The 229,600-nt window shown below is 60.4% G+C and carries 216 protein-coding genes, 3 tRNA genes, 1 other RNA gene, 2 pseudogenes, 2 riboswitches and 1 other annotated feature (2 of these 225 only partly in view); of the genes and pseudogenes, 96 read left to right on the forward strand and 126 right to left on the reverse strand.

Features of this window, described 5'->3' with window-relative positions; all coding sequences use genetic code 11:
* Positions 1-626, forward strand: the 3' portion of a protein-coding gene (locus tag KW403_RS05085) for a lysophospholipid acyltransferase family protein (RefSeq protein ID WP_223021662.1). 184 nt of this gene lie to the left of the window's left edge; only the last 626 of its 810 coding nucleotides appear in the window; the start codon falls outside the window, past its left edge; it ends in the stop codon at positions 624-626.
* Here KW403_RS05085 and KW403_RS05090 read toward each other — a convergent pair.
* On the reverse strand, positions 623-1,156 hold the full coding sequence (locus KW403_RS05090) for a gamma-glutamylcyclotransferase (protein ID WP_223021663.1): 534 nt from the start codon (positions 1,154-1,156) through the stop codon (positions 623-625). The genes KW403_RS05085 and KW403_RS05090 overlap by 4 nt on opposite strands.
* A gap of 75 nt (positions 1,157-1,231) precedes the next feature.
* Between KW403_RS05090 and KW403_RS05095 the strand changes: the two genes are divergently transcribed.
* On the forward strand, positions 1,232-2,227 hold the full coding sequence (locus KW403_RS05095; protein WP_223021664.1) for a DUF2125 domain-containing protein: 996 nt from the start codon (positions 1,232-1,234) through the stop codon (positions 2,225-2,227).
* A 3-nt stretch (positions 2,228-2,230) separates the two neighbouring features.
* Here the strand turns inward: KW403_RS05095 and KW403_RS05100 are convergent, their stop codons facing one another.
* The gene (locus KW403_RS05100; protein ID WP_223021665.1) at positions 2,231-3,166 is read right to left on the reverse strand and encodes a prephenate/arogenate dehydrogenase family protein; all 936 of its coding nucleotides are present in this window, start codon (positions 3,164-3,166) and stop codon (positions 2,231-2,233) included.
* Positions 3,167-3,169: 3 nt separating this feature from the next.
* Complete coding sequence (gene hisC / locus KW403_RS05105) at positions 3,170-4,270, reverse strand: histidinol-phosphate transaminase (protein WP_223021666.1); 1,101 nt, start codon at positions 4,268-4,270, stop codon at positions 3,170-3,172.
* Between the two features lie 117 nt (positions 4,271-4,387).
* Positions 4,388-4,465: riboswitch (SAM riboswitch) on the forward strand.
* A gap of 53 nt (positions 4,466-4,518) precedes the next feature.
* Here hisC and metA point away from each other — a divergent pair.
* Both metA and KW403_RS05115 read left to right on the forward strand, forming a co-directional pair.
* Positions 4,519-5,439, forward strand: coding sequence for a homoserine O-acetyltransferase MetA (gene metA / locus KW403_RS05110; RefSeq protein WP_223021667.1), 921 nt, complete (start codon positions 4,519-4,521; stop codon positions 5,437-5,439).
* A 187-nt stretch (positions 5,440-5,626) separates the two neighbouring features.
* The gene (locus tag KW403_RS05115; protein WP_223021668.1) at positions 5,627-6,592 is read left to right on the forward strand and encodes an omptin family outer membrane protease; all 966 of its coding nucleotides are present in this window, start codon (positions 5,627-5,629) and stop codon (positions 6,590-6,592) included.
* A 22-nt stretch (positions 6,593-6,614) separates the two neighbouring features.
* Here KW403_RS05115 and KW403_RS05120 read toward each other — a convergent pair whose 3' ends face one another.
* The 3 genes from KW403_RS05120 to KW403_RS05130 all read right to left on the reverse strand — a co-directional run bounded on the left by KW403_RS05120 (position 6,615) and on the right by KW403_RS05130 (position 8,868).
* A complete protein-coding gene (locus KW403_RS05120) occupies positions 6,615-6,950 on the reverse strand; it encodes a DUF1330 domain-containing protein (protein ID WP_223021669.1) in 336 nt (111 codons plus the stop codon).
* A gap of 82 nt (positions 6,951-7,032) precedes the next feature.
* Positions 7,033-8,100: an NAD(P)H-dependent flavin oxidoreductase gene (locus KW403_RS05125; RefSeq protein WP_223021670.1), complete on the reverse strand. Its 1,068-nt coding sequence runs from the start codon at positions 8,098-8,100 to the stop codon at positions 7,033-7,035.
* A gap of 3 nt (positions 8,101-8,103) precedes the next feature.
* Complete coding sequence (locus KW403_RS05130; RefSeq protein WP_223021671.1) at positions 8,104-8,868, reverse strand: class I SAM-dependent methyltransferase; 765 nt, start codon at positions 8,866-8,868, stop codon at positions 8,104-8,106.
* A gap of 104 nt (positions 8,869-8,972) precedes the next feature.
* On the opposite strand from KW403_RS05130, the gene gloB reads away from it, so the two are divergent.
* On the forward strand, positions 8,973-9,740 hold the full coding sequence (gene gloB, locus KW403_RS05135; RefSeq protein WP_223021672.1) for a hydroxyacylglutathione hydrolase: 768 nt from the start codon (positions 8,973-8,975) through the stop codon (positions 9,738-9,740).
* Positions 9,741-9,742: 2 nt separating this feature from the next.
* Here the strand turns inward: gloB and yddG are convergent, their stop codons facing one another.
* Both yddG and KW403_RS05145 read right to left on the reverse strand, forming a co-directional pair.
* Entirely contained in the window at positions 9,743-10,633 is an 891-nt protein-coding gene (yddG, locus tag KW403_RS05140) for an aromatic amino acid exporter YddG (protein ID WP_223021673.1), read from the reverse strand.
* A 24-nt stretch (positions 10,634-10,657) separates the two neighbouring features.
* Positions 10,658-11,428, reverse strand: a complete 771-nt coding sequence (locus tag KW403_RS05145) for a DUF3108 domain-containing protein (protein ID WP_246637900.1) — start codon at positions 11,426-11,428, stop codon at positions 10,658-10,660.
* A gap of 249 nt (positions 11,429-11,677) precedes the next feature.
* Here KW403_RS05145 and rpmB point away from each other — a divergent pair, with 249 nt between their 5' ends.
* Together rpmB and KW403_RS05155 are read left to right on the forward strand one after the other, a co-directional pair.
* Positions 11,678-11,974 carry a 50S ribosomal protein L28 gene (rpmB, locus tag KW403_RS05150; protein ID WP_007010112.1) on the forward strand — a complete coding sequence of 99 codons (297 nt, stop codon included), beginning with the start codon at positions 11,678-11,680 and terminating at the stop codon, positions 11,972-11,974.
* A gap of 140 nt (positions 11,975-12,114) precedes the next feature.
* On the forward strand, positions 12,115-12,747 hold the full coding sequence (locus KW403_RS05155; RefSeq protein WP_223021674.1) for a queuosine precursor transporter: 633 nt from the start codon (positions 12,115-12,117) through the stop codon (positions 12,745-12,747).
* A gap of 2 nt (positions 12,748-12,749) precedes the next feature.
* Here the strand turns inward: KW403_RS05155 and KW403_RS05160 are convergent, their stop codons facing one another.
* The 6 genes from KW403_RS05160 to KW403_RS05185 are packed head-to-tail and all read right to left on the reverse strand — an operon-like array spanning position 12,750 to position 19,808.
* Complete coding sequence (locus KW403_RS05160; protein WP_223021675.1) at positions 12,750-13,214, reverse strand: MarR family winged helix-turn-helix transcriptional regulator; 465 nt, start codon at positions 13,212-13,214, stop codon at positions 12,750-12,752.
* Complete coding sequence (locus KW403_RS05165; protein WP_223021676.1) at positions 13,211-13,795, reverse strand: amino acid synthesis family protein; 585 nt, start codon at positions 13,793-13,795, stop codon at positions 13,211-13,213. The genes KW403_RS05160 and KW403_RS05165 overlap by 4 nt, the downstream gene beginning before the upstream one ends.
* Entirely contained in the window at positions 13,788-14,690 is a 903-nt protein-coding gene (locus KW403_RS05170) for a UPF0280 family protein (RefSeq protein WP_223021677.1), read from the reverse strand. The genes KW403_RS05165 and KW403_RS05170 overlap by 8 nt, the downstream gene beginning before the upstream one ends.
* On the reverse strand, positions 14,687-16,213 hold the full coding sequence (locus KW403_RS05175) for a 6-hydroxynicotinate reductase (protein ID WP_223021678.1): 1,527 nt from the start codon (positions 16,211-16,213) through the stop codon (positions 14,687-14,689). Before KW403_RS05175 ends, KW403_RS05170 begins: the two co-directional genes overlap by 4 nt.
* Positions 16,213-18,957, reverse strand: coding sequence for a molybdopterin-dependent oxidoreductase (locus tag KW403_RS05180; RefSeq protein ID WP_223021679.1), 2,745 nt, complete (start codon positions 18,955-18,957; stop codon positions 16,213-16,215). Before KW403_RS05180 ends, KW403_RS05175 begins: the two co-directional genes overlap by 1 nt.
* The gene (locus KW403_RS05185; protein ID WP_223021680.1) at positions 18,954-19,808 is read right to left on the reverse strand and encodes an FAD binding domain-containing protein; all 855 of its coding nucleotides are present in this window, start codon (positions 19,806-19,808) and stop codon (positions 18,954-18,956) included. Before KW403_RS05185 ends, KW403_RS05180 begins: the two co-directional genes overlap by 4 nt.
* A gap of 166 nt (positions 19,809-19,974) precedes the next feature.
* Between KW403_RS05185 and pncA the strand changes: the two genes are divergently transcribed.
* On the forward strand, positions 19,975-20,574 hold the full coding sequence (gene pncA / locus KW403_RS05190) for a bifunctional nicotinamidase/pyrazinamidase (RefSeq protein ID WP_223021681.1): 600 nt from the start codon (positions 19,975-19,977) through the stop codon (positions 20,572-20,574).
* A 201-nt stretch (positions 20,575-20,775) separates the two neighbouring features.
* On the opposite strand, the gene KW403_RS05195 is transcribed toward pncA, so the two are convergent.
* From KW403_RS05195 to KW403_RS05225, 7 genes are all read right to left on the reverse strand, one after another.
* Positions 20,776-21,483: an ABC transporter ATP-binding protein gene (locus KW403_RS05195; protein ID WP_223021682.1), complete on the reverse strand. Its 708-nt coding sequence runs from the start codon at positions 21,481-21,483 to the stop codon at positions 20,776-20,778.
* 1 nt (position 21,484) lies between these two features.
* Positions 21,485-22,225, reverse strand: coding sequence for an ABC transporter ATP-binding protein (locus KW403_RS05200; RefSeq protein WP_223021683.1), 741 nt, complete (start codon positions 22,223-22,225; stop codon positions 21,485-21,487).
* Complete coding sequence (locus tag KW403_RS05205; RefSeq protein ID WP_223021684.1) at positions 22,213-23,178, reverse strand: branched-chain amino acid ABC transporter permease; 966 nt, start codon at positions 23,176-23,178, stop codon at positions 22,213-22,215. The genes KW403_RS05200 and KW403_RS05205 overlap by 13 nt, the downstream gene beginning before the upstream one ends.
* Entirely contained in the window at positions 23,175-24,056 is an 882-nt protein-coding gene (locus KW403_RS05210) for a branched-chain amino acid ABC transporter permease (RefSeq protein WP_223021685.1), read from the reverse strand. Before KW403_RS05210 ends, KW403_RS05205 begins: the two co-directional genes overlap by 4 nt.
* A gap of 140 nt (positions 24,057-24,196) precedes the next feature.
* The gene (locus tag KW403_RS05215) at positions 24,197-25,501 is read right to left on the reverse strand and encodes an ABC transporter substrate-binding protein (RefSeq protein WP_223021686.1); all 1,305 of its coding nucleotides are present in this window, start codon (positions 25,499-25,501) and stop codon (positions 24,197-24,199) included.
* A 296-nt stretch (positions 25,502-25,797) separates the two neighbouring features.
* Positions 25,798-27,210 carry a hypothetical protein gene (locus KW403_RS05220; protein ID WP_223021687.1) on the reverse strand — a complete coding sequence of 471 codons (1,413 nt, stop codon included), beginning with the start codon at positions 27,208-27,210 and terminating at the stop codon, positions 25,798-25,800.
* Positions 27,211-27,235: 25 nt separating this feature from the next.
* Positions 27,236-27,991: a GntR family transcriptional regulator gene (locus KW403_RS05225; protein ID WP_246637901.1), complete on the reverse strand. Its 756-nt coding sequence runs from the start codon at positions 27,989-27,991 to the stop codon at positions 27,236-27,238.
* A gap of 251 nt (positions 27,992-28,242) precedes the next feature.
* Here KW403_RS05225 and KW403_RS05230 point away from each other — a divergent pair, with 251 nt between their 5' ends.
* The 3 genes from KW403_RS05230 (at position 28,243) to KW403_RS05240 (ending at position 31,009) form a co-directional block, all read left to right on the forward strand.
* Positions 28,243-29,229: an ABC transporter substrate-binding protein gene (locus KW403_RS05230; RefSeq protein WP_223021688.1), complete on the forward strand. Its 987-nt coding sequence runs from the start codon at positions 28,243-28,245 to the stop codon at positions 29,227-29,229.
* 64 nt (positions 29,230-29,293) lie between these two features.
* Positions 29,294-30,073 carry an ABC transporter ATP-binding protein gene (locus KW403_RS05235; RefSeq protein WP_223021689.1) on the forward strand — a complete coding sequence of 260 codons (780 nt, stop codon included), beginning with the start codon at positions 29,294-29,296 and terminating at the stop codon, positions 30,071-30,073.
* 6 nt (positions 30,074-30,079) lie between these two features.
* Positions 30,080-31,009 carry an ABC transporter permease gene (locus KW403_RS05240; RefSeq protein WP_223022448.1) on the forward strand — a complete coding sequence of 310 codons (930 nt, stop codon included), beginning with the start codon at positions 30,080-30,082 and terminating at the stop codon, positions 31,007-31,009.
* A gap of 18 nt (positions 31,010-31,027) precedes the next feature.
* Here the strand turns inward: KW403_RS05240 and KW403_RS05245 are convergent, their stop codons facing one another.
* From KW403_RS05245 to KW403_RS05260, 4 genes are all read right to left on the reverse strand, one after another.
* The gene (locus KW403_RS05245) at positions 31,028-31,228 is read right to left on the reverse strand and encodes a Trm112 family protein (protein WP_223021690.1); all 201 of its coding nucleotides are present in this window, start codon (positions 31,226-31,228) and stop codon (positions 31,028-31,030) included.
* A 39-nt stretch (positions 31,229-31,267) separates the two neighbouring features.
* Entirely contained in the window at positions 31,268-31,939 is a 672-nt protein-coding gene (locus tag KW403_RS05250; RefSeq protein WP_223021691.1) for an LON peptidase substrate-binding domain-containing protein, read from the reverse strand.
* Between the two features lie 66 nt (positions 31,940-32,005).
* Positions 32,006-33,037 carry a thioredoxin gene (trxA, locus tag KW403_RS05255; RefSeq protein ID WP_223021692.1) on the reverse strand — a complete coding sequence of 344 codons (1,032 nt, stop codon included), beginning with the start codon at positions 33,035-33,037 and terminating at the stop codon, positions 32,006-32,008.
* Positions 33,038-33,127: 90 nt separating this feature from the next.
* Positions 33,128-33,577 carry a prolyl-tRNA synthetase associated domain-containing protein gene (locus KW403_RS05260; RefSeq protein ID WP_223022449.1) on the reverse strand — a complete coding sequence of 150 codons (450 nt, stop codon included), beginning with the start codon at positions 33,575-33,577 and terminating at the stop codon, positions 33,128-33,130.
* A 262-nt stretch (positions 33,578-33,839) separates the two neighbouring features.
* On the opposite strand from KW403_RS05260, the gene KW403_RS05265 reads away from it, so the two are divergent.
* Positions 33,840-33,914 (forward strand) — tRNA-Gly (locus KW403_RS05265).
* Between the two features lie 122 nt (positions 33,915-34,036).
* Here KW403_RS05265 and KW403_RS05270 read toward each other — a convergent pair.
* A complete protein-coding gene (locus KW403_RS05270) occupies positions 34,037-34,432 on the reverse strand; it encodes a VOC family protein (RefSeq protein WP_223021693.1) in 396 nt (131 codons plus the stop codon).
* Between the two features lie 192 nt (positions 34,433-34,624).
* Here KW403_RS05270 and KW403_RS05275 point away from each other — a divergent pair, with 192 nt between their 5' ends.
* The 5 genes from KW403_RS05275 to KW403_RS05295 all read left to right on the forward strand — a co-directional run bounded on the left by KW403_RS05275 (position 34,625) and on the right by KW403_RS05295 (position 42,410).
* Positions 34,625-35,635 carry a TAXI family TRAP transporter solute-binding subunit gene (locus KW403_RS05275; protein WP_223021694.1) on the forward strand — a complete coding sequence of 337 codons (1,011 nt, stop codon included), beginning with the start codon at positions 34,625-34,627 and terminating at the stop codon, positions 35,633-35,635.
* A 114-nt stretch (positions 35,636-35,749) separates the two neighbouring features.
* Positions 35,750-37,828, forward strand: a complete 2,079-nt coding sequence (locus KW403_RS05280) for a TRAP transporter permease (RefSeq protein WP_223021695.1) — start codon at positions 35,750-35,752, stop codon at positions 37,826-37,828.
* Positions 37,829-37,926: 98 nt separating this feature from the next.
* Positions 37,927-38,895: a helix-turn-helix domain-containing protein gene (locus KW403_RS05285; RefSeq protein WP_223021696.1), complete on the forward strand. Its 969-nt coding sequence runs from the start codon at positions 37,927-37,929 to the stop codon at positions 38,893-38,895.
* 82 nt (positions 38,896-38,977) lie between these two features.
* On the forward strand, positions 38,978-40,393 hold the full coding sequence (locus tag KW403_RS05290) for an aldehyde dehydrogenase family protein (protein ID WP_246637902.1): 1,416 nt from the start codon (positions 38,978-38,980) through the stop codon (positions 40,391-40,393).
* A gap of 28 nt (positions 40,394-40,421) precedes the next feature.
* Positions 40,422-42,410 carry a copper amine oxidase gene (locus KW403_RS05295; protein WP_223021697.1) on the forward strand — a complete coding sequence of 663 codons (1,989 nt, stop codon included), beginning with the start codon at positions 40,422-40,424 and terminating at the stop codon, positions 42,408-42,410.
* 19 nt (positions 42,411-42,429) lie between these two features.
* Here KW403_RS05295 and KW403_RS05300 read toward each other — a convergent pair whose 3' ends face one another.
* Positions 42,430-43,353 (reverse strand): LysR family transcriptional regulator, encoded by a 924-nt coding sequence (locus KW403_RS05300; RefSeq protein WP_223021698.1) that lies wholly within the window; start codon positions 43,351-43,353, stop codon positions 42,430-42,432.
* Between the two features lie 110 nt (positions 43,354-43,463).
* Between KW403_RS05300 and ilvD the strand changes: the two genes are divergently transcribed.
* The 4 genes from ilvD to KW403_RS05320 all read left to right on the forward strand — a co-directional run bounded on the left by ilvD (position 43,464) and on the right by KW403_RS05320 (position 48,229).
* A complete protein-coding gene (gene ilvD / locus KW403_RS05305; RefSeq protein ID WP_223021699.1) occupies positions 43,464-45,137 on the forward strand; it encodes a dihydroxy-acid dehydratase in 1,674 nt (557 codons plus the stop codon).
* 72 nt (positions 45,138-45,209) lie between these two features.
* On the forward strand, positions 45,210-46,208 hold the full coding sequence (locus tag KW403_RS05310; protein ID WP_223021700.1) for a TRAP transporter substrate-binding protein: 999 nt from the start codon (positions 45,210-45,212) through the stop codon (positions 46,206-46,208).
* A gap of 185 nt (positions 46,209-46,393) precedes the next feature.
* The gene (locus KW403_RS05315; protein WP_223021701.1) at positions 46,394-46,939 is read left to right on the forward strand and encodes a TRAP transporter small permease; all 546 of its coding nucleotides are present in this window, start codon (positions 46,394-46,396) and stop codon (positions 46,937-46,939) included.
* A gap of 6 nt (positions 46,940-46,945) precedes the next feature.
* The gene (locus tag KW403_RS05320; protein ID WP_223021702.1) at positions 46,946-48,229 is read left to right on the forward strand and encodes a TRAP transporter large permease; all 1,284 of its coding nucleotides are present in this window, start codon (positions 46,946-46,948) and stop codon (positions 48,227-48,229) included.
* A gap of 15 nt (positions 48,230-48,244) precedes the next feature.
* Here KW403_RS05320 and KW403_RS05325 read toward each other — a convergent pair whose 3' ends face one another.
* A complete protein-coding gene (locus KW403_RS05325; protein ID WP_343224053.1) occupies positions 48,245-49,123 on the reverse strand; it encodes an SMP-30/gluconolactonase/LRE family protein in 879 nt (292 codons plus the stop codon).
* Positions 49,124-49,345: 222 nt separating this feature from the next.
* Here KW403_RS05325 and KW403_RS05330 point away from each other — a divergent pair, with 222 nt between their 5' ends.
* Positions 49,346-50,119, forward strand: a complete 774-nt coding sequence (locus KW403_RS05330; protein ID WP_223021703.1) for a helix-turn-helix domain-containing protein — start codon at positions 49,346-49,348, stop codon at positions 50,117-50,119.
* Positions 50,120-50,160: 41 nt separating this feature from the next.
* Here the strand turns inward: KW403_RS05330 and KW403_RS05335 are convergent, their stop codons facing one another.
* On the reverse strand, positions 50,161-50,958 hold the full coding sequence (locus tag KW403_RS05335; protein ID WP_223021704.1) for an IclR family transcriptional regulator: 798 nt from the start codon (positions 50,956-50,958) through the stop codon (positions 50,161-50,163).
* A gap of 225 nt (positions 50,959-51,183) precedes the next feature.
* Between KW403_RS05335 and KW403_RS05340 the strand changes: the two genes are divergently transcribed.
* Positions 51,184-51,879, forward strand: coding sequence for an MOSC domain-containing protein (locus KW403_RS05340; RefSeq protein ID WP_223022452.1), 696 nt, complete (start codon positions 51,184-51,186; stop codon positions 51,877-51,879).
* Positions 51,880-51,954: 75 nt separating this feature from the next.
* On the opposite strand, the gene KW403_RS05345 is transcribed toward KW403_RS05340, so the two are convergent.
* A tRNA-Thr gene (locus KW403_RS05345) sits at positions 51,955-52,030 on the reverse strand.
* 313 nt (positions 52,031-52,343) lie between these two features.
* Between KW403_RS05345 and KW403_RS05350 the strand changes: the two genes are divergently transcribed.
* The 3 genes from KW403_RS05350 to KW403_RS05360 all read left to right on the forward strand — a co-directional run bounded on the left by KW403_RS05350 (position 52,344) and on the right by KW403_RS05360 (position 53,970).
* Positions 52,344-52,571 (forward strand): hypothetical protein, encoded by a 228-nt coding sequence (locus KW403_RS05350; RefSeq protein ID WP_223021705.1) that lies wholly within the window; start codon positions 52,344-52,346, stop codon positions 52,569-52,571.
* A 93-nt stretch (positions 52,572-52,664) separates the two neighbouring features.
* Positions 52,665-53,153 carry a (2Fe-2S)-binding protein gene (locus tag KW403_RS05355; protein WP_223021706.1) on the forward strand — a complete coding sequence of 163 codons (489 nt, stop codon included), beginning with the start codon at positions 52,665-52,667 and terminating at the stop codon, positions 53,151-53,153.
* 16 nt (positions 53,154-53,169) lie between these two features.
* Positions 53,170-53,970, forward strand: coding sequence for an FAD binding domain-containing protein (locus KW403_RS05360; RefSeq protein ID WP_223021707.1), 801 nt, complete (start codon positions 53,170-53,172; stop codon positions 53,968-53,970).
* A 12-nt stretch (positions 53,971-53,982) separates the two neighbouring features.
* On the opposite strand, the gene KW403_RS05365 is transcribed toward KW403_RS05360, so the two are convergent.
* The 9 genes from KW403_RS05365 to hutI all read right to left on the reverse strand — a co-directional run bounded on the left by KW403_RS05365 (position 53,983) and on the right by hutI (position 65,509).
* Positions 53,983-55,635 carry an alpha/beta hydrolase gene (locus KW403_RS05365; protein WP_223021708.1) on the reverse strand — a complete coding sequence of 551 codons (1,653 nt, stop codon included), beginning with the start codon at positions 55,633-55,635 and terminating at the stop codon, positions 53,983-53,985.
* Positions 55,636-55,723: 88 nt separating this feature from the next.
* Positions 55,724-56,719, reverse strand: coding sequence for an N-acetyltransferase DgcN (dgcN, locus tag KW403_RS05370; RefSeq protein ID WP_223021709.1), 996 nt, complete (start codon positions 56,717-56,719; stop codon positions 55,724-55,726).
* Positions 56,720-56,878: 159 nt separating this feature from the next.
* Complete coding sequence (locus tag KW403_RS05375; protein ID WP_223021710.1) at positions 56,879-58,429, reverse strand: TRAP transporter large permease; 1,551 nt, start codon at positions 58,427-58,429, stop codon at positions 56,879-56,881.
* The gene (locus KW403_RS05380) at positions 58,426-58,935 is read right to left on the reverse strand and encodes a TRAP transporter small permease subunit (RefSeq protein ID WP_223021711.1); all 510 of its coding nucleotides are present in this window, start codon (positions 58,933-58,935) and stop codon (positions 58,426-58,428) included. Before KW403_RS05380 ends, KW403_RS05375 begins: the two co-directional genes overlap by 4 nt.
* Positions 58,936-58,993: 58 nt before the next feature.
* Entirely contained in the window at positions 58,994-60,085 is a 1,092-nt protein-coding gene (locus KW403_RS05385) for a TRAP transporter substrate-binding protein (protein WP_223021712.1), read from the reverse strand.
* A 27-nt stretch (positions 60,086-60,112) separates the two neighbouring features.
* Complete coding sequence (gene hutU, locus KW403_RS05390; protein WP_223021713.1) at positions 60,113-61,786, reverse strand: urocanate hydratase; 1,674 nt, start codon at positions 61,784-61,786, stop codon at positions 60,113-60,115.
* A 3-nt stretch (positions 61,787-61,789) separates the two neighbouring features.
* Positions 61,790-62,593 (reverse strand): N-formylglutamate deformylase, encoded by an 804-nt coding sequence (gene hutG, locus KW403_RS05395; protein WP_223021714.1) that lies wholly within the window; start codon positions 62,591-62,593, stop codon positions 61,790-61,792.
* A gap of 169 nt (positions 62,594-62,762) precedes the next feature.
* Positions 62,763-64,304, reverse strand: a complete 1,542-nt coding sequence (hutH, locus tag KW403_RS05400) for a histidine ammonia-lyase (RefSeq protein WP_223021715.1) — start codon at positions 64,302-64,304, stop codon at positions 62,763-62,765.
* Complete coding sequence (gene hutI, locus KW403_RS05405) at positions 64,301-65,509, reverse strand: imidazolonepropionase (protein ID WP_223021716.1); 1,209 nt, start codon at positions 65,507-65,509, stop codon at positions 64,301-64,303. The genes hutH and hutI overlap by 4 nt, the downstream gene beginning before the upstream one ends.
* 109 nt (positions 65,510-65,618) lie before the next feature.
* Between hutI and KW403_RS05410 the strand changes: the two genes are divergently transcribed.
* The 3 genes from KW403_RS05410 to rpe all read left to right on the forward strand — a co-directional run bounded on the left by KW403_RS05410 (position 65,619) and on the right by rpe (position 68,420).
* The gene (locus KW403_RS05410) at positions 65,619-66,989 is read left to right on the forward strand and encodes a formimidoylglutamate deiminase (protein WP_223021717.1); all 1,371 of its coding nucleotides are present in this window, start codon (positions 65,619-65,621) and stop codon (positions 66,987-66,989) included.
* Complete coding sequence (locus tag KW403_RS05415; RefSeq protein WP_223021718.1) at positions 66,986-67,684, forward strand: histidine utilization transcriptional repressor HutC; 699 nt, start codon at positions 66,986-66,988, stop codon at positions 67,682-67,684. Before KW403_RS05410 ends, KW403_RS05415 begins: the two co-directional genes overlap by 4 nt.
* Positions 67,685-67,748: 64 nt before the next feature.
* Positions 67,749-68,420: a ribulose-phosphate 3-epimerase gene (rpe, locus tag KW403_RS05420; RefSeq protein WP_223021719.1), complete on the forward strand. Its 672-nt coding sequence runs from the start codon at positions 67,749-67,751 to the stop codon at positions 68,418-68,420.
* A 75-nt stretch (positions 68,421-68,495) separates the two neighbouring features.
* Here rpe and pal read toward each other — a convergent pair whose 3' ends face one another.
* From pal to ruvC, 9 genes are all read right to left on the reverse strand, one after another.
* Positions 68,496-68,999, reverse strand: a complete 504-nt coding sequence (pal, locus tag KW403_RS05425) for a peptidoglycan-associated lipoprotein Pal (RefSeq protein WP_223021720.1) — start codon at positions 68,997-68,999, stop codon at positions 68,496-68,498.
* 183 nt (positions 69,000-69,182) lie between these two features.
* Positions 69,183-70,490, reverse strand: coding sequence for a Tol-Pal system beta propeller repeat protein TolB (gene tolB / locus KW403_RS05430; RefSeq protein WP_246637903.1), 1,308 nt, complete (start codon positions 70,488-70,490; stop codon positions 69,183-69,185).
* A 70-nt stretch (positions 70,491-70,560) separates the two neighbouring features.
* On the reverse strand, positions 70,561-71,625 hold the full coding sequence (locus tag KW403_RS05435; protein ID WP_223021722.1) for a hypothetical protein: 1,065 nt from the start codon (positions 71,623-71,625) through the stop codon (positions 70,561-70,563).
* A 4-nt stretch (positions 71,626-71,629) separates the two neighbouring features.
* Positions 71,630-72,085 (reverse strand): protein TolR, encoded by a 456-nt coding sequence (gene tolR / locus KW403_RS05440; RefSeq protein ID WP_223021723.1) that lies wholly within the window; start codon positions 72,083-72,085, stop codon positions 71,630-71,632.
* 9 nt (positions 72,086-72,094) lie between these two features.
* The gene (gene tolQ, locus KW403_RS05445; protein ID WP_065818145.1) at positions 72,095-72,808 is read right to left on the reverse strand and encodes a protein TolQ; all 714 of its coding nucleotides are present in this window, start codon (positions 72,806-72,808) and stop codon (positions 72,095-72,097) included.
* A 282-nt stretch (positions 72,809-73,090) separates the two neighbouring features.
* Entirely contained in the window at positions 73,091-73,558 is a 468-nt protein-coding gene (gene ybgC / locus KW403_RS05450; RefSeq protein ID WP_223021724.1) for a tol-pal system-associated acyl-CoA thioesterase, read from the reverse strand.
* Positions 73,555-74,601, reverse strand: a complete 1,047-nt coding sequence (gene ruvB / locus KW403_RS05455; RefSeq protein ID WP_223021725.1) for a Holliday junction branch migration DNA helicase RuvB — start codon at positions 74,599-74,601, stop codon at positions 73,555-73,557. The genes ybgC and ruvB overlap by 4 nt, the downstream gene beginning before the upstream one ends.
* Before the next feature lie 55 nt (positions 74,602-74,656).
* Positions 74,657-75,277 carry a Holliday junction branch migration protein RuvA gene (gene ruvA / locus KW403_RS05460; protein WP_223021726.1) on the reverse strand — a complete coding sequence of 207 codons (621 nt, stop codon included), beginning with the start codon at positions 75,275-75,277 and terminating at the stop codon, positions 74,657-74,659.
* On the reverse strand, positions 75,274-75,789 hold the full coding sequence (gene ruvC / locus KW403_RS05465; RefSeq protein ID WP_223021727.1) for a crossover junction endodeoxyribonuclease RuvC: 516 nt from the start codon (positions 75,787-75,789) through the stop codon (positions 75,274-75,276). The genes ruvA and ruvC overlap by 4 nt, the downstream gene beginning before the upstream one ends.
* Positions 75,790-75,835: 46 nt before the next feature.
* Between ruvC and KW403_RS05470 the strand changes: the two genes are divergently transcribed.
* Positions 75,836-76,669 (forward strand): sulfite exporter TauE/SafE family protein, encoded by an 834-nt coding sequence (locus KW403_RS05470; protein WP_246637904.1) that lies wholly within the window; start codon positions 75,836-75,838, stop codon positions 76,667-76,669.
* Here KW403_RS05470 and rcdA read toward each other — a convergent pair.
* From rcdA to KW403_RS05485, 3 genes are all read right to left on the reverse strand, one after another.
* On the reverse strand, positions 76,635-77,168 hold the full coding sequence (gene rcdA / locus KW403_RS05475) for a protease adaptor protein RcdA (RefSeq protein ID WP_223021728.1): 534 nt from the start codon (positions 77,166-77,168) through the stop codon (positions 76,635-76,637). The two genes, KW403_RS05470 and rcdA, sit on opposite strands and share 35 nt — an antisense overlap.
* Before the next feature lie 343 nt (positions 77,169-77,511).
* Positions 77,512-79,164 carry an acyl-CoA synthetase gene (locus tag KW403_RS05480; RefSeq protein WP_223021729.1) on the reverse strand — a complete coding sequence of 551 codons (1,653 nt, stop codon included), beginning with the start codon at positions 79,162-79,164 and terminating at the stop codon, positions 77,512-77,514.
* A gap of 44 nt (positions 79,165-79,208) precedes the next feature.
* The gene (locus KW403_RS05485; protein ID WP_223021730.1) at positions 79,209-79,982 is read right to left on the reverse strand and encodes a sulfite exporter TauE/SafE family protein; all 774 of its coding nucleotides are present in this window, start codon (positions 79,980-79,982) and stop codon (positions 79,209-79,211) included.
* A gap of 246 nt (positions 79,983-80,228) precedes the next feature.
* Between KW403_RS05485 and KW403_RS05490 the strand changes: the two genes are divergently transcribed.
* From KW403_RS05490 to KW403_RS05530, 9 genes are all read left to right on the forward strand, one after another.
* Positions 80,229-80,876 carry a thiamine phosphate synthase gene (locus KW403_RS05490; protein WP_223021731.1) on the forward strand — a complete coding sequence of 216 codons (648 nt, stop codon included), beginning with the start codon at positions 80,229-80,231 and terminating at the stop codon, positions 80,874-80,876.
* Between the two features lies 1 nt (position 80,877).
* Positions 80,878-81,903: a tetratricopeptide repeat protein gene (locus tag KW403_RS05495; protein ID WP_223021732.1), complete on the forward strand. Its 1,026-nt coding sequence runs from the start codon at positions 80,878-80,880 to the stop codon at positions 81,901-81,903.
* Positions 81,904-82,012: 109 nt separating this feature from the next.
* The gene (gene efp / locus KW403_RS05500; RefSeq protein WP_223021733.1) at positions 82,013-82,576 is read left to right on the forward strand and encodes an elongation factor P; all 564 of its coding nucleotides are present in this window, start codon (positions 82,013-82,015) and stop codon (positions 82,574-82,576) included.
* Positions 82,577-82,626: 50 nt separating this feature from the next.
* On the forward strand, positions 82,627-83,430 hold the full coding sequence (locus KW403_RS05505; protein WP_223021734.1) for an inositol monophosphatase family protein: 804 nt from the start codon (positions 82,627-82,629) through the stop codon (positions 83,428-83,430).
* Positions 83,431-83,684: 254 nt separating this feature from the next.
* On the forward strand, positions 83,685-84,695 hold the full coding sequence (locus tag KW403_RS05510) for a MotA/TolQ/ExbB proton channel family protein (protein ID WP_223021735.1): 1,011 nt from the start codon (positions 83,685-83,687) through the stop codon (positions 84,693-84,695).
* A gap of 1 nt (position 84,696) precedes the next feature.
* Positions 84,697-85,728, forward strand: a complete 1,032-nt coding sequence (locus KW403_RS05515; protein WP_223021736.1) for a peptidoglycan -binding protein — start codon at positions 84,697-84,699, stop codon at positions 85,726-85,728.
* 53 nt (positions 85,729-85,781) lie between these two features.
* Entirely contained in the window at positions 85,782-87,266 is a 1,485-nt protein-coding gene (locus tag KW403_RS05520; RefSeq protein ID WP_223021737.1) for a carboxypeptidase M32, read from the forward strand.
* 60 nt (positions 87,267-87,326) lie between these two features.
* On the forward strand, positions 87,327-88,022 hold the full coding sequence (locus KW403_RS05525) for a GntR family transcriptional regulator (RefSeq protein WP_223021738.1): 696 nt from the start codon (positions 87,327-87,329) through the stop codon (positions 88,020-88,022).
* A gap of 80 nt (positions 88,023-88,102) precedes the next feature.
* Positions 88,103-88,792, forward strand: coding sequence for a nitroreductase family protein (locus KW403_RS05530; RefSeq protein WP_223021739.1), 690 nt, complete (start codon positions 88,103-88,105; stop codon positions 88,790-88,792).
* Between the two features lie 20 nt (positions 88,793-88,812).
* On the opposite strand, the gene KW403_RS05535 is transcribed toward KW403_RS05530, so the two are convergent.
* Positions 88,813-90,618 carry an ABC transporter transmembrane domain-containing protein gene (locus KW403_RS05535; protein ID WP_246637905.1) on the reverse strand — a complete coding sequence of 602 codons (1,806 nt, stop codon included), beginning with the start codon at positions 90,616-90,618 and terminating at the stop codon, positions 88,813-88,815.
* Between the two features lie 205 nt (positions 90,619-90,823).
* On the opposite strand from KW403_RS05535, the gene rpmE reads away from it, so the two are divergent.
* The gene (rpmE, locus tag KW403_RS05540) at positions 90,824-91,045 is read left to right on the forward strand and encodes a 50S ribosomal protein L31 (protein ID WP_223021740.1); all 222 of its coding nucleotides are present in this window, start codon (positions 90,824-90,826) and stop codon (positions 91,043-91,045) included.
* A gap of 36 nt (positions 91,046-91,081) precedes the next feature.
* On the opposite strand, the pseudogene KW403_RS05545 reads toward rpmE, so the two are convergent.
* A pseudogene (locus KW403_RS05545) lies at positions 91,082-91,380 on the reverse strand (Rdx family protein).
* A 65-nt stretch (positions 91,381-91,445) separates the two neighbouring features.
* Positions 91,446-92,195, reverse strand: coding sequence for a YebC/PmpR family DNA-binding transcriptional regulator (locus KW403_RS05550; protein ID WP_223021741.1), 750 nt, complete (start codon positions 92,193-92,195; stop codon positions 91,446-91,448).
* Positions 92,196-92,343: 148 nt separating this feature from the next.
* Here KW403_RS05550 and KW403_RS05555 point away from each other — a divergent pair, with 148 nt between their 5' ends.
* Positions 92,344-93,150, forward strand: a complete 807-nt coding sequence (locus KW403_RS05555) for an MBL fold metallo-hydrolase (protein ID WP_223021742.1) — start codon at positions 92,344-92,346, stop codon at positions 93,148-93,150.
* A gap of 107 nt (positions 93,151-93,257) precedes the next feature.
* On the opposite strand, the gene KW403_RS05560 is transcribed toward KW403_RS05555, so the two are convergent.
* The 4 genes from KW403_RS05560 to ssrS all read right to left on the reverse strand — a co-directional run bounded on the left by KW403_RS05560 (position 93,258) and on the right by ssrS (position 95,779).
* Positions 93,258-94,025 carry a TerC family protein gene (locus tag KW403_RS05560; RefSeq protein WP_223021743.1) on the reverse strand — a complete coding sequence of 256 codons (768 nt, stop codon included), beginning with the start codon at positions 94,023-94,025 and terminating at the stop codon, positions 93,258-93,260.
* Positions 94,026-94,092: 67 nt separating this feature from the next.
* Positions 94,093-94,917: a TIGR00282 family metallophosphoesterase gene (locus tag KW403_RS05565; RefSeq protein WP_007007096.1), complete on the reverse strand. Its 825-nt coding sequence runs from the start codon at positions 94,915-94,917 to the stop codon at positions 94,093-94,095.
* A 50-nt stretch (positions 94,918-94,967) separates the two neighbouring features.
* Positions 94,968-95,549 carry a 5-formyltetrahydrofolate cyclo-ligase gene (locus tag KW403_RS05570; RefSeq protein ID WP_223021744.1) on the reverse strand — a complete coding sequence of 194 codons (582 nt, stop codon included), beginning with the start codon at positions 95,547-95,549 and terminating at the stop codon, positions 94,968-94,970.
* A 73-nt stretch (positions 95,550-95,622) separates the two neighbouring features.
* Positions 95,623-95,779, reverse strand: a non-coding RNA gene (gene ssrS / locus KW403_RS19480) — 6S RNA.
* Between the two features lie 124 nt (positions 95,780-95,903).
* Between ssrS and KW403_RS05575 the strand changes: the two genes are divergently transcribed.
* The 3 genes from KW403_RS05575 (at position 95,904) to KW403_RS05585 (ending at position 98,941) form a co-directional block, all read left to right on the forward strand.
* A complete protein-coding gene (locus KW403_RS05575) occupies positions 95,904-96,740 on the forward strand; it encodes an AAA family ATPase (protein ID WP_223021745.1) in 837 nt (278 codons plus the stop codon).
* Positions 96,741-96,820: 80 nt separating this feature from the next.
* Positions 96,821-97,267 (forward strand): GNAT family N-acetyltransferase, encoded by a 447-nt coding sequence (locus tag KW403_RS05580; RefSeq protein WP_223021746.1) that lies wholly within the window; start codon positions 96,821-96,823, stop codon positions 97,265-97,267.
* A gap of 483 nt (positions 97,268-97,750) precedes the next feature.
* A complete protein-coding gene (locus KW403_RS05585) occupies positions 97,751-98,941 on the forward strand; it encodes a vWA domain-containing protein (RefSeq protein WP_223021747.1) in 1,191 nt (396 codons plus the stop codon).
* Positions 98,942-98,962: 21 nt separating this feature from the next.
* Here the strand turns inward: KW403_RS05585 and KW403_RS05590 are convergent, their stop codons facing one another.
* The 6 genes from KW403_RS05590 to hemC all read right to left on the reverse strand — a co-directional run bounded on the left by KW403_RS05590 (position 98,963) and on the right by hemC (position 105,151).
* Positions 98,963-99,748: a glutamine amidotransferase gene (locus tag KW403_RS05590; protein WP_223021748.1), complete on the reverse strand. Its 786-nt coding sequence runs from the start codon at positions 99,746-99,748 to the stop codon at positions 98,963-98,965.
* A gap of 5 nt (positions 99,749-99,753) precedes the next feature.
* The gene (locus KW403_RS05595) at positions 99,754-100,218 is read right to left on the reverse strand and encodes a tellurite resistance TerB family protein (protein ID WP_223021749.1); all 465 of its coding nucleotides are present in this window, start codon (positions 100,216-100,218) and stop codon (positions 99,754-99,756) included.
* Positions 100,219-100,284: 66 nt separating this feature from the next.
* Complete coding sequence (locus tag KW403_RS05600; RefSeq protein WP_223021750.1) at positions 100,285-101,925, reverse strand: heme biosynthesis protein HemY; 1,641 nt, start codon at positions 101,923-101,925, stop codon at positions 100,285-100,287.
* Positions 101,926-101,931: 6 nt separating this feature from the next.
* Positions 101,932-103,410 carry a COG4223 family protein gene (locus KW403_RS05605; protein WP_223021751.1) on the reverse strand — a complete coding sequence of 493 codons (1,479 nt, stop codon included), beginning with the start codon at positions 103,408-103,410 and terminating at the stop codon, positions 101,932-101,934.
* A 102-nt stretch (positions 103,411-103,512) separates the two neighbouring features.
* Positions 103,513-104,220, reverse strand: a complete 708-nt coding sequence (locus KW403_RS05610; RefSeq protein ID WP_223021752.1) for a uroporphyrinogen-III synthase — start codon at positions 104,218-104,220, stop codon at positions 103,513-103,515.
* A gap of 1 nt (position 104,221) precedes the next feature.
* Positions 104,222-105,151, reverse strand: coding sequence for a hydroxymethylbilane synthase (gene hemC / locus KW403_RS05615; RefSeq protein ID WP_223021753.1), 930 nt, complete (start codon positions 105,149-105,151; stop codon positions 104,222-104,224).
* A gap of 94 nt (positions 105,152-105,245) precedes the next feature.
* On the opposite strand from hemC, the gene tsaD reads away from it, so the two are divergent.
* The 8 genes from tsaD to KW403_RS05655 all read left to right on the forward strand — a co-directional run bounded on the left by tsaD (position 105,246) and on the right by KW403_RS05655 (position 111,350).
* A complete protein-coding gene (gene tsaD, locus KW403_RS05620; RefSeq protein ID WP_223021754.1) occupies positions 105,246-106,331 on the forward strand; it encodes a tRNA (adenosine(37)-N6)-threonylcarbamoyltransferase complex transferase subunit TsaD in 1,086 nt (361 codons plus the stop codon).
* Entirely contained in the window at positions 106,328-107,314 is a 987-nt protein-coding gene (locus KW403_RS05625) for an NAD(P)H-dependent glycerol-3-phosphate dehydrogenase (protein ID WP_223021755.1), read from the forward strand. The genes tsaD and KW403_RS05625 overlap by 4 nt, the downstream gene beginning before the upstream one ends.
* A 15-nt stretch (positions 107,315-107,329) precedes the next feature.
* Positions 107,330-107,626: a YciI-like protein gene (locus KW403_RS05630; RefSeq protein WP_223021756.1), complete on the forward strand. Its 297-nt coding sequence runs from the start codon at positions 107,330-107,332 to the stop codon at positions 107,624-107,626.
* Entirely contained in the window at positions 107,626-108,051 is a 426-nt protein-coding gene (locus tag KW403_RS05635) for an EVE domain-containing protein (protein ID WP_223021757.1), read from the forward strand. Before KW403_RS05630 ends, KW403_RS05635 begins: the two co-directional genes overlap by 1 nt.
* 67 nt (positions 108,052-108,118) lie before the next feature.
* Positions 108,119-108,718, forward strand: a complete 600-nt coding sequence (locus KW403_RS05640; RefSeq protein WP_223022455.1) for a class I SAM-dependent methyltransferase — start codon at positions 108,119-108,121, stop codon at positions 108,716-108,718.
* Between the two features lie 55 nt (positions 108,719-108,773).
* Entirely contained in the window at positions 108,774-109,190 is a 417-nt protein-coding gene (locus KW403_RS05645; RefSeq protein WP_223021758.1) for a DUF1761 domain-containing protein, read from the forward strand.
* A gap of 69 nt (positions 109,191-109,259) precedes the next feature.
* Positions 109,260-109,532, forward strand: coding sequence for a helix-turn-helix domain-containing protein (locus KW403_RS05650; protein ID WP_223021759.1), 273 nt, complete (start codon positions 109,260-109,262; stop codon positions 109,530-109,532).
* 129 nt (positions 109,533-109,661) lie between these two features.
* A complete protein-coding gene (locus tag KW403_RS05655; protein WP_223021760.1) occupies positions 109,662-111,350 on the forward strand; it encodes a SulP family inorganic anion transporter in 1,689 nt (562 codons plus the stop codon).
* A gap of 1 nt (position 111,351) precedes the next feature.
* Here the strand turns inward: KW403_RS05655 and KW403_RS05660 are convergent, their stop codons facing one another.
* The 5 genes from KW403_RS05660 to KW403_RS05680 all read right to left on the reverse strand — a co-directional run bounded on the left by KW403_RS05660 (position 111,352) and on the right by KW403_RS05680 (position 116,272).
* Entirely contained in the window at positions 111,352-111,999 is a 648-nt protein-coding gene (locus KW403_RS05660; protein ID WP_223021761.1) for a septation protein A, read from the reverse strand.
* Between the two features lie 2 nt (positions 112,000-112,001).
* On the reverse strand, positions 112,002-113,849 hold the full coding sequence (ftsY, locus tag KW403_RS05665; protein WP_223021762.1) for a signal recognition particle-docking protein FtsY: 1,848 nt from the start codon (positions 113,847-113,849) through the stop codon (positions 112,002-112,004).
* A gap of 5 nt (positions 113,850-113,854) precedes the next feature.
* Positions 113,855-115,138: a tRNA (N(6)-L-threonylcarbamoyladenosine(37)-C(2))-methylthiotransferase MtaB gene (gene mtaB / locus KW403_RS05670; RefSeq protein ID WP_223021763.1), complete on the reverse strand. Its 1,284-nt coding sequence runs from the start codon at positions 115,136-115,138 to the stop codon at positions 113,855-113,857.
* Positions 115,139-116,020 (reverse strand): diaminopimelate epimerase, encoded by an 882-nt coding sequence (dapF, locus tag KW403_RS05675; protein WP_223021764.1) that lies wholly within the window; start codon positions 116,018-116,020, stop codon positions 115,139-115,141.
* Between the two features lie 90 nt (positions 116,021-116,110).
* Positions 116,111-116,272, reverse strand: a complete 162-nt coding sequence (locus KW403_RS05680; protein ID WP_007007536.1) for a DUF1328 family protein — start codon at positions 116,270-116,272, stop codon at positions 116,111-116,113.
* Between the two features lie 250 nt (positions 116,273-116,522).
* On the opposite strand from KW403_RS05680, the gene KW403_RS05685 reads away from it, so the two are divergent.
* The 9 genes from KW403_RS05685 to lpdA all read left to right on the forward strand — a co-directional run bounded on the left by KW403_RS05685 (position 116,523) and on the right by lpdA (position 128,674).
* On the forward strand, positions 116,523-117,056 hold the full coding sequence (locus KW403_RS05685) for a protease inhibitor Inh/omp19 family protein (RefSeq protein ID WP_223021765.1): 534 nt from the start codon (positions 116,523-116,525) through the stop codon (positions 117,054-117,056).
* A gap of 51 nt (positions 117,057-117,107) precedes the next feature.
* Positions 117,108-118,313, forward strand: coding sequence for a cell division protein ZapE (gene zapE, locus KW403_RS05690; RefSeq protein WP_223021766.1), 1,206 nt, complete (start codon positions 117,108-117,110; stop codon positions 118,311-118,313).
* Between the two features lie 352 nt (positions 118,314-118,665).
* The gene (gene mdh, locus KW403_RS05695) at positions 118,666-119,631 is read left to right on the forward strand and encodes a malate dehydrogenase (RefSeq protein ID WP_223021767.1); all 966 of its coding nucleotides are present in this window, start codon (positions 118,666-118,668) and stop codon (positions 119,629-119,631) included.
* A 13-nt stretch (positions 119,632-119,644) separates the two neighbouring features.
* Complete coding sequence (sucC, locus tag KW403_RS05700; RefSeq protein ID WP_223021768.1) at positions 119,645-120,841, forward strand: ADP-forming succinate--CoA ligase subunit beta; 1,197 nt, start codon at positions 119,645-119,647, stop codon at positions 120,839-120,841.
* A gap of 6 nt (positions 120,842-120,847) precedes the next feature.
* A complete protein-coding gene (sucD, locus tag KW403_RS05705; protein WP_223021769.1) occupies positions 120,848-121,750 on the forward strand; it encodes a succinate--CoA ligase subunit alpha in 903 nt (300 codons plus the stop codon).
* 112 nt (positions 121,751-121,862) lie between these two features.
* Complete coding sequence (locus tag KW403_RS05710; RefSeq protein ID WP_223021770.1) at positions 121,863-124,850, forward strand: 2-oxoglutarate dehydrogenase E1 component; 2,988 nt, start codon at positions 121,863-121,865, stop codon at positions 124,848-124,850.
* Between the two features lie 21 nt (positions 124,851-124,871).
* Positions 124,872-126,413 carry a 2-oxoglutarate dehydrogenase complex dihydrolipoyllysine-residue succinyltransferase gene (odhB, locus tag KW403_RS05715; protein WP_223021771.1) on the forward strand — a complete coding sequence of 514 codons (1,542 nt, stop codon included), beginning with the start codon at positions 124,872-124,874 and terminating at the stop codon, positions 126,411-126,413.
* A gap of 66 nt (positions 126,414-126,479) precedes the next feature.
* Entirely contained in the window at positions 126,480-127,235 is a 756-nt protein-coding gene (locus KW403_RS05720; protein ID WP_223021772.1) for an SDR family oxidoreductase, read from the forward strand.
* Between the two features lie 32 nt (positions 127,236-127,267).
* Positions 127,268-128,674 carry a dihydrolipoyl dehydrogenase gene (gene lpdA, locus KW403_RS05725; RefSeq protein WP_223021773.1) on the forward strand — a complete coding sequence of 469 codons (1,407 nt, stop codon included), beginning with the start codon at positions 127,268-127,270 and terminating at the stop codon, positions 128,672-128,674.
* 56 nt (positions 128,675-128,730) lie between these two features.
* On the opposite strand, the gene KW403_RS05730 is transcribed toward lpdA, so the two are convergent.
* From KW403_RS05730 to KW403_RS05750, 5 genes are all read right to left on the reverse strand, one after another.
* Positions 128,731-128,934 (reverse strand): hypothetical protein, encoded by a 204-nt coding sequence (locus KW403_RS05730; RefSeq protein ID WP_223021774.1) that lies wholly within the window; start codon positions 128,932-128,934, stop codon positions 128,731-128,733.
* A gap of 72 nt (positions 128,935-129,006) precedes the next feature.
* Positions 129,007-130,080: a TraB/GumN family protein gene (locus tag KW403_RS05735; protein WP_223021775.1), complete on the reverse strand. Its 1,074-nt coding sequence runs from the start codon at positions 130,078-130,080 to the stop codon at positions 129,007-129,009.
* 67 nt (positions 130,081-130,147) lie between these two features.
* A complete protein-coding gene (locus KW403_RS05740; protein ID WP_223021776.1) occupies positions 130,148-131,089 on the reverse strand; it encodes a tyrosine recombinase XerC in 942 nt (313 codons plus the stop codon).
* Between the two features lie 75 nt (positions 131,090-131,164).
* Positions 131,165-132,976 (reverse strand): ABC-F family ATP-binding cassette domain-containing protein, encoded by a 1,812-nt coding sequence (locus tag KW403_RS05745; RefSeq protein ID WP_223021777.1) that lies wholly within the window; start codon positions 132,974-132,976, stop codon positions 131,165-131,167.
* A gap of 3 nt (positions 132,977-132,979) precedes the next feature.
* On the reverse strand, positions 132,980-133,627 hold the full coding sequence (locus KW403_RS05750; protein WP_223021778.1) for a thiamine diphosphokinase: 648 nt from the start codon (positions 133,625-133,627) through the stop codon (positions 132,980-132,982).
* A gap of 95 nt (positions 133,628-133,722) precedes the next feature.
* Positions 133,723-133,836: riboswitch (TPP riboswitch) on the forward strand.
* Between the two features lie 37 nt (positions 133,837-133,873).
* Between KW403_RS05750 and thiB the strand changes: the two genes are divergently transcribed.
* From thiB to KW403_RS05770, 4 genes are all read left to right on the forward strand, one after another.
* On the forward strand, positions 133,874-134,878 hold the full coding sequence (gene thiB / locus KW403_RS05755; RefSeq protein ID WP_223021779.1) for a thiamine ABC transporter substrate binding subunit: 1,005 nt from the start codon (positions 133,874-133,876) through the stop codon (positions 134,876-134,878).
* A gap of 19 nt (positions 134,879-134,897) precedes the next feature.
* Positions 134,898-136,496: a thiamine/thiamine pyrophosphate ABC transporter permease gene (gene thiP, locus KW403_RS05760; RefSeq protein WP_223021780.1), complete on the forward strand. Its 1,599-nt coding sequence runs from the start codon at positions 134,898-134,900 to the stop codon at positions 136,494-136,496.
* Positions 136,493-137,239 carry a thiamine ABC transporter ATP-binding protein gene (gene thiQ, locus KW403_RS05765; RefSeq protein ID WP_223021781.1) on the forward strand — a complete coding sequence of 249 codons (747 nt, stop codon included), beginning with the start codon at positions 136,493-136,495 and terminating at the stop codon, positions 137,237-137,239. The genes thiP and thiQ overlap by 4 nt, the downstream gene beginning before the upstream one ends.
* Before the next feature lie 171 nt (positions 137,240-137,410).
* Positions 137,411-138,898 carry a M48 family metalloprotease gene (locus KW403_RS05770; RefSeq protein WP_223022456.1) on the forward strand — a complete coding sequence of 496 codons (1,488 nt, stop codon included), beginning with the start codon at positions 137,411-137,413 and terminating at the stop codon, positions 138,896-138,898.
* Between the two features lie 31 nt (positions 138,899-138,929).
* On the opposite strand, the gene KW403_RS05775 is transcribed toward KW403_RS05770, so the two are convergent.
* The 7 genes from KW403_RS05775 to KW403_RS05805 form a co-directional block, all read right to left on the reverse strand.
* On the reverse strand, positions 138,930-139,787 hold the full coding sequence (locus KW403_RS05775) for an RNA polymerase factor sigma-32 (protein WP_223021782.1): 858 nt from the start codon (positions 139,785-139,787) through the stop codon (positions 138,930-138,932).
* Positions 139,788-140,129: 342 nt separating this feature from the next.
* Positions 140,130-140,702, reverse strand: coding sequence for a CarD family transcriptional regulator (locus KW403_RS05780; protein WP_223021783.1), 573 nt, complete (start codon positions 140,700-140,702; stop codon positions 140,130-140,132).
* Between the two features lie 381 nt (positions 140,703-141,083).
* On the reverse strand, positions 141,084-141,422 hold the full coding sequence (gene fdxA, locus KW403_RS05785) for a ferredoxin FdxA (protein WP_007007554.1): 339 nt from the start codon (positions 141,420-141,422) through the stop codon (positions 141,084-141,086).
* A gap of 138 nt (positions 141,423-141,560) precedes the next feature.
* Positions 141,561-141,950, reverse strand: a complete 390-nt coding sequence (locus KW403_RS05790; RefSeq protein WP_223021784.1) for an RNA-binding S4 domain-containing protein — start codon at positions 141,948-141,950, stop codon at positions 141,561-141,563.
* Positions 141,951-141,958: 8 nt separating this feature from the next.
* Positions 141,959-144,991, reverse strand: coding sequence for a helicase-related protein (locus KW403_RS05795; protein ID WP_223021785.1), 3,033 nt, complete (start codon positions 144,989-144,991; stop codon positions 141,959-141,961).
* 667 nt (positions 144,992-145,658) lie between these two features.
* On the reverse strand, positions 145,659-146,378 hold the full coding sequence (gene phbB / locus KW403_RS05800; RefSeq protein ID WP_223021786.1) for an acetoacetyl-CoA reductase: 720 nt from the start codon (positions 146,376-146,378) through the stop codon (positions 145,659-145,661).
* A 108-nt stretch (positions 146,379-146,486) separates the two neighbouring features.
* On the reverse strand, positions 146,487-147,671 hold the full coding sequence (locus tag KW403_RS05805) for an acetyl-CoA C-acetyltransferase (protein ID WP_223021787.1): 1,185 nt from the start codon (positions 147,669-147,671) through the stop codon (positions 146,487-146,489).
* A gap of 301 nt (positions 147,672-147,972) precedes the next feature.
* Between KW403_RS05805 and phaR the strand changes: the two genes are divergently transcribed.
* Positions 147,973-148,584 carry a polyhydroxyalkanoate synthesis repressor PhaR gene (gene phaR / locus KW403_RS05810; RefSeq protein ID WP_223021788.1) on the forward strand — a complete coding sequence of 204 codons (612 nt, stop codon included), beginning with the start codon at positions 147,973-147,975 and terminating at the stop codon, positions 148,582-148,584.
* A gap of 42 nt (positions 148,585-148,626) precedes the next feature.
* Complete coding sequence (locus KW403_RS05815) at positions 148,627-149,052, forward strand: ACT domain-containing protein (RefSeq protein ID WP_223021789.1); 426 nt, start codon at positions 148,627-148,629, stop codon at positions 149,050-149,052.
* 60 nt (positions 149,053-149,112) lie between these two features.
* On the opposite strand, the gene rpmF is transcribed toward KW403_RS05815, so the two are convergent.
* Together rpmF and mtgA are read right to left on the reverse strand one after the other, a co-directional pair.
* Positions 149,113-149,295: a 50S ribosomal protein L32 gene (gene rpmF / locus KW403_RS05820; RefSeq protein ID WP_007007560.1), complete on the reverse strand. Its 183-nt coding sequence runs from the start codon at positions 149,293-149,295 to the stop codon at positions 149,113-149,115.
* 151 nt (positions 149,296-149,446) lie between these two features.
* Positions 149,447-150,223 carry a monofunctional biosynthetic peptidoglycan transglycosylase gene (gene mtgA / locus KW403_RS05825; RefSeq protein ID WP_246637906.1) on the reverse strand — a complete coding sequence of 259 codons (777 nt, stop codon included), beginning with the start codon at positions 150,221-150,223 and terminating at the stop codon, positions 149,447-149,449.
* Between the two features lie 124 nt (positions 150,224-150,347).
* Between mtgA and KW403_RS05830 the strand changes: the two genes are divergently transcribed.
* Together KW403_RS05830 and KW403_RS05835 are read left to right on the forward strand one after the other, a co-directional pair.
* The gene (locus KW403_RS05830) at positions 150,348-151,268 is read left to right on the forward strand and encodes a polyprenyl synthetase family protein (protein WP_223022458.1); all 921 of its coding nucleotides are present in this window, start codon (positions 150,348-150,350) and stop codon (positions 151,266-151,268) included.
* Positions 151,269-151,489: 221 nt separating this feature from the next.
* Positions 151,490-153,922 (forward strand): hybrid sensor histidine kinase/response regulator, encoded by a 2,433-nt coding sequence (locus KW403_RS05835; RefSeq protein WP_223021790.1) that lies wholly within the window; start codon positions 151,490-151,492, stop codon positions 153,920-153,922.
* 34 nt (positions 153,923-153,956) lie between these two features.
* Here KW403_RS05835 and KW403_RS05840 read toward each other — a convergent pair whose 3' ends face one another.
* The gene (locus tag KW403_RS05840) at positions 153,957-154,292 is read right to left on the reverse strand and encodes a cupin domain-containing protein (protein WP_223021791.1); all 336 of its coding nucleotides are present in this window, start codon (positions 154,290-154,292) and stop codon (positions 153,957-153,959) included.
* A 134-nt stretch (positions 154,293-154,426) separates the two neighbouring features.
* Between KW403_RS05840 and KW403_RS05845 the strand changes: the two genes are divergently transcribed.
* Positions 154,427-154,954, forward strand: coding sequence for a MarR family winged helix-turn-helix transcriptional regulator (locus KW403_RS05845; protein ID WP_223021792.1), 528 nt, complete (start codon positions 154,427-154,429; stop codon positions 154,952-154,954).
* Between the two features lie 4 nt (positions 154,955-154,958).
* Here KW403_RS05845 and ispG read toward each other — a convergent pair whose 3' ends face one another.
* Complete coding sequence (ispG, locus tag KW403_RS05850; RefSeq protein ID WP_223021793.1) at positions 154,959-156,236, reverse strand: flavodoxin-dependent (E)-4-hydroxy-3-methylbut-2-enyl-diphosphate synthase; 1,278 nt, start codon at positions 156,234-156,236, stop codon at positions 154,959-154,961.
* A gap of 175 nt (positions 156,237-156,411) precedes the next feature.
* Between ispG and KW403_RS05855 the strand changes: the two genes are divergently transcribed.
* Positions 156,412-157,209, forward strand: coding sequence for a 3-hydroxybutyrate dehydrogenase (locus tag KW403_RS05855; RefSeq protein WP_223021794.1), 798 nt, complete (start codon positions 156,412-156,414; stop codon positions 157,207-157,209).
* Positions 157,210-157,242: 33 nt separating this feature from the next.
* Here the strand turns inward: KW403_RS05855 and KW403_RS05860 are convergent, their stop codons facing one another.
* Positions 157,243-157,857, reverse strand: coding sequence for a TetR/AcrR family transcriptional regulator (locus tag KW403_RS05860; protein ID WP_223021795.1), 615 nt, complete (start codon positions 157,855-157,857; stop codon positions 157,243-157,245).
* Between the two features lie 311 nt (positions 157,858-158,168).
* On the opposite strand from KW403_RS05860, the gene KW403_RS05865 reads away from it, so the two are divergent.
* The 3 genes from KW403_RS05865 (at position 158,169) to KW403_RS05875 (ending at position 162,898) form a co-directional block, all read left to right on the forward strand.
* On the forward strand, positions 158,169-159,308 hold the full coding sequence (locus tag KW403_RS05865; protein WP_223021796.1) for an efflux RND transporter periplasmic adaptor subunit: 1,140 nt from the start codon (positions 158,169-158,171) through the stop codon (positions 159,306-159,308).
* Between the two features lie 121 nt (positions 159,309-159,429).
* Entirely contained in the window at positions 159,430-162,591 is a 3,162-nt protein-coding gene (locus KW403_RS05870) for an efflux RND transporter permease subunit (RefSeq protein ID WP_223021797.1), read from the forward strand.
* A gap of 148 nt (positions 162,592-162,739) precedes the next feature.
* Positions 162,740-162,898, forward strand: a complete 159-nt coding sequence (locus tag KW403_RS05875; protein WP_007010814.1) for a DUF3309 domain-containing protein — start codon at positions 162,740-162,742, stop codon at positions 162,896-162,898.
* A 13-nt stretch (positions 162,899-162,911) separates the two neighbouring features.
* On the opposite strand, the gene KW403_RS05880 is transcribed toward KW403_RS05875, so the two are convergent.
* From KW403_RS05880 to KW403_RS05920, 9 genes and pseudogenes are all read right to left on the reverse strand, one after another.
* Positions 162,912-164,090, reverse strand: a complete 1,179-nt coding sequence (locus KW403_RS05880; protein WP_223021798.1) for an MFS transporter — start codon at positions 164,088-164,090, stop codon at positions 162,912-162,914.
* Between the two features lie 90 nt (positions 164,091-164,180).
* On the reverse strand, positions 164,181-167,648 hold the full coding sequence (gene pyc, locus KW403_RS05885; RefSeq protein ID WP_223021799.1) for a pyruvate carboxylase: 3,468 nt from the start codon (positions 167,646-167,648) through the stop codon (positions 164,181-164,183).
* 890 nt (positions 167,649-168,538) lie between these two features.
* Positions 168,539-169,639, reverse strand: coding sequence for a branched-chain amino acid ABC transporter substrate-binding protein (locus KW403_RS05890; RefSeq protein WP_223021800.1), 1,101 nt, complete (start codon positions 169,637-169,639; stop codon positions 168,539-168,541).
* Between the two features lie 160 nt (positions 169,640-169,799).
* Complete coding sequence (locus KW403_RS05895) at positions 169,800-170,153, reverse strand: DUF6867 family protein (RefSeq protein WP_223021801.1); 354 nt, start codon at positions 170,151-170,153, stop codon at positions 169,800-169,802.
* Positions 170,153-170,887: an ABC transporter ATP-binding protein gene (locus tag KW403_RS05900; protein ID WP_223021802.1), complete on the reverse strand. Its 735-nt coding sequence runs from the start codon at positions 170,885-170,887 to the stop codon at positions 170,153-170,155. The genes KW403_RS05895 and KW403_RS05900 overlap by 1 nt, the downstream gene beginning before the upstream one ends.
* Positions 170,888-171,794: 907 nt before the next feature.
* A pseudogene (locus KW403_RS19485) lies at positions 171,795-172,698 on the reverse strand (ABC transporter ATP-binding protein); the annotation flags it as partial.
* Positions 172,699-172,715: 17 nt separating this feature from the next.
* Positions 172,716-174,107: a high-affinity branched-chain amino acid ABC transporter permease LivM gene (gene livM, locus KW403_RS05910; RefSeq protein ID WP_223021804.1), complete on the reverse strand. Its 1,392-nt coding sequence runs from the start codon at positions 174,105-174,107 to the stop codon at positions 172,716-172,718.
* Complete coding sequence (locus tag KW403_RS05915) at positions 174,107-175,030, reverse strand: ABC transporter permease subunit (RefSeq protein ID WP_223021805.1); 924 nt, start codon at positions 175,028-175,030, stop codon at positions 174,107-174,109. The genes livM and KW403_RS05915 overlap by 1 nt, the downstream gene beginning before the upstream one ends.
* Positions 175,031-175,402: 372 nt before the next feature.
* Positions 175,403-176,899 (reverse strand): CoA-acylating methylmalonate-semialdehyde dehydrogenase, encoded by a 1,497-nt coding sequence (locus KW403_RS05920; protein ID WP_223021806.1) that lies wholly within the window; start codon positions 176,897-176,899, stop codon positions 175,403-175,405.
* 142 nt (positions 176,900-177,041) lie between these two features.
* On the opposite strand from KW403_RS05920, the gene KW403_RS05925 reads away from it, so the two are divergent.
* The 4 genes from KW403_RS05925 to KW403_RS05940 all read left to right on the forward strand — a co-directional run bounded on the left by KW403_RS05925 (position 177,042) and on the right by KW403_RS05940 (position 180,511).
* Positions 177,042-177,923, forward strand: a complete 882-nt coding sequence (locus KW403_RS05925) for a LysR family transcriptional regulator (RefSeq protein ID WP_223021807.1) — start codon at positions 177,042-177,044, stop codon at positions 177,921-177,923.
* Positions 177,924-177,998: 75 nt separating this feature from the next.
* Complete coding sequence (locus KW403_RS05930) at positions 177,999-179,561, forward strand: serine hydrolase (RefSeq protein WP_223021808.1); 1,563 nt, start codon at positions 177,999-178,001, stop codon at positions 179,559-179,561.
* Between the two features lie 80 nt (positions 179,562-179,641).
* Positions 179,642-180,091, forward strand: coding sequence for a DUF305 domain-containing protein (locus tag KW403_RS05935; RefSeq protein WP_223021809.1), 450 nt, complete (start codon positions 179,642-179,644; stop codon positions 180,089-180,091).
* Between the two features lie 117 nt (positions 180,092-180,208).
* Positions 180,209-180,511: an alkylphosphonate utilization protein gene (locus tag KW403_RS05940; RefSeq protein WP_223021810.1), complete on the forward strand. Its 303-nt coding sequence runs from the start codon at positions 180,209-180,211 to the stop codon at positions 180,509-180,511.
* A 51-nt stretch (positions 180,512-180,562) separates the two neighbouring features.
* Here the strand turns inward: KW403_RS05940 and KW403_RS05945 are convergent, their stop codons facing one another.
* The 11 genes from KW403_RS05945 to KW403_RS05995 form a co-directional block, all read right to left on the reverse strand.
* Positions 180,563-181,729 (reverse strand): diphosphate--fructose-6-phosphate 1-phosphotransferase, encoded by a 1,167-nt coding sequence (locus KW403_RS05945; RefSeq protein ID WP_223021811.1) that lies wholly within the window; start codon positions 181,727-181,729, stop codon positions 180,563-180,565.
* A 38-nt stretch (positions 181,730-181,767) separates the two neighbouring features.
* Positions 181,768-182,088 (reverse strand): hypothetical protein, encoded by a 321-nt coding sequence (locus tag KW403_RS05950; RefSeq protein ID WP_223021812.1) that lies wholly within the window; start codon positions 182,086-182,088, stop codon positions 181,768-181,770.
* 28 nt (positions 182,089-182,116) lie between these two features.
* Positions 182,117-182,971 (reverse strand): universal stress protein, encoded by an 855-nt coding sequence (locus KW403_RS05955; protein WP_223021813.1) that lies wholly within the window; start codon positions 182,969-182,971, stop codon positions 182,117-182,119.
* A gap of 111 nt (positions 182,972-183,082) precedes the next feature.
* Positions 183,083-184,567, reverse strand: a complete 1,485-nt coding sequence (locus KW403_RS05960) for a SulP family inorganic anion transporter (protein ID WP_223022459.1) — start codon at positions 184,565-184,567, stop codon at positions 183,083-183,085.
* Between the two features lie 72 nt (positions 184,568-184,639).
* Positions 184,640-184,695 (reverse strand) — a sequence feature (sul1 is cis-regulatory element that is thought to sense ions involved in sulfur or methionine metabolism; They are found in Alphaproteobacteria).
* A 69-nt stretch (positions 184,696-184,764) separates the two neighbouring features.
* Positions 184,765-186,567, reverse strand: coding sequence for a DEAD/DEAH box helicase (locus tag KW403_RS05965; protein ID WP_223021814.1), 1,803 nt, complete (start codon positions 186,565-186,567; stop codon positions 184,765-184,767).
* 160 nt (positions 186,568-186,727) lie between these two features.
* Positions 186,728-188,122: a DHA2 family efflux MFS transporter permease subunit gene (locus KW403_RS05970; protein WP_223021815.1), complete on the reverse strand. Its 1,395-nt coding sequence runs from the start codon at positions 188,120-188,122 to the stop codon at positions 186,728-186,730.
* 61 nt (positions 188,123-188,183) lie between these two features.
* A complete protein-coding gene (gene arsC / locus KW403_RS05975) occupies positions 188,184-188,582 on the reverse strand; it encodes an arsenate reductase (glutaredoxin) (protein WP_223021816.1) in 399 nt (132 codons plus the stop codon).
* A gap of 11 nt (positions 188,583-188,593) precedes the next feature.
* Entirely contained in the window at positions 188,594-189,673 is a 1,080-nt protein-coding gene (arsB, locus tag KW403_RS05980) for an ACR3 family arsenite efflux transporter (RefSeq protein WP_223021817.1), read from the reverse strand.
* Between the two features lie 11 nt (positions 189,674-189,684).
* Positions 189,685-190,194 (reverse strand): arsenate reductase ArsC, encoded by a 510-nt coding sequence (locus tag KW403_RS05985; protein ID WP_223021818.1) that lies wholly within the window; start codon positions 190,192-190,194, stop codon positions 189,685-189,687.
* 12 nt (positions 190,195-190,206) lie between these two features.
* Positions 190,207-190,539, reverse strand: coding sequence for an ArsR/SmtB family transcription factor (locus KW403_RS05990; RefSeq protein ID WP_223021819.1), 333 nt, complete (start codon positions 190,537-190,539; stop codon positions 190,207-190,209).
* A 633-nt stretch (positions 190,540-191,172) separates the two neighbouring features.
* Entirely contained in the window at positions 191,173-192,000 is an 828-nt protein-coding gene (locus KW403_RS05995; protein ID WP_223021820.1) for a ferredoxin--NADP reductase, read from the reverse strand.
* 195 nt (positions 192,001-192,195) lie between these two features.
* Here KW403_RS05995 and KW403_RS06000 point away from each other — a divergent pair, with 195 nt between their 5' ends.
* Positions 192,196-194,274, forward strand: a complete 2,079-nt coding sequence (locus KW403_RS06000) for a hydantoinase/oxoprolinase family protein (protein WP_223021821.1) — start codon at positions 192,196-192,198, stop codon at positions 194,272-194,274.
* A 166-nt stretch (positions 194,275-194,440) separates the two neighbouring features.
* Positions 194,441-196,198, forward strand: a complete 1,758-nt coding sequence (locus KW403_RS06005; RefSeq protein WP_223021822.1) for a hydantoinase B/oxoprolinase family protein — start codon at positions 194,441-194,443, stop codon at positions 196,196-196,198.
* Between the two features lie 157 nt (positions 196,199-196,355).
* Here the strand turns inward: KW403_RS06005 and KW403_RS06010 are convergent, their stop codons facing one another.
* The 4 genes from KW403_RS06010 to KW403_RS06025 all read right to left on the reverse strand — a co-directional run bounded on the left by KW403_RS06010 (position 196,356) and on the right by KW403_RS06025 (position 200,985).
* Positions 196,356-197,273: an esterase-like activity of phytase family protein gene (locus KW403_RS06010; protein WP_223021823.1), complete on the reverse strand. Its 918-nt coding sequence runs from the start codon at positions 197,271-197,273 to the stop codon at positions 196,356-196,358.
* A gap of 88 nt (positions 197,274-197,361) precedes the next feature.
* A complete protein-coding gene (cobT, locus tag KW403_RS06015; RefSeq protein ID WP_223021824.1) occupies positions 197,362-199,248 on the reverse strand; it encodes a cobaltochelatase subunit CobT in 1,887 nt (628 codons plus the stop codon).
* A gap of 30 nt (positions 199,249-199,278) precedes the next feature.
* Complete coding sequence (gene cobS, locus KW403_RS06020; RefSeq protein WP_223021825.1) at positions 199,279-200,265, reverse strand: cobaltochelatase subunit CobS; 987 nt, start codon at positions 200,263-200,265, stop codon at positions 199,279-199,281.
* Between the two features lie 102 nt (positions 200,266-200,367).
* Positions 200,368-200,985, reverse strand: coding sequence for a J domain-containing protein (locus KW403_RS06025; RefSeq protein WP_223021826.1), 618 nt, complete (start codon positions 200,983-200,985; stop codon positions 200,368-200,370).
* A 145-nt stretch (positions 200,986-201,130) separates the two neighbouring features.
* Between KW403_RS06025 and KW403_RS06030 the strand changes: the two genes are divergently transcribed.
* Positions 201,131-201,412: a BolA family protein gene (locus KW403_RS06030; RefSeq protein ID WP_223021827.1), complete on the forward strand. Its 282-nt coding sequence runs from the start codon at positions 201,131-201,133 to the stop codon at positions 201,410-201,412.
* Between the two features lie 18 nt (positions 201,413-201,430).
* On the opposite strand, the gene KW403_RS06035 is transcribed toward KW403_RS06030, so the two are convergent.
* The 3 genes from KW403_RS06035 to KW403_RS06045 are packed head-to-tail and all read right to left on the reverse strand — an operon-like array spanning position 201,431 to position 204,416.
* Positions 201,431-202,696 carry an HlyC/CorC family transporter gene (locus KW403_RS06035; protein WP_223021828.1) on the reverse strand — a complete coding sequence of 422 codons (1,266 nt, stop codon included), beginning with the start codon at positions 202,694-202,696 and terminating at the stop codon, positions 201,431-201,433.
* Complete coding sequence (aroB, locus tag KW403_RS06040; RefSeq protein ID WP_223021829.1) at positions 202,693-203,820, reverse strand: 3-dehydroquinate synthase; 1,128 nt, start codon at positions 203,818-203,820, stop codon at positions 202,693-202,695. The genes KW403_RS06035 and aroB overlap by 4 nt, the downstream gene beginning before the upstream one ends.
* Positions 203,817-204,416 (reverse strand): shikimate kinase, encoded by a 600-nt coding sequence (locus KW403_RS06045; RefSeq protein ID WP_223021830.1) that lies wholly within the window; start codon positions 204,414-204,416, stop codon positions 203,817-203,819. Before KW403_RS06045 ends, aroB begins: the two co-directional genes overlap by 4 nt.
* A gap of 148 nt (positions 204,417-204,564) precedes the next feature.
* Between KW403_RS06045 and KW403_RS06050 the strand changes: the two genes are divergently transcribed.
* From KW403_RS06050 to KW403_RS06060, 3 genes are all read left to right on the forward strand, one after another.
* Positions 204,565-204,714: a histidine kinase gene (locus KW403_RS06050; RefSeq protein WP_223021831.1), complete on the forward strand. Its 150-nt coding sequence runs from the start codon at positions 204,565-204,567 to the stop codon at positions 204,712-204,714.
* 8 nt (positions 204,715-204,722) lie between these two features.
* On the forward strand, positions 204,723-205,649 hold the full coding sequence (locus KW403_RS06055) for a site-specific tyrosine recombinase XerD (protein ID WP_223022460.1): 927 nt from the start codon (positions 204,723-204,725) through the stop codon (positions 205,647-205,649).
* 100 nt (positions 205,650-205,749) lie between these two features.
* A complete protein-coding gene (locus KW403_RS06060; RefSeq protein WP_223021832.1) occupies positions 205,750-206,700 on the forward strand; it encodes an acetyl-CoA carboxylase carboxyltransferase subunit alpha in 951 nt (316 codons plus the stop codon).
* A gap of 7 nt (positions 206,701-206,707) precedes the next feature.
* Here the strand turns inward: KW403_RS06060 and KW403_RS06065 are convergent, their stop codons facing one another.
* Positions 206,708-207,355 (reverse strand): Vgb family protein, encoded by a 648-nt coding sequence (locus KW403_RS06065; RefSeq protein WP_223021833.1) that lies wholly within the window; start codon positions 207,353-207,355, stop codon positions 206,708-206,710.
* A gap of 35 nt (positions 207,356-207,390) precedes the next feature.
* Positions 207,391-208,617 (reverse strand): HTH domain-containing protein, encoded by a 1,227-nt coding sequence (locus KW403_RS06070; protein ID WP_223021834.1) that lies wholly within the window; start codon positions 208,615-208,617, stop codon positions 207,391-207,393.
* A 113-nt stretch (positions 208,618-208,730) separates the two neighbouring features.
* Here KW403_RS06070 and KW403_RS06075 point away from each other — a divergent pair, with 113 nt between their 5' ends.
* Both KW403_RS06075 and KW403_RS06080 read left to right on the forward strand, forming a co-directional pair.
* Positions 208,731-209,507, forward strand: coding sequence for a DUF899 domain-containing protein (locus KW403_RS06075; protein WP_223021835.1), 777 nt, complete (start codon positions 208,731-208,733; stop codon positions 209,505-209,507).
* Positions 209,494-210,153, forward strand: coding sequence for a DUF2182 domain-containing protein (locus tag KW403_RS06080; RefSeq protein WP_223021836.1), 660 nt, complete (start codon positions 209,494-209,496; stop codon positions 210,151-210,153). Before KW403_RS06075 ends, KW403_RS06080 begins: the two co-directional genes overlap by 14 nt.
* A 15-nt stretch (positions 210,154-210,168) precedes the next feature.
* Here the strand turns inward: KW403_RS06080 and KW403_RS06085 are convergent, their stop codons facing one another.
* From KW403_RS06085 to KW403_RS06095, 3 genes are read right to left on the reverse strand one after another with little or no spacing between them, the layout of a single operon-like run.
* Positions 210,169-210,900 (reverse strand): amino acid ABC transporter ATP-binding protein, encoded by a 732-nt coding sequence (locus KW403_RS06085; RefSeq protein ID WP_223021837.1) that lies wholly within the window; start codon positions 210,898-210,900, stop codon positions 210,169-210,171.
* The gene (locus KW403_RS06090; protein ID WP_223021838.1) at positions 210,897-211,571 is read right to left on the reverse strand and encodes an amino acid ABC transporter permease; all 675 of its coding nucleotides are present in this window, start codon (positions 211,569-211,571) and stop codon (positions 210,897-210,899) included. The genes KW403_RS06085 and KW403_RS06090 overlap by 4 nt, the downstream gene beginning before the upstream one ends.
* 29 nt (positions 211,572-211,600) lie before the next feature.
* On the reverse strand, positions 211,601-212,344 hold the full coding sequence (locus KW403_RS06095) for an amino acid ABC transporter substrate-binding protein (RefSeq protein ID WP_223021839.1): 744 nt from the start codon (positions 212,342-212,344) through the stop codon (positions 211,601-211,603).
* Positions 212,345-212,789: 445 nt separating this feature from the next.
* Between KW403_RS06095 and KW403_RS06100 the strand changes: the two genes are divergently transcribed.
* Both KW403_RS06100 and KW403_RS06105 read left to right on the forward strand, forming a co-directional pair.
* Entirely contained in the window at positions 212,790-214,073 is a 1,284-nt protein-coding gene (locus KW403_RS06100; protein ID WP_223021840.1) for a L,D-transpeptidase family protein, read from the forward strand.
* The gene (locus KW403_RS06105; protein WP_378596952.1) at positions 214,070-214,306 is read left to right on the forward strand and encodes a sulfurtransferase TusA family protein; all 237 of its coding nucleotides are present in this window, start codon (positions 214,070-214,072) and stop codon (positions 214,304-214,306) included. The genes KW403_RS06100 and KW403_RS06105 overlap by 4 nt, the downstream gene beginning before the upstream one ends.
* 74 nt (positions 214,307-214,380) lie before the next feature.
* Here the strand turns inward: KW403_RS06105 and KW403_RS06110 are convergent, their stop codons facing one another.
* Both KW403_RS06110 and KW403_RS06115 read right to left on the reverse strand, forming a co-directional pair.
* Entirely contained in the window at positions 214,381-215,463 is a 1,083-nt protein-coding gene (locus tag KW403_RS06110) for a CobW family GTP-binding protein (protein WP_223021842.1), read from the reverse strand.
* 4 nt (positions 215,464-215,467) lie between these two features.
* Positions 215,468-216,583: a D-alanyl-D-alanine carboxypeptidase family protein gene (locus tag KW403_RS06115; protein ID WP_223021843.1), complete on the reverse strand. Its 1,116-nt coding sequence runs from the start codon at positions 216,581-216,583 to the stop codon at positions 215,468-215,470.
* A 401-nt stretch (positions 216,584-216,984) separates the two neighbouring features.
* Between KW403_RS06115 and KW403_RS06120 the strand changes: the two genes are divergently transcribed.
* A complete protein-coding gene (locus KW403_RS06120) occupies positions 216,985-218,148 on the forward strand; it encodes a M20 aminoacylase family protein (protein WP_223021844.1) in 1,164 nt (387 codons plus the stop codon).
* 74 nt (positions 218,149-218,222) lie between these two features.
* Positions 218,223-218,299, forward strand: a tRNA-Arg gene (locus tag KW403_RS06125).
* A 2-nt stretch (positions 218,300-218,301) separates the two neighbouring features.
* Here KW403_RS06125 and KW403_RS06130 read toward each other — a convergent pair.
* Entirely contained in the window at positions 218,302-218,517 is a 216-nt protein-coding gene (locus KW403_RS06130) for a hypothetical protein (RefSeq protein WP_223021845.1), read from the reverse strand.
* A 394-nt stretch (positions 218,518-218,911) separates the two neighbouring features.
* On the opposite strand from KW403_RS06130, the gene KW403_RS06135 reads away from it, so the two are divergent.
* A complete protein-coding gene (locus tag KW403_RS06135) occupies positions 218,912-220,927 on the forward strand; it encodes a DUF4139 domain-containing protein (RefSeq protein ID WP_246637907.1) in 2,016 nt (671 codons plus the stop codon).
* 8 nt (positions 220,928-220,935) lie between these two features.
* Here KW403_RS06135 and KW403_RS06140 read toward each other — a convergent pair whose 3' ends face one another.
* Positions 220,936-221,412 carry a MarR family winged helix-turn-helix transcriptional regulator gene (locus KW403_RS06140; RefSeq protein ID WP_223021846.1) on the reverse strand — a complete coding sequence of 159 codons (477 nt, stop codon included), beginning with the start codon at positions 221,410-221,412 and terminating at the stop codon, positions 220,936-220,938.
* 242 nt (positions 221,413-221,654) lie between these two features.
* Between KW403_RS06140 and ectA the strand changes: the two genes are divergently transcribed.
* The 5 genes from ectA (at position 221,655) to KW403_RS06165 (ending at position 226,520) form a co-directional block, all read left to right on the forward strand.
* Positions 221,655-222,257: a diaminobutyrate acetyltransferase gene (gene ectA, locus KW403_RS06145; protein WP_223021847.1), complete on the forward strand. Its 603-nt coding sequence runs from the start codon at positions 221,655-221,657 to the stop codon at positions 222,255-222,257.
* Between the two features lie 46 nt (positions 222,258-222,303).
* Positions 222,304-223,593 (forward strand): diaminobutyrate--2-oxoglutarate transaminase, encoded by a 1,290-nt coding sequence (gene ectB, locus KW403_RS06150; RefSeq protein WP_223021848.1) that lies wholly within the window; start codon positions 222,304-222,306, stop codon positions 223,591-223,593.
* Between the two features lie 5 nt (positions 223,594-223,598).
* Positions 223,599-223,991, forward strand: a complete 393-nt coding sequence (locus KW403_RS06155; RefSeq protein ID WP_007010253.1) for an ectoine synthase — start codon at positions 223,599-223,601, stop codon at positions 223,989-223,991.
* 87 nt (positions 223,992-224,078) lie between these two features.
* A complete protein-coding gene (gene thpD / locus KW403_RS06160) occupies positions 224,079-225,014 on the forward strand; it encodes an ectoine hydroxylase (RefSeq protein WP_223021849.1) in 936 nt (311 codons plus the stop codon).
* A 21-nt stretch (positions 225,015-225,035) separates the two neighbouring features.
* Complete coding sequence (locus KW403_RS06165; RefSeq protein WP_223021850.1) at positions 225,036-226,520, forward strand: aspartate kinase; 1,485 nt, start codon at positions 225,036-225,038, stop codon at positions 226,518-226,520.
* 131 nt (positions 226,521-226,651) lie between these two features.
* Here the strand turns inward: KW403_RS06165 and KW403_RS06170 are convergent, their stop codons facing one another.
* The 4 genes from KW403_RS06170 to KW403_RS06185 form a co-directional block, all read right to left on the reverse strand.
* Entirely contained in the window at positions 226,652-226,945 is a 294-nt protein-coding gene (locus tag KW403_RS06170; protein ID WP_223021851.1) for a GNAT family N-acetyltransferase, read from the reverse strand.
* Positions 226,942-227,568, reverse strand: coding sequence for an alpha/beta hydrolase (locus KW403_RS06175; protein WP_223021852.1), 627 nt, complete (start codon positions 227,566-227,568; stop codon positions 226,942-226,944). The genes KW403_RS06170 and KW403_RS06175 overlap by 4 nt, the downstream gene beginning before the upstream one ends.
* Before the next feature lie 3 nt (positions 227,569-227,571).
* Positions 227,572-228,504, reverse strand: a complete 933-nt coding sequence (locus tag KW403_RS06180) for a ring-cleaving dioxygenase (protein WP_223021853.1) — start codon at positions 228,502-228,504, stop codon at positions 227,572-227,574.
* Between the two features lie 172 nt (positions 228,505-228,676).
* Positions 228,677-229,600, reverse strand: partial view of a PRC-barrel domain-containing protein gene (locus KW403_RS06185; RefSeq protein ID WP_223021854.1) — the 3' portion only. The gene runs 108 nt beyond the window's last position; 924 of the gene's 1,032 nt are visible here — the last part of the coding sequence; its start codon lies beyond the right edge, outside the window; it ends in the stop codon at positions 228,677-228,679.

Below are 229,600 nucleotides of genomic sequence, written 5' to 3' on the forward strand. Positions count from 1 at the left end.
CGGGCCTGGAGAACTTGCCCGATGGGCCTTGCATCATCGCCCCAAAACACCAGTCGTTCTGGGATACGATCGCCTTTCTGCCAAACATTCCCGATGCACTCTATATTCTCAAGCGGGAGCTGGTCTGGATCCCGTTTTTCGGCTGGTATGTGGCGAAGATGCGCATGATCCCGATCAATCGCGGCAGCCGTACCAAAGCGCTGAAACAGGCCGTTAAATCGGCCCACGAACTGATGAAGGACAACCGTCAGCTCATTATCTATCCTGAAGGCACACGCCGCCCGCCTGGTGCCGAACCGGCCTACAAATACGGAATTGTTGAACTCTACGCCCAGCTCGGAGTCCCTGTGGTGCCGGTCGCGCACGCTGCAGGTCTCTTCTGGCCCCGGCGTAAGTTCCTTCGCCATCCAGGTCTCATCCGTGCTCGTTTTCTGCCCGCAATCGAGCCCGGCCTTTCCCGCGAGGTGTTTCAGGAACGCCTCGTCCGGGAAACCGAAACCGCCTGTGACGAGATGCTGGTGGAAGCTGCGATTTCGCCCAACCCGCCGCCCCTTCCCGAAACCGCTCGCCGGCGCCTGAATGAGCTTGGTGTTGTGATGCAATCAAACAAAAGCCAGACCGGCTAAAGCGATCCCGCTGCCATCTCGAGGCGCGCGGCCACAGTTTCGAGCCAGTGATCGCGAATATCGAGTGCCTTTAGATGCTCGACGGTGTTGCGGACATACTCCACATTGGGACCCGATTGCCCGACAGATGCGTGGACCTGCCGAACAGCATGGTCGATGTCGAGACTGCCGGCATACTGACCATGGCTGCGGTCGACCACATAGGTGAGCGCGGTCACCGAAGCCCCGCTTGCCAAGCGGATGCCAACCCGGCGCTCCAGATAAACGTTGGTGACAAGTTCCCGTTTGCGCAGATAGCCGACCACCTCCCCTTCGAGTTCTCCCGGAACCCGAAACGCAAGGCCAAGGCAGGATCCACCGCGGTCGAGCCCCAGCACGAGCCCCGGCCGATCCGGTGTGCCGCGATGAACATGGGAACGAATGCACAGAGCGCGGCGATAGCCGTATAGCCTCGCCTTGCAGGTTTCGACATGCGCAAAACCCGGGCGCCACATCAGCGATCCATAGCCAAAGACCCAAAAATCGTCCATATCGCCTGCCCAATGCTTGAAAGGGTGCTGCCGTGTCGCCATGACTAGAGGCGAACGGGTTAACCGGAGGACCACATGCCGTCAAGAAAACGCGCGGGACGCAGCTTCAGTCGCCGCTTCATATTGTTTGCGCTTTTCATCGTTCTGGCGATCCTGGCCTATACCGGCGCATGGTTCTATGCCGCCGACACGCTGGAACGCCGCACCATAACGGCAATCGAGAATTTGAATGTGGGCCCTCAGCGGGCAAATTGCGAAGAACCTACGGCCCGCGGCTATCCCTTCCGCATTGGCCTGTTCTGCCGAAGTGTCTTCTATGAGGACGCCAAGAACGGTGTTTCCATTAGCGCTGGTGCCTTCCGTTCCGCAGCACAGATCTACCAGCCGATGCGCACGGTGGGTGAGTTGGATGGGCCCGCACGCATTGCGACACCCTATCTCCCAGCCATCGAGGCGGGCTGGGAAAACATGCGCGTCAGCGCGCGCCTCACGGCAAGCCTGCCAGAACGCATTTCCAGCGAAGCTAAGAATGTTGTGCTGACACTGGACGATGAGAGCCGCCAGCCGATTGCCCGGGCAGAAACGCTTCAGGCGCACGCGAGGCAGAACGGAAACGATCTCGACATCGCCCTCATTTCAGAGGCTCTGACAATCGATTCAGGACTTACAAACGGCAGCGTGATCCCGGCCTTCAATGGCGAATTGCTCGTGACCGTCGACAACGGCGTATCGCTGGCCGGCTTCGACGCGCCCGGACTGCGGGGCCGTTCAGGCACAATTGAGAAACTCAGCCTCAAAATAGCGGGCGAGGAGGCCGGCCTCATCCTGAAAGGACCGATCCATATCGCAGACAATGGCTTGATTGATGCCGAATTGCGGGTAACGGTCAACGAACCCCGGAAGATTGCACAGCTGGTTGGCGAGATCCTGCCGGAAAAGCGTGACGAGATCGCTGGAATAACTGCGGGGCTCGCCAATCTCGGCACGGCGCCGACCCTGCCGGTGAACATCCGCCAGGGCCGCGTTTTCGTCGGCTTTCTGCCGCTTGGGTCAATCCCGCCCGTGCAGTAGCGCTTAAGGCTTCTCGGGATGCGCCAACGCGTGCCGGCCGAAGTCCGGCACGTCGATATCCTGGCCCGCCTCGATGATCGACCGTCGGATCGCGCGCGTCCGGGTAAACATCTCGAAGAGTTTGTCGCCATCGCCCCATCTGATCGCGCGTTGAAGCGCGGAGAGGTCTTCGGAAAAGCGTGCGAGCATCTCCAGAATGGCATCGCTGTTGTGCAGGCACACGTCCCGCCACATGGTCGGATCGGAAGCTGCGAGACGCGTGAAGTCACGGAAACCGGAGGCCGAATACTTGATGACTTCCGACTTGGTGACCGCTTCCAGATCATCCGCAGTGCCGACGATATTGTAGGCTATGATGTGCGGCAGGTGCGAAACGATGGCGAGCACCATATCGTGATGCTGCGGATCCATGATGTCGACCATGGCACCACACCGTTCCCAGAAGGCCGTCAGAAGCGAGAGCGCATCGGAATTGGTATCGGGAAGCGGCGTCAGAATGCACCAGCGCCCTTCAAAAAGATCGGCGAAACCGGCATCCGGACCGGAATCCTCCGTGCCCGCGATCGGATGCCCAGGAATGAAATGAACGTGCTCGGGCAGATACGGCTCCATCTGCGCAATCACCGACGCCTTGGTCGAACCGACATCCGTGACGATCGCCCCCGGTTTCAACCCTGGTGCGATGGCTTGCGCTATCGCACCGGAAGCGCCGACGGGAACCGAGACGATCACCAGATCGGCATCCCGCACTGCTTCGGCCGGATCCTGTTCATAGATATTGCCCAATTCCAGTTCGCGCGCTCTGGAAAGAGTCTTTTCGCTCCGGCTCGAAATGGCGACGGTTGCAGCAAGACCGCCATGTCTTATCGCCCGCGCCAGCGAGGAACCGATCAGGCCGATGCCGACCAGCGCGATCTTTTCAAAAAGTGGGTCAGGCACAACTCAGCTTTCCATGAAATCCTTGAGCGCGGCAACGACGCCGCGATTGGCCTCTTCCGTGCCGATCGTCAGACGCAATGCATTGGGGAACCCATAAGGCACCACCCTGCGCAGTATATAACCGCGAGATCCGAGAAAAGCGTCCGCATCGGCTGCCGACTTGCCGCCATTCTCGGGGAAATGGATCAGCAGAAAATTGCCGACGCTGGGAGTGATGCGAAGACCGAGCTTACCAAGTTCCTCGACCAGCCAGGCACTCCAGGTTTCGTTGTGCGCAACAGCCCGTTCCACATGCGCCTTGTCGCGGATTGCGGCTGCGCCCGCCTCAATGGCCAACGCATTGACATTGAAGGGACCGCGCACCCTGTTCACCGCATCCACCACATGAGCCGGCGCATACATCCAGCCGATGCGGAGCGCTGCCATGCCGTGAATCTTGGAGAATGTGCGCGTCATCACGACATTCTCACTCGACGAAACCAGCTCAATGCCCGACTCGTAATCATTGCGGCGCACATATTCGGCATAGGCCGCATCCAGAACGAGCAGCACATTCTTCGGCAGACCCGCCTGCAGACGGCGCACCTCATCCACCGGCAGATAGGTGCCGGTCGGGTTGTTGGGATTGGCAAGAAACACAATGCGCGTCTTGTCCGTCACCGCCGCCAGAATGGCATCGACGTCCGCACGCTCATTGTCTTCCTTCACCACCACCGGCTTGCCACCTGCGGCCAGCGTCTGGATACGGTAGACAAGAAAACCGTGTTCAGTGAAAACCGCCTCGTCACCGGGCTTGATATAGGTCTGCGCGAGCAGGCCAAGAAGCTCATCGGACCCGTTGGAGCAAAGAATGTTGGCCGGGTTCAGCCCGTGCATCTCTGCAATGGCATTACGCAGCTTTGCGGCCGATCCGTCCGGATAGAGCTCAAGATGCCCCATCGCTTTGGAAATCGCCTCGGCAGCCGCAGGCGAGGGCCCGAGCGGAGATTCGTTCGAGGAGAGCTTCCACACCTTCGTTGCACCCGGAGCGCTTTCGCGACCGGGCATATAAGCGGCGATATCCATGACACCGGGCTTCGGTTCGGGACGGACGGACGTGCTCATTGAATGGTCCTGTTTTGAAAAACGGTTGAACGGATCCTCGACCCTACGGAGAAAATCCGTCCGTTGCTTTAGACCATGACGGCGATTGACGCAAAGAAAACACCGTCCTAAATAAAGCTCTCTACTCGTGGTGATTTGGCCGGTCGGCTTGCAGCCACGTAAAACAATTCGCTAAAAGGCCGTGCGAAGCAGAATTTGCTGAGACCGGTCGCGATTTCGCCGCCGGTCTTTTTTGTTGGAGCAAAACGATGCCGATCAAGATCCCCGACCAACTTCCCGCCCGCGATATTCTCGTGCGTGAAGGTGTGTCCGTGATGGACGAACAGACCGCGCTGCGGCAGGACGTCCGCCCTCTCCAGATCGGGCTCCTCAATCTCATGCCCAACAAAATCCGGACCGAGACCCAGTTTGCCCGTCTCATCGGCGCCTCACCACTCCAGGTGGAGTTGACCCTCGTGCGCATCGGCAACCATCGCGCCAAGAACACTCCGGAAGAGCATCTCATTTCCTTCTATGAGACCTGGGAGGAAGTGCGTCACCGCAAGTTCGATGGTTTCATTATAACCGGTGCGCCCATCGAGCTTTTGCCTTTCGAGGAAGTTACCTACTGGAAAGAGCTGGAAGAAATTCTGGACTGGACGCTGACCAACGTCCACTCCTCCTTTTATATTTGTTGGGGAGCCATGGCGGCTGCCTGGCATTTCCACCGCATTCCCAAATACACACTCGAGAAAAAAGCGTTCGGCGTGTTCCGGCACCGCAACAACGCGCCTGCCTCACCTTTCCTGGCTGGCTTCTCGGACGATTTTGCAATTCCCGTTTCGCGGTGGACCGAAGTCCGCTCTTCAGACATTCCTACTGACCGTGGCCTTCAGGTGATCATGGAATCGGATGTCACCGGCCCATGTCTCCTGACGGAAGATTCCGGCAATCGGCTCTATATGTTCAACCACATCGAATACGATTCCACCTCGCTCAAGGAGGAATACGACCGCGATGTTGCAGGGGGAACCGAGATAGCCGTCCCGCATGGATATTACCCGGACGACGATCCGAGCCGTCCGCCACTCAACCGCTGGCGTTCACATGCGCACCTGCTCTTCGGCAACTGGATTAATCAGGTTTATCAGTCGACGCCTTATGAGCTTGAACAGATCGGTCAGCGCTAGCAAACGCACACCGCTCCTTTCGCCCGATAGGTTACCAGACGCGCGATAAAAGCAGCGGGTCGAGAAGGAGCGACTGCTCGGAATACAACTTATTATTGCATATTATAATAATACACTAAAAAATTTAAGACAGTGATTTGATTGAGCTTTTTCAGAAGCTCTTGATTTCGACAATGGATAGCAACCGATGCACAAGTTTTTCATTTCTACAGCTTTTTTAATTTCCGTTCTGCCGACATCGGCTCCTGCGGCCGATCTCGCAATCCCCGACAGGCTGGAGGTGACCTCGCAGGACCATGCAGTCACCTTCATCGGAGGCGTGGGCTACACGTTTCTCGAGGCTGAAGAGATCGTCTACGATTCTGCCGGAAATCGCATCAGCGCGCTTTTCTGGGAGAGTGAAGCGCCTGTGCTGACCGGGGGCTTACGTGCGCGCCTTGCAGGCCCATGGACATTGACGGCCAATGCGACAGTAGGGTTATCCGGGAACAGCCGAATGGAGGATTACGATTGGCTCGATGCGTCGCCGAGCTATGCCTTCAACGACTGGAGCGATCGCTCCGTTCACCCTGATACGGATCTAGACCATTATTTCATCGGTGATATCGCACTCGGGCGGGATTTCGAGGTCCGGGATTCGATGACTCTCAATCTGCACGGCGGCTTCAAGTATACAGATGTCAAATGGACCACTTTCGGCGGATCATTTGTCTACAGCGAAGAAGGTTTCCGTGACGAACAGGGCGATTTCCGCGACGGTGAACGCGGCATCTCTTACCAACAGAAGTTTCCCGGAGTGTTTATTGGAGCAGAAGCCACTTCAAGGCACAAAGGCTGGACCTTTTCCCTCCAGGCACGTGGCGGTCTGAATTTCAAGGTCGAGGACGAAGATCACCACTGGTCGCGCGACCTGCGATTCAACGGTGATTTTGGCACCCTGCCATTCGTGTCCTTATCTGGACGCGTAGAACACAGCATCAACGGGAATGCGAGCCTGTTTCTCGCTGGAAGCTTTGATCAACACTTTGATAGAATAGGCGATGTGCGGATTTCGGAAATCGCTTCGGGCGCACCGCTCGAAGCGATCCGAAATAGTGGGGGCCTGGGGTTCCGTGCAATCACGCTCTCTGGCGGTTTCAAGATGAGGTTCTGAGCACACCCAGGCCCAGCGGATTTCACGCTTCTTGGAATGTGATCAGAACATCGCTTGCCTTATGGCCGGGATCGACCCCGTCTATTAGCAGGATATCGCCGTCCGAATGGTCACTGCGCAGGCGTTTGATGGCTTCATACGCCTGCGATATGTACCAGTCTTCAGCCTTCTGGCGACTAGGGAAGGCGATCACGATCAGGTCGCCCTCCCAGTTCCCTTCCCTCACATCCGGTTGGGCACCATGAATGATGAATTGCCCGCCAAACGGCTCCAGTGTTTCATCGATACGCTCCAGATACTCGATGATGGCCGGGCCGACGACCACATTGCGAAGATGACCTATGGCGTAAGCTGGCACGGACGGCACTCCTCTCTCAGAAACTGTTCGAGAGCACATTGGAGCGCCTTCCGAATGAAACCAATTACCCCTGAGGTAAACGTTATCCTCGCAGGAGTTTCTCGGCATCACGGGCCAGTTTGACGGTCAGTTCACCAGCCGGCATCGGCGCGGAAAGAGCCGCAGCCTGCCCCGCCCAGAGCGGCGAAAAATCACTCACACCCGCCTTCTCGGCAGCCGCACGCAACGGGCCCACTGCAGCCGTTGCCAATGGGAAAGCGGGAGCCTCCTCACTTATCGGCCCCACTTCGGAGACGAAGCGGTTCAGCAGTCCTCGGGCTGGACGCCCGGTGAACACATTGGTGAGCACCGTGCGGTCGTCCCGAGCCAGCGCAAGGGCATCCCGATGCCCCGGACTGGTGAGCGCTTCTGGCGATTGCAGATATGCCGTGCCCACCTGCACCGCTGAAGCACCAAGCATGAAGCAGGCGGCCACCGCCCGGCCATCGGAGATACCACCTGCCGCAATCACCGGAACGGAGACCGCATCGACCACCTGCGGCACCAAAGCCAATGTCCCCGGCTGCGTAGCAATATTCGGTTCGAGGAAGACGCCTCGATGCCCTCCGGCTTCCGCGCCCTGTGCAATGATGGCATCGCAACCGTTTTCCTCCAGGAAGCGTGCCTCCGCGACAGTCGTGGCCGACGCGATGATTTTTGCTCCAGTTTCATGAACACGCCGCATCGAAGCAGCATCCGGCAGGCCGAAATGAAAGCTCACCACCTCCGGGCGAAACTCTTCCACGATGGCGCAACTTTCCTCATTGAACGGATTGCGCCCGGCGCCGGCGGGCGCCGCGTCCGGGTCGATGCCGAACTCTGAGTAGAATGGCCGCAATCGCTCGCGCCATTCCGCCTCGCGCGTGGCATCGGGCGTTGGTGGCACATGGCAGAAGAAGTTCAGATTGATTGGCTTGTCGGTGCGCTTCCGGATCATCCCCATTTCGGACCGGATCTTATCCGGCGTCAGCATGGCACAGGGCAATGCCCCCAATCCGCCTGCCGCACTCACTGCAATCGCCAGTTCCGATCCTGCAGACCCGGCCATCGGCGCAAGGAGAATGGGAAGATCGATGCCAAACAGTTCAGTGATCCGTGTATCCCTCGCCATTGATCAGCACTCCCTTTCCTGTTTGCGCCTGACTGCACCGACGCGTGTGGCACCCTGCGGTGAAAGCACCGGCACGAAGACACGGCGCGATGCACGGGCCGTCACCGGCAACCCCTGATAAAGGCGCTTTTCAGCCTCCACCACCACGACGCCGGCGAAAATCGGCCAGAACCGCCGCCCCGCCTTTTCCAACAATTGATGGAGGCGCAGAACGAATCGTCGTTCGGAGGGCGGAAAATGAAGCGCATCGCCCCAGGCAGTCGCCGTAAAATTCGCTTCGCGCAATGCTTCTGCGAGCTGCGTTCTTGAATAGGGCCGACCAGTACCGAACGGTGTGTTCTCGAAACGCGCCCACATGCCGCGCCTGTTGGGCACGGCGATGATCAAGCGGCCGCCAGGTGCCAGAACGCGCCAGATTTCCAGAAGCGCCTGCTGGGGATTCTCCGTGTGCTCCAGCGCATGAACCATGAGCACCCGGTCGATCGAGGAGTCGGGCAAAGGCAATTCCTCTTCGAACACAAGCGCGGTTGTCGAGGGCTCACCTATCGGCCACGGGACTGCTCCCTGCATCGCCGGCATGAAAGCTAATGCGCGCTCCGCATCGGCGCCGAATCGATCGAGCCAGGGCAATGTGTAGCCAAGGCCCACAAGCCTTTCGCTGGTGCTCTTGGACCAGAGGGACGAGAGCGCCATGGCAAGCGATCGTTCAGCCAGGCGACCCAGCACCGAGGAATAGAAGGCGCGCAGCGCCACAATGTCCGAAATCATGGATGCGACGGTACCGCCCTTCCGCGACACCGGCAAGAATTGTCGCACCCGGCGTGACAAGCTGCCGCCATCGCCCTATCGTCCGGCCAGCAACGGAGAGATTCATGGCCCTCGAGATAGAACAGTTCATGTGCCGAACCGACAATTTCGGCATTCTGGCCCATGACACCGAAACAGGTGAAACAGCCCTGATCGACGCGCCGGAAGAGCGCGCCATCCTTTCAGCTATCGAGCGGACCGGCTGGCGCCCGACGATGATACTCACGACGCATCATCACCCGGATCACGTGGAAGCAAACCTCGCCCTGAAAAAGCGTTTTGGCCTGACCATCTCCGGCCCTGCTGCGGAAGCCGACCGCATTCCCGGGATCGATCACGCGGTGCGGGAAGGCGACACGGTTTCCGTCGGAACGCAAAGCGCGACAGTGATCGAGACCCCCGGTCACACGGCGGGCCATGTGAGCTATCATTTCCCAGATGCCGGCATCGTGTTCACCGCCGATACGCTCTTTGCGCTCGGCTGCGGCCGGCTTTTCGAGTGCAAGCCGCCCGTGATGCTCGCCTCACTCAAGAAGCTTGCCGCGCTTCCGCTGGAAACCGTCGTCTATTGCGGCCATGAATACACGGAGACGAATGCGCGATTCGCATTAACGGTGGACCCGACCAACTCCGCTCTCAAGGAGCGTGCAAAAGAAATCTCGCATCTTCGCAGCGAAGGCAAACCCACCCTGCCAACCACCATTGGCAGAGAAATGGCGACGAACCCGTTTCTACGCTGGCACGACCCGGTCATCCGCCGCAATCTCGGCATGGAAGACGCAAGTGACGAAGCCATCTTTGCCGAGATCAGGAAGCGCAAGGATATTTCCTGAAACTACGGTGCTGCATCGGCTTCCCGCCGGCTGGGCTTCAAAATCATGTTCTTGGCAGCAAGGGCGGCACCGAACGTGATCAAGAGACAGGCGGCAATGATGTTTGCCGTTGGCTCTGCAGTGCCGGCAGCAATCAGGATCAGCGTCGAAAGAAGCGGGGCGGCATAGCTCGCCGCGCCCAGCACCTGTATGTTACCGCGTTTGACCCCATAATCCCAAGCGTAGAACGCGGCCCCCACCGGCATGAGACCGAGGCCAAGCACATTCAGCCATTGATCCATCGAAGCCGGCCAGACCGTCTCCTCCAGCGCGAGATGGCAGAGCGCCGATAGAACAGCCGTGGCCGCACAGAACCAGGTGACAATGCTGGTTGGCACAGCGTCAAACCGGCGTGACAGAAGTGAGTAGCCGGACCAGAAAAGGGCACAGGCACCCGCCGCCGCATAGCCGAGCGCATAGCGGCTTTCAAAGCTGAACCCGCCGCCCTTCGTGATGATGAGCGCCGTGCCCGCAAGCCCCAGAAGCGCGCCCGCAATATGATGCCAGCCAAGTCGCTCACCCGGCATCAACGCCGAGCCAAGTACGATGAGCAACGGCCATAGATAAGCGATCAGGCTCGCCTCGACCGCCGGGGCGTTGCGCAATGCAGTGAAGTAGAAGAAGTGATAGCCGAAAAGCCCCGCGATACCGATGAGCCAGACCACCGGCGGCACCGGCTCCGATGGTCCGGCTGACGGAATTGCAACCCGCATCACAAGGCCGATCAGCGTGGCCACCGAAAAGGATAATGCGGAAAGCAGGAACGGAGGAACCTTTCCCGTACCGGCTGTGAAAAGCGCCAGAAGTGCCCACATGACGACCGCCGTGAACCCGATCAGCGTGGCACGTGCCAAATTCCCCTCCCCATGCGGACTGTTTCAGTCGACCGGTCGGCCTTCAATATAAACCGTACCGATCTTCGTTCCGATTCGCGCCTGAACGGGCGTGTGATACCCACGCGTCCCAAGCGGTTTGAAGGCAACCAATATACGAGCCTTGTCCCGGAGGAAAGCGATGGTTGAACGTCCCTTTCGATAACCTGACACCGGAACGAAGCGCGCCTTGCATGTGACCACATCTCCGCCGATACGCTCCCCGTTGGCGGCGGGCGAAAACACAATGTCGGCACGCATTTCCCCGTCGAAAACCTTGAATCGACGATTGCAGACCTCCGCCGTGCCTTGCACAGGTGAGAGTAGCGCAGAAATCGGATCAAGCGCTCCCTTGAGATCTTTGTTCGAAATCGCAACCCAATCCTTGCCGCGTTTCTTCGGTTTCGGCGTGATCACCGTCTTTGCCACCTGCCCCTTTTCGTAGCGGATGGACGTCGTCTCTCGCTTTTTCCCGCTGACATAGGCAAGCTCGTAGGACGCGGGCAACACGGCCCCGCTGGACAGCCTGCCCTTCGAGCGCACCGTGCCATCCGTCTTGTCGAACAATCGGGCCACGCCCGCGCTTGCAAAGCGTCCCGACACATCGAAACGGTCTGCTTCCAGCCTGCTCGTGAAGTCCGCTTTCCCGATGGGAATGCCGAACAGCGATGCGCTATAGCGAAAACGGTGGGTTTCGACACCTTGAGCATGGGCACTGCCAGCCGGACCCAGCAGGATGAGTGCCAAGGAAAGATGAACAATCGCAGGCCGTATCACGAGCCCTGCCTCCAGCTAGCCGACAAATCGGCGTGTCCCTCCCTTGCGTAAAGAAGTATAATACGGCAAATCTTTGGAAAAGGGCCATGGAGATTGTCCGAACCGCGTCGCAGGGTGCTTGACCCACACGCCAAATATCTCTATGGAACGGCAACTTTTTCCATAAGGCCGCCAACAACCGACCGCGCGCCGCCAGTTTCAGGTGCGGCAGTTGGGTATGGACGGGCCAAGACGATGAAGGTTTGAAAAATGTCCCGCGCCTGCGAACTGACCGGCAAAGCCGTAATGACCGGCAACAATGTGAGCCACGCGAACAACAAGACGCGTCGTCGCTTTCTGCCCAATCTGTGCCATGTAACGCTTCAGTCCGAGGCTCTTGGCCAGAACGTGCGCCTGCGCGTTTCCGCCAATGCCCTGCGCACGGTAGAGCACCGCGGTGGTCTCGACGCGTTTCTCGTGAAGGCAAAGGCCAACGAGCTTTCCCAGCGCGCTCGTCTGCTCAAGAAGCAGGTTGAGAAGAAGATCGCTGAGCAGGCCGCAGCCTGAGGCCACTGCCGCGGCATAGCTGCTGCGGCTCGGCAACATATTCATCGGCCGCCAGGGCCGCGCGGATCATGAAGAGGCTTTTGCCTGCATGACAACGCGCTGTTGGCGGGCCTTCTGGTTCCATCACCCAGGATAAAAAAATGCATCGTCTCTATGCGATCTGGCCATTCATGGTCGCCATGGCGTTCATCGTCACCGCCTCGAACTTTCTCGTTCAGTATCCGTTTCAGCATTTCGGTCTCGGTGATCTGCTCACTTGGGGCGCGTTCACCTATCCGGTGGCGTTTCTGATCAACGATCTGACGAATCGCCGCTTCGGCCCTGCTGCCGCTCGGCGCGTGGTGCTTTCCGGTTTCCTGCTTGCGGTGGTGCTTTCGATCTGGCTTGCAAGCCCGCGCATCGCCATTGCGTCGGGTGCAGCTTTCCTGTTTGCACAATTGCTCGATGTCGCCGTGTTCGACAAGCTGCGCGGCACAGCCTGGTGGCGCGCTCCCCTGATCTCCACGCTAATCGGCTCCATGCTCGACACAGTGTTGTTCTTTTCGCTCGCATTTGCAGCGCGTTTCGCGTTTCTCGACACGGCATTCGGCCTTGAGGATGGCTCTCTTGCCTTCCCCGTGTCGCTGTTTGGCACAGGCTATGAAGCACCGCTCTGGCTATCGCTGGCGCTTGGCGATTTTGCAGTGAAGATCCTGATTGGCCTTGCCATGCTCGCGCCCTACGGCGCCCTGTTGACCATTCTGCGCCCCGGGCCGGCCCTCAGCCAGCGATAAGCCTAACCGTCTGCCAGCTTCGTGAGAAGACGCAGAAAGGTAGCGGTTTCGCGGGGCGTGAGGGGAGCAAGCGTTTCCTCGCTTACTTCCAGAGCTTCAGGAAGCAGCGCTTCAATCAGTTCCTTCCCCTCTTCGCTCAAGCTCACGACCAACCGTCGCCGGTCGCGCCCATGCGGCTCAAGCACAACAAGATCCCTTGCCTTCAGCCGGTCTATCACCCCCTTGATGGTCGCGGCATCCATTGCGACCAGCTGGCCAAGCTGGTTCTGCGAGGTAGCACCCACTTCATGGAGTTTCGCCAAGGCTGCAAATTGCGGCGGTGTCAAATCGCTGATGCGGGAAGCGAAGATCGACAAATGGCGCTGATTGGCCTTGCGCAGGATAAAGCCAACCTGCTCGCTCAGATCATAGGCATCGGCGGATTTTCCGCCCGCCAGAACCTTGAGCTTGCCCTGTTTCACACTCATCTGAGGCCGTCCTCACCCTTGACGTCTTCCGCTTTCAAGCCGCCCATACGCGCATGGATACGCGGTCCGCAAGCCATCGCAAGCACAAACAGTATTTCATCTGGACGCGGTCCGTCTGCCATTCCCACTTCCATCGCGTCGAAATGGCTGCGCACATAGGCTGCATTGATATGGCCAAGCGGGATATCGATGCGCGCACCGAAGGCCCCCACTTTCTTGGAAGACGGAACGATCGCCTTTGAATCGCCGAGCCGCTCGCGCATCGCGTAGCCGCCAGGCACATGCCAGAGCGCGCCATGTTCCAACTCCCCATCCGTACCGACAATCGCGCCCTTGCCGAAACCGTCAATCACCGCGATGTCGCCACCAAGCGCTGCGATCAGCCGATCCGTCATATCCAGACCGAGCGGTTTCAAAGCGTCCATCGCGCTTTCAAGCTCTTGTGCATATCCGCCGGCAAACGGGTTTTTGACCAGCGCGAGAGCTGCCGCCCGGCGGCGAGGCTCAGACGGAGCAGGACCGCCCTCATGGAAGATTTCTTCGGTGACAAGCGCAATCTTGCGCAAGGTAAATTCAGGCATGGATGGAACCTTTTTGTGCAACAGAATGAGCAGGAGCGGTCGAATGCGCTGGAATTTGCAGCGCGATTGAGCCGCATTCGCGGGTTTCCCCCTCCAGAAAAAGGGCAGCCGCCTCAATAAGGCCACGCTCACGCATGGCCAAGGCAGTAACAAGTCCCTTCTCGAGGGCAAACGCAACATCGGCGCTCGAAAGCGGCCCCACCGCCTGTGTCACCAAGCGATTGCGCAGATCGCTGTCGGGGTCAATATCGTTTGCAGGCGCGCGCTTCACACCCGGATGCCCCGGCAGATCGATGTCATTGGCGATCAGCGTCGCCGCCACGTCTGCCGCCGCCGCCGAACGGGCAAGGACCGTCACCGCATCGGCGATTCCGAGCGAATGGCTCCTGCCGCGCCAGCCGCTGGTCGCTATTCCACGGACCGGATCGCTGGTGCTCACCGCGATGCGGTCCGCCATCCCATGACCGGTGCCAGCGATGGCAATGTCCAGCGTCTCGCCCTCCGCGAGGTAAAGTGCAACATCACCGCCATTGTTCACGTAAGCTCGCGCCAGCGCCCGATCCTTCACAAGTGCCGCCAGAACTTCATCAGCGACACTGCCCGCCACTGCCGCCATCGGCGTCACGAATATGGGCACATGGGCATGCACCGCCCTTTCCATGCGCTGCGCGGTGGAGCCGGAAAAGCGCCGGAGCCTCGCACCGGCCGGACTGCGCAGGGCCGGCAATTCGGCCACCAGTTCGTCAAGGATCGTCTCGAAGCGCGCCACGGCCTGCCGATAGGCCAAAAGCCGCTCCTGCTCTTGCCCAAAAGCCTCGACGATCAGGTCGATGGGCCCATGGTTCAGATGCAGGCGTCTGCCATCGGCAAGCCAACTGGCGGTCGCACCACTCATCGCTTCGGTTCCCGGCGCAATTGCTGGAGCGGTGGCCACGGATTGGAAAGCGCAGCCCCCCGCGCCTCGCGCGGGTTGAAATATTCGCCACCCTTTTCCAGCACGTCCTCGACGCTGCGGATTTCATCCGCATAGCCGCCAAGGCGAATGTAATCCTCACGCCTGAGCGTGAATTCGATGGGCGCGACCAGAGCCGGCGTTGGCACATAGCCAAAGGCGTTTTCCGGCGTGCGCATCACATCCACCATGATGGTGATGCCGCCACCCGGCCACACATAGACCGGCGCTCCACCAACCGTGACATAGGTCTTGAGGCCCTGAACGGAGCGCGTCAGATTGACCGGGTTCTCCGTCACGCCGGCGCGCAGGCTGCCACCCGCCCCACCCATGAAAAGCACGGTGCAAAGCGCCGGCTCACAGTTCTGTTCGATCAGATCGACCGATTTGCGCAACCGCTCCGGAAAAGGCTTCTTGACCGGCTGAAGCGCCTCATCAAGCTCGTAATAGGCAAACTGCTCGCCCGTGGTAGAAACCATGAGCAGGGAGAGCCCCGGTCGCGCGCCCTTCTTCTCGTTGAAGGGACCAAGAATATCGAGTGGATCGTCAATGGTTGTCCCGCCCCATCCGAGCCCAGGCTCCGACACTTTGAAATAACGCCCCGGCGTGGAACGGCGGCCGATGATCTTGATGCCGGTGTCCTCCCAGCCGATCACCTTGCCCGCCTGATGCTCGGAGACGACACCGGTAATGTGATCATCGACCACGACGACCTCGTCCACCAGATCCTTCCACTGAGTGGCGAACATGCCGATAGTGGCCGAGCCGCAGCCCACCCGCATGCGCTCTTCACGCGTTCCATCGATCACCGGCGGCTGACCGGCCTGCACGATAACGCTCGCGCCCCCATCAATCGTCAGTTCCACCGGCTTCTTGTTGCACAGGTCGAGCATCGCCTGGCACGTCACGCGACCCTCCGCCTTCGATCCGCCGGTCAGGTGATGCACGCCGCCAAGCGAAAGCATCTGGCTGCCATATTCGGCGGTGGTGACATGGCCGACCGCCTCGCCATTCGTCCGCACCGTGGCCGCTTCGGGACCCAGATGCCGGTCCGTGTCGATCTTCACCTTCACACCGCAATAGGAGAAGATGCCTTCCGTCACCACCGTGACGAGATCGACACCCTCCACCTCCTGCGAAACGATGAAGGGCGCGGGCTTGTAGTCCGGATAGGTGGTGCCCGCGCCCACCGCGCTCACGAAGCGGCGCTTCGTGTTGACCAGTTCGCCATCCCATGGCGCTTCGCCTTCAAAGGGTACAACCGCATTCCCCTCCTCGGCGGCATGTTCAAGGATCGTCACCGGATCACATCGGGTAATGCGCCCGCCGAAATTGCCATAGCGGTCGCAGGCACCCGTGCGCCCCTCGGCGATGTAGCACATCACCGGGCAGGCATCGCAGCGCAGCTTTTCGTCCGAAGGCTTCTTCGGCGGCGTGACCTCAAAACGCTCGGTGAGCTCGTTCATCACCCGTTCTCCCGTGCCCGGATCGCCGCCAGAATACGGCTCGGCGTTGCCGGCACTTTTGTAATTTCCACGCCGACCGCATGGCGGATCGCATTGAGGATCGCCGGCGCGGTGGGGATCAGCACATGCTCGCCCAGCCCCTTGGCGCCAAATGGCCCTTCCGGGTCCGGCACTTCCACCAGAATGGTTTCAACCGGCGGCACATCGCCAATGGTGGGGATCAGATAGTCATGCAGGTTTTCCGTGCGCCCCGGCACATATTCCTCCATCAGCGCAAGGCCGATGCCCTGGGCGATGCCACCCTCGATCTGCCCTTCCACGAGAAGCGGGTTGATCGCACGGCCCACATCATGCGCCGCGGTGATTTTCAGAAGCCGCACCGTGCCAAGCGTGGTGTCGACTTCCAGCTCCACAAGCTGCGCGCCATAGCCGTAAACCGCATAGGGAACACCCTGCCCCTTGGCATCCAGCGCGGTTGTGGGTGGATCATATGTTTCCTCCGCAGAGAACACATAACCATGCGCATCGACCTCAATCTCGGAAAGCGCCACGCGCCGGCGCTCCGTCCCCTCGCTGATCACCAGAGCGCCATCCTCCAGCGCAATTCTCGCCTCATCCGACACATTGGCAAAGCGCAGGATCTTTTCACGCAGAGCGCGTCCCGCCTTTTCGGCAGCCTTGCCGGTCACATAGGTCTGGCGCGAAGCCGATGTCTTGCCGGCATCCGGCGTGACACCCGTATCTCCGCCCACAAGCTGAAACGCCGAGAGCGGCAGGCCGCTCGCATCGGCGCAGATCTGTGTCACCACCGTGTTGGATCCCTGCCCGATATCCACCGCGCCTTGATGCAGCATCACCGCACCGGAAGCCGTGATCCCCACACGAATGGTCGAAGGGTTCGGCAGCGCGGTGTTGCCGCAGCCATACCAGCACGACGCGACACCGATGCCCCGCCGCACCCTGCCCTCTCTTGCATTGGCCTCATCCGCCTCGGCCTGCGCCCGCGTCCAGTGCGGCTTCAGCGCCTCGAGACACTCACGGATGCCGACGCCAGAAAGCACTTGCCCGCAGGTGGTGCGATCCCCATCGGCAAGCGCATTCTCGATCCGGAACGCCAGCCGGTCGCGGCCCAGCTTTTCCGCCAGCCGATCATAGAGCGTTTCCTGCATGATCGTCGCCTGCGGCACACCGAACCCGCGAAACGCGCCTGATATCGGACCATTGGTGTGGATGGCCCGGCCCGTGGCGCGATAATGCAGCGTGCGATAGGGCCCCGAGGCATGAACCGGAACGCGGTTTGCAACCGTCGGCCCCCAGCTTGCATAGGCCCCGGTGTTGAAATCCCCTTCAAACACCATGCCGGTGACGCGCCCCGCCTCATCGGCTGCAATGGAAGCGCACATCGTTGCCGGATGCCGTTTGGTGGTGGAGCGCATGGAATCCCCGCGCGTAAAGACAATCGCCGCCGGCCTCCCGGTCTTGAGCGCCACCAGCCCCACCAGCGGCTGCAAGGAGACGTCAAGCTTGGAACCAAAACCGCCGCCCGTCGCCAACGGCACGATGCGCACCTTCTCCGGCGGCAGACCAAGCACCTTCGCCGTGTCGTCGCGGTCCATATAGGGCGCCTGCGTGCAGGCCTTGATGACCAGCATATCGCCATCCATCATCGCATAGCCCGCTTCCGGTTCGATATAGGCGTGCTCCACATAGGACGTCGCGATCTCTCCCGAGACAGAGACAAAAGCTTCGGAAAGCGCGCCTTCCGGGTCGCCGCATTCCACGAACCCTCGCGTCAGCTCATTGCCCGCCCGCCCCTCATGCAGATCCGCAAAGCCTTCACGCCGCGCCTCATCCGGCGTCAGAGCGTGAGGCAGTTCCTGCCAGCGGATCGGAAAGGCATCCATGTCGAGTGCCTCAATTGCATCGCGCTCACCTGCAATCAGCGCCACCGCCTCGCCGCGAAACCGCGCGCGGCCCTCGGCCAGCGCCGGTTGATCGGCGAAAGGCGGGATAACGCCGAACCGGTTTTCGCCGGGAATATCGGCTGCCGTGAAAACCGCGACAATGCCTGGATGCGCGGCGATGAACGCCTCCGTGTCACCGATCTCGAAATCGGCATGCCAATGCGGTGACCGCACCACCGCCACCGACAGCGCATCGGCGGGCCGCTCATCCGCACCGAAGATCTCCGTTCCATTCACCTTGCGCTCGCCATCGAGCCTGATCGGCGAGGCACCGACGGCACGGCCCTGCTCCACCATGCTGGCATCGACGCCAACCGAACGGTTGGCGTTCATCACCGCCTCGATGATCTTGCGATAGCCGGTGCAGCGGCACAGAACTCCGCCCAGCGCATCCTGAACCTCGGTCTCAGACGGTGTCGGGTTCTGCTCCAGAAGTGCTGCCGCGCTCACCAGAACGCCCGGTGTGCAAATCCCGCACTGGGCGGCACCATGGCGCAGAAAAGATTCCTGTAGCGCCGAGAGGCTGCCGTTTGAAAGCCCCTCCACCGTGCGCACGCTCTTGCCCGCAAGGCCGGCGGCCGGCACGAGGCAGGCGCAGACCACAGCACCATCCACCATCACCGAACAGGCCCCGCAATCGCCGGCGTCACAGCCGACCTTTGTGCCGGTCAGTCCGAGCTCATCACGCAATACGGAAGAAAGACGCTGCAGCGGAGAGACCTCCGTCACGACGGTCTTTCCATTCACTTCCAGAGATAAGGACAGGCTTTTTCCGCTCATGCCGCCACCTCTCTGCGCTCTGCGCCCTGCCACGCTTGCTCCAGCGCGCGGATCACGATCTCCCGCGCCGCCTCGCGCCGATAGGCGGCGGTGCCACGCACATCGTCGATGGGGGAAAGCTCCGGAAACGCGTATTCCTTGACGATCCGGCACATCTCCGAACGGTCGACGCCGTCAAGCCGCCTCTCCAACCCCGAGAGGCGCTGCGCCACGGCGGAGCATGAACCCACACTGATGGCGGTTTTCGCGATCCGCCCCCCGTCAGGCACAACCCGGGCAGCGGCCATGGCGACGGAAATGACCAGATAGCGCCGTGCCCCCAGCTTGACGAAGCTCGACGCTCCCTGCGATGCGCGTTTTGGCACTCGGATAGCGGTGAGAAGTTCATCATCCGCCCGCGCGGTCTTTCGATTGCCGAGAATAAAGGCCGATAGAGGCAGATGGCGCGCACCCCTTACCGACAGCAATTCCACCTCCGCATCCAGCGCCAGAAGCGGCGGAACGCCGTCAGCCGCCGGCGAAGCATTGCACAGGTTTCCGGCAACTGTCCCCGTGTTCTGGATCTGCACCGAGCCAACCTCCCGGGCTGCCTGTTTGAGCATATCGAAGGCAGGCGGCAGCTCCGCAGCAATCACTGCACTCCAGCTCGTCCGCGCCCCAATGACGACATGCGTCTCGGTCTCTTCAATACCGCTCAATGCCGATAATCCGTTGATGTCGAGCACATCGCTTTTCAGCGGGCCCGCACCGAGTGCCGGATAAAAATCCGTGCCTCCGGCAAGTATGGTCCAGCGCTTCGTGCATAAGAGCCCGAGCGCCTCCTCCAGTTCGGTCGGTCTGGCATAGTCCATGCTGCGCCTGCCTGCCACTTGCGATGTTGTTCCCAAGCCCTTCTTGATGCTCTGACGGCGGGGCTCAAATTTGTTTGTACACGAATGATACGCTCCTCAGCACGCTTGTCAAAGGAGAACATTCGGTCCACCTTCGCGTCGATTTCATCAAAGAGGGAGACAGGGCATGGCCGACGAGGCGCTGATCGTGATCGATGTGCAGAATGATTTCTGCCCCGGGGGAGCGCTTGCCGTTGAAGATGGCGACGCGGTGGTTCCGGTCATCAACGGGCTGATCGAGCGCTTTGATCATGTGGTGCTGACACAGGACTGGCACCCGAAAGGCCATTCCAGCTTCGCCTCGTCGCATCCGGGCAAGGCCCCGCTCGAGACGGTCGAGATGCCCTATGGCACGCAGACGCTCTGGCCCGATCACTGCGTCCAGGGCACAAAGGGTGCAGCGTTCCACGAAGGGCTGGCATGGGACAAGGCGGAGCTTGTCATCCGCAAGGGTTTTCGCAGCGCGATCGACAGCTATTCCGCCTTCTTCGAAAACGATCACGAAACGCCGACTGGCCTCTCAGGCTATCTGCGCGAACGCGGTATCACAAAAGTGACGCTTGCCGGCCTCGCCACGGATTTTTGCGTGGCCTATTCGGCCATCGATGCGCGCCGGCAGGGTTTTGAGGCAACCGTCATCATGGAAGGCTGCCGCGCCATCGACCTCGGCGGATCACTTTCCGCGATGACCGCAAAGATGAAAGAGGCCGGCGTGACGCTCGCGTGAGTGATGGGGGGCAAGAGCCCGGCGCCCTCGCCCTTCGACAGGCTCAGGATGAGGGCTGTTGAAGTGCAACACCCTGCCACCAGCGCCACCGCGGCTGCACCGACACTGCAGCTGCGCTGAAGTAACCCTCATCCTGAGCTTCTTGAGCCTGTCGAAAGGCGAAGGGCGAGGGTGCTTGGCGCTTCCGTTTCGGTTCCCGCGTCACCCCACACCCACATAGCGGTGCACCATCTCGGGGTCCTCCCGCAACCGCTCGACATCCACCGTCTCACGATTGCGGCCGTTTTCGATAAACGCAACCCTATCCGCGACCGGCAACACGGCATCCACCCGCTGTTCCACGAGAATGGTGGAGACCCCGCGCTCGCGCAGCCCCGCCACCGTCTCGCGGATGCGCGCGATCATAGAGGGCATCAGCCCTTCCGTCGGCTCATCCAGAAGCAGCACCTGCGGCTCCAGACACAGCGCCCGCGCCATGGCCAGCATCTGCTGCTCACCGCCGGAGAGCGTGCCGGAGCGCTGCTTCAGGCGCTCGCGCAACACAGGAAAAAGATCGAGCACGCTGTCGCGCGTCGCGGCCCCCTTGCCCCGCGTCATCAGACCGATCTCGATGTTTTCACCCACGGTCAGCTCGGAAAAGAGCCGCCGCCCCTGCGGCACATAGGCGACACCCGCCTTCGGCACCTCGTGGGGTGCAAGGCTTGTCAGTTCCACATCGCGAAGCAGAATACGCCCGGCGGTGGCCGGCACCAGTCCCATGATCGTTTTCAGCGCGGTCGTCTTGCCCGCGCCATTGCGTCCAAGCAGGCAGAGCACCTCGCCTTGCCGCAATTCCAGATCGAAGCCGCGCAGCACCTGCACATGGCCATAGGCACTGTCGACATTCTCCATTGTCAGGGCAGCCGTCATCTCAACCTCCGAGATAGGCCTGCTGGACGGCCTGGTTCGCGCGGATCTCGGCAGGCGCGCCCTGCGCAAGAATACGCCCCTGTTCCATCACCGTGATGCGTTCGGCAAGCGCCATGACCACATCCATATTGTGTTCGATCAGAAGCACCGTCGCCTCCTCGCCGATCTGGCGCACCAGTGCGATGAAATTCTCGATCTCGCTGTCGGAAAGGCCCTGCGTCGGTTCATCGAGGATGAGAAGACGTGGCCTGAGCGCAAGCCCCATCGCCACTTCGAGAAGCCGCTGATGGCCATAGGAAAGATTGCCGGCCACCTTGTCGGCATAGTCCCCAAGCCCGACCTTCTGAAGCGCGTCCATGCCGTGCTCGGTCAGCGCGCGTGAGGAGAGCCCCCTCTCATGATCGTCGATCAAATGCCGCTGCACCGCCAGCGCCACATTGTCGAACGCTGACAGATTGGCAAACACGCTGGTGATCTGAAACGTGTAGGCGATGCCCGCCCGCACCCGCTTGTGAGCGGGCATGAGCGAAATGTCCTGCCCGTCGAAGACGACGCGACCATCGGTCGGCGCAACACTCCCGCAAATCAGACTCACAAAGGTCGTCTTGCCGGCCCCGTTCGGCCCGATAATCGCGTGCGTCTCGCCTTCCGGCAGCGAAAAATCCACGCCATCCACCGCACGCAGCCCGCCGAAGGAGCGGCCAAGCCCATGGGTCTCAAGAAGCGGCTTCACGGCAGCCATGGCAACCACCTTTCACGCACCGTACCGATGATGCCTTTGGGGAAAAACAGGATGACGCCGATCAACACCAGTCCGACCACCATGAGATGCGCCGTGGTGTAGCTCGACGCGGTGTCGATGACATAGAACATGAACAGGGTGCCGATGAGCGGCCCGAGCGTTGTCGCCGCCCCACCGACCAGCACCCACAGCAGCGGCAGGATCGAATACTGGATCGCCGCAAATCCCGAACCGACATAGCCGAAAAGCACCGCATAGGCCGCACCCGATGCGGCGCAGAAAAGCCCTGAAAGCACCACCGCCATCAGCTTGTTGGCGAAAACGTCATAGCCCAGCATGCGCATGCGCTCCTCGTTTTCGCGGATGGCGATCAGCGAGCGGCCATAGGGTGCGCGCACCAGAAACAGGATCGCAGCCAGAACGATCGCGAACAGCGATAGCGCCACAAGGTAGCGCGTCGACGGATCCGAGAGATCGAGCACCCCGCCGGGAAAGCCCAGCACCCGCGTGTCCTGCGGCAGAACGAGCCCCTCCTCGCCGCGCGTATAGGTCGTGAAATAGAGGGTCATCAGGTAGAAGACCTGCGCGAACATCAGCGTCACGATCATGAACGCGACGCCCGTGGTGCGCAGCGCCAGAAAACCGACCACAAGCGCCACCACCACGCCGGCGGCAAGCCCGGCGCCGAAGGCCGGCCACACGCTCCATTCCAGATGATAGATGGTCAGCCCTGCCCCATAGAGCCCGGCGGCAAAGAACATCGCATGACCAAGGCTGAGCAGGCCTGTATAGCCGAAGGCCAGATTGTAGCCCATGGCGAAGACGGCCAGCACCAGAACCCGCGCGAACACGCCGCGATGATATTCCGGCAACAGAAAGTTCAGCGCGAGGAGAAACAGAACCACGCAGATATGCAGAACAATGGATTTTGTCGAAGGGGTCAGTCTGGTCATCGCGCCGCCGCTCCGAACAGGCCCTGCGGGCGGAACACCAGGATCATGGCGACAGCCAGCGTCGCCAGCATCTTGGCGAGTGTCGGCGAGAAGAACATCGAGATGATGCCATCCGACAGGCCGATCAGCACCGCCGCCAGCACCGTGCCGCGCAACGATCCCAGACCGCCGATGATCACGACAATGAAGGACAGAAGCAGCGGATCGTGTCCCATCAAATAATGCGCCTGCTGGATCGGAACGATCAGCACGGCGGCAACCGCCGCCAGCCCTGCCCCCAGCGCGAACACGCCGGCATAGACGCGCCCGACCGGAATGCCAAAAGCCTGCGCCGTCTCCCGGTCGAACTGGGTGGCGCGCATGACAAGGCCGATCTTCGTGCGCGTCAGCACAAACCATGTCGCCAGCATCATGATGATGGAAAACCCGATCACGGCCAGCTTGTAGGCAGAATAGCCGAACCAGGGCAGTTGCATGCGATAGTGGAACGGCGCCTCCACCGGACGCGCCTCGGGCCCGTAGAAGCTGAGTGCCAGCTGCTGGATGATGTAGAGGAGGCCAATCGTGGCAACGATGGTCGCCTCCGGCTCATATTTCAACCGGCTCAAGACAAGCCGCTCGGCAACGAATGCGATGGCGGCGACAACAAGCGGGCTCAGCACCAGCGCCACCATGAAACCGATTGCCGGGTGCCCGCCGAACATCGAGGCAACCCACCAGGCAAGCACCGCGCCCAGCATGTAGAATTCGCCATGGGCGACATTCACCACGCGCATGACACCGAAGACGAGCGAAAGGCCGAGAGCAATCAGCGACAGGACAGCCGCCGTCACCAGCCCTTCAAGCGTAGCGAGGAGAAAATACGGACCGAAGGCCATTCAAAAATGCACTTTCATGAAAGGAGCGGAAGGAGAGCCGCCGTGCCATCCCATGGGAAAGCCGCAACGCTGACATCCCCCTCTCCCCGCCTGCGGGGAGAGGGTAAGGGTGAGGGGCAAACGCCGCCCGCCTCGATGTTTTAGAACGACATTGCCGTGTAATCGGCCTCTGGCTCGTAGGCTCCATCCTCGATGGAGGTGCGGTGCACCACTTCCAGCTTGCCGTCCTTCACCTGGCTTATGCTCTGTTCGCCAAAGACCTGGTGGATCTTGCCGTTGAACAGCTTCTTGCCCTGCGGATGGTCCGGCCCGGCCTCCATCTCGGTCATCGCTTCGGTCGCCTCGATCATCGCCGCACGATCATCCGGCCCCTTGTAATCGCAGGCTTCCATCGAGGCCTTCACGATGTTGAGCGTCTCCCAACACCCGAACATGTGGGCTGCGGTGGAAACGTCCTTGGCGTCGTTGACGCTGGCGCCGTTGTCGTCGATGCCTGCCGCTTCGCGATAGGCCGTCACATAGTCGGGCTGATCGGGCTGCGCATAGCGCGGCATGCCTTCCCAGAAATGGCTGCCCTCGAGGAATTCCAGTCCCGGGCTTCCCATATCGACCGCCTCGAGCGAATCGATGAAACCGAAGAGCTGCGGCCCGCCGGAGCCGAAGAACTCGCCCATTTCCTTGACGAAAGTCAGTACGGCCGGCCCCACCATCACATGGTAGATCACATCCGTGTCACGCGGGATCTGCGGGAAATAGCGCGTGAACGACGTCTCTGTCGGCGGGATCGGCACCTTGGCGACCACCTGCCCGCCCTGTTCCTCGATGGCCGGAGTGAAGAAATCGCGGTGGTCGTGGCCGAACGCATAATCGGGATAAACCAGCGTGACCTTCTTGCCGAGATTGCCTGCAATCCAGGGCGCCATCGAACGCGCCTGCGCCTTCACATCGGTGATGCCCGGCTGCACGCAGTAGCGGTTCATCTTGCCCGAGGCCACGTGGTAGCCCTCGCTCACCACGTAATAGGGGATCTTCAGCTCGCCCGCTGCCGGCGCGGAGCCGACGACCACGTGGGAAAACAGCGTGCCATAGACCAGATTGACCTTATGCTGGTTGGCGAATTTCTCCACCACTTCCGCACCGCGCTTCGGGTCCGTGCCATCATCCTCGATGACGATCTCAAGCGGACGCCCATTGATACCGCCGGCATCGTTGATGCGCTTGGCGGCCGCGGTCGTCACCCGCTCATACCAACGGCCATAGGCCGCACCGATGCCCGTGCGGTGGCACTGGAAACCGATCTTGATGGGTTCGGAAGACTGCGCCTGTCCGTAGCGCACGAAACCCGGTGCGGCCACCAGACCCGCGGCGGCTCCCAATCCCTTGAGCGCGGACCTGCGCGTCAGGCCACTGTTTAACTTGATAAGAGACTTGCGATTTTCACTCATGCCGGTTCCCCATTGTTGTGATCGTTTGACCGAGCATTTCCAACGGTTGGAAGCATTTTCCAGCGTCGGAAAAATCACTTGTGTACAAACTAAATCACCAAACCATTCCCTTGGCAACAGGACATGCCGCATGGGAACTATGCCCGTGTTCTAGTGCATTTCAGGCTTCAGCGGAATTGCCAACGGGGGACAAAGCATCGAAGAAACAAAGAGTTATCGAAAAACAGCGATCGGCAGAATTGCCTGCACGTGAAGATACGCTTCAAGGAATTTTATTCCAGGCTTTCCGCATTTCTTCAGCCGGCGGTTGGCGCGGACAGCAACCAGAGACCAAAAACCGTGTATCCGACCATGAGAGCCGCAAGCGGGATCTGGCTCATCGTGGCGCGTTGAGCCGAGCCGAAATGGCGATACGCGATCAGATGCGACAGAACCACCGCCAGCACATGCCCACCAATGATCGCGATTGCCTGTGCATTCCATATGATCCACGCCGATTGCGCCCCCAGCGTCGCGCCCGCCTGCACGTGCATGCCTGCCGTTCCAAACAGGTTCCAGCCGCGCATCAGCGGGTCGGAAAGGGCGGCCAGCGCATATTGACTGTTGATGGTGAAGCCCACCAGATAGTGCGAGAAGTGATAGGCAAGCGCGATTGGGATGATCGACCACGCAAGATGCCCCGCCAGTTTCAGCCAGCCGTCCTCCCCCGCCAACCGACAGCCAAGCCACACCGCTCCCATAAAACCGGAAAAAAGAAGTCCGAACATGACCACAAGCCCGAGCGAGCTTGCCCCCACCACCGCCGACCGACCGGGAAACTCCAGTGGATTGATGCCGATTAGATCGAGCCAGAAGAAAGTGTGCTTGAGGCCATCGAACGAGACCGAGCTCAGAGCAAGCAGCAGAAAGGCGACGCCTGAAGTCGACAGAGCGATTGCACCGTCGAGCTTGTAGCCTGGTAGACCGAGAAGCAACTTTCGCCGCCCGCCCTCCTCGCCCAGCGCAAAGAATGACAGGCGCGAGACCATGCCGAAAAACAGCGTCAGGAATTCCACGCGACGGCTCCATGGTTCATGCCCGAACACGACCATGCCTGCGCAGGTGAAAACCCAGTAAAACGACACCGCGACCGCCAGCCGTTCGGGATCAGCCGGGGCCAGATAAACCAGTTCGAACCAGGCAAACCCGAAGAAGATCAGGAAGGCCGGCCACCGGTCTAACACGGCGGGAAGCCGCCGAAATCCGTTTTCAGGAACACCGGCACCAACAAGAAATCGCCACGGCCCGTACCATGGGTTGATCCACGCCCAGACATTGCCGAACACACCCTGCGCCACCGTCACGCCCACCCAGAGCAATGTCCAGATTACCAGAGGCAAGGGGTTGGAAAGCGGATCACGGCTTCCTTGAAAACCCGCATAGACAATGCCAGCAAGAGCGAAAAACGACAGGGTACTGGTCAAAACCCGGCCATCCAGAGGCATGGGGAAAAGCGAGATGCGCCGGGCCATAAGCCATTCGACAATGCGAACCGGAAGAAAGACCAGAACCAGAAAGCTCAGAGCGACCGCCAGCATTCCCCCAAACAGATAATAGTCGGTCGGCAGAAGCAGCACATAGCCACGTTCGGATGCATGCGACCACGCCTCGCTGCCCGAAAGGCAAAGAGCCACACCTGTGAAAACGGCGCGTCTCGAGAATCGATTCATGCCTGTTTTCCAGAGAGACCTGCGCTCATGCCCTCCAGATCGGCCCCTCCAGATCGGCAAGGGTGAAAACATCAACCGTCAGCCCCACATGCTCTCTCATCAGTGTAAGCGCCCCATCCAGGTTGCGATCCAGGGCAAGCTCCATGAGTTGCGTGTGCTGGTCAAGGGACATAGCCGTATCGAGCGCGTCGATGGCCGTTTCATACCCTTCTTCAGCCCCTGCTGCAGCGCGCAGGGTCGGCGTCACAGTGAGGAAAATGTGATGCCGGCACAACTGCCCCCAGATCTGCGCATAGAAATGTTTGAGCCAGGTCGCGTCTGCTGCCGAAAGCAGCGCCTCGTGAAATGCCTGATGCTTCTCCACCCAGTCATGCAGGGCAGCATCAGAGAGGCCTTTGGCGGGGATCTGGCAGCGTGCGAGGCGGTAATGCGCAGTCACCACCGCCGCTTCCCAATCGGCATCGCCCTTGCGAATGGATTCGTCGAGAAGCGTGGTCTCGATCGCCAGGCGGGCCTTGGAAAGGTCCTCCAATTCCGCACGCGAAACCGGCGCAACCGAAAAGCCCCGATTGCTCTCAGCCGTCACGAGTCGCTCGGCTTCCAGACGCGAAAGCGCTTCACGCAGCGGCGTCCAGCCAAAACCATAGGCCTTGCGCAAGGCAGCGATCCGCAAGGGCGCTCCCGGCATCAAACGAGTCGCCAGAATATCGTGCCGAAGCTGATGATAGGCCGCTTCCGTCTTGGTCAACGGTTCTGCGGCATCCACCCCGATGTGATCCACACAGAGCTCCTCCTCGCGAACAAAAGTATATATAATTCAAGGTCTGTTCAACGATTATATATAGCGTTTGACAGTCATTGGCCCGGCGATATGATGGCGTTTCAACGGATGGGGAGGACCCGCATCTCGCATGGGGAGCGCCATCTGGAAAGGATTGTCACGATGATCGGGCAATCCCTGTATCACTGCGTGGAAGGGCACTGCCGCATGGCCGCGCTCGTCTTGAGGCCCTTGGCCCTGGGAGGAATGACATGACTGTAAAATCACGCTTATCGCTGCGCGGCATTGTGGCTGCCGGAGCCATGGCGCTTGGTCTCAGCTCCGCCAGCGCGGAACCGATCCGCATCGGTATCGCCAATTTCGGCGAGCACCCGCAGCTCAACACCGCCATTCAGGGTTTCAAGGACGCCCTCGCCGCCGGTGGCTATGAGGAAGGCAAGGACGTTGTCTATTCCGAAAGCCATACGAATTTCGACGCCTCGCTTGTCCCGCAGATGGTTGCCAAACTGCAGGCCGAGGGCCCGGTTCTGATGTACACGGTCACAACACCCGTCTCGCAGATCGCAAAGAAGGCCCTTTCTGGTTCCGGAATCCCGATTGTCTTCTCTGCCGTCACCGATCCGGTCGCTGCCAAGCTCGTTCCTTCCTGGGAAGCGGGCGATGAAGGTATGACCGGCGCGACCGACCTCCAGGATGTTGCAGCCGTCATGGAATTCGCCAAGAAGCTTGTTCCCGATGCAAAGCGTATCGGCCAGCCCTACAATCCGGGCGAGGCCAACGATGTCGCCCTGCTTGAAAAGGTTCAGGCTGCCGCGCCGAATGCCGGCTTCGAGGTCGTTGCGGTCGGCGTCGACAATGTGAACGACATCCAGCAGCGCATTGCCTCTCTGGCGGGGAAGGCCGACGTGATCTACACGCCCGCCTCAAACCTCCTTCAGCCGGCCATTGCAGCCGTTTCTGCCGCTGCGCGGCAGGCCGGCATTCCGATCATCAATTCCGATGATGGCGCCGTGTCGGATGGCGTTGTTCCGGCAAGCTTTGCAGTGAACTACCAGCAGGTCGGCCTCAACGCCGGCAAGATCGCCCTGCAGATTCTCAACGGGACCGACCCCAAGACTATCCCGCCGATGAACCCGGCCTATGAGGATCACGCTCCGCGCATCTCGAAAAAGGCTATGGCTGCCTTTGGCATTGAGATCCCCGAAGAGTTTGCCGACTGCGACTGCATCGTCGAGTAATCCGGTCAGACAAGAGACGCGGCGCCTTCCAACAGGCGCCGTGTTCATTTCATGGGAGGTGCCGGTGCTGGAAATCCGTACCGCACGCAAAGTGTTCTATCGGGGACAACCCGATGAAAAGATCGCCCTCGATGGGCTTGATCTCACCCTCAACACCGGAGAATTCGGCGTGGTGATCGGCTCAAACGGAGCCGGGAAAAGCAGCATGCTCAATGCCGTTTCAGGTTCGCTCGCACTCGATTCCGGACAGATCCTCATCAATGGCGACGACATGACGGGCCTGCCGGTTCACAAGCGCGCCAAGCGAATTGCACGCGTGTTTCAGGACCCTATGCTCGGCACCGCCGCCAGCATGACGGTGGCCGAAAACATGCTGCTTGCCGAATTGCGCAACTCCAGGCGCACGCTTCGTCATGGCCTCAATGCAAAGCGCCTGGCCGACTACCGCGAGCGCCTGGCCATTTTGGGCCTCGGGCTCGAGGACCGTCTCAACACACGCGTCGATCTTTTGTCCGGTGGTCAGCGCCAGTCGCTCTCGCTCATCATGGCGGTGGGCGGCTCGCCCGATCTCCTTCTCCTCGACGAGCACACGGCAGCGCTGGACCCGCGAACCGCCGACATCGTGATGCAGGCAACCGTTCGCGCCGTCGAAGCGCTGAAACTGACCACGCTCATGGTCACCCACAACATGCAGCACGCCGTGGATTTCGGTCACCGCGTCATCATGCTCAATGCCGGTCGCGTGCATCTGGAAATCGGCGGAGAAGAAAAGACCGATGTGACCGTGTCCGACTTGATCGGCCATTTCGCCACCAAGACCGACAGCATGTTGCTCGCGAGCTGACCCATGATCGACTTCCTGCAAACCACGCTCACAAGCTTCGTTGCCCTCATACCGGTCACCCTCGCGCAAAGCCTTATCCTCGGCTTTGTCGTGGCCGGCATCATGATCCCCTTCCGCATGCTGAGCTTTCCCGATCTCACCAGCGAGGGCGCGTTCCCGCTCGGCGGGTGCGTGTGCGGCGTCGCACTCGCAGCCGGCCTCGGTCCACTGACGGCCATCGGACTGGCATTGCTCACCGGTTTCATCGCCGGCTGCTGCACGGCTTTTATCCATCTGCGCTTCCGCATCCACACGCTTCTGGCCGGCATTCTCGTGATGACCATGCTTTACAGCGTGAACCTGCGCATCATGGGCCGCTCCAACCTTTCGGTATTCGGCACGGAAACCATATTCGACTGGGTGCCGTTCGTGCAGCCGGGTTTCCCGCTCGCCAAGATCATCGCCGTGGGCGTCATCACGCTTGTCATCTTCCTGGCGCTCAACTTCTTCTTCACGACCGAGAAGGGCACCGCGGTGCGCGCCGTCGGCGCCAATCCGGTGATGGCGGAAGCGCAGGGGATCAATGTCTGGGCGGCAACCATCGGCGGCATTGGGCTTGCCGGCGCGTTCTCGGCCTTCAGCGGTGCGCTGATGGTGCAGTCGCAGGGCTTTGCCGACGTGAATATGGGCCTCGGCATCCTCATAAACGGCCTTGCGGCCCTGATGATCGGCGAGGCCATCGTCGGCAAGGCAACCGTATGGCGGCAGCTTCTCGCTCCGTTTGCCGGTGCAATGGTCTACTACCAGCTCGTCTCGCTCTGTCTGGCGGCCGGCATGCCACCGCCCGATCTTAAGCTAGCCACCGGCGCCTTCGTGCTCTTGATGCTCGCCCTGCCCACACTGCGCGCCGCGCGCGGCCGGCAGGCGGCAACCCCGCGAGAGAGCTTCCGCGAATAAAAGTGGCAAGGCGCGGCCTCAATCGAGGGGCCGCGCCTCCGAGGGCAGCATGATCGGGATCCCGTCGCGCACCGGATAGGCAAGCTTTGCGCTTTTCGAGATCAGTTCGCTCTTCTCAGCGTCCCAGCGCAGAGAGCCCTTGGTCAACGGGCAGACAAGAAGTTCCAGCAGCTTGGGATCCAGTGCCGTCCCCTTTCCGTCTTCATCTTCAACCTGCATCGGATGCTCCAGCGTTCTTTTTTTTTTCAGCCCACCGGTCTATTGGAGCCGGTGCCCGGCTTCTCCACCGCCCTGCGCCAAAACAATTTCCGTAATTGCGATCAGTGTGTCCGCCCGGGTTTTCAGATCGGGTGCTTCCAGCAGCGCCTGCTTTTCAGCCGGTCCATAGGGCACCATCATCGACAGCGCATTCACAAGACTGGCATCTTCCGCCTGATGCACACTGTCCCAGTCCGCTTCCAGATTGTTGGCATCGAGATAGGCACGCAATGCCTTCAAAAGCGCGCTGCGGTCCACCTCTGGTTCATCCGGTCCATCATGCAGATCGGCCTCGAACGGCAGTATGCGGCACTGGCGGAACGGCGTCTTGACCTTCAATTCCTCCAACACCCTGAAACGGCAGATCCCGATCAATGTTATGAGATATCTTCCATCACCGGTTTCCGAAACCGAGCCGAGGCGCCCGACGCATCCCACATCACAGAGTTCAGGTTCGCCATCCACCTTTTTCGCCCCGTCGAGACGCGGCTGAACCATTCCGATCAGGCGCGATCCGGAGAGCGCGTGGTCGGTCATGGCGAGATAGCGCGGTTCAAAAATATTCAGCGGTAATCGCCCACCCGGCAAGAGTAGGGCCGCCGACAGTGGAAACACAGGGATCACACTGTCGATATCCCGCCCGCTGCGGTAGGAACTATTGCCTGCCTTCACATGATGTCTCCCGATCTTTCCCCGATATCTGGAGCAGTCCCCCCAATAAGCAAATAATCGAAAGACTTATGAGAACAGCAACGACGAGAGTTTCCGCCTTGCCGCCAGAGTAGCCGGGTCCGTGGCTCCCCATGCTTCAAAGAATTTGAGAAGTTGCGCCCGCGCGCCGTCATCCTGCCATTCGCGATCCGTGCGAATGATGGTCAGCAGGCTTTCGGCCGCCGCCGTGCGATCTCCCTTGGCATTCTGCAAAAGCGCCAGATCGAACCGCGCCTGATGATCGTTCGGGTCCGAGGCAAGGCGCTGCTCAAGCGCGGCGCTGTCCCCAAGGTCAGCCACCTGTTCGGCAAGTGCAATCTTGGCCTGCACGGCAGCGATGGGGGCGGCATCCTTGTGCTTTTCGGGAACCTGGGCGAGCACCTGTGCAGCCTGTTCTTTCTGGCCGGCCTCGAAGAGAAGATCGGCCAGTCCGCCGATGGCATCGACATTCTCCGCATCCCGCTGGAGAACCGCCGAGTAGATCTGCGCCGCCATCTGCTGGTCGCCATTGGCGAGCGCTTCTCTCGCCGCCTCAAGCGCACCAGCGATTTCATCGCCACCGGCACCGGCAACCAGCTTGTCGATGAATGCCTTGACCTGGCTTTCAGGCAGCGCGCCCATAAAGCCATCCACCGGCTGGCCATCCTTGAACGCAAACACCGCCGGGATTGACTGCACCCCAAGCTGTCCGGCAATGGCGGGATGCTCGTCGATGTTCATCTTGACGAGCTTCACCTTGCCTCCGGCCGCCCGCACCGCATTTTCGATAATCGGCGTCAATTGCTTGCAGGGTCCACACCAGGGCGCCCAGAAATCGACCAGCACCGGCTGATTGCGCGATTCCTGGATAACGTCAGCGGTGAAATTGGCGGTGGTCGTCTCCCTGATCAGGTCGCCTGCCGGCGACGGTGGCGCATCGGACAGTGAAAACCCCGCGCTCGCGGGCGCTGCAGACGCATCGGAAGGCGCTGCGCCCCCAAAATCCACATTCGTTGTATATTGCGCACCACCAGCGCCGTAATTTCCGGACTTTCCGTATGGATTGTCGCCGTTGGTCATAAAGGCCCCTTCCCTGCTTCCCATTCAGCGCGGCTCATGGCTTGCGCCGATATGCCGACAGAATTCGTATCACTGCCCCAAATGTGGCGATCACTCCGACACTTTCAAGACGAGCGGGCGATGCCCCACCGCCTCGAGAAAGCGCATCAGATCATCGCGGGCGATCGACGTGGTCGCCTCATTGGTCAGCGGATGCGCATTTATGACGGTATTGTCCATCAAATCCGCGTCGAGCACCACCGTCACCTTGTTCTCGATATCATTGATTACACCGAAAACGCTGACCGCACCGGGCACGACGCCCAGATACTCCAAAAGCTTGTCAGGTTTACCGAAGGAAACCCGACTTGCCGCACCGATCTTTCCTGCAAGAGATTTCAGATCGACCACCGCATTCTCACCCACCGTGACGAGAAAGAAATTGTCCTTCTTGTCCTTCAGGAACAGGTTTTTCGTATGCCCACCGGGTATTTCACCCCGCAATCCCTGCGAATCGGCCACGGTGAAAAGAGCCGGGTGACGATGCGTCTCGGTCTCCATGCCGAGTTCTTTCAGATATTCAAGCAGCGCTTCGGGAGATTTCGGCACGGTCTGGCTCGCTCGGTCAGGTGGAGTTCTGCACGGAACTAGCCGCCCGTCGACACAAAACGCAAGCCCCGACACCGCGTAAGAGCGTGCCTGCGGCAGGCCGTTGGCTGTTCCTGGATCAGGAATTCAAAAAAGCGCAATATGACTGTCGATTTCCTGTTGCAATCGGCTGCGAGATCAGACTATAAGCGCGCCGTCGGAAGCGACAAGCCGAGCGGGCGTAGCTCAGGGGTAGAGCACAACCTTGCCAAGGTTGGGGTCGTGAGTTCGAATCTCATCGCCCGCTCCAGTTTTCCTTGCGACATGAACAGCTTTCAGGCTCGGGTTTCCCGGGCCTTTTTGCTGTCTGCAACCACAGCCTCTGCAACCACAGCCCGGGAGGGCCAGCCAACGAGGCAGGCCCTTTTACTCTCAGCGATAGCGGCCGTGCTTCTGCAAGACTTCGATCTTGTAACCGTCAGGATCTTGCACAAAGAAAAACCGGGCCAGAAGAGAGCCCTCGCGCTCGAATGCCACGATGTCGCGCGGCTTCAGCCCCGCCTCCCTGAAACGGGCGTGCTCTGCATCGAGGTCATCCACGGCGACCGCGAGATGGCCATAGCCGTCCCCCAATTCATAGGGTTCGGTCCGCTCCTTGTTGATGGTTAGTTCCACCTCGAAGTCGGCTTCCGCATTGCGCAGGTAAACGAGGGTGAAGCCATCAAAATCGAACCGGTCAGCCACTTCGAGCCCGAACCCCGCCTTGTAAAACGCCACGGATTTCTCCTCGTCCAAGACGCGGATCATGGTGTGAATACACTTGGCCAAACTGCCTCCAATAGCTCTTCGACAAACACTCGCTCAGCGGCGAGTTCCTCTTTCCACTTCAAGACCAGGCCGGAGCAAAGTCTCGTTGGAAACGTCATAGATCACATTAATTGGCTATCATCAAAGATTGATGGCTGGCAGAATGAATGCTAGCTCATAGAGAGTTTCATTCTTATTGTCTGGGAGGATCCCGTGAACAGACGGCGTTTTGCGATTATTGGAGCGGTTTTGTGCGGTATTGCCGCAAGCGGCATGGCCCTTGCGCAGCAGCCCCAGTTTTTCCGCATTGGCACTGGCGGCACCGCCGGAACCTACTATCCGATTGGCGGTCTCATCGCCAACGCGATCTCCAACCCGCCCGGCTCGCGCCCCTGCGAGGAAGGCGGCTCTTGCGGCGTGCCCGGCCTGATCGCCACGGCACTTTCGGCCAATGGCTCGGTGGCGAATGTGAACGCAATTGCTGGTGGTTCGCTTGAATCCGGCTTCTCGCAGTCGGATGTGGCCACCTGGGCGCATAGCGGCACCGGCATCTGGGAAGACCGTGAGCCGGTCGAGAAGCTGCGCGCGATTGCCAATCTCTACCCCGAGACCATTCACCTTGTCGCGAGCGCCGAAAGCGGCATCGACAGCGTGGATGATCTGAAAGGCAAGCGCGTCTCGCTCGACGAGCCGGGCTCCGGCACCCTCGTTGACGCCCGCATCATCCTCAACGCCTACGGTCTTTCCGAAGAGGATGTGGAAGCGCATTACCTCAAGCCCGATCAGGCAGCAGAACGTATGCGCGACGGCGCGATGGATGCCTTTTTCTTTGTTGGCGGCTTTCCGGCCGGCGCCATTGCCGAACTCGCCAGCCAGCACGACATCACGCTTGTCTCCATCGCCGGCGATGAAGCAGCCGAGGTCACCGGCGAGCATGGCTTCTTTGCAGCCAACACCGTGCCCGGCGGAACCTATGAAGGCGTCGATGGCGATGTGACCACGCTTTCGGTTGGTGCCCAGTGGATCACCAGCGCGGATCAACCCGATGAGTTGATCTACGAGATCACCAAGGCGCTGTGGAACGACAACACCCGCAAGCTTCTTGATGCCGGGCACCTCAAGGGCCGTCAGATCACGAAGGAAACCGCGCTCGACGGTGTTGGCATCCCGCTCCATCCGGGTGCGGAGAAGTTTTACCGTGAAGCAGGCGTACTGAGCGAATAACGCTCGGAAAACTTGATGACAAACGATGGACCCGACCTGTTTGACCGCAGGCCGGGTCTATCTCTATCCGCAGTCGAAATGCTGTTACAATGATCCCCAGAGAGGCTTTGCAGGATGGCCCAGAAACCTGAAACAGATCGAGCCGAAGCGCTGACCGAAGAGGAAATGAAGGCGCTTGAGGAGCAGTTCGATTCGGAGGTTCGCTTCAGACCCCTGCCCACGCTGCTCGGTTGGCTCGCTGCTGCCGCGCTGTTCATCCTCTCCTGCTATCATTACTACACATCGGGCTACGGCATTCCGCAGGCGACAACGCATCGCGGCGTGCACCTGGCATTCACCCTCGCTCTCATCTTCATCTTCTTTGCCGTATGGCACCAGCCACGCGAACCGCGCCGCGGGTTTCTCGCGCCGCTAGGCTTGCCGTTGCTCGATTGGGTGTTCGCCATTGCAGGTGCCGTATCGGCGCTCTACGTCCCCTGGATTTTCAACGAACTGGCTTTCCGCGTCGGCGATCCGTTGCCCATCGACGTCTTCATGGGCACCGTTCTTATCGCCGTGTTGTTGGAGGCGACACGCCGCGCCATGGGCTGGCCTCTGCCCGTCATCGCGCTGCTCTTCATTGCCTATGCCTATTTCGGCCAGTCGATGCCCGGCATTCTCGCCCATCCGGGTGCCAGCTGGGACAACATCGTCAACCATCTTTATCTGACCAGCCAGGGCATCTACGGCACTGCGCTCGGCGTCATCTCGACTTATGTGTTTCACTTCGTGCTGTTTGGCGTACTGGCCACCCGGATCGGCCTCGGGCAGCTCTTCATCGATCTCGCTTCGGCTCTGGCCGGGCGCTATTCAGGCGGGCCCGCCAAAGTGTCCGTGCTCTCCTCCGCGATGCTCGGCTCGATCTCCGGTTCATCCATCGCCAATACGGTGACAACCGGCTCGCTCACCATCCCGGCAATGATCCGCATCGGCTATCCACGCCACTTTGCTGCAGCCGTGGAAGCGGCAAGCTCCACCGGCGGCCAGATCACCCCGCCGGTCATGGGCGCTGTCGCCTTCCTGATGATCGAATATCTGGGTGTGCCGCTCACCACCATCCTGACCGCCGCGCTCGTGCCAGCCTTCATGCACTTCTTCGGCGTTCTCGTGCAGGTGCATCTTGAGGCGCGCCGCCGTGGGCTTCGCGGTCTCACCAAGGATGAGCTTCCGGTCGCGTGGACCGTCTTCAAGGCGGGCTGGCTCACCACGCTGCCGCTCTTCGTGCTGGTCGCCATTCTTCTTTCCGGCAAAACCCCTTATCTTGCGGCCTTCTGGGGCATCACGGCGTGTCTGCTCGTGCTCGTCATCCAGAATTTCCTGCGCCACGATGTGAAAACGGCCGTCACCGAAAGCGTCCGCGAGACTTGGGAAGGCTTCGTCGTTGGCGCGAAATATTCGCTCTCCGTCACCGCTGCCGCAGCCCTTGTCGGCGTTATCATCGGCGTCGTCACGCTCACGGGCGTCGGCTTCAAGATCGCCTATATGGTTACTTCGGTTGCCGCCGGCTGGGCGCAAAGCGTGGCAGACAGCCTCGCCTTCCTGCCATTCGAGCTCTTCAGCGTGCCCACGCTGACTCTGCTCTTCACGCTCATCATGACAGCCATCGTCTGCGTGTTGATGGGCTGCGGCATTCCCACAACAGCCAATTACCTCATCATGATCGCGGTCGCGGCTCCAATTCTCAGCCTGCTCGGTGTCGAGCCGATCGTAGCGCACTTCTTCGTGTTCTATTTCGGGGTTCTGGCAGATATCACGCCGCCCGTTGCGCTTGCGGCCTACGCAGCGGCGGGCATTGCCGGCGCGAATGCCTTCAAAGCAGGCAACACCGCGTTCCGGCTGGGCATGGGCAAGGCGCTGGTGCCGTTCGTCTTCGTCTTCTCCCCCTCCATGTTGCTCGTCACCGACAGCTTCACCTGGAGTGAATTCTTCGTGGCGACGATCGGAGCGATGCTCGGCATCTGGATGCTCTCGGCAGCATTCACGAGCTGGCTATTCGCCCCGCTTCGCCTTTATGAGCGGCTTCTTCTGGCCTTCTCTGCGATCCTCTTTGTCGCACCCGATCTCTATGCCACATTGGCGGGCGCGGTCATTGCTCTGCCCGTGTTCGTGCGACAGATGATGACCCGCGGAGAAACCAGCTCCTCCAGTCCCTGAGGCCGGAAACATGCTGCCGGCTTGCCGAGCCATTGAAAGCTGATTACGGTTCCCCACCCTTTTCCGCGTCCAAGGCAGATCAGGGTGGGAGAGAGCTGATGCCGTCTGACGAGACAAACCGCCTGGCATCACTGGATGTGTTTCAGGCTGGTGTACGCAATGTTTGCGGGCAGTTTCTGGTTTCGCCGCCGGATGGCGCGCGTGATATGCGCGGCGTGATCAGCCTGAAACGACGCCAGGCGCTGTCCGTCGCGGTTGTGCGCAACAGCGCTGCACGCATCAACCGGGACTGGCGCTGCATCCGTCAGGATTCAGCCGAGCACCTGTTTCTGGTTCTGCAAAAATCGGGGCACTCGGTCATGCGGCAGGGCGATGCCGATGTGCGTCTCGCGCCCGGCGATTTCATCATGATCGATTCTGCCTATCCCTCCCGCTTCCTCTATGGCGATAGCGGCAGCCTCCAGTATTCCGTCCATCTGAACCGCTCCGAATTTGCCCACCGCTTTGGTACTGCAGCGCTTGGCGGCTGTCCGATTCCTGGCTCGACCGAAATCGGCATGGCCCTTCGCGCCACCATCGACCGCATGGTGAACACGGAAGATGCCGTAGCCCAGCAGCATTTCATCAGCGAGGCCTTCTTCAATCTGATGGGCGCCTATCTCTGCGGGCTGGAAGCGGGTACCCTTGCCTCCGCTCGCACCAGCGATGACCTTCTTGTGGCCAAGGCGCGCGCCTATATTCGCGAGCGCTTCCGCGATCCCGAGTGCACCCCTGCAAGCGTCGCACTGGCGATGGGTGTTAGCCTTCGTGCCCTGCAGCGCCGGTTTCAGGCCACGGGTTCCTCGCTTTCGGACTGCCTCATCGGCACACGGCTCGATCATGTCTGCGACCGCCTCATGGGCCAGAAACACGCAGGCACATCGGAGCGGATCTCCAGCATTGCGTTCGATGCCGGCTTCAATGACCTGTCCTATTTCAATCGCCAGTTCCGGGACCGGTTGGGGGTTCCACCCGGCGAATACCGCCTGCATGCAGCGACGTCATCGGCCAAAGACCCGACGCAATAGTCCAAGACCGCTGGCCTGACGCGCCTCCACTATGACCGATTGATGCCGCCCGGAAAGCGGCGCTATCGGGAGGAGGAAGACAATGGCCGATACGGCACGGTTTCACAACATCATCAATGGGCGGGCTGCACCAGCCACCGAGACACAGCCAGTGCTCGATCCGGCCACCGGCGCACCTGTCGGCCACATGCCGCTCGGCACACGCTCCGACTTGGACGATGCCGTCAAAGCCGCTCGCGCTGCCTTTCCTGGCTGGGCCGCAACCAGCGACGAAGAGCGCAAGGCAGCCTGCCTGAAGATTGCCGACCTCGTCGAGCAGAGCATTCCCGAGCTTGCTCCCTTGCTCACCGCCGAACAGGGCAAACCCATCGGCGGCTTTGGCTCGCAATGGGAAATCGGCGCCGCCGCCGCATGGACCCGCCACACCGCCGGCCTCGATCTGCCCGTCTCCGTCCTTCAGGACAACAATGAGGGGCGCGTGGAGGTCCATCGCAAACCCATCGGCGTTGTCGGATCCATCACGCCGTGGAATTTCCCGGTGCTGATAGCCGCCTGGCACATCATTCCTGCCGTGCGCACCGGCAATTGCGTGGTCATCAAGCCCTCGCCCAACACGCCGCTTGCCACGATCCGTTTCGTCGAACTCATCAATCAGGTGCTGCCTGCCGGCGTGGTCAACATCGTCTGTGGCGCAGATGAAATCGGCGCGGCCATGTCCGCCCATCCCGGCATCGACAAGATGGTGTTCACCGGCTCCACCGGAACCGGCCGCAAGATCATGGCTTCGGCCGCCGAAACCGTGAAGCGCCTCACGCTTGAGCTGGGCGGCAATGACGCCGCGATCGTGTTGCCAGATGTCGACGCGCAAGCCATCGCCGAAGGGCTCTTCTGGGGCGCGTTTTTGAACAACGGCCAGACCTGCGCCTGCATCAAGCGGCTCTATGTGCATGAGAGCATTTATGATGCGGTGTGCGATGCGCTTGCAGCCCTCGCCGAGGCCATCCCCATGGGCGACGGGCGGCAGGAGGGTGTCGCTCTCGGCCCCGTCCAGAACGCGATGCAGTTCGAGCGCGTCACGGAACTGGTCGAGGAAGCGAAGGCACAGGGCGCCCGCATCCTTACCGGCGGCGCACCATCCGGCGGCGTTGGATACTTCTATCCCGCGACCATCGTTGCCGATGCCGAGCACGGCATGCGCCTTGTCGATGAAGAGCAGTTCGGCCCCGTTCTTCCCATCATCCGCTATAGTGATGTCGAGGTCGTCATCGCTCGCGCCAATGACAATCCGAACGGGCTTGGCGGTTCGGTCTGGTCGCAGGACACCGAGCGCGCAAAGGCTCTGGTGCTGAAGCTTGAATGCGGGACTGCCTGGATCAACAAGCACGGCATGATCCAGCCCAACGCCCCATTCGGCGGCATCAAGCAATCGGGTGTTGGCGTTCAGTTCGCCGAGGCCGGCCTTATGGAGAACACGGTCGGCCAGACCATCATCATGTGACAACCGGGACACTGGAGGAGCAAAGAAAATGAAAAGACACTTATCGACCACATCCGCAGCCTTGGCGCTCACCGCCTTATGCAGTGGCGCGCTCGCACACCCGTTGGACGGACTGTCCAAGGACGAAATTGCCGAAGTCGTCACCATCATGAAGTCCGATGATCGGATTTCCGACGAAGCCCGCTTTCCCCTGATCGAACTGAAGGAACCTGAAAAGGCCGATGTGCTTGCCTGGAAGGAAGGCGATGAAGGGCCCCGTGCCGCCACCGTCCATGTGATTTCCGGCGACGACACCTACAAGGCCGAGGTCGATCTAGTTTCCGGTGAGATCAGCGATTTCGGCTCCATTGGCGGCCAGCACATGGTGCTGCTCGAAGAGTTCATCGGCGCCATGGATCTGGCGCTCTCCGACGAGGATTTCGTGGCAGCATTGGCAAAGCGGGAGCTCACGCCGGATGACGTCTTCTGCCTGCCGCTAACGGCCGGCTCATTCGACATCGAGGCTGAAGACGACCAGCGCCTCATGAAGGTTCCCTGCTACGTTAATCCGACCGGCTCCAATTTCTACGCTAAGCCCATCGAGGGGCTCTACGCCGTGGTCGATCTCGCCGGGAAATCCGTGGTGGAGGTTATCGACACCGGCGTCGTGCCCGTCCCGGAAGATCCCTGGGGCTACACCGAAGAAGAGGTGGAGGCCCGCACCGGCTCCCTGCGGGCCGAGAACAATCCAGCCGTCCTGCGTCAGGAAGGCGAACCCAATTTCACCATCGATGGCAGCATGGTGAACTGGGACATGTGGCGCTTCCGCTGGCGCGTTGACAAGCGGCCCGGCGTGGTTCTTTCCAGCATCGAGGTGAACGACCGCGACGACTGGCGCTCGGTGCTCTATCAGGCCCACCTTTCGGAAGTCTTCGTGCCCTATATGGACCCGGACAAGGGCTGGTATTGGCGCACCTATATGGACAGCGGCGAATATGGTTTCGGTATTTTCCTGAGCCCGCTGCGCGCAGGCGTCGACTGCCCCTCCTACGCCCGCTTCCTGCCTGCCACCGTGCATGACGACATGGGCAATCCGATCGAGATCCCGGATGCGCTCTGCATCTTCGAGCGCAATATCGGCGACCCCGCCTGGAGGCATTATGAAATCTTCGCCCAGAGCGAGGATCAGGCCGTACCGGCGGAAGGCCGCCCGGCAAACGAGCTCGTGGTCCGCTCCGCTTCGCAGGTCGGCAATTACGACTATCTCATCGACTATGTGTTCGAGCAGAATGGCCGCATCCGCGTGATGGTCGGCGCGACCGGTCTCGACGCGGTCAAGGGCGCCGCCTCCACGTCCATGGAAGACGCCACGGCAGCGCAGGAAACCCGTTACGGCACGCTCATCATGCCCAATCTGATCGCGCCGAACCACGACCATTTCTTCAACTTCCGCCTCGACTTCGACATCGACGGTCAGGACAATGTGTTCATGCGCACCGGCCTTGTGAAAGGCGAAGTCGCAGACGATCTGCCCCGTCGCTCCCTCTGGGTGACCAAGGCGGAAATGCCCATGACCGAGATGCAGGCGCGCTACCGGGTCAATCCGGCGACACCTGCCATGTATCATATCATGAACATGAGCCGGAAAATCGGCGTCGGCCACGTGCCAGGCTACATGATCATGCCGCAAAACAGCGTTGCCTACAGCCCGCTGGACACTGAAAACGACATGCCGGCAAAGCGCAACGCCTATATCGACTACACCTTCTGGAACACGCCCTATGCGGTCGACGAGCGCTATGCGGGCGGGGAATACGCCTTCCAGAGCGACGGCACCGACACGCTGGCCGAATGGGTGAAGCAGGATCGCAGCATCGACAACACCGACATCGTAACCTGGTACACGATGGGCTTCCATCACGTGCCGCAGATGGAAGATTGGCCGGTGATGTCGACCATGTGGAAGGGCTTCACGCTGAAACCCTACAACTTCTTCCCACACAATCCAGCTCTCACTGTGCGGGTGCCGAAGGAATAAGCCACCATTCCATCTTCTGTCAGCCGCGTGCTGGCAAATCGGGAAACATCTCGTCGACACTATCGGCGAGATGTTTCAGCGCCGCGCTGGCGCCGGCACTGCGCCAGGCAAACCCGATCTCGATCTCCGGCTGTCGCTCGGCAACACGGAAATAGGCGACACCCGGCCGGATCAACCGCCGCATCGTGCTCGGCACAAAAGCAATGCCAAGCCCGGTGGACACCAGGTTGATGATCGTCTGCATCTGCACCGCTTGCTGGCCCGCAACAGGCATCGCATCGCGCTCGGCATAATAGCGCGTCACAAGATCGTGCAATACGGGCGCGCTTTGCCTCGGGAAAAGGATAACCGGCAAATCCCGCACCGCGTCGAAATCGAGCCTGCCACCGCGCGGAGAAACCCGACCGGAAATCACCCATTCCTCCGGCACCGCAACCACAAGCTTGTCGGTCTCCACGGGCCGATAGCGCAAGGGTGAATGCAGGGCGCCGCGCGGCGGAGCGATGATGATGCCGGCATCAAGCGCACCATCCAGCAATTCGGCAATCTGCACATCGCTCGTCGCCTCGTTCAGCGCCAGCTCCACCTCCGGAAACCGCTCCTTGAAACGGCGCACGAGTCTCGGCAAAAAACTGAAACTGACAAAGCTTATGAAGGAGAGGCGCACCCGGCCAACCTCGCCACGTGAAAGCCGCCGCGCCACCTGCGGCAACTCGACAGCGTCTTCCAGAACCTTCCGCGCATGGGGCAGCCATTCGAGCCCGACCGCTGTCAGCGTCACGCTACGCCGCGTGCGCTCGAACAGTGGCAGGCCGAGTTCCGCCTCCAGGGCCTGTATGCTTTGGCTAAGCGGTGGCTGCGTCATGCCCAGACGCTCGGCAGCACGACCGAAATGCAGCTCCTCGGCCACCGCGACGAAATGCCGGATCTGACGAATGTCCATGCCCAATCATATGACGTATGAATTAATCTAATACCATAAATATATTTCTCATATCAATAAATACGCCCTAGCCTAGCTTCTCAGCGGTGTAAGCCACCCACGGAGAGAGCATGGCAGCGAACGACCGATCAAAAACCATTACGCAGGGCATCGAGCGCTCGCCCAATCGTGCGATGTACTACGCGCTCGGCTACCGGGAGGACGATTTTTTGCGTCCGATGATCGGCATCGCCAATGGCCACTCCACCATCACGCCGTGCAATGCGGGTCTCCAACCGCTGGCAGACGCCGCAGTCGAAGCCGTGCGGGAAGCCGGCGGAAATCCGCAGACTTTCGGTGTGCCCACCATTTCAGATGGCATGTCCATGGGCACGGAAGGCATGAAATACTCGCTGGTATCGCGTGAGGTGATTGCCGATTGTGTCGAGACCACCGTTCAGGGCCAGTGGATGGACGGCGTTCTCGTCATTGGCGGATGCGACAAGAACAAGCCGGGCGGGATGATCGGCATCGTCCGGGCCAATGTCCCTGCCATCTATGTCTATGGCGGCACGATCCTGCCCGGTCGCCTGAATGGCCGCGACCTCAATCTGGTTTCCGCCTTCGAAGCCGTGGGCGCGCTCAAGGCCGGACGCATGTCACGCGAAGAGTTCGACGCCATCGAACGCAATGCCATTCCGGGCACCGGAGCCTGTGGCGGCATGTACACCGCAAACACGATGAGTTCGTCCTTCGAGGCGCTCGGCATCTCGCTGCTCGGCTCGTCCACCATGGCCAATGTCCATGAGGAGAAGCGCCATTCCTCGGCCCGCTCGGCCCATGTCCTGCTGGATGCCGTGCGTGCAGGACGAAAGCCGCGCGACATCATCACCCGCAGCAGCGTGGAAAACGCCATCGCGCTGGTCATGGCAACGGGAGGTTCCACCAATGCCGTGTTGCATTATCTCGCTATCTGCCGCGCCGCCGAAGTGGAATGGACACTCGACGATTTCGAGCGCATCCGGCGCAAGGTTCCAGTCCTGTGCGACCTCAAGCCTTCCGGACAATACATGGCCGTCGACCTGCATCGCGCTGGCGGCGTGCCTCAGGTGCTCAAGATCCTGCTGGAAGCAGGCCTTCTCAACGGCGACTGCCTGACGATCACCGGGCGAAGCCTAGCGGAAGAGCTGGCAGACATCCCGGCAACCCCACCGCCGGATCAGGATGTCATTCGCCCCATCGACGCCCCGCTTTATGCCGAAGGGCATCTGGCGATCCTGAAAGGCAACCTCGCCGAAGACGGTGCGGTCGCCAAGATCACCGGTCTCAAATCCGCCAGCATCACCGGCCCTGCCCGCGTCTTCGAGGACGAGCAATCGGCCATGGACGCGATCCTGTCCGACAGCATAAGGCCCGGCGACGTAATGGTTCTGCGCTATCTCGGACCAAAAGGCGGACCCGGTATGCCGGAAATGCTGTCACCCAGTTCCGCTCTGATCGGGCGCGGGCTCGGCGAGAAGGTGGGGCTCATCACGGATGGCCGCTTCTCAGGCGGTTCGTGGGGCCTTCTTGTCGGGCACATCACGCCAGAAGCCTATGATGGAGGAACGATCGCGCTGGTTCAGGAAGGCGACACGATCACCATCGACGCCACCTGCCGCCTTATACAGCTCAATGTGGAGGACAAGGAGCTGGAACGACGGCGCGCGGCGTGGCGCAGGCCCGAACCGCGCTATCGCACCGGAGTTCTGGCCAAATTCGCAAAACTGGCCGCACCTGCCAGCCAAGGTGCATTGACTGAATAGTCGGGATAGGCCACAGCCATTCAGCGAATGGGAGACCTGAATCGCAACGAAATTGTGCAAAGGGAGAGAGACATGAAATTTTCCATAAGACATGCAGGACCACTGGCGGCGCTTGTGACCGCGGTGGGCATTATCGCAGGCGCATCCGCCGCGCAGGCGCAACAGGAAATCAAGATCGGCTACGCTCTGGCGCCGACCTCGCACTATGGCGTGGCAGCGGAGAAATGGCAGGAAGTGGTGGAAGCGAACACCGATGGCCGCTTCTCGTTCCGTCATTTCCCCTCCTCCGGCTTGGGCGGTGAGCGCGAAGTGATCGAGGGCCTGCAGATCGGCACCATCGAGGCAACGATCGTGTCTTCCGGTACGCTGAGCAACTTCGTGCCCGAGACCGGCGTGTTCGACATTCCCTTCCTGTTCCGGGACCTTTCCCATGCACGCAATGTGCTCGATGGCGAAATCGGTCAGAACATCCTCGCCAAGTTCGACGATGTTGGTCTCGTCGCTCTTGCATGGGGCGAGCAGGGCTTCCGCCACATCACCAACAACCGCAACACGATCGGCAAACCCGAAGATGTCTCCGGTCTGAAACTGCGCACGATGGAAAACCCGATCCACATCACCGCATTCGAAACCCTGGGCGCCGCGCCCACGCCGATGGCGTGGCCGGAAGTCATCTCGTCTCTGCAGCAGGGTACGATCGACGGCCAGGAAAATCCGCTTTCCGTGATCACCTCCGCGAAGCTTTCCGAAGTACAGAAATATCTGACGCTGTCCGGTCACGTCTATTCTCCGGCCATGCTTCTTGTCTCCCGCCAGCTTTGGGACGGTATGTCCGACGAGGACAAGAAAGCCTTCGAGGAAGGCGCTGCCGAGGCCGTCAAGGCCATGCGGGCCTATGTCGACAATGTCGAAACATCAGGCGTTAAACAGCTCAAGGAAGAAGGCATGGACGTCGGCGAGTTGACCGCCGAACAGAAAGCCGCCTTCCAGCAGGCCGTTCAGCCGGCCTACGAAAAATACTATGAGCAGTACGACAAGGCGCTGATCGACCAGATCATTGCAACCAAGTAAGTCCTTCTCTTGTGATGATCCGGACGGCTCGCTTCCTGGGGCCGTCCGGATTTTGCATCACTTGTGTCGTTTTTTGCCATAGGGCGGTTTCCACTCTCAACCGCGATGGTCTAAACATTGTCGGCCAACAGGCTGCGTGGCAAGGGAAACCACGCTCCGGGGGAAAGCACGCTCGGGGAGGATCAGTGAAGACGTTTGAGCGATATTTCATAGCCCTCAACAAATGGGCTCTGGTGCTGCTGCTTGGCGCCATGGCGGTCATTGTCTTCGCCAATGTATCGCTGCGCTATCTCACAAATTTCTCCATCACCTGGTCCGAGGAAGTTGCCCGCTATTTGATGATCTGGATGACCTTCATAGGTGCCGGTCTCGCGCTACGCACGGGCGGGCATGTGGCCGTGAGCAACTTTCAGGAGATGCTTGGTCCGGCGGGACAGCGCGCCGTGCGCATCCTCATCCTATGCCTGCTTCTGGCATTCTTCGCGATCATGATCTGGATGGGCTTGAACTATATGGATCGCGCGAGATTTCAGCTCACACCGGCGACACGCGTCTCCTTCAGCTACATTTATGCCGCCATGCCAATCGGCTTCGGCCTCCTGATTGTGCATCTGCTTTTGATCGCCCGATCATTCGTCATGGAGAACAGGTTCGCTGAAATGGAGACCGACGCGCCATCCACCACCCTCCACGAGAGGGCAATACCCAGCATCGCAGGCAACCGGGACTAGACGGCCGTGGCGCTGATCCTCTTCGCTTCCTTCTTCGCTCTGCTCATCATCGGCATGCCGGTGGCCTTCTCGCTGGCGCTTGCCGTTTGGGCGGCAATCAGCCTCGGCAGCACCTATCCGCAGATCGTCATCGTCAAGGAGATGTTCTCCGGCCTCGACAGTTTCCCGCTCATGGCGGTGCCCTTCTTCATCCTGGCAGCGGAACTGATGTCGAGTGGCGCGATGACCCAGATACTGCTCCGCTTCGCCTCGCAGTTCGTTGGTCATTTCCGGGGCGGACTGGGCTACGCCAACGTCGTGTCCTCCACCATGTTCGCAGGCATATCCGGTTCTGCCCTTGCCGATGCCGCCGGCCCCGGTGCGATGATGATCCGCATGATGGAGAAGGATGGCTACGACAAATCCTATGCCAGCGCTCTAACGGCATCCGCCTCTGTCGTCGGCCCCATCATCCCGCCATCGATCATCATGATCCTCTACGCCATGCAGGATGAGAACGTCTCCGTCATCGCCCTTTTCATGGCCGGCATCATTCCCGGTATCCTCATTTCGGCTGCCATGGCGGCGACCAATTGGTATGTGTGCCGAACCCGAGGCTTCCGCAGCAGCACGCCCCGCCCAACCTTACGCCAGATGATGCGCACGAGTTTTCAGGCGCTGCCAGCCATCTTCCTCATCGTGCTCATCATCGGCGGCATCCGCAGCGGATTGTTCACACCGACAGAGGCTTCGGTGGTGGCGGTATTCTACGCGCTTTTGTGCGGCATGTTCGTCTACCGCTCCTTGAGATTGCGCGACCTGCCGGACATCCTCTTTCGGTCTGCGCTGGTCACGGTCGCGATCCTGCTGATCCTGGCAGCCGCGCGTGCATTCGCATGGATCATCATTATCGAAGGCATTCCTCAGGCCATTGCTTCGACGATTGTCGCATGGGAGCTGAGCCCGATCCTGTTTCTTCTGGCGGTAAACGTGCTCCTGCTCGCTTTTGGCCTGTTCATGGATCCGCTGCCAGGCGTCATGATCCTGGTGCCGATCCTCGGCCCCATTGCCTATTCGCTGGGCATCGATCCGATACACTTCGCCATCGTCGTGATCGTCAACCTGACACTCGGTCTTCTCACCCCACCGGTGGGTGCGTTGCTTTTCGTGGTCTCTTCGGCCGTGAAAATCCGGGTCAGCGAGATGATACGAGAGATGCCACCCTTCCTGGTGATGCATCTTATTGTCCTTCTCGCCCTGACTTTCATCCCTGCGCTGTCCACCTGGCTCCCAAGCCTCAGTGGATATTGATAGCGACTACCGGCATCAAGCGATTACGACGTCGGGTTCCAGCTTGCCCGTTGGCGCACCTAGGTCGACCAAGAATACGCTGCCGGCAAATTCAGAACCGGGGCTGTCCGGTTCAACGTCAATCGAAGCGGATGTAACCAGAAGCCGGTCGGCATTTGGCCCGACAAAGGCCGGACAGGTGATGAGCGCCGCGGGTAGCTCGATCTTGCGAAGCAGGTCGCCCTGGGGTGAATAAACCTCCACGCCGTGGCCGCCCCAGCGCGCCACCCAGAGATTACCCTCGGCATCAACCACCGCGCCATCCGGGTCGCCATCGCTTGACGGTATTGCAAACGCAGACGGCTCACCAACCGGTAATCCGGTGTCAGGGTCCAGTTGCACCTGCATGATCTGAAGCGTTGGTGTGTCCGTAAAATATCCCACCCGGCCATCCGGTGAGAAGCAGATCGCATTGGTCACGGTGATCCCGGAGAAAAGACGCCGAACCTCGCCCCCGCGATACCAGTAGATCGAACCTGCATCCTTCTCCGCATTCTTTCCCATTGTGCCGATCCAGAACGCTCCGCTCGGATGCACCCGGGAATCGTTGGAGCGAGTTCGCGGATTGTCCTCTTCCATAGGACAGTGGAGCCGTAGGCTTCCATCCACGATATTCCGCAGATAAAGACCGCTTTCCGTTACAAGCAATTGACGTTCGTCATCAACGCGGGCAACCGCGGACGAAAACTCCGGCAGATCATGCCTGCGCGTCAAACCATCGGCGAAGCGGTGCTCAAAAAGGACCTTGCCGAGAATATCGAACCACCAGGCCGTGTCCCTGTGCCGATCGTAAGTCGGCCCCTCGCCGAGCACACAACGTTCTGACCCCAGATACATCCATTCTGCGCCGATCACTGGCTTGCCTCCCCTCCATTGCATTCTCAAGGGCAGCCTTAGCCTTCTTTCATGAAAGCATTCAAGAAGCGTGGTGATGCGAAAACTCGTGATCTTTCGATCACAGTTGTCGGATCCAAATCTGTTTCATGCTACCTTGAAGGAGCCAGCATATTGATATGGCAGACCCGATAGGCCTAAAATTTGTGTTGGGGGGCCCCTTCCATCAAGGCAAATCGCACGGTGAAGAGACAGACTGACGAAAGCAATAGCAGCACAGTTGCTTTAAAAAACGGACTTGAATTGGTTCGCCTGCTCTCGGTCGAAGGTCCTATGACGGCCAATGAACTGGCCCTGCGTTTATCGCTGAGAAACGACACTGCCGCCCGGCTCTTAAAGACACTGGAAATTCACGGCTTCGTAGAACAATCCAGATTTGCAGACCGCTTCCAGCCCGGCCGCACTGCCAGCGCTCTTTCCGAAAAATTCCTGAGAGAAACTCCGGTGAACGAGATCGCTCGATCGGTCCTGCAGGCGCTCGCTGATAGGCACAATGCCACATGCATTCTGGCAGTCGATGACGCGGGCGAAGCACTTTCTCTGGTCGTTTGCAACGGACTCAATCGCGTGAGCCTACCTTGTTGCCACGTCGGGTCAGTCTATCCGCTCACAAGAACAGCGGCCGGGCACGCCTTGCTCTTCACCACTCCGAACGAAGCGGATAGACTCGATAAAATTAAGGATCACAGCGCTGCCGAGACAGAGGCTCTCCGGGAGAGCTTTTGCTTCTTTCGGGCGTCCGGCTGCTTCAGACTAACGCTCGAAGAAGATGATGTTCTTTTTCTCGCCGCCCCCTTGCATCTCAACAATGCGGTTCTGGCACTGGAGATCATTTTGCCGGCGAAAGCACGCTCGGCATGCGACTCGACCCGTGCGATGAGAGATTTGCTTGCAGCCGTCGAGATGGTTCAGCACAAGTGCGATGCAATGGGCGTACGGTATCTGGAGGATTCCTGATTCAAACCTGCCTGCGAGTTGGCATTGCTTGCGGCTACGGATCAGGCGCTCGCGCGCGTCGACGTCAGGGTTGAAGCAAGTCGCACAAGTTCCTTGCCGAGTTCCTTCAGCCGGGGAACCGGCATTTGTCCCCTGTGAGCACAGCAGCCGAGCGACATGATGGCAGGCTGGCCGGAAGGCTTGAGCGGCACCGCCACGCCATGGATATCAGGATGCCAACCTCCAAGCGAAAGGGTAAATCCCGTACCGGCAATCTCGCCCAATCCTTGTTCGACCTGACGCTGCATTACATCCCAGCCGGCCCCATGATGGCGCGCAAGGTCCCTCATCAAAGAATGACGCTGCGCAGGCTCCAGACCCGCAAGCAAAGCGTGCCCCACGGGAGAGCCGGCAACGGACACTCTGGAGCCCGCCTCCAGCCGCAAGGTCACGAGGGTCGCTGTGCTGTGGCAAACTTCCACATGTAGGGCCTCGATCCCGTCCAGCACCGCCAGAGCCGTGTGTACGCGGTAACGGTTTGCGACCTCTTGCAGATGAGGGCGTATGAGTTCGATGATCTGTATCTCGCTCCGAACGCCATAGCCAAGCCGCACGACACCTGGCGCCAGGCGAAATCGCCGACGGCTACTGCTGTAGTGGAGCAGTCCCATCCCTGCCAGAGACTTTGTAAGTCGGGCCACAGTCGCTGCAGGAAGGTCAGTACGCCCCGCAATATCCGAATTGCTGAGCCATACGGGTGCATCGGAAAACACACGGAGCAAGCGCAACCCGCGCGACAAGGCAGGCGAAATCGAAGGTCCCTTCCGGTCCACACACTGCAACGGCTTTGCGGTCGCCATACCTTCCCCCCTCAGGTCAACGGCCAAGAACGAACCCGAAGCCTACCAAAAACTCTGCTTCTCCCGCAACGTCCACCAGGTACGGACGATTTTCGAAGCCTCCTCGAATGTCCACAGGCGCGGACCACAACGACCCGCCAACTGGCCCTGCCGTCTGATGCTGGCGTCCCTTATAATGCATAGAGATTCACCCCCCTCGCACTACGGAGCCCGTTCGTGCCTGAGATCGACAAGATACCGCTGGAAGCCATACTGACAGGCAAGATAGCGCCGCTGGGAGAACGAGGCGTTCCCAGCGGTATCGACAAGCATGAAGTCCCCGGTCCGGTATGGCTGAGTACAAATGGCTTCGTCGGTGACCATCAGGGTGATACGAAGGTCCATGGTGGCCCTGACAAAGCTGTTCACCATTATCCGCGCGACCATTACCCAGACTGGTGTCGCGAAATTGGCAACAATCCCCTGCTCGCATCCCCCGGAGCCTTCGGCGAAAATCTCTCCACTTACGGACTGAACGAGGAAACCGTCGCGCTTGGTGACGTTTTCCGATTGGGGGAGGCAGTTGTGGAGGTCTCCCAGGGCCGCCAGCCCTGCTGGAAACTGAACAGCCGCTTTGGCGTCGATACCATGGCTTACCAAGTTCAGAAAACCGGCCGCACCGGCTGGTACTATCGGGTTCTGCAGGAAGGCAGAGTTTCCCCCGAAGATTGTTTGCAACGCCTTGAACGCCCATTGCAGGAATGGCCGCTCAAACGTCTTTGGCAGATCCTCTACGTGAAAACCCTCGACCGTGGCGAACTCGAACAGATGGCGGCGCTCGAAAAACTCCCGGAAGGATGGCGTCGTCATGCACGGCGCCGTCTCGCCTCCGGCAAGGTCGAAGACTGGGATCGCCGCCTGAACGGCGAAAAGCAGGTTTGAAGCAACACGCCGCGTCGTATCGCGCCCGACAAGGCTGACTGTCTGTCTGAAACGGTCCGCTGGGAAACTTGTGAATGGTGCCGCTTGTCAGACTCGAACTGACGACCTCCGCATTACGAATGCGATGCTCTACCAACTGAGCTAAAGCGGCCCTTTTCTCGCGCTCCGCCAAACCGGATTTCGGCAGGTCCGCGAAGCACTTCACCGTGCACATACCCGCCTCGGCAGGCTTTCGCAACCAAATTGTCGAGCAAGGTTGCCAATCACACCGGCCTTGACCCAATGGGCCCGACGAGCGGTTCGCCTGATAGCCTCATTCGCCTCCAAGATCAAGCGCCGGGCTTGAGATTCAAGCTGTCGATAGCAATCACTTCACCCACGAAGATCGCATAACACTTTAAGCATAAATCGAAAATAATTGAATCAAACAGATATTTCATTCAGATTAATTGAAGGAGGACGCAATGCACAAATCAGCGGTAATTCTTTCAATGATCGTCTCTATGGGCGCTCACGAAGTCGAAGCCTCGGAGATGATCTTTCATTGTCGCGCGTTCGGCGCGATACTTGAAATTCAAACCGAATCGCCATGGAGAGCCTATACGGCGGCTTACAGCTTCCTCATCGAAAAAGGGTTTCCGGACCACCCACAAACCCTTCGTGCCATCAGCTGTCGGCTTCACCGCTCATGAATCGCTACAGGGCATGGACAGGACAGCTGCATCGGTTAAGTTGGCAACCGACCAGCGTATCAGCCACCGAAAATTCCAGTAGGCAGGTGTCCCATGACAGACGTGACGATGACGGTGAACGGACAACAGGTTTCGGGCACCGTCGAAGGCCGAACTCTGCTCGTGCAGTTTCTGCGCGACAATCTTGGCCTGACCGGAACCCATGTGGGATGTGAAACTTCGCAATGCGGCGCCTGTACGATCCATATGGACGGACGGTCGGTCAAGTCTTGCTCCATGCTCGCCGTGCAAGCCGACGGTGCCACGATTACCACCATAGAGGGCTTGGCCGATGGGGAAGCCCTCCACCCCGTGCAGGCCGCATTCAAGGAGCATCACGGCCTCCAGTGCGGCTTCTGCACACCGGGCATGATCATGGCCGCGACAAACATGATTAGCCGGCACCCAGAAGGGCTTGACGAAAAGACCGTTCGTGAAGAGCTCGAAGGCAATATCTGCCGCTGCACCGGCTATCATAACATCGTCAAGGCGATCCTGGCCGCTTCCGAAGCGATGAGCAGCGCCGCCAACAAGGCCGCATGAGCCAGGAGAACAGACCATGTATGACGTCACTTACCACCGCGCCGGTTCTGTGAAAGAAGCGCTGAGCTTGCTCGAAGGTGCTGAGGAAGGAAAATTCATAGCCGGCGGACAAACTCTGATCCCGGCTATGAAGACGCGGCTGGCCGCGCCATCCGACCTTGTGGATCTTCGCCATGTCGCTGACCTGAGATCAGTCTCCGTCGCCTCCAAGACGGTCACCATTGGCGCAGGCGTGACCCATTCGGAGGTTGCTGCGAGCAGCGAAATCAGAGGCGTATGCCCGGCTCTGTCTCATCTTGCCTCTCTCATCGGCGATCCCCAGGTCCGCCATATGGGTACGATTGGCGGCTCGCTCGCCAACAATGATCCTGCCGCCGACTATCCAGCAGCGATGCTCGCGCTGGCCGCAACGATCATCACCAACAAGCGCGAAATCGCTGCTGAGAAATTCTTCACTGGCTTGTTTGAAACGGCGCTGGATGACAATGAGATGATCACCACCATTCGCTTTGAGGCCCCGGAAAAAGCAGGCTACGGAAAATTCCCCAATCCTGCCTCGCGCTATGCAATGACCGGTGTTTTCATCGCACGCGAAGGTGAAGCCGTCCGCGCCGCCGTTACTGGCGCGGGTGATGACGGGGTGTTTCTCTGTTCAGAGCTGGAAGCCGCTCTGAGCGCGGATTTCAGTGCAAATGCGTTGGATGGCCTCGCCATCCCCGCAGAGAATTTGATGACGGACATCCACGCAAGCGCGGACTATCGCGCCAGCCTCATCGTGGCCATGGCAAAGCGCGCTGTCACGATGGCGAACGGTTGACCGCAGACCCTGCTACTTCCCAAGCGCCTGCTTGAGCCGGGCGATGTCCGCACCGGACCAGCCGTCCGGTGCGGTCACGGCCATCCATGCATCGATATAGTGCTCCGGCGCATAAAGATGCCCGTATCCCAGCGGCGCAGTCGTCGCCAAAGCCATGTCCAGCCCCAACTGCAGGAAGGTCACGATCGGGTACCAGGTCAACTCGGGTGAGACATCCGGCCCTCGTTCACCCACGAGCCAGGAGGGACGCCGATACCAGGCGAGAGGCTCGAAAAAGACGACCGGATCACTCGCATACTGGAGATAGACAATTCGCAGTGGGCCCCATTCGGCTCCCGGAATGTCAAGCGCGTTCCTTTGGCTGGTGAAGCGCACTACCGAGCCGTCGCCGTAACGCGGCAACCAGGCTGGCGTATCGGGTTCGCGATCACGTGTGAAACCGCTCCACAACCGGCTGTTGAAGGGTGGACCAGCCCACAAGGCACCCTGAAACGGATCGCCCAGAATGTTTAAAAAATCGGTCGACTGCTCCGAGCTGAGCGCTCCGAGACTAAGTCCATAGAGATAAAGTTCGGGCCGTTCATCTGCCGGCAGGTTCGTCCAGTGGTCATAGATCTGCTGGAACAGCGCACGGGCGGTTTCCGCGCCATAGCTCGGCTCGATCAGCAATGAAAGCCAGCTCGTCAGATAGGAATATTGCTGCGCAACCATAACGGTGTCACCGTCGTGCAGGTATTCGAGCGCGACACTCCCCTCCGGGTCCACCCAGCCAGTGCCAGTGGGTGCCACGACAACCATCACCCTCCGTTTGAACGCGTCAATCCGCTTGAGCTCGTCGAGTGCCAATCTTGCTCGCTCTTCCACGGACTCGGCTGATCGCAAGCCAACATAAACCCGCATGGGGTCCTTTGCCTCGCGGCCGGTAAACGCTGAAATCTCCTCGCGCCCTGGCCCTTCCGTTACAAAATTGCGCCCCGTCCGCCCAAGTGTCTCCCAAGCGATCAGCGACGCAGCACTGCCTGTTTTGGTCGGGTCATCTGGCGGCGCAATCCCGTCTTCAAACAAGGCATCCAACTCTGCATAGGTTGAATCGGCAACGCGCAATGCGTAGCGGAGCATCAAACGGTCCACCAGCGACACCACGATCAGCCCAACCAGCGCAATCCCGAGCACGTAAGCTACTCGTCTCGGCACGAAACGTTTGAGCCTTTCGGAAACGAAGACGTAAACTCGTTTCAAGAGTCGGCCAATTGCGAAGAGCACCAGAAATAAAACGAGTGCGATGCCACCCACCTTGCTTGGATGGGCCGTGTCGACCGGCTCAAGATCCATCAACAAGCGAATGGAATTCTGCCACTCGGCTGCCTTCCAAAGGAAAAAGATGGCGATGCCCATACACACTGCCACCATGCCGATCTTGCCGTAATATCGCTGCGCATTCGGCAATTCCGGCAATTCCAGATAACGCCAGAGCGAGACGAAAAACACGCCGATCCCGTACCCAACCGCAAGTGAAACACCCGAGAGAACCCCCTGAACGACGAAAGCGCGCGGCAGGAGTGATGGTGTCAGGGAAGCGGCAAAGAGCAATGTTCCAAGACAAAGCCCGACTACGGAAACCGATGGCCAAGAGCTTGTTTTGTCGCGCATCGCCGTGTCGGTCATCTCACCTCGCATTTCGCCCGCCTGCCCCGCATCATGGTTTCGGGGCAGAGTGATGGGTCAGATCGAGAAGCGCAAGTTCTGTCCGCTCTCAACCCAATGCGTCAACAAGACGCCCGGCGCCATGGCGGAACGGATCGGTGGTGGGCAGCCCCATGCGGGCCTCGATCTCTTCGAGGCAGGCTTCCGCATCGGCATCATTCAGCGCTGCAGTGTTGACGGATATCCCGACCACCTTCACATCCGGATTGACCACACGTGCTGTCTCCAACGCGAGATCGCGCAAAGCCTCCAGCGTGGGAAGCTGATAGTGCGGCAGACCGCGCATATGTGTGCGCGTAGGCTCATGACAAAGCACCAGCGCATCGGCCTGCCCACCATGGATCAAGGCCATCGTCACACCGGAGAAGGAAGGATGGAAAAGACTGCCCTGCCCTTCGATGAGATCCCAGTGATCGGCGTCATTGTCTGGCGTGATGTGCTCGATCGAACCGGCCATGAAATCTGCGACCACCGCGTCAAGCGGTACGCCCGAACCAGTAATGAGAATTCCCGTCTGGCCGGTCGCGCGGAATGTCGCTTTCATGCCGCGCTCACGCATTTCGCGCTCCATGGCAAGTGCGGTGTACATCTTGCCGACGGAACAATCCGTTCCAACAGCAAGGCAGCGTTTGCCCTTGCGCTTTTTCCCATCGCCAATCGGGTATTCTTCCTGAGGCACACGGACGTCATACAGCGCCGTACCCGCCTTTTCGGCGGCTGCAACGAGCGCCGGCTGAGCGGTTAGACGATTGTGCAGGCCCGATGCGATATCCATGCCCGCCTCAGCCGCTTCCACGAGCGTCGCCATCCAGCTTTGAGAGATCACACCACCACGATTGGCTGCTCCCACCACCAGGGTCTGCGCGCCGGCTTTCCTCGCCTCGGCGATGGTCATGTCTTTCAGCCCGAGATCAGCCTTGCAGCCATCGAGTCGCAACTGGCCCACGCAGAATTCGGGGCGCCAATCCTTGATGCCTTGAGCCACCTTTGCAGTCAGGGCGTCAGGGGCATCACCAAGAAACAGGAGATAGGGCGTCTTAAGCATGAGCGGGCGCTCCCTTGTGAATGGTTACCGGCTCATCAATGATCCACCCACACCTTGTCAAGCTTTGGTGGTCCAGACAGAGCAGTCTGGCTCAACAGTTGGATCGTCGCTGAGCCAGCAATCCTGTCAAACCCGCAGGTTATATTCCAAGGTGTCACCCTAGAAGATCGTGCCTGGCAACCATGTTGAAATTGCCGGAAGAAACCAGATCACCGCCATTCCGACAATCTGCAGGATGATGAACGGGATGACCCCGCGATAAATCTGCCCCGTGGTGATTTCCTTCGGCGCGGCAGCCCTCAGATAGAAGAGCGAGAAGCCAAAAGGCGGCGTCAGGAACGATGTCTGAAGGTTGAGGGCGATCAGGATGGAGAGCCACAAGGGGTCATGCCCCATCAGGATCAGGATCGGTGCCACAAGGGGCAACACGATCACCGAGATCTCCACGAAATCCAGGAAGAAGCCGAGAACGAAGATCATCGCCATCACGAAGATCAGCGCCCCCTGTGGCCCGCCCGGCATAGAGTGAAGAATGTCCTCGACCCGGGCATCGCCGCCGAGCCCCCGAAACACAAGCGAGAAGACGCTGGCCGTCAGGATCGTTGCAAAGATCATCGCCGTCACGGTCATGGTGGACGTGACGATGGGGGTGAGGATACCGCGTGCCCGGGCCTTGCCGATGGAAATCGCAATGGCGACGACACCGAGCCCCAGAAGCGTGGTCGTCAGAGCTGCCATGCTCCACTCGAAAAGGCCTGCGTCGCTGCGTTGCAGACGCACCGGAAAGAGCCCGGCGAGCACTGCAACCGCTCCGAGCGCAGCCGCACCCAGGACGATCAGCCTTGCGTTGCCTTCACTGCGCACGCCAGCCAAAAGCAACGCGCCTATGGCTCCGACACTCGCCGCCTCGCTTGGCGTGGCGATGCCGCCCAGAATAGACCCCAACACCGCGATGATGAGCAGAACCGGCGGCACAACTGCCCGCTGCACCTCCTGCCGGCTGGGTCGGTCACCAGCCTCCAGCAAGGCCGGTGCGGTTTCCGGCTTCAAGGCAGCTCGCGTCATGAGATAGGCGATATAGACTGCGACCAGTGTCAGTCCCGGCAACAATGCTGCGGCGAAGACCTGCCCTACCGAAATTGTCTCAATCGTGAATTTTCCCTGTTCATATTGCGCCTGCTGATAGGCGGTCGACATCACGTCGGACAGGATGATGAGAAGCGTGGACGGGGGAATGATCTGCCCGAGCGTGCCCGATGTGCAAACCACGCCGGCTGCGAGCTTGGGATCATAGCCATTGCGCACCATGGTGGGCAGCGCAATCAGCCCCATGGCCACCACGGTCGCGCCGACAATGCCGGTGGAGGCTGCGAGAAGCGCTCCCACCAACACCACCGAAACGCCCAGGCCACCCCGCAAACCGCCAAAAAGCCGGCCCATCGTTTCAAGAAGCTCCTCGGCGATACGGCTCTTCTCAAGCACCACGCCCATGAACACAAAGAGAGGGATGGCGATCAAAACGTCATTGGTAAGCGTGCCGAACACGCGCTGCCCAAGGGCGCCCAGAAGCCCGACATCGAATTGCCCGGTCGTCCAGCCGAGGAAAGCGAAGAGCGCAGCGGTTCCTGCAAGCATGAAGGAGACCGGATAACCGATCAAAATCGCGACGATGAGCGCCGCGAACATCAGGATGTCGAGGGGTAAGGTCATGCAGCCGGCTTTTCTTCACGAAGGCGCGCGATATCGCGCATAATGCAGGCAAGGCCCTGAATGATAAGCAAAACGCAAAAAGCAGGGATCAGTGATTTCAGCAGAAAGGAGGCGGGAATGCCTCCTACGGAAATCGCGCCTTCCATGATCGACCAGGAATTGCGAACAGAGGGCCATGAAAACCAGCCAATCATTGCGGTGGAGGGGATCAGGAAACAGAGCGCCCCAAAAATGTCGATACGGGCCTTTCCGCGTGATCCAAGAAGCCCGTAAAAAATATCGACCCGCACATGGCCATCAACCAGAAGCGTATAGCCGGCTGCCAGCATGAACAGCGTGGCATGCAGATAGAGAACGGTCTCATTCATGAAGATGAAGCTGATGCCGTAGACATAACGCAGCACAACGGTCCCGAACTGAACGAGAACCATCGCAAGCGCCAGCCAGCGCACCGTCGCCCCCACCGCCCGGTTGATCCGGTCGAGTTTTTCCGCAAGCTGCAGCATGAAGAGCGTTCCCTGAATTAAAGAGGCCGGGCGCAGACGCCCGGCCTCGTCGATTGTGTCAGCCGCCGTACTTATAATCCAGCGCACGGGCGTTCATCTGCCCATTGTCCGCATAGACCATGTAGTCGGCGATGCCGGCGCGATATTCGAGGAAACTTTCCACGATGCGCTTGACGAGTTCGTCGTCATCTTCGCGCAACTCGGCGATCACCTCTCCCGCGGCATTGCCCATGGCAACGATCACGTCTTCTGGAAGCTGCTTCACCTGCACGCCCTGCTCGGCCACAAGCTGCTTCAAGGCAGCGGCATGCTTGGTTGTGTATTCGGTCCAGACCGGATTGTAGAGCGATTCACAGGCATAAGTGACGGCCTGCTGGAGGTCTTCCGGCAGCGCGTCATATGCCGCCTTGTTCACCGCACACTCCTCGGCAGAAGACGGCTCGCCCACACCCGGCCAGTAGTAGTTTTTTGCAACCTGGTAGAAACCGAGTGCAGAATCTGTCCACGGACCAATGAACTCACCAGCGTCGATTGTGCCGGACTGCAAGCCTTGGAACATGTCACCGCCACCCATGGCTTGAACGGCCATGCCAAGCTTCGCACACATTTCAGAGGCAAGACCGGTGGTGCGGAAACGCAGGCCCTTCAGATCGTCCACCGAATTGATCTCGTTGCGGAACCAGCCCTGCCACTGCGGACCCGAATTGCCACACAGGAAGGGTTTCAGTCCGAAACGCCCATACATCTCGTCATAGAGCGCCTGACCGCCGCCGTGGATCAACCAGCCGAGCTGTTCATCGGCACGTAAACCGAAGGGCTGCGAGCCGAAGAGCAGAATGCCGCGCGACTTAGAGCCCCAATAGGCGGGAACCGCATGGTAAAGTTCGGCCGTGCCTTCCGACACGGCATCAAACACACCATTGCCCGGCACAAGTTCTCCGGCAGCATAGAGCTTCACCTCTAGCCGCCCTCCGGAGAGCGCGGTAATGCGATCAGCCAGCATCTGTGCTGCCACGCCTGGGCCCGGCAGGTTCTTCGGCCAGGCCGTAACCATCTTCCAGGTGATCTTGTCCTGCGCGATGGCAGGAGCCGCAAGACCGGTTGCCACACCGGCGACACCGGCAGTTTTCAGAAATTGACGTCTTTTCATGATGAAACCCCTCTTCTCGTTGTCTTGCTAATTTCCCAGAATCCCCGGCAGTCGCAAGCCCTTTTCCTTGGCCCAGTCGAGCGCAATGTCATAGCCCGCGTCAGCATGACGCATCACACCCGTTGCCGGATCGTTCCACAGCACACGCTCAAGGCGGCGTGCCGCATCCTCCGTGCCGTCGGCACAGATCACCATGCCCGAATGCTGCGAGAAGCCCATCCCCACGCCGCCGCCATGATGCAACGACACCCAGGTTGCGCCTGAGGCACAGTTGAGCAGCGCATTGAGCAGCGGCCAGTCGGACACGGCATCCGAACCGTCCTTCATGGCCTCGGTCTCGCGGTTGGGCGAGGCCACGGACCCCGAATCCAGATGATCGCGGCCGATCACCACCGGCGCCTTCAGTTCGCCCTTCGCCACCATTTCGTTGAAGGCGAGGCCGAGGCGATGCCGATCGCCCAGCCCCACCCAGCAAATGCGCGCTGGCAGACCCTGGAACGCAATGCGCTCCCTCGCCATGTCAAGCCAGCGATGCAGATGCTCATTGTCGGGCAGAAGCTCCTTCACCTTCTCATCGGTGCGGTAAATGTCCTCCGGATCGCCGGAAAGCGCTGCCCAGCGGAACGGGCCGACACCACGGCAGAAGAGCGGGCGGATATAGGCCGGCACGAAACCGGGGAAGGCAAAGGCGTTCTCCAGCCCCTCCTCCAGCGCCACCTGGCGGATATTGTTGCCATAGTCGAGCGTCGGGATGCCTTCGTTCCAGAAAGCAACCATGGCTTCCACATGCTCGCGCATGGAGGCACGCGCTGCCTTTTCCACTGCCTTCGGATCGCTCTCGCGTTTCTCCCGCCATTCCGCGACGGTCCAGCCCTTGGGCAGATAGCCGTTCACCGGATCATGCGCGGAAGTCTGGTCGGTCACCATGTCCGGCTTCACGCCGCGCCGCACCAGTTCCGGCACGATCTCCGCCGCATTGCCTACAAGACCGACGGACTTCGCCTCCCCTGCCTTCGTCCAGCGGTCGATCATTTCCAGAGCCTCGTCCAGCGTCTGGGCCTTTTCGTCGACATAGCGGGTGCGGATGCGGAAATCGATGCGGGTCTCATCACACTCGATGGCGAGACAACACGCGCCGGCCATCACGGCCGCCAGCGGCTGCGCGCCGCCCATGCCACCAAGACCTGCGGTCAGGATCCACTTGCCTTTGAGGTCCCCGCCATAATGCTGGCGGCCAGCCTCGACAAAGGTCTCATAGGTGCCCTGCACGATGCCCTGCGAGCCGATATAGATCCATGAGCCGGCCGTCATCTGGCCGTACATCATCAGACCCTTCTTATCGAGCTCGTTGAAATGATCCCAGTTCGCCCAGTGCGGCACCAGGTTGGAATTGGCGATCAAAACGCGCGGCGCATCCTTGTGGGTGCGGAAAACACCGACCGGCTTGCCCGACTGGACGAGCAGCGTCTCGTTCTCATCAAGTGTCTTGAGGGTCGCGGCAATGCGGTCGAAATCGTCCCAGGTTCGCGCTGCCCGCCCGATCCCGCCATAGACCACCAATTCATTCGGGTTCTCGGCCACATCGGGATCGAGATTGTTCATCAACATCCGGAGCGGGGCTTCCGTCGTCCAGGCCTTGGCATTCAGATCGGCCCCGCGTGGCGCGCGAACTTCACGTATGTTGTGACGCGGATTGGTCATGTTTCACTCCCCCTTCAAGGTCGGCGCGACCTCTGCAAGTCGCGCCAGAATGGCTTTGAGATGCGGGCGCAGGCGCGCCGCTTTGTCTTCGTCATAGTCGAACGGCACAGCCTCGCTTTTCAGATGCGTCGCCTGCGCCAGTTCCATCTGGATGGCGTGTTCACCCCGCTCCGGTCTGCCGTAGTGTCGCGTCGTCCAGCCACCGAGAAACCGCCCGTTCAGAACGCTCGAATAACCGTCCGCCGCAGCGCAGATACCCGCTGTCACCTTCTCGATTTCCGGTGCACAGGTCTTGCCGTGATTGGTGCCGATGTTGAAATCCGGCAATGGCCCCTCAAACAGGAATGGGCAGTTGGAGCGGATGGAATGGCAATCATAGAGGATCGCAACGCCATGCAGCGCCCTCACCCGCGCAATCTCGGCTTCGAGCGCGGCATGATAGGGTGCATGGAAGGCCTCAAGCCGCTGTGCGGTATCCTCAGCCGTCGGCTCATCTCCTTCGCGCCAGATCGGGCGATTGTCGAAATCCGTCAACGGCACAAGACCGGTCGTGTTTTGACCCGGATAGAGGCTATCGCCAGAAGGGTCGCGATTGGCATCGATCACATAGCGGTGGAATGTCGCCCGCACGGTGGTCACGCTGTCAATCAGGCCATCATAAAGCCTGTGCACATGCCAGTCCGTATCGGTCAGAAGCTGGCCCTGTTCGTTTAGCCGGGCCTTGATCGCCTCCGGCACATAGGTGCCCGTGTGCGGCAAGCCCAGAATGACGGGCGAAGAACCCTGATGCACTTCAACAGGGGTCATGGGTGGGCCTCCGATGATGGCGCCCGCCCCTCATCCGCCTGCCGGCACCTTCTCCCCGCACGCAGGGAGAAGGAAGCTGGCCGCGACGTGGATGCCTCCCTCTCCCCGCAGGCGGGGAGAGGGTAAGGGTGAGGGGCGAGCGCCATCGCAATAGAATCCATCTTTACCATCAAACCTCACTCCTCAATTCAGGCAGAATGCTTCCGGGAATGCTGGCATTCAATGCGCCGGAACCTACGAGTTCGATGGCCCGCTCCAGATCGGATGCCAGATAGCGATCCTCCTCCAGATCAGGCACCGCCTGTCGGATCGCCCCATGGGCGGCCGAAAGGGCCGCACTGGTTTTAAGCGGAGCGCGAAAATCGATCCCCTGCGCCGCCGTAACCGCCTCGATGCCGATAATGCCAAAGAGATTCTCCGTCATCGGGATAAGCCGCCGAGCGCCGTGGCAGGCCATGGAGACATGGTCTTCCTGATTGGCGGAAGTCGGCGTCGAATCCACGGATGCCGGATGTGACATCTGCTTGTTCTCGCTCATCAGCGCTGCCGAGGTCACTTCGGCAATCATCAAACCGGAATTCAGTCCCGGCTTCTTCGCCAGAAATGCAGGAAGACCGAAGCTCAACGCCGGATCGACCAGAAGCGCAATGCGCCGCTGGGCAATTGCGCCGATCTCGCAGATGGCAAGGGCAATCTGGTCGGCGGCCAGCGCCACCGGCTCGGCATGGAAATTACCGCCCGAAACCACGGTGCCATCGGACAAGACCAGCGGATTGTCGGTCACCGCATTGGCCTCGATGGTCAACGTGCGTGCCGCCTGACGCAAGAGATCAAGGCACGCGCCATCCACCTGCGGCTGGCAGCGAATGCAATAGGGGTCCTGCACCCGCTCATCGCCTTCCAGATGGCTTTCGCGGATCTGCGAGCCTTCGAGCAAAGCCCACAGAGCTGCCGCCGTATCGATCTGTCCTTGATGGCCTCGCAGCGTATGAATTTCAGGGTGGAAAGGTGCGGAAGACCCCATTGCGGCATCCGTGGACAGCGCGCCGGTGATGAGTGCGGAGCGCGCCGCGCGATGCGCCCGGAACAGCCCGGTCAGCGCCAGCGCGGTCGAAACCTGCGTGCCATTGATCAGCGCCAGCCCTTCCTTGGCCTTCAGCACGACCGGCGTGAGCCCGGCCCTGCGCAGAGCCTCGCCGCCGGAAAGCCGTGCGCCGTCAAAAAAGGCCTCGCCCTCGCCCATCATGGCAGCAGCCATATGTGCAAGCGGAGCTAGATCGCCCGAGGCGCCAACCGAGCCCTTTTCCGGGATCACCGGTACAACACCGCGCGCCAGCATTTCCTCGAGCAGCTTTACCAGGTCCATGCGCACGCCGGATGCACCACGGCCCAGCGAAAGCAGTTTCAACGACATGATCAGCCGCACGATGTTTTCACCCAGAGGCGCGCCAACGCCGCAGCAATGCGAGAGGATGAGATTTCGTTGAAGCGTCTCCACATCGTGCGGTGGAATACTCACGCTAGCGAGTTTTCCGAAACCGGTGTTCACACCATAAACAGCCGCATTGCCACGCGCGATCTGATCTATTCGCGCAGCCGCCGCTTCCACGCCCGCGTGGCAGCTTTTGTCAAGACGGACAGGCGTGCCATCACGCCAGATCTGCTCCAAATCCTGGATCGTCACCGCACCTGGAGTCAGAACAAGCGTCATGCGAAATCTCCTGCAATGCGACAATGAAGCGGATTGAAGCCAATGCGATAGGCAAGCTCGGCCGGGTGCTCTGCATCCCAGATGGCGATCTCGGCGCGCTTGCCGGGCTCGATCGTGCCGATCTCATCGGCCAGACCCAACGCCCGCGCGCCTTCGCGCGTGGCACCCGCCAGAGCTTCCTCCGGTGTCATGCGGAAAAGCGTGCAGGCCATGTTGATGGTCAAAAGCAGGGAGGCGAGCGGCGAGGAGCCGGGATTGCAATCCGTCGCAACCGCCATCCGCACCCGATGCTTCCGGAGCGCGGCCAGCGGTGGATATTGCGTCTCGCGCAAGGTGTAGAATGCGCCGGGCAAGAGCACGGCCACCGTTCCCGCCGCGGCCATGGCCGCAACGCCGTCTTCATCCAGATATTCCAGATGATCGGCCGACATGGCGCCATAAGAGGCCGCCATTTTTGCACCACCCAGATTGGAAAGCTGTTCGGCATGCAGCTTCACAGGCAGATCGAGCGACTTTGCCTTGTCGAACACCCGCCCCATCTGTTCGGGCGAAAAGGCAATCCCTTCGCAGAACCCGTCAACCGCATCAGCCAATCCCTCGGCCTGCGCGGCCTCCATACCCGGAAGCACGACCTCGTCAATATAGACGTCTTCCTTGCCGCGATACTCGGCGGGAACCGCATGGGCTGCGAGATAGCTCGTCTTGATTCGCACGGGGCGCAACGCTTCCAGACGGCGCGCAGCGCGCAGCATCTTCAGCTCGTCCTCAACGGTCAGCCCGTAGCCGGACTTCACTTCAACCGTTGCCACACCTTCGGCCAAAAGCGCGTCGAGACGCTTCAGCGCATCCTCGACCAGCGCATCCTCACTCATCGCGCGGGTGGCCGAAACGGTGGAGACGATACCGCCTCCAGCCCGTGCCACCTCTTCATAGCTTGCGCCCTCAAGGCGCATTTCGAATTCTTTCGCGCGATTTCCGCCAAAGACAATATGAGTGTGACAATCCACGAGCGCCGGTGTGACCAGCCGCCTACCAAAATCTGTTCTTTCCCACCCGGCATATGGTTCCGGCAGATCGTTCAGCGCTCCCGACCAGGCGATCCTGCCATCGTTTATCGCGATGGCCCCGTTCTCGATCAGACCGTATGGCGCGGCACCCTCGCACATGCTCGCCAATCGGATACCGCTAATGATACTCTGCGTCATGACAGGAAGATCCCTCCCTCCTTTTTGCAGGGCATATTGCCTGGGTGCGAATTATTGTCTACTATTATTCACATATGTATAGACATAACTAATCCAGGATTGTTGCTTCATGCAAGCCGTTTTTGCGCAGAATGCCCTCACACCAAGCGGTTGGCAGAAGGACGTGCTTGTAGAACTTGGTGATTCAGGCCGTATCAGCGCCGTCACGGCAAACACCCGGCCCCACAATGGCAGGACCACTCAGGTCCCGCTACTTCTGCCAGCCATGAGCAACCTGCACAGTCATACATTCCAGCGCGCAATGGCAGGTCTGGCGGAACGGCGTGGGCCGGCTGGCCGCGACAGTTTCTGGACCTGGCGCGAGATCATGTACCGGTTTCTCGACCTGCTATCACCGGACGATATAGAGGCGGTCGCCGCTTTCGCCTTCATGGAAATGCAGGAAGCCGGTTTCGCCGCGGTGGCCGAATTCCACTATGTTCACCACCAGCCGGGCGGCACTGCATATAGCGATATCGGCGAACTGTCTGAGCGCATCGCTGCTGCGGCAAACCAGACAGGGATCGGCCTCACTCTCCTGCCAGTCCTGTATCGCTATGGCGGCGTCGACCAACGCCCGCTTCAGGGCGGGCAGAGGCGTTTTGGCAACGATCTGGAGCAATTCCAGAAGCTGCTAGTCCGCGCTGAAGACTGCGTGGCAAATCTGTCGGCAGATGCGCATCTGGGTGTTGCGCCGCATTCCCTGCGCGCCGTCGGCCCAGATGACCTGCGCGAGGCACAGGCCATGCGCCCAGATGGGCCGCTTCACATGCACATTGCGGAACAGTTGCCCGAGATCGACGAAGTATCGGCAGCTTACGGTCAGCGTCCGGTGGAATGGCTGCTCGACAATTGTCCGGTCGACCAGCGCTGGTGTCTGATCCATTGCACCCATATGACCGATGAAGAAACCGCCAATCTCGCCGAAACCGGCGCTGTTGCCGGCCTTTGCCCCGTCACCGAAGCCAATCTGGGTGACGGTATATTCAATGGCCCGCGGTACCGGCAGGCCGGTGGCAGACTAGGCGTCGGCTCCGACTCCAACATTCGCATCAGCGTCGCTGAGGAGTTGCGCCAGTTGGAGTATTCTCAGCGTCTGCGTGACACCGCCCGTGTTGTGCTCGCAGAGCACGGGCAGTCTTGTGGTCGCACGCTTTTTGATGCCGCTTTGGCCGGAGGGGCGCAGGCGCTCGGCAGGCAGTCCGGCGCCATCGCGCCCGGACATTGGGCCGACATGATCGCCCTCGACCAAGCCGGATTTGTAGAGGGTGCCTACGATGACGCCCCATTGGACGTCTGGCTCTTTACGGGGGACAACTCTGCTGTGCGCGACGTGTGGTCGGCAGGTCGCCATTGCGTGCGGGAGGGCCATCACATTGAACGCGAGGCGATTGCAGCACGCTATGCAAGAGCACTCCAAAAACTGATGGAGCAGCTGTGACCAGCAAACGCGCCTCATTCCGCACGATCCGAGACGAACTTTCCCGGCGCATAGCCGAAAGAGTCTGGTTGCCGGGAACGCTGATACCCGGCGAGGAGGCGCTGGCAGAGGAATTCGGCGCCGCCCGCGCCACGGTCAATCGGGCCCTGCAGGAACTCGCCCGCGCCGGTATTCTCGAACGCAAGCGTCGTGCGGGCACCCGCGTGGCACTTCATCCGGTGCGTGAAGCCCGCTTCGTGATCCCACGCATCCGCCAGGAGATCGAAGGGCGTGGTTCTGAATATCAATACCGGCTACTAAGCGCTGAAGAGGCCGATGCACCTGAAGTCATCTGCGCACGCCTTAGCCTGCTTTCAAAGGCGAACATGCTGCATGTGCGCTGCCTCCATTTGGCCGACCGGGTTCCCTACCAATTCGAGGATCGCTGGATCAATCTGAACACCGTTCCCGATGCACGCACGGCCGATTTCACGCTGATGGGGCCAAACGAATGGCTTGTGGGCCACGCCCCTTTCTCCAATGCGGAATTCACGTTCATGGCCGGAGCGGCCAGTGCCGATGAAGCCTCCCTGTTGCAGATTCGGGAAGGCGATCCGGTCTTCATCGGCGAACGCATCACTTGGATGAAGGGCGAACCCATCACGCTCGCCCACCTCGTCCATCCGTCCTCGCACCGCATGGTCACGCATCTGTAAGCACCTCGACAAGCAGAGGCGGAGGCGTTAGGGCAAGCCAGTCTCATCGTTCCGGGAAACCGCCATGACCGCGCGTAACACGCTCATCGCCCCTTCCATTCTCGCTTCCGACTTCTCTCGTCTCGGCGACGAGGTCGAAACCGTCGCCAAGGCAGGCGCTGACTGGATCCACCTCGATGTGATGGACGGTCATTTCGTCCCCAACATCACCTTCGGCCCACCCATCATCAAATCCATCCGCGACCGCACCGACAAGGTGTTCGACTGCCATTTGATGATCACGCCGGCGGACCCTTTCCTCGCAGCCTTCGCCGATGCCGGCTGCGACGTCATCACCGTCCATGCAGAAGCAGGTCCTCATCTCCACCGATCGCTCCAGACGATCCGAAACCTTGGGAAGAAGGCCGGCGTTTCGCTCAATCCGTCCACTCCGGAGAATGTCATCGAATATGTGCTCGATGAGCTCGACCTTGTGCTCCTGATGACCGTTAATCCCGGTTTCGGCGGCCAGGCGTTCATCCCTTCCGTGGTCGAAAAGGTACGCCGTATCAAGGCCATGATCGGAGAGCGTCCCATCGACATCGAGATCGATGGCGGCGTCTCACCTGAAAATGCGGGGCAACTGGCCGCCGCCGGCGCCAATGTGCTCGTCGCCGGCTCCGCTGTGTTCAAGGGGGATGGTGAAGAAGCCTACACCCAGAACATCGCGGCGATCCGCGACGCTGCAAACCGCTGAGAACCCGGCTTGTTGTAACAAAAAGCCGCGCGGACATCGTCCAGCGCGGCTTTGTTCATTGTTGGGTGCGGAAGCTTAGCTGCTGCCACCATTCAGCACAGTGACCGCACGGCGGTTCTGCGACCAGCAGGAGATGTCGTCGCAGGTCGCGACCGGACGTTCCTTGCCGTAGGAGATGGTGCGAATGCGATTGGCGGCCACACCCTGCGCAACGAGGAAGTCGCGCGCAGAAGCCGCACGGCGGGCACCCAGCGCAAGGTTGTATTCACGCGTACCACGTTCGTCCGCATGGCCTTCCACGGTGATCGAATAATTCGTGTACTTGTTCAGCCACTGTGCCTGGCGCGTCAGAACCTGCTGCGCATCCGCACGGATGACCGACGAATCGAGGTCGAAGAATATCCGGTCGCCGACGCTAACGGTGAATTCCTGCTGCGATCCGGGAGGACCGCCTGCGCCGCCAAGGCCAATATCGGCAGCATTGTTGGGGACCTGCTTGTTAGCGCAACCAGCCAGGGCAAGAGCCGCTACCAGTGCGATGCCAACCGGGTTTTTGGCGATAGCTGCAATCGACAGCATTGCCACCTCTCCTTCAGATTAGAGATATTTTGTTCAACGATCAGTAACCACGTTGGCGTTAAGGACCCCTCAAGAAACGCGGTTAACAAACCCCTATCGGTACAAATCAGAGCCGTTATTTCGCGCAAACTAGCTCAAAATACGGCGGAAACGCGGCGAATCCGGCAGAAGCCGCCGCGATTCCTATTCCAAAAGCGGCGACCATGCCGGGTCCGAGCCATAGTTCGCGGTCGGAATTTTCTGCTCGTTGCGACCCGTGAGGTCGATCGAATAGAGCTGCGGTCCGGCCGAGCCGGCCGGCTGGCGGAAGAACATGATCACACGGCCATTGGGCGCCCAGGTCGGCCCTTCCTGAAGGAAGCCGGAGGACAGAATGCGTTCGCCGGAACCGTCGGTGCGCATGACACCGATCTGAAATTGACCGCCCGTCTGTTTGGTGAAGGCGATCAAATCGCCACGCGGCGACCAGACCGGCGTGGAATAGGTTCCATCGCCAAATGAAATGCGCTTCGCGTCCCCGCCCCCGGCGCTCATGACGTAAATCTGCGCCCGCCCGCCCCGGTCCGAGGTAAACACGATCTGTGACCCGTCCGGCGAGAAGGAGGGCGATGTGTCGATCGCATTGGAGGTCGTCAGCCGTGTGGTGTTGCGGCTTCTGAGATCCATGGCAAAGATGTTCGAGTTTCCATCGTCCCTCAAAAGGCTCATCACGATCTGCTGGCCGTTGGGTGAGAAACGCGGCGCAAAGGTCATACCGGGGAAATTGCCGACAAGCTCCCGCTGGCCGGTTTCCAGTTGCAGAAGATAAACCTGCGGCTGACCGCTCTCATATGACATGTAGGTGATTTCCTGGCGCGTCGGCGAGAAACGCGGCGTCAACACGATGGAGCGCCCATCTGTCAGGAAGCGCTGGTTCGCCCCGTCCTGATCCATGATAGCCAAACGCTTGACACGGTTGTTGCGCGGGCCGGATTCATCCACATAAACAATGCGCGTATCGAAGTATCCGGTCTCACCCGTGAGACGCTGGTAAATCGCGTCTGCAATGATGTGCGCCACGCGCCGCCATTTGTCCTTGCTGGTGAAGAACTGCTCACCGATCAGCTGTTGGCCGGCATAAGTGTCCCACAGTCGGAACTCCGCACGCAGGCGCCCGTCGGGTGTTTCGGTAACCTTACCGGTCACCAGCGCCTGCGCATTGATCACCGTCCAGTCCTGAAACCGCGGTGCCGCATCCGGATTGGAAATCTTCTCGATGAACGCGCCCTTCTCGATGGGCGCGAACAGGCCGGAACGCCGCAAATCGGCTTCGATGACGCTGGCGATTTCCGCCCCTTGTCCATCCGCGGAGATAAATTCCGTGATGGCTATCGGCAACGGTTCGACCACACCCTTGTTGATGTCGATCTCGACGACTGCCCGTGCCGGCAGCACCGCAACACCAAGCCCCGCGACCAGCGTCGCGATCAGGAAGGTCGCTCTCATGATCATCTGCATTTGCTCCTGCCTCTCCCGCTTTGGTTAGGCTCAAGCCCCCATCGCCTTGCGAATGGTGCTCAGGTTAAAACATGTCGCTTGGATCGAAGTGGACGATGACTTCGGACCAGGTATCGTATTTTGCCGCCGGCAGATTGTAAGGCGCACACTGCAGGACGGCACGCCTGGCGGATTCCGCCGCCGCGCGCTCCACCATGGTGCCATTGCCGCCGGCAATAATGCGCGGACTGCCTTCGATGTTCCCGCTCGGATCAAGTTTCATCTGGACGGAAACCTTGAGATTTTCCGCATCCAGCGCCCCGGCGGGCACGTTCCAGCAGCGCTGAATCTGGCCACGCAAAGCATCCATTTCGCTCTGTGAAAGCTTCTCGCCCGGTGTGCTTCGGCTGCCGCCGAGAGACGCTTGCTCTTGCGAGCGCTTTGCACCTCCGCCAGATGCCTTGTCCTTGTTCAGGAGCGCCGCAACCTCATCAAAAAGATCGTCGGAATTCTCTGATTTTGGCTTGGAAGCGGTTTTCTGTGCCGGCTTGTCAGCGTCCTTCCGCTCAGGCGCCTTGGCCGTGCTCGCCTTTGGCGGCTGCGGCCGCGATTGCGGCACCGGAGCGCTGTTTGGCAACGCCACGCTCTCGGTCGCTTCAGGCGCTTCCGCCACCACGGTCTCCTCAGGCGCGGGATCCGGCTTAACCTCCTGCTTGGGCTGCGGGTCTGGCCGCACTTCTGTCGCCGGCACGGGCGTCGGTTCAGCGGCCGCCTGCTGTTGCTCCGGTTCGGGCTTCGGTTCGGGCTTGGGCGTGGGTTTGGGAGCCGGCGGCGGCTCGGCCGTTTTCTCCACTTCGCGGTTGCGCGGTTCTGGGGTCGGCGGCGTTTTCAGATCGACATCATTGTCGCCGGTGTTCTGCGCGTTTTCGACGGGATCCGGACGCTTTGTCGGTGTCGGTGCCGGCTTCTCCGAGAGTGCCGCCTTCCTGTCGCCTTCCTGAATCTGCGTCATCGATTCTATCGGGATGATATCGACGGGCAGCGCTTCGACATCCGCCACCTCAAAGGCGCGGGGTGCCGACAGCGAGAACAGGCCGAAACCCAGCAGCGCCGCATGCATGGTCACCGATGTAACGAGACCCGCCTTCATTCGGTCAATTGCCTTCTTCCTGCAGCGTGACCAGGCCCAGATTGCGATATCCGGCGGCGGAAATACGCGCCATTACCCGCATCACGGTGCCATAATCGGCCGCTCGGTCGCCGCGCACATAAATGCGTTCGTCATAGCCCGAGCGCGCAATCGCCTGCAGCTTCGGCACCACTTCTTCGATCGGCACCTCGGTCTCCTGCAGGTAGATCTGGCCCTCATTGTTGACCGAAACCGTGATCGGCTGCGTCTCGGAGTTCAGCGCCTTGGCCTGCGTTTCAGGGAGATCGATCGGAACACCGACCGTCAGAAGCGGCGCCGCCACCATGAAAATGATGAGCAGCACCAGCATCACGTCCACGAAAGGCGTCACGTTGATCTCGGAGATCAGGCCCGTACGCGAACCGCGGCGGCCACGCCTCCGTCCGTTTCTTCCGCCCGCCGATCCGACTGACATACCCATTGTGCGCTCCTAAGCCGCCTTGGCGGCGACCTTCTCGTCGATCTGCCGCGAGAGAATGGTCGAAAATTCGTCCGCAAACCCTTCCATCCTGCCAGCGAGCTTGCCCGCGTCCGATGACAGCTTGTTGTAGGCGATAACCGCTGGAATGGCGGCCAGAAGGCCGATGGCCGTGGCCAGAAGCGCCTCAGCGATACCCGGCGCCACAACAGCCAGATTGGTGGATTTGGAACCGGCAATCGCCTGGAAGGAGGTCATGATACCGACCACCGTGCCGAACAGACCGATAAATGGGGCCGCCGAGCCAATCGAGGCAAGGAAGCCGAGCCGGCTCTCGAGCCGCTCCATCTCGCGCGTCAACGCCAGGTCCATAGCCTTGTCGATGCGTGTCTGCAGTCCGATAGGCGAGCGCGCGCCTTTCTCGAAGCTTTTTTTCCATTCCCGCATGGCAGCCACGAAAATCGAGCCCATGCCGGTTGTCTTGCGTTCCGAAAGCGCACGATAGAGTTCCTCGAGCGACTGGCCCGACCAGAAGGTCTTTTCGAAACGATTGAGAGCCGTGCGCATCCGCGCATAGGCAATCAGCTTGTCAACGATGATCGCCCAGGTCCAGACCGATGCGACAAGCAGACCGATCATGACCAGCTTGACTACCCAGCCTGCCTGCCAGAACAGAGCCCAGATCGACAACTCCCCACCCGGTGCGGCGAGCGTAACACTTTCCATGGATCAACATCCTCTTAAGATCAGGGCGGCGTACATCTCGGTCTCGGCCGCGCCCCTGCTTGCGTGCCGTTGCCTACGTCCGATCCGAGGCGTCCCCGCAAGATGCTTCAACGCCCCTTTATCCGGTAAATTTTGGTGAAAGGAAGGCGCACGGATTCGCTACGGATTTCATGGTTTTCTTCATGAACCGTTATGGTTAATTAAGCGTTAGGAAATAGGACTGTGACCGCGGATTCCGTTTGGGAACGGTGCTGAGTGGAAAAGAGCACCTGCCGAGGGGGCTCATGCACCCTTTGGCTTGAAGGCGGCGATCCACTCTTTCGGAAACCGCCGCGGTCGTCCCGATGAACCGATGATCGCCGCTTCGACCTTCGCTTCCACCAGCACATCCTCGCCACGAAGGAGCCGTTGCGCCATCTGGATGCGCGCGCCGGAAATCGTCTCCGTGCGTGTCTCCACCGTCACGATATCGTCCACACGGGCGGGCTGTCGAAAATCGATCTCCATGCGCCGCACGACCCAGGAAAGCACCTCGCCATGCTTGCCATCAGCCAGTTCGGTGTGGTGCACACCCGCGAGCCGCAGAAAATCCGAACGGCCCCGTTCCAGAAATTCGAGATACCGCGCATGGTAGACCACCCCAGTGAAATCCGTGTCGGCAAAATAGACCCGCGCCACGAGCCGATGTCCGAAATCGGTCAGTTCACCCGAAAGCCCGACGTTCAAATTCCCGTCAGCAGCGGCATTCATTCCCCATTCCCCTCCTGAAACAAGCTGATCTGGGCTTCCGCCAGTTCTTTCGGGGGTTGGAGCCCCATGTGACGCCATGCCCTGGCCGCCAGCACACGCCCGCGTGGTGTGCGCTGAATGAAGCCCTGCTGGATCAGATAGGGTTCGATAATGTCTTCAATCGCGTCGCGCGGTTCCGAAAGCGCCGCCGCAATCGTCTCGATACCCACCGGCCCGCCACCGAAGTTCTCCACGATCATCGTGAGGTAGCGTCGGTCGAGTTGGTCGAGACCGAGCGCGTCGACTTCCAGCCGCGACAGCGCCTCGTCGGCCACCTTCCGCGTCACTTCGCTTGCGCCCGCCACAGTGGCGAAATCGCGCACCCGGCGCAACAGGCGCCCGGCTATGCGCGGGGTGCCTCGCGCCCTTCGTGCGATTTCCTCGGCCCCGTCCGCAGCCAATGGCAGCCCAAGAATGCGCGAGCCGCGTGTCACGATCGATTGCAATTCGTCCACGGTGTAGAAATCGAGCCGTACGGGAATGCCGAAACGGTCACGCAGCGGCGTCGTCAGAAGGCCAAGCCGCGTCGTCGCCGCCACCAGCGTGAACTTGGCAAGGTCGATCTTCACCGAGCGCGCGGCCGGCCCCTCGCCAATGATGAGGTCGAGCTGAAAATCCTCCATCGCCGGATAGAGGATTTCCTCCACGGCGGGATTCAGCCGATGAATTTCATCGATAAAAAGCACGTCGCGCTCTTCGAGATTGGTCAAAAGCGCCGCCAGATCACCCGCCTTGGCGATTACCGGGCCAGAGGTGGAACGGAAATTTACTCCCAGTTCGCGCGCCATGATCTGCGCCAGCGTGGTCTTTCCCAGGCCGGGCGGCCCGACAAACAGCACGTGATCCAGTGCCTCGCCACGCCCGCGCGCCGCCTCGATGAACACTTTTAGATTGGCGCGCGCCGCCTTCTGCCCGACGAAATCGTCCAGCGACTGCGGACGCATCGTCGAATCCAGATCCTCACCGCGCTTGTCGGCTGCAATCAGCCTCTCGCCATCCGTCATTCGCAGGTTTCCATTTCACAACCACCAGAGGCACAAAGGGCAAACGTGGCCCTGACTACCGCGCCAGTTCCTTCAGGCCAAGCCTGATCAGCGTGCCGGCATCAGCGCCCTCACCCGCCGCCTTCATCGCGGCAGCAACCGCATTCGCCGCCACATCACGCGAATAGCCGAGATTGGACAGGGCCGAGACGGCATCGGCGACCGGAGCAGGTGCTGCCCCCTCACCCAGTTCCTGCTTCAGGCCAATCGTGCCGGTCGCCTCGCCCGCATAGGCAGGCGCCTTGCTCTTCAGTTCAGTCACGATCCGTTCGGCGACCTTCTTGCCCACGCCCGGCGCGCGCGCCACGGTGGCCGCATCCTTGAGCGCAATCGCATTGGCCAGTTCCGAAGCCGAAAGTGTCGAAAGCACCGAAAGCGCCACCTTGGCTCCCACGCCCTGCACATTGTTCTGCAACAGGCGGAACCATTCGCGCTCCAACGCGGTGCGGAAGCCATAGAGCCGGATCATGTCCTCGCGCACATAGGTCTCGATGAACAGCGTAACCGCCGTCCCCTCGCTGTCGAGCGCCGCGAGCGTACGCGCCGGACAATAGGCGACGTATCCGACGCCACCCACATCGATGATGCAGTGGTCTTCGGCGATCTCGTCGATGATGCCCTTCAGTTTACCGATCATTTGAGTGCTTCCATGGCCAGTCGGGAGGTGGCGGATTGCCTGTGATGGGCATGACAGATGGCAATGGCGATCGCATCCGCCGCATCGTCCGTATCGAAGCGCGCCTTCGGCATCAGCACCTTCACCATCATGTGGATCTGTTTCTTGTCGCCATGGCCAACCCCAATCACGGTCTTCTTGACCGCGTTGGGCGCGTATTCGGCCACCGGCAGCCCGGCCCGCGCTGGCACCAGCATGGCAATGCCCCGCGCCTGGCCAAGTTTCAGCGTCGCGGACGCATCCTTGTTGACGAAGGTCGCTTCCACCGCGGCTTCATCTGGTCGGTGGTCGTGCAAAACGGCGTCCAGACCATCATGCAACTGGCACAGTCTGGAGGCCAGATCGGCCTTGCCGTCGGAGGTCACGGTGCCAGCGCCAACAAAGCGCAGGGAATTGCCCTGCGCATCGACGATGGCCCAGCCTGTACGCCGGAGCCCCGGGTCGATGCCAAGAATGCGAATCGGTGTGTTCATGGCACTAACATAGCCGTGGGCAGGCCCATTGCCACGCGCAAGCGACATGCGAGAAGGATCGCCGTTCGCCAAATGCCTTTCCGGAGCTGGACCGCTGCCTGATATCGACCTCAGCCTTGCCCTTCTGACCGCCACCGTGCTGGTGGCCGGCGTGGTGCGTGGGCTGTCGGGTTTTGGCACTGGCCTGATCGTCGCCCCGATCGCCGGAGCACTCTACGATCCTGTCACGGCGGTGGTTCTGCTCGTCATCATCGATTCGCTGCCCACCCTTCCCGTGGCGCTTCCCGTGGTGAAGCTTGCCCGCTGGCGTGAGGTTCTACCGGTGCTCGCGGGACTGGCGCTGTTCGTTCCGCTTGGGGTGTATATACTGAAGAATGGAGACGAAACCGTTCTGCGCTGGATCATCTGCATGATCATTCTGGCCTGCGCGCTTACCCTGCGCAGCGGCTGGCGCTATCATGGCCCGCGAAGCCTGCCTCTCTCCTTTGGCATTGGCGCCATAGCGGGAACCCTGTCAGGCATCGCCGCCATCCCCGGCCCGCCCGTCATCATATACTGGATGGCGTCAACGCTACCGGTCGCGATTGTCCGCGCGAATCTGATGACGCTTTTCCTGATTTCGGAAATCTTCTCGGCTGGGAATTTGTGGGCTGCCGGCCTGTTCGAGCATTCGCGCGTGATGCTGGGGGTGTTGATGATCCCACCCTATATGTTCAGCCTGCTCATCGGTGGAAAACTCTACGGCATCGCCAGCGACACGACCTACCGCCGCATCGCCTTCACGCTCATCATCGCCTCAGCGCTCATCGCATTGCCACTGACCGAGATACTGTTTGGCTGGCTGTTCAGCGATGGCCAAATGCTGTCTTCAACAAGGTGATCTGCTCGTAAACCGGGTTGTTGCTGAAAATATCCGTCCCTTCAGCCCGGACCGGCTCGCCACCATATATCTCTTCATCCATCCGGCGGACCAGATCCTGAAGCCGCATGGAGCGCACGACAAGGCTCTGAAATTTGTCCGGAAGGTCCGACCAGCCCGGCGCCTGTTCCTGCGGTGAGTGCGTGTCGAGGCGCACCTTGGATTTTTCCGCCGCCACCTGCTCACGGGTCATCTCGCCAGAATTGGCAGCCCGCTGCAGAAGAAGCCATGAGGCAAGCTGCATGAGGCGCGTCGTCAACCGCATCGATTCAGCCGCGTAGAGTGTAGCGCCAGCACGCGTTAGATGCTTTGCATCGGCACGCCCATCACCGTCGAGATATTCCGCGGCTTCCTCCACCAGGCTCATTCCCTGATTATAGAGGGGTTTGAACGAATCCGAGAACACGCGCTGCTCGGCCAGCTTGATCGTGGTCGCGCGACCGTTCCCGTTTTCAATCATTGTGCCTACGCCCCACCAGATACAATTGTTCCGGCCACCGCCGGTTAATGCGTTCAATCACAAGTGCGCCTGACTCTCAATGCCGGCACGTCACTCAAGAATGGGCTTGTGCACAGCTGTTGGCAAGTTCTTCCTTAACGAAGGGTTAACAGTGAATTTGGACAAAAAAAGAGCCGCAAAGGCGGCTCTCAGGAGTTTAAACAGGGAGGCGTCAAACAGAATGGCTCTAGCCACTCGGTAAGAATCCAGATCACTGGATACACACAGTAAACACGTGTAATGCTTAATGGTCGGTTAACGCTCGTGCTGTTTCTTGAAACGAATTCCAGCAATCGTCACCGGATCACGGTAGATCTTTGGCCTGTTCCCGCAGACGAAACTTCTGGATTTTCCCCGTGGACGTCTTCGGAATTTCAGAAAAAACGACCGTCCTCGGACACTTGAAATGCGCCAGCAGCGAACGGCAATGCGCGATGATCTCCTCCGCACTCACCGTTCTTCCCGGCTTCAGCTCCACGAAGGCAACAGGCGTTTCGCCCCATTTCTCATCCGCTTTTGCCACCACCCCGCAGGCTGCAACGGATGGATGCTTGTAAAGCGCATCCTCCACCTCGATGGACGAAATATTCTCGCCGCCTGAGATGATGATGTCCTTCGAGCGATCCTTGAGCTGGATATACCCATCCGGATGCATGACCCCCAGATCACCGGAGTGGAACCACCCGCCGGCAAAGGCGTCATCCGTCGCTTGCGGGTTCTTCAGATAGCCCTTCATCACGATGTTGCCGCGAAACATCACCTCGCCGATCGTCTCGCCATCATGCGGGGTTTCGATCATCGTCTCCGGATCCATCACGGTCAGTCCCTCGAGCGCCGCATAGCGTACACCCTGACGTGCTTTGCGCGCCGCCTGCCCGGCCCCGTCAAGTGCGTCCCACGCGCCCTTCCATTCATTCACCACTGCGGGCCCATAGGTTTCCGTCAACCCATAAAGATGGGTCACGGCGAAGCCCGCCTCGGCCATCGCGGAGAGCACGGTCTCGGGCGGTGGCGCCGCGGCGGTGTTGAACGTTACCGTGTGCGAAAAGCCCCGCTTTTCGGTTTCGGGCGCGTTGAGCAACGCCGACATGACCACCGGCGCACCGCAAAGATGCGTGACGCGATGATCGGCGATCGCATCGTACATCTGCTTCGCGCGCACCCATCGCAGACACACATGCGTACCGGCCGTCAGTGCCAGCGTCCACGGAAAGCACCATCCATTGCAGTGGAACATCGGCAGCGTCCACAAATAGACCGAGCCCCGCGCAAGCGCCGCATGCACCGTGTTCGCATAGGCCATCAACGCCGCCCCGCGATGGTGATAGACCACGCCCTTGGGATTGCCGGTTGTACCCGACGTGTAATTCAGCGCAATTGCATCCCACTCGTCGTCCGGCATGGACCAGGCAAAGCCCGCATCCCCCGATGCTACGAACGCCTCGTAATCCAGGCTGCCGATACGCTCCCCCTTGGGATAGGGCGCATCGTCCGGATATTCAGGATCGTCATAATCGATCACCAGCGGCTGGACCTCGGCCAGCGCCAGCGCCTCCTTCATCACCGCGGAGAACTCCCGGTCGACAATCACCACCTTCGTCTCGGCATGATCGAGCTGAAAGGCGATGACGGCCGCATCGAGCCGCGTGTTCAGCGAATGCACCACCGCTTTCGTCATCGGCACGCCGTGATGCGCCTCGAGCATCGGCGGTGTGTTGGAGAGCATCACCGTCACGGTATCGCCCTTACTTATACCATGGCTGGCGAGCGCTGAGGCCAGCCGGAGCGACCGGTCCCAGAAGCGCGCATAGGTTACGCGCGCATTGCCGTGAATGATCGCCACCTCGTCTGGAAAGACCTTCGCGGCGCGCTCCAGAAGCACGAGCGGTGTCAGCGGCTGAAAATTGGCGGGATTCCTGTCGAGATCCCGATCATATGCGTTCCCGGTCACAAACATCCTCCCGCAGTTTTTGACTTATAAAGCATAGGTCCGGGAGGTCGTCACCATCCCATGAGATCAGAAACCCCGTCGTGAATCAGCTTCAGAGAGACGATCAGAACCATCACATACATGAACGGATAAAAGACCGAAGGCTTCATTCGTTTGATCAGCCACACGCCGACAAGCGTGGCCAGCGGCGCAACCGGGATTAGCATCAGCGAGGCCATCAGGTTGGAGCGGTCGAACTGGCCGAGCGCGAAATAGGGAATAAGCTTCACTGCATTGACGATGGCGAAGAACACCACACTCGTCCCCGTGTAGACACGCGGATCCTGCCTCAGCGGCAGAGCATAGACCTGATAAGGCGGACCGCCAGCGTGCGCGACAAAGCTGGTAAAGCCGGCCACCCCACCCCAGAACATGCCGCGCGGCCTGCTTTGCTCCGCAATGTGCACCCGCCCGGCCAGTTTCTCGAAGACCCATCGAAGAAAGAAAGCAAGTGTCACCAGACCGACGATCAGACGCGCATGGGCTTCCGTCACAATGGCCGCCGTCGCCCAGCCAATGGCGATCCCCACGAAGGCTCCAGGCAGCATGATCCACAGCGTCCTGCGGTCCCTATAACCCCGCCACGCCCAAAGTGAGACAATATCCATCACGATCAGGATCGGCAGCAGGATGGCCGCGGCCTGGACCGGCGAGACAACGAGAGACAGCATCGGCACGCCCATCAAAGCCATGGCACCGCCGAGCCCGCCCTTGGAGAGGCCTACAAGGATAACCGCAGGTATCGCTGCAAAGTAGAATGCCGGATCGGAAAGAAGTGAAATCATGAAACGCGTCTGCGCCCCGTTGGTCGGGTCTCCCCCTCATAGCGCCGTTGCTGGGATTTGGCGAGACTTGCAGGGAACGCTTCAATTTTCCTTGTCGTTTACCCCGCTCGTCGTCTATGCCGCAATCAAACCAAATTGACGGGCAAGAAACGGTCCCGACGGGTTCCGCGCGGGCCAGTGCAAAACAATGAGACGGAGCCTTTTCGCCACGCGGGCAAATCACGAAAAGGTTTGAGGAGTTTCTGTATGACCAATCGCTGCCGCCTCGTATTGATCGCACCGCCGCCTGAAACGGCTGCCAATGACGAAGCCCATCTGGAAGCCGCGCTGGCCGCCGGCGATGTTGCTTCGCTCATCATACCCGATTACGGACAAGACGAGGTCAGCTTTCAGGCACGGGCCGAGCGCCTGACCCCGCTCGCTCAGTCGCGCAATGTTGCCGTCATGATTGCGGGAGCTCCCCGCATCGCTGCCCGCGTGAAGGCAGATGGTATACACTTCGAGGGCTCGCTCGAGGATCTTGCCGAAATCGTCGAGAAATATCAGGATCGCATGATGATCGGTGCCGGTGGTGTCAAAACCCGCGACGATGCCCTCCAATATGGAGAGCTGCAGCCGGACTATATGTTTTTTGGGCGATTTGGTTACGATAACAAGCCTGAACCGCACCCTCGCAATCTCGCGCTTGGCACCTGGTGGTCAGAGATGATCCAGATCCCGTGCATCGTGATGGCTGGCAACACCGTCGCCTCCGTCGAGCCCGTTGCGGTAAGCGGCGCGGACTTCACCGCGCTCTGCGCTGCCGTGTTTGCTGATGACACCGATCCGGCGGCAGCAGTCTCCGAGGCCAACTCCCTCCTCGACAAGGCAACACGACAGGCTGAGGAAACCTGACATGCGCGGACGGATCCTTGCTGCTTCACTTCTCGCAGCCACGCTGTGCGGTCTCCCTGGAACCGCCGTCTCTGCCGGCAACACCGACGGAGATAGGACGGGATCCGAAGCGCTACAGACCAGTGATCGTTTGCAGCCGCCCGGCGACCGTCCCCTTTCTGCCCCCACCGTCGATCAGGTCGACCCTGATCGGTTCGGCAAGCTGCCCGACGCAGCGTATGGCGCGTTCCAACGCGGCTACTATATCACCGCCCACAACTTGGCCCTCCCTCGCGCGGAGGCCGGCGATGCTGCAGCACAGACACTGGTCGCGGAAATCTACGCGCGTGGCCTTGGCATGCCCCGCGACGCGAAGAAGGCGGCGGAATGGTATTCGAAAGCGGCTCAGCAGGGTGTCCCCGAGGCGCAGTTCCAGTATGCTTTGATGCTGCTCGATGGGACTTTCGTCGAGAAAGACGTCGATCGCGCATTCGAACTCATGCAGATCGCAGCCGACAAGGGCAATCGGCTTGCCCAATTTAACCTCGCGCAACTCATCCTTGACCGTCAGTCAAGTTTCGAGAGCCAACAGCGGGCGGTGAGCTATTACGAAAAAGCCGCCAACGCCGGTTTGGCGGATGCCCAATATGCCATGGCTCAGGTTTACGCCAACGGCTTTGGCGGCCGGCAGACCGATGATAAGCTCGCAAGGAACTGGCTGGAGAAGTCGGCAATACAGAACTTTGATACCGCACAACTGGACCTTGGCACATGGCTCGTGGAGGGTAGAGGCGGCCCCCGCAACATGGAGGCCGGGTTCAGCTGGTTGAAGCGAGCGGCCGAGGGTGGAAATGTCGCGGCACAAAACCGGCTCGCCAAGCTATACCGTGCCGGCGTGGGGATTGAGGCAAACACGATTGAGGGGGCTGCCTGGTATGTCTCTGCTCGCCGGGCGGGTCTGATTGACCCGGAGAACGAGGATTTCCTGGCCGGTCTCACGCCTGAGGAAATGAAAGAGGCAATCCAGCGCGCAAACCGCCTGCGCTGAGATTTTCCTTGGCCGCATGTGGCCCGCCGCTTGCCTTGACCCGCATTTTATGGTCTTGGAAGCGCCGAATTGCGCGAGACTGCGCGCTTGAGACCCGCAGGACGATCACATGAAAATCAACGGCAACGAAATCCGCCCCGGTAACGTCATTGAGCACAATGGCGGCCTTTGGGTCGCTGTAAAAACCAACGCTGTGAAACCCGGCAAGGGCGGCGCGTACAACCAGGTCGAACTGAAGAACCTGATCGACGGCACCAAACTCAACGAGCGCTTCCGCGCCGCTGAGACTGTGGAACGTGTTCGTCTCGAGCAGAAGGATTTCAGCTTCCTCTATGAGCAGGAAGACGCGCTGGTGTTCATGGATTCCGAAACCTATGAGCAGCTCGAATTGCAGAAGGATTTCGTCGGCGATCGCGCTGCGTTCCTGCAGGACGGCATGACCGTCACGGTCGAACTCTACGAGGAAATGCCGATCGGCATTTCCCTTCCCGATCAGGTCACGCTTACCATCGCAGAGGCCGATCCCGTGGTGAAGGGTCAGACAGCGGCCTCTTCCTATAAGCCCGCCGTTCTGGAAAATGGCGTACGCGTCATGGTCCCGCCCTTTATCGAGGCCGGCGAGAAGATCGTGGTCGACACCAACGAACTCACCTATCTGCGCCGCGGCGAATAATTCCGCCCGGCCAGCTTACCGAAACTTCAAGTCACAAAGGCTCTTTACCCATGGCCCGTTCGGCGATCATCAATGTCATGGTTCAGGCTGCCATGAAGGCAGGCCGCTCCCTCGCACGCGATTTCGGCGAGGTGCAGAACCTGCAGGTTTCGCTGAAAGGCCCCGGTGACTATGTGAGTCAGGCCGACCGCAAGGCTGAGGAAATCATCCATTCGGAGCTGTCGCGTGCCCGCCCGGGCTATTCCTTCCTCATGGAGGAGAGTGGCACAGTGGAGGGCGACGACCCTCAGCACCGCTGGATTGTCGACCCGCTCGACGGCACCACGAACTTCCTGCATGGCATCCCGATCTTCTCGATCTCGATTGCGCTTGAGCGTCAGGGACAGATTGTCGCCGGCGTCATCTACAACCCGGCCATGGATGAACTTTACACCGCCGAGCGCGGTGGCGGCGCCTTTCTCAACGACCGACGCCTGCGCGTTGCAGCACGCAACCGGCTTTCCGACGCGGTCGTCGGCACCGGCATCCCGCATCTGGGTCGCGGCCACCATGGCACGGCCCTTCTCGACCTGCGCAATGTCATGGGAGAAACGGCGGGTATCCGCCGGCTGGGATCGGCTGCGCTTGATCTCGCCTATGTGGCGGCAGGGCGCATGGACGGGTTTTGGGAAGAATGGCTCTCCCCCTGGGACACGGCGGCTGGCATCATTCTTGTGCGGGAGGCAGGCGGTTTTGTTACCGACAAGAACGGCCGCGACAAGATGTTCGACACCGGCCAGATCGTCGCCGGCAACGAAGCCATTCATCGCGCTCTGCTGAAAACGCTCGCCAAACCGGCCCCTCAAAAATCCTGACGCGCACTGGCGCTGATATCCGCACCCCTCTAACGATGAGCACGTCAAGGGGCGAAAGACAGAATCTGCCTGCACGATAAGCAGCTTCAAAGAGGCGATCTCCCCAGCTTCGGGAGAGCTATCGCAACATAAAAGCTGATGCGTCCATGACAACACGCTGTATGCGGCTTTCAATTTCGTCATAATTTCGATTAGAATCCCGCGCGATACAGGAATCATCACTGGTTCCGCATCGCAATGGATACGAGGAGCTGATGGCCTTGCTGAAATCGCGTGAGGACGCCGAACCATCCGTTGGGCTTGATTACGACCCGCACACACTGTCGAGCCCGCAGGTCTTCCTCTATTCGATGCTGGTTTTTCTCGCGATAGCAGGCTTCGTTGCCGCCATCCTTTACCGGCAGATCGCTTCCGCCTTTCAAACGAACCCCGGATTGAACGGCCTGATTCTCGGTGTTCTTCTGATAGGCATTCTGCTTGCCTTCATGCAGGTGACGCGCCTTTTCCGGGAAGTTCGGTGGGTGAATTCTTTCCGGGCCGGTTCGGACGCCTCGGATCCCGTCCTTCTGGCACCCATGAAAGCGCTTTTGAGCCGTGCATCCACCATGGCGTTGTCCACCAGCTCCATGCGTTCGATTCTCGATTCAATCGCGACCCGCCTTGATGAAAGCCGGGACATCTCGCGATATCTCATTGGACTCCTCGTCTTTCTTGGCCTGCTCGGCACGTTCTGGGGACTGCTACAGACCATCGGCTCCATTGGTGACACGATCCAGTCGCTTGACCCCGCCTCAGGCAATGCCAACGACGTTCTGGACGCTCTGAAATCAGGGCTGTCGGCTCCGTTGGAAGGGATGGGGACCGCGTTTTCCTCTTCCCTTTTCGGTCTCTCCGGATCATTGATCCTCGGCTTTCTCGACCTGCAGGCGGGCCGGGCCCAGAATCGGTTCTACACCGAGCTCGAAAACTGGCTCTCCTCCGTCACAGACCTGAGCTCCGACATGTCTGAAGGTCGCAACGGCGCATCGGAAGAGATGCAACAGCTGGCCGACAAGCTGCGTGCTGCTCAGGAGGAAGGCACCTCTAATCCGCGCCTGACCGCCTCCATGGCCAATCTCGCCGAGGGCATATCCGGCCTTGTCAAGAACATGCGCCAGGAGCAGCAGATGATGCGTGATTGGGTGGAGGCCCAGGCTGACGAACAGAAGGCCATGCGAGCCACCTTGGAAAAACTGTCCACAGCACTGAAAAAGCGGGATAGCTAACATGGCGCTCGCCCGCGCACGCCGCACCGACCGCCGCGTCGACTACTGGCCCGGTTTCGTGGATGCGATGGCGACGCTTTTGCTTGCCATCATGTTCCTGCTCTCGGTTTTCGTTCTCGCGCAGTATTTTCTCAGTCAGGAAATTACAGGCAAGGATGCCGTTCTAGACCGGCTGAACACGCAGATAAACGAGCTGACGCAGCTTCTCGCTCTCGAGCAGGCCAACAGCCAGGACGCCGAAGACACCATTGCCAGCCTGCGCGCATCGCTCGAAGACATCCGCGCCGATCGCTCCAGACTGGAACAGATTCTGGCAAGTGGCAGCGGACAGAGTGAACAGGCTCAGGCACGGATCGGAGAGCTTTCAGGTGCTCTCGATGAAGAACGGCAGGTAAGCCAGCGTGCGCTTTCGCAGGTGGAGTTGCTGAACCAGCAGATCTCCGCACTGCGCAAACAGATTGGCGCGCTGGAAGCAGCCCTTGAGGTCTCGGAAGAGCGAGATCGCGAATCCCGCACCAAGATCGCAGATCTCGGCCGCCGCCTCAACGTTGCGCTGGCACAGCGCGTTCAGGAGTTGAACCGCTATCGCTCCGACTTCTTCGGCCGCCTGCGCGAAATTCTCTCCGACCGCGAAAACATCCGCATCGTCGGCGACCGTTTCGTGTTCCAGTCGGAAGTTCTCTTCCCTTCTGGCGCAACGGAAATCAACCCGAACGGCCAGACGGAAATGCAGAAGCTCGCAGACGCCATCCTCGAGCTGCAGAAAGAGATCCCGCCAGAAATCAACTGGGTGCTGCGCGTCGATGGCCACACCGATGATGTGCCCCTTTCCGGTACTGGTCGCTTCCGTGACAACTGGGAACTTTCCACGGCCCGCGCTACCGCCGTAGTGAAATTCCTGATCGAGAACGGCGTGCCTGCCAACCGGCTCGTGGCCGCCGGCTTCGGCGAGTATCAACCGCTCGACACCGAAGACACCGCCGAAGCCCGCGCCCGCAATCGCCGCATCGAGCTGAAGCTTACCGAACGTTGATCATCTCCAGTGTGGAGCCCCGTGCTCTTTTTTCCACGCGTATGAGGAATTCCATGTCCTTTCAGAAACTCGATGACCTTGGCCACAAGCTGGAGGCGCTCAGTCATGCGCTGTCGATCCTTGGAGCCGATGAGGCAACGCATATGGCGCCGGGTGGCGGCGAGGCGCGCGCCGAGGCCATGTCCACTCTTGCCGGCATGGCCCATCGTCAGGCTACGGCACCGGAAATCGCCGACTGGATCGAAGCGGCAGAGCAGGAAGATCTGAACGCCGATCAGAAAACGGCAGTCGCGGAGTTCCGTCGCCACTACATCAATCTCACCTGCCTGCCGTCCGACTTCGTCGAACGCCAGACCCGCACCCGGATGCGCTGCGAACAGCTTTGGCGCGAGGCCCGACCAAAGGGCGATTGGGCCGGTTTCCTGCCAGCGCTGGAAGGTGTGATCGAGATGGCGAGGGAGGAGGCAGAGCGGCGTTCCGACGTGCTCGGCCTTGCGCCTTATGACGCGTTGATGGAGCAGTTCGACCCGGGCAACAGAACGGCGGAAATTGCTCCTGTTTTCGAGAATTTGAAGGCATTTCTGGTCGATTTCGTCCCAAACGCCCTGGAAATTCAGAAAAAGAAACGAGCGAAAAATCCGCTTCGCCCGCTGGCTGGAAACTACCCGGTCGAGCGTCAGCGCGAACTTGGCCTGGCGATGATGGCGGCGGTCGGTTTCGACCTGACACGCGGGAGCCTCTCCGTCTCACATCACCCGTTTTGTGGCGGCGTGCCAACCGATGTGCGCATCACGACACGCTATCGCACCGACGAATTCCTGTCTTCGCTGATGGGCATCCTCCATGAAACCGGCCACGCGCTCTATGAGCAGAACCTGCCGTCCGAATGGGCGCATTGGCCGGTTGGCAAGGCAAGGGGCATGGCCATTCACGAAAGCCAGAGCCTGTTTGTCGAAAAGCAGATCGGCAGAAACCCGGCTTTCTGGGAATGGGCATTGCCGGTGGTGGAGAAGCATCTCGGGGAGACATGGTCGACAGACGAAATCCTCGCCCATGTGCATCATGTCGAGCGCGGGCTGATCCGCGTCGACGCGGACGAAGTGACCTATCCGCTCCATGTGATCCTGCGCTTCGAGCTGGAGCAGGATCTGATTTCCGGCAAACTCGAAGCCCGCGACCTGCCGGAAGCCTGGGACGCGAAGATGAAAGCCTATCTTGGCCTTTCCACCATCAACACGCCGCAGGATGGACCCATGCAGGATGTGCACTGGCCTTCCGCAGCCTTCGGCTATTTCCCCTCCTACACGCTCGGCGCGATGATCGCTGCACAGCAATGGGCGGCAATCGAGAAGGAGATCCCGGATGTGAACGAGCAGTTTGCACACGGGCAATTCGAAGCGGTGAACGCATGGCGGCACGAGAAGGTCTGGTCGCAGGCCTCGCGGCTCTCAACACCGGATCTGATCGAACAGGCGACCGGCGAGCCGCTCAACGCGGCGCATTTCACAAGACATCTGGAAGAACGCTACGGCGAATAGGCTGCGCCAACCAGACAGGAAGGCTTGTCAGAGCGCCGGCGTCGGCACACTCTCGCCAGCATGGAAGATACCGATTCCCGATCCACTGTGGAGACAGTGGCCGACGCTCTGACCGAAGCCGTTCGTACCGGGCGCCTCGTGCCCGGACAAAGGTTGACCGAAAGCGAGTTTACCAACCGGCTCGGCGTGTCCCGCTCCTCCGTGCGTGAAGCCTTCCGCCGGCTGACAGCCGATGGTCTCCTCGCGGCGGAGCCGCATCGCGGCGTGATGGTTCGCCAGCTATCGCGCGTGGAGGTGGACAATCTTTTCCAGGTGCGCGGGGCTCTGGAAGCGCTTGCGGTCACCCTCGCCCTGCCCGCGCTTCATCAGGCCCCATCCACCCTTGTCGCCTTGCAGCGTGATCTGGACGCCGCCGTGGAACAAGGCGACATGAATCGGTTTTCGAAACTCAACGGCCAGTTTCACCGGCTCTTTCGCGAGACTGCAGAAAACCCCCTCCTCAGCGACACGCTCACGCGACTGTCCAATTCGCTCTATTGGCTGCAGTTTCGTGTTTTGGTTGACCACAGCCACGTGTTCGACACCAACCAGCAGCACCGGGAAGTGACGGAATGCGTCGTTGCCAACGATGAAGACGGAGCGCGGGACGCGATGCTCCGCCATATCGAGAACGCGAGAAAGCTCATTCAATCGCTGCCTGACGATCATTTTGCGCCACCGAAACAGCACATTGGCAAGAATGCATCGACGGCGTGAGCCACGTCGATGCTTGACGTCGAGGCTCGCCTGAACGATTGTCCGACAATCCTATCGGACAAAATGGAGGAGCCGTCCGCATGAGCACCAAGTCCACTCAAGAATACCGCCCTGTTCCGCTTCCCGATTACAGGGAGTATCCGGTGGAGGAAATGCGGGCGCGGGCGCGAGCCTTCTATGATGAGATCCGCACCCGGCACACGGTGCGCGACTTCTCAAGCCGCCCGGTGCCGCGCGACATAATCGAGACCTGCATCAAGGCGGCGGGAACCGCACCAAACGGTGCAAACCACCAACCCTGGCATTTCGCAGCCATCGGTGACCCTGCGGTGAAAAAACAGATCCGCGAGGCGGCTGAAATCGAGGAGAAAGCGTTTTACGAAGGCCGTGCGGGCGAAGAATGGCTGCAGGCGCTGGGACCGCTGGGTACCGATGCGAGCAAGCCGTTCCTGGAGGAGGCTCCGTGGCTGATCTGCGTGTTCGGCGAGCGCCGCAGCCGTTCTGCCGACGGCGTGAAACGCAAGAATTACTATGTGCCCGAATCGGTGAGCATCGCCACTGGTTTTCTGATTGCTGCCCTACACAGAGCGGGGCTTGCCACGCTGACCCACACACCCAACCCGATGAGCTTTCTCAACGAACTGTGCAGCCGGGACCCGCACGACAAGCCATATATTTTGATGGTTGTTGGCTATCCCAAAGAGGATGCCACCATTCCCCAGCATGCGATGGAGAAAAAGCCTTTGGAAGAAATCGCGACGTTTATTTGAGGCGGGAGTTCAGCCTCAACTCATTCTGCCGCCTCGCCGGGGGCATCGAACTGAAGGCTTGCTAGGTTCGCATAGACACCGCCTGCCGCAACAAGCTCGGTGTGCGTGCCTTCTTCGACGACACGCCCCTCATCGAGGACGAGAATGCGGTCGGCCTTGAGAACCGTTGAAAGCCGGTGCGCGATAATGAGCGTGGTGCGCCCCTGCATCAAATGATCCAGCGCCTGTTGCACCAGCGTCTCGCTTTGCGAATCCAGTGCCGAGGTGGCTTCGTCGAGAAGCAGGATCGGTGCATCGCGCAGTATGGCCCGCGCAATGGCCATGCGCTGACGCTGACCGCCGGACAGGGTGACACCGCGCTCACCCACCTGCGTATCGTACCCCTCCGACAGATCTCTGATGAAATCATGCGCGAGTGCAGCACGGGCTGCAGCCTCGATCTCCGCTCGGCGCGCATCGGGACGGCCAAAGGCAATGTTCTCCGCAGCGCTGGCAGCGAAAATGGTGACGTCCTGCGGAACGATGGCCATGCGTCCCCGCAGAGCCAGCGGGTCCACCTGCCGGGTATCGACGCCATCGACAAGCACCCTTCCCCCATTGGGGTCGTAATAGCGCAACAGCAGTGAGAAGATTGTGGTTTTGCCCGCACCCGACGGCCCGACAATCGCGACCGTCTCACCCGGATTCACATTGAAACTCAAGCCATGAAGGGCAGACCGCCCCGGCCGCGTGGGATAGGCGAAGGAAACACTCTCGAACGCCACCTCCCCACGTGCCGGCTGAGGCAGAAGCACCGGCTCGGCCGGCGCCGTGATGCCCGGCTCTTCGGCCAGCAGTTCGCTCATGCGCTCGGCGGCACCCGCGGCCTGCGAAAGCTCTCCCCAGACTTCCGAAAGGGCGCCCAGGGCTCCTGCCGCCAGAACCGAATAGAGCAGGAACTGCCCGAGCGTTCCCGGCGTCATGGCACCCGAAAGAACGTCGCGCGATCCGAACCACAAGACTGCCACAACCGAGCTGAAGGTCATGAAGATGGCAAAGAATGTCAGAAATGAGCGCGCGAAGATGGAGGAACGTGCCGCCGCAAATGCCGTTTCAATGGCATCGGAAAATCTGCCTCGTGCAGTCGCTTCACCGGTGAAGGCCTGGAGCGTGCGCATCGCTCCGATCTGTTCGCCTGCATAGGCGGTGGCGTCGGCCAGCGTGTCTTGCGCAAATCGGGACCGGCGACGGACGGAACGGCCAAAAGCCACGAGCGGCAAAACGATGATCGGGATTGCTGCCACCACAAGGAGCGAAAGTCGCGGGCTGGTGACCACCATCATGCAGACCGCGCCCAGCCCCATAATGACATTGCGCAACGCCTGGGAGATCGTGGCACCCACTGCAGACTTGACCTGCGTCGCGTCGGCCGAAATGCGAGACACGATTTCGCCGGACTGAACCGTGTCAAAAAAGCCGGGAGAAAGCCGCGTAACATGATCGAACACGTCACGCCGGAGGTCACTGACGACACGTTCACCCAGTGTGATAACAAAGAAATAACGGCCGGCAGAGGCGACGGCCAATACGGCTGCCACGACAATCAGCATTGAGAAATAATTGGCGATAAAGATCGAGTCCGATGCGGAGAATCCGTGATCGATCATGCGGCGCACCGCAAGCGGCAGCGTTAATGTTGCGATCGCCGCGATCACCAGGAAAAATGCGGCGCAGGCTGCGAGAACACGATAGCGTCCGACATAGGGCAGGAGGCGCCGAAGTGGCCTGAGAGTCCGCCGCTTCTCTGCCTGCTGTCTCTCCTGAGACGCCATTTGTCCACGCGCCATCACTCATCCCTTTTTCACACCATTCCGGCGAACGGCAATTTGTACGCCGCTCAACTCTTGTCTTGTCGCCGGACCTGATGTATAGGCTCGCCAACCAATTCCGAAGCCGTAGCCTTCCTTGGCCGCGGCTTCAAGTTTTCAGGATGGGTGCAATTGCCGCAAGTGCGGTCTTGTTTGTTACCCCGACCAAATTCAGGACAAGCCGATGAAAGCCGAAATTCATCCCGACTATCACACGATCAAGGTCGTCATGACGGACGGCACCGAGTATGAGACCCGCTCCACCTGGGGCAAAGAGGGCGACACGCTCCAGCTCGACATCGACCCGTCCACGCACCCGGCATGGACCGGCGGTCAGCAGTCGCTGATGGACCGCGGCGGCCGCGTGTCGAAGTTCAAGCAGCGTTACCAGGGCCTGGGCATCTAAGCCGCCCCATCGCAGCAGACATTGCAAAAACCCGCCTCACAAGGGCGGGTTTTTTATTGCCGTCCTGTCGATGTGTCCAAGGTCACGCTCCGGGTCGATCACATCACGCACGCGCTGTTTGAGCGTCTTGGCGTCCGGAAAGCCTCCATCATGCTTGCGCTCCCAGATGAGGAGCCGTTGCAGGTGACCTCGAAAATGCCTCCCGTGCCCGGCCTCAGCGCCACTTCGGCAAGCTCTGTGGAAATGGTGGAGAGAAGCTCCTGCGCGAGCCACGCCGACCGCAGGAGCCACTGGCATTGGGTGCAGTAGGTAATTGCGACGCGATGCTCTTTCATACCACGCCATCCTTCATCGATCGCCAGCGGATTCTGCCGGACACCCATGACCGGCAGAAAAACAATCAGGCCGCGCTGAGTTTTGCCAGCGTTTCGTCATCGACCTCGAAATTGGCATAAACGTTCTGCACGTCATCGTCGTCTTCGAGGGTGGCAACCAGTTTGAGGATCGACTGCGCACGCTCTTCGTCGACAGGTGTGCCAGTCTGCGGCCGCCAGATGGCCTTGACGGACTCAGCCTCACCCAATGCCTCTTCCAGCGCTGAGGTAACATCACCAATGTCCTCGAAGGCACACGTGATGACATGGCCATTCTCGTCCGACTGGACGTCTTCGGCGCCCGCTTCGATGGCCGCTTCCATCACCGTATCGGCATCGCCCTTGTCGGCGGGGTAGATGATTTCGCCGACACGGTCGAACATGAATGACACAGAGCCGGTTTCGCCCATGGAGCCGCCGGCCTTGGTGAAGGCAGCGCGAATGTTGGAGGCAGAACGATTGCGGTTATCGGTCAGCGCCTCCACGATGATGGCCACGCCGCCCGGGCCATAGCCTTCGTAGCGCACCTCATCATAGTTCTCCGCATCACCGCCCGCCGCCTTCTTGATGGCGCGCTCGATATTGTCCTTCGGCATGGACTGGGCCTTGGCGTTCTGGATGGCCAGGCGCAGGCGCGGGTTCATCCCCGGGTCGGGCAGTCCCATCTTGGCAGCAACCGTGATTTCGCGCGCCAGTTTGGAAAACATCTTCGAGCGAACGGCATCCTGCCGGCCCTTGCGGTGCATGATGTTCTTGAATTGGGAATGACCGGCCATGGGGCTCCTTCTCACGGTCTTTTGAATGCAACGAAATAACGCCGCCTTATAGTGAAAATGCCGGCCAACGTCCAGAAGCGCGGGTCGTCAACATGGCGCGAAGCCGCGCTTTGTCGTAAAAACTGGCCGTCCAAAACGGGAGATGCCGATGAACGCCTTCCGACTGATCGCAGCCTTACCAACCATTTTGCTGCTGCCGTTTGCCGCGGCGCAGGCGCAAACAGAACGACCAAGCACATGCCTGGCCATGGCTCAGACGTCGCCCAGGGTGATCTACACCTCACTTGCTCTGACAACAGCGGCAAGCGCCGAGGCAGTCGATATCACCTATGCGGGCCACTCCACCTACATCATAGAGACACCTGCTGGTGTCACCATCGCTACCGACTTTTCGGGCGCCTATGGGGCCAGTCCCACACCCCGGGTGGTCACGATGAACAAGGCGCACAGCACCCATTTCACCCGAAATCCCGACCCGGCAATCGAACATGTCTTGCCTGGCTGGAACCCGGAAGGCGGACCGGCGCGTCACGCGCTGCTTGTCGATGATGTCTATATCCGCAATGTGACGACCGACATCCACCGCTATGGCGCGATGGAGCCGGATGCCAATTCGATCTTCATTTTCGAGGTGGCAGGTTTGTGCGTCGGCCATCTCGGCCATCTGCACCACCGGCTCGACGACAGCGACTATGCGGCCATCGGTAGGCTCGATGTGGTCATGGTGCCCGTGGATGGCGGGCTGACGCTCTCGCTTGACGGTATGAGCGAAATCGCACGCAGGCTTTCCTCATCGGTCATCCTGCCCATGCATCGCCATTCCACACCGCTCAGCGCTTTTACAAGCCGGATGGGCGGTGGTTTCGAGCTCGATTTCCGTGAAGGACGGACGATCACCGTGGCGCTTGACAATCTGCCACGGCGACCGACCATCGTCATCCTGGACGGCGTTTAGCCTTACCTGGAGCGTGTCCGCTCTTCATTGAATTGCAGACACTCTCCATGTTGTTTTTTTTCGCAATTCCGGACGGAAACCCGGTTTCCACTCTTCCTGGAATTGCTCTATTCAGCCGAACCTTCCGCCAGCGCCTTGTCGCGTGCCCGCTTGCGCCGCGCCATCATGTTGAGCCCCTCGACCAGGGCCGAGAAGCCCATGGCGGCGTAGATATAGCCTTTGGGCACATGGAAACCCATTCCGTCTGCGATCAGCGTCATACCGATCATCAGAAGGAAGGCGAGCGCCAGCATGACCACGGTCGGGTTGGCGGCGATGAAGCGCGACAGCGGCTCCGCCGCGATGAGCATCACAGTGACCGCCGAGATAACAGCGATGAACATGATGGCGATCTCATCGGTCATGCCGACGGCGGTGATGATGGAATCGATCGAGAAAACCAGGTCGAGGAGTAGGATCTGAACGATGGCAGCGCCCGCTGTCATCGTCACCTTGCCCATCATATTTTCCTTGCCATCGTCGGGATCGACCGAGTGATGGATCTCTTTCGTTGCCTTCCAGACCAGGAAGAGGCCACCGGCAATGAGAATGAGATCACGCCACGAGAAGCCATGGCCGAACAGCTCGAACACCGGCTCGGTGAGCTGCACGATGACGGAGATGGTGGCAAGCAATGCCAGACGCAGGATCAAGGCCCCGCTGATGCCAATCCGCCGCGCCCTCGCCTGCTGCTCCTGCGGCAGCTTGTTTGTGAGGATGGAGATGAAGATCAGATTGTCGATGCCGAGAACGATCTCAAGCACCACCAGAGTCACAAGCGCGACCCAGGCTTCCGGGTGGGAGACAAACTCAAAGTGACCGGCAAGCCATTCCATTGCAGCACCCCTCGCTGGCAATTGTTCAAAAAGCGTTTCGCAGAGTTATGCGCGCACGCTCCCAGCGTCAACGCCAGAAGGCGGGAACGGTTTCCTCAAGCCGGGGCCCGAGGCGCAAGGGAGCAATCTTCTCGCAAAGCCCGGTGCGGTCGGAAATCTCCAGACCGACACCGCAGATCGTGGCAGGACCGGAGGCCGCCTCGAAACGCCCTTTTGGAACTTTTGCGGTGAAGCGGTTGAGCGGCTCTTCCTTGTCCATGCCCAAAGAGGAATCATAATCGCCGCACATGCCGGCATCGGAGAGATAGCCCGTCCCGCCGTTGAGTATCTGATGATCCGCCGTTGGCTGATGCGTGTGCGTGCCCACGACGAGGCTCGCCCGCCCATCCACGAAATGGCCGAAACACATTTTCTCGGAAGTCGCCTCGGCATGAAAATCGAGAATGACGGCATCCGCCTGGTCGCCAAGCGGACAGGCGGCCAGCACGTCCTCCACGCAGGCGAAAGGATCGTCGAGCTCGGGATGCATGAAGACCCGTCCCATGATGTTGGAGACAAGGACCCTTGCGCCGTTCTTTGCCATATAGACACCCGATCCGCGGCCCGGCGTGCCCTTTGGAAAATTCGCCGGCCGCAGGAAGCGCTCCTCGCGCGGGGCGAAAGTCAGCGCCTCGCGCTGGTCCCAGACGTGATTGCCTGTCGTCACCACATCGGCGCCGGCATCCAGCGTAGCCCGGAAGATCTCTTCGGTGATGCCGAAACCGCCTGCCGCGTTCTCGCCATTGACCACCACGAAGTCGAGCCGGAAATCCGAAATCAGGCCGGGGAGCTTTTCCCAGACCGCCGTGCGGCCGGCGCGTCCGACCATATCGCCAAGAAACAAAAATCTCATGCGCCGCTTCTAGAGCATCGGAGGCGTGGGTGAAAAGCGCAAAAAACCTCTCACGCTTCAGTGAATCGCCGCAACCCCGTCTCGGTAAGGATTTCCGACAGGGGCTGGTCATGCGCCTCGTCGGGCACGTTTTCGACCTGCTGGCAGTCAAAGGCGATGCCGATCAGGCGCGGTGCGCAACCCTTCACCTTCAGCCGTGCAATGGCGCGGTCGTAGTAGCCCGCCCCATAGCCGATGCGATGGCCGCGTGCATCGAAGGCGGCGAGCGGAACCAGCATCACATCGGGATCGAGCACCGCCGTGCCCTCGCCCGGGCCCATGGTCCCGAACCCCATATCGATCATCGGCGCATCGGGCAGGTATTCGCGGAAGACGATGGTGGTTTTGTCGAGAATGGCCGGCAGCGCGATGCGTGCACCACGTGCGGCAAGTGCGGTCATCAGCGGACGCACATCCATTTCAGAACGCATCGGCCAGAAACTGGAGACCACGCCCCCCGGCGACGGCGCCAGCGCATCCGCATGGGTGGCAACCCGCTGCCCCACATCCACGCGCCACGCGGCATCCAGCGCATCGCGGCGCGCGAGCGCTGCTGAACGAAGCTCTTTTTTGAGATCGCGTGGAGTGGTCATGCGCATTGATGTGTGGTGTGTCTCGGCATCACGCCACGGTAAACAGACAAACCGCAGAGAAAAAGGAAAAGAGTGGCGATCCACGGCAACCGATGGAATACACGATCCCGGGAACCTACAAAGTAGGTGGGCGCGGTATAGCCAAGCCCACGGGCGAGACCAGGGACAGCTCCCTTAAGGATCGATAAGGCCCCGGGGAATTAGATTCCTGTCGGGAAGCGCAGACCGCACGAGCAATATAGTCCTCCGCCCCCTGCTTCGCCAGTGGCATTCGCGCACTTGCGCCAGCAAAATTGACCCAATAGGGTCGCGCTCGAATTTTGAGCTGGAACCACACCGCAAGGACTGATGCGCATGCGTTTTGAAGGCACGGCGGATTACGTCGCCGACAAGGATCTGATGGTGGCCGTGAACGCGGCAATCGCGCTGGAGCGCCCACTTCTCGTTAAGGGCGAACCCGGTACTGGCAAGACCGAGCTTGCAAAGCAGGTGGCGGCAGCGCTCGGGCTCGATCTGATCGAATGGCATGTCAAATCCACCACGCGCGCGCAGCAGGGGCTTTATGAATATGACGCCGTCTCGCGCCTGCGCGACAGCCAGCTGGGCGATGAGCGCTTCAACGACATCAAGAACTACATCAAACGCGGAAAACTGTGGGAAGCTTTCGCGGCAGACCGCAAGACCGTTCTCCTGATCGACGAGATCGACAAGGCCGATATCGAATTCCCCAACGACCTGTTGCAGGAGCTCGATAAGATGGAGTTCTTTGTCTACGAGACCGGCGAGACGGTGAAGGCGATCCACCGCCCCATCGTCATCATCACGTCGAACAATGAGAAGGAACTGCCGGACGCCTTTCTGCGCCGCTGCTTTTTCCACTACATCCGCTTTCCCGATGCCGAGACGCTGGCAGATATTGTCGAGGTCCACTATCCCGGCATCAAGAAGAACCTGGTGTCTGCCGCCCTCAGCCAGTTTTATGAAATCCGCGAGGTACCGGGGCTGAAGAAAAAGCCCTCCACATCAGAGGCGCTGGACTGGATCCGGCTGCTGGTTTCAGACGATGTAGATCCGGAAGACCTGCGCGGCGAGGCGAAAAACGCCCTGCCCCGTCTGCATGGCGCACTCTTGAAAAACGAGCAGGACGTCCACCTCTTCGAGAAACTCGCCTTCATGGCACGGCGGCAATAGGCGCAAGACCTGCACCTCACTGGCCCTTGTCAAGAGGGCGCCTTGCGCCCGACGATGCTGCGACCGGTAGGGAGAACATCATGACCGATATCACCATCCGTCCGCTTGCAAGAACCGACGAAAACGAATGGCGCCGGCTGTGGACGGATTATCTGACATTTTACAAGACGAGCGTGCCTGAAGCGGTCTATGCCACCACATGGGAGCGGCTTTTCGACACTGGCGAATACGAACCCAATGGCCTGATCGCCGAGATGGACGGAAAGCCTGTCGGTCTGGTGCATTACATGTTCCACCGCACCTGCTGGACGGTTGGCAACAACTGCTATCTGCAGGACCTCTACGCCGATCCCACCGTGCGTGGAAAGGGCATTGGCCGGGCGCTGATCGAGGCTGTGTACGAAAAGGCGGACGAGGCAGGTGCTGCCAATGTCTACTGGATGACGCAGGATTTCAACGAAACCGCGCGTAAGCTCTATGACAGGATCGCGAAACTGACGCCGTTTATCAAGTACCAGCGGCGCTAAACACGGCACGCGGTCTTCTTCGGCTGATCCTTCCGCATCTGTCCATTCAACGTATAGCTCTTCTTCAGATACGAGAGCCCTGCGACGAACCACAGATGAGGGAGGGGCCATTGATGGCGATGCTTCCGCTTCCTTTTCTCCGCGAAATACTCGCTGGAAAGAAATTCCGCGACAGACTGGGTGCCCTTGGCACGGTTGCATTCAAGACAGCATGGCAGGGTGTGTAACCCGGGCGCATAGACACGAGGGACAACATGATCGCGTGTTGCCTTGGTTGGCGGCAAAGGTTTGCCGGCGACGGCACGACGCCGCATCGGGATTCCGCAATAGGCGCACCAGTTCTTACGGTCATCCTGCCACCAGAAACCGATTAGGGACTCCGCCGAACGTATCAGGGAATGCAATTGATCTGTTTCCATGGCACCTGTTGTATGGAAATTGTTCCAACATCAGCCAAACGCCAACTGAGAGTTTTTAGTTAAAATGTTCATTCCCTTTTTCCTGGAGCTGAAAGCCGCGCGCGTTCCTGTTTCGCTGCGCGAATATCTTTCGCTTTTGGAGGGGATGGAGAAGGAGCTTGTCTCCAACGATGTCGAGGCCTTCTACTATCTCGCACGCGCCGCTCTGGTGAAGGACGAACGGCATATCGACCGGTTCGATCAGGTGTTCTCGCATGTCTTCAAGGGTGTCGAAGCGGTGTCGGGTGGCGAAGGTGTTGCGCCGCAGGCAATCCCCGAGGAATGGCTGCGCAAGCTGGCGGAAAAGCACCTCAGCGAGGAAGAGAAAATGCTGGTTGAGGCCATGGGTGGCTTCGAAAAGCTCATGGAAACACTGAAAGAGCGTCTTGCCGAGCAGAAGGGGCGGCATCAAGGTGGCAACAAGTGGATCGGCACCGCCGGCACTTCTCCATTTGGCGCCTATGGCTACAATCCCGAAGGCGTGCGCGTCGGCCAGCATGAATCGCGCCACCGCCGTGCGGTAAAGGTGTGGGACAAGCGCGAGTTCAAAAATTTCGATGATGCGGTGGAGCTCGGCACGCGCAACATCAAGGTGGCACTGAAGCGGCTGCGCCGCTGGGTGCGCGAGGGCGCGGTGGAAGAGTTCGACCTGCCCGGCACGGTACAGGCCACCGCCGAACACGGCTATCTGGATGTCAAAACCCGGCCCGAACGGCGCAACGCGGTGAAGCTTCTGATGTTTTTCGATGTGGGCGGTTCGATGGACGATCACATCCGCATTGTGGAAGAGCTGTTTTCGGCGGCGCGCGCCGAGTTCAAGCACATGGAATATTATTACTTCCACAACTGCCTCTACGAGGGCGTATGGAAGGACAACCGCCGCCGTTATTCCGAAGTGACACCCACTTTCGACGTGCTTCACAAATTCGGGCCCGACTACAAGGTCATTTTCGTTGGTGATGCTTCAATGAGCCCCTATGAAATCGCCTATCCGGGCGGCTCGGTGGAGCACTGGAACGAGGAAGCCGGCCATGTGTGGCTGAACCGCGTTCTCCAGCAATGGCCGAATGCGGTGTGGCTCAACCCGGTGCCGGAAAAACACTGGCGCTACACACACTCGATCCAGATGCTGCAGGAGATTTTCTCAGGCCGCATGTATCCGATGACGCTCGCGGGACTGGAAGCGGCCACGCGGGAGCTTTCGCGGAAGCATTGACCCCGAGGAGGCGCGTTTCGATCAGGCCACGCCCCTACGCCCGACCATACGCCGGCCCACGGGATGCTGCCCCTTCGCTTCGTCTCCTGTCTGCAGCGTTCCGGTGCATTCGCGCCCGAAAATCAGTTCCAGAAACTCCACCAGCCACTGTTTCAGGTGCCGGTCCCAAATGAGTCGCCCCCCCAGATGGTCGCGGCCCTGCTGGGCACCGGGCATGACGAAACGATGCGCGCCGCGCACCACCCAGCGCTGCATCATGGCGCGCGTGAGTTCGGCATGAAACTGAACGCCCCAGGCGTTTTCGCCATAGCGGAAGGCCTGATTGGGGTAATGCTCGGCAGTGGCCAGAAGCGTGGCATCCTTCGGCAGGGAAAAGCCTTCACGGTGAAACTGGTAGACCATTTCCGGCCAATGGAGCAGCTTGCGTCCGGCGTCCGTTGCGCGCAACGGATACCAGCCGATTTCGACCAGTCCGTCATCATGGCTCTTCACCTGCCCGCCCAGGTGCTTCACCAGCAATTGCGCGCCGAGGCAGATACCGAGAAAGGGCTTGTTCTCCCGCAACGGAACAGCGAGCCAGTCGGTCTCGCGCCGTACAAAATCGTCATGGTCATTGGCGCTCATGGGACCACCGAACATCACCACGCCAGCATGATCTTCAAGCGTTTCAGGCAGAAGATGCCCCAGCGGGGGACGGCGGATATCCAACGAGAAGCCACTTGCCTGCAACACCTGGCCAACACGCCCTGCACTGGATGTTTCCTGATGCAGGACAATCAGGATCCTGCGGCTCGGCTCGGTCCCCATGGCAATCAGCTCTTGGCGTGTTTCTCTTGCATTTCCTGGCGCAGGATTACCCGATCCCGATTGTCGACGCCAATAAGCTCCGCCACACGCCAGACAAGGTTGTCCTCCAGTTCATGCATTTCGCCATCGGCGAAGACGATGCCCCACATGAGGCCGATGAAGGCCTTTCGCGCATCGGCATCCAGATGCCGTTTCAAAACGCTGGTGAAGGCGTAGAGGTCGATCGCCTCTTGTTCGGCTTTCTCACCAGCCTTGACGATCTTCTCAAGCTCCGCCCCCGTCAGATTGTAGGTGCTGGAAAGGGTTTCCCTGAGCTTTTCGACCTCAGATGCTTCACGAATGCCATCAGCATCGAGAACGTGGAAAAGCAATGCGGCGGCAGCCACACGCGGATCATCTTCCGGCTTCACCGTCGTTTGGCGGCTGCTGCCTGGAAGATCTTTCAGAAAGGACATAATGCTGTCGAACATGAGGGCCTGCTGTTCGGATCACGTGGAGGAGCGACCCGCCCTGAAGCGAATCGCGACATCTCAATCTTAAAATAGGCGGAAGGGACTTTGCGTCGAGCCGTTCTTGTCGTCCGGGTCCACGCCGGGGTCGTCAGGCAATGGCGGTTTGACTGGTTCGTCCTTGGATGAAGGATCTGTCTTCAGCCCGTTGACCGGGACGGGTTTCGCCTGCGGCGCGGGCTTCTGTGAACGAGCTTGCGTATCCGCTGCCTTTTCTTCCGGCTTTGCGTCTTTCGGCTTTTCCGCTTCGACAGGCTCTGCCTCGATTACCACCGGATCGGGTGCCGTCTCGTCGGGTTCACGCGCTTCTTCCGCACCCTCTGGTGCTGCGATGGCAGGGGCCGGCGAGAAATCTTCATCGCCTTCGACCACCTGCGCCAGCCGTTCCATGGGCATGCGCCACTCGAACGCATCCAGCTTGCCGGTGACGGGCGAAATCGGCGCCCAGCGGTCCGCCACATAGCCATCGGCGACCCAGGCGGGATCGCGCGGCGCACGCAGCGCCTTGGCAAGCCACTGGCGCACGCGGCCCTGATCTCCGGTCTCGGCTTCCTCGATGTCGGCCATCAGGAGATAGACGCTTTCGCGCGGCCCCAGCCGGGCGGCTGCCTCGCAGGACTCCCGTGCGAGCTTGAACTCGCCCGCGTCGAGCGCCGCACGGCCAACGATCAGGGCCGATTCCACATTGTTGCGCTTCAGGGACTGGAGTTTCTTGGCTCGCGCCAGACGGTCCTGCGTGGAATCACCGGGGCGAGCATGGATATAGGCTTCCGCAATTTCGGGATGCGGTTCTTTCTTCCAGACGGTCTCCAGAACTTTTGAACCCTTGCGCAACTCGTTTTGGCGGAACAGCGCCCTGGCAGCGGTCACAGCCGCAGGCACGAAATCCGGCCGCAGCTTGTGGGCTTCCATGGCGGCGGTGCGCGCAGCCTGAGGATCGGCGTCCAGCACTTCGAGAGCCTTGGCGGTGAGCAACACGGCGCGACGATCGGTGACGCTCTCGCGCGCATCCTTGCCGCTCGGCTTGCGGCTGCCGAGCAATGCCAATGCCCCATCCCAGTCGCCCTCTGCCGTCTTCCCATCCAGTGTGGCGTTCACGGCCCAGTCAAGCTGGGGTGCATCTTCCACCGCCCGCTCCGCATAATGGCGGGCAACCTCGCGCTCACCCATTCGCTCGGCCTCGAGATACAGTCCGCGCAGACCCAGAAGACGCATCTCGGGATCGTCGAGCATCGCGGTGAACTTGTCGCGCGCCGCTTGCCGATCACCGTCCAGCAATGCTGCCTGCGCATCGAGAAGATGGATGAGCGGCTCCTGATCGGAAGAAATGAGCTTGGCCGCCTGCTGGCTCATGCGCCGCGCCAGACCGCCATCACCGGCGCCGGCCGCTATCATCCCGGTGGAAAGCGCCTGATAGCCGCGATCGCGACGACGCACACGGAAATACCGCGCAACCGCATAAGGGCTCGTCCAGATGCTGCGGATCAGCCACCACAGGATCATCACCGCCGCGACGATGGCAACGATGGCAACCGCAGCCACCATGAGGGAGACCTCGTAGCGATAGCCCGCGAAGGTGACGACAAGATCGCCGGGGCGCTCGGCCAGCCAGGCAAAGCCCAGCCCCAGAAGGAAGACGACAACAAGATAGAAGAGAATTCGGAACATCTGCGCTTATGCCCCCTTCAGCGCATCGGCGAGCGCCCTGTTCAATATCTGGTCGGCGGCCTGACGGGCCCTGAGCTTTTCAGCGAAATCGGCGCCGGCCTGTTTGCCTGCCTCCGGCAGAGTCTCGTATTCGGCAAGCGCCTTTTCATAATCATTGGCGACCACGGCCGCTTCCATGCGTGCGGCGATCGCATCCGGCCCATCGCCTTCGACGCTGCCCACCGGACGCACCACCACGAGCGAGCGGGCGCTGGCCATCAGATTGTCGATGATGCCGCCACCGCCATCGCCCGCCTGGCGCGTGGTGGCGGCCACGATGCGGCTCGCCACTTCGGGCGCCTCGGCGGCAAGCGCCGCGCGGCTCGGCACACCGGAGTTCGCATTCGCCTCAAGCGGCGCCAGCGCCTCGGCCTCACCCTCGGGTGCGATGGCGGTATAGGTCTCAAGCTCGCTGGCATAAGGCGTGCCGCGCTCCACAGCGGATTTCAGTGTGGTCGCGGCAATGACCAGCGCCATGCGCGGGGCGGCATCCGCCTCCTCAGCCTGCGCCTTCAGCGCGTCGACCTCGGTCTTCAGTGTGGAAAGAGCCGCGGCGTTGTCAGACGCCGTCTGGCTCGCCGTACCGGCCGCTTCGGATGCTTCCCGCACGCTGGCCTCTATCGACGAGATCCGGGAGGTTACATCTTCAAGCGCGGCTCCTGTTTCACCGCCTGCCGATAGGCCCTGCGTCTTTTCCTCAAGTGCTGCAAGCCGATCCGAGATCGCCTCAAGTCCCGGCCCCTCGCCGGCTTCGCCTGAGGAGATCGATTCGCGCAGCGCCGTAATCTCATTTCCCAGCTCGGAAAGGCGCTGCTCGGTTGCGCCGGCGCGCTCACGCGCCTCGCTCAACGCGGCCTCCACCGCTTCAGTGTTGCCGCTGGCGGCGGGCTGATCGCTCAACCTGCTTTCAAGTTCTGCCACCTGCTGACGGAGTGTTTCCAACGCCGGATCGGACGCATCGCCGCCCCTGTCGGGAGCCGGCAGGACCCCGGCCCACTGAAGGCCGCCGGCAAGCGCAAGCGCCACCACACCGCCAACAACACCACCGGCAACCGCACGGCCGGCGCCGCCGCTTTTGGGCGCTGTGGAACCCTGGAACTTTTCGGACTTCTTTTCAGCGTCGCCCTTGCTGGCACTGGCTTCGCCAGCCTTTGCGTCACGCCCAAAGCCGGCATCTTTGATCCCGGGCTTGTCTTTTGGCGCTGCGGCGGCCTGCTCATCTTTGGGTGCGGCGGAAGCCCCGGGCTTGGCAGATGAGGGCGTCTTGGCTGTTTCCGGCTTCGTCTCACTGGCGGTTTGCGCGCCTTGCCCGCCTGTCTGCTTGCTGGCTTCACCGGACGCGTCGGGCTTATCGACCTTTTCCCTCTTTACCTGATCGGGGTCCAGATCGATGGTCACCGGCTCCTTCTGGGTTTTGGAATGGCGCGTTCTCGGCGTTTTGACCATCAGGCAACTCCGCTGCAAAAGACTGTTCCTGCACTATGTGCAGTGCATATAAGTTCCTATCACACCCCTATATGGTGAAAACAGGGGCTCACAGGATCGGGCTTACGTCTTTAGCAGAAAGAGCAGACGATCTTCCGACGGAAAATCCGCAATTCGAGCGGTTTTTTTAACATCCTGACCCAAAATCCCGGCAATACGCTCTGAGAGACAATAAAATGTCGCAGCCCCCAATTTTGTTCCCATGGCAGACCGCGCCATGAACCGCCTGAGCTGTTCCGCGCCATTGGCCGAGTAGAGCAGCACGGCATCGACCGGCCACTCACCGATCACCGAGCGGATGGCCGCATCTGAGGGCTCCAGCGGCAAAGTGTCGTAAATTTCGATGAGACGTGGCCGGTGGCCTGCGGCTCGAAGCCGCGTTTCCAGCACGTCGCGGCGCACACGCCCACAAAGCACCGTTACATCGGCGGGAGCCATGAAAGCGGCATCGATGCATCGCGCCAGTCTCTCCGCGTCGCCAGCCTCGTCATCGACCACATCGAGCCCGGCAGCACGCGCGGCCTCGCCCGTTCGGCGTCCCACGGCTAAGACCGGCTTGCCCTTCAATGCATCGAAAACGGATTGTGGCGCGTGGCGGATAGCATTGGGGCTGGTGATAGCGACAACATCCACCGGCTGGGCGTGGATGGCGGGATGCAGCGGCACTGTTTCCGTCAACGGCAGGACGAGGGGCTCAAACCCCATTCCAGCGAGCCTGGCGGCGGTTTCCGAAGCGCCCGGTTCGGGGCGCGTGACCAGCACCCGCCGCATATTATTGCCAGCTGTCGAAGAACCGCGGGCCGGCCTTCTCACGGATTTCTGCGCCAGCCTCCGCGCCGAGACGGACAGCATCCACCGTGAGGCCTTCAGTTGCGATCTCGTGGGTCTCGCGACCATCTGGTGTAAGGATCAGGCCCGAAAAACGCAGCCTGTCACCCTCGATACGGGCGAGACCCGCAATGGGCGTGCGGCAGGAACCGTCAAGTGCGCCAAGAAAGGCGCGCTCGCAGAGAAGCGCGTCACCGGTTTCGGCATGGTGTATGGCTGCGATCATCGGTCCGATGCGCCGGTCGCCGATGCGGCTTTCGATGCAGATCGCGCCTTGCCCGAGTGCGGGCGGGAAACGTTCCGGGTCCATCACCTCTGTAGCAATGTGCGGCATACCGAGCCGGTTGAGCCCGGCAAGCGCCAGAAGTGTGCCTTCGGCAACGCCTTCCTCCAGCTTGCGCAGGCGCGTCTGCACATTTCCGCGGAACATGCCGACGTCGAGATCCGGGCGAAGACGAAGCACCAGCGCCTGCCGACGCAACGACGAGGTGCCGAGCTTTGCGCCCTGGGGCAAATCCTCAAGCTTTGCGATTGAGCGACCGATGAACACATCGCGCACATCCTCGCGCTCCAGAAAGGCAGAAATTTCCAGGCCATCAGGGAGTACGGTGGGCATGTCCTTGGAGGAATGCACGGCCAGATCGATGCGGCCATCGAGCATGGCTTCCTCGATTTCCTTGGTAAAAAGCCCCTTGCCGCCGGCCTGCGAGAGCGGGCGATCCTGAATGCGGTCACCCGAGGTGGAGATGACGACGATCTCGAACGCCTCTTCGGGCAGGCCGTGTGCCGCCATCAGGCGCGCGCGCACCTCTGCTGCCTGAGCCACTGCCAGAGCGCTTCCACGTGTGCCGATCTTCACCACATCAGTTTGCATGCTGTCACGTCCGTGCTAACCCCGCATCCGAACCGGATGCACCACACCCCTAACGGGGATTGGCGGCGACGGCAACATGAGCGGGTAAGGCTGAATGACGCGCATCCTTGGCATCGAGACGAGTTGCGACGAGACGGCGGCGGCTGTCATCGAAAGATCGGGCGAGAAAACCGAAATCCTGTCCAATGTGGTTCTGAGCCAGATCGCCGACCATGCCGCCTTTGGCGGCGTGGTGCCGGAGATCGCAGCTCGCGCCCATGTGGAAGCGCTCGACGGAGTGGTGAAAGCCGCGCTCGATGAAGCCGGCCTTGCGCTTGACGAGATCGACGCCATAGCCGCGACGGCCGGACCCGGCCTTATCGGCGGGCTGATCGTCGGCCTGACGACGGCCAAGGCGATCGCGGCAGCAAGTGGCAAGGCGCTTGTCCCGGTCAATCATCTGGAAGGCCACGCACTGACCGCACGCCTTACGGACAGGATTGATTTCCCCTATCTGCTTCTGCTCGTTTCGGGCGGGCACACGCAGATCGTTCACGTGGAGGGGGTCGGGCGCTATCAGCGCTGGGCCTCCACCATAGACGATGCGCTGGGCGAGGCATTCGACAAGACAGCCAAGCTTCTCGGGCTGCCCTACCCCGGTGGCCCGAGCGTGGAAAAGGCGGCCGCGGATGGCGACCCGAAACGCTTCGCCTTTCCGCGCCCACTGAAAGGTGAAGCGCGACCCGATTTTTCCTTCTCCGGTCTCAAGACAGCGGTGCGGCGGGAAGCCACCTCGCTTGCCCCATTGAGCGACACTGACATCGCCGACATCTGCGCCTCTTTCCAAAAGGCAGTCACGGAAACATTGAGCGACCGGGTGGCGCGAAGTCTTGCACGTTTTCGCCAGACGCACCCCGTTCTCGAAACGCCGGCCCTTGTGGTTGCGGGTGGCGTCGCGGCCAATCAGGCGATCCGCGCGGCACTCGATGCGCTTTGCGAGAATGCCGGCTTCCGGCTCATCGCGCCGCCTCTGCGTCTTTGTGGAGACAATGCTGCGATGATCGCCTGGGCGGGGCTCGAGCGGCTGGAAGCGGGTCTCGAAGAAGACGAGGCGATGGGCTTTGCTCCGCGCCCGCGCTGGCCGCTGGATCAGGCATCGGCCCCACTCTTCGGCGCGGGCAAACGGGGAGCCAAGGCATGAGAAAACCATGGACCATCGCGGTTCTGGGCGCGGGTGCATGGGGCACGGCGCTTGGTGCGGCCATGCTCACAGGCGGTCATCGCGCGAGGCTATGGGCGCGCGATGAAACGCTGGCACAGGCGATCAACGCAGATCACATCAACGCGCGCTACCTGCCCGGGGTCACGCTTGATACGCGGCTTGTTGCCACGAGCATCCTGCCGGATGCACTCGAAGATGCCGACTGCGTCCTCGCCGTAACACCTGCACAGACCCTGCGGACGGTTCTGGCCGATGCCGGCCCGCATGTGTCGAAAGGCATCCCGATTGTCCTATGCGCCAAGGGCATCGAACGAGAGACGGGCAGGCTCATGTCCGAAATCGCCGTAGAAGCGCTGCCGGAAAACCCTGTCGCCGCCCTTTCCGGCCCGAGCTTTGCGAGCGATCTGGCGCGCGGGCTGCCAACCGCCGTGACGGTTGCGGCGAACAATGCCGATCTGGCCGTTACGCTCGCCGAACAGCTCTCCGCACCACGCCTGCGCTGCTATTCGACCGACGATCTGACCGGCGTGGAAATTGGCGGCGCGCTGAAAAACGTTCTGGCGATCGCCGCCGGCGCAACCCATGGCGCGGGGCTTGGCGCGAGCGCGTCGGCAGCCCTCATTACCCGGGGCTTCGTGGAGCTGCGGCGTATCGGCGAAGCCTTCGGTGCGCGACCCGACACGCTTATGGGATTATCCGGGCTTGGTGATCTGATCCTGACCTGCGGCTCGGAGCAATCGCGCAATTTTGCTTATGGGGCGGCACTCGGACGCGGCGAAAGCCTTGAAGGCCGACCGCTTGCCGAAGGCGCCCACACGGCAGGCATCGCCGCGCGCATCGTGCGCGAACGCGGGCTGGAAGCACCAATCATCGAAAGCGTGACAGAGCTGCTCAAGGGGCGACTGACCGTGCAGAAAGCCATGGAAGCGCTGCTTTCGCGCCCGCTCAAGAGTGAAACCTGAAACAGGGGGAAAATCATGATCTTTGCCATCATCTGCCGGGACAAGCCCGGCCATCTGGACACGCGAATGGGCGCACGACCCGACCATGTGGAATACCTGAACGGACTGAATGAGAACGGCGCCCTGAAATTTGCCGGTCCTTTCCTCGATGAGGACGGCAAGCCATGCGGCAGCCTTGTCGCAGTGGAAGTGGAAGATCAGGCGGCTGCCGAACTGATCGCCGCCGCAGATCCATATGCACTTGCGGGCCTGTTCGAATCCGTTGAAATACGGGCTTGGAACTGGGTCTTCAACAATCCGGAGAATGCGTGATGGCCTATTGGCTGTTCAAGTCCGAGCCTTCCACATGGTCTTGGGAGATGCAGAAAAAGAAGGGCGACGAAGGCGAGCAATGGGACGGCGTGCGCAACTATCAGGCACGCAACAACATGCGCGAGATGAAGATCGGCGACCTCGGATTCTTCTATCACTCGGTCAAGGAGACCTCCGTGGTGGGCATTGTGGAGGTGTGTGCGCTGGCGCATCCCGACAGCACCACCGATGATCCTCGCTGGGAATGCGTGGACATCCGCGCGGTAAAGGACATTCCTCAACCCGTGACGCTGGCCGAGATCAAGGCCAACCCGAAACTTTCGGAGATGATTCTGGTCAACAATTCGAGACTTTCCGTTCAGCCGGTGCGGTCAGACGAATGGGCCGAGATCTGCCGCATGGGCGGCCTCGACAAGGCACCCTGAGAAGATCCACGTGCGGCGCATCACCCCGGACAATGCGGCGGCGTTCATCCGCGCCAACACGACGCTGATGCGCCCGCCACATGTGCCGGAGGTCGCGCTCCATCTGGCCGATGAGGCGCACGATCTGTGGCAACGAACGGAGGAGGAGCTTGCAGAGATCGGCCTGCCGCCGCCTTTCTGGGCCTTCGCATGGGCAGGCGGTCAGGGGCTTTCGCGCTACATCCTCGATCGCCCCGAAACCGTTCGCGGGAAAACCGTGCTCGACTTCGCCACCGGGTCCGGGCTTGTCGCCATTGCCGCAGTAAAGGCTGGCGCGAAACATGTATTGGCAGCGGACATAGACCCGTTCAGCGCACCAGCCTGTTCGCTGAACATGGCAGCAAACGATGTGACATTTGAAACCACGCTGGACGATCTCACGGGCACTGCGGGCGAATGGGACGTGGTGCTTGCCGGCGATGTATTCTACGACCGGGCTATGACCGACACGCTGGTGCCATGGTTCGAGAATTTGTCAAATGCAGGCTCGACGGTCATTGTCGGTGACCCCGGCCGCAGTTACCTGCCACGCACACGTCTTACCGAACTGACGAGTTATAACGTACCGGTGACCCGTGCGCTGGAAGACGCAGAGGTGAAGCACACAACCGTCTGGCAATTTGCTTGACCACTTTGTGGAGTGCGGGTTCAATCCGGCCTGCTGGACATGTGAGGAGAACCCCATGGATTTCGCCGGTCTCAACTATCTCGCCATCCTCGTTGCCGCCATCGCAGCTTTCATGTTCGGCGCCATTTATTATGGCGCGCTCGGCAAACCATGGATGAAGGCCGCACGCATCAAGCCCGAAGAAGCGAAGATGGAGCCAGCGCTTTTCATCACCTCCTTCGTGGCCGAGCTGATCATGGCGTGGGTTCTGGCCGGCGTGATCGGCCATCTGGGGGCCGGGCAGGTGACCTTCTGGAACGGCATCGTCTCCGGCGCATTCATCTGGCTGGGTTTCATGGCCACGACCGTGGCCGTCAACCAGCGCTATGAAGGCTTCGGCTGGGACCTGACCCTGATCGACGCCGGCCACTGGCTGGGTGTCGCCCTTATCATGGGCGGGATCATCGGCTTGTTCGGCGTTTTATCAGTCTAAAACCATCACTATTGATGTTCTAGACATCAATTCTAAAAGACATTATATACACTCTAAGACGGAGCGCCAATGATAACCGCAGCACAGATGCGCGCCGCCCGTGCCCTGTTGGGCATCGACCAGAAGCAGCTGGCCGAGCTTTCGGGCGTTTCCCTGCCAACCATTCAAAGGATGGAGGCAAGCGAAGGCAATGTGCGCGGTGTGGTCGACACGCTTTCCAAGGTGGTCGAGGCGCTGGGGGCAGCCGGCATAGAGCTTATAGGCGAACATGCACCCAGCTACGGCACCGGACGCGGCGTGCGCTTCAGGGAGCCCACCCCGCCTAAGGCGAAATCCGTCTGAGACAACGCAGTTCCAGCAAAAGTGGGAGCCGGTTTTGCGTCCGGAACTGCGGGAGACGATGAGAACGCAACGGCGACCGCCTGCAAAAACGCCGACGGCCTACCGCTGCCGATGGTATGAGGCTTTTCCATGCAGGCTCGCGCCACGCGCCCTGGTTTCACTGCTCTGTTCACCCCAAAATTACTGACCGTACTGCGCGAAGGCTACGGCCCTGGGGCACTCAAGGCCGATATCGTAGCCGGCCTGACGGTTGCGATCATCGCGTTGCCCTTGTCCATGGCCATCGCCATCGCTTCGGGCGTAGGGCCGGAGCGCGGTCTTTACACGGCCATTGTGGGCGGGTTTCTGGTCTCCGCCCTTGGTGGCAGCCGATTTCAGATCGGTGGGCCGGCAGGCGCATTCATCGTGCTCGTTTTCGCCACGGTGCAGGCGCACGGCACAGACGGGCTGATCCTTGCCACCTTCCTCTCCGGGTTCATCCTGCTTGCCATTGGTCTTCTAAGACTCGGCACCTTCATCAAATATGTGCCCTATCCCGTCACCGTGGGTTTCACCTCGGGCATCGCCGTCATCATCCTGACGAGCCAGCTCAAGGATTTCTTCGGCCTCACGCTGAGAGGCACGGAGCCTGGGCCTTTCATCCCCAAACTGCAGGCGCTGGCGGAAGCAGCGCCGACGGTGAACGCCGCAGCACTTCTGCTGGCGCTTGGATCGGTGGCGGTGATCGTCGGGCTGCGCCGCTGGCGGCCGCACTGGCCGGGCTTTCTCATCGCCGTGGTGGCGGCCACACTGGTCGCCTGGGCGCTGGGTCTGCCGGTGGAAACCATCGGCTCGCGGTTCGGAGGCATTCCGCAAATGCTGCCTGCCCCGCAGTTGCCGGACCTCAGCACCGACAAGATCGTGGCCGTGCTGCCCGCCGCTTTCTCGTTTGCGCTTCTGGGCGGCATCGAGAGCTTGCTTTCGGCGGTGGTAGCCGATTCCATGACCGGTCGCCGGCACCGCTCCAACAGCGAGTTGGTGGCGCAGGGTGCAGCCAATATCGGTTCGGCCCTCTTTGGCGGCTTCTGCGTGACCGGCACTATCGCGCGCACGGCGGCCAATGTACGAGCCGGCGCGCGCGGCCCGGTTTCGGGCATGCTGCATTCGCTGTTCCTGCTCGCTTTCATGCTGGTGGCCGCGCCGCTGGCGCGCTTCATTCCACTTTCAGCCCTTGCGGCTATTCTGGCTGTGGTGGCCTGGAACATGGCGGAGAAGCACCAGTTTGCAGCACTGCTGCGTTCCTCATGGGGGGATGCGATCGTGCTTCTGGTGACGTTCCTGCTGGTGGTATTCCGCGACCTGACGGAGGGCATTCTGGTAGGCTTCGGCCTGGGCGCGCTGCTCTTTCTGCATCGCATGTCGGAGGCCGTGCGCGTGGAGCATGGTGTTGCCTCGCTGAGAGATCAGCCCGACAATGGCGAGCGACCGTATAACGCCGAAACAGCAACCGACAACGATGTGGTTGTCTACCGTATTGCCGGCGCATTTTTCTTCGGCGCGGCGGCTGCTGTGGGAGCAGCACTCGACCGGATTGGCGGCCAGCCCAAAGCGTATGTCATCGACATCGGCTCGGTGAGTTTTCTCGATTCCACGGCGGCAGCCACCATTGAAGGTTTCGTGCGCAAGGCACGCCAGCAGAGAGCCAATGTCTACCTGGTAGGGGCGAACCAGCCAGTGCGGAGATTGCTGCGCACACACGGGTTGAAACCGCCGGCATTGCGGTTCTACACCCGGTTCGACGACGCCCTCGCCGCCGCAAGGCGGGATGCGTCCGGATAGTTTATTTCGACTGTTCTTCCAGCGAGTGCTTCATGATGAGCGGCATCTGGCTCATCGTGAACAAAATGGTGATCGGCATGATGCCCCACACTTTGAACGCGACCCAGGTGTCGGTGGAGAACATGCGCCACACCACCTCGTTGACCACCGCCAGAAAGATGAAGAACAGCCCCCAGCGCAGGGTGAGCTTGCGCCAGCCTTCCGCATCCAGCTTGAAAGCGGAATCGAACACGTAGCCAAGCAGCGACTTGCCGAAGGCGAGACCGCCCAGAAGCACCACTCCAAACAGCGTGTTGACGATGGTCGGCTTCATCTTGATGAAGATTTCACTGTGCAGATAGAGCGTCAGCGCGCCGAACACGAACACCACCACCCCCGAGACCAACGGCATGATGGGCAGTGTGCGGGTGAGGATCCACGAAGCCGTGAGCGCTACTGCCGTAGCGGCCATGAAAAGCGCGGTCGCCACGAAAAGCGGGCCTCCGAGATTGCCCAACGCGGGAACAAGCTCCACAAGCCATTCCCCGCGCGAATTGGCGAAGAAGAACACCATGAGGGGTCCCAGCTCCAGCGCCAGCTTCAAAAGCGGGTTGATTTCCTTGCGCTTGGGATCGGCGGGGTCGCGTTCGAACACGGGTTTTTCGCTCACGCTTACTGAACTCCTGCAATTGCCTTGGCAAAATCGCTCGCCGAGAAAGGCTCCAGATCGTCGACCTGTTCGCCGACGCCGATGAAATAGACCGGCAGCTTGTGCTTGGCGGCGATGGAAACGAGGATACCGCCGCGTGCCGTGCCGTCGAGCTTGGTCATAACAAGGCCGTTGACGCCCGCAACATTGCGAAAGATTTCGACCTGATTAAGGGCATTCTGTCCGGTGGTGGCATCCACCGTCTGGAGGACAGTGTGCGGCGCATCGGGATCGTGCTTGCCAAGCACGCGCACGATCTTCTCAAGCTCCGCCATCAGCTCGGCCTTGTTCTGCAACCGGCCGGCGGTGTCGATGATGAGCACATCGGAGCCGGCCTCCTTCGCCTTTTCATAGGCATCGTAGGCAAGGCCCGCCGCATCCGCGCCCAGTTTTGATGAAACGACCGGTGAGCCAGTGCGCTCGCCCCAGATTTTCAATTGCTCGATTGCCGCGGCGCGGAAGGTGTCGCCGGCGCCCAGCGTCACCGACAGCCCACCTTCGGTCAGCTTTGCGGCCAGCTTGCCGATTGTGGTCGTCTTGCCGGTGCCGTTGACGCCAACAACGAGAATGACATGCGGCTTGTGCGACAGGTCGAGCTCGAGAGGCATGGCGACGGGTGCCAGAACCTTCTCGATTTCCTCGGCCATGACAGCCTGCACTTCCTCACCTGACACGTCCTTGCCGTAACGGCCCGAAGCCAGTGCATCGGTGACGCGCATGGCGGTCTCAAGACCGAGATCGGCGCGGAGAAGAACGTCTTCGAGATCCTGAAGCGTGTCTTCATCCAGCTTGCGCTTGGTGAATACGCCGGCGATGGAATCGCGCAGCTCGCGCGACGAACGCGAAAGCCCCTCGCGCAGACGCTGGAACCATGGCTTGCGCGGTTCGGACGCTTGTGGCTCGGGCGCCTTCTCTTCCACGCGCTCGACTGCTTTGGAGACGGCGATCTTGCCTGCGGCAACGGCTGGCGCAGATTCGGCGACGGGCGTGATGTTGCCAGCGTCGCGTCGCCCCTCATCCTCACCTTCTCCCCGTTCACGGGGAGAAGGGGTCGCGGGCGTTGCGTCTGAAACTTCGACCTTCGGTTCCGGGGCTTCGTCGGCCTCGGCCTTTTCCGCAACCTCGATGACGGGTTCCGCTTCCTTCTCCCCGCCAGCGGGGAGAAGGTGGTCCGAAGGACCGGATGAGGGGCTTGCGTCGTCGGTCGAGGGTGTCGGCGCGGCCTCGACGGCAGGCTTGATGTCGTCAGCGTCGCGCTGCCCCTCATCCTCACCTTCTCCCCGCTCGCGGGGAGAAGGGGGCGCGGGCGTCGCGTCTGAAATTTCGGCCTTCGGCTCTGGCTCTGGCTCTGGCTCTGGCTCTGGCTCTGGCTCTGGCTCTGGCTCTGGCTCTGGCTCTGGCTCTGGCTCTGGCTCTGGCTCTGGCTCTGGCTCTGGCTCTGGCTCTGGCTCTGGCTCTGGCTCTGGCTCTGGCTCTGGCTCTGGCTCTGGCTCTGGCTCTGGCTCTGGCTCTGGCTCTGGCTCTGGCTCTGGCTCTGGCTCTGGCTCTGGCTCTGGCTCTGGCTCTGGCTCTGGCTCTGGCTCTGGCTCTGGCTCTGGCTCTGGCTCTGGCTCTGGCTCTGGCTCTGGCTCTGGCTCTGGCTCTGGCTCTGGAACAATTTCACGGGTGGCTTTCTCACCCGTCAAGGCTTCATCTGCCTGCGCAACAGCAGCGGTCTCTGAAGCCTTCGCCTCTTCCGCCTCGTCAGGCTTGGTTTCCTCAACCTCTTTCTTGCCGAAGGAGAAAACCTTTTTGATAAATCCGAATGCCATGCCCGCTACGCTGCTTCCTGTGTATCCGCGACCGCAGTGAGCCGCTCCCCGTCATGGCCGGTGATCCGCGCCCCGACAATATCCCCCAGCTTTGCGTCTTCAAGCGCAGCCAAGGTGAAACCTTCCGTTCGCCCAAGCCCGGGACGCTCGACCAATATGCGCTGATGCGTGCCGACAAGCGCAGCAAGATGTCGCCCATAGGCCGCAGCGCCCACGGCGCGCAGACGCGCGGCGCGCTCCTTTACCAGCGCGCGGTCGAGTTGCGGCATGCGCGCTGCCGGCGTGCCCTCGCGCGGGCTGAAAGGGAAGACGTGGAGATGCGTGAGCCCGCATTCTTCGACGATCTTCAGCGAATTCTCGAACATGGCGTCGGTCTCAGTCGGGAAACCGGCTATGATGTCTGCACCGAACACCGCATCAGGGCGAAGCGCCCGCACACGTTCACAAAATTCAATGGCATCGGCGCGCAGATGGCGACGCTTCATGCGCTTCAGGATCATGTCGTCGCCATGCTGCAGCGAAAGGTGGAGATGCGGCATCAACCGCTCCTCTTCCGCCAGCGCGCGCATGAGTTCATCATCCGCCTCGATGGAATCGATGGAGGAAAGGCGCAGACGCTCAAGCTCCGGCACCTCGCGCAAAATGGTCGCCACAAGTCGCCCAAGACGCGGACTGCCCGGCAGATCGGCCCCGAAGCTCGTAAGGTCCACGCCCGTCAGAACCACCTCGCCATAGCCGTTGCCAACAAGCTGGCGCACCTGATCCACCACCGCGCCCATGGGAACGGAGCGCGAATTTCCGCGTCCATAAGGGATGATGCAAAAGGTACAGCGATGGTCGCAGCCATTTTGAACCTGCACGAAAGCGCGGGCCCGGCCTTCGATGGATTCGACCATGTGCGCCGCGGTCTCGCGCACCTCCATGATGTCGTTGACGCGCACCTTCTCGAACTGGTTCACACCGAAATCCGGCAAGGCGCGGTAGTTGTGTGCCTTCAGCTTCTCCTCATTGCCGAGAACAAGATCCACCTCATCCATGGCGTCAAATGTGCCCGGCTCCGTCTGTGCGGCACAGCCGGTGACGATAATGCGGGTATCCGGGTTTTCACGACGCGCCTTCCGGATCGCCTGCCGCGCCTGCCGCACCGCCTCGCCGGTCACGGCGCATGTATTGACGACAACGGCCCCGCCTTCCAGCTCCTCAAGCCCGGCTTCCCTCGCTTCGCGCTTGATCACCTCGGACTCGTAGGCGTTGAGACGGCATCCGAATGTCAGAACATCCACCGCCATTCAGACCGCCTCCTCGGCTTCGCGCTCCCACGCGCCGGTGGCGGGGTCGAAACGGCCGGAGAACTCCCATTCGGCGGGGCCGGTCATGATAACGTGATCATCCTGGCGCCAGAGGATATCAAGCGTACCACCGGGAACGGTAACTGTCACGTGACGCCCCGTGCGGCCCGTGCGCGCGGCGGAAACAGCAGCAGCACAGGCTGCTGAGCCGCAGGCAAGAGTGAGCCCCGCCCCGCGCTCCCACGTGCGCAGTGTGAGCGCATCATCGGCCGTCACACGCGCTATTGAGATATTGGCGCGTTCGGGAAAAACGGGATGGTTCTCCAGAAGCGGCCCAAACCGCTCCAGATCATAATCATTGACGTCACCAGCGACCCAGAAGATCGCATGGGGATTGCCCATGGAGGCAACGGAAGGCGAGTGCAGTACCGGCGCATCTATGGGCCCTGCCTGCAACTCGATCATACGGGTGTCGCGGAACTCTTCTGCAAGCGGGATCTCCTGCCAGCCGAAACGGGGCTTGCCCATATCAACAGAGATCATTCCGTCTTCATGCTCTTCGGCATTCAAAATGCCGGCCACCGTCTGGAAGGTGAAGGTCTTCTGCCCTGTCTCGGCGGCGAGCGCCTGCACGACACAGCGCGTGCCATTGCCACAGGCCTGCGCCTGGCTGCCGTCGGAATTGAAAATCTCGATATAATTGTGGGTTCCGGCAACACGGGGATCATGGATAGCCATGATCTGATCGAAACGCGTGTCCGGATCGGCATTGAGCGCACGCGCGGCGGCGGGCGTTACCCGGTCCGCGCGCCCGCGCATGTCGGCAACGATGATCGCGTTGCCGAGGCCGTTCATCTTTGCAAATGCTGCCTCGAGCGCCATGGTGGCTCCAAAACCCTGTGTCTCAGGCGCCTATATGGCTGATGAGAGGCAAAATTACCAGACGAACGGCCTCATCAATCAAGTGCGAAGTCAGGCTATCGCCACAATACCAAGGACCGCGAGGAGGAAGAGAACCAGAACCACGGCGATCAAAACTTTCGCGCCGGTCATTGCCGCTCCTGCAAGGCTGTTCATACCAAGCAGACCTGCGACAGCCGCGACGATCAGCAAAATGAGAATCCATTTAAGCATTGTTTGCCCTCCTATTGGCGCTAGCGCCGGTTGAGAAGCTTCAACGCCGAAAACGGTTCCCGGTTCCAGAGCACACACTGTGCATCGCTTAGGAGTGTTGCCAATAAGAAACAGTCACGAACCCATATAGGTGAAACCGGTTCTTAACCATGGCTGGGCTGTTATAATTGCAAAAGTTCGCCACGATCTGGCGCCTCAAATGGAACTCATTTGTATTTCAGTGCATTGGACGCTGTAACGGAGAGACGGCATGCCACACAAAAAGTTTGCAATTCTGGCTGTAACGCTTTTGGCTGCGGGCCTGGCCGGCTGCCAGAGCGACCGCTTCTCACCGATGGCCACAAGGGCTCCTGACCCACTGCCCTCCGCGCCGTCCGGCACGGTAACCTCCAACCAGCTACCGCCTCCTTCAAGCCCGACCACCAATCCGTCACAGTTCCCTGAGGCCCCTCAGCAGGAAACACAGGTTGCAGCACTCGACCCGAACGCGGCCGCCAACGCACCGGATGTTTCCACTGGCAGTGTTGCCGGGGTGTGGAGCGTGAACGTTGCAGGCCAGTCGTGCCGGGTTGCCACACCGCAGACCAAATTCGGCTCCGGCTATCGGGCCGGGCCGCTGCGTTGCCCAGCTCCAATTGACGGCGTCAAATCATGGAATGTCGAGGGCAAGCAGCTTGCATTTTATGATGCGAATGGTGGCGTTCTTGCACGTCTCTACTCGTCGGGAGAAGGCCGTTTCGATGGCCAGACCACATCTGGTCAACCCATTTCACTGTCGCGCTGAGCGACGACCTTCAACATCCTTGGGTCAATCGGCCAAGCGTGAAAGCCTGACATGACATTGCGTGACGGACTTGTAACCCATCCCTCCGTCACGCAGCGCTATGACCACATGGTCGAGACGGGCAAGATTGCCCGCGATCCTGCGCAGGAGAATATCGCGGCGGCGTTAGACCGACTGATCGGCGAGATCAGCGACAAGCGCCTGGCACGCAAATCGAGCGCGCTTGGCTGGCTGTTCGCCCGACGGAAGACGTCTCGTGAGCCCGTCCGCGGGCTTTATGTGTATGGTGGTGTGGGACGCGGTAAGACCATGCTCATGGACATGTTTCATGATTTGGTGCCGGTGGACCACAAGCGCCGCGCCCATTTCAACGATTTCATGGCAGACGTGCATGATCGCATCGGACAACACCGTGCGGCGCTGAAAGCCGGAGAGACCCAGGAAACAGACCCAATCCCGCCTGTAGCCGCAGCGTTGGCGCAGGAAGCATGGGTTCTGTGCTTCGACGAATTCACTGTAACCGACATCGCAGACGCGATGATTCTTTCTCGCCTCTTCGCGGCCTTGTTCGACAAGGGCGTGGTTCTGGTGGCCACATCCAATGTCGCACCCGACGACCTCTACCGCGACGGACTCAACCGCGGCCTTTTTCTGCCGTTCATCGGGATTCTAAAGGAAAACACACGTATTCTGGAACTCGACATCGATACCGATTACCGGATGCAGAAGCTCAACCGCATTCCTGTCTACATATCACCGGACGATGCTGCGGCCGGAAAGCAAATGGACGCCGCCTGGACGACGGTGACCGACGGCCAGCCAGTCGAGCCTTCCGAACTGAAGGTAAAGGGCAGGTCCGTGCCAGTGCCCCAGGCATCTGGCTCAGCTGCACGCTTCTCATTTGCAGATCTCTGCGAGAAGCCACTCGGCGCTCGTGATTATCTGGCCATAGCCGGCGCTTTCGACACGATCTTCATCGATCATGTTCCCTCAATGGATATGCGACGGCGAAACGAGGCGAAACGCTTCATTCTATTGATCGACACCCTATATGACGCCGGAGCACGAGTGTTCATATCTGCTGCCGCTCAACCCGATGCACTCTACACGGCATCAAACGGCACTGAAGCATTCGAGTTCGACCGCACCGCTTCCCGACTCATCGAGATGCAGAGCCAAGACTGGCTGGAGCAAACCGGTCAGCGCAAGGCTGAGAAATCCGTGGTGGCCAGAGAGCAGACAGCAGGCACGGGCTGATCACCAGCCACATCGTGCGGAAAAACCCTGACGAGCGGCCCCTACCGATAAGAATGCACATTTTTGAGGCAAAATTCTTACTTTTACGTAAGCCCATAAATGTCTAAACGATTGAAATTCCTGAACAGATAAGAATCGGTTGAATTTCCTTGCCAGTATGCTTATTCCAATGAGGCTTATGAAACGGGCCACGCCACGGATTTGCCGCGCCTTTTTGGAATAAAGGAGTGCGACGGACCTCTGGCCCGAAATGCATTGGTGTGACACGACACAGGCAAAACGCGACGCGCGCTCTTTTTCACACATCCATCTCACCACCTATCCTTTCGACACAAGGGGGAATTCTAACCACATGGCACGCGACAAGATCGCTCTCATCGGCTCCGGCATGATCGGTGGAACGCTCGCACACCTGGCGGGCTTGAAGGAACTGGGCGACGTCGTCCTGTTCGACATTGCCGAGGGCATCCCCCAGGGCAAGGGACTGGACATCGCCGAATCCTCGCCGGTCGAGGGCTTCGACGCCAAAATGGTTGGCGCCAACGACTACGCTGCCATCGAGGGCGCGGATGTCTGCATCGTCACCGCCGGTGTTGCCCGCAAGCCCGGCATGAGCCGCGATGACCTTCTGGGCATCAATCTGAAAGTGATGGAGCAGGTCGGCGCTGGCATCAAGAAATACGCCCCCAACGCTTTCGTGATCTGCATCACCAACCCGCTCGACGCCATGGTCTGGGCGCTGCAGAAGTTCTCCGGCCTGCCGAAGAGCCATGTGGTCGGCATGGCCGGCGTGCTGGACTCGGCTCGTTTCCGTTACTTCCTTTCGGAAGAGTTCAAGGTCTCCGTCGAAGACGTGACGGCTTTCGTTCTCGGCGGCCACGGCGATTCCATGGTTCCGCTGACGCGCTACTCCACCGTTGCCGGCATTCCGATCCCGGACCTGGTGAAGATGGGCTGGACCTCCAAGGAGAAGATCGACGAGATCGTGCAGCGCACCCGTGACGGCGGCGCAGAGATCGTCGGCCTTCTGAAGACCGGCTCGGCCTACTACGCCCCGGCTTCGTCGGCGATCGCCATGGCCGAGAGCTACCTGAAGGACAAGAAGCGCGTCCTGCCCTGCGCGGCACATCTTGCCGGCCAGTATGGCGTCAAGGACATGTATGTGGGCGTTCCCACTGTCATCGGCGCCGGCGGTGTCGAGCGCATCATCGAAATCGATCTCAACAAGTCTGAGCAGAAGATGTTCGAACAGTCCGTGGGGGCCGTTGCCGGTCTTTGCGAGGCCTGCGCCAACATCGCGCCCAACCTGAAGAAGTAGGAGTAGGCCTCCAATGAACATTCACGAGTATCAAGCCAAGCAGCTTCTGAAGAGCTATGGCGCACCGGTGGCCGATGGCGTGCCGGTGTTTGAGAAGGGCGAAGCCGAAGCCGCTGCGAAAAAGCTTCCCGGACCGCTCTATGTGGTAAAGAGCCAGATCCACGCGGGTGGACGCGGCAAGGGCAAGTTCACCGAACTCGGGCCCGACGCCAAGGGCGGCGTGCGGCTTGCGAAGAGCGTCGAGGAAGTTGTCGCGCACACCAACGAGATGCTCGGCAACACGCTCGTCACCAAGCAGACCGGCCCGGCCGGCAAGCAGGTGAACCGCCTCTACATCGAGGACGGTGCGGACATCGACCGCGAGCTCTACCTCTCGATCCTCATCGACCGCACGGTCGGCCGCCCGGCTTTTGTCGTTTCGACCGAAGGCGGCATGGACATTGAGGCCGTCGCCGAAGAGACGCCGGAGAAGATCCTCACGCTCGCCATCGACCCGAAAACGGGCGTAACGGCTGACGACGTGAAGAAGCTCAACGAGGCGCTGAAGCTCGACGGCGAGGCGGCAAAGGACGGCGAGACGCTGTTCCCTATCCTCTACAAGGCCTTCACCGAAAAGGACATGAGCCTTCTGGAAGTGAACCCGCTGATCGTCATGGAAAATGGCCGTCTGCGCGTTCTCGATGCCAAGGTCTCCTTCGACGGCAACGCGCTGTTCCGTCACGAGGACGTGGTTGCCCTGCGCGACACGACCGAGGAAGACGAGAAGGAAATCGAGGCTTCCAAATACGACCTCGCCTATGTCGCGCTCGACGGCAACATCGGCTGCATGGTCAATGGTGCCGGTCTCGCAATGGCCACGATGGACATCATCAAGCTCTACGGAGCCGAGCCTGCCAACTTCCTCGATGTCGGCGGCGGCGCATCCAAGGAGAAGGTGACGGCAGCCTTCAAGATCATCACCGCGGACCCGGCCGTGAAGGGCATTCTGGTCAACATCTTCGGCGGCATCATGCGCTGCGACGTCATCGCTGAAGGCGTTGTCACTGCCGTCAAGGAAGTGGGCCTGAAGGTTCCGCTGGTGGTTCGCCTAGAGGGCACCAATGTCGATCTTGGCAAGAAGATCATCAACGAAAGCGGTTTGAACGTGATCGCCGCCGATGATCTCGACGACGCCGCCAAGAAGATCGTTGCAGCCGTTAAGGGAAGCTGAGCCAAGATGTCCATTCTCGTAAACAAAGACACCAAGGTTCTCGTTCAGGGCCTGACCGGCAAGACCGGAACCTTCCACACCGAACAGGCGCTTGCCTATCATGGCACGCAGATGGTCGGCGGCATTCACCCCAAGAAGGGCGGCTCCACCTGGACCGGGCAGGGCGGTGAAGAGCTCCCGATCTTCGCATCCGTCGCCGAAGGCAAGGAAAAGACCGGCGCAAACGCATCCGTGATCTATGTCCCGCCGGCAGGCGCGGGCGCGGCCATCATCGAGGCCATCGAGGCCGAGATCCCGCTCATCGTCTGCATCACGGAAGGCATTCCGGTGATGGACATGGTTGCAGTGAAGGCGAAGCTCGACAAGTCCAAGTCGCGCCTGATCGGCCCGAACTGCCCCGGCGTCCTGACGCCGAACGAGTGCAAGATCGGCATCATGCCGGGAAACATCTTCCAGAAGGGTTCCGTTGGTATTTTGTCGCGCTCAGGCACACTCACCTATGAAGCCGTGTTCCAGACCACCAATGAAGGTCTCGGCCAGTCCACGGCGGTCGGCATTGGCGGCGACCCGGTGAAAGGCACCGAATTCATCGACATTTTGGAAATGTTCCTTGCCGACGATGAGACGAAATCGATCGTGATGATCGGTGAGATCGGTGGCTCGGCGGAAGAAGAAGCGGCCGAGTTCCTGCGCGACGAAGCCAAGAAGGGCCGTAAGAAGCCGATGGCCGGCTTCATCGCGGGCCGCACCGCCCCTCCCGGACGCACTATGGGCCACGCAGGCGCCGTGATTTCCGGCGGCAAGGGTGGCGCAGAAGACAAGATCGCGGCGATGGAAGCAGCCGGCATCAAGGTTTCGCCCTCACCGGCGCGCCTTGGCCAGACGCTCGTCGAAGCGATCAAGGGTTGAGGAAGAACGATAATCCCGGCTTGCCACACAAGTGGCAGCCGGGAACAATGTGACTGTCCGGCCATTGTTTGCCGGCGACCAAGGAGCCGGAACGCGGGTTCCGGAAATCAACATGGCACGGCAAGATCAGGCCAACGACCAGATGTCGCTCACCTCGTTCCTCTATGGTGGCAACGCCGCCTATATCGAGGAACTCTACGCCAGCTATCAGGACAACCCGGCTTCCGTCAGCGAAGACTGGCGCGACTTCTTCGGCGCACTCAAGGATGATGCCGCCGATGTAAAGAAGAACGCCGCCGGAGCCTCCTGGAAAAAGAAGAATTGGCCGCAGGCGGCCAATGGCGAGCTTGTCTCCGCCCTCGATGGCGACTGGGGCGCCGTTGAAAAGCACTTCGACAGCAAGATCAAGGACAAGGCCGCCAAGGCCGGTGCCGAGCTCTCGCCCGAAGAGACCTTGCAGGCGACCCGTGATTCCGTCCGTGCCATCATGATGATCCGCGCCTATCGCATGCGCGGTCATCTGCATGCTGATCTCGATCCGCTGGGCATCGCCAAACCGCTGGAAGATTACAACGAGCTGTCTCCTGAGGCCTACGGCTTCACGGAAGCCGACTATGATCGTCCGATCTTCATCGACCATGTGCTCGGACTCGAGACCGCCACGATCCGCCAGATGCTCGACATTCTGAAGCGCACCTACTGCTCGACGCTGGGCGTCGAGTTCATGCATATTTCCAATCCGGCCGAAAAAGCCTGGATCCAGGAGCGCATCGAAGGCCCGGACAAGGGCGTCGAGTTCACCGCCAACGGCAAAAAGGCGATCCTGCAGAAGCTGATCGAGGCCGAAGGCTTCGAGCAGTTCATCGACGTCAAATACAAGGGCACCAAGCGCTTCGGTCTCGACGGCGGTGAAGCGCTGATCCCGGCGCTCGAACAGATCATCAAGCGCGGCGGCCAGATGGGCCTGAAGGAAATCGTTCTCGGCATGGCCCACCGCGGTCGCCTGAACGTTCTCTCCCAGGTCATGGAAAAGCCGCACCGCGCCATCTTCCACGAGTTCAAGGGCGGCTCGTTCGCGCCTGACGATGTGGAAGGCTCCGGCGACGTGAAGTACCATCTCGGCGCCTCCTCAGACCGCGCCTTCGATGGCAACAATGTCCACCTGTCGCTGACCGCGAACCCCTCACACCTGGAAATCGTGAACCCGGTAGTGATGGGCAAGGCCCGCGCCAAACAGGACCAGGTGTTCGGCCGCAAGCGCGAGGAAGTGGTGCCGCCGGAAGAGCGCGCCCGCGTCATGCCGCTTTTGCTGCACGGCGATGCCGCCTTTGCCGGTCAGGGTGTTGTGGCCGAGTGCTTCGGCCTGTCGGGCCTGCGGGGACACCGGGTTGCCGGCACCGTGCATTTCATCATCAACAACCAGATCGGCTTTACCACCAATCCACGCTTCTCGCGTTCCTCGCCCTATCCTTCCGATGTGGCGAAGATGATCGAGGCGCCGATCTTCCACGTGAATGGCGACGATCCGGAAGCGGTGGTCTATGCAGCGAAGGTTGCCACCGAATTCCGCATGACCTTCCACAAGCCGGTGGTCATCGACATGTTCTGCTATCGTCGCTACGGCCACAATGAGGGCGACGAGCCTGCGTTCACACAGCCGATCATGTACCGCAAGATCCGCAAGCATACGACGACGAGCGAGATCTACGCCAAAAAGATGCTCGAAGAAGGTCTGGTCACCGAGGCTGACATCGAGAAGATGCGCGCCGACTGGCGATCGCACCTTGAAGCGGAGTTCGAGGCAGGACAAGCCTACAAGCCTAACAAGGCCGACTGGCTGGATGGTGTGTGGTCGGGTCTCAAGAAAGCCGATCACGCTGACGAGCAACGGCGCGGCAAGACAGCGGTTCCGGTCAAGACCCTCAAGGAAATCGGCAAAAAATTGACCGAAACCCCGGAGGATTTCGAAGCTCACCGCACGATCCAGCGCTTCCTTAAAAACCGTAAGGGGATGATCGACGAAGGGGCCGGCATCGACTGGGCGACGGCCGAGGCGCTCGCCTTCGGTTCGATCCTGCTCGAAGGCAACCCTGTTCGCCTTTCCGGTCAGGATTCGGAACGCGGCACCTTCTCGCAGCGGCATTCGGTGCTCTACGACCAGCGCGACGAGAACCGCTACATCCCGCTCAACAATTTGGGTCCGCAACAGGCCTATTACGAAGTCATCAACTCGATGCTTTCCGAAGAAGCCGTTCTCGGCTTCGAATATGGCTTCTCGCTCGCCGAGCCGCGCGCGCTGACGCTGTGGGAAGCGCAGTTCGGCGACTTTGCCAATGGCGCGCAGGTGGTCTTCGACCAGTTCATTTCTTCGGGCGAACGCAAGTGGCTCCGGATGTCGGGCCTCGTGTGCCTGTTGCCGCACGGTTATGAGGGACAGGGACCGGAGCACTCCTCCGCCCGCCTCGAACGCTGGCTACAAATGTGCGCGGAAGACAACATGCAGGTGGCCTACTGCTCGACGCCTGCGAACTACTTCCACATTCTGCGCCGCCAATTGAAGCGCGACTTCCGCAAGCCGCTCATTTTGATGACTCCGAAATCGCTGCTGCGCCACAAGCGCTGCGTTTCGACACTGGCCGAACTGTCCGGGGAAAGTGCGTTCCACCGCCTGTTGTGGGACGATGCGGAGCATCTGGACGGTGAGAAGATCAAGCTGGTGAAGGATTCGAAGATCCGCCGCGTGGTGATGTGCTCTGGCAAGGTCTATTACGACCTTTACGAAGAGCGCGAGAAGCGCGGCATTGACGATGTCTATCTCCTGCGTGTCGAGCAGCTCTACCCGTTCCCCGCAAAGGCCCTGATCAACGAGCTTTCGCGCTTTAAGAATGCGGAGATGGTCTGGTGTCAGGAAGAGCCCAAGAACATGGGTGCCTGGTCTTTCATTGACCCCTATCTGGAATGGGTTCTGCAGCATATCGAGGCCAAGAACACGCGCGTGCGCTACACCGGTCGTCCGGCCGCCGCATCGCCTGCGACTGGCCTTATGTCGAAGCATCTGGCGCAACTCGAGGCTTTCCTCGAAGACGCGCTCGGCGAATAGCAAGCGACGGAGAAAAACGACATGGCGACCGAGATTCGGGTTCCCACACTGGGCGAGTCCGTAACCGAGGCAACCATTGCCCGCTGGATGAAATCGGTCGGTGACACGATCGCCACTGACGAGCCACTCGTTGAGTTGGAGACCGACAAGGTTTCCATTGAAGTGCCGGCGCCCGCCGCCGGCACACTCGATGAGATCGCTGTCAAGGAAGGTGAAACCGTCGAAGTCGGCGCCCTTCTCGGCATGATTGCCGCAAGCGATGGTGCCGGCAAAGCAAAACCAGAAACCAATCAGGCCGGCGATAAGTCGCCCGGTAGCAAAGAAACCCAGGAGGCAACCATGGCTGGCGGCGGAAAAATCGTCGAGGTGAATGTTCCATCAGCGGGCGAATCCGTCACCGAAGCTCAGGTCGGCGAGATCTACAAGAAGGTCGGCGACGCGGTGAAAACCGATGAAGCCATTCTCGAGCTCGAAACCGACAAGGCTGCCCAGGAAGTGATGTCGCCGGTCGACGGCGTGATCACTGAGATGGTGATTGCCTCGGGTGACGAGGTCGAAGTCGGGGCACTTCTCCTGCGCATCGAACAGGGAGCCTCTGCCGGCGCAACAGCGCACAAGGCCGACAAGCCGGCCGAGAAGGAAGCCCCCGCGGCGAAGAAGGATGACGATGATGGACGTCCGCCCGCACCCTCTGCTCAGAAGCTGATGACAGAAAAGGGTATGAAGGCCTCGGACGTTGCCGGTTCCGGCAAAGAAGGCCAGGTGCTGAAGGGCGATGTGCTGGCAGCGCTTGAAGGCGGCGCACCGAGTTCACCGGCTGAAAAACCCAAAGCAGCCCGCCCCGCCTCTCCGGCCGAGGACGAGAACCGTGAAGAGCGTGTGAAGATGACACGCCTGCGTCAGACCATCGCGCGCCGCCTCAAGGATGCGCAGGACAGTGCCGCCATGCTCACCACCTTCAACGAGGTGGACATGACGGCGGTCATGGAGATGCGCAAGAAGTACAAGGAGCTCTTCGAGAAGAAGCATGGCGTGAAGCTCGGCTTCATGGGCTTCTTCACCAAGGCGGTGTGCCATGCGCTGAAGGAGATCCCGGCTGTGAATGCCGAGATCGACGGCACGGACATCATCTATAAGAACTTCTGCCATATCGGCGTAGCGGTCGGCACCGACCGTGGTCTCGTCGTGCCGGTGGTGCGCGATGCCGACCAGATGTCTATCGCCGAGGTGGAGAAGGAAATCGGTCGTCTGGGTCTCGCCGCCCGCGATGGCAAGCTCTCCATGGCCGACATGCAGGGCGGCACCTTCACCATCTCCAATGGCGGTGTCTACGGTTCGCTGATGTCCACCCCGATCCTGAATGCGCCGCAATCGGGCATTCTGGGCATGCACAAGATCCAGGAGCGGCCAATGGTGGTCGGCGGCCAGATCGTCATCCGCCCGATGATGTATCTCGCACTTTCCTATGATCACCGCATCGTGGATGGCAAGGAAGCTGTGACGTTTCTCGTGCGCATCAAGGATGTGCTCGAGGATCCGGAACGACTGGTCCTCGACCTCTAGAAAAGCCGGGCGCGGAAGGCGGATGTCTTTCGCGCCCTTGTCCATCCGGCGAGATCAGGAATGGCAATGATGCAGGCAGCAAAGACACTTCTGGTGACAGGCGGGAGCCGCGGCATCGGCGCTGCGCTCTGTCGACTGGCGGCCAGCGCGGGATATCGTGTAGCAGTCAATTATGTCGCCAACCCTGACGCAGCCGAAACCGTGGTCCGAAATATCGAACAAGCGGGCGGCGAGGCCTTCGCCGTCAAGGCTGACATGGCCGAGGAAACCGAAATCCTGGCCATGTTTGAGGCCGTTGACCGGCGCTTTGGCCGGCTCGATGCTCTTGTCAACAATGCCGGCATCGTCGACCGCAAGGCGCGCGTCGACGAAATGGACCTCGCTCGCTTTGAGCGCATGATGCGTATCAATGTGATCGGCACGATGCTGTGCGCCCGCGAGGCGGTGAAGCGTATGTCCACACGCCACGGCGGCAAGGGCGGTGCCATCGTCAACATATCTTCCATCGCTGCAGTGCTTGGTTCGGCAGGCGAATATGTGGATTACGCAGCCTCCAAGGCAGCGGTCGATACCTTCACAATGGGGCTCGCCCGCGAGGTCGCCGAAGAAGGCGTTCGCGTAAACGCCGTGCGGCCCGGCATCACCGATACCGAAATCCACGCCTCCGGCGGCCAGCCGGATAGGGCGCAGCGGCTTTCGGGTCTGATCCCCATGAAACGGCCTGGCACGGCAGAGGAAATCGCCCGCGCCGCGCTCTGGCTTCTCTCCGATGAGGCGTCCTACTCCACCGGCGCTATTCTCAATGTCAGCGGCGGCCGATAGCCGGCGCAACGGAATTCAGGAAAGGCAGGAACATGTCCTATGATCTCGTCGTGATCGGCACCGGCCCCGGCGGCTATGTCTGCGCCATCAAGGCGGCTCAACTCGGCCTCAAGACGGCCGTTGTCGAGAAGCTCTCCACTCACGGCGGCACCTGCGTCAATGTCGGCTGCATTCCCTCCAAGGCGCTGCTGCACGCAACGGAAATGTTCGCGGAAGCCGGCCATGGCCTCGCCGATCTCGGCGTCGAGGTGGGCAAGCCCAAGCTCAATCTCAAAAAGATGATGGAGCACCGCGTCAAGACGGTCGAGCAGAACACCAAGGGTCTCGACTTCCTGATGAAGAAGAACAAGATCGATGTCCTTCGCGGCTTTGGCAGCATCGCCGGCAAAGGCAAGGTCAGCGTTAAGAGCGACGACGGCAAGGAACAGACTGTCGAGACGAAGAACATCGTCATCGCCACCGGTTCCGACGTCGCCGGCATTCCCGGCGTCGACGTGACGTTCGACGAGAAGGTGATCGTCTCGTCAACCGGCGCGCTGGAGCTTGCCAAAGTGCCGGAACACATGGTGGTTGTCGGCGGCGGCGTGATCGGCCTCGAGCTCGGTTCCGTCTGGGCCCGTCTCGGCGCCAAGGTGACCGTGGTCGAATATCTCGACACCATTCTTGGCGGCATGGACGGTGAGGTCGCCAAGCAGTTTCAGCGCATGCTCGGCAAGCAGGGTTTCGAGTTCAAGCTCGGCGCCAAGGTCACGGATGTGGCCAAGGCCGGCAAGGGCGCAAAGGTGACCTTTGAGCCGGCAAAGGGCGGTGATGCGGAAACCGTCGAAGCAGATGTGGTTCTTATCGCCACCGGCCGCAAGCCGTACACAGAGGGCCTTGGCCTTGATGCCGTGGGGGTGGAGCTGGATGAGCGCGGACGCGTAAAGACCGACGGGCATTTCAAGACGAATGTCGATGGCATCTACGCGATCGGCGACGTGATCGCAGGCCCGATGCTCGCGCACAAAGCCGAGGACGAAGGCGTCGCAGTGGCCGAAATCCTCGCCGGACAGGCCGGGCACGTGAACTATGATGTGATCCCTGGCGTGGTCTACACCAGCCCGGAAGTTGCATCCGTCGGTAAGACCGAAGAAGAGCTGAAAAAGGCCGGCGTGGAATACAACGCCGGCAAATTCCCCTTCTCGGCCAACGGTCGCGCCCGCTCCATGCTCAAGACCGACGGCTTCGTGAAAGTGCTTGCCGACAAGAAGACGGATCGCGTGCTGGGCGTTCACATCGTCGGCTTCGGCGCCGGCGAGATGATCCATGAGGCAGCGGTTCTGATGGAGTTCGGCGGCTCGTCGGAAGACCTGGCCCGCACCTGCCACGCACACCCCACCATGTCGGAAACGGTCAAGGAAGCGGCTCTCGCCACCTTCGCCAAGCCGATCCACATGTAATCCGACAGGGATTTAAACAACGACGAAGCCCCGAAGCGAAAGCTTTTGGGGCTTTTTTACTCACCATCACCGGTGGGAACACTGTCGTTGACAGCCCCCGGCACCGTGGTGACATGCGGACCGAAGAGGCCGCTTCCTGAAATTGTCATGAAGACGAGTATGGCGATCACGGCGACGACGGCGCCAATCACAAACCCGCGCGTTCCCGCCGAGCTTGCGGAACGGTGTTTGGGATTCTCGTTTGGGTTTTCGTCTTGCATGACGTCACTCCAAAAGCCCTCCCCAGCACCATCAATACGATAACACGCGTTTAGTTAGCCGGAACCCTAAATCTACCGCATCCCTTCAACGGAATAACCTTGTGCACGCAAAAGTTCGATGAGCCCTTCCTCCCCGGGGAGGTGCAACGCTCCAACGGCGATAAAGGCATTGCCCTTCTCCAGTATCGGCTGCACTCGTTCAGCCATTGTTCCATTGCGCGCTTTGACCATTGCCTGATCGAAGGCAGCGTAATCTCCCGGAGTGTCTTCCTGCTCGGGGATTGCAGCACGAATAAGTGGCCAGAACATTCCGGTTTCCCCCTCCGCATAGAGAGAGATCATGGTTTCCATGATATCGTTGAGGCCATCACCCAGCGCCAACGTCTCCACGAGGCCTCGCACATGCATCTCCATAGGCAGAGAGGCCATGGCGTCCAGTTGCTCAACCGCCGTCTCAAGACCCAGAAGCTCTTTGCCGGCGTTTTGCGCATCCTCGGCGAGTTTAACGTCCAGGATCGGCATCCCGGCTTCCTTGCGCTGGATTTCGCAGGCAGGCAACGCCACCAGCGAGATCAACATCCAGGGTTTCATCTTCTTCACGCTGGCAAACGGAATGCCGCGGTGCTCAAGCGCATTCGCCACCAATTGACGCTCGGCCCCAGCCAGGTGATCTCCAAGCGTTTCCCTGCCGGTGAACATCATCAGGTCCGGACGTTTGAACATGGCCGCAGCCATTTTCGACTGATCGAGAATATCGGTCGTTTCGATGACAACGCGTTCGGCCGCGTCGAAAGCTTCACGAGCATCGGCGGGAAGAGAAACCACGCGTGGATCACTCATATGCATCGTGCCGAATAGATAAGAGGGCGCAAGGCCCTCCTTTTCAACCCGCCAAAGGAGTCCGCTGCCATTCGGCGTGTCCGCTGCCTGTCGTCGCACCTCTTCAAGGGCGGCCGGGTTCTCTGCGGCGAGTTCCGTCAGGAGGTTTGTGCCCGAACAGACAATCTCATCCGCCTTTGCCGGCTTTGCCATCGACAGGCCGAGGACCAGCGCCAGCAGCAGGAAAAGCGGAAAGGCAGCAGCGCACAGAAAAAGGCGGTCAACAAACTGCTCGGTCGCGGTGGTGGCTTTTGCATGCGTTTTCATGGCGCCACGCTAGCGGAAAATGACGGCCAAACTGTTAATCAGCCACCGCAAATTGCGCCGAACGAGATCAGGCTCGCGGATGGGCGGCGTCATAAATTTCCAGAAGCCGGGCAGTATCCACCCCGGTGTAGACCTGCGTGGTGGAGAGGCTGGCATGGCCGAGCAACTCCTGGATCGCGCGCAAATCGCCACCCCGCCCGAGAAGATGGGTTGCAAAGGAATGCCTAAGCGCGTGGGGTGTCGCTGTCTCCGGCAGGTTGAGCGCAGAGCGCATCCGCTTAATCTCACGTTGGATAATGGCAGGCTGCAAAGGACCGCCACGCGCGCCGCGAAAAAGCGGTTTGTCAGCCTCCAGATGGTAGGGGCAAAGGCGTTGATACTCGGCAACCGCTTCCAGGGATACCGGCAGCACCGGCACCATTCGCGTCTTGCCGCCCTTGCCGGTAATCCTGAGCCCCCCCTGACGCAGCGCCCCAAGCTGCCCACCGAGAAGCCCTAGCGCCTCTGAAATGCGAAGCCCGGCTCCATAAAGCAGCGTGAAGACGGCGGCATTCCGCGCCGCGATCCATGGTTCTTCGGCCAGTTGCCCCTCGCCAGAGGCGACCTTGCGCGCATCGGCGGCCGTCAGCGGCTTGGGTAGCGCGCGCGGCGCACGCGGCGCCTTCAGCGCTGCGGCAGCCGCCGCATTCACCAGCCCCCGTCGCTCCAGGTGACGCAGAAACGAGCGAACCCCGGCAAGCCCGCGCCCGAGCGTGCGGGCTCCCGCACCCCTGCCCCGCCGAAAGGCCAGAAAGGCGCGCAGGTCCGCCGGGCGCAACTCGGCAATGTCAGCGAGACCCGGTGCCTCGCCGCAATGCCCTGTAAGGAATTGCAGAAACTGCCGCGTGTCGCGCTCATAGGCATCGACGGTCAGCGCGGAAAGACGCCGCTCATCGACCAGCGCGGCGAGCCAGGCTGCGCGCGCCTTGTGCAGATCGGGTTTTGCGGAAATGAGAAAATCCTGGTTCATGCGGCGCATTCTGAACCAGTCTGGTTAGCGAGCGGTGAAGGCAGCCGTGAGGTCGGAGCCGTTTTGCAAGAGCTGCTATGCGCCCTCAACCTCCTCGCGCAGCATCTCCAGCTCCAGCCATTCCTGTTCCATCGTCTCCCGGCTCGCGCGCTTTTCATCAAGCTCTTTGGAAAAGCGCTGAAACGCGGCTGCATCGCGCGTGTAGAGGTTTGGATCGGCAAGTTTTTCTTCCAGAGCAGCGATTTCGTCAGCCAACTCATCGATCTTCTTCGGCAGCGTCTCCAGCGCGAATTTCTGTTTGTAGGAAAGCTTTTTCGAGGCCGGTTTGGGCGCGGCAGCGTTGTCCGCGGGCTTCGTCTTCTGCTGCTCGGCACTGCGCGCCTTCCGCCGTTCCAGCTCTTCGCCCTTGCGCTGCGCCATCATATCTGAATAGCCGCCGGCGTACTCGATCCAGCGGCCATCGCCGGCTGGCGCGATGGTGCTTGTCACTGTGCGGTCGAGGAAATCACGGTCATGGCTGACAAGCAGCACCGTGCCCGGAAAGTCCTCGACAAGCTCCTGCAGGAGGTCGAGGGTTTCCATGTCGAGATCGTTGGTGGGCTCATCGAGTACCAGTAGATTGGCCGGCCGCGCGAGGAGCCGGGCCAGAACCAAGCGCGCGCGCTCCCCCCCCGAGAGCTCGCGGATCGGCGTGCGCGCCTGCTCTGGTTTGAACAAAAAGTCCTTCATGTAGGAAACGACATGCCTTTCCTGCCCGTTGACGACGACGCTATCGCCGCGCCCATCGGTCAGGAAGTGAGAGAGCGTCTCCAGCGGGTCAAGAGATCGCTTCTGATCTAAAATGGCGATTTCGAGATTGGCACCGAGCCGCAGCGACCCCTCGTCGGGCTGGAGCTTGCCGGTAAGCAGATTGATCAAGGTCGTTTTGCCGGCGCCATTGGGGCCCACAAGACCGATCCGGTCGCCGCGCAGAACTCGCGCGGAAAAGTCTTTCACCACCTGCAACCCGTCATAGGACTTGGCAAGCCCCTTCGCCTCGATGACGAGCTTGCCGGATTCGGCAGCGTCGCTTGCCGCCATGGTGGCCACGCCCTCCGCGCCGCGGTGGCTGCGGTGTTTCTCGCGCAGCGCCTGCAACTCTCCCAGACGGCGCACATTGCGCTTGCGGCGCGCGGTCACACCGTAGCGCAACCAGTGCTCTTCACGCTCGATCTTGCGCGCAAGCTTATGCTGCTCGCGCTCTTCCTCTTCGAGCACCTGATCGCGCCAGTCCTCGAAATAGGCAAACCCCTTGTCGAGCCGGCGCGTCACTCCCCGGTCGAGCCACACGGTTGCGCGACTTACCTTTTCCAGAAATCGGCGGTCATGCGAGATGGTGACCAAAGCGGAAGAGGTCCGTTGCAACTCTTCCTCAAGCCACTCGATCGTGGCAAGGTCGAGATGGTTTGTCGGCTCATCGAGCAGCAGCAAATCCGGCTCCGGCGCAAGCACGCGGGCCAGTGCCGCACGGCGCGCCTCGCCGCCAGAAAGCGTCGCCGGGTCTTCATCCCCCGTGAGCCCCAGCCGGTCGATGACAAGCGCCACCCGGTTGATGTCGTCGGCAGGCCCAAGCCCCGCCTCCACATAGGCGCGCACGGTCGCGAACCCCTGCCAGTCAGGCGTCTGCGGCAAATAGCGTATGGTTGCTGTCGGCTGGCGGAAGATCTCGCCATCCTGCGGCTCCACGAGCCCGGCGGCAATCTTCAACAGGGTCGACTTGCCGGAGCCATTGCGCCCCACCAGCGCAAGCCGCTCGCCGGGGCCGACCATCAGCGCGGCACCGGCCAGCAGCGGCGTGCCACCGAAGGTCAAACGAATATCATCCAGCTTTAAAAGTGGCGGCGCCATGGTTCAGCGTTCTCCGTCATGCAGTAGATGCGCCATGAACAGCGCCCGGCCCTTTTTCAAGGTTATCGAGAGGTCGCCCTTAACGACATTGGAAAGTGTCAGCGATGATCCGAAGGGCACCTCCACGGCATCGAGCGGCCATTTCGCACCTTCGACTGTAAGGCCGGAAAGCTCCGAAAAGCCGAGAATCGAAAACAGTGTGCCATCAGCATAGGCGAAACTGTGACGCCGCCCCGGGACGAGCGGCACGCCTTCCTGATGCCCGCTCGTCAGCTTCGCGGCAATGCCGCGTTCGGAGAGCTGCAATGCCTGCGCGAAATGCAGGAACATGTGGTCGGCCCGTTCGCCTCCGAAAGCACCGGCCAGCAGAAGGCTTGTCGCCCCGGCCTCCAGAGCTGCCGCGATCGCGATCTCGCCGTCGGTCTTGTCCTTCTCGGAGGGGAAGGTGCGGCGCGCCACGTCGGCATAGGCATCCTCAAACCCGTCGGGCACGGAATCGAAGTCCCCCACCCAGAGCTCGGGCTTCACATCCAGAAGCGCAGCATGGCGCATGCCCGAATCCGCTGCGATGATGCGGCTGTCGGCGATTTCGGCATCAAGCGCCGGTGTCCGGGTGAGGTCTCCGCCAAGGAGAAGGGTAAAACGGCTCATGGGCGAGGCCCATATCATGCCGGCGGGCCAGCGCCAACGGCGTTTGCGCCATTCACCCCCCTTGCGGAGCTGCGCACCGCGCCCTATTTTTTCCCGTCGCTCTAACGGGGTGCCGGCGCATTGTCGGCTGAGAGGCTTGGGAAGCACCCAACCAACCCGCGGAACCTGATCCGGCTTATACCGGCGGAGGGATTAGACGCTTTTCATTCAGCGCCTCATTCCCAGACCAGAAAAGAGGAGGCGCAGATGCGCACCACCACCCTGCTTTCCACGCTGGCGCTCGGCGCGCTGGTCCTTTCCGGCCAGGCATTCGCCCAGGAAAAGCTCACCGTGTACACCTATGAGAGCTTCACATCCGACTGGGGCCCAGGCCCACAGGTGGAGAAGGCGTTTGAGGCAGAATGCGGCTGCGACGTGGAATTCGTTTCGGTCGCCGATGGCGTGGCACTGCTCAACCGTGTCCGGCTTGAGGGCAGCTCCACGAAAGCCGACATCGTGCTCGGCCTCGACAATAATCTTCTCCACGAGGCGCGGGAAACCGGCCTCTTCGCCCCCCACGGTATTGATACGGCCAAGCTAGAGGTGCCCGGCGGCTTTGAGAACGACATTTTCGTTCCCTTCGATTATGGCTATTTCGCCTTTGTCTACGACACCGAAGCCATCGAGACACCACCGGCAAGCCTGAAGGAACTGGTGGAGGCCGAGGGTGATCTGAAGATCGCCATCCAGGATCCACGCACCTCCACGCCGGGCCTAGGTCTTCTGCTCTGGGTCAAGGCCGTCTATGGCGACGAGGCGGCCACCGCCTGGAGCCGGCTGCAGGACAAGGTGCTGACGGTGACACCCGGCTGGAGCGAGGCCTATGGACTGTTCACCAGCGGTGAGGTTCCCATGGTGCTCTCCTACACCACCTCGCCCGCCTATCACCGCATCGCCGAAGACACCGAGCGCTACAAGGCAGCCAGCTTCGCGGAAGGCCACTATCTGCAGGTGGAAGTGGCGGCACAGACGGTTGCGGGCGCAAAAAACCCGCTGGCGCAGAAATTCCTCGCCTTCATGATTGGTCCCGGCTTTCAGGACGCCATTCCCGAAACCAACTGGATGTTCCCGGCCGGAGAAACCTCCGGCAAGTTGAATCCGGTTTTCGACGAACTCGTCAAACCGACCAAAACGCTCGAGTTCCCGCCTGAAGAGGTGGCAAAGAACCGGAAGACATGGGTCGATGAGTGGCTTTCGGTGATGAGCCGCTAAGCACACCCCGGTGCCAGCCATGGACAGACGCATAACCGCAGGGCGCGTCGCGCTAGCGGCCGTCGGCCTGCTTGTCAGCGGAGCCTTTATCGGCCTCGCATTGGAAGCGGCACGCCAGGGTTCTGGCGTGCTGGATGCGTTCGATGCATGGCTTCTGCGCATTGCCCGTTTCACGCTCTGGCAGGCCCTGCTTTCCACGCTGCTCTCCGTGCTCCCTTCGATCCTTCTGGCGCGTGCGCTGGCGCGGCATCCGGCCTTTCCGGGACGTGCCTTCATCCTGCGCCTGTTCGCCGTGCCGCTTGCGCTGCCAGCCATTGTCGCTGCCCTTGGCGTGCTCGCGCTCTATGGCCGCGCGGGCTTCTTCGCGCCATTCCTGTCGGTCGCCTTCAACGAGCACTGGCCTGGCATCTATGGCCTTTCGGGCATTCTGGTCGCCCATGTCTTCTTCAACCTGCCGCTCGCAACGCGGCTCTTCCTGAACGCGCTTGAAAGCGTGCCGGCAGACCAGTGGCGTCTTGCAGCCCAGCTTGGCATGGGTGCGCGCGCCTCGTTCCGGTTTCTCGAATGGCCGGCCATGCGCGCTGCCCTGCCCGGCATTGCCGGGCTCGTTTTCATGCTGTGCGTCACGTCCTTCACCATCGTCTTGCTACTCGGAGGGGGCCCGCGCGCGACCACCCTCGAAGTAGCGATTTATCAGGCCTTGCGCTTCGACTTCGACCCTGCCCGTGCACTGGTGCTCACCCTCATTCAGGTGGCCTTGGCGGGCAGCATCGTGTTGGCAATGAGCCGCCTCGGCGCATCCTTCAGCGGCGACGCAAACCTCCCCGTCGCACCCCGACGGATCGTCTGGCATACGCCCGCAGAGACCGGTTTTAACGCAGCCCTCATCCTTGTCGCCCTCTTCTTCGTTGCAGGGCCGATGGCGGCAACCGTGGTCGCTGGCCTGAAAGCCGATCTCGGACGCCTTGCCACCGAAAGCGCGGTCTTTGCGGCCACGGCCACCAGCCTTGTTTTCGCGAGCCTGTCGGCCCTCCTGTGCCTCATCCTGTCACTGGCACTGGTCGCCGCCCGGCGCGCGCTGGAAATGAAACGCGGCGCCCTGCCCGCGACCCTGCTGGAACGCGCAACCGACAGCGGTGCTGCCATGGTGCTCATCGTTCCGCCGCTGGTCATCGGCGCGGGCTGGTTTATTCTCCTGCGCCACGTGGGCAATGTCTTCGCCTTCGCGCCGGTCATGGTCGTCACGGTCAATGCGGTGATGGCCATGCCCTTCGCCATCCGTGCCATTCGTCCGGCTTATGATGCCGCCAGTGCCCGCCATGAAAGACTGTGTCTCTCACTTGGCATTACCGGGTGGAGCAGGCTACGCCTTGTCGACTGGCCGGCGCTCAAACGCCCCGCCGCCACCGCACTCGCCTTCGCTGCCGCCCTATCTCTGGGCGATCTCGGCGTCATCGCCCTGTTCGGCTCCGATCAGGTGCAGACGCTGCCCTATCTCCTGCTGCAGCGCATGGGCAGCTACCGCACGGCAGATGCCGCCGGCCTCGCTCTTTTCCTGGGGCTTCTCTGTCTGGCATTGATGTTCATCGCCGATCGTCTCGGCAGGGAGAAGACATGATCAAGACCGCCGCTGGACATGGTGCCAAAATCGCTCTGGAAGCGCTGCAATTCGCTTATCCGGGGGGGAGGCCGATGGCGTTCGAGGCGACAATCGCGCCATCCGATATTGTCGCCGTGATGGGCCCAAGCGGTTCGGGCAAATCAACGCTGCTCAGTCTTATAGCCGGCTTCGAGAAACCCACCGCGGGCCGTGTTCTCATAAATGGCGAAGATGTTTCCCGACTCAATCCTCATCGCAGGCCTGTTTCCATGGTGTTTCAGGAAAACAATCTCTTCGCGCATCTCACCGTCGCCCAGAATGTGGGGCTAGGCCGCTCGGCTTCCCTGAGATTGTCCGATGAAGACCGGACAGCGATCTCGGATGCCCTCGCCAGAACCGGCCTTGCCGGCAAGGAAGACCGGTTGCCCCAAGCGCTCTCAGGTGGAGAGCGCCAGCGTGTGGCACTTGCCCGCGTGTTAATCCGCAGACGCCCCGTCCTTCTGATGGACGAACCCTTCGCTTCGCTCGGACCGGCCCTGCGTGATGAAATGCTCGAACTCATCGCCGACCTGCACGCCGCGCAAGGAATGACCATCCTGATGGCGACGCATGATCCACGCGATGCAGAGCGGCTTTGTAAATCGATGGTCTTCGTGGAAGAAGGCCAGATTTCCGCCACGGGCACAACCGATGCGTTTATCTCCGGCGAGGCATCGGACGCCTTCAACCGCTATATAGGCGCGCGCCGCGAAATCAACTAAGCTCCAAGAAATGGATTCCCCTTTTGCAGCTTATGCGCTAGACGATGCCCTCGATGGGACATGATGCAATGCTGAGGGAACCAAAAGCGCGGCTGGCTGGTTGAGGCTGGTCATGCTTTGGACAAGATCAACCGGAAGGACATTCACTTGTCCAATCGAGCGCCCGCTACCATGAATTTCCTGCCGCCCGCGCGGTCATCGTCGCGCAAAACTGTCCTGGCCCTGACGCTCACCGCGCTCCTGTCCGGCTGCCAGATGATCCCGACCGATACGGGCAGTTTCATGCCGTCCTCCAACCCGGTCACCGTGGACACGGTGACACGCGGTGATCGGCTGGCTCGGCTGGCCCGCCAACAGCACCCGCGCATCCTGCAGACCTATGGCGGCGAATATTCCGACGCGAAGCTCGAGCGAATGGTGGCCAAGGTCGTCGGCTCGCTGACGTTGGACGAACAAAACACTGGCGCCGCCTATCGGATCACGATACTCAATTCACCGAACGTGAACGCTTTTGCCCTCCCCGGCGGCTATCTTTATGTCACACGCGGGCTTTTAGCGCTTGCCAACGATTCGGCGGAGCTTGCTGCTGTCCTGGCGCATGAAATGGCACATGTCACAGCCAATCATGGCATTGAGCGACAGAAACTCGAAGCGGAAGAAAAATTCGCTTCAAAAGTGGTGAATGAAGTGGTCGGCGGACGCGATCAGGCGGCTCAGGCCGCGCTGGTGCGCGGCAAACTGCGACTTGCCCAGTTCTCCCGCAATCAGGAACTTGAAGCTGATCGCATCGGTATCCAGACAACCGCCCATGCTGGGTTTGACGCCTTCGCGGCGGCACGCTTTCTCCAGGCGATGGATGCTTATCAAGGCTTTCGCAGCATCAGCGGCGCGACCGATGCCAGCCTCGACTTTCTGGCAAGTCACCCAAATGCGCCGCGCCGTATCGAGCTCGCGCAGCGCCATGCCCGCGAACTGCAGCAACCCAACGCGGCAGGGACGAGGGATCGCGAAGCCTTCCTTGCCGGCATTGATGGCATGATCTATGGCGATTCTCCGGAAGAGGGTTTCGTCCGCGGACGCGACTTTCTTCATCCGGGGCTGGGCGTCGCCTTCCGTGTACCGCAGGGGTTCATCATCGACAACTCGGCAAAGGCTGTTACCGCCGTCGGACCTGAAGACATTGCGGTCCGTTTTGATGGCGCCACCGTTCCGCAGGGTACATCCCTGACAGATTACCTGACGAGTGGATGGGTGGCCGGTTTGGAGCCTGAAACAATCCGAACTCTGACCATCAACGGCTATCCGGCTGCCAATGGTCGCGCGAGCGCCGATGGATGGCAGTTTGATGTCACGGTGATCCGCTCGGGCGGGCAGGTTTATCGCCTGCTGACCGCCGCGCCCGCAACGAGCGGAGACCTCGAGAGGGTTGCAAATTCAGTCGGTCAAAGCTTCCGTGTACTAAATCAGGCGGAGCGTGCAGCACTCACACCTCTGCGGATCCGCGTGGTCACTGTTCAACCTGGCGAGACGCTGGCTTCCCTGGCCGCGCGCATGCGTGGGGTGGATCGGAAAGTGGAGCTTTTCCGGCTGCTGAACGCTCTTGGTCCCGGTGCGTCACCTGCAGCGGGCACCAGGGTGAAAATCGTCACTGATCAATAGCACTTCACGCACCCAAGGGCGCTGCATAGGCTCAGGCTGCTCCGCCAAGAAGTGCAGGATGCTCGCGCACAAGCACGCTGCGCAACTTTTCGATCGCCCTGCTTTCGATCTGGCGTACCCGTTCCTTCGAAATCCCCAGCGCGGTGCCGAGCGCCTCGAGTGTTGCTCCTTCGTCTGACAGACGACGCTCACGTATGATCTGAAGTTCGCGCCGATCCAGAATGTCGAGAGCCTTGGAGAGCCAGACTGCCCGGCGCTCGCCATCTATCATGTGTTCTACGGTTTCATCCACTGGATCGTCATCAGAAGGTATGAATTCCATCCGCTCTGCAGAAGCCTCTCCTTCGTCGCGCATCGGCGCATTTAGTGAGAGGTCAGGCCCGGACAGCCTTGCATCCATCATCGCCACATCAGCCGGCGAGACACCGAGAAGCTTGGCCGCCTCTTCATGTATTTCGCCAGAGGTCCCCATACTCTTCTGCAGCTTTGCCTTCAGGCGGCGAAATTTGAAGAAAAGCGCCTTCTGGGCGGAACTCGTTCCACCGCGAACGATCGACCAGTTGCGCAAGACGTAGTCCTGCATTGAAGCTCGTATCCACCATGTCGCATATGTTGAAAAACGCACGCCGCGCTCGGGATCAAATCGAGCCGCAGCCTCCAGCAACCCGATATGGCCTTCCTGTATGAGGTCAGCCATTGGAAGACCGAAATTTCGGAAACGGGCCGCCATGGCGATGACAAGCCGCATGTGTGATACGGTCAGTTGATGAAGTGCCTGTTGATCTTGCTTTTTCGACCAGCGCTTCGCCAGATCTTGTTCTTCTTCCAACGCCAGATATGGCGCTTTCATCGCATTTTGGATCAGTTTGCGTTCAGCCCGGTCTTGCATCATGCACTCCCGCGTTACCGCCCGCGACCTCCCACTAAAGGAATGCGAGCCACCAAGCCCATGCGCATCAGCTTCGCGCATGTGCCGTTAAAACGTTCAAAGCGTCGTTGACGCCCCGTTCAAACATTCACGGCCACGCCAATTGCGGACGTCTCGCAGACTTTGAAAGAGCCTCCTGAAGAACCACCGTAAAACGAGGTTCCGCAGAGCCCGGCCACCAGACATCACTTAAAGTAACGAGTCGGAAACAGAAAAAGTTCCAGCAGGGAGCCGGCAGGACTCCGAACAACAAAAAACCCGGCTGAAAAGCCGGGTTTTTTTATAATCCGTTAGAGAGCGCGTTTATGCCGCCTCATCCTTCTCAGCTTCCTCATTGTCAGCCTTCGCGCCACGGCGCGGGCCCTTGTTGAGGTTTGTCTCGATCAGGCGCACGGCTTCCGTCTCCGACATGCGGTTGACGGCCGCGATCTCGCGCGCCATGCGGTCGAGTGCAGCTTCATAAAGCTGACGTTCTGAATAGGACTGCTCCGGCTGATTGTCGGCACGGTAAAGATCACGCACGACTTCCGAAATGGAGATCAGATCGCCCGAATTGATCTTTGCATCATATTCCTGCGCGCGGCGCGACCACATGGTGCGCTTGACGCGAGCACGGCCCTGAACAACTTTGAGCGCACGGTCGACATAGTCGGTCTCCGCAAGCTTGCGCATGCCAATAGACGTTGCCTTGGCAACCGGCACCTTGAGGCGCATCTTGTCTTTCTGAAAATCGATGACGAACAATTCCAGCTTGTGACCGGCGACTTCCTGCTCTTCGATCGTAACGATCTGCCCGACACCATGCGCCGGATACACGATATATTCGCCAGTTTTGAAGCCCTGACGCTGCGCCGATTTCTTCTGCTGGGTGGTCATCCGCCTAACACTCCTGTTCTAGTGGGGCATGCCGGAACCGCCTCGCCTCGACGATACCCTGTGCCCATACGCCTGCCGGCTTTTTTTGGACGCATGAAAGATTTCGAGCTCTGGGAAAGGGTGACAGCCCTGCACCGAAGGCCCGCCACGCAAACCAATACACCCTGACCCAGATAGCCCCGGTCCGGATTTTGAGCCCCACCTTTCAGTGATTAGTCTGTGTGCGCCATCAAAAGACGTGTTGTCACCGGCATGATTTTACGAAGCTACCACAAAAAGCCGATAGAATCAAGAATTTGACGCATGTGCGAAGATGTCGCGGCAGAATCCTGCGCGAACGCCCCGTCTTTCAGCATTATGCCCCGCGGACGAAAACCGCGCTCAATCCCCTTCGCCAGGCTCCGGCGAAAAGTACTGCTCCAGCTTGTTCTCGACACCGTCAAATTCCTTGGCGTCTGCCGGAGGCTCTTTCTTGGCAGTAATGTTGGGCCATTTTTCGGCATATTCGGAATTGAGCTGAAGCCAGCTATCCAGGCCCGGCTCAGTGTCTGGCTTGATCGCCTCTGCCGGGCATTCCGGTTCACAGACACCACAATCGATGCACTCATCCGGGTGGATGACGAGCATGTTTTCACCCTCATAGAAACAATCTACCGGACAAACCTCTATACAGTCCATGTACTTGCACTTGATGCAATTGTCGGTGACGATATAGGTCATAGGTGCTCTCGGCTGACAGCTTCTTGGAATGTCGAGTGGTGAGGTATCGCCTTTGAAGGGCGGTTGCAAGGCCCGTTATTGCGCTGCAATCGTCGCAGGCGAAATCCCATTCCTACCGTTCGAGACCTGACTTCGGCTTCATCCATCGTCGCGCCACCGATCCAGAGCGCGACGTTCCTTTTTGGTCGGGCGCCCGGCCCCCAAATCGCGCTTTGGTGTCATCGTCGCCGCCACGATCTCCTTCGGCAGTGCAGGTGGCGTCATGTCCTCGTAGAGTGTACGCGCCTCTTCAGCGGGGCCGCGCCGCGCTCCAGGCGCGAGAACACGGTACACGAGGACACGCCGGTCGAGAGAAATGGTGAGCACGTCGCCCACCTTGATCTGGTAGGCGGCCTGCTCAATCTTGTTGCGGTTCACGCGCACTCTTCCGGCCTGAGCGAGTTTGGCGGCGAGTGAACGTGATTTTACCACTCGTGCAAAGAACAGCCACTTATCAATGCGCTGCCGTTCTAAAACCGTCCCGCTCATTGCATGGGCTACTTTTTCAACTGATCTTTCAGTGCAGCTAGCTTGGCAAAGGGCGAATCCGGATCGACCCGTGCCGGCCGCTCCTCGCGTTGACGGAGCTGAGCGCCCTTGCGCTTGAAGTTCTGCTTGTCACCGTCCTTACGCGCAGGCTTGCCGCGCTTTTGGGCGCCGTCGCGCTCCTGACGCCCTCGCCCCTGCTGACGCTGATTTGCCTTGCCCGCGCCATGACGCTTGCGCCCGTCAAAACGAGCTTGCCGCCAGATAAGAACCAGCTTGGGCTCCTCCTCTTCGCTGACTGCCTTTTCGGCCTGAGCCTCGGGATCGAGGACTTCAGCCGCCGCCTCAGGCTTTTCATCCGCGTGGTGCTCAATAGCAGCTGCCGCGGTTTCTGCAGACGTGGCCGCTACGACAGCCTCCCCCTCTGCTCCGCCCTTTGGCTGGGCGGCAACCACTTCGGCTTGCGTGGCAGTTTCCGCACTCTCGGCCACAGCCTCGGCGGGCTCGGCATCCTCAACCTTCTGAGCGGCATCCTTTTCCACAGCCGCCTCGTCCAGCGCCCTCAGATGTGCGGCCACCTCTTCGGCTGACTTTGGCTCTCCACGATAGCCCAGCCCCTTGAGGATTGCTTCCATATCATCAGCGGTCGCACCAAGAATGGACATCATTGCCGGCGTGACCACAAAGGCAGCGCCGTCATAACCACCTTCCGGCCGCGCGCCCGATCCCGGCTTCCACGACAGCGCGGGACGAATGAGGTCTGCAAGACGCTCAAGAATATCGACACGCACCGCACGGCGTCCAAGATTGCGATAACCGGCAAGACCGTAAAACGCTTTCTCAAATGCCGGATCGGTGACAATGGACGTCCGCCCCGCGGCAAGCGCATTCACCACATCGCCATAGCCCGGCTTGTCCTTGGCATCGTTCTTCAGCGCCCAGAGAAGCGACAGCAGACCCGCCGGCGCCGGCTTGATCAGCGCCGGGACAAAGATGTGGTACGCGCCGAAGCGCACACCCAAACGGCGGAGCGAAGCACGTGCATCCTGATCCAGAGCGCGCACATCTTCGGCCACGGTGCGGCGGTTAAGAACACCAAAATTCTCGGCAAGCTGGAAGGCGATCCCACGCGCCATCCCCGACAGACTTTCCGTATCGCGCAGATCAACCAATGGCTTCAAGAGCGATTCAACCTGGTAGGTCACAAAGCGCTCGGCACGGGCGGCAACCTTGTCGCGCGCGGGTCCGGTCAACTGCTCGTCGGCCAGCAGAACGATGCGCGGCTTCAGCGCATCCTCACCGGCCACAAGGGTGGCAATAGGCTGCCCCAGCCAGCGTAGCAGGCCATCGGAGTCCAGCGCCAAATCTCCATTACCCGAGGAAGCAAAACGCTCCGCGCGGGTTTCAAACTCGGCCGCGAGCGCTTTCTGCGCCGCTGCCTTGACGGCCCGGGCGTCTTCGCCTTCCGCTGAACGGTCGGCAGTAAAGCGGAACCCTAGCATCTCACCAACATGGTGCCCCTCGACAAGGACTTCGCCAACGGGACTGATTTCTGCTTCCGGCATTGCATTCTCTCTCAGGCGCTTCATGAGCACGGAAGTCCTGCGGTCCACAAAGCGTTTCGTCAATCGCTCATGCAACGCATCGGACAAACTGTCCTCAATCTCTCGTGTTTTCTCTTGCCAGTGTGTCGCGTCGGCCAACCATCCGGGTCGATGCGAGACAAATGTCCATGTGCGGATCTGGGCGATCCGCTGTGATAAAGTGTCGATGTCCCCCTCGGTGGACGAGGCGCGTTTGACCTGTTCAGCCATATAGTCTTCATCGACATGGCCCATTCGCGCCAGATCAGAAAAGACTGCACCAACAATTTCCGCGTGCTGGGCCGGTGCGATGCGCCGGTAATCGGGCAGCACGCAGGCTTCCCACAGTAGCCCGACACGTTCGCGCCCCTCCGCCAACTTGCGAATATCTTCATCGCGCGACAGGAATTCGAGCACTTTTGCATCCGCAGCAGGCAGTGCGCGGGTGAGCCCCTCAACCGGAGGAGGCGTATCAAGAGATGCTTTCAGCGTGTCGAGGCTGGAAAAGTCAAACGCTGCGGTGCGCCATTGCAGCACCCTGACCGGATCAAATTCATGCGCCTCAATGCGATGGACGAGTTCATCGGCAAGCGGATCCACCTGGCCTGTCACACCAAACGTGCCGTCCCGCAAATGACGGCCTGCACGTCCGGCGATCTGGCCCAGCTCTGCCGGATTGAGATCGCGATACTGGAATCCATCGAACTTGCGGTTCTGCGCAAAGGCAACGTGATCGACATCGAGATTGAGCCCCATGCCGATTGCATCCGTCGCCACGAGATAATCGACATCGCCGGATTGATAGAGCGCCACCTGAGCGTTCCTGGTGCGCGGGCTCAATGCGCCAAGCACCACGGCGACACCGCCACGTTGGCGGCGGATCAATTCGCCAATCGCGTAAACCTCGTCAGAGGAAAACGCTACAATCGCCGAGCGGCGAGGCAACCGGGTGATCTTGCGTGAGCCGGAATAGGTGAGGACCGACATTCGCGGCCTGGTGATGACGGAAAGGCCCGGCAGAAGCTTTTCCAGAATGCCGCGCATTGTACCGGCACCAAGCAGCAGCGTCTCCTCGCGTCCACGCAGGTGCAAAATACGGTCGGTAAAGATATGCCCACGCTCGAGATCGGCGGCAAGCTGCACTTCATCAATGGCAACGAAGGCCACATCCGCCTCGCGTGGCATCGCCTCCACCGTACAAACGGAGAAGCGCGCTCCGGGCGGCGAGATTTTTTCCTCACCGGTGATCAGGGCCACATGCTGTTCGCCCACCTTAGCAACCACGCGCGTATAAACCTCGCGCGCCAAAAGGCGCAGTGGGAGGCCGATGATGCCGCTCGAATGCGCCACCATCCGCTCAATGGCGAGATGCGTCTTGCCCGTATTGGTGGGGCCGAGGATGGCTGTGACGTTGCGCCCCGATAGTGACCGGGGACTGGCGTTCTGATTCTGGAAATTCATAGGGCCCGGAAAGCCGTCTACCTCAGCGAAAAAAGGCGAGCACACGGGTTAGCACGCTTTGCCTCCGCATTCCAAGGCAAGACTGACACTCCGCCGACAAAGGCTGCCAAAACGGTCGCGGAATCGATAGTCCTGTTAAGGTTTGGAACGAGACTGGAACGAATCAGCGACGAATCACTGACTTCCAACGTTTCCTGCTTTGTTCACCCCCACATACTGTGCCATGCAAAGCGACGTCACCTAGATGCTGAATCGGTGCGTCATACAACTGGTGGGAAATCTGCGGTGAGCGTTAACTTTTGAACGGCAAGCCGAAGAGCGTACTTCTCCCCTCCGAACAAACATAAGATTTTGTTAGGAAAATTTGCAGAACCGTTAACGGTCCCCCGGCACATCAAAGAGTATCGAGTTAACACTTCGACCAAACCCGGAACGAATCGGCGACGAATCAGTGATATCGGAATGTTCTTGATATGTTCACCCCTACATCTGGTGTTTTCCACCACCTTTCGACAGATAAGGAACAGCTTATCCACAGACAGGAAACGACAGGATGAACGCCGCGTTAAACAAATTGTTTCAATTCGGCACAGAAGCAGGCGAAACACGGCGCGCGCTTTTCTCTCAACGCCCGGGGAATCAGGCGCACATCACGGCAGTTCTTTCTTCAGACGAAGTACTGTCCACCATTGACGGTCAATGTCGACCCGGTCACGAAACCGGCGTCGTCCGACACCAGAAACATGACAGACCTCGCGATCTCTGAGGCCTCGCCCAACCGCCCCACCGGGATCTGAGCAATGATTTTCTCGCGCGCGGTTTCTGGGACGGCCATCACCATGTCGGTGGCGATATAACCCGGGCAAATCGCGTTTACCGTCACGTTGAACCGGGCGCCCTCCTGGGCCAGCGCTTTGGTGAAACCGATTTCGCCTGCTTTTGCCGCCGAATAATTGGCCTGTCCCATCTGGCCCTTCTGGCCGTTAATGGAAGAGATATTGACGATCCGGCCGAACCTGCGTGAACGCATGCCGGCAAAAACCTGATGCGTCATGTTGAAGACGCCGTTGAGATTGACATCGACAACCTCGCGCCAGTCTTCCACCGTCATCTTGTGAAACATCACATCGCGTGTGATTCCAGCATTGTTGACCAGAACGTCGACCGGGCCGAGGTCGGCCTCGATCTTCCCCACACCTTCGGCACACGCATCGTAATCGGCAATCGACCATTTGTAGGCGGCAATACCGGTTTCCTTGGCAAACCGCGCTGCCGCCTCGTCATTGCCCGCATAATTTACCGCGACCTGATAGCCTGCTTCCTTAAGAGCTGTTGCTATTGCCGCACCGATGCCACGGGTCCCACCGGTAACAAGTGCCGTCTTCATGCAGGTCGCCTCCCTGAAAATGAACTGTCCCCTCCGCCTTCGCCCCGTTGTGCCTGAGCGATAAGCCGGCTGGCGCGCGGCGTCTACCACCGCGCGCCGGCAAACAATCTACAGCGCTTCCACGCACATGGCGACGCCCATTCCGCCGCCAATACACAGCGTTGCGAGACCCTTTTTGGCGCCACGACGCCGCATCTCGAAAGCAAGCGTATTGAAGACGCGGGTGCCCGAAGCCCCGATCGGATGACCAATGGCGATCGCACCGCCATTCACGTTCACGATCTCCGGGTTCCAACCCATATCCTTGTTGACGGCACAGGCTTGTGCGGCAAATGCTTCATTGGCTTCGACCAGGTCGAGATCTTCCGCCTTCCAGCCAGCCTTTTCCAGTGCACGACGCGAGGCAGGGATCGGCCCCGTACCCATGATCGCGGGATCGACACCTGCCGTCGCCCAGGAGGCAATGCGTACGAGCGGCGTCAAACCACGGCGCTCCGCCTCACTTTCGCGCATGAGAACCACCGCGGCAGCACCGTCATTGATGCCGGATGCATTGGCTGCCGTCACGGTGCCCTCCTTGTCGAAGGCCGGGCGCAGCTTCTGCATCCCCTCGAGCGTTGCGCCATGGCGGATGTATTCATCTTCGGAGACGATGGTTTCACCCTTGCGGCTCCTCACGGTCACCGGCACGATCTCGTCCTTGAAGCGCCCGGCCTTCTGAGCGGCCTCCGCCTTATTCTGCGACGCCAGCGCGAAGGCGTCCTGCTCCTCACGCGTGATCTGAAACTGCCGCGCCACATTCTCCGCCGTGATGCCCATATGATAGCCGTTGAAGGCGTCCCAAAGGCCGTCGCGGATCATCGTGTCGATCATGGCATAATCACCCATCTTCACACCGGCACGCAGATATGCGCAATGCGGCGAGAGCGTCATGGATTCCTGCCCGCCGGCCACGATGATGTCGGCATCGCCGGTTGCAATCTGCTGCATGCCGATGGCGATGGTGCGCAAGCCCGAACCACAGACCTGATTGAGCACCCAGGCCGTTGTCTCCTTCGGCAGGCCAGCGGCGATCGACGCCTGTCGCGCCGGATTTTGCCCCTGCCCCGCGGTGAGAACCTGCCCCAGAATGACTTCATTCACCTCCTCCGCTGCCACGCCAGCGCGCGAAAGCGCTTCCTTGATGGCAGTGGCGCCCAGTTCGTGCGCTGGCACAGTGGCAAAAGCTCCGTTGAAGGAACCAACCGGGGTCCGAGCGGCGCTGGCGACGACGATGGCTTCAGTTGTCGACATGAAGGCTTCTCCCTAACAAAGGCGATATGCAAAATGCGCAGCCCGCACAACGGACTGACCTTGTCCGCATTTGTCGCGGCTAATAAGTTAGGAGTCAAACGGTAGTGTGCACCGCAACAACTGTTGCACTCCGCTGAAGAAAAGCGGCCGCGTCTTCGCCACTGCGAAAACCGCTTTCATTCGAGCGGATTTTGCGCATATCCTGCCCCTGGTCCTTGAATCCAAGGCATCGTTTTTCCAGGTCGACGGAAGAGACGACCGTATTCGATGCCATAGACACCGTGCTACGGGGAGGTCAGTAATGCCAGCCAAGGACGACCCGATCGTCATCAAGAAATACGCCAATCGCCGTCTCTACAATACCGGCACCAGCACCTATGTGACGCTGGAAGATCTCGCTGAAATGGTGAAACGCGATGAAAACTTTGTCGTGCAGGACGCGAAGTCCGGCGACGACATCACCCATTCGGTTCTCACCCAGATCATTTTCGAACTGGAGAACGACCGCAACGGCCAGAACATGTTACCCGTTTCTTTCTTGCGCCAGCTCATCGCCTTTTACGGCGATCAGATGCAGATGGTTGTTCCAAGCTTCCTCGAACAATCCATGATGGCCTTCTCGAAAGAGCAGGAGCGCATGCGTGAGCAGATGAACAAGGCCTTTGGGACCTCCTCAATAGACATGATTGGCATGTCGGCTCCGATGAAAATGGTGGAAGAGCAGACGCGCCGAAACATCGAGATGTTTCAAAATGCCATGCGCATGTTCACACCGATGCCTGGTGCTTCGGAGCAACCCGCAGCTCCGGAAAGGGACGCGGGCAATGACACACACCGTTCCGACGATCTCAAAGATTTACGTGAGCAGATCGCGGCCATGCAGCGCAAGATTGATTCAATGGGCGATTCCTAACCTGAAGCTCCTCCCCATCTGCCCCCCCTTCGGCTGCACGATATGACCGATCCCATTCGCGAGCGGCACTCTATGCTTTCAGGCCTGAGGCCGGTGCTGAGTGAAGGCGTCTATGTTTTCTGCACCGCCCGCCAGGATACCGCTGGAGAACTCCTTAAGGACGCCCTCGGCGCTTTCAAGGAAGAGGAAGGGGTGACGCTTGTCCTCTCCCTCGAACAGGCCAGAGCACATGGCTTTGACACAGACATGCCGATGCGCCGGATCGTTCTTAACGTCTATTCGGCGCTCGACGGTGTGGGACTAACCGGGTCCGTCGCCACGGCGCTGGCAGAGAAGAATATCCCCTGTAATATGATCGCCGCTTTTCATCACGACCATATCTTCGTGCCCGAGAAGCTGGCGGAAAAGGCCCTCTCGGTCCTTCTCAACGTTCAACAGCGCGCCAAGGCGAATGCGGTGAACGAGTAAGCCCAAAAGAAAAAGGCCGGTCAGAGACCGGCCTTTTCGCAATTCACTGGAGAAAGTCGCTTATGCGTCCTTCGGCTCCAGAACCTGGCGACCGCGATACATGCCGGTCTTCAGGTCGATGTGGTGCGGACGACGCAGCTCGCCCGAATTCTTGTCTTCGACATAGGTCGGTGCCTTGATGGCATCGGCCGAGCGGCGCATGCCGCGCTTCGAAGGCGTCGTTTTCCTTTTTGGTACAGCCATTGTCCTGCTCCGCTAATCAGTCAAAGGCCGTTGCGGCCCCTTGATCCAGGGCCCAGCATCTCGGCCGGGAATTGGAAGTCGGCGTGCCTATACACGTCAAAACGGCCTTTGGCCAGTGGGTCGCAGCACATTTTTTGGAGAATCGCCGCAATCAGGGTTTCAGACACCCCACATAACCGCCTACCTTGCGCGCCCGCTGCTCAATGTTTGCAGCCAGCCGATTGAGACCGCCGGATGGCCTTGCCGGATTCCGCTCCAGCGGATTGGGCAACGTCACCGCCAGCAGCGCTGCCTGACGGCGCGTAAGCTCGGAAGCCCGCCGTCCGAAATAGTGTTGCGCCGCGGCCTCCGCTCCATAAATGTTTGGGCCCCATTCGACGATATTCAGATAAATTTCCAGGATACGTCGCTTGGAAAGGACAAGATCGAGATAAAATGCCAGCGGCAGCTCCAGACCTTTCCGCACGAAGGATCGGCCCTGCCATAGATATAGATTCTTCACTGTCTGCATCGGTATGGTGGAGGCACCCCGTGCCTTTTCGCCCGACAACGCATCGTTGATGACGAGGTTCAAAGCGGCCCAGTCGATCCCGTCATGCGCGCAGAACTGCCCGTCTTCCGACATCATGACGGAATGCTGGATTAGCGTCCCCATTTCATCGAGCGCAGTCCAGCGGCGGTCATATCCTTGAAGTGTCGCGAGATCGCGCATCATCAATGTGGAAAGAGGGTGAACAAACGGGACTTTATAAAGAAGCGTCAATCCGGCCGGTATCAAGGCGAGCACGACGAGCATTGTCACGATAAAGCGGAAAAGCCGCCTTCTCCAGCCACGCGCGGATCCAGCCCGCACTTTAACGCTGCGGCCACGACGCCGGCTGCCCATGGTCGACGGTTTTTTTTCGGGATCGACTGTCGGGCCGCTCAATCCTGTTTCCCCGCATCTAACACGCCACAAAAACTGCTTTCCGCATAGCGCTCCAATGCCTGCGGCGCAATGGCACCAACAATCGGACTTGACCCCGACGCCCAATAACGGCATCGCTCCGCGCATGGAAGAGACACCGACCCTCCCCTTCGAGATCAAACTCGCCGCCGGCGCAAGTCTGGTGGAGAACACGCTGCACGATCTGCTCGCTCCTCGAACGCTCGAAGGCGAATTGCATCGACCCGAACGTCTGCTGATGGCCATGCGTCATGGCGTCCTGAATGGCGGCAAACGCTTACGGCCTTTCCTCGTTCTCGAGACTGCCGCACTGTTTGAGACAAACAAACAGAGCGCTGCACTGCGCGTGGCGGCCGCGCTCGAATGCGTCCACTGCTACTCTCTCGTCCATGACGATCTGCCCGCAATGGACGATGACGATCTGCGGCGGGGCCAACCCACTGTTCATCGCGCTTTCGACGAAGCCGCTGCGATCCTGGCCGGTGACAGTCTCCTCACCTTCGCCTTCGACATCATTAGCGCCTCCGAAACGGATCTCACTGCCGAGGCGAAGCTAACGCTTGTCAACCGATTGGCCCGCGCTTCTGGCATGGGCGGCATGGCCGGAGGCCAGGCACTGGACCTGGCTGCAGAAGGCTCGAGCCTCAAGGAAGAAGAAATACTTCTTCTGCAATCCATGAAGACGGGCGCCCTCATTCGCTTTGCCTGCGAGGCCGGCAGTTTGGTAGGGGGTGCGCAACCTCTAGAAACGGAAAGGCTTGCTGAGTTCGGCTCTGCCATCGGCCTCGCCTTCCAGCTGGCCGACGATTTGCTCGATCTCACGTCCAACAGCGAAACGATGGGTAAGGCGACCGGCAAAGATGCCGCCGCTGGCAAGGCAACTTTGGCAAGCCTGCATGGAATCGAGTGGACCCGCCGTCAACTCAATGGCCTCGTCGCTCAGGCCGAGGAGCTTCTTGAGCCGTTTGGCGAACGTGCCGAGACACTGCGCGAAGCCGCCCGTTTTGTGGCCAATCGGCAGAAATAAAGGCTTTTCCCGCCGACATTTTCTTAAACACGCGCGACGGCGCGATCTGTCTTGCTTTGTTGTTCTTCCAACATGACTGCTCATTCATGCCCGCTGGCCGCAGGGTCATGTATAAACCCATTCTTTTAGCGTTAATCGGGCATTAATCAGGATGTTCAATTCTTACGGAAAATGGGGACGTCTTGGGATCAGCAATGCCTACCCTGGGGACACAACAATATATGCGCGGACGCCTGTTCGTGCTGCTTGCCGGATTCGTCATCGCAGTCGCGTTCGGAACCGGTTTCTTGCTGTGGCAAACGCAGACCACCAAGAATCAGGTGCGTTTCGGCGCATTCATCAGTCACATGGCCGACGCCACCAATGATGTGATTCACAATGCCCTGCGCCTGGAGCAGGCCGAGCTTCGTTCGGGTGGTGACGCATCAGAGACAGAATCGAGCCATAGCGAACTCGAGTTGGCGCTGACGCGACTGAACGACGCCTATCAGGCGCTCGAATTCGCGGTCAGCGGTGAAGTCACAACATTGGAAAGTCAGCGCCTGACCAATCTTCAAGTTGGACTGGATACAGGCGCACCTATCTCGCAGACGATGCCCACCGCCACGGATATCACGGGCCATGCCGTCCCCGCTTCTGTACGTCATATCTGGCTTGGCCAGACTGGAGAGGTCCCGCTCCGTACACAGATCCGCGATATCATCTCACTCGCCAACAGGCTTGAGGTTTTTACCGATTATGACAATGCGACGGCGCGACGTGTGTTCAAACAGCTCCAGACGCTCGCCAACACCCAGGTGCGCCCGGAACTGAAACGCATCTCCGATCTTCTCAATTCTGGGATGATAGAAAGCCATGGCACCCTCCAGTGGGGTCTTTTTGGCGTCGCCGTGGCTATGGTGACAGCGAGCCTCATCCTTGCGCTCCGCATTTTCGAGCCGATGATCCGTCGTATCTCGAAAGCTCATCAGGATCTGCACAGCGCGAATATCTCGCTCGCAGCCGAAAAGATAAAAGCGCAGTCGGCGGACCGAACGAAGTCAGAATTCCTAGCCAATATGAGCCACGAGATCCGCACGCCCATGAACGGTGTCATGGGCATGGCAGAACTGCTGGCGCGCACGAATCTTGACCAACGCCAGGCCATGTTCGTTGACGTAATCGTCAAATCGGGCACCGCTCTGTTGACCATCATCAACGACATTCTCGATTTTTCGAAGATCGATGCCGGCCAGTTGAAGCTGGACGAAGCGCCGTTCAGGCTTGGCGAGGCCATTGAAGATGTGGCAGCTCTTGTCTCCTCCCGCGTGGCCGAAAAAGACCTGGAGCTCATCGTTCGTGTGGATCCGGAGCTTCCCGCCTCCTTCATTGGCGATGTGGGCCGGTTCCGCCAGATCGCCACGAATCTGGTTGGCAACGCCGTGAAATTCACCGAGCGCGGCCATGTCCTGATCGACGTCTCGGGGAGATCGGACGGGGAAACCACCCAGGTCACAGTTCGGGTGGAAGACACCGGAATCGGCATTCCTCAAGACAAGCTGGACGTGGTCTTCGACAAATTCGCACAGGTCGATTCATCGTCCACTCGTCGCCACGAAGGAACGGGGCTGGGATTGGCGATCGCCGTAAAGCTTGCCGAACTGATGGGTGGTTCAATCGAAGCATCCAGTGAGGTGGGAAAAGGCTCTACATTCGTCTTTACCGTTCCGTTTGCCGTAGACGCGGCCAATGCCGCCCAGGTGACTGCGCCGGTGGATGTTTCGGGGGCACGCGTGTTTGTCATCGATGACAACCCGATCAACCGCGATATTTTGCTGGAGCAACTGAACAGCTGGGGCTTTGAGTGCGCGGCTGCAGAAAGCGGCGCCGTTGGCCTCGCCTTCCTTCAACGTTCAGCCCAACTTGATGCGCGGGTGGATTGTGTCATTCTCGACTACCAGATGCCCGAAATGAATGGCGCTGATGTCGCCAAGAAGATCAAAGCGGATCTATCGCTCGCCGGCATTCCGCTCGTTCTTCTCACATCGGTCGACCAGACCGATACCGCCCGCCTCATGAGCGAATGCGGAATTGCCGCTCACTTAAACAAGCCCACCCGTGCCTCAATGCTTCTGGAAACACTGGTTTCCGTGATGCAGGTGAGCCGCGCCCTCCCCGCGCAGGACCACCCCGAAGCTCCCGCTCAGACCAAACCGATTCAAATCCACGCCTCTACGCCACTTGAGCGAGGCCTGTCAGGTTCACGCGGGAACAGCGGGCCGCTCGATGTGCTGGTGGCTGAGGACAACGAAGTAAACCAGCTCGTGTTCAGTCAGATTCTCGATGGGATGGGCCTGAAATACAGGATCGCTAGCAACGGCAAGACAGCAGTCGAGATGCTGCGCACATTGAAACCCGGACTGGTTCTTATGGATGTCTCAATGCCGGAAATGAACGGCTACGAGGCGACGGCTGCGATCCGTGAACTGGAAGCCGCCAATGGCACGCACACACCCATCATCGGCATCACCGCCCATGCTTTGAGGGGCGACAGGGAGAAGTGTTTGGGTGCCGGCATGGACGATTACCTGCCCAAACCGATCTCCCCCCAGAAACTGTCTGACAAGATCACCCACTGGCGAAACGACACTCAGCGGCTTTCTGCGAGCGCCTAAGATGGGCTTGCGAAGCCTGAAGGAGCTTCAACCGTCAAAGATTTTCCTGCTGGATACGCCCTGACGCGTGAATGCAGACGATGTCTAGGCGGTCGCGTCCGACATTTGCGAAACTGTGGGGTGTATCGGCCGGAACGACAACGATGTCACCCGCATGCGCCCGGACGGTTTCACCGTTGACCGTAAACTCGGCTTCACCCGAATGCAGCACCCAGGTCTCCGAATAGGGATGCTTGTGCAGGCCGGTAGCGTGGCCGGGCGGGCTGTTCATCACGAACATAGAGACCTGACCGCCATAGGGCTCCCCCTCGAATGTCACCGTCCCCTTGGGGCTCGGCTTCTGCTCAGAGTGGCGAATGATCTCAAACATTATGGCTGTTCCCTTCTTCCTCCGACCCCCGCAAAGCCGGGCTCTTAATATCTTCGCGCTAAGATATTTGCATTCTATCTTTACGTCAAGATATATAGTAGGACACCGAGACACGCAGACGATCAGGAGCCTTAATGAATAACCAGAAAACCGGCGAGGATCATGTCGATCGTTTGCGGGCGCAGTGGGCGCGTGAGCTTCCAGATCTGGACACGAACCCCATGAGCATTCTCGGCCGTGTTTACCGGCTATCGATGCTTGTACGCCCCGGTATCGAGGAAACCTTCGCCGCCTTTGGCCTTGATCGGGGCGAGTTCGACGTTATTGCCACGCTGCGCCGCGCCGGAGCGCCCTACCGCCTGACGCCGACCGAGCTCTATAAATCCCTGATGATCACGTCAGGTGGCTTGACGCACAGACTGAAGCGGCTTGAAAAGGCTGGACTGGTCAAGCGCACACCCTCCCCCGAAGACGGGCGCAGCATGATGGTTGAGCTGACATCCGCAGGCAAAACCCGCGCCGAGGAAGCGTTTAGGACCGACATGGCCAGCGAGCTTGCACTTTTTGCCGCGATGCCCCAGGCGCGCCGCGAGCTACTTGAAGAGCTGCTGCGCGAACTGACCCATACGGTGATGTCATCCCTGGCTGATCGACAAAAGTGACTTCCTATTCCGCTGCCTCGCGGGGGCCGAAACGCTTTTCAATATAGTCAGCGACCATCTTTTCAAACTCCGCCGCGATGTTCTCACCGCGCAACGTCGCCGCCTTCTTGCCGTCGACGAAAACCGGAGCAGCGGGCGTTTCCCCCGTACCCGGCAATGAAATGCCAATGTCGGCATGCTTGGATTCGCCGGGTCCATTGACGATGCAGCCCATCACCGCAACTTTCAGGCTCTCCACACCGGGATACTTCTTGCGCCAGACCGGCATGTTCTTGCGCAGATCACGCTCGATCTTCTGGGCCAGTTCCTGAAAGACGGTCGAGGTCGTTCGGCCGCAGCCCGGGCACGCCGCAACCACCGGCAGGAACTGGCGGAACCCCATCGTCTGCAGAAGCTCCTGCGCCACCTGCACTTCACGGGTGCGGTCGCCGCCTGGCTCCGGCGTCAGTGAAATGCGGATCGTATCGCCAATCCCCTGCTGCAGCAGGATGCCCATCGCGGCTGATGAGGCGACAATCCCCTTGGTGCCCATGCCGGCTTCGGTCAGCCCCAAATGCAGCGAGTGATTGGAGCGCCGCGCAAGCTCGGTATAGACGGCTATCAGATCCTGAACCTGGCTGACCTTGGCCGACAGAATGATGCGGTCGCGCCCGAGCCCAATCTCCTCGGCTAGCTCGGCCGAAAGCAACGCCGACTGCACAATGGCTTCTCGCGTCACCTCCTGAGCTGTCATGGGCGAGCCATTGTTCTGGTTCTCGTCCATCAGACGGGTCAGCAGCTCCTGATCGAGCGAACCCCAATTAACACCGATGCGCACCGGCTTGTCATACTTGATCGCCGTTTCAATGATCGCGGCGAACTGTCGGTCCTTCTTGTCCTTGAAGCCAACATTGCCGGGATTGATACGATACTTGGCCAGAGCCTCTGCGCAGGCGGGATGATCAGCCAGCAGCTTGTGTCCGATGTAATGAAAATCGCCGACGATTGGCACGAAGATACCGACGCGCTCCAGCCGCTCGCGAATGCGCGGCACGGCAGCCGCAGCTTCATCGCGATCAACGGTAATGCGCACCAATTCAGAACCGGCGCGATGAAGCGCCGCAATCTGCGCTACCGTGCGGTCCACATCCGCCGTATCCGTGTTTGTCATGGACTGGACGACCACGGGTGCATCCCCACCAACAATCACATTGCCCACGGCAACGCCAACGGCCTCGCGCCGCGGAAATGGTGAAGAGAAGTAGCCGCTCACAGATTTACTGGCCGTGAATGTTCCGGTCATGGGGGAACTGTCCCGTTTTCAGCCGTATCGGGCTTGAGGTGGCCGAGACAGGCCGGAATGTCAATGGCGCAGAAGCGCATTTGCGCAGATCGCCTCGCTTGACAGTGTCTCCTTCCGTCGCTTTGCTGCGATGCAGCATCACTCCATTTTTCAATCTTCAACAAAGGGCCATGCCATGCAGCACCAACCGGGCAAGCAAAATCGGGCGGCTGTTATCACCGGCTCAACGTCAGGCATCGGCCTCGGAATTGCCGAAGCGCTGGCAGCCAACGGCTGCAACATTGTCCTGAATTCATTCACAGATAGCTCCGAAGACCATGCTCTTGCACGAAAACTTGCCGATGATCACGGGGTGGAAGCAGCCTATGTGAGCGCCGACATGTCAGACCCGAATGCCTGCCGCAAGCTGGTTGACAAGGCGGCGCAGCACTTCGGCGGCCTCGACATTCTCGTCAACAATGCGGGCATCCAGCATTTGGCCCCTGTCGAAGATTTCCCCATCGAGAAATGGAATGCCATTCTTGCGATCAATCTTTCTTCATCCTTCCATACCATCGCCGCTGCGATCCCGCACATGAAGAAGGCAGGTCACGGACGCATCATCAACATTGCCTCGGCGCATGGTCTGCGCGCTTCGCCCTTCAAATCTGCCTATGTGGCCGCCAAGCACGGTGTGGTGGGTCTGACGAAAACAGTGGCTCTCGAACTCGCGGAGACCGGAATAACCTGCAATGCCATCTGCCCGGGCTACGTCCTGACACCGCTGGTGGAAGAGCAGATTCCTGACCAGATGAAATTGCACGATATGGATCGTGAAACGGTCGTGCGTGAAGTGATGCTTGCCAGGCAGCCCACGCGGGAGTTTGTCACTGTCGAGGAATTGGGCGGTCTGGTTGTGTTTCTGTGTTCCGATCACGCATCGCAAATGACAGGTACAAGTCTGCCTATGGATGGCGGCTGGACAGCGCAGTAGCGACGATTGACAGTCATCAGCCAACAGCCCGCCTCAACCAAAACGCGGCTGCGCTGCGACCATGGAAATTTCGAGAACCCGCACAAGTCGCCGCGCTCCGTCTATCGCCGGCTTGCCGCAAAGGCCGCGTATACGCATACCTTCAAGACCATCCAGGAGAATTTCCGCCAGCCCACGTGCCGAAAGCCCCTGCCTCTCAAGGTCGGCATTTGTTCGCGATGCTTCTTCCGCCACTGCAGCCTCAACAATGCCCGTCAGCCCCGCGCGCCAATCGGCGATAATATCTGCGGCGATCTTGTTCTCCATATCGAGAATTTCCTGTCCGTGCGCCGACTGATCGATGGTCTCGATCAGCTCGAACAGGGCCCGGTCGAGCGCCGTCATCATCCGCTCGCCGAAGGTGCCCTCTTCAGCCAACCCCTGCCGCGCGCCTTCCAACGATTGCTCAAGAACACATGCACCGATGGCACGGAAAATATCCGCCTTGTTCCGAAACTGCAGGTACAGCGCCGGCCGAGAAACATCGGCTGATCTGGCAATGTCATCCATCGTGGTTCGGGCGAAGCCATAGGCAAGAAACACCTTCATGGCGCCATCTAGGATGCGCTCCCGCTTGGGGTCATCGGTACATTGGGCAATCAAATTCATGGTCTGCACTTTCTCTCAATGACGATTGACAAAATAACGAATTTTGTCAATATGTCCCACCCTCGCGCATTCAACGCGCAAAGGGCGTTTTTATTTGCTCGCACCCTGGCATCGGGCCAACGTTCGTTGATGTCAGGAGCCTTTGCCGTTCGGCTTTTGTAATGTGTGCGTCTGCGATATATGAGCGTTCTTTTGTCGCAAGATACCGCGTCTTGCCCTTGCGCTTTTGGCGATTTGAACTCTGCGTGGGCAGTCCCCATATTGGGTCGGACCTCAGTCGACAGGCCGGCTCTATCGCATCGGAAAACGACATGCCGAAGATTAGGTTGCACAAACTTGCCGCGATTGCCGTGCTTGTCGCGACAGCCGCATGGATCGCCACGGGGGAGTTTTCCTCTGTCGGTAGCGCCAGCGAAGAACCACAGACTGTGGCGCAACGACCTGAAAACAAGCCGACTGAGGCGCAGACGGTGACGGTGGCCACGCCGCCACGTATCGATCATTCAAGAACAATCCGCGTTTCGGGCAAGACCGCTGCTGACAAGCGTTCGGCGCTGGCTCTACGCGCCGGCGGTGTTGTCTCTGAGCTACCGGTTTCCAAAGGCGACAGAGTAAAGGCAGGCGACCTGATCCTGAGTCTTGAGACCGAAGGAAAGGAAGCGGCGGTGGAGACCGCGCGTCAGGTTTTGGCCCAGAGGCAGGCCGAATCCGAGGCTGCCGACCGCCTTGCCAAGTCCGGCAATCTTGCCCGCCTGCAGTTGGACAGTGCTCGCTCGGCGCTCGCCACTGCCCGTTCCCAACTTGAAGCTGCTGAAGCCGACCTCGCACGCATTACCGTCCGCGCACCTTTCGAAGGCATTATCGACAAGGTCGATGTTGAGTTGGGTTCCTCTGCGATGCAGGGCCAGGAAGTTGCTACGCTGATCAAGCTCGACCCGGTGATCGCCGTAGGCGAAGTCAGCGAACACGATCTTGGGTCTGTCGATGTCGGTGACAAGGCAGACGTTCGGTTGGTTAACGGCACGAAAGTCAGCGGTGAAGTACGCTTCGTCAGCCGCGAGGCTTCCGAGCAGACCCGGACATTTCGCATCGAGGTAGCGGTCCCCAATCAGGACGGCAGCATTCCTGCTGGTATGACCGCGGAAATCAACATCCACGCTGAGCCGGTGGAAGCTGTTGCCTTGCCGCGCTCCGTGGTGACACTGAACGAGAATGGCGAGCTTGGCGTCCGCGCAGTCGATGATGGCAGCAAGGTGATTTTCTACCCCATCGACTTGGTCGACGACACTCCCAGAGCTCTCTTCCTTGCCGGCATACCGGCCAACGCTCAGGTGATCGTGGCCGGTCAGGATCTCGTGACCGAGGGCGATACGGTTAAGACGGAAATCGCCGATCAGAAGTTGATACGCGAACTTGCGGGCGTCCTCGCCTCCGAGATGACCACCCGTTGAGATAGTCTGCTTTAGCGCAAAACAGCTCGCTCTCTCGAAGACTGCATACCATTGAAATAAAGCGCCTCCGGTATCAGGAGAAACACTGAAGCGCGCTGACGGCACAAGACAGGACCTGCCCGTGGACATCGTCCGTATAGCAATTCAGAATGCCAGGCTAACCTTATCCATCCTGCTCTTCTTCGTGATCGCCGGATCACTCGCCTATATCAGCATCCCAAAGGAAGCTGAGCCGGATGTACCGATCCCGATCATCTATGTGAGCCTGACCTACCAAGGCATCTCACCGGAGGATTCGGAGCGGCTCTTGCTGCGCCCGATCGAGACCCGGCTCAAAAGCCTGGAAGGCGTCAAGGAGATGCGATCCTCCGCCTATCAGGGCGGTGGTTTCGTTCTTGTCGAATTCCAGGCGGGCTATGACTTCTCCAATGCCATTGAGGATGTGCGCGCCAAGGTGGCCGACGCACGGCGCGAACTGCCACAGGGTGCGGACGAGCCCTCCGTGCATGAAGTCAACATTTCCGAATTTCCGATTCTTGTCGTAACGCTTGCCGGCAATGTGCCCGAGCGCGTTCTTTCCACTGCGGCGCGAGAGCTGCGAGACCGGATTGAAGAAATTCCCGGCGTGCTCGAAGGCACGTTGCAAGGCTCGCGCGACGAACTGGTCGAAATTCTCATCGACTCGATGAAGCTCTCCTCCTACGGGTTGCAGCTCGACCAGATGATCAATGGCGTCAACGCCTCGAACAGTCTGGTTGCAGCCGGTTCGCTGGAAGGCGAGGCCGGACGATATGCAGTCAAGGTGCCGTCGCTGATCGAGACTGTGGAAGATGTGGCCAATCTGCCGATCGTCTCCAGCCCAAGTGCCGTGGTGCGCGCGCGTGATCTGGCGGAGATCCGCTCTACGTTCAAGGATGCTGAGACCATCACCCGCCTGAACGGCAGGAACGCAATCGCCATCGAGGTCAAGAAGCGGGTAGGCGCGAATCTTGTCGACACGGTTGATGCAGTGAAGGTTGCGGCAAGCGAATTCGAGAAGGTTACTGATGGCAACATCACTGTGTCTTACAGTCAGGACAAATCGGTGATGATCCGCGATATGCTCAACGACCTGCAGAACCATGTCCTGATCGCGGTGATACTGGTTTTCATCGTTGTCCTCTACACCCTCTCCGGACGCGCTTCCTTGCTGATCGGCCTCGCCGTTCCCGCGTCCTTTTTGATGGGCATCTATGCTCTTTCGCTCGGTGGCTTCACCGTCAACATGGTGGTTCTGTTCAGCCTCATCCTGGCCGTCGGCATGTTGGTTGATGACGCCATCATCGTAACGGAGTTCGCCGAACGGCGCATGACCGAGGGGATGGACAAGGCGCAGGCCTTCGAACTGGCAGCCAAACGCATGGCCGGCCCTGTTATTGCCGCAACCATGACCCGCATCGCGGCCTTCTCGCCCCTGCTTTTCTGGCCGGGCATTGTCGGCGAATTTATGAAATACCTGCCGATCACGCTGATCGTGACGCTCAGTGCGTCGATGATCTATGCGCTGATATTCACCCCCACGCTCGGCGCGATCTTCGCCAAGGCCCACGTGGAGGAAGAGCAGAAGCCGGACGGGTGGTATATGGGGCTTGTGAAGCAGGCTGTCCGCTTTCCCAAAACCGTTCTTCTGCTCACGGTCGGCCTTCTCGGCGGCATCATCTACTCCTACTCTCAATACGGCGCCGGCGTTGAATTCTTCCCCAATGTGGAGCCGGAATACGGCCTCATGTATGTGCATGCCCGTGGCAATCTCTCGCTCGAAGAGATGGACCGGCTGACAAAGCCAGCCGAGGAAAAGCTGCTCAACTGGCCAGGCATTGAATCCGTCTACACACGCGTCGGCAAGACGCGTGGCGGCGGGCAGGATATCGATGAAGATGTCATCGGCGTCATCCAATACGAGTTTATCGACTGGCGGGAGCGCGAGCCCGCAAGCAAGATCCTTGATGATTTGCGGCGGGAGCTTGCCGGCACCCCTGGTGTCGAAATCGAGGTTCGCGTACCCGAAGGCGGTCCCCCGACTGGCCAGCCGATTCAGGTTCGCCTTTCAGCCGCGGATCCGACAAACCTGAACACCCAGGCGGCGGAGGTCGCGAGGGCGATTGGCAACGTGCCGGGCGTGATCGACATCGCTGACGGCCTCCCGCCACCCGGCATCGACTGGGCGATCAAGGTGGATCGCGCAAAGGCCGCACAATACGGAATCAGCCCGGTGTCTGTCGGCACGGTGGTCCAGCTTGTGACCAACGGGTTGAAGCTGTCAGAATATCGCCCTGCCGGTGTCGACGATGCCGTCGATATCCGCCTCCGTCTTCCGGAAGACCGGCGCACCCTTTCTGCCCTCGATCAACTACGGGTGCAGACATCACAGGGTCCGGTCCCAATCTCCAACTTCGTGTCACGCGAGCCAGAACGTTCGACAGGCATATTGAACCGGATCGACGGACAGCGCACCATCGTCGTCACAGCCAATGTCGCCAGCGGCTATCAGGTCTCGGCCGTCCAGGCCGAAGTCACGCAGACGCTTGGCGACATGGACCTTGGCGCCACACGCTGGAAACTCGCCGGGTCGAATGAGGAAAGCGAGGAAGCGAGCGCCTTCCTGTCGAAAGCATTCGGTGCTGCAATCTTTCTGATTTTCGTGGTGCTTCTTGCCCAGTTCAACAAGTTCACCAGCGTGTTCCTGGTATTGATGACCGTGGTGATGGCCACAATCGGCGTATTCCTCGGATTGCTCATAACCGGGCAGCCCTTCGGCATCGTCATGTCCGGCATTGGTGTCATTGCGCTTGCCGGCGTGGTGGTGAACAACAACATCGTTCTGATCGACACCTATGACCGGTTGCGGCGCGAAGGCTGGAAAAAGCAGGAAGCCATCCTTCAGACCTGCCGCGAGCGCGCGCGCCCGGTGATGTTGACCGCCATTTCCGCCGTGCTTGGTGTGGCGCCAATCGCCTTTGGCCTCGGCCTGGAACTGTTTCATCAGGAAGTGACCATCGGAGCGCCTTCGACCCAATGGTGGATTTCGCTGTCGGGCGCCATTGTGTATGGCCTAACCTTTGCAACGGCTCTGACACTGATCGTCACGCCATCTGCGCTGATGGTGTTCACACGCGAAACCCTGCCGGCGGGTCAGAAGCGACGCGGTCTGTTTGCTCGACTGTTCCGGCGCGGTGAACAGAACAATGGATCCGTGAAGACATCCGACGTTCCGGAAGACCCCTTCCCCAACCCAGCCGAGTGACAGCCCAGCCATTTCAAGATCACCAGCTGTTTCAACATCAGGGGTCGGCACGCCTCAGACGGCGTGCCGGCTCCTTTGCTTTTTGAGGGAACCCGAGCGCACCTGACACGTTGAAATGCAAGGCTTTCAACACAGCGAGGAGAACGCGATGTCGCTCGGCACAATCCTCATCATCATTCTGATTTTGATTCTACTTGGCGCCATCCCCGCTTGGCCGCATTCGCGCGGATGGGGATACGGGCCATCAGGCATCCTGGGGCTGATCCTTGTTATTGTCCTGATATTGATGCTGATGGGCAACATTTAGCACCCGGTAAAGATCAGGCTCCACCGGCGGGCTGCACGGCAATCGTGTCAGCGGACCTGACAAGATTGGCCAGCATCAGAACGCTGGCAAGCAGCAGGGAAAAAGCCAGGAAGATCGGCACGAATCCGGTGCGCTCCGCGATGAAGCCCACCAATGAGGGGGCAACAAGCATTCCGGAATAGCCGATGGTGGTGGCCACGCTCATGCCTGCCCCCGGTGAAAGTCCCGGTTGGTTGCCCGCAGCGGAAAAGACAATCGGTACCATGTTGGCAATCCCCATCCCGCTGAGGGCGAAGGCGATCGTTGCCAGCATGGGTGATGGTGCAAGCCCTGCACCAAGCATACCAATCGTCGCCACTATGCCTGAATAGCGTAACGTGCGCACTGCACCGAAGCGATTGCGCAGCCGGTCGCCGGCAAAACGCATGATCGCCATGGAGCCGGAAAATGCGGTGAAGGCGAGGCTCGCCTCGGCGATACCTGCGCCCATTTCCTGTCGCAGGTAGAGCGCGGCCCAATCGAGAATCGCGCCTTCCGGCAACATGCAGAAAAGCGCGACGAGACCTGTCACATACACCATCGGATTGCGCGGCATTCCCTTATGCCCATGGCCATCCTCCCCGCCCACGGAGCGGGTTTCGACTATGAGGAATGGCAGCGTGATGACCACAAGTACGAAGGCAAATGCCACCACCATTCCGGCATGTGCCATATAGCCATAACGCTCGATCAACAGGCCGCCGGCCCCGGCACCGACAAACCCGCCCAGACTCCAAAACCCATGTGAGGAAGACATCACCGCACGCCCAAGCGAACGCTCCACGGCCACAGCGTTGGCATTCATGGAGATGTCCATGGCACCCAAGAATGCGCCAAAAAAGATAAGTGCAGCAACCATCTGCCAGATCATCGTTGCTCCAACGAGACCGCCAAAGGACAACGCGCACACAACAGCGGCGATGCGCAGGACAATGCGGGAGCCAAACCGGCCAATCAGATAGCCGCAGAGCGGCATAACCGCCACAGCACCACAGCCGAAAACGAGAATGAGCAAACCGAGTGCTGATTCACTCAGCTCAAATCTTGAGACGACAACCGGGATCTGCGGTGCCCAGCTACCAACCATGAAACCATTGACGAAGAAGCAGGCCGCTACGGCCCAGCGCCCGATGGACGCATTGCGGGAAGACATGACAGGCTCCACAAGAAGACGGCGCGAGCTGGGAAACCCCGGCCCGCGCCGCATCTAAATCGGTTTAATCGTGCTCGTCAATCCATGGCATCAGTCGCCATTTTCGAACACGATGAGGAGATCCTTGGCATCGATCTGATCGCCCGCGCCCACGAGAACTTCGGCGATCGTACCGTCGCGCTCCGCATGAAGCGCGGTTTCCATCTTCATCGCCTCGATGGACAGAAGCACATCGCCAGACTGGACGGTCTGCCCCGGCTTGACGGCGAGCGTTGAGACGACCCCAGGCATCGGCGCACCCACATGTGCCTCGTTTCCGGCCTCCGCCTTGCGACGCGCGGCCGATGCCGAGGCACCATGCACCCGATCAGGAACCTTGACGCGGCGTGGCTGGCCATTGAGTTCGAAGAAGACCGTGACCATTCCCTTTTCGTCAACGTCGCCAACGGCAAGGCAGCGAATGACGAGCGTCTTGCCGCGCTCGATCTCGACGAAAATCTCATCCTCCGGCTCCATGCCGTAGAAATAGACGGGCGTCGGCAACACACTGACTGGACCGTAGCTTTCCGATGCGGCGGCGAAGTCGGTAAAGACTTTCGGATACATCAACCAGGACGAAAACTCGTACTCGCTGACCTTGCGGCCAAGCTTCTCTTCAAGCGCCTTGCGGTCCGCATCGAGATCGGCAGGTTCAAGCAATGAGCCGGGGCGCACGTTGATCGGCTTGTCCCCTTTCAGAACCTTCTTCTGCAGCGCAACCGGCCAACCTGCCGGAGGCTGACCAAGGTCTCCATGCAACATGGAAACGACCGAATCCGGGAAGGCGATATCCTTTTCCGGGTTCTCGACATCCGCCACGGTCAGATCCTGCGAGACCATCATCAGCGCCATATCGCCGACCACCTTGGAGGATGGCGTGACCTTGACGATGTCGCCGAACATCATGTTGACGTCATGATAGGCACGGGCCACCTCATGCCAGCGGGTCTCAAGCCCAAGCGAGCGGGCCTGCTCCTTCAGATTGGTGAACTGGCCGCCAGGCATTTCATGCAGGTAGACTTCGGATGCCGGCCCCTTCAGGTCGCTTTCGAAGGCGGCATACTGATTGCGCACGGCCTCCCAATAGAAGGAGATGCGGCGCACCCACTCCCGGTCGAGCCCAGTGTCGCGAGGGTCGCCCTTCAGGGCTTCGACGATGGAGCCGAGACAGGGCTGCGATGTGTTGCCGGAGAGCGCATCCATTGCCGCGTCGACGGCGTCGACCCCGCTTTCCACCGCTGCGAGCACCGTGGCTGCGGAAATGCCGGAAGTGTCATGCGTGTGGAAATGCAACGGCAGATCCGTCGCCTCACGCAGCGCCTTGAACAATGCGCGCGCCGCGCCGGGCTTCAAAAGACCTGCCATGTCCTTGATGGCGATGATGTTGGTACCCGCCGCCTCAAGCTCGCCGGCAAGGCCGACATAGTATTTCAAGTCGTACTTTGAACGATCCGGATCGAGAAGGTCGCCCGTGTAGCAGATGGTCGCCTCACAAAGCTTGCCTTCCGAACGCACGGCGTCCATCGCCACGCGCATGTTTTCAACCCAATTGAGGCAGTCGAAGACGCGGAAGAGATCGATGCCGCCCGCAGCCGCCTGCTTGACGAAATGCTGCACGACATTGTCGGGATAATTGGTGTAGCCCACACCATTGGCACCACGCAGCAGCATCTGTAGAAGCAGGTTCGGCGCGCCCTCGCGAATGCGCGAAAGTCGCTCCCACGGATCTTCCGTCAGGAAGCGCATGGCGACATCGAAGGTCGCTCCACCCCAGCACTCCAGCGACAGAAGCTCGGGCAACGCGCGGGCGTAAACGCCGGCAATGCGCGCCATATCGAATGTGCGCATGCGTGTCGCGAGCAGCGACTGGTGCGCGTCGCGCATGGTGGTGTCGGTGACCAGCACACGCTCCTGATCGCGCATCCATTTGGAGAAGCCCTCGGCCCCGAGCTTGTCGAACGTCTGCTTGCTTCCATCCGGCACCGGCATGTCGACATAGGGAACATGCGGCGCCGCAGCCTCGGCATTGGGCAAAGCGCGGCCGCGTGCTTCCGGGTGACCATTGACGGTAACGTCCGCCAGATAGTTGAGAAGCTTCGTCGCGCGGTCGCGCCGCTTGACCTGGCTGAAGAGTTCCGGCGTCTCATCAATGAAGCGGGTCGTATAGGAGGCGTTGCGGAAATTCGGATGGCTGATGATCGCTTCAAGGAATGTCAGGTTGGTCGCCACACCGCGAATGCGGAACTCGCGCAGGGCGCGATCCATGCGGGCGATCGCCTCTTCAGGCGTCGGCGCCCATGCGGTGACTTTCTCCAGCAGCGGATCGTAAAACCGGGTAATGACCGCACCTGAATAGGCCGTGCCGCCGTCCAGACGGATGCCGAAACCGGTGGCGCCCCGGTAGGCGGTGATGCGGCCGTAATCGGGGATGAAGTTCTGCTCGGGATCCTCGGTCGTGATACGGCACTGGAGCGCGTCACCATTCAAACGGATGTCGGCCTGTGCCGGCACGCCTGAGGCTGCGTCGCCGATCTTCGCCCCTTCGAGAATGTGAATCTGCGCCTTGACGATATCGACGCCGGTCACCTCCTCGGTGACCGTGTGCTCCACCTGGATACGTGGATTGACCTCGATGAAGTAAAAAGCGCCCGTGTCGGCATCCATAAGGAATTCGACCGTGCCTGCACCAATATAGTTTGTCGCTTCGGCGATCTTCAGCGCGTAACCGCAAAGTTCGGCACGCTTCTCATCGTTGAGATAGGGAGCAGGTGCACGCTCCACGACCTTCTGATTGCGGCGCTGGATGGAGCAATCCCGCTCAAACAGATGGACGGCATTGCCATGCGTGTCGCCCAACACCTGCACTTCCACATGGCGCGCACGCTCGACCAGCTTTTCAAGATAGACTTCGTCCTTACCGAAGGCGGCCTTGGCCTCGCGTTTGGCCTCAACAACCTCGTGCTCCAGATCCTCGCGGCCGCGGATAACGCGCATGCCGCGTCCGCCACCGCCCCAGGAGGCCTTGAGCATGACCGGGAAACCGACCTCCTCAGCCATCTCGGCAACCTTGCTCATGTCATCAGGCAGTGGCTCCGTGGCCGGAACAACGGGGACGCCGACTTCGATGGCAAGGTTGCGCGCCGCAACCTTGTTGCCAAGGCGACGCATGGTCTCGGGTTTTGGGCCGATGAAGATAATGTCGTTCTGCGCACAGGCTTCGGCGAACTCCGGGCTCTCGGACAGGAGGCCATAGCCCGGATGAATGGCATCGGCCCCTGACAGTTTGGCGACACGGATGACCTCGTCAATCGACAGATAGCTTTCAATGGGACCAAGATCGCGCTCGAGATGCGGTCCGCGCCCCACCTGATAGGATTCATCCGCTTTGAACCGGTGCAGCGAATATTTGTCCTCCTCGGCCCAGATGGCTACCGTTCGGATGTCGAGTTCATTGGCTGCGCGGAAAACGCGGATGGCGATTTCGGAACGGTTTGCGACGAGGATCTTCTTAATCTGCACTGGCAAAAACTCCGGGAAAGAAGGTTTGTCTGGGATTGCCCGGCGCGAAAATCCCCTCCGCGCCAAAACGACGCGGTATGATTAGCGTGGACTATGCTGCGGTGCAAACTTTCTTGAAGCGAGGGAAGACTCCCGAGTTGGGAAACAGCAGCGTTCAGCTCTGCCCGTTCCCGCCCTTCTTGCTCCGGTTCCATGGACGGCTCCACCCTCTTGATCCCGGCCGAGCAGAGAGACGGGGCGTTTGACGTCGCGGTGCAATCGGCAGGCTCCATCGTTGCCGCGCGGGGGGAGCCGCCGGGGTTTGCCATCAGTTCGGGAAACGGGGCGCGTTTTTCGTGCCTCTCTGTTGGGAATTGAAGTGGCGCGAAAAGCGCGCCCCGCCGGCCGCTGTCCCGACTGCCGACCGGTCACTCGGGCGATCTGCGCCCTAGCGGCTTTTCCGCAACCGACATGATGCCGGCCGCCGGCCTTTTGCGGGCCCTCACAGGCCTCGGGTCACCGAACCCGAGGGGGAGGCTGCCGTCGCCCCTCCTGATCCCCGGCTCCGGACCCGGTTCCCGACAGGGGCGATGGGGAAGTCTAGCGGCGGTTTTGGGGGTGGGGAGAAATGAGCGAATAGGGATCAGCGAACAGCGAGCAGGGATCGCGCTTCAACTGCGTCATCGTCCCATGGCTTGACCATGGGATCCATGCCGTGGCGCTGGTGACGGGGTACGGCCGAGAAAAATCGCGTTTCGCCTTGAAGGGCTCCGGTTTATCCCCGGCACTACGGCATGGATCCCCGGGTCAAGCCCGAAGATGACGAAGAGAGCGGCGTGGCAGGCCCTTCACCAAAAGAAAGCGGCCCGGCATCTCTGCCGGGCCGCCAGACCTCACATCAGGCCAATGGTCTACTGCACGAGATAATCGTACTTGCCGTCTTTCCACTCGTAGAAGACATAGCCGGGCAGCGTTACATCGCCCTTGTCGTCGAAGGATAGGTCGCCGAGAACGGTCGAGAAATTGCCGTCGTTGAGCGCGGCCACAACCGGATCGTAATCCGTGGAACCGGCTGCCTCGACGGCATCCTTCCATGCCTGGATGGCCGCATAGGTGTAGAGCGCATAACCTTCAGCGGTCTTGCCGGCAGCAAGCAGCTTGTCGACGACCGGCTTTGCGATCTCGTTCTTGCGCGGATCGGGAGAGAAGGTCATCAGCGTGCCTTCACCTGCCTCACCGGTGATGGCCCAGTACTCGTCGGTAACAAGAGCGTCACCGGAGACGAGCACCGTGTCCATGCCCTGCTCGCGCATCTGGCGCGCCATGAGGCCGGCTTCCGTGTGATAGCCACCAACATAAAGAACGCCAACGCCTTCCTGCTTCAGCTTGGAAACGAGTGCGGTGTAGTCCTTCTCGCCAGCGGTGTAGGCTTCGTAGAGAGCCGGCGTTCCGCCAGCGGCCTCGTATGCAGCCATGGTCGCATCGGCAAGGCCCTTGCCATAGGCGGTCTTGTCGTGAACGAAAGCGACTTTCTTGTCGGCGAAGTTGTCGACAAGGAACTTGCCTGCAACATCACCCTGCTGGTCGTCACGACCGCAGACACGGAAGACGCCGGGGCCGGGGCGGTTGTCGGTGAATGCCGGGTTGGTGGAGGCCGGCGAAATCTGGACGATGCCTTCCTCGGCATAGACCGACGAAGCCGGGATGGACGAACCGGAGCAGAAATGGCCCGCAACGAACGCGACGCCGGACCCTGCAAACTGGTTGGCGACAGCCACAGCCTGCTTGGGATCGCAGGCGTCATCGCCCACTTCAAGCTTCAGCATTTCGCCATTGACGCCACCGGCTTCGTTGATGTCGGCCACTGCCTGCTCGGCACCGGCTTTCATCTGCTCGCCAAATGAAGCGTATTGCCCCGTCATGGGGCCAGCAACTGCAATCGTGATGTCCGCCCATGCGGAACCCGTCATCATCAGGCTGAGTGCTGCGCCAGCCATAAGTGCCTTTTTCATGACTTCTCCCTTAAAAAACACCAGAAGTTCCCTTGGCTTTCCGGAAATGGTGTTTGGCTTTCCGGTTTGGCCTGTGCGGACCCCGCCGGCCCGCTTAATCGACATGAAACCTCAATTCAAAAGAGAAATAAAGGCTTCACACCGGTTAATCATGAATCGGTCAGTTCGAACGCTCCCAGCCAAGAGGTCCACTGCGCCGATACTGAAAGCTATACTGCGTTGCCATCTGTCCGGCACGGGTGATCCGCTTGCCGACAAAGGCGATGATCAGCAAAACGATCAGGTCAACAATGTAGTAGTGGAGCGAGAGCAACGTGCCGCTGAACAGCGCAAAATGGATGAAGCGCGTGGCAGCAGTCAGAAGCACGATATAGAAGGCGAGATGCGCATCGCCCTGCCACGTGCGCGCCATGGCCCGCCCCGTGAGATAGGCCGCACTGCCCGCCAGGAGCACCGTGACAAAAAGGAACTCCCAGAAAGTGACTTCCCAGATCAGTCCGTTTGCGTGTTCCATCAGTGCCTCCCGCCTTCCAGATATGCCGCGCGTACTTCTTCCTTCTTGAGGAGTTCCGCGCCGGTGCCGCTCATGGTCACATTGCCGTTGACCATGACATAGCCCCGATGGGCGAGCTTCAGCGCATGGAAGGCGTTTTGCTCGACCAGAAAGACCGTCAGCCCTTCCTTTTCGTTCAGCTCACGAATGGCATCGAAGATCTGCTTCACAATCAGCGGAGCAAGACCAAGCGACGGCTCATCGAGAAGCAGTAGCTTGGGCCGGCTCATGAGCGCGCGCGCAATGGCCAACATCTGCTGCTCGCCACCAGAAAGCGTCCCGCCCCGCTGGCCGATGCGCTCCTTGAGACGGGGGAACAGCTTGAAAACCTTGGCAAGGTCTTCGTCGAAATGCTCGGGATCGACCAGAGCCGCGCCCATCTGCAGGTTTTCCATCACCGTCATACGCGGAAAGATGCGACGCCCTTCCGGCGATTGCGCGATCCCAAGGCTGACAATGTCATGCGTCGGCATGTTTGTGATGTCCACGCCATCATAGACGATCTGGCCGTTGCGGGCCCGCGGATCGCCGCAAATGGTCATCATCAGCGTCGACTTGCCGGCACCATTGGCGCCGATCATGGTGACGATCTCACCGCGATGAACATCCATGTCGACGCCCCGCAAGGCGACGATATTGCCATAATAGGTCTCGACGCCACGCACCGAGAGCAAGGGTTCGTTCTGAGAGCTCATGCCTTGCCTCCCTTAGCGGTGGTCTTCTTCTTGGGCTGAGCGCCCCGCTTGCCGGGCACGCTTGTCGCGACCTGGCCCTTGTCGACGCGCTTGGAGAACTCGGTCTCACCACCCTTTGCGAGAACCTTGGCCTGCTTGACCCACTCCTCCCGCTCGATACGGCCGGGGAAGGCGAGATAGGAACCAACCCATTGCACCTCTGCCTTCTTCCACGCGGCTATCTGGTCGAAATGCCAGATGCCGAGCGCGTTCAGCTTTTTCTCATTGGCCGGCCCGATGCCCTTCACGCGGGTGAGATTGTTCGCGCCACCTTCACGCGGCTTCCTGGTGCCGTGCGGCTGGCTGCCCGGATAATCGCCGGCATTGGCGATCCTGACCTCGCTGGCGGCGGGTGCGGCCTTGGCCGCTGCTGCGGCTTTCGGTTTCGCGGCGGTTTTGGGCTTTGCCGCTGCTTTGGACTTTGCAGCGGCCTGGCCCGATGCCGGTTTGGTGGCGGTTTTTCGGCCGGCAGAAGCGCTGCCTGCAGGGGGGGTATCCCCCACGAAAGCAGAGGCGGAGGTTGCGCCGTTCGAGGACTTGGACGCCTTTGCAGGCGGCGTGGATGCTTTCGGTGCAGCAGCCTTCCTGGAAGGCTTAGCAGCGACCGAAGCCGCCCCACTGACCGACGCCTTTGAGGTGGCCTTTCTTGTGGGGGCCGCCCCGGTGCCCCCCGCTTTCCCGGCGGCAGATTTGCTGCCAGAAGCTTTGGTTGCCGTGGCCTTCGTCGATGAGCTCTTCCTGGTGGTGCCTTTGGAAGCAGCATCCTTGGCGGGTGCCCCTGCAGATGAAGTGCCTGTTTTCGTCGTCTTTTTCTTCGAGCCGGCTGAGGATGCCTTTTCAAGGTCCTCCCGCACTTCCGGCATATCGATTTCATCCTCGTCATCGACACCCAGATAGGCGGCAATGACCTTCGGATCGTTCTTGACGAACTCGGCCGGACCGTCAGAGATCTTCACGCCGTAATCGAGCACGATCACATGGTCGGAGATTTCCATCACCACGCCCATGTCGTGTTCGATCAAGAGAACCGAGACCTTGTGCTCGTCGCGGATGTATTTCAGCAGCTCGTTGAGCTCGGCGGATTCACGCGGGTTGAGGCCCGCCGCAGGCTCGTCCAGGCAAAGAAGCTGCGGCTTAGTGCACATGGCGCGTGCGATCTCCAGACGGCGCTGCGCGCCATAGGGAAGGTCGGCCGCCGGATCATCCGCACGATCGATGAGATTTGTATGCTCGAGCCAGTACACCGCCCTGTCGACGGCCTCCTGCTGCGCCTTCTTGTAGCTCGGCAGCCCCAGAATGCCGCCGATGGAGAAACCGGAGGCCACCATCAACGGGTTGTGCTGGGCGACCAACAGGTTTTCCAGAACGGTCATGCCGCCGAACAGGCGGATGTTCTGGAATGTGCGTGCCACCCTGGCCTTGTGCGAGATCTCGTGATCGGGCATGCGCTCGAGCAGGTATACGGCGCCGTTTCCGGTGGTCTTCCAGCGCTGGCCGCTATCGGTCAGCGTTTCCACGTCCTCCTGCTGCCGGCCCGGCCCGTGCCGCATCACGATGCGGCCCTCGGTCGGTTTGTAGAAGCCGGTGACGCAGTTGAAGACCGTGGTCTTGCCCGCGCCGTTGGGTCCGATCAGGGCGGTGATGTCGCCCCGACCGACATTGAAGGACAAGTCTCCGACGGCCACGAGGCCGCCGAAACGCATGGTCAGATGCTCGACGCTGAGAACCGGATCCCGATCCCAGTTTGGCGTCGACTTATCAGAGTTTTTCATAGTCGTTGCCGCGTCCATCAGTGTCCCTCACCCTGAGCCACCATATCGGCGCCGATACGTTTCTTTTCCTTCAGAACCACGGAGGGTTCGCGGGTCGAGATCAGACCGCGCGGCTTCCACACCATGATAAGCACCATGGCAAGGCCGAAGATCAGCATGCGATACTGCACCGGATCGAAACCGGAGCCGAAGACCTGCTGAAGGAAGCCGAGATTGCGCAGCATCTCGATACCGCCGATCATCACGATCGATGCAATCACCACACCCACCTGCGAGCCGAGACCACCCAGAACCACGATGGCGAGGATGATCGCCGATTCCAGGAAGGTGAAGCTCTCGGGCGAAATGAAGCCCTGCCGTGTGGCAAAGAACGAGCCCGCAAACCCGCCGAACATGGCGCCTATGGAAAAGGCCGTGAGCTTTGTGTTGCGCGTGTTGATGCCGAGCGAGCGGCACGCAATCTCATCCTCGCGCAGTGCCTCCCAGGCGCGCCCGATGGGCAGGCGGCGCAGACGCATGGTCACGAAGTTGGTGATCAGCGCCAGAACGAAGATGATGTAGTAGAGGAAAATGAAGCGCTGGATCGGATCGTAGGCAATGCCGAAGAAATCGGCAAAACCGCCCTCGCCCCGCTTGAGTTCCAGGCCGAAGAATGTCGGTTTCGGAATGCCCGAAATGCCATCTGGGCCATTCGTGAACTCATACCAGTTCAGCAGAACGACGCGGATGATTTCGCCGAAAGCCAACGTCACGATCGCGAGATAATCGCCGCGCAATCTGAGCACCGGAAAGCCGAGCACGATGCCCCAGCAGGCCGCCAAAATGCCAGCGAGCGGCAGGGCGAACCAGAAGCCGATGTCGAGATATTGCGCGAGCAGCGCGAAAGAATAGGCACCGACCGCGTAGAAGGCCACGTAACCAAGATCAAGCAGACCGGCGAGGCCAACCACGATATTCAACCCCCAGCCGAGCATGATGTAGGTCATGATCAGGATGGCCAGATCGATGAACTGGCGATCCTTGCCCGGGAAGAAGGTGGTGAAGAAGAAGGGCAGAATGAGTGCGAAGGCGAAGAGCGCCCGCATGAGCCATTTGCCCGTTCCGGCAAACCGCGAACCGCTGGGCATGGCACCGGCAATCTTCCGCGTGACCGGACTGTCCGTCCGCAGCACGAAGAGATTGAGCAGCAGCCGGCCCGCGAAGACAACGAGGATCGAGATGATCCAGGCCCCCCAGCGCATCTTGAGATCGAGACCGCCGGGAGCGATGTCAGTGCGTATGCCGATGAAGAAGAAGCCGAGCACCGCGACAAGGAAACCTGCCATGGCGGCATCCTTGAGCGAAGCGGCAAAGGAATTGGGGTCGTTCTGCTGTGCACCGACCGTCTTGTTCGAACCGTTCACTGCCATCAGACCTTCTCCACTTCAGGCTGCCCGAGAAGACCGGAAGGCAGGAAGATCAGCACGATTGCCAGGATCGAGAACGCCGCAACGTCCTTGTATTCGACCGAGAAATAGCCCGACCAGAACACCTCAATGAGACCGATCAGAAGACCGCCCAGCATGGCGCCGGGAAGCGAACCGATGCCACCGAGAACCGCCGCGGTGAAGGCCTTAACGCCCGCCAGGAACCCGATGTAAAAGTCGATCACGCCGTAGAGCAGCACGAACATCAGGCCCGCCACGGCGGCAAGTGCCGCGCCCATGACGAAGGTCAGGGAAATGGTCCGATCGACATTGATACCGAGAAGCGCAGCCATCTTGCGGTCCTGCTCACAGGCGCGCTGGGCTCGACCGAGCGGCGTACGCGTGATGAGAAGCGTGAAGCCTGCCATCAGTGCAATGGTCGTCAGGATGATGATGATCTGCATATAGGAAAGCTGAACCGAAATGCCGGTCGCACTTCCTTCCATCAGCGTTATGCCGCCCTGGATCTGCGGCGGCAGCGGCTTGACGCGCGCGCCCTGCGTGATCTGCACGAAGTTCTGCAGAACGATCGACATGCCGATTGCGGTGATCAATGGAGCCAGACGGAACGAACCGCGAAGGGGTCTGTATGCAAGCCGCTCGACGGTCCACCCCCAGGCAGACGTGAAGATCATGGCCACGATGAGCACGATGAGCAACACCACAGGCAGAAACACAAAACCGAACACGGTCGTCAGGATCAGGAACATCGCCAGAGCGATGAACGCGCCAATCATGAAGACATCGCCATGCGCGAAATTGATCATTCCGATGATGCCATAGACCATGGTGTAGCCAATGGCGATCAGCCCATAGATGGAACCCAGCGTCAGCCCGTTGATAAGCTGCTGGACGAAATATTCCATGTGATATGCAACTCCCCTGAAATGTCGCCTTTCAGACGCATTTCTTATTCTTTCCCCTTGATAGTCGTAGAGGAATGACGCCCGATTGCAACGGCAAATTTCCCACGACCGGCTCCAAACCGAAGGCCGGTTTTTCCGGCTCTTGTTGACGCGGGAAGCTAGCACCGGACCAATGCAATGTCATTGCATTGAAGGAAAAAAAGTGAGTGCTTCTCGCGAATTCTCTCGAGATATGCCGCTTTCACGCATCAATATTGCAAGTTTGAGACAAAAAAGAACAAAACGGTTCCATATGCATCGGCAAACGAAAAGCCCGCACCGGCCACCGGTGCGGGCTTCTCAAGAACAAGGAAAATGGGTCGGAAAACCCGCTTAATTCATTGTCGGGATGACGAATTCGGCGCCATCCTTCACACCAGACGGCCAGCGCGAGGTGACCGTCTTGGTCTTGGTGTAGAAGCGGAACGCATCCGGCCCATGCTGGTTCAGATCGCCGAAGGCCGAAGCCTTCCACCCTCCGAAAGTATAATACGCGATCGGCACGGGGATGGGGACATTCACACCCACCATGCCGACATCGACACGGGCTGCGAAGTCGCGCGCCGCATCACCATCGCGGGTGAAGATCGCAACGCCATTGCCATATTCATGATCATTCGGCAGCGCCAGCGCCTCTTCATAGGTATTGGCCCGGACGACCGAAAGCACGGGGCCGAAAATCTCTTCCTTGTAGATGCGCATGTCCTTTGTGACATTGTCGAAGAGGCAGCCGCCCATATAGTAGCCGTCCTCATAGCCCTGCATCCTGAAATCGCGTCCATCGACCAGGAGCTTTGCCCCTTCCTTGACGCCAAGATCGACATAGCCCTTCACACGCTCCAGCGCCTGTTGGGTGACAAGGGGGCCGAGATCGGCGGCCGCATCCGTTGACGGCCCCACCTTCAGGCTTTCGACCCGCGGAACAAGCTTTTCAACCAGCCTGTCGGCCGTTTCCTTGCCAACGGGAACGGCCACCGAGACCGCCATGCAACGCTCGCCGGCGGAGCCATAGCCGGCGCCGATCAGCGCATCGACCGTCTGGTCCATGTCGGCATCGGGCATGATGATCAGATGGTTTTTCGCGCCGCCGAAGCATTGAGCGCGCTTTCCATTGGCAGTAGCGCGACTGTAGATGTACTGCGCAATCGGCGTCGAGCCGACGAAGCCGACGGCCTTGATGTCAGGGTCATCGAGGATGGCATCCACGGCTTCCTTGTCGCCATTGACGACATTGAGAATGCCCGCTGGCAGGCCGGCCTCAATGAAGAGCTCCGCAATGCGCATTGGCACGCCCGGATCGCGTTCCGACGGCTTCAGAATGAACGCATTGCCACTCGCGATGGCTGGGGCAATCTTCCAAAGCGGGATCATGGCTGGAAAGTTGAACGGTGTTATGCCGGCGACGACACCGAGCGGCTGGCGCATGGAATAGACATCAATGCCCGGGCCGGCGCCTTCGGTGTATTCACCCTTCATCATGTGCGGGGCACCGATGCAGACCTCGACCACTTCGAGCCCGCGCTGAATGTCACCCTTGGCATCCGGGATCGTCTTGCCGTGTTCCCGCGCCAGAAGCTCGGCAAGTTCGTCATACTCCCGATGGACGAGCTCCAGAAACTTCATGAGCACACGCACGCGGCGCTGCGGATTGGTCTTCGCCCACGCCGGCTGGGCCGCTTTCGCGTTCTCGACGGCAGCACGCAACTCTGCCGCACTGGCCAGAGCGACACTGCCCCGCACGGACCCATCCATGGGCTGCATCACATTCTGACTGCGCCCGCTGGTGCCGGCGACACGCTTGCCACCGATGAAATGACCGAAATCCTCCATGAGGTCTCTCCCTGATTTTATCGTCGCCCATTCTCTTCACTCGAACGTGGAATTGCAACGCGACGTTGACAGCAGCCGTTGTGCAAAAATTAATGGCGAAATATTATGTCGCGTGCAAAAATGTCGAAAGCGGGAGGCTGGAATGAATTGGGACGATGTGCGCGTTTTTCTGGCGGTTGCCCGGGCGGGGCAAATTCTCGGTGCTGCCAAGAGGCTCGGCCTCAATCACGCAACTGTCTCGCGTCGGGTCGCCGCACTTGAGAATTCCATAGGCGCGAAACTGTTTCACCGGCTGACGACGGGAACCGAACTCACCGCGGCGGGCGAGCAGTTGCAGGCCACCGCAGAGCGCATGGAAGCCGATATGATCGCTGCTCGGGCGGACATCGCCGGAGAGAGTGAAGACGTGTCGGGAATTGTGCGGGTTGGCGCGCCCGACGGGTTTGGTGTCGCGTTTCTCGCATCCCGGCTTGGAGCACTTGCCGAGCGGTATCCAGGCCTCTCCGTCCAGCTTGTGCCCGTCCCCCGTTCCTTTTCGCTTTCACGCCGTGAAGCCGATATCGCCGTTACGGTCGACCGGCCAACCGAAGGGCGGCTGGTGGCGGCCAAGCTGGTCGATTACACGCTGGGCCCGTACGCTTCTCGCAGCTATGCTGAAAAACACGGCCTGCCGGAATCCAGAAGCGACCTTGGTCGTCACCGCCTGGTCGGGTATGTGCCCGATCTCGTGTTTAGCCCGACGCTCGACTACGCTGCGGAGATTTCGGAAAACTGGAATGCCACATTTGCCGTTTCTTCAGCCATGGGCCAGGTGGAGGCCGTGCGATCGGGTGCCGGCATCGGCATACTTCACAAATTCATCGCGCGTGAGCATGATGACCTGATCGCGCTCAATCTGGGCAATCCGATCCGCCGCAGTTACTGGACGGTCTATCACGAATCCATGCGTCCCATGCGCCGGATCCAGGTTGCATCGGCCTTTATCGGCGAACTGGTGGAGAAGGAAAGACATCTCTTTTGCTGAGCCGGTCGTTTTACTTTCGTTAAAGTCTTGCCATGAGAACGGAAGGGGATACCGGTTCACAAGGGGGATTCATCGATGGCACACCGCATTCTCGCAGGAGCAGCCGCGCTGGCCTTGCTTGCCGCACCAGCAACCGCCAGGGCCAGCGACCTCCCGCCACCTGCACAGACAGCGGGCATTGCCATACCGGAAGGGCAGATCGACAAAGCGGTAGAAGCTCTCGACGGCTTGATCGAACAGGCCATGAAGGAGACCGGGGTTCCCGGCCTTGCCGTCGCAGTGGTGCGCAAGGATAAGGTTCTGTTTGCCAAAGGCTATGGCGTGCGCAAGGCGGGAGAGAAGGACGCTGTCGACACGGACACGGTCTTTCAGCTCGCATCGCTTTCCAAGTCCGTAGGCGCAACCGTGGTTGCAAATCAGGTGGGCAAGGGTCTCGTCCACTGGGACACGCCGATGTCGGCCATCCTGCCCTGGTTCAAGCTGTCCAATCCTGACAGCACGGCGCTCCTCACCGTGGGCGATCTTTATGCGCACCGCTCGGGCCTGCCGGATCACGCAGGCGACGATCTTGAAGATCTGGGCTATCCGCAGAAGATCATTCTGGAACAGCTGCGCTATCTGGAAACCGGCGCACTCCGCCTCCAATACGCGTATACGAATTTCGGGCTGACGGCTGCAGCCGAAGCCGTGGCCGGCGTGGCCGGCAAAGACTGGGCGACGCTGAGCGAAGACGCGATCTACAAGCCGCTGGGCATGGAGCACACTTCTTCAAGGCTGAGCGATTTTCTGGCGCGCGACAACCGCGTCTACAACCACGTGCGCAAGGGCAAAACCTGGGAGGTGCGTTTCCAGCGCGATCCCGATCCGCAGTCACCGGCCGGCGGTGTGAGCGCCAGTGTGAACGACATGGCCAAATGGATGCGCATGGTGCTCGGCGATGGCGCGTATAAGGGCGAGCAGATCGTGGACGCAGCAGCACTTCTGCCGGCACTCAGCCCGCAGGCAGTGTCGGGCCACCCCGCCACGCCCGCTGCCCGCGCAGGTTTTTACGGCTACGGCTTCGGGGTGAGCGTCTCGCCTGCAGGCCGCGTGATGCTGAGCCATTCGGGCGCCTTTGCGCTGGGTGCCGCCACCAATTACATCATGATCCCGTCGGCCGATGTCGGCATTGTGGTCCTGACAAACGCACAGCCAATCGGACTTGCCGAAGGCATCTCCATGAGCTTCATGGATCTTGTACAGTTTGGCGAGATCCAGCGCGACTGGCTGGCCATGTATCCCGTGCTCTTCGGCCCAATGCTGGACCCGGTGGGAAAACTTGCCGGACAGGAAGCGCCGAAGGACGCAAAGCCGGCACGCGAACTCGCGGACTACACCGGCACCTTTACCAATGATTATTTCGGCAATCTCGTTGTCGAAGAAACCGAAGGCGGCCTCACCATGACCGTGGAAGGCACACCCAGCACCTTCCAGCTCGAACACTGGACGGGCGACGAGTTCGTCTTTGACCCGCTGAACGAGAACGCCATGCCGGGATCGGTTTCATCGGTTCCGTTTTCGATCGATGGCGCGTTGGCCAATGAGGTGCGTGTGGAATATTTCAACGCGTACAATGACGGAACCTTCGTCCGGCAGTAATCCGGACGAACGGGCTGAGGAACCTCGCCCCCCGGTGCGAGTTGAAAGGACATCCGGATCGGAGAAGGGAGCCCAGATCCATGTCCTATGGCCGGTTTGCCGCGATGATCGGAACGTCGACGATCGTCATGCTTGGTCTGATGTATCTCAATACATATGCGTTCGATCACATATTCTGGAGCGAAACACGGGCCTGGATGGCACTGCTGATGGGGGCGACCATGGCTCTCGTCATGCTCGGCTTCATGTGGAGCATGTATCAAAACTCCGCAGCCAATCTTGCCTTCGTCGCGGGTTCCGTCATCGTGTTTGCACTATCGCTTTGGCTGGTGCGCAACCAGACGACCGTGGATGACGTTGACTACATGAAGGCGATGATCCCACACCACTCAATCGCCATCCTCACCAGCAGGCGCGCCAATATTTCAGACCCGCGCGTGCGGGAACTGGCTGACGAGATCATCGATGCTCAATTGCGTGAGATCGATGAGATGAAGAGCCTGATCACCGATCTCGAACAGGAAAACTGAACCGGCGCCACAGCGCGGCCTGCTGACCATTCATTCAAGAGAGTGGCCAAGATCGCATGGTTGGAGTAAGGGACGCGCTGTCGATATGCCGGAACCCCGGCTTCAGAAAGGCGCGATATGTCCGACAGCGATGACGATTATGTGTATGACGAGGTAACCGGCGAGTGGATGCCGGCTTCGGAAATGAAAGCGCTTGAGGCGCAGCGCGGCGCGGTCGTCGACGCTGAAGGCAATCCGCTGGCGGATGGCGATTCCGTGACGCTGATCAAGGATTTGAAGGTCAAGGGCGCGGGCCAGACGCTGAAACGCGGAACGGTGATCAAGACGATCCGCCTGACGGACAACAAGGATGAGATCGACTGCCGTCATGAAGGCATCAAGGGTCTCGTTCTGCGCACGGAATTCGTTCGCAAGCGCTAGACCTCCAACGTCTCACCACCGCAAGCGCGACACGATCCACGAAAGCGAGGCTTACACGAACGGCGTCGCCGGATCGTAGCGGCGTGGCAGGAGGCGGTGCAGATAGGCGAGGCCCTCGTCTGACAGTCGGTTTTCATCCGGCTTGAGATAGGTCTCGGGCATGTGGCGCGTCTTGCCGGCAACGGCGTCGAGATCGACCAGACGGCACACGGTCCTTTCGCCATCGAACTGGAGTGCGACGGATCCATCGCCCTTTTCCACCGAACGGACAGCGAAAGCGCCGGCCTCGAAAGCCTCTCGCGCGTCGGTCTCGCTGATCGTGGCGATGTTGCCGCGCGGCAGATAGCCGAACGTGTCGACGCGGGCGCGCTGGCCCGCGAGATCCTCGGCCAGAATGCGCTCGATCGCCTGTCCAAGATCGCTGCCGGAGAGCTTGAGATTGCCGTGGGCATCGCGCTCCTGCATCTCGGCGGGCACGAGCGTTTCAACGAGCGATCGACCGTCGGCATCGGAGACACCCTCCGACATGGCCACGACACAGCGCCCGTGGCGGGCGACAGTCGCCTTGACATCCTCGATGAAGCGGGCGCGTTCGAAGGCGCGCTCAGGCACATAGACGAGATGCGGGCCGCTTTCCTCATCGAGCGCCCAGGCGGCAGCGGCTGCCGTGAGAAAGCCTGCATGGCGACCCATCACGATGCCGACATAGACACCCGGCAGAGCGCGGAAATCGAGATCGATGCTCAGGAAGGCGCCGGCCACCATTTCACCGGCCGAGATGAAGCCCGGCGTGTGGTCGTTTTCCATCAAATCGTTGTCGATGGTCTTTGGCGCGTGCATGAAGGTCATGCCACCGCCGGAAGCATCGCGGAGAATGGCCTGCGTGCCGGACGTGTCGTTGCCGCCGATATTGATGAAGGCGTCGGCGCCGACGTCCTTCAGGCCTTTCATGATCTCTTCGCAATAGGCCGCGTCAGGCTTGTCGCGAGTGGAGCCGAGCACCGCACTCGGCGTGGCGGCGATGCGCAGAAGCTCGGTCTCGGAAAGCTCGGACAGGGTGACGAAGCGACCGTCGCGGATGCCCCGCACGCCATGCAAAGCACCGAGCACCCGGCAGCCGGGGTAGAGCTTCATGGCTTCCAGCGCAGCGCCGGCAACAGTCTGGTTGATGACGGCGGTGGGACCGCCGCCCTGGGCGATGACGAAGGTTTCGGCCACTTCATTCGTCCTTTTGGTATGATGCTAATTTCGACAGATCAATCTGACACCAATCCACTCCACCAAGCCATCGAATGATCCCGGCCACGCCATGGTTTGCCGCGACCGTCAAAATCGGCTTCGAAGGTGAAAACGATCCGCTCGGAATGTGCAGCATCCGTTTCCTCTTTGCGCCAGTCCAGAACCTTCCCGCCAATGTAGGAGCTATCTTGCTTGGTTTGGTGAAAATAAGCGCGGCCACCTTTCAGGCATTCTGCTTCATCAGGCTTGAGGTCCCAATAGCCGCTTTCATAGATCGGCATTTTGAGAACTGACATATTCTCATCAATCTTGCTGATGAAATGCGCTGCAAACATCATTCCCGCCCGCTATGGTTGAATTTCAACCCTAACGATAAAGCATTACAGGTATCAGACAAGCTCTCAGCATCGCCTCCGTCGTGGACCCGATGATCAGGCTGCGGATGCGCGAGTGGCCATAGGCGCCCATGACGAGCAGACCGAAATTCTCGTTCTCGACACGCTCGGAGATGACCGTCTCGGGCTGGCCGGGCAGCACCTCGCTTGTCGCCTCGATACCGCCGCCGCGCAGCACCGCTTCGGCATCGGCGAGACGATTGCGCGCCTCGCTGGTGTCGCTTCCCACCGTGAGAAGCTTGACAGAGAGGTCGGCAAAGAGCGGTGAGCGCGCCATGGCGTCCACCGCCTTCATGCTGCTTGCGCCGCCGTCATAGGCGACGAGCACCTTTTCGATCGGCTTGAAGGCGCGGTTGGCGACGAAGACTGGGCGATGGCTCGAGCGCACCACGCGCTCGAGATTGGAGCCGAGGTGGAGTTTTGCAAAATCTGCCGCCTCGCCGCGCTTGCCGATCACCAGAAGGTCGGAATCCTCCTCCACTTCGGCCACCGTCTCGACCACATCGCCATGGCGAATGCGGCCCGAGACCTTTTCGATGCCGGCGGCGCGCACGGCAGCCTCGCCATCTTCGAGGATGGCACGGCCGCGCTTCATGGCAAGGCGCGCGCGCTGCTCGTCAAGCTCGGACAGCTCCTTCAGAAGCGATGACCGCGCGCCAAGCGCGATGTTACCGGAGAGATCGGACGGGGCGCTGCCCGTCTCACGGCGACCAAGCACATGGAGAAGCTCCACGGAGGCTTCGAGCCTGCCGGCGATCCATGCCGCGTGTTCGCACACGCTCTGCGCATAGATGGAGCCATCGATGAATGCGGTGATCTTTGACATTGTCCCCTCCAGTAGCATCGGGCCGAAAAGTGGAACCCGGTTTTCGGGTATACCGATGCTCAATTAAAAATTCAGATCGTCCTTTGTGCGTCCAAAAGGACGCACGGCGATCTAATGGCCCATCAGCTTTTCGAGCGCGCCCGGCTTGTCGTGAATGCCAAGCTTGTCGACGATGGTTTCGCTGGCCTCGTTCATGCCGATGATTTCCACCTCGGCACCGTCGCGGCGGAATTTGAGCACGATCATGTCCAGTGCGCCAACACTGGAAATGTCCCAGATATGCGCGCGCGAAACATCGATGGTGACCTTGTCCAGCCCCTCCTTGAAATCGAAGGCGGCGTTGAAGTCCTCAACGGATGCGAAGAAAAGCTGACCTTCGACGCGGTAGGTGCGCTCGCGCCCGTCTTCCGACAGGGTGGAGGTGACGCGGAAGATCTGCGCGATCTTGCCCGCGAAGAAGATGCCGGAGAGAAGCACGCCGACCAGCACGCCAATGGCGAGATTGTGGGTTGCGACCACGCAGACGACCGTGGCGAGCATGACCACGGAAGACGACAGCGGGTGCTCGCGCAGGTTCTTGATCGACGACCATGAGAAGGTGCCGATCGAGACCATGATCATGATGGCGACAAGTGCGGGCATCGGGATCTGCCGTACCCATTCACCCAGGATGACGATCATGAACAGGAGAAAGACACCGGCGACAAAGCAGGAAAGACGCCCGCGCCCGCCGGATTTCACATTGATCATCGACTGGCCGATCATGGCGCAGCCCGCCATGCCACCGATGAAGCCGGTGGCGGTGTTGGCAAGGCCCTGTCCGATGCATTCCTGGTTCTTGTCGCTCTGCGTGTCGGTGAGCTCATCAACCAGCGAGGCCGTCATAAGCGATTCCAGAAGCCCGACCGCCGCCACTGCCGCCGAATAGGGCAGGATGATCTGCAGCGTTTCCAGATTGAGCGGAATGTCCGGAATGAGGAAGACCGGGAAGGTGGAGGGCAGCTCGCCCATGTCGCCCACCGTGCGTACATCGAGGCCGAAGGCGATGGACACCGTGGTCAGCACGATGATGCAGATGAGCGGCGACGGGATCGCCTTGGTCAGACGCGGAAACAGATAGATGATGGCAAGGCCGGCGGCGACCATCACATAGGTGAGGTTCGGCACGCCGATCAGCTCGGGCAGCTGCGCCATGAAGATCAGGATCGCGAGAGCGTTGACAAAGCCGGTCATCACCGAGCGCGAGACGAACCGCATCAGATGGCCGAGCTTCAAGAGCCCCGCCCCGATCTGCAACAGGCCGGCCAGCACCGTGGCGGCGAGCAGATATTGCAGCCCGTGCTCCTTGACCAACGTGACCATAAGCACGGCGGTGGCGGCGGTCGCCGCCGAGATCATGCCCGGCCGGCCACCGGCGATGGCCGTGATGACCGCGATGGAGAAGGAGGCGTAGAGCCCGACCTTGGGATCGACACCGGCAATGATGGAAAAGGCGATGGCTTCGGGGATGAGCGCAAGCGCGACCACGAGGCCGGAGAGGAGATCGGCCCGGACATTGCCGAACCATTCGTCACGGTAATGGGAAAGCGAGAACATGGAACCTTCAGGAGACATGACCTCCCAACCGCCGACAGGCTTCTGCGGCCGGGAAAGACAGAAACGATCGAGGTTGCGCCGGCGGATCAGCGGCCGGCAGAGCCACCCGGAGTTTCACCGGGTCCTAAGCGGATGCGCGGTGTTTAACCCGGATGATGCTGCGGCGCAACATTGTTCGTCTCCTGAAGACGCTCGCGTCAGTCCGGCTTTTTGCGCGCCTTCTTCTTGCCGCCTGCGGGCTTGGCGAATTTCGGCTTGCCGGGTTTGCCGTCTTTCTTCGCCCAGGGCTTGGCATCGTCGCGCCATTCGCCACCCTTGCGATGCGGCTTGCCGGCCGGCCGGCGCTTTCCCGCAAAAGGTTTTGGGCCATTGCCGCGCGCCGCAAGTTCGGGCGCTCCATCCAATTGCACAACCCGGATGCTGCGCTCCAGAACCGCTTGCGGGCCGATGGCGGCAAGGAAACGGCCAACACAGGCGGCATCGAGCTGAACGAAGGTCTCGTCCTGCTGCATCTTGATCGCGCCGATCTCGCGCTTGGTGATTTCGCCGGCACGACACAGAAGCGGGATGAGCCAGCGCGGCTCGGCATTCTGCTTGCGGCCAACCGACAGCGAAAACCAGACGCTCTCGTCGAACTCTTCACGGCGCGGCGCGCGTTCCTCGCGCATGCCGCCACCATCCTGGACGGTCACTTCGGTCACGTCTTCCGGCGCGGAGAGCTTGGCACGGTGAAGCCGGACAAAGGCCGCCGCGATCTGTTCGGCGCCATGCTTTTCAAGAAGCGCTTTGACGAAATCGGTCTCGTTGTCCTGAATGGCGTCCTCGAGATGCGGGTCGGCCATCAGACGTTCGTCATCGCGTTGAAGAACCTCGTCGGCGGAGGGTGGGCTGGTCCACTCAAGCCGTACCTTGGCATCGCGCAGAAGGCGCTCGGCACGGCGGCGACCATTGGGCGCAACGATGAGCGCACTCACACCCTTGCGCCCTGCCCGCCCGGTGCGGCCCGAGCGGTGCAACAGCGTTTCGGAGTTGGTTGGCAGATCCGCGTGCACCACGAGCTCGAGATTGGGCAGGTCGATACCGCGGGCGGCAACATCCGTCGCCACGCAGACACGGGCACGCCCGTCGCGCATGGCCTGCAGCGCATGGGTGCGCTCGCTCTGGCTGAGCTCGCCTGAGAGGGCCACGACCGAGAAACCGCGATTGTTGAACCGCGCGGTCAGATGATTGACCGTGGCGCGCGTGTTGCAGAACACCAGCGCATTGCGCGCTTCGTAATAGCGCAGCACGTTGATGATGGCGTTTTCGCGCTCCTGCGGAATGGCGAGGAAGCCGCGATACTCGATATCGCCGTGCTGCTTCTGCTCGGCTGCCGTGGTGATGCGCACCGCATCGCGCTGATAATTCTTCGCCAGATTGGCGATGGTGCGCGAGACGGTTGCCGAAAACATGAGCGTGCGGCGCTCGGCGGGTGCTGCATCCAGAATGAACTCCAGATCCTCGCGGAAGCCGAGATCGAGCATTTCGTCCGCCTCGTCCAGAACGACGGCGCGCAGGTCCGACATGTCGAGCGCATTGCGGCGGATGTGGTCGCACAGGCGGCCGGGTGTGCCGACGACGATATGGGCACCGCGCTCCAGCGCCCGACGCTCGGTGCGGATGTCCATGCCGCCGACACAAGAGGCGATCACGGCGCCGGTTTCGGCGTAAAGCCATTCCAGCTCGCGCTTGACCTGAAGCGCCAGTTCGCGCGTGGGCGCAACGGCGAGGCCGAGCGGAGCGGCGGCACGGTCAAAGCTTTCCGCGCCGTCAAGCAGGCTTGGTGCCAGCGCGAGGCCGAAGGCAACGGTCTTGCCGGAGCCGGTCTGGGCGGAAACAAGCGCATCGGCGCCTGCAGGTTCCAGTTCCAGAACAGCCTTCTGAACCTGGGTCAATTCGGTATAGCCGCGCTTGTCCAACGCCCGGCCAAGCGCTGGCACAATGCCTTCGAACTCGGTCATTCATCTTCTTTCGGAAATGAGCGCGCTTTGTGAGATCGTCTGTGTCAGATGGTCTGGAGGGCGCGCAGCGCGGCGATTTCACCAACGCTTTTGCGCCCTACTACGCGTGTCGGAGGCAAATGTACAGCGGGGAGTGTCAAATTCCCTTTGCTTCGAACGCTCAGCCGGCAGCGGCCTCACGCTCGTCTCGTGCCGTCAGGCGCATCATGACCAGGGCGAGAAGCATGGTGAGCGCCGAGATGATCGAGAGCATCACGAACGCATTGAAATACCCCCCGGCACCATCCGCATGGGCGAGAAGAACGACGATCAGGACAGCACCGATTGCGCCGCCGACACGCTGAACGATGTTCACCAGCGTTGCCGCATCGCCCATTTCCTCTTTATGCGCGGCGGCGTAGGCAGCCGTCATGGCCGGCATCTGGCCAAGCGCCATGCCGATGCCCCTGACGACGAGAAGCGGTGCCAGCCAAAGCGCCGGGAGCGGCGTGGGCAGAAGGAAGGGCAATGTGCTCAAGAGGAGCGCAAGTGCGCCGGCGAGCGTTACCCGTCCCGCGCCGAAACGGTCTGTCAGCGCGCCGCCGACCGGCAGGGCCAGAGCGCTGCCGAGCCCCATGGCTAAAAGCAGAAATCCGGTCTCCACCGTGTCGCGGGCCGCGATCACCTGGAGGTAAAGCGGCAGGAGCAGGAGCCCGCCATACATGTTGGCACCGGTCAGGCCGGTTGTGAGCGTGGCCGTGGCAAAGACCGGCCGCCGAAGAAGCGAGAGGTCGATAAGTGGTGGCCGCGCACGTGTGGCGTTTGCAACGAAACCTGCGACGAGGACGAGGCCGGCGACGACACAGACAAGATTGATGCGTGTGAGACCTTCGGCGCCGAATTCGGTGGCGCCATAGAGGAAGAGCGGCAGCCCGGCGCCGAGCAGAAGCAGACCCGCAATATCGAGACGCCGCGTCTCGTCCCGGTCGCCGGCTGGCACAAGCCCCTTTGCGAGAAGAAGCGCTGCAACGCCGACCGGAACGTTGATCCAGAACAGCCAGCGCCATGACGCATGATCGAGCAGGAGCCCGCCAATCGCCGGGCCGATGGCCGGTCCCAGCGCAACGACAAGGCCAAGCGCGCCCATGATACGGCCAAGCTGCCTGGGGCCTGCAGTCGCACCGATGATCGCCTGTCCCGCCGGCACCATGAGACCACCGGCGAGACCCTGAAGAAAACGGGCGGCGATCAACGACCATGGCCCGGGCGCAATGGCGCAGAGCACCGATGCGCCCGTGAACCCCGCAAGGCTGAACGCCCAAAGGCGGCCATAGCCGAAACGGTTTCCGAGCCAGGCGGCGAGCGGAAGGGAGATTGCCAGCGCGACCAGATACCCAGTGGCAATCCACTGGATCAAAGGCAGCGTGGTGGCGAGATCTTCCCGTATCGTTTCGAGCGCGAGATTGACGACCGTGGAATCGAGCATCGCCATGAACGCGCCGGCACCGGTGACGGCGGCGATCTTCCATATCCGCGCGGGGATGGCCGGCGGCGGTGTCTTGCGATCCGTGCTCACGGGCCGAAACTCTCAACCGGCCCGGAGCAGAAGTCAACGCGCGAACACGTCGCAGCCTGTGCTACCGCACCACCTCGCCGTCTTCCTTGGTGAAGGCCTTCACCGCGCCCTCAGGCAGGAGCTCCAGCACGGTCTCGGACGGGCGGCAGAGCTTTGTGCCAAGCGGGGTTTCCACGATGGGCCGGTTCATGAGGATCGGGTGCTCGACCATGAAGTCGATCAGCTCGTCATCGCTCCACTTGTCTTCACCAAGACCCAGCTCGTCATAAGGCGTGCCCTTCTGGCGCAGGATCGCGCGGGGCGACACGCCCATGGCGGCAATCAGCGAAACCAGTTTTTCGCGGCCGGGCGGGGTCTTGAGATATTCGATCACCTCAGGCTTTTCACCGGCTTCGCGGAGCATGGCCAGCACATTGCGCGAGGTGCCGCATTTCGGATTGTGATAGATGGTGACGGTCATGTTTGTCTCGCTCAGCTCGTGGGAAACCAGTCTCGGGTGCGGTTGGCAAAGGCCACCAGCGACAGCATCACCGGCACCTCGACCAGAACGCCGACCACCGTGGCAAGGGCGGCACCGGAATTCAAGCCAAACAGGCTGATGGCGACGGCAACCGCAAGCTCGAAGAAGTTCGACGTGCCGATGAGGGCGCAGGGCGCGGCGACATTGAACGGCACCTTCCAGATGCGGGCGGCGAAATAGGTCAGGAAGAAGATGCCGTAGGACTGGATCAGCAGCGGCACCGCGATCAGCACGATCAGGATCGGCCGTTCGACAATCACATGCCCCTGGAAGCCGAAGAGCAGAACGACCGTGACCAGAAGGCCGATGACGGAAACGGGTTTCAGCGACGCGGTGAAATCCGAGACCGCCTTCTGCGCCTCCGCACCCGAGGCGCGGCCGGTCAGCCATTTCCGGGTCAGGAAGCCGGCGACGAGCGGGATCACCACATAGAGGCCGGTGGCCAGAAGCAGCGTCTCCCACGGCACGGAAATGTCTGTCACGCCGAGCAGCAGCGCGACGATGGGCGCGAAGGCGAAGATCATCACCACATCGTTGAGCGAGACCTGCACGAGCGTGTAGGTGGCGTCTCCCCGGGTGAGCTGGCTCCACACGAAAACCATGGCCGTGCAGGGGGCAGCACCCAGAAGGATGAGGCCGGCAATGTATTGCTGGGCGTCGGCGGGCTCGATCCATGGCGCGAAGACATATTCGAAGAAGAGGACGCCGAGTGCTGCCATGGTGAAGGGCTTGATGAGCCAGTTGACGGCGAGCGTCAGCACGAGCCCCTTGGGCCGGTCGCCGATATGGCTGAGGCTCGCGAAGTCGACATTGACCATCATCGGGAAAACCATGGCCCAGATGAGCACGGCGACGACCAGATTGACCGAGGCGTATTCGAGCGAGGCGAGGAAGCCGAACAGGCCGGGCATGAGGTTGCCAAGGGCGATGCCGGCGATGATGCACAGCGCCACCCAGATGGAGAGGTATTTTTCGAAGAAGCCGATGCCGCCCGCCGGAGCTTCATCGCGGTTCAGTATGTGGTCGGTCATTCAACGTGTTCCTATTCGGAGAGGGCCGGTGTGCGGCCGATATCATCCAGACGGCGCTGCAGGGACAGCCGGTCGAGCGAGGCGAGCGGCAGCGCCGTGAAAATGGAAATGCGGTTGTTGAGCATGCGATAGGTGTCGGCGAAAGCGAGGTGCTTCTCGGCCTCTGTTCCGGTCACCGCTGCCGGGTCGGGCAGCCCCCAATGGGCCGTCATCGGCTGGCCGGGCCAGACAGGGCAGGCTTCCTGCGCCGCACTGTCGCAAAGCGTGAAGACGAAATCGAGCTTGGGTGCATCCGGCGTTGCGAACTCCTCCCAGTCTTTCGAGCGTGCAAAGGCGATGTCGTGGTTCATGCGCTCGAGCAGTTCCAGCGCATAAGGATGGACTGAACCCTTGGGCTGCGAGCCGGCTGAATAAGCGTTGAAGCGCCCGGCGGCGACCCGGTTCAAAACCGCTTCGGCCAAGATGGAGCGGGCAGAATTTCCGGTGCACAAAAAGAGCACGTTGAAGGTTTTATCACTCATGGCTCAGGCCTCCTAGCAGTGACAGGTCGCCGCCTCGATGGCGGGGCGGCACAGATCGGGGTTTCCGTTGCAGCAATCCTCCATGAGGAAAGCGAGAAGATCGCGAAACCCGGTCATGTCGGCGCAGTAGCGAATGATGCGGCCTTCCCGTTCCGCACGGATCATGCCTGACTGCGACAGGATCTTGAGGTGGGCGGAGGCGGTGTTCTGGACAACGCCCAGCCGCGCTGCGACTTCCCCCGCCGGCAGCCCCTCGGGCCCCGCCTTGACAAGCAGGCGGAACACTTCGAGCCGGGTCTCCTGACCGAGCGCGGCGAGTGCTTCTATGGCTTCGACTTTCTGCATTATCGAAATATCCGGATTTATCGATTAATATGGGTGGTTCTTCGCATGGTCGCGGGATGGCGTCAAGATGCATTGGGAGGTGGCTGGATGAAAACCGGGCCGCGCTCTTGCACATTCTCCCATTGGGTCCCGGGTCAAGTCCGGGATGACGAGCTCCTTCTCCCCGTTCTGACGAGGAGAAGGTCCCGGCAGGGGGATGAGGGGCAGTTGGTGCCTTGCGATCTATTCCACCTCTGTCGGTATCCTTGCAAATGATGGTGCCTGCCCCTCATCCTCACCTTCTCCCCGCTCGCGGGGAGAAGGGGGCGTTTGACGCTGGCGTGCGTTCTGCAGAGGGGGTGGGGAAGAAAAGAGCGAATAGGGAGTAGCGAATAGCGAGTAGGGAACGCGCTTCAACTCCCTCGTCATCCTATGGCTTGACCATAGGATCCATGCCGTTGCGGGGGTGACGGGGTAGGAGTGAGGAAAATTGCGTGTCGCCTTGAAGGGCTGCGGTTTATCCCCGGCGCTACGGCATGGATCCTCGGGTCGAGCCCGAGGATGACGAGGGAGTGCGGGGCGGGGTGGGAGCCCCTATCCGCTCGGCAGGTTCAAGAGGCGAAGGGGCCGAGACGCCCTGCCCTGAACACAACCTCAGCCGACGAAGGCGCGCTCGACGACGAAATCGGCCGGCTCGGCGTTGGAGCCTTCCTTGAGGCCCGCCTTCTCGACCAGCGCCTTCACATCCTTGAGCATGGCCATGGAGCCGCAGATCATGACGCGGTCATTCTCGCGGTCGAAAGGCTCGGTGCCGAGCGCCCTGAACAGCTCACCATTCTCGATCAGCGTCGTGATACGCCCCATCGCGGGTGAGGTTTCGCGCGTGGTGGAGGTGAAATGGGTCAGGCGCCCCTCAACCAGTTCGCCGATCAGCGGATCGTCCTTGAGAGCGGTCACCAGTTCCTTGCCGTAATCGAGCTCGGCCACGTCACGGCAGGTGTGGGTGAGGATGATGTTGTCGAACTTCTCATAGGTCTCCGGATCGCGGATCAGGCTCGCGAAAGGCGCGATGCCTGTGCCGGTGGAGATCATGTAGAGGTTTTTCGCCGGCGTCAGCGCATCGTTGACTAGCGTGCCCGTGGACTTCTGGCGCATGAGCACCGTGTCGCCGGGCTGGATCTTCTGCAGATGCTGGGTCAGAGGACCATCCGGCACCTTGATGGAGAAGAACTCCACTTCCTCGTCCCAGGCGGGACTGGCGATGGAATAGGCGCGGAAGACAGGCTTTTCCGCATTGGGCAGGCCGATCATCACGAACTCGCCGGAGCGGAAGCGGAAGCTCTGCGGCCGCGTGATGCGGAAGGCAAAGAGATTGTCCGTGTAATGTTTCACCGACGTCACGCGCTCGGCAAAGCAGCCGGCGGGAATCGGGAATTCAGGGGTCTTTTCGGCGTCGTTCTCGCGGAGCGCAGCGCTGTCCATGAATACTGTCCTCGTTCGGTCGGAAGTCTCTATGCCTGTTTCCGGTTCGGATGCAAACCCAAATCGCGGTACCGATGGCTGCTCTTGCCTGTCGAAATTATTAGTATACAAATGAATTTGACGTCAAGTTTCGTGCGTTCGACACCTATTTCAATTCGTCGGGTCAACAAAGGTTTCACATTCCGGATTTCACCCATGAATGAGAAAAAAGGCATCAATTCGGGTTCCGTTGTCGTCGGCATCGATGTGGGCGGCACCTTCACCGACCTGATCCTGATCGATACCCGCAAGGGATCGGATGGGGGTGTCAGGGTCGCCAAGACACCCACCACCATCGAGAACCAGGCTTTCGGCGTGGTCAACGCTATACGCGAGACCGAGGTTCCGGCCTCCGAGATCGGGCTGATCGTGCATGGCACGACCACCACGACGAATGCGGTGCTTGAGCGGCAGCTTGCCAGAACAGGCATGATCACCACCGCCGGCTTTCGCGACATCATCGAGCTTGGGCGGCGCACACGGCCACAGGCCTATGGCATGACAGGGACCTTCACTCCGGTGGTGCCGCGCAATCTGCGGCTCGAGGTGGATGAGCGCCTGGACGCCGCCGGAAACGTGCTCACACCACTCGATGAGGATGGCGTGCGCGCGGCGGTGAAGGCGCTGCTCGATCAGGGCTGCGTTTCGCTGGTGATTCACTTCCTGCACGCCTATGCCAACCCGGCCCATGAAAAGCGCGCGGCTGAAATTGCCGCCGAACTTTGGCCCAACGATTACATCACCACTGGACATGCACTTCTGTCGGAAGCGCGCGAATTCGAACGCGGCGTAACGGCTGCCGTCAATGCCTCGGTACAGCCAATTCTCGAGCGCTACATCGCCCGCCTCTCGAACGAATTGCAGGGCCTCGGCTATGCGCGCGACTTTCTGGTGATGAATGGCAATGGCGGCATGATCTCCGCCGCCCATGTGGCCCGTGAGGCCGCCAAGACGGTGATGTCCGGCCCGGCCTCGGGCGTGATGGCCGCAGCCTTCACGGCGCGGCGGGCGGGCGTCGACAATCTCATCACCTACGATATGGGCGGCACATCCACCGATGTGGCTCTGGTGCGCGGCGCGCGACCGGCAGTCTCCAACGAGATTGAGGTGGAGTATGCCATGCCGATCCATGTGCCGATGGTGGATGTACACACGGTGGGTGCCGGCGGCGGATCGATCGCGCGCGTCAACGATGCGGGACTTCTGGAAGTGGGGCCGCAGAGCGCCGGTGCGAAGCCCGGCCCGATCTGCTATGGCCGCGGCGGCACGGAGCCGACCATCTCCGACGCCAATCTTCTTCTCGGCAGATTGAACTCGAAAAAACTGCTCTCGGTGGACAATCCGGTTTCCGTTTCCGATGTCGAGGCGATCTTTGCAGACAGGCTCGGAAGCCGTCTCGAGCTTTCCGGCGTGGAGGCGGCGGGTGCTGTGCTGCAGATCGCCAACATCAAGATGGCGGGCGCGATCCGCATGGTCTCGCTCGGCAAGGGGCACGACCCGCGCGATTTTGCGCTTTTTGCTTTCGGAGGCGCGGGGCCGCTGCATGCGGCGGCCCTCGCTCGCGAGTTGGGTATTCCGCGCGTGATGGTTCCCGCGCGCCCCGGCATCACCAACGCGCTTGGCTGCGTGGTCGCCGATCTGCGGCACGATTTCGTGCGCACGGTGAACCGCCCCGTGGCGAGCCTCGACGTGGCACTCGTCAAAAGCGTGCTTGAAGAGCAGCGCGCCGAAGGCGAGGCGCTGATCGCGGAAGAGACGGTGCAGCCGGAGCGCATTGAGTGCGTACACACGGCGGACATGCAGTTTGTCGGCCAGACGCATCTCATCAATGTGCCCCTGCCCGGCCCCGAGATCGACCGCGACACGCTGCAGACGCTCTTTGAAGAAGCCTATTTCGCCCGCTTCAAGGTGCGGCTGCCGGAGATCCGCGCCAATCTCGTCAATCTCAACACCTCCGTGATCGGCGTGCGCGCGGACATCGATCTTGCCAGCCTGATCGACCCGGCAGGACGTGTCGCAACGCTCGCCGAAGCGCTGAACGAGCAGCGGCGGGTCTGGTTTGCCGGCGACTGGCACGACACGCCGGTCTATGCCCGCGAAAAACTGCCGCTCGATGCGGTGATCGAGGGGCCGGCGATCCTCGAACAGCTCGACACGACCACGGTGATCGAGCCCGGCGACCGGGCGGCATCCGATGCCGATGGGAACATCATCATCACGGTGGGAGCGAGCTGATGAACGCAAAGCTCGCCACTCATCCGCCTGCCGGCACCTTCTCCCCGTTCACGGGGAGAAGAACGATGGCCGCAACGCCGAAGCAAGCCTCCTTCTCCCTGCCTGCGGGGAGAAGGTCCCGGCAGGGGGATGAGGGGCATGGCGTCAACGCAAAAGGGAGGCACGGATGACCGATACTAACACCCCCGCCCTCGACGCCATCACGCTCTCGGTGATCCAGGCGGCGCTCCAGCAGGTGTGCGACGAGATGGACCTGACCTTCTCGCGTGCCGCGTTCTCACCCGTGATCGCCGAGGCAAACGACCGTTCGGACGGCATCTACGCCGCCGAAGACGGCGCGCTGATCGCGCAGGGCTCGGCCGGGCTGCCGGTCTTTGTCGGCGTGATGCAGTATTCCACGCGCACGCTCATCGAGCGCATCGCGGGTGGCGAGACGGCGGCGCCCGAACCGGGCGACATCTACATCGTCAACGACCCGTATCTCGGCGGCACGCATCTCATGGATGTGCGCTTCGCCATGCCCGTGTGGCGCGATGGGAAGATCTTCTGCTGGCTCTCCAACACCGGGCACTGGCCGGACATTGGCGGCGCGGTTCCGGGCGGCTTTTCCGCCTCCGCCACGGCGGTGGAACAGGAAGGGCTGCGCCTGCCGCCAGTGAAGCTTTTCAAGAAGGGCGAACTGGATCCCGAAATCTACGCCATCATCTGCTCCAACATCCGCGTTGCCGACCAGCGCATCGGCGATATTCGGGCGCAGGGCGCGGCTTTGGAAGTGGGCGCGGAGCGGCTGGCGCAGGTGCTCGACCGCTATGGCGACGAGACGGTGCGGCAGGCCATCGCCGAACTGCGCACCCGCGCGGCGACACAGATGCGCACGCTGATCGCGCCGATCCCCGACGGGGTCTATTGCGGCGAGGCTTTCGTGGATTCCGACGGCGTGGTGGACGAGCCGCTGACCATCGCGCTCGCCATCGAAAAGAAGGGCGACACGCTGACCTTCGATTTCGAAGGATCAAGCCCGCCCTGCATGGGGCCGATGAACAGCGTTCTCGCCACGACGCTGTCCTCCGTCTATCTGGCCATGCGCCACATCTTTCCCGAAGTGCCGCTGAGCGCCGGCGCGTTCGAGCCGCTGATCATAAAGCGGCCGGAGGGCACGTTTCTTGATGCGCGCTATCCGCGTCCGGTTTCAGGCTGCGCGGCAGAGGTGTCGCAGCGCATTGCGGAGGCCGTGTTTGCGGCCATGGTGAAGGCCTTGCCGGAAAAGGTGACCGCGGCCCCTGCCGGTTCCAGCGGCAATTTCGCTCTTGGCGGGCATGACCCGGCGCGTGGGCGCGATTTCGTCATGTATCAGATCTCCGGCGGCGGCTATGGCGGCAATGCCGACCATGACGGCCTGACCAATGGGTGCTCCACCATCGGCATTTCCAAATCGCCACCGGTGGAGGTGATGGAGCAGGCCTTTCCCGTGCTCTACCGGCGCTATGCGCTGCGCGAGGGCTCGGGCGGCGCCGGCGAGCATCGCGGCGGGTTCGGTCTTTCCTACGAGGTGGAGATCCTGCGCGGTGATGCCCGCGCCTCCTTCGTGATGGACCATGGCCGGACAGGCCCGCAGGGCGTGCTCGGCGGCAGGGACGGCAAGGTGAACGAGGTGACGGTGTGGCGCGATGGCAAAGCCCATGTGCCGCCGCATCTTTCCAAGGAACAGGATATTCCACTGAAAGCCGGTGACCGGGTTTGTGTCGGCACGCCCGGCGGCGGCGGCTATGGCGATCCTCTGAAGCGTGCGCCGGAAAAGGTTTTGCGCGATGTGGCGCTGGGGTATTACACGGCAGACGAAGCCGAGGCGCTGTTTGGCGTGGTGCTGAGCGCGGATGGTCAGGCGGTGGACGAAGTGGCAACGCTGGCGAAGCGCGGCGGCTGAGAGGGTTGAGCCAGGCGCCCTCGCCCTTCGACAGGCTCAGGATGAGGGCTGTTGATATGCTGGCGTGTTTCAGCAGTTGCTTCGTGCGACGACGCTCAAGTAGCCCTCATCCTGAGCCTGTCGAAGGGCGAGGGCGCTTGGCACCGAACCTCCCCACTCACTCTCCAAGCAGACGAAACTCCAGATAGAGATTGCGCTGCAGGAGCGAATGGTTGTCGTCGGACATGAGCGAGACCATGGTCGCGCCATCGGCGCGCTGCCAGACATCGAGCGCTTCCATATTGTCGATCTGATGATCCATGCCGGCGGTGAAGAGCACCGGCCCGTCCGCCACGCTTCCGGGGGCAATGGTTGCGCCATCGATCCGGCGTATGCGCATGGCTACACCGCTGGCGAAGGTGAAACGGCGCTCCAGCAGAAGCAGATCGCCATCGGGCAGAAACGCGCCATCGGTGATGTCGAAGCCTTCTGAACGTGCGACGGTGAAGACGCCTTTCATCGGCCCTTCGAGAATGGCGGCAAAGCAATTGCCATCCTCATCGATACTGCGCTCGGCGACGACGACACGCGCCCCGTCCAGCCGCCCGCCCGGCGGCGCATAGGCGATGGTCTCGAAGCCGCGATTGCTGCGCAACTCCTCTCTCGGAACCAGATAATCCAGATCGCGGATGGCAGCCCCCATGGCATCGCGTTCGATCTCGAACTCGGCAATCCGCTGAACGCGCTCGAAGCTCACGGTCGCCAGTTCGCCCCTGACGGCAATGCCCTCGGCATCGGTGGTCCATTTCTCACGCGTGGAATTGCCATCGCCGTCCACCATGGGCTGCATGGAAAAATCGGTAAAGTCCGACGGACGCCCCTCGGCGTCGCGCGTCAAGCTACCGAAAAACCAGAAACCCGTGTCGGAAACGCCCATCACATCGCTGCCTGGCGAGGTGAAGCGAAACGAGGAAAACGCGCCAAAATGATCGATGGGAGAAGTCATGGACAGACCACCGGAAAACTCCAGCGGCCCAAAGCGCGTCTCATGAGAACCAATGGCGAAATGGCGGATGGGCACCGCATTGACCGCCATGGGGATGGACGGTTCCTGAGCCTTAACCGGGCTTGCCACCAAGAAGATCAGTGCCGCAAGAAACAGGCGTAGTCGAAAGGGAAAAAGCCTAGCCCGCACGCCGCATCGCGCCGCCGCCGCGGCGCGCGCCCTCTTCCTCGAAGAGCGAGGCAAGCTGCTCGGTCATGGCGCCGGCCAGTTCCTCCGCATCGACAATGGTGACGGCGCGGCGATAATAGCGCGTCACGTCATGGCCGATGCCGATGGCGAGAAGTTCGACCGGTGAGCGGGTCTCGATCAGGTCGATGACGCCGCGCAGATGCCGCTCGAGATAATTGCCGGGATTGACCGACAGGGTGGAATCGTCAACCGGTGCACCGTCTGAAATCATCATCATGATCTTGCGCTGCTCGGGCCGCGCCATCAGGCGCTGATGCGCCCACAAAAGCGCCTCGCCGTCGATGTTTTCCTTCAGAAGCCCCTCGCGCATCATCAGGCCGAGATTGCGCCGCGCGCGGCGCCAGGGGGCGTCGGCGCTCTTGTAAATGATGTGGCGCAGATCGTTCAGACGGCCGGGATTGGCGGGCTTGCCATCCTTCAGCCATTTCTCGCGCGCCTGCCCGCCCTTCCACGCTCGCGTGGTGAAGCCAAGGATCTCGACGCGGACACCGCAGCGCTCCAGCGTGCGGGCCAGAATGTCGGCGCAGGTGGCCGCCACCGTGATCGGCCGGCCGCGCATGGAGCCCGAATTGTCGAGCACCAGCGTCACCACCGTATCGCGGAAATTGGTGTCGCGCTCCTGCTTGAAGGAGAGCGGCTGCATGGGATCGATCACGAGGCGCACGAGGCGAGCCGTATCGAGCACGCCCTCTTCCAGATCGAAATCCCAGGAGCGGTTCTGCTGGGCCATCAGACGGCGTTGCAGGCGGTTTGCGAGACGCCCGACCACGCCCTGCAGATTTGAGAGCTGCTTGTCGAGGAAAGCACGCAAGCGATCGAGCTCTTCCTCGTCGCAAAGCTCTTCGGCACCGATGGTCTCGTCGAACTCGGTGGTGAAAACCTTGTAGTCTATGTCGCGCGCGGCCTGGTCGAACGGGCTGTCGGGACGGCGCGCCTCACCAGGCGTTTCCGAATCGAGCTCGTCGTCTTCAGAGACATCGTCGGCAGTGGTGTCGCCAGCTTCGCTCTCGCCGGTCTCGGTGTCCTCGCTCTCGCCGCTAGACTCCTCGCCCTCGCTCTCTTCGCCGCCGGATTCGTCCTCTTCGCTCTGCTCGGCCTGTTCCTGTGCCTCCGGCGCGTCGCTGTCTTCCTCGCTCTCTTCGGTCTGCTCCTCCTCGGCGAGATCCTCGCCGAGATCGATGGACGAAAGAAGATCGCGCACCGCGCGGGCAAATCCGTTCTGATCGTCGATCTGGGTGGCAAGCGCGTCAATATCTGCCGCGGCCTTGTCCTCGACCCAATCGCGCCAGAGCGACACGAGCTTTTCGCCGCTTTTCGGGGCAGGACGGCCAGTCAGCTTTTCGCGCACCATCAGCGCGATGGCTTCCTCAAGCGGCGCATCGGCCTTGTCGGTCACTTCGGCGAGGTTGGCGCGCTCATACTTGTCCTGCAGCATGGCGGCAATGTTGTCGCCCATGCCCTGCATGGCACGCGAACCGATCGCCTCGACGCGCGCCTGCTCGACTGCGTCATAAATGGCGCGGGCCTCATTGCCTTCCGGTGCGAGACGGCGATGCAGATCGGTGTCGTGGCAGGCACGGCGCAGCGCCATCGAATCGCTGATGCCCCGGGTGATGGTGAGCGCTTCGGCACTCGCCCGCTTGGGCAGGTCCGGCAGGCGGGCGCGGCTGCCCGTCAGCGATGGCTTGTCCTTGGAGAAGGAGACCTCAAGCTCGTGATCGCCGGCAACGGCACGCATGCATGCGGTGGTGGCCCGCTTGAACGGGTCGAGCGGCGCTTCGGCTGGCTGTCCGGGCTTTCGGTTGGTCTGGCTCACGGGTCGTCTTTTCTCGGCCTTGGCGCGACGCTAGCTCAACGCGACGTTGGCGGCCGATTCCGGCAGTTCCTCGCCGAAGGCGCGCTGGTAGAACTCGGCGACCAGCGCCCGCTCCAGCTCATCGCATTTGTTGAGGAAGGTAAGGCGGAAAGCGAAACCGACATCGCCGAAGATCTCGGCATTTTCGGCCCACATGATCACCGTGCGCGGGCTCATGACGGTGGAGAGATCGCCATTCATGAACGCCGAGCGCGTCAAATCGGCAACGCGCACCATGCGCGAGATCGTCTCGCGGCCCTTCTCGTTCTGGAAATGCTTGTTCTTGGCCTGAACGATGGCGACTTCATCGTCATGCGGCAGATAGTTGAGCGTGGTGACGATGGACCAGCGGTCCATCTGCGCCTGGTTGATCTGCTGTGTGCCATGGTAGAGCCCGGTCGTGTCGCCCAGGCCAACCGTGTTGGCGGTGGCGAAAATGCGGAAGGCGGGATGCGGACGGATGACACGGCTCTGGTCGAGCAGGGTCAGGCGGCCCGACGATTCCAGAACGCGCTGGATGACGAACATCACGTCGGGACGGCCCGCGTCATACTCGTCGAAGACGAGCGCGACATTGTGCTGGTAGGCCCAGGGCAGGATGCCGTCCTTGAACTCGGTGACCTGCTTGCCTTCCTTGACGACGATGGCGTCCTTGCCGACGAGGTCGATACGGCTGACATGGCTGTCAAGATTGATGCGGACACAGGGCCAGTTGAGACGTGCGGCGACCTGCTCGATATGGGTGGACTTGCCGGTGCCGTGATAGCCGGAGACCATGACACGCCGATTGTGGGCGAAGCCGGCGAGAATGGCGAGCGTCGTCTGCTTGTCGAACAGATAGTCCGGATCCACATCAGGCACATGGGAATCGGCCACCGAAAAAGCGGGCACGACCATGTCTGAGTCAAACCCGAACGTGTCTTTCACCGAAACGGTCGTGTCGGGCAAATTGGCGATATCGCGATCAATCTTGTTCATCATGCCTCCAGCGGCCAGGCCCTTGCCTGCATCGCTTGAACGTTTTGTTTTTCCGGGACGTCTCATCGGACATCGTTCGACGCGTCTTACCAGACGCCCGCTTTAACAGAAACCCGCCTGCTTCAACAGACGGTATGCTTCAAGCACGCTTCGAAGGCGCTCTTCCGATCCCCGGTCACCACCATTCGCATCGGGATGGTGCTGTTTCACAAGGTTCTTATAGCGCGACTTGATCTCTTCGCTAGTGGCTTGTGCGCCCAGGCCCAGTGTTTCGAGCGCCTTGGCCTCAAGCGGCTTCAATCGCTTTTCTCTAGGCTTGCGCTCGGCCTGCTTGTCACCGAAAAGATTGAACGGGTCGCCCACACGGTTGTGATAGGCAGCCCGGCCTGAACGATAGGAGGAGAAATCGGCAGCGGCGCGCGCCTCGCTGTCACCGCCCATCTTCCATGTCGGGCGATGGCCCGTCAGCGCTTCCTTCTGGTAGCGCGCCACTTCCGTGTCGCTCAGACCGGAGAAATAATTGTAGCCCTTGTTGTATTGCCGCGCGTGGTCAACGCAGAAGCGGAAATACTGGCCCTCCGCATGGCGCCCCACCGGGGCACGATGGAGACCGGGTTCATCGCACCCGTCCCACTGGCAGCGGGGCGCGCGCGACTTCGCCTCCGCTTGGGGGTCGGGTCGAATGCGAATTTTCTCGAAATATTTCGAGTAGGGTTTCATATCGGTCTGCGTGTCACCAAATCAGTGTGGAAGTATGGCCGCTCAGCGCCGGGATACAAGAATTGACTTTTGGTCAAAGTTCGACCTAGCGCTTGAATCGAACGTGAATTTGGGGATGCACCCCATATGGTGTGAGGAGACGGAATTGTCCATCCAGTCGACGATAGAAAGCAAGCTGACCCACGCATTTTCTCCAGAGAGGCTTGCAGTCATCAACGAAAGCCATCTCCATGCGGGTCATCAGGAGCATTTCGACGGAACGGGAGAGACGCATTTTCGTGTGCGAATTGTCGCAGAAGCCTTCAGCGGCATGAGCCGCGTCGCGCGGCACCGTGCCGTTAACGAACTGCTTGCCGAAGAGCTCAGGGACCCCGTGCACGCACTGGCCATCGAACCGGCAGCGCCGGGCGAGCCGACACGTTGGTGATTCAGCGAAGACAGGGGCTCAGGCGAGCGGCCTGATCCGAAGCTTGGTGATGCGGTTCTTGTCGCGTTTCATGACGATGAAGCGCTTGCCGAAGAAGGTGAAGGCCTGTTTTTCCTCGGGGATCGTCTGGGTTTCGTGGATGACGAGACCGGCGATTGTCGTCGCCTCCTCGTCGGGCAGGTTCCAGTCGAGCGCGCGGTTCAGGTCGCGAATCGGCACAGAGCCTTCCACCACGATGGAGCCATCGGCCTCCTGCTTGACGCCCTGAACTTCCACATCGTGCTCGTCGGCAATGTCGCCGACGATTTCCTCGATGATGTCCTCGAGCGTAACGAGGCCTTCCACCTCGCCATATTCATCGACGACAATGGCAATGTGCGCCTTCCGGCGCAGGAAGGCGTTGAGCTGATCCTGCAACGTGGTGGTGTCGGGAACGAACCACGGCTTGGAGGCCACTTTGGCGATGTCGATCTTCGTGTAGTCGTTCTGAACATCGCCCAGCGCGCGCAAAAGATCCTTGGCGTGTACGACGCCGACAATGTTCTCCGTCGAACCCTTCCAGATCGGAATGCGGGTGTAGGGGCTGCGCAGGATTTCACGCACCACGACCTCCGGGGCCTCATCCGCATCGACCGAACGCATATTGGTGCGGTGGATCATGACGTCGGACACTTCCAGCTCATGCAGGTCTAGCAGCCCGCCGACACGGTCGCGGTCCTGTTTCACCACCGCGCCCTCACGGTGAAGCACCTCAACGGTGCCGCGCAGCTCTTCATGGGCAGACAGCATCGACTCGCGGCTTTGCAGATCGACGCCGAAAATTGAAAGAAGAAGCCTGACGATCCCGTTGGCAAGCGACGACAGGAAGCCGAAGAGAACCACCACGATACGCGCGAAAGGCGACACGGTGAGCGCGAACATCTCGGGCTTTGCGAGCGCCCAGGACTTCGGCAGGATCTCGGCAAAAATGACCAGAAGGACAGTCATGATGACGGTTGCATAGAGCACGCCCGCATCACCGAAGATTTTCAGGAACAGGCTGGTCGTGAGCGCAGAGGCGAGAATATTGACCAGATTGTTGCCGATCAGAAGGGCGCCCACAAGCCGGTCTCGCCGCTGGATCAGGCGATCGACCAGACCGGCACGCGCATCGCCATTTGCTTCCATCGTGTGAAGCCTGGCGCGCGAAACAGCCGTCATGCCCGTCTCGGTTCCCGAAAAGAGGAAAGAAAGCGCTATGAGGCCCAGAATGATGCCGCCTGTGATCCACATCTCGGGTGTCATTGCGATAAAGCTCCCTCAAGAAAGGACAAAACCTCGCTTGCCGGGACGTCCTTCGCTACGAAAGACTGGCCGACGCCGCGAGTGAGAATAAAGGTGAGTGCGCCGCGCGATACCTTCTTGTCCTGCGCGATATAGGTCAAAAGCTGTTCGGCACCAGGCAGGCCGCCGGGTACGTGGGACAGCCGCGTGGGCAAACCGACAGCGGCAAGATGCGCTTCAACGCGCTCGGCATCATCCACACTTGCCAAATTGAGGCGCGCGGAAAAGCGATGCGCCAGCGCCATGCCGATGGCCACGCCTTCGCCATGCACGAGGCGTGCGCTGTCATAGCCCGTCGCCGCCTCCAGCGCGTGGCCGAACGTATGGCCCAGATTGAGCAATGCCCGGTCGCCCTTCTCCAGCTCGTCTCGGGCCACCACATCTGCCTTGGCCTGACATGACTGCGCAATGGCTTCGACCCGCTCCGGACCGCCCGCGAAAACCGCCTGCCAGTTTTTCTCCAGCCAAGCGAAAAAATCCGGCCGGTCGATCAACCCGTATTTGGCGACCTCGGCATAACCGGCACGGAACTCGCGCGGGGAAAGCGTGTCGAGCACGGCTGTATCAGCGATGACGAGCTGCGGCTGGTGGAATACACCGACAAGGTTCTTGCCATGGACAGTGTTGATGCCGGTCTTTCCACCGACAGAAGAATCCACCTGAGCGAGTAGCGAGGTGGGCACCTGAACGAAGCGCATCCCGCGACGCACGATGCCGGAAGCGAAGCCCGCCAAATCGCCCACCACGCCGCCGCCAAGCGGGATGACAATGTCGCCGCGTTCAAGCCTGGCATCGAGGATACCGGACACAACCTCTTCCAGCGTTGCGAAACTCTTCGAGCGTTCCCCCGGAGCCACGGTGATCGCAGCCGATTCCACACCGGCTGCAGCGAGGCTTTCCTGAAGGGGCGCCAAATGATCTGCCGCGACATTTGAGTCGGTAACGATGGCTGCACGCACACCGGGAAGGCGCGCGGCAATTTCCGCACCTGTCCGCTGCAGCAAGCCTGGTCCGATGAGGATGTCATAGGAGCGCGCACCAAGCGAGACATGCACCTTGGCGGGCGCAGCATTCACATCACTCATGATCGGGTGTCCTTCCGGCATTCGTCCTGCAAATAGGCGTCGAGGGCGGCAATCACCTCAGCCACGATGACTTCCTTGGGCTCGTTGCGTGAATGAACGACGATATCTGCTTCGCCATAGAGCGGGTAGCGTTCATCCATAAGATTGCGCATCACCCCTTCGGGATCGTCATTGTTCAACAGGGGGCGGTTGGAACGGCGCCCCACACGTTCCATCAAAGTCGGCAGGTCGGCTTTCAGCCAGACCGAGACACCGCGGCGCGCGACGGCGCGGCGCGTCTGGCCGTTCATGAACGCGCCACCGCCGGTGGAAACAACGCGCGGCCCGCTCTTGAGCAATCGCGCAATGACCCGCCGCTCCAGCGAGCGAAACTCGGTTTCCCCATAGGCCGCGAACAGATCCGGCACCGTCATGCGCGAGACCGTCTCGATCTCGTGATCACTATCGATGAAAGGCAATTTCAGCACATCGGCCACACGCCGGCCAATCACCGTCTTGCCGGCGCCCATCAGGCCGACAAAGACAAGCGATCGCCTGCCCAGCCGGCGAGCGAGAATTTCGGTATCTGGAATCGATAGGTTATCGGTGACTGTCATGCTCGCGCCTCTGCCTGCCGGTTTCGACACAAAAGCCGTGATCCGTCAAGCGCTTGACTGTCGTGCACACCACATACTTGCTTGCAAAGGAGGAAGCGGCATCCCATAAACAGACTGGGTAGGGAAGACAGAACGGGGCACTGAAGGCATGCCGACGCTTTTTCGGCTATTGATGATCATCGCGGTACTCGCGGGGCTGGTTTATGGCGCCATGGTTGCCCTCGTGACCTTTGTCGAACCGCAAACCGGCGAGATGAGCGTGCGAATTCCAGCAGAAAAGTTGAATCCATCGCAATGAGCTCCCGGATCGGCAGCGGCGCGCGGATCGAGGCCTTTCTGGAAATGATGGCGGCCGAACGCGGCGCCAGCGACAACACGCTTGCCTCCTACCGCCGTGACCTGGAGGATGCCGCCTTGCACATCGCAAGAGATGGCAGGACCCTGCAAGATGCCGACGCGGATGATCTGCGCGCTTTTCTCAGCACCCTTTCCGCACAGGGGTTTGCGGCTACGACCCAGACCCGCAAGCTCTCTGCTCTCAGACAGTTTTTCCAGTTTCTCTACGCGGAAGGGCTGCGCGGCGATGACCCGACGGGAGTTCTCGACAGCCCGAAAAAAGGACGCGGCCTGCCGAAAACACTGAGCGAGGAAGAGACAGGAAACCTGCTTGAACGGGCTGAAACGGACGCTCGCGAGGCCGCGCCGCACACACCGGAGCACGTCGGAGCGGTGCGGCTCCACGCGCTGCTTGAGGTGCTGTATGCCTCGGGCCTTCGTGTGTCCGAACTCGTAAGCCTGCCGGTAACGGTGGCGCTTCGGGATGAGCGTTTCTTCGCTGTGCGCGGCAAGGGCGGCAAGGAACGCATTGTGCCGCTCTCCGGCAAGGCGCGCGCAGCCATGCAGACTTGGCTCGCCGTGCGGAAAGCAAACCCTTCCTGGGCCGAGAGCACCTGGCTCTTTCCTGCGAATTCGGAAAGCGGTCACTTGCCAAGGCAGGTCTTCGCTCGGGAATTGAAGGCGGTCGCGGCGCGTGCAGGCGTCGACACGGCGAAGATCTCACCGCATGTGCTGCGCCACGCCTTTGCAAGCCATCTTCTGCAGAATGGCGCGGATTTGCGAGCCGTGCAGGAATTGCTGGGGCATTCGGACATATCCACGACGCAAATCTATACGCATGTGCTTGAAAAACGCCTTGCCGAGCTGGTTCAAAAGCACCATCCGCTTGCCGATTAGCTTCATGAACGTTATGTGGAGCGTCACATTACCGGCGGCAGGCCGTGTTCAACCCAGAGATGCCTCTATCGCAGTGTCTCGTGTTCGATTTGGCGAGTGAATGTACAACTATCTCGATTTTGAAAAGCCCGTTGCCGATCTCGAAGGCCAGATCCTTGAACTGAAAAAGCTCGCCGAAAGCGGCGAAGCGGTGGACGTCGCCGATGAGATCGCACGCCTTGAGAAGCGTTCCAAGGATGCACTGGTAGAAATCTACCGGTCGTTGACGCCCTGGCAGAAGGCACAGGTCGCCCGCCACCCCGACCGCCCGCACTGTCTTGATTATGTGCGCGGTCTCTTCACCGATTTCACGCCGCTTGCCGGGGACCGGGCCTTCGGCGAAGACAATGCGATCATCGCTGGTTTCGCCCGCTTCAACGGCCAATCCGTTGCGGTGATCGGCCAGGAAAAAGGCAACGACACGCAAAGCCGTCTGAAGCACAATTTCGGCATGGCCCGGCCCGAAGGTTACCGAAAGGCCGTGCGCGTCATGGATCTGGCGGACCGTTTCGACATTCCGCTCATCAGCATTGTCGACACGACAGGTGCCTATCCCGGCATCGGCGCGGAAGAGCGCGGTCAGGCAGAAGCCATCGCCCAGTCGACATCCCGCTGTCTCGGCCTGAAGGTTCCGAACATTGCTGTTGTCATCGGTGAAGGCGGCTCGGGTGGCGCCATCGCCATCGCCACCGCCAATCAGGTCTACATGCTCGAACACGCCATCTACTCGGTGATCTCGCCCGAGGGCGCGGCCTCCATTCTGTGGCGCGACTCTGCCCGGGCGAAAGACGCGGCAACCAACATGAAGATCACCGCGCAGGACCTTATGGGCCTCAAGGTGATCGACGGCATCATTCCCGAGCCGATCGGCGGCGCGCACCGGGCACCGGAAAAGGTGATCGCAGCGGCCGGCGAGCAGATCGAGAAGGGATTTGCCGAAATGGCCGACGGCAAGATGGATTATCGCGAGCATCGTCGCGAGAAATTCCTCGCCATCGGCCGGACGTTGTAAGCCTCGATCAGGCGGCGGAAGCACGTTCGGGTCTGCGCACCACGCGGATGGTACCACTGTTTCCGCCACCACAGAAAAAGCGGTCGCTGCCGTCGGACTCAAGACCTGATATGCCCATCCCGGACGGCATGTCCAATTGGGTCAGCACTGCCCCGGTTTCCGGGTCGATGCGCCGCAGTTCATTTTCGTCGCCTTCCCACGTGCCGTGCCACAGCTCTCCATCCACCCAGGTAACACCCGTGACAAAGCGGTTGGATTCGATGGTGCGCAGGATCGCTCCCGTCTCCGGGTCGATCTTGTGGATTTTCCGATCCCGAAACTGCCCGACCCAAAGTGCGCCGTCGGCCCAGGCCAAACCGGAGCTGCCTCCGTCCTGTGGGGCAGGAATGCTGGCCAGCACCGAGCCGGTTTCCGGATCAATCTTCTGGATCCGGTCTTCCGCGATCTGAAACATGTGCGTGCCGTCGAAAGCCGTGCCCGCCATTGCCGTCATCTCGATCGAGCGAACGATCTGGCCTGTTCCGGGATTGACGGCATTCAACCTGTCTCCCGAAGCAAACCACACATTCTGTCCGTCATGGGTGACGCCGTGAACGGCCTCCACGTCCGGGAAGGGGCCGAGTTCCTGGATGATGTCTGCTTTTGATCTGGTCATGATCCATTTCCTTTCCGATTGATCATGGACCGAACCTATCCGTCGGTGATTTTGGCCGGGAGTAACAAGTTTGTCGGGAAACCGGGCAGTGTTGGCACGACCCAGCGGCAGGCGCGCCCGCGCCCGCGCCCGAAGGATCGCACCTTTCCCTCCTCCCGCAACCGCTCAAGGGCCCGCTGGACCGTCCGGGAGCTGACACCCAGAGCCAGAGCAAGCGCTGCGCTGGACCACGCCTCGCCATCGCCCAGCAAGGCAAGGACATCTGCATGGCTGTCTTCCACGGGCTGCGCCAGAACAACCACGTCCCGTCCCTCCGGAACAGTGAGAAGGAAACCGGCATCCGTGGCGCTCAGACCCGCATGATCCCCCAGCAGCGCGCGCAGCCTGCCTATTTCCACCCGCAAGCGCGCGCGGTGAGATTCGTCCGCGACCCTGCCTCTGAACGCCTTTGCCACGAGAACCTTGCGGGAAACGTCCGACGGCCATGCTTCGGCAAGCGCACGTGCAAGAGCGAAGAGAACCGGACGTGTCTCAAGCCCGATCACTTCCCTTGCGCTGCGGACCACATGCCGACAGGCATCAACCACGAAAGTGCCGGATGCGAGAAGAGCCTCCACCTGATCGAGCAGGAGCAACTCCTCCCCCCCGCTCGAGATCAGCCTGGCCGCAGGCACCTCAAGTGCCCGCATGGCAGTGTCGACCTCGCTCACCAACGCGGGAATACCCGCCCCTCTTGCAGCGGCGGCAGCGCGCTCCAGCGCGGCCCGCGCCTTCCTTGCCTCAACCCGACGCATGGCGATGCCGGCAGCCACCATGCCGCAGCCGGCTTGCGCCTGCAACGGCAGCAAGTCCGGATCAATCACCTCAAGCTCCCGCTCGGCTTCATCCAAACGGCCGATCAGCAGGAGATGCCGCGCGGAAAGGTAACGGGCATAGGCGGCGTTGATGGTGTCGCCCTGCCGCTCCAGCGTTTCGCGCGCCCGTTGAAGCGCCGCCTCCGGCCAGCCGAGATCGCGTGAGACGAGGGCAATCTCCGCTTCCGCCACGACGCAGCGCGCCCGGGCCCTGTGTTCGCGTGGGCTGAAAGCGCGCGCTGCGCGGCGCAGCAGCGCCTTGGCGAGATCCAGATCGCCTAGTTGCGCCATGGCGATGCCGCGCAGCGCCAGTGCCGGCGCATCACTGCGCAGGGCAATGCGGTTGAGCGCACCCAGCGGATCGCCCGCCGCCAGCGCGCGGCCCGCCGCAGTGATTAGAGCGTCCATCTAAATCGCGCCACGATTGTCACTCTCACCCCCCGATTACCATTCCCTACTCTAGCGGACAGCCGCCCCCCGACAAGACGCGGATGAAGGGCGGCCATGCAAAGGAGAAAACCATGACCATACACGCGACAGGAACACATGAGGAATGGCGCGCGGCGCGGCTGGCGCTTCTACAGGAAGAAAAGGAACTCACCAGACGCAGCGATGCGCTGGCGCAGAAGCGACAGCAACTTCCCTGGGTGCGCATCGACAAGGAGTATCGCTTCGACACGGAGATGGGAGAGGCCTCGCTGGCCGATCTTTTTCAGGGCCGTTCGCAGCTTCTCGTCTACCATTTCATGTTCGGCCCGGACTATGAGGCGGGCTGCCCCTCCTGCTCTGCCATAGCGGACGGGTTTGACGGCTCGGTGGTGCATCTGGCCAATCACGACGTGACCCTGATGGCCATATCCCGTGCGCCGCTCTCAAAATTGACGGCTTTCAGGAAACGGATGGGATGGTCCTTTCCGTGGGCATCTTCCGGCCAGAGCGACTTCAACCAGGATTTCGGGATTGGATTCACGAAAGAGCAGCAAGCCGAAGGCATCGAATACAACTTCCGGCGCGAACCGCCGATGAAGAACACACTCGCCGGCAAGACGATGGCGAACTGGGATGGCGACAACCCGGTTGCCCAGACCGCCGCGATGACTGGGACCGACGTGCCAACCTTCACACGCGAACGTCCCGGTGCAAGCACCTTCGTGCTGGAGGACGGGGTGGTCTACCATACCTACTCAACATATTCCCGCGGACTGGACGGGCTGTGGGGCATGTATCAGTGGCTCGACCGTGCGCCCAAGGGGCGCAATGAAACGGGCATGTGGTGGCGCCATCATGACAAATACTAAAGCACTGCCCGTGGCTCTGGCCCTTGCATCAACGCTGGGGCTGGCAGCGCTCTGCTGGGGCCTCATGGCACAGACGATGGGGGGCATGCACATGAAACCGGTCGCATCGCCCGGCCCGTTTCCTGCCTTCATCGCCATGTGGATCACAATGATGGCGGCAATGATGTTGCCCGGCATCGCACCAACGGTCGTGAAAACAGCCCGGGGCGGTGCTTCCGGTGCAGCCGTTCTGTGGTTCGTTGCGGCCTATCTGATCGTCTGGGCTGTGATCGGCCTGCCGGTCTATCTGCTCTACCAGCCCCACGGCACCGTGATCGCGGGCATTGTCACGATTGCGGCAGGCCTCTACGAGTTCACGCCGATCAAGAAGGAAGCGCGGCGTCGATGCTGCCGTGGCCCCCTCTCCTCTGGTCTTGAGTGCGGGTCCTTCTGTGTCGTCATGACGATTGGGCTGATGGCGATGCAGATCGCCATCGGCATCATGAGCCTTGGCTGGATGGTGGTGGTGACGCTCGTCATCTGCGCGCAAAAGCTCATGCCGCCACGGGAGCCCATCGACACGATCCTGGGTCTGGCACTGATCGGCCTGGGGCTTGCCATCCTTGCTGTTCCGGACCACGTGCCCGGCCTCATGCCGGCCATGTGACGCCAACCGGCCCGATCAAAGCACCTTGCGCAGAAATGCGCGGGTGCGCGGGTCCTTCGGGTCGGTGAACATTGCGTCGGGAGGTCCCTGCTCGACGATCTTGCCACCATCCATGAACAGGATTCGGTCTGCAATGTCGCGGGCGAATTGCATCTCATGCGTGACGATCAGCATGGTCTGGCGCGCATCGGCCACGCGCTTCAACAATTGAAGCACCTCTTCCACCCATTCGGGGTCAAGTGCCGAAGTCGGCTCGTCGATGAGCATGATCTCGGCCTCCGCCGCCATGGCGCGGCCGATCCCGACACGCTGCTGCTGGCCACCGGACAACGCGGCCGGGTAGCTCTGCGCCTTGTCGGCAAGACCGATGGTAGCCAGAATCTCTTCGGCGCGGGCGTGTGCTCTCGCCTTCTCCCAGCCCCGGACGGTGATCAGCCCCTCGGCGATGTTGTCGCGCGCCGTCTTGTTGGCAAAAAGCGCGTAGCTCTGGAACACGAAGGAGGTCTGCCTTCTGAGCGCGAGCTCTTCTGCGGCCCTTGCCCGGCGCGCATCGACAGTGACAGGGCCAATGGTGATGGTCCCCTCGTCGGGCTTTTCGAGAAAGTTGAGCGAGCGCAGCAGCGTCGACTTCCCTGTGCCGGACGGGCCGATGATGGCAACACGCTCGCCCGAACGGATATCGAGATCGATGCCATCCAGAACAGTGTTGTCGCCGAAACGCTTGGTGAGTGCCCGAACAGAAATCATCGCGCCACCGCCTTTCCGAGCCGAGCCTCGAGCTGGCGCTGAACCACCGTAAGGGCCTCGACGATCACCCAATAAATGACCGCCACCAGGATGAAAGCCTCGAAATAGAGAAAACTGCCGGCGGCCTCCTTCTGCGCAGCGCCCATCAGCTCCGTCACGCCCAGTGTGAAGGCAAGCGAGGTGCTCTTGATGATGTCGACGAAATAGTTGACCAGTGTCGGGGCAGCAATTCGAGCCGCCTGCGGCAGGATAATGCGACGCATCATCTGCGCTGTTGTCATGCCGACGGAGCGCGCCGCTTCCCATTGCGAACGGTCTACACCGAGGATCGCGGCGCGAATGCTTTCGGCCATATAGGCCGCGAAATGCAGGGTGATGCCCATAATCGCCGCCGTGACGCCGTTGATGGCTGTCAGGAACGAAAACACCTGCGGCAGGCCGTAATAAAACAGGAAAAGCTGCACCAGGAGCGGCGTGCCTCGAAAGAAGCTGATGAATATCTGCGTGAAACCATCGAGAAGCGGAACGCGCATGACGCGAACGACGGCCATCAGCGAAGCGAGCAACAGTGCAAAGACCATGGCCACCGACGCCATCGCAAGCGTCAGCGGCACATATTTGAGAAGCACAGGGACAAGCCCCAGCATGTAGTCGAGATCAAGCGGTCTCATTGTCCCCGGCTCTCATTGGCGTTGCGTGTTTATTGGCTGATGTCGGTGCCGAACCACTTCTGCGAGATTTCGCTCAGCGTTCCGTTTTCCTTCAGCGTCGTGATGGCCGCATCCACGCGGTCTCGCAGTGCCTTGCCCTGATCATCGTTGCGGAACGGGAGCGCATTGCGAATCTCGGAAAACGGCTTGCCGGCAAGCGAAAGCGGCAGCGGCGTTTCCTTGATCACCTGGCTGGCGCTGACACGGTCCATCACGAAGGCATCAACGCGCCCCAATGCCGTTTCCTGCTCGAGATTGCTCTCATAGGTCTTGATTTCAATCTCGTCGGAGTATGGCAATTCGCGCAGAAGCTGCTCGAAATTTGAGCCGAGATTGACGGCGACCGAACGGCCCTTGAGGCTTTCCGGCCCGGTGATCTCGCCTTCATTGCCCTTCTTCACGACCACCTGCGCGCCATCGATCACATAGGGCTGCGAGAAGGCGAATTTCGCTTCGCGTTCCGGCGTGATGGTGATCTGGTTGGCAATGGTGTCAATGCGTCCAGACTCGAGTGCACCGACAAGGCCGGAAAAACTCATCGTGACATACTCCACCTCGTCACCGGTCTCCTTGACCACGGCATCGATGAAATCCACCTCGAAGCCCTGAAGCTTGTCCTGTTTGACGAAGGTGAACGGGAAATAGCCACCCGACATACCGACGCGAACCGTCTCTGCTTGGGATGCCGATACGGTGGCGGCGAAAATTGCTGCTGCTAGTGCCAGTTTGCGCATTGAAATCTCCAGCGGCGCCCTGCGCCTGCTTGTTGCTTGGTGCGGCACAGATAGGAAGTGTAGAAAAAAATTCTATAAGCAGGCGATAAAAGCAATGCAAAAAGCCATTATTTTATATAAATCACAACCCTCGTAGCATTGGATGCTAATTCAGAAGGGTTTCTGAGCACGCAATGGCCATGCCGGATCTGTTTCAATGTCGGTATTCAGCCCCAGGAACACACTCTGGAACTGGAGTCTTCTCTTGCGTACCGACCATTCCTCGCCTAGAAGCCGCGAAAAGGCCACAAAGCCCGACAAAATGCCACGAAACGGTCACAGCATGGCTGCAATGCCTAATGACCCGGGTAATCTTTTCGAAAGCATAAGGGTTCATTTTCTATAAGCGGAGTGGCATTTTAGAATCTCCGCAGGGGCCCAAATAGGCGGGACGCGACAACATTCCATGACACGCCTGATCAAATATGCCTTTTTGCTGTCGACGGCGCTCGCGCTCGCCGCATGCAACGAAACGCTTGAAGACATCTCGCCGAAGGCCGAGCGTCAGTTACCGGCACGAATCGTCCAGACGATGAAGGCCAAGGGGATGAGCAAGACCTCACCCGTCATGATGCGCATCTTCAAGGAAGAGGGAAAGCTGGAGGTCTGGAAGGCCAAGACCAATGGCCGCTACGACATCATCGCCAGCTACGACATCTGCAAATGGTCGGGCCAGCTCGGGCCGAAATTCACCGAGGGCGATCGCCAGGCACCGGAAGGTTTCTATACGGTCCGTCCCGGCCAGATGAACCCGAAATCAAGCTATTATCTTGCCTTCAATATCGGTTTTCCTAATGCCTATGACCAGGCAAACGGTCGCACCGGAAAACACCTCATGGTGCATGGCGCCTGCTCATCCGCCGGCTGCTATTCGATGACCGATGAGCAGATCTCGGAGATCTACGCTTTTGGTCGGGATTCCTTCAAAGGCGGGCAACGCGAGTTCCAGGTCCAAGCGTTCCCGTTCCGCATGACGGCGGAAAACATGGCTCGTTATCGGAACGACCCGAATTATGAATTCTGGAAAATGCTCAAGGTCGGCTACGATCACTTCGAACTGACCAAAATGCCTCCGAAGGTCGATGTTTGCGGCAAGCGGTACGTGTTCAACAGCGAACCCGTCGACGGCCAGAGCTTTTCGCCGACCGCTGCATGCCCGCCAATGAGCCAGCCTGAATCGCTGCTCACGGCCTACCGTCAACACCAGGCATTATACGATATCGCGTTCAACAAGGCTCTCAAGACGCAAGCGGCAGTGGAAACGTCCGAAACCATCGCCGGGCACGAGGAAGCACGCCTTGTAGCCGACTGGAGCAAGCGCCGCGCCCGGGGCGAAAAGGTTTCGCGCCTGCCGCCCAACATTCCGTCGCCAACGGCCGTCGCCGAGGCACCTGAACCTGCATCCACGCCCGCTGTGTCTGCCACGGCTTCCGCCTATACGGCCGAGCCCACGTCGCCCCTTCAAAGCGCGTTGGAAGCCGCAGCCGCCACCGCCGCCCAGCCTGAGCAACAGGAGGCTGCGGACAACACCGCTGCGGTCGCGACCGAAACCACTGTGGAGGGCGCAGTGCCCAATCCGACACCGCGGCCCGACACAAGCGCTGAACGCACCGCGTCTGTCCCGGCACCGGCCACCGGCGGCCAAGCCCCTTCGCTGCGTCGGCGCATCCAGAATATCTTCAGCCGCTGATCGTGCCAGCCGCAGCACAGACATACGACCTCAAGGGGCTCAACTGCCCCTTGCCTGTTCTCAAAGCGCGCAAGCGACTTGCACAGATGCCGAGTGGCACCCGGCTTTGGCTGGAAACCACAGATCCGCTGGCGGTGATTGATATTCCGGCCTTCTGCAATGAACACGGGCACATGCTCATCGAGACAGAATCGACTGCGGATGGTCACCGCTTTCTGGTGGAACGAGGCTAGAGTGGATTGTTTGCCGCATTTGTGCGGGTGTCAGGTGATCCCACCTGACTGCAAAATGCTCTAGGGTCTGGATCCTAGGGGCGAAAGCCCGCTATGGCGAGCGGGTTGTCCTGAAGGGCAGTCCGGTCGGGCGTATCGACCGCCGCCTCCCCCACAAACGCCGCGAACACGCCCCTCACATATCTCTCATCAAGCCCCGTCCCGATGATGACCAGGCGCACACCGCGCGTCTCATCCGGCCATTCCGCAAGGTAACGCGGCTCATGCAGGATCTGGCGCACCCCTTGCACGACCAGGGGGCGCTCGGGGCGCCCGCTAAGTTCCACGATGCCCTTAAGCCGCAGAATATGTGGCCCACACTGACTGCGCAGGAGGTCGAGAAAATTCTCAAGCGCCGAACCGACGATGGGGCGGTCATTCGTCAGCAGAATCGTGTCGAAGGCAGCGCTATGCCCATGCTCATGATCGTGATCGTGATCGTGGTCATGGTGGTGGTCGTGATAGGGTGAAGCCTCACGCAGGACCGGAGCAGCACGTGAACCGATTTCGAGCGCGCTGCAATCGATAAGCGCCGCTGCATCCATCTCATCGACGGAGAGAGGTTCGAGGCCTGGCGCTAGCTCCGCCAGATACGCTTTCAGACCACGGAGAGCATCCGCATCAACCAGATCGGTCTTGGTCAACAGCAGCCTGTCGGCCACCGCCACCTGATGCCGGGCCTCCTCATGCGCTTCAAGCGTCGCCCGCCCGTACATGCAGTCTACCAGGGTAACCACGCCATCAAGCCGGAAACGGGCGGCAAGCGCCGGATGCGCGGCGAGCGCCTGCAGGACCGGCACTGGATCTGCAAGGCCTGTCGTTTCGATCACCACACGTCTGAGCTTGGCTGCACGATCATTCGACAGTCTTTCATCGAGACCGAGCAGCGTATCCACCAGCGCACCGCGCACAGTGCAGCAAAGACAGCCATCCGACAGCTCGACCACTCCGTCCGACGCCTCTTCCACAAGAAGATGATCGATGCCGACCGCACCGAACTCATTGACGATCACCGCAGTGTCCGAAAGAGCCGGATCGCGCAGAAGCCGATTGATCAACGTGGTCTTGCCGGCACCGAGAAAGCCCGTGACCAGCGTCAATGCAATGGTGTTGGCCATAATCTCAACCGCCCTGCGCCGTTTCGGCCGTGGCACTTTTTAGCGGGTAATCCGGCCGTGGCGTGGGGATCGGCACATCCGCGTAGCGCGGAACGGATGGCGCAGGACCGGTTGCGCCCCCGAGGCTGATCGCCACGGCACGCGGCTCGTGATCCATCTCTGTCAGATAAGGCGAGCGCTCCACCAGGAGATTGTCGTCGTCACCCCGTTCGAAACGCGCCTTGACCGCCGCCTCGGAACAGACCTCGGGGCGCATGTCCACCGCCACGTCGCGAGCCTCGCCATAGGGGGCGAAAGAAGCAATGGATGGGGAAACCGCGCCCTGGATCCTGAAACCCTCTGCAAGCAGACGGGCGGCTTCTTCGCCGCGCTCCACCTGTGTCGGCGCTCCCAGCACGATCGTCGCGAGCGTACGGCCGTTGCGCGTGGCGGTGGCCGCCAAGTTGAAGCCGGACGAGCACACATAACCCGTCTTCATGCCATCGGCGCCCGGAAAGCGGCCGATCAGCCAGTTGTAATTCGGCAAAACCTTGTCGCCGGTGCGAATGGCCTCCAGCGAAAAATAGTGCGCATGCTGCGGGAATTCGGTGCGAATGGCTCGAACGAGAAGCGCCAGATCCCGCGCTGTTGTGTATTGCTCGGTCGAGAAAAGTCCATGCGGATTGACGTAATGCGTGCCGGACATGCCCAGCTTGCGCGCTGCCGCATTCATGCGTTCTGCAAACGCACCAACCGAACCACCAACATTTTCGGCAATGGCCGTCGCCACGTCATTGGCCGATTTGACCATGATCAGCTTGATCGCGTTGTCGAGAGTCAGCACCGATCCGGCCGGGTAGCCCATCTTGCTCGGCGGCTCCCGCGTAGCCCGCTTCGAAATCGTGACCGGCGAATCGAATTGCAATTCGCCATCCCGCACCGCTTCGAAGGCCACGTAAGCTGTCATCAGCTTGGTCAGCGACGCAGGATACCAGCGCTGGAAAGCATCTTCATGGGAGAGAACCCTGCCGCTGTTGACATCGAGAACGATCGTCGGCCCTGCCGATGCCGGCAGAACCGCCGCAACCATCCCCATCACTGCCCCGGCCACAGCGGGTGCGGCAAACCTTGCGAAACACATGCGCATTATCCGAATTTCATGTCCGCCTGAAATGTCAGGCACCTTTGTTGACCCGTATACCGATCATGACCCGAAGCGCCAAAGCGCACAGTCGACGACCAGACCTAAGTGCTGTTCGTTTCCTGCTGATGAACCGGGTCCATTTAACGCGAACCCAGTGGTTATAGCAAAAAACCATGATGCCGACGCCTTAATCTCGCTTGAAGACACCGCTGCGGCATGCGCAAAAGCAGGAACTGGTCCAAGCGGAACAGCTTGCAATCGCGCAGAATCACATCTTACCTGCTTCAAAACCTCAGACTGATGACTGCGGGATGCATGCGGCCCCTCCGGCACTGCTGCAAGACCGACTTCACAGTGAGGCCTGAATACCGGCAAAAGTTTGAAGGAAAGAACAAAACATGCCGATTTTGAATCGTTCTGCGGAGCTGCAGGCGGAGATCATCGAATGGCGGCGCGATATTCACCGCAACCCCGAGCTTCTCTTCGATGTGCAGCGTACCGCCGGCTTCGTAACGGAGAAACTCCGGGCGTTCGGCTGCGACGAGGTGGTGACAGGCCTTGGCAGGACGGGCGTTGTCGGCATTGTCCAGGGCAGGCTCGGCAGCGGCCCGACCATTGGCCTGCGCGCCGATATGGATGCCTTGCCGATGACGGAGATGACGGGCAAGCCCTGGGCCTCCATTTTTCCTGGAAAGATGCATGCCTGCGGCCATGACGGTCATACGGCCATGCTTCTGGGGGCGACCAAGTACCTTTGCGAAACACGCAATTTCAAGGGCCGTGTCGCGGTGATCTTCCAGCCCGCCGAAGAGGGCGGCGGCGGCGGCAACGAAATGGTGAAGGACGGCTTGATGGAGCGCTTTGCCATTGAGCGCGTCTTCGGAATGCACAATCTGCCTGGCTTGCCGGTCGGCCAATTCGCGATCCGACCGGGGCCTATCATGGCCGCCACGGCGGAGTTCACGATCACCGTGAAGGGACGCGGTGGCCACGCTGCCATGCCGCATATGGTGATCGACCCCATTCTTGCAGCCAGCCAGATCGTCACAGCGCTCCAGAGCATTGCCTCGCGCAATGTGCACCCCCTCGATTCGGTGGTGGTCTCGGTCACCAAGTTCCATGCCGGCGATGCCTTCAACGTGATTCCTGACAGGGTGGAGCTGGCCGGCACCGTGCGAACTCTCAAGAAGGAGGTGAATGTCGATGCCGAAAGCCGGATGCGCGCCATTTGCACCGGTGTGGCGGCGGCCCATGGTGCCTCGGTCGAAATCGACTATGACTCCAACTATCCGGTGACGTTCAACCACGCCGAGGAAACGGCCTTTGCAAGTGCCGTGGCCAGCGAGATTGCCGGCGCGGCGAATGTGGACACAGACATCACCCCCACGATGGGTGGCGAGGATTTCTCCTACATGCTTGAAGCACGTCCCGGCGCTCTGATCTTCATCGGCAATGGCAACAGCGCCGCGCTCCACAATACGCAATACGATTTCAATGATGACATCATCCCGCACGGCGTCAGCTATTGGGTGAGGCTGGCAGAAACCGCCCTGGCGGGTTGATGCAGCTGCGCCCTTGGCACGAGGCCCATTTCATCTTGGCGAACCGGCTTCATCGCGTTATGAGAGGGCTCAGCGGTCCCGTAGCTCAGCAGGATAGAGCATCAGATTCCTAATCTGAGGGTCACAGGTTCGAATCCTGTCGGGATCGCCATTTCACGCTGATCCCTTCTCGTCACGTTGATTGAGTTCTTCAACGGAGATGGCGCTTTCAACTTCGCTGTCCTGGACACTCTCTCCTGCATCTGAACGAATGTTGACAGGGTCCAGCGTCAACCGTCGTATGTCGATCGGCCGAAAATACAGCATCGCTGCGAGGACCAGAAAGCTAAACACTACGGATATTGGGACAGCAAATTCCTGCACAAACAAAACAAAATTCCCCATACTCACCCACACAATGCAATTTCTGGGGAACCAAGAGGCACATCGCGTCCTCGATCATCCTAAACCACACCCAGCTTAAACGGCTAAGTGTCGAGTACTTAAAATACCCGCAATAATTGCGATACTATCAAGGCCCCCGCCCATAGAATACAATTGATCTAACGCAATTTTGCCGGCTTTTAATTAACTTGAGTTAAGTTTCCCTATCTTTCTTCCGCAACGTCAACCGGTTGGAGATTTCTGTCGGTGAGCCTTCGCAAGCTGCACCGGTCGTGCAACGCATTTTTCCAACTCATGCCACGATCCGATCCAGATGCACTGTTAGCGAAATGATGTTTAGCCTTGTCCAGCCCCTTCCCAGCCAGCGTGGAGAGATGATGTGTCAGCGAAACCATCCCGGAATTTGAACCAGACGTTTGCTCGCGCCGCTCTGTTCGGCGTCTGCTTTGCCTTCGCGCAGGCGACACCATCGGCTTTTGCCGAAATCATAGACAGCGGTCAGATCAAGGCGATCACGCTTTCTTCTGGCGGTTTGGCCGAGATAAGGCGTTCCGCCCGCATCGAGGGCGACGGCATGCTGCGGATCGATATCCCCCTCGATCAGGTGAACGACTTTCTGAAAAGCCTGGTTGTAAGGGATCCCGCAGGCACTATCGATGCCGTCACGCTGGATGGGCTCTCCCCCGTCGACGAGACATTTCGCCGCCTTCCCCTCAGCCCTGACGAGATGGGATCTGTGCCGGCTTTGGCTGCTGCGCTTCAGGGCATCTCCGTGCGCGCCACATCCGGCGGGCGCACTGTCGAAGGCATGATCCTCGGCGTCAGCACGGAGCAAACAGGCAGTGATACAACGCCGCGTGTGGAGCGGGTGCTCTCCGTAATGACCGCGGACGGAACGCTGGAGCTTTTGAAGCTCGGTACGGATACCAAGCTGGACATACTCGATGAGGCCCTGAAGGAACGTTTGCGCGAGGCGGCCAAGATAAGCGGGCGGGGGCGCACGGATGCTATCCGCTCGGTGGCGATCACACTCTCGGGAACCGGTGAACGCGATATAGCAATTTCCTATGTGGTGCCTGCTCCGGTTTGGAAAGCAGCCTATCGGCTCATTTCAAACGGAGAAGACACAGCACGCCTGCAGGCATGGGCTGTGGTTGAAAACGCCACCGGAGAAGACTGGAATGGCGTCGGTCTTACACTCTCATCGGGCGCACCAGTGACACTCGCCCAAAAACTGCATCAGCGCTATTGGAGCGAACGCCCGGACATTCCCGTTGCCGTCGGCAACGCCGCACCGCCACGACCGGACGATGCAGCTGGCCTTGAGCTCGCTCAAATGGAGCCAGCTTCCCGCCAGATGCGTGCATTCAGCGGCGCCGCAGCTCCCGCGCCGATGGCCGATATGGTGATGCAAGAGCCCTCCGCCCCCACCAATCGCACTGAAGCGCAAGAGGGACGGACGAGCGCCACCTACCATTTGCCGAACCCCGTACACCTCGCCGCAGGGCAAAGCCTTTCTCTTCCCTTTGTGGACGCCGAGATCGAAGCTGAGCGGGTGTCCGTCTTCCAACCGGAAAGCGGCGGCATTCATCCCGTTGCTGCGGTTTTTCTCAAGAACGGCACTGAAGCCAGCCTGCCGCCGGGTATCGTGACGGTCTACGATCTCGCGAGTGGTTATGTGGGCGATGCGCAGCTTCTGGGCATTCCGGCCGGCGAGAGCCGCATGGCAAGCTTCGCCAGCGACCGCAAGGTCGAGATCACGACGGAAACCAAACCACAGGAGATCGTGGACGACGTCGCCATAAGCGAGGGGGTTCTGCGCGCGAAAACGGTCTCACGGATCACCACCACTTACAGAATCAAGGGCGCTTCGGATGCGAAGCGTACAATATTGATCGAACATCCGCGCCGCGATGGGTGGCAGATGGAAGCGTCCGCGCTCGATAGTGCAACGCCCACCCACTATCGCCTTCGTGCCACGGTGGAGGCCGGTGGTACATCCACCGTCAGAACGGTGATGGAACGCAGTCGTATGGAAAGTTTCGCTCTCGCCGATGCCAGTGCGGATGCGCTGTATGTATGGGCCGGCTCAGCCACTGACAGCGAGACCGACAAAAAACTGAAGGACCTTGCTGCTCTCAAGCGCGAGGCCGCAGCGGCAGATCGCGCCGTGGCGAATGTCCAGCAAGCGCTGGAAAGAACCGCCGGCGACCAGGCCCGCATTCGCGACAATCTGAGCTCCGTTCCCCGCGAGAGCGCTCTGGCAGAGCGCTACATGCGCATGCTCGAAGAGCAGGAAAACCGGATCGCCGCACTCAACCAGGAAAGAACGACGGCCGAAGACGAGCGGGATCGCCTGAATGCTGAGGTTCGGGCATTCATCAGCAGGCTCTGAAAGCGCCTTTACTTGCGATCGACCGCACCGACATCAAGCAGCGGCGCCGCATCGAGCGCACCGGCATTGAGCATCGCACCAACACGTTCAAGCGCCGCAACGATCATGCCCTGCTCCCAATCGGGCAGGGCCTGAAATTGCTCTGAAAACGTCTTTTGAAGCGGATCGGGAGCGGCTTTCAGAAGAGCCCGTCCCTCTTCCGTCGGCGCTACCCAGACAACACGCTTATCGCGCTCGCTGCGCGTACGGGTGACAAGTCCCCGCGCCTCCAGCTTGTCGACCAGGGACGTTGCGGTCGCCTGTCCGACACCGGCCTTGCCGGAGATATCCTTCGGCGTCGCCCTACCGGCTGCAGCGACAATTTCCAAAACGATAAGCTGTGGCGTGGTCAGCCCGGTCGCCCGCGCCAGAGTCCGGGCATTCAACTCCGTCGCGCGCAGGATGCGCCGCAGGGCAATCAGGCTTGTTTCCGTACGATCTTCCATTTGCGATACCCCAAAGCTCGCATGCCGGAACAGCGATTCTTTGTCGCCATTCTCACCTCACCCATGGATAGCAGAGAAATTTTAATTTGATTAGCGAATAAAATTTTTCTCAGAACCCTATACATTCCATGGGTTTGCAGCCGGAATTCAACGGGTTGACGCTCTTTATGGAACCAAATCCGTCCTGGGCGGTTGAAATATCCTTCGATAGTCATAATATTCGGCGCGCTATGAGGAGACCAATGTCCATTACTGATATCAAGCTTGTACGCAAGCGATCGCCCGAAATTGTCTATCGCCCCCCGCGCAAGGAAGACGGCGCGGATGTGTGGCGGCTCATTCAGTCCTGCGAGCCGCTCGACGAGAATTCACTTTACTGCAATCTGTTGCAGTGCGACCATTTCGGCGACACATGCATCGCCGCCGAAAGAACCAGCGATGGAGCGCTGGTGGGCTGGGTTTCGGCCTATCTTCTGCCTGACGAGGACAACACTTTGTTCGTCTGGCAGGTTGCCGTGGACAAGAGCGTTCAGGGTATGGGCGTCGGCAAGAAACTGCTCGCCGCTTTGCTCGACCGTGAAGCCTGCGAAAACGTGCAGGCGCTCAAGACCACCATCACCTCCGACAACAAGGCAAGCTGGGGTCTGTTCTCCTCGCTCGCCCGCAAACGCGGCGGTGAACTGAGCCACGAGCCTTACTTCCGCAAGGATGCGCATTTCGATGGCAAACATGCCACCGAACATATGGTGACAATCCAGTTCGCCGAGGGTGCATCCGACGATCTCAGCGGAAACTGGATTTCCCTGCGCAAAGCAGACGAGGCCCGGAGCGACGACGCCGCCTGATGGCGGCGTCCCAATTCGCACGACCGAACAATCCGAAGGAAAAAAGATGACGACCGTTACGACGGACGACAAACAGATTTTCACGCGACGCGAATCCGAAGCGCGGAGCTATTGCCGCAGCTTCTCCACCGTGTTCACCAAGGCCAAGGGCTCGACCCTGACAGACGCCGATGGTCGAGATTACATCGACTTTCTGGCCGGCTGCTCGAGCCTGAACTATGGCCACAACGACCCGGACATGAAGGCCGCCCTGATCGAGCATATCGAGCGCGATGGGGTGACCCATGGGCTCGATATGCACACCGATGCGAAGGCCGAGTTCCTCAAAACCTTCGAGCGTCTCATTCTGCGTCCGCGCGATATGGATCACCGTGTCCTCTTCACCGGCCCGACGGGCGCCAACGCCATCGAGGCCGCACTCAAGATCGCCCGCAAGGTGACGGGGCGCCAGAATGTCGTGTCCTTCACCAATGGCTTCCATGGCGTCACGCTCGGCGCGCTGGCGGCAACCGGCAATGGCTATCATCGCGGCGGTGCCGGCGTGCCACTCAACCACGTCACGCGTATCCCCTATGACGGTGCCATGGGCGGCGACATCGACACGGCCGATCTTCTGAACCGCATGCTTTCCGAGCCCTCCAGCGGGGTTGAAAAGCCGGCAGCGATCCTGCTCGAGACCGTGCAGGGTGAAGGTGGCCTCAATGCCGCATCGCGCGAGTGGGTACGCCGCGTCAGTGAGATCGCCCGCGCCCATGGCGCGCTGCTGATCATCGACGACATCCAGGCAGGCTGCGGCCGTACCGGCAATTTCTTCTCCTTCGAGGAGATGGGCATCTCGCCGGACATCATCACCATGGCGAAATCGCTTTCGGGCTACGGCCTGCCGTTTGCCACGGTTCTGGTGAAGCCGAAATACGACGTGTTCGGCCCGGCCGAGCACAATGGCACGTTCCGCGGCAACAACCACGCATTCGTCACCGCACGCGTGGCGCTGGAGAAATACTGGGCGGATGACACGTTCCGCGCCACGATCGCAGAGCGCAGCGCCTATATGGAAACGCGCCTCAACGAGATCGCCGCGCTTCTGCCCGACGCCCGCGTGAAGGGCCGGGGCATGATGATGGGCGTGGATGTGGGCTCAGGAGAGCTGGCAAGCGACATCTGCAAGCGTTGCTTCCGCGACGGGCTGATCATCGAGACGTCCGGCGCCCATGACGAGGTGGTGAAGATCCTCTGCCCGCTCAACATCGAGCAGGAGACCTTTGCGCGCGGGCTGGACATTCTTCAGTCTGCCGTTGCCGAAAAGACCCAGAACACAAAAATCGCAGCGGAGTAACCAATATGATCGTGCGCGACCTGAACGAAGCGAAAAACACCGAACGCCACGTCCACTCGGAAGGGTGGGACAGCGTGCGTCTTCTCCTGAAGTCGGATGAGATGGGATTTTCCTTCCACATCACCACCATCCATGCCGGCGCCGAACTGCACATGCATTACAAGAACCATCTTGAATGCGTCTATTGCGTCGACGGCACGGGCTCCATCGAGGATTGCGCCACCGGCGAGGTCCACAAGATCAAGCCGGGCGTCATGTATGCGCTCGACAAGCACGACAAGCACATTCTGCGCGCAGACGCAGAAAAGCCGATGATCATGGCATGCACCTTCAATCCGCCGGTTTCCGGCAAGGAAGTGCACCAGGCCGACGGCTCTTATGCGCTGGAGGATGCATAACCTTTCCCAGGCCTGGCACCCTTCCAAAACGGGGTGCCAGGCTCATGCATCCGCCGGCGAAAACCCTGAAAGAAAAGGAGAACGACCATGACAGCGATGTCGAAGGAACGTGACCGAAGAAGTCAGGATCCCTACCCCAGCAGGCTGCCCGAAGAACGCTGGCTGCCCCGGCAGGACCGAACCGTTTGGAGCCAGTGGCGCCCCGATGCGCCCCTGACAGCACAGCAGGCCGACCAGTTTGACCGTGACGGCTTCCTGATCCTCAAAGACATTTTTACGACCGAAGAGGTCGAGGCGCTGAAGGCGGAATCCGCCGCCATGCGCAATGGCGAGCGTGACCTGATGGATGGCAGCGTGATCACCGAGCCCGGCTCGGATGAGGTCCGCACCATCTTCAAGCTGCCCGATCAGAGCTCCCTCTTCAATCGCCTGGCCAGCGACCGCCGCGTTGCCGGCATCGCCCGTTTCCTTCTCGGCGACGAGGTCTACATCCACCAGTCGCGGCTGAACTACAAGCCGGGCTTCACCGGCAAGGAATTCTACTGGCATTCGGATTTCGAGACCTGGCACGCCGAGGACGGCATGCCACGCATGCGTGCTGTTTCCGCCTCGCTGCTCTTGACCGACAATGACGCAATGAACGGCCCGCTCATGCTGATGCCGGGTTCGCACAAACACTTCATCGCCTGTGCGGGCGAGACACCCGATGAAAACCACAAATCCTCGCTGAAGAAGCAGGAGGTGGGTGTGCCCTCGCACGAGGCGCTGGGCAAACTCGCGAGCGAGCACGGCATCACCGCCGCCACCGGCAAGGCCGGCACGCTGGTGCTGTTCGACTGCAACACGATCCACGGCTCCAACGGCAACATCACGCCGTTTCCGCGCTCCAACGCCTTCTTCGTTTTCAACGCCATGTCAAACCGGCTTGAAGAGCCGTATGGCGCAAGAAAGGCCCGGCCGGACTTTCTCGCCGAGCGCGGCGAACCAACCCCTGTCGAAATCAAGACCGGGAAACTGGCATAAGCCACAACCGAACTGGACATCATGACTGACCGACAAGAAAGCGGTGCGGCTGAAAAGGGCCGCACCAACCAGCAACAACGTGGCATCCACACTGTCGAGAAGATCGGCGGTACGTCCATGAGCCGTGCCCGCGAGCTGCTCGACACGATCCTGATTGGCAAGCGCAAGGGCGATGCGCTCTACAACCGCGTCTTCGTCGTCTCCGCTTTCGGCGGCATCACGGACAAGCTGCTGGAGCACAAGAAGTCGGGCGAGCCCGGTGTCTATGCGTTGTTCGCCCATGCCGACAATGAGCACGGCTGGATGGAGGCGCTGAGCGCGGTGAGCCGCGCCATGCACACGATCAATCACGAGATGTTCACAGAGGCCGCCGACCGCCACGCCGCCGACGATTTCGTGCGTGAACGCATCGAGGGCGCGCGGGGCTGTCTGATCGACCTGCAGCGCCTTTGCTCCTACGGGCATTTCCAGCTCGGCGAGCACATGCAGACGATCCGCGAACTTCTCTCGGCGCTGGGCGAAGCGCATTCGGCCAACAATCTGGCCCTGCTTCTGCGCCGGGCGGGCGTGAACGCGCGTTTCATCGACCTGACAGGTTGGCGCGATGAGAGCCAGCCGACCCTCAACGAGCGCATCGGCCAGGCATTCGACGAGATCGATCTGTCGCGCGAATTGCCCATCGTCACCGGCTATTCGCAATGCCGTGAGGGGCTGATGCGCGAATTCGACCGCGGTTATTCCGAAGTGACCTTCGCCACCATCGCGGCACTCACCAGCGCGCGCGAGGCGATCATTCACAAGGAGTTCCATCTTTCGAGCGCCGATCCGCGCCTCGTCGGACCGGAGAATGTGCGCAAGATCGGCCGCACCAATTACGATGTCGCCGACCAGCTTTCCAATATGGGCATGGAAGCGATCCACCCGAAGGCGGCGAAGAAGCTGCGCCAGGCCGGTGTGCCGCTGCGCGTCGCCAATGCTTTCGAGCCGGAAGACCCCGGCACGCTGATCGATGCGGAGCCGGCCGACGGTGCGGGCGTCGAGATGGTTACCGGACTGCCTGTCACCTCTCTTGAACTCTTCGAGCAGGACATGGTTGGCGTGAAAGGCTATGACGCCGCGATCCTCGAATCGCTTACGCGCCACCGCGTGCGCATCGTGTCGAAAAGCTCGAACGCGAATTCGATCGTCCACCATCTGGAAGCGACGCTCAAATCCGTGCGCCGCGTGGAACGCGATCTTGCCGAACGCTACCCCGCCGCGCGCATCACGGCGCGCCGCGCTGGCATGGTATCGGTGATCGGACGCGATCTGACCGGACTCGGCGTCATGCTGGAAGGCCTGAAAGCTCTCGATGAAACTGGAGTGGAGCCGCTCGCCTCGCAGGAGACGGGCCGTGGCGTCGACGTGCAGTTTCTTGTTCGCAGTGAAGACCTGGAAAAAGCCGTCAAGGCGCTACACCGGGCCTTCATTGAAGAGGGGGAGGAGACGTTGAAGGAAGCGGCCTAAGCCGGTTTCCTTCAACGTAACCCGTTTGTCCAGAGCATTCTGCAGTCAGGTGGGATCACCTGACGTCCGCACAAATGCCGATAAACCGATGGATTGAGTGGAGCAGCGTTTCCGTGAAACGGTGAACCGCTCTAGCGCGCCAGCACATCTGCCCATTCGGGATGGCGCCGGAACTGGGCGTTGGCAAACGGGCAGAGCGGCCTGATCTTGATGCCATTGGCGCGCGCGTCTTCCACGGCGCGCGTGACCAGTGCGACGCCCACACCTTGACCGCGAAAGGCATCGGGCACTTCGGTGTGGTCGATGATGATCTGGCTCGTGCCAATCTTGGAGAACGTCATCTCCGCCTCATGGCCATCGGCGCGATAGAGATATCGCCCCTTGCTGTCATTGTCCTCGCGGAGGATGGCTTCGCTTACACTCATTGTTCTTCTCCCTTCAAAAACGGATGCAGGAACCGCCCTGCCGCTAGGGTTTCGTTCGGACGGATCTCATGTCCGCCCTCATGCCACTCGATTTCGCTCACAGCGCCGGAATTCGAGAGATAGTCCCCAAGCCGGATGCTCAGTCGTGCAGGGCAAATAGGGTCCTTTCGCCCCGCCGTGATTAAAAAGCGTGTCGTCACAGGGCCCACACCCCAGCGGGGCGCAAAGGGGATGAGCGGATGCATCAGCACCGCGGCATCGAAAAGCTGTGGCGCGGCAAAGGTCACGGAAGCGAGAATGTTCGCTCCGTTGGAGTAACCCAGACCGAGCACCGTGCTGGGCTCTTCCCGCTGCACATGGGCGTCGATGAACGCGCGCATACGCTCGGTCGCCCGCGCCAGATCGTCCATGTCGTAGACCCCCTCGCCGGTGCGCCGGAAGAAACGTGCCGCGCCTTGTTCGTTCACATCGCCACGTGGTGAAACAATGCCGGCTCCGGGCGCCAGCTCCGCACCCAGCTGCAGGAGCTGACGCTCGTCGCCGCCTGTTCCATGGAAGAGGAACAGGAGCGGTTTTCCCGGCCCTGCCGTGGCCAGGTGATGCACGTAATTGTCGGTCGCCACGGCTCAATCCCCGATCTTGGGAAGTGAGGCTTCGAGCCGCTCGCGCAGATGCGCGTGCTGTTTGGGCAGTTTCAAAGCCTCGCCCAAATGCTCCATGTCTTCATCACTGGCAAAGCCCGGCTCGTTGGTGGCGATCTCGAACAGGACGCCGCCGGGTGCGCGGAAATAGATCGAATGAAAATAATCCCGGTCGATGACCGGCGTGATCTGAAACCCTTGCGCGACAAGCTCGTCACGCACGGCGATCTGCGCTTCGTCATCGGCGACAGCAAAAGCAATGTGATGGACCGAACCGGCACCCTGCCGTGCCACAGGGGCATCGGGCCGGGTTTCAAGGTCGATCAGATCAGCGCCATTGCCACCCTTTCGGACCATCCGCAGCACACCGTCTTCCTCGCCAAGCGACGTGTAACCCATGAGCGAGAGTAGCGCCTCGGTGCCGCCGCGGTCACGCAGCACCAGTGAAGCGGAGTGAAATCCACGGATTGCCACCGCGTCGTCAACACCCGCCCCGATCCAGGGTGCCCGCTTGTCATCGCTCGTTTCGACAATGGCGAACCCGTCGCCGTCCGCACCGTCAAAGAGCAGGCGTTTTTCTCCAAAACGGCCCTCACGGAAGATATTGCTCGCGCCTTTTTCTGAAAGCCTCTGCTCCCAATAATCGAGACTGTTTTCGGGAACGGCATAAACGGTCGTGCCCACCTCGCCTGCACCACGTCTGCCGGAGACGATGTTGGGAAACGGGAAATAGGTCATGACGGTGCCAGGCTGGCCGGTGCCATTGGCATAGTAGAGATGATACACGTCCGGCGCATCGAAATTGACCGTCTTTTTCACACGGCGCAGGCCGAGCACATCGGTACTGAACCGGTCCGTTGCCCGCGCGTCCCGCGCCATGGAAGTGATGTGATGAATGCCTTCAATCTGCGTCAGCATGGCAATTCCTTTCGCGCTTGGCCGTCGCATATCTGCGACAAACCCTGACGCCAAGATGGCGATAAATACGCGTCGATAAAAGCGGCAACGATCAAACGCATTGTCAACGCCGCATAAACAAAGAGCCCCGCGCATCGCACGGGGCTCTTCGTTGTAATGCGGTACGCGCAGATTACTGAACCTGCATCCGCATTTCATCGCGACGCTCACCATAGCTCGCCTCGTCATAAGCCGGCTGCTGCTCCAGCTCTTCCTCGGTGAACTCGGTGTAGAGGTAGAGGGAACCATTGCCGTCGCTCATGAAAGCGAGATTGTCCATGCCGATCGCGACCTCTTTTTCCCCGATGCCGAGGAAACCGCCGACATCAACGATGATCGCATCGACCTTGCCGTCCTGCGAGATGATCACGTCACCAATCTCGCCAATGTTCTCTTCATTGGCGCCATAGACCGTGGTGCCCGTGAGTTCCTCAGTACGAATCTCATTCGCAGGCATTTCGTTCAGGCTGGAACGGTCGATCGCAGACGTCATGGTCTCGTCGGTAGCCTGATCCTGCGTGTCCGCCGCCTGATCGACGGGCTTGGAAGCATCATCGGCCTCTGGAGCAGGCGCTGCGGCCATGCCATCGGTCTTTACAGCTTCATCGCCGCTTGTCGCGTCGGTGGCCGGCGCCATCGCACTCTCTTCAGCGTTTTCGTCAGTTTCGGCCGGGGCGTTTGCCAGATCATCTTTCGACGCAGGCTCGGCGTGCGAGACGTCGGCGTCAGCCGGCATCGGACGATAAGCGGACCGGTCGAATTCTTCCTGAGCTTCCAGAGCGTCGGCCGTGGTCTCTACGACGAGCCAGCGCTCGCCATCCCGTTCGGCCCACTCAACCAGATCATACTCAAGGGCAACTTCTTTCTGGCCGATGCCGAGGAAGCCGCCAACGCCGACAACAATGGCGCTAACGTCGCCCTGCTCGTCCAGTACGAGGTCATTGACCTCGCCGATATTCTCGGCTTCTTCGCCGGTGCCGTTGTAAACGGTCTTGCCGATCAGGTCGGTGGCGAGATGGCCGTCAGCGCGCACCACCATTTCGGTGGGCTGCTCGGT

Source organism: Nitratireductor kimnyeongensis (assembly GCF_019891395.1).
GTDB lineage: Bacteria > Pseudomonadota > Alphaproteobacteria > Rhizobiales > Rhizobiaceae > Nitratireductor > Nitratireductor kimnyeongensis.

Bases quoted from the DNA above. Each gene is read 5' to 3' on its own strand.
- KW403_RS05090 (WP_223021663.1), bottom strand. From the start codon at position 1,156: ATGGACGATTTTTGGGTCTTTGGCTATGGATCGCTGATGTGGCGCCCG.
- KW403_RS05095 (WP_223021664.1), top strand. From the start codon at position 1,232: ATGCCGTCAAGAAAACGCGCGGGACGCAGCTTCAGTCGCCGCTTCATA.
- hisC (WP_223021666.1), bottom strand. From the start codon at position 4,270: ATGAGCACGTCCGTCCGTCCCGAACCGAAGCCCGGTGTCATGGATATC.
- metA (WP_223021667.1), top strand. From the start codon at position 4,519: ATGCCGATCAAGATCCCCGACCAACTTCCCGCCCGCGATATTCTCGTG.
- KW403_RS05115 (WP_223021668.1), top strand. From the start codon at position 5,627: ATGCACAAGTTTTTCATTTCTACAGCTTTTTTAATTTCCGTTCTGCCG.
- KW403_RS05125 (WP_223021670.1), bottom strand. From the start codon at position 8,100: ATGGCGAGGGATACACGGATCACTGAACTGTTTGGCATCGATCTTCCC.
- KW403_RS05130 (WP_223021671.1), bottom strand. From the start codon at position 8,868: ATGATTTCGGACATTGTGGCGCTGCGCGCCTTCTATTCCTCGGTGCTG.
- gloB (WP_223021672.1), top strand. From the start codon at position 8,973: ATGGCCCTCGAGATAGAACAGTTCATGTGCCGAACCGACAATTTCGGC.
- rpmB (WP_007010112.1), top strand. From the start codon at position 11,678: ATGTCCCGCGCCTGCGAACTGACCGGCAAAGCCGTAATGACCGGCAAC.
- KW403_RS05155 (WP_223021674.1), top strand. From the start codon at position 12,115: ATGCATCGTCTCTATGCGATCTGGCCATTCATGGTCGCCATGGCGTTC.
- KW403_RS05160 (WP_223021675.1), bottom strand. From the start codon at position 13,214: ATGAGTGTGAAACAGGGCAAGCTCAAGGTTCTGGCGGGCGGAAAATCC.
- KW403_RS05165 (WP_223021676.1), bottom strand. From the start codon at position 13,795: ATGCCTGAATTTACCTTGCGCAAGATTGCGCTTGTCACCGAAGAAATC.
- KW403_RS05170 (WP_223021677.1), bottom strand. From the start codon at position 14,690: ATGAGTGGTGCGACCGCCAGTTGGCTTGCCGATGGCAGACGCCTGCAT.
- KW403_RS05175 (WP_223021678.1), bottom strand. From the start codon at position 16,213: ATGAACGAGCTCACCGAGCGTTTTGAGGTCACGCCGCCGAAGAAGCCT.
- KW403_RS05180 (WP_223021679.1), bottom strand. From the start codon at position 18,957: ATGAGCGGAAAAAGCCTGTCCTTATCTCTGGAAGTGAATGGAAAGACC.
- KW403_RS05185 (WP_223021680.1), bottom strand. From the start codon at position 19,808: ATGGACTATGCCAGACCGACCGAACTGGAGGAGGCGCTCGGGCTCTTA.
- pncA (WP_223021681.1), top strand. From the start codon at position 19,975: ATGGCCGACGAGGCGCTGATCGTGATCGATGTGCAGAATGATTTCTGC.
- KW403_RS05195 (WP_223021682.1), bottom strand. From the start codon at position 21,483: ATGACGGCTGCCCTGACAATGGAGAATGTCGACAGTGCCTATGGCCAT.
- KW403_RS05200 (WP_223021683.1), bottom strand. From the start codon at position 22,225: ATGGCTGCCGTGAAGCCGCTTCTTGAGACCCATGGGCTTGGCCGCTCC.
- KW403_RS05205 (WP_223021684.1), bottom strand. From the start codon at position 23,178: ATGACCAGACTGACCCCTTCGACAAAATCCATTGTTCTGCATATCTGC.
- KW403_RS05210 (WP_223021685.1), bottom strand. From the start codon at position 24,056: ATGGCCTTCGGTCCGTATTTTCTCCTCGCTACGCTTGAAGGGCTGGTG.
- KW403_RS05215 (WP_223021686.1), bottom strand. From the start codon at position 25,501: ATGAGTGAAAATCGCAAGTCTCTTATCAAGTTAAACAGTGGCCTGACG.
- KW403_RS05220 (WP_223021687.1), bottom strand. From the start codon at position 27,210: ATGAATCGATTCTCGAGACGCGCCGTTTTCACAGGTGTGGCTCTTTGC.
- KW403_RS05230 (WP_223021688.1), top strand. From the start codon at position 28,243: ATGACTGTAAAATCACGCTTATCGCTGCGCGGCATTGTGGCTGCCGGA.
- KW403_RS05245 (WP_223021690.1), bottom strand. From the start codon at position 31,228: ATGCAGGTTGAAGATGAAGACGGAAAGGGGACGGCACTGGATCCCAAG.
- trxA (WP_223021692.1), bottom strand. From the start codon at position 33,037: ATGACCAACGGCGACAATCCATACGGAAAGTCCGGAAATTACGGCGCT.
- KW403_RS05260 (WP_223022449.1), bottom strand. From the start codon at position 33,577: ATGGAGACCGAGACGCATCGTCACCCGGCTCTTTTCACCGTGGCCGAT.
- KW403_RS05280 (WP_223021695.1), top strand. From the start codon at position 35,750: ATGGCCCAGAAACCTGAAACAGATCGAGCCGAAGCGCTGACCGAAGAG.
- KW403_RS05285 (WP_223021696.1), top strand. From the start codon at position 37,927: ATGCCGTCTGACGAGACAAACCGCCTGGCATCACTGGATGTGTTTCAG.
- KW403_RS05290 (WP_246637902.1), top strand. From the start codon at position 38,978: ATGGCCGATACGGCACGGTTTCACAACATCATCAATGGGCGGGCTGCA.
- KW403_RS05295 (WP_223021697.1), top strand. From the start codon at position 40,422: ATGAAAAGACACTTATCGACCACATCCGCAGCCTTGGCGCTCACCGCC.
- KW403_RS05300 (WP_223021698.1), bottom strand. From the start codon at position 43,353: ATGGACATTCGTCAGATCCGGCATTTCGTCGCGGTGGCCGAGGAGCTG.
- ilvD (WP_223021699.1), top strand. From the start codon at position 43,464: ATGGCAGCGAACGACCGATCAAAAACCATTACGCAGGGCATCGAGCGC.
- KW403_RS05310 (WP_223021700.1), top strand. From the start codon at position 45,210: ATGAAATTTTCCATAAGACATGCAGGACCACTGGCGGCGCTTGTGACC.
- KW403_RS05335 (WP_223021704.1), bottom strand. From the start codon at position 50,958: ATGGCGACCGCAAAGCCGTTGCAGTGTGTGGACCGGAAGGGACCTTCG.
- KW403_RS05350 (WP_223021705.1), top strand. From the start codon at position 52,344: ATGCACAAATCAGCGGTAATTCTTTCAATGATCGTCTCTATGGGCGCT.
- KW403_RS05355 (WP_223021706.1), top strand. From the start codon at position 52,665: ATGACAGACGTGACGATGACGGTGAACGGACAACAGGTTTCGGGCACC.
- KW403_RS05360 (WP_223021707.1), top strand. From the start codon at position 53,170: ATGTATGACGTCACTTACCACCGCGCCGGTTCTGTGAAAGAAGCGCTG.
- KW403_RS05365 (WP_223021708.1), bottom strand. From the start codon at position 55,635: ATGACCGACACGGCGATGCGCGACAAAACAAGCTCTTGGCCATCGGTT.
- dgcN (WP_223021709.1), bottom strand. From the start codon at position 56,719: ATGCTTAAGACGCCCTATCTCCTGTTTCTTGGTGATGCCCCTGACGCC.
- KW403_RS05375 (WP_223021710.1), bottom strand. From the start codon at position 58,429: ATGACCTTACCCCTCGACATCCTGATGTTCGCGGCGCTCATCGTCGCG.
- KW403_RS05380 (WP_223021711.1), bottom strand. From the start codon at position 58,935: ATGCTGCAGCTTGCGGAAAAACTCGACCGGATCAACCGGGCGGTGGGG.
- KW403_RS05385 (WP_223021712.1), bottom strand. From the start codon at position 60,085: ATGAAAAGACGTCAATTTCTGAAAACTGCCGGTGTCGCCGGTGTGGCA.
- hutU (WP_223021713.1), bottom strand. From the start codon at position 61,786: ATGACCAATCCGCGTCACAACATACGTGAAGTTCGCGCGCCACGCGGG.
- hutG (WP_223021714.1), bottom strand. From the start codon at position 62,593: ATGACCCCTGTTGAAGTGCATCAGGGTTCTTCGCCCGTCATTCTGGGC.
- hutH (WP_223021715.1), bottom strand. From the start codon at position 64,304: ATGACGCTTGTTCTGACTCCAGGTGCGGTGACGATCCAGGATTTGGAG.
- hutI (WP_223021716.1), bottom strand. From the start codon at position 65,509: ATGACGCAGAGTATCATTAGCGGTATCCGATTGGCGAGCATGTGCGAG.
- KW403_RS05410 (WP_223021717.1), top strand. From the start codon at position 65,619: ATGCAAGCCGTTTTTGCGCAGAATGCCCTCACACCAAGCGGTTGGCAG.
- rpe (WP_223021719.1), top strand. From the start codon at position 67,749: ATGACCGCGCGTAACACGCTCATCGCCCCTTCCATTCTCGCTTCCGAC.
- pal (WP_223021720.1), bottom strand. From the start codon at position 68,999: ATGCTGTCGATTGCAGCTATCGCCAAAAACCCGGTTGGCATCGCACTG.
- tolB (WP_246637903.1), bottom strand. From the start codon at position 70,490: ATGATCATGAGAGCGACCTTCCTGATCGCGACGCTGGTCGCGGGGCTT.
- KW403_RS05435 (WP_223021722.1), bottom strand. From the start codon at position 71,625: ATGAAGGCGGGTCTCGTTACATCGGTGACCATGCATGCGGCGCTGCTG.
- tolR (WP_223021723.1), bottom strand. From the start codon at position 72,085: ATGGGTATGTCAGTCGGATCGGCGGGCGGAAGAAACGGACGGAGGCGT.
- tolQ (WP_065818145.1), bottom strand. From the start codon at position 72,808: ATGGAAAGTGTTACGCTCGCCGCACCGGGTGGGGAGTTGTCGATCTGG.
- ybgC (WP_223021724.1), bottom strand. From the start codon at position 73,558: ATGAATGCCGCTGCTGACGGGAATTTGAACGTCGGGCTTTCGGGTGAA.
- ruvB (WP_223021725.1), bottom strand. From the start codon at position 74,601: ATGACGGATGGCGAGAGGCTGATTGCAGCCGACAAGCGCGGTGAGGAT.
- ruvA (WP_223021726.1), bottom strand. From the start codon at position 75,277: ATGATCGGTAAACTGAAGGGCATCATCGACGAGATCGCCGAAGACCAC.
- ruvC (WP_223021727.1), bottom strand. From the start codon at position 75,789: ATGAACACACCGATTCGCATTCTTGGCATCGACCCGGGGCTCCGGCGT.
- KW403_RS05470 (WP_246637904.1), top strand. From the start codon at position 75,836: ATGCGAGAAGGATCGCCGTTCGCCAAATGCCTTTCCGGAGCTGGACCG.
- rcdA (WP_223021728.1), bottom strand. From the start codon at position 77,168: ATGATTGAAAACGGGAACGGTCGCGCGACCACGATCAAGCTGGCCGAG.
- KW403_RS05480 (WP_223021729.1), bottom strand. From the start codon at position 79,164: ATGTTTGTGACCGGGAACGCATATGATCGGGATCTCGACAGGAATCCC.
- KW403_RS05485 (WP_223021730.1), bottom strand. From the start codon at position 79,982: ATGATTTCACTTCTTTCCGATCCGGCATTCTACTTTGCAGCGATACCT.
- KW403_RS05490 (WP_223021731.1), top strand. From the start codon at position 80,229: ATGACCAATCGCTGCCGCCTCGTATTGATCGCACCGCCGCCTGAAACG.
- KW403_RS05495 (WP_223021732.1), top strand. From the start codon at position 80,878: ATGCGCGGACGGATCCTTGCTGCTTCACTTCTCGCAGCCACGCTGTGC.
- efp (WP_223021733.1), top strand. From the start codon at position 82,013: ATGAAAATCAACGGCAACGAAATCCGCCCCGGTAACGTCATTGAGCAC.
- KW403_RS05505 (WP_223021734.1), top strand. From the start codon at position 82,627: ATGGCCCGTTCGGCGATCATCAATGTCATGGTTCAGGCTGCCATGAAG.
- KW403_RS05510 (WP_223021735.1), top strand. From the start codon at position 83,685: ATGGCCTTGCTGAAATCGCGTGAGGACGCCGAACCATCCGTTGGGCTT.
- KW403_RS05515 (WP_223021736.1), top strand. From the start codon at position 84,697: ATGGCGCTCGCCCGCGCACGCCGCACCGACCGCCGCGTCGACTACTGG.
- KW403_RS05520 (WP_223021737.1), top strand. From the start codon at position 85,782: ATGTCCTTTCAGAAACTCGATGACCTTGGCCACAAGCTGGAGGCGCTC.
- KW403_RS05525 (WP_223021738.1), top strand. From the start codon at position 87,327: ATGGAAGATACCGATTCCCGATCCACTGTGGAGACAGTGGCCGACGCT.
- KW403_RS05530 (WP_223021739.1), top strand. From the start codon at position 88,103: ATGAGCACCAAGTCCACTCAAGAATACCGCCCTGTTCCGCTTCCCGAT.
- KW403_RS05535 (WP_246637905.1), bottom strand. From the start codon at position 90,618: ATGGCGCGTGGACAAATGGCGTCTCAGGAGAGACAGCAGGCAGAGAAG.
- rpmE (WP_223021740.1), top strand. From the start codon at position 90,824: ATGAAAGCCGAAATTCATCCCGACTATCACACGATCAAGGTCGTCATG.
- KW403_RS05550 (WP_223021741.1), bottom strand. From the start codon at position 92,195: ATGGCCGGTCATTCCCAATTCAAGAACATCATGCACCGCAAGGGCCGG.
- KW403_RS05555 (WP_223021742.1), top strand. From the start codon at position 92,344: ATGAACGCCTTCCGACTGATCGCAGCCTTACCAACCATTTTGCTGCTG.
- KW403_RS05560 (WP_223021743.1), bottom strand. From the start codon at position 94,025: ATGGAATGGCTTGCCGGTCACTTTGAGTTTGTCTCCCACCCGGAAGCC.
- KW403_RS05565 (WP_007007096.1), bottom strand. From the start codon at position 94,917: ATGAGATTTTTGTTTCTTGGCGATATGGTCGGACGCGCCGGCCGCACG.
- KW403_RS05570 (WP_223021744.1), bottom strand. From the start codon at position 95,549: ATGACCACTCCACGCGATCTCAAAAAAGAGCTTCGTTCAGCAGCGCTC.
- KW403_RS05575 (WP_223021745.1), top strand. From the start codon at position 95,904: ATGCGTTTTGAAGGCACGGCGGATTACGTCGCCGACAAGGATCTGATG.
- KW403_RS05580 (WP_223021746.1), top strand. From the start codon at position 96,821: ATGACCGATATCACCATCCGTCCGCTTGCAAGAACCGACGAAAACGAA.
- KW403_RS05585 (WP_223021747.1), top strand. From the start codon at position 97,751: ATGTTCATTCCCTTTTTCCTGGAGCTGAAAGCCGCGCGCGTTCCTGTT.
- KW403_RS05590 (WP_223021748.1), bottom strand. From the start codon at position 99,748: ATGGGGACCGAGCCGAGCCGCAGGATCCTGATTGTCCTGCATCAGGAA.
- KW403_RS05595 (WP_223021749.1), bottom strand. From the start codon at position 100,218: ATGTTCGACAGCATTATGTCCTTTCTGAAAGATCTTCCAGGCAGCAGC.
- KW403_RS05600 (WP_223021750.1), bottom strand. From the start codon at position 101,925: ATGTTCCGAATTCTCTTCTATCTTGTTGTCGTCTTCCTTCTGGGGCTG.
- KW403_RS05605 (WP_223021751.1), bottom strand. From the start codon at position 103,410: ATGGTCAAAACGCCGAGAACGCGCCATTCCAAAACCCAGAAGGAGCCG.
- KW403_RS05610 (WP_223021752.1), bottom strand. From the start codon at position 104,220: ATGCGGCGGGTGCTGGTCACGCGCCCCGAACCGGGCGCTTCGGAAACC.
- hemC (WP_223021753.1), bottom strand. From the start codon at position 105,151: ATGCAAACTGATGTGGTGAAGATCGGCACACGTGGAAGCGCTCTGGCA.
- tsaD (WP_223021754.1), top strand. From the start codon at position 105,246: ATGACGCGCATCCTTGGCATCGAGACGAGTTGCGACGAGACGGCGGCG.
- KW403_RS05625 (WP_223021755.1), top strand. From the start codon at position 106,328: ATGAGAAAACCATGGACCATCGCGGTTCTGGGCGCGGGTGCATGGGGC.
- KW403_RS05630 (WP_223021756.1), top strand. From the start codon at position 107,330: ATGATCTTTGCCATCATCTGCCGGGACAAGCCCGGCCATCTGGACACG.
- KW403_RS05635 (WP_223021757.1), top strand. From the start codon at position 107,626: ATGGCCTATTGGCTGTTCAAGTCCGAGCCTTCCACATGGTCTTGGGAG.
- KW403_RS05640 (WP_223022455.1), top strand. From the start codon at position 108,119: ATGCGCCCGCCACATGTGCCGGAGGTCGCGCTCCATCTGGCCGATGAG.
- KW403_RS05645 (WP_223021758.1), top strand. From the start codon at position 108,774: ATGGATTTCGCCGGTCTCAACTATCTCGCCATCCTCGTTGCCGCCATC.
- KW403_RS05650 (WP_223021759.1), top strand. From the start codon at position 109,260: ATGATAACCGCAGCACAGATGCGCGCCGCCCGTGCCCTGTTGGGCATC.
- KW403_RS05655 (WP_223021760.1), top strand. From the start codon at position 109,662: ATGCAGGCTCGCGCCACGCGCCCTGGTTTCACTGCTCTGTTCACCCCA.
- ftsY (WP_223021762.1), bottom strand. From the start codon at position 113,849: ATGGCATTCGGATTTATCAAAAAGGTTTTCTCCTTCGGCAAGAAAGAG.
- mtaB (WP_223021763.1), bottom strand. From the start codon at position 115,138: ATGGCGGTGGATGTTCTGACATTCGGATGCCGTCTCAACGCCTACGAG.
- dapF (WP_223021764.1), bottom strand. From the start codon at position 116,020: ATGGCGCTCGAGGCAGCATTTGCAAAGATGAACGGCCTCGGCAACGCG.
- KW403_RS05680 (WP_007007536.1), bottom strand. From the start codon at position 116,272: ATGCTTAAATGGATTCTCATTTTGCTGATCGTCGCGGCTGTCGCAGGT.
- KW403_RS05685 (WP_223021765.1), top strand. From the start codon at position 116,523: ATGCCACACAAAAAGTTTGCAATTCTGGCTGTAACGCTTTTGGCTGCG.
- zapE (WP_223021766.1), top strand. From the start codon at position 117,108: ATGACATTGCGTGACGGACTTGTAACCCATCCCTCCGTCACGCAGCGC.
- mdh (WP_223021767.1), top strand. From the start codon at position 118,666: ATGGCACGCGACAAGATCGCTCTCATCGGCTCCGGCATGATCGGTGGA.
- sucC (WP_223021768.1), top strand. From the start codon at position 119,645: ATGAACATTCACGAGTATCAAGCCAAGCAGCTTCTGAAGAGCTATGGC.
- sucD (WP_223021769.1), top strand. From the start codon at position 120,848: ATGTCCATTCTCGTAAACAAAGACACCAAGGTTCTCGTTCAGGGCCTG.
- KW403_RS05710 (WP_223021770.1), top strand. From the start codon at position 121,863: ATGGCACGGCAAGATCAGGCCAACGACCAGATGTCGCTCACCTCGTTC.
- odhB (WP_223021771.1), top strand. From the start codon at position 124,872: ATGGCGACCGAGATTCGGGTTCCCACACTGGGCGAGTCCGTAACCGAG.
- KW403_RS05720 (WP_223021772.1), top strand. From the start codon at position 126,480: ATGATGCAGGCAGCAAAGACACTTCTGGTGACAGGCGGGAGCCGCGGC.
- lpdA (WP_223021773.1), top strand. From the start codon at position 127,268: ATGTCCTATGATCTCGTCGTGATCGGCACCGGCCCCGGCGGCTATGTC.
- KW403_RS05730 (WP_223021774.1), bottom strand. From the start codon at position 128,934: ATGCAAGACGAAAACCCAAACGAGAATCCCAAACACCGTTCCGCAAGC.
- KW403_RS05735 (WP_223021775.1), bottom strand. From the start codon at position 130,080: ATGAAAACGCATGCAAAAGCCACCACCGCGACCGAGCAGTTTGTTGAC.
- KW403_RS05740 (WP_223021776.1), bottom strand. From the start codon at position 131,089: ATGAACCAGGATTTTCTCATTTCCGCAAAACCCGATCTGCACAAGGCG.
- KW403_RS05745 (WP_223021777.1), bottom strand. From the start codon at position 132,976: ATGGCGCCGCCACTTTTAAAGCTGGATGATATTCGTTTGACCTTCGGT.
- KW403_RS05750 (WP_223021778.1), bottom strand. From the start codon at position 133,627: ATGAGCCGTTTTACCCTTCTCCTTGGCGGAGACCTCACCCGGACACCG.
- thiB (WP_223021779.1), top strand. From the start codon at position 133,874: ATGCGCACCACCACCCTGCTTTCCACGCTGGCGCTCGGCGCGCTGGTC.
- thiP (WP_223021780.1), top strand. From the start codon at position 134,898: ATGGACAGACGCATAACCGCAGGGCGCGTCGCGCTAGCGGCCGTCGGC.
- thiQ (WP_223021781.1), top strand. From the start codon at position 136,493: ATGATCAAGACCGCCGCTGGACATGGTGCCAAAATCGCTCTGGAAGCG.
- KW403_RS05770 (WP_223022456.1), top strand. From the start codon at position 137,411: ATGAATTTCCTGCCGCCCGCGCGGTCATCGTCGCGCAAAACTGTCCTG.
- KW403_RS05775 (WP_223021782.1), bottom strand. From the start codon at position 139,787: ATGCAAGACCGGGCTGAACGCAAACTGATCCAAAATGCGATGAAAGCG.
- KW403_RS05780 (WP_223021783.1), bottom strand. From the start codon at position 140,702: ATGACCACCCAGCAGAAGAAATCGGCGCAGCGTCAGGGCTTCAAAACT.
- fdxA (WP_007007554.1), bottom strand. From the start codon at position 141,422: ATGACCTATATCGTCACCGACAATTGCATCAAGTGCAAGTACATGGAC.
- KW403_RS05790 (WP_223021784.1), bottom strand. From the start codon at position 141,950: ATGAGCGGGACGGTTTTAGAACGGCAGCGCATTGATAAGTGGCTGTTC.
- KW403_RS05795 (WP_223021785.1), bottom strand. From the start codon at position 144,991: ATGAATTTCCAGAATCAGAACGCCAGTCCCCGGTCACTATCGGGGCGC.
- phbB (WP_223021786.1), bottom strand. From the start codon at position 146,378: ATGAAGACGGCACTTGTTACCGGTGGGACCCGTGGCATCGGTGCGGCA.
- KW403_RS05805 (WP_223021787.1), bottom strand. From the start codon at position 147,671: ATGTCGACAACTGAAGCCATCGTCGTCGCCAGCGCCGCTCGGACCCCG.
- phaR (WP_223021788.1), top strand. From the start codon at position 147,973: ATGCCAGCCAAGGACGACCCGATCGTCATCAAGAAATACGCCAATCGC.
- KW403_RS05815 (WP_223021789.1), top strand. From the start codon at position 148,627: ATGACCGATCCCATTCGCGAGCGGCACTCTATGCTTTCAGGCCTGAGG.
- rpmF (WP_007007560.1), bottom strand. From the start codon at position 149,295: ATGGCTGTACCAAAAAGGAAAACGACGCCTTCGAAGCGCGGCATGCGC.
- KW403_RS05830 (WP_223022458.1), top strand. From the start codon at position 150,348: ATGGAAGAGACACCGACCCTCCCCTTCGAGATCAAACTCGCCGCCGGC.
- KW403_RS05835 (WP_223021790.1), top strand. From the start codon at position 151,490: ATGCGCGGACGCCTGTTCGTGCTGCTTGCCGGATTCGTCATCGCAGTC.
- KW403_RS05840 (WP_223021791.1), bottom strand. From the start codon at position 154,292: ATGTTTGAGATCATTCGCCACTCTGAGCAGAAGCCGAGCCCCAAGGGG.
- KW403_RS05845 (WP_223021792.1), top strand. From the start codon at position 154,427: ATGAATAACCAGAAAACCGGCGAGGATCATGTCGATCGTTTGCGGGCG.
- ispG (WP_223021793.1), bottom strand. From the start codon at position 156,236: ATGACCGGAACATTCACGGCCAGTAAATCTGTGAGCGGCTACTTCTCT.
- KW403_RS05855 (WP_223021794.1), top strand. From the start codon at position 156,412: ATGCAGCACCAACCGGGCAAGCAAAATCGGGCGGCTGTTATCACCGGC.
- KW403_RS05860 (WP_223021795.1), bottom strand. From the start codon at position 157,857: ATGAATTTGATTGCCCAATGTACCGATGACCCCAAGCGGGAGCGCATC.
- KW403_RS05865 (WP_223021796.1), top strand. From the start codon at position 158,169: ATGCCGAAGATTAGGTTGCACAAACTTGCCGCGATTGCCGTGCTTGTC.
- KW403_RS05875 (WP_007010814.1), top strand. From the start codon at position 162,740: ATGTCGCTCGGCACAATCCTCATCATCATTCTGATTTTGATTCTACTT.
- KW403_RS05880 (WP_223021798.1), bottom strand. From the start codon at position 164,090: ATGTCTTCCCGCAATGCGTCCATCGGGCGCTGGGCCGTAGCGGCCTGC.
- KW403_RS05890 (WP_223021800.1), bottom strand. From the start codon at position 169,639: ATGAAAAAGGCACTTATGGCTGGCGCAGCACTCAGCCTGATGATGACG.
- KW403_RS05895 (WP_223021801.1), bottom strand. From the start codon at position 170,153: ATGGAACACGCAAACGGACTGATCTGGGAAGTCACTTTCTGGGAGTTC.
- KW403_RS05900 (WP_223021802.1), bottom strand. From the start codon at position 170,887: ATGAGCTCTCAGAACGAACCCTTGCTCTCGGTGCGTGGCGTCGAGACC.
- livM (WP_223021804.1), bottom strand. From the start codon at position 174,107: ATGGCAGTGAACGGTTCGAACAAGACGGTCGGTGCACAGCAGAACGAC.
- KW403_RS05915 (WP_223021805.1), bottom strand. From the start codon at position 175,030: ATGGAATATTTCGTCCAGCAGCTTATCAACGGGCTGACGCTGGGTTCC.
- KW403_RS05920 (WP_223021806.1), bottom strand. From the start codon at position 176,899: ATGGAGGATTTCGGTCATTTCATCGGTGGCAAGCGTGTCGCCGGCACC.
- KW403_RS05925 (WP_223021807.1), top strand. From the start codon at position 177,042: ATGAATTGGGACGATGTGCGCGTTTTTCTGGCGGTTGCCCGGGCGGGG.
- KW403_RS05930 (WP_223021808.1), top strand. From the start codon at position 177,999: ATGGCACACCGCATTCTCGCAGGAGCAGCCGCGCTGGCCTTGCTTGCC.
- KW403_RS05935 (WP_223021809.1), top strand. From the start codon at position 179,642: ATGTCCTATGGCCGGTTTGCCGCGATGATCGGAACGTCGACGATCGTC.
- KW403_RS05940 (WP_223021810.1), top strand. From the start codon at position 180,209: ATGTCCGACAGCGATGACGATTATGTGTATGACGAGGTAACCGGCGAG.
- KW403_RS05950 (WP_223021812.1), bottom strand. From the start codon at position 182,088: ATGATGTTTGCAGCGCATTTCATCAGCAAGATTGATGAGAATATGTCA.
- KW403_RS05955 (WP_223021813.1), bottom strand. From the start codon at position 182,971: ATGTCAAAGATCACCGCATTCATCGATGGCTCCATCTATGCGCAGAGC.
- KW403_RS05960 (WP_223022459.1), bottom strand. From the start codon at position 184,567: ATGTTCTCGCTTTCCCATTACCGTGACGAATGGTTCGGCAATGTCCGG.
- KW403_RS05965 (WP_223021814.1), bottom strand. From the start codon at position 186,567: ATGACCGAGTTCGAAGGCATTGTGCCAGCGCTTGGCCGGGCGTTGGAC.
- arsC (WP_223021816.1), bottom strand. From the start codon at position 188,582: ATGACCGTCACCATCTATCACAATCCGAAATGCGGCACCTCGCGCAAT.
- arsB (WP_223021817.1), bottom strand. From the start codon at position 189,673: ATGACCGACCACATACTGAACCGCGATGAAGCTCCGGCGGGCGGCATC.
- KW403_RS05985 (WP_223021818.1), bottom strand. From the start codon at position 190,194: ATGAGTGATAAAACCTTCAACGTGCTCTTTTTGTGCACCGGAAATTCT.
- KW403_RS05990 (WP_223021819.1), bottom strand. From the start codon at position 190,539: ATGCAGAAAGTCGAAGCCATAGAAGCACTCGCCGCGCTCGGTCAGGAG.
- KW403_RS05995 (WP_223021820.1), bottom strand. From the start codon at position 192,000: ATGGACAGCGCTGCGCTCCGCGAGAACGACGCCGAAAAGACCCCTGAA.
- KW403_RS06000 (WP_223021821.1), top strand. From the start codon at position 192,196: ATGAATGAGAAAAAAGGCATCAATTCGGGTTCCGTTGTCGTCGGCATC.
- KW403_RS06005 (WP_223021822.1), top strand. From the start codon at position 194,441: ATGACCGATACTAACACCCCCGCCCTCGACGCCATCACGCTCTCGGTG.
- KW403_RS06010 (WP_223021823.1), bottom strand. From the start codon at position 197,273: ATGGCGGTCAATGCGGTGCCCATCCGCCATTTCGCCATTGGTTCTCAT.
- cobS (WP_223021825.1), bottom strand. From the start codon at position 200,265: ATGAACAAGATTGATCGCGATATCGCCAATTTGCCCGACACGACCGTT.
- KW403_RS06025 (WP_223021826.1), bottom strand. From the start codon at position 200,985: ATGAAACCCTACTCGAAATATTTCGAGAAAATTCGCATTCGACCCGAC.
- KW403_RS06035 (WP_223021828.1), bottom strand. From the start codon at position 202,696: ATGACACCCGAGATGTGGATCACAGGCGGCATCATTCTGGGCCTCATA.
- aroB (WP_223021829.1), bottom strand. From the start codon at position 203,820: ATGAGTGATGTGAATGCTGCGCCCGCCAAGGTGCATGTCTCGCTTGGT.
- KW403_RS06045 (WP_223021830.1), bottom strand. From the start codon at position 204,416: ATGACAGTCACCGATAACCTATCGATTCCAGATACCGAAATTCTCGCT.
- KW403_RS06050 (WP_223021831.1), top strand. From the start codon at position 204,565: ATGCCGACGCTTTTTCGGCTATTGATGATCATCGCGGTACTCGCGGGG.
- KW403_RS06060 (WP_223021832.1), top strand. From the start codon at position 205,750: ATGTACAACTATCTCGATTTTGAAAAGCCCGTTGCCGATCTCGAAGGC.
- KW403_RS06065 (WP_223021833.1), bottom strand. From the start codon at position 207,355: ATGACCAGATCAAAAGCAGACATCATCCAGGAACTCGGCCCCTTCCCG.
- KW403_RS06070 (WP_223021834.1), bottom strand. From the start codon at position 208,617: ATGGACGCTCTAATCACTGCGGCGGGCCGCGCGCTGGCGGCGGGCGAT.
- KW403_RS06075 (WP_223021835.1), top strand. From the start codon at position 208,731: ATGACCATACACGCGACAGGAACACATGAGGAATGGCGCGCGGCGCGG.
- KW403_RS06080 (WP_223021836.1), top strand. From the start codon at position 209,494: ATGACAAATACTAAAGCACTGCCCGTGGCTCTGGCCCTTGCATCAACG.
- KW403_RS06085 (WP_223021837.1), bottom strand. From the start codon at position 210,900: ATGATTTCTGTTCGGGCACTCACCAAGCGTTTCGGCGACAACACTGTT.
- KW403_RS06090 (WP_223021838.1), bottom strand. From the start codon at position 211,571: ATGAGACCGCTTGATCTCGACTACATGCTGGGGCTTGTCCCTGTGCTT.
- KW403_RS06095 (WP_223021839.1), bottom strand. From the start codon at position 212,344: ATGCGCAAACTGGCACTAGCAGCAGCAATTTTCGCCGCCACCGTATCG.
- KW403_RS06100 (WP_223021840.1), top strand. From the start codon at position 212,790: ATGACACGCCTGATCAAATATGCCTTTTTGCTGTCGACGGCGCTCGCG.
- KW403_RS06110 (WP_223021842.1), bottom strand. From the start codon at position 215,463: ATGGCCAACACCATTGCATTGACGCTGGTCACGGGCTTTCTCGGTGCC.
- KW403_RS06115 (WP_223021843.1), bottom strand. From the start codon at position 216,583: ATGTGTTTCGCAAGGTTTGCCGCACCCGCTGTGGCCGGGGCAGTGATG.
- KW403_RS06120 (WP_223021844.1), top strand. From the start codon at position 216,985: ATGCCGATTTTGAATCGTTCTGCGGAGCTGCAGGCGGAGATCATCGAA.
- KW403_RS06140 (WP_223021846.1), bottom strand. From the start codon at position 221,412: ATGGAAGATCGTACGGAAACAAGCCTGATTGCCCTGCGGCGCATCCTG.
- ectA (WP_223021847.1), top strand. From the start codon at position 221,655: ATGTCCATTACTGATATCAAGCTTGTACGCAAGCGATCGCCCGAAATT.
- ectB (WP_223021848.1), top strand. From the start codon at position 222,304: ATGACGACCGTTACGACGGACGACAAACAGATTTTCACGCGACGCGAA.
- KW403_RS06155 (WP_007010253.1), top strand. From the start codon at position 223,599: ATGATCGTGCGCGACCTGAACGAAGCGAAAAACACCGAACGCCACGTC.
- thpD (WP_223021849.1), top strand. From the start codon at position 224,079: ATGACAGCGATGTCGAAGGAACGTGACCGAAGAAGTCAGGATCCCTAC.
- KW403_RS06165 (WP_223021850.1), top strand. From the start codon at position 225,036: ATGACTGACCGACAAGAAAGCGGTGCGGCTGAAAAGGGCCGCACCAAC.
- KW403_RS06170 (WP_223021851.1), bottom strand. From the start codon at position 226,945: ATGAGTGTAAGCGAAGCCATCCTCCGCGAGGACAATGACAGCAAGGGG.
- KW403_RS06180 (WP_223021853.1), bottom strand. From the start codon at position 228,504: ATGCTGACGCAGATTGAAGGCATTCATCACATCACTTCCATGGCGCGG.